Origin of the sequence: Klebsiella sp. WP8-S18-ESBL-06 (assembly GCF_014169755.1) — a bacterium.
Classification (GTDB): domain Bacteria; phylum Pseudomonadota; class Gammaproteobacteria; order Enterobacterales; family Enterobacteriaceae; genus Kluyvera; species Kluyvera ascorbata_B.
This window is the reverse complement of record NZ_AP022256.1, coordinates 56562-287247: the sequence shown is the minus strand read 5'-3', so window position 1 is coordinate 287247 and position 230686 is coordinate 56562. Positions and strand designations below refer to the sequence as shown.

207 protein-coding genes, 3 tRNA genes, 1 other RNA gene and 10 pseudogenes (2 of these 221 only partly in view) are annotated in these 230686 nt (G+C 56.0%); 100 read left to right on the top strand and 121 right to left on the bottom strand.

Annotated features, from left to right (window positions below):
* From bcsB to bcsR, 4 genes and pseudogenes are all read right to left on the bottom strand, one after another.
* Positions 1-981, bottom strand: the beginning of a protein-coding gene (gene bcsB / locus H7R76_RS01360) for a cellulose biosynthesis cyclic di-GMP-binding regulatory protein BcsB (RefSeq protein ID WP_182966805.1). It extends 1323 nt beyond the left edge of the window; 981 of the gene's 2304 nt are visible here — the first part of the coding sequence; it begins with the start codon at positions 979-981; its stop codon lies beyond the left edge, outside the window.
* 13 nt (positions 982-994) lie between these two features.
* Positions 995-3613, bottom strand: a pseudogene (gene bcsA / locus H7R76_RS01355) (UDP-forming cellulose synthase catalytic subunit).
* Complete coding sequence (bcsQ, locus tag H7R76_RS01350) at positions 3610-4362, bottom strand: cellulose biosynthesis protein BcsQ (protein WP_182966804.1); 753 nt, start codon at positions 4360-4362, stop codon at positions 3610-3612. The pseudogene bcsA and the gene bcsQ overlap by 4 nt, the downstream one beginning before the upstream one ends.
* 9 nt (positions 4363-4371) lie before the next feature.
* Positions 4372-4572, bottom strand: coding sequence for a cellulose biosynthesis protein BcsR (gene bcsR / locus H7R76_RS01345; protein WP_106925027.1), 201 nt, complete (start codon positions 4570-4572; stop codon positions 4372-4374).
* 300 nt (positions 4573-4872) lie between these two features.
* On the opposite strand from bcsR, the gene bcsE reads away from it, so the two are divergent.
* Genes bcsE through bcsG form a run of 3 tightly spaced genes read left to right on the top strand, consistent with a single transcriptional unit; the run spans position 4873 to position 8298 of the window.
* Positions 4873-6432, top strand: a complete 1560-nt coding sequence (gene bcsE / locus H7R76_RS01340) for a cellulose biosynthesis protein BcsE (protein WP_106925026.1) — start codon at positions 4873-4875, stop codon at positions 6430-6432.
* Positions 6429-6626 carry a cellulose biosynthesis protein BcsF gene (gene bcsF, locus H7R76_RS01335; protein ID WP_106925025.1) on the top strand — a complete coding sequence of 66 codons (198 nt, stop codon included), beginning with the start codon at positions 6429-6431 and terminating at the stop codon, positions 6624-6626. The genes bcsE and bcsF overlap by 4 nt, the downstream gene beginning before the upstream one ends.
* Positions 6619-8298 (top strand): cellulose biosynthesis protein BcsG, encoded by a 1680-nt coding sequence (gene bcsG / locus H7R76_RS01330; RefSeq protein WP_182966802.1) that lies wholly within the window; start codon positions 6619-6621, stop codon positions 8296-8298. The genes bcsF and bcsG overlap by 8 nt, the downstream gene beginning before the upstream one ends.
* Before the next feature lie 307 nt (positions 8299-8605).
* Here the strand turns inward: bcsG and H7R76_RS01325 are convergent.
* The 11 genes from H7R76_RS01325 to H7R76_RS01275 all read right to left on the bottom strand — a co-directional run bounded on the left by H7R76_RS01325 (position 8606) and on the right by H7R76_RS01275 (position 20694).
* A protein-coding gene (locus H7R76_RS01325) for an IS3-like element ISSen4 family transposase (protein ID WP_096147877.1) occupies positions 8606-9726 on the bottom strand; the annotation gives its coding sequence in 2 pieces (ribosomal slippage) (positions 8606-9468 and positions 9468-9726; 1122 coding nt in all).
* Between the two features lie 324 nt (positions 9727-10050).
* The gene (gene dppF / locus H7R76_RS01320; protein ID WP_106925023.1) at positions 10051-11061 is read right to left on the bottom strand and encodes a dipeptide ABC transporter ATP-binding subunit DppF; all 1011 of its coding nucleotides are present in this window, start codon (positions 11059-11061) and stop codon (positions 10051-10053) included.
* Entirely contained in the window at positions 11058-12041 is a 984-nt protein-coding gene (dppD, locus tag H7R76_RS01315; protein ID WP_106925022.1) for a dipeptide ABC transporter ATP-binding protein, read from the bottom strand. The genes dppF and dppD overlap by 4 nt, the downstream gene beginning before the upstream one ends.
* 10 nt (positions 12042-12051) lie before the next feature.
* Positions 12052-12945, bottom strand: a complete 894-nt coding sequence (gene dppC / locus H7R76_RS01310) for a dipeptide ABC transporter permease DppC (RefSeq protein WP_106925021.1) — start codon at positions 12943-12945, stop codon at positions 12052-12054.
* A gap of 9 nt (positions 12946-12954) precedes the next feature.
* Positions 12955-13974: a dipeptide ABC transporter permease DppB gene (dppB, locus tag H7R76_RS01305; RefSeq protein WP_064541180.1), complete on the bottom strand. Its 1020-nt coding sequence runs from the start codon at positions 13972-13974 to the stop codon at positions 12955-12957.
* Between the two features lie 159 nt (positions 13975-14133).
* Complete coding sequence (gene dppA, locus H7R76_RS01300; protein WP_106925020.1) at positions 14134-15741, bottom strand: dipeptide ABC transporter periplasmic-binding protein DppA; 1608 nt, start codon at positions 15739-15741, stop codon at positions 14134-14136.
* Between the two features lie 650 nt (positions 15742-16391).
* A non-coding RNA gene (locus H7R76_RS01295) (RtT sRNA) lies at positions 16392-16525 on the bottom strand.
* Positions 16526-16560: 35 nt separating this feature from the next.
* Positions 16561-16637, bottom strand: a tRNA-Pro gene (locus H7R76_RS01290).
* An 80-nt stretch (positions 16638-16717) separates the two neighbouring features.
* Positions 16718-18409 (bottom strand): kdo(2)-lipid A phosphoethanolamine 7''-transferase, encoded by a 1692-nt coding sequence (gene eptB / locus H7R76_RS01285; RefSeq protein WP_182966800.1) that lies wholly within the window; start codon positions 18407-18409, stop codon positions 16718-16720.
* A gap of 213 nt (positions 18410-18622) precedes the next feature.
* Positions 18623-19825 carry an L-lactate MFS transporter gene (locus H7R76_RS01280; protein WP_182966798.1) on the bottom strand — a complete coding sequence of 401 codons (1203 nt, stop codon included), beginning with the start codon at positions 19823-19825 and terminating at the stop codon, positions 18623-18625.
* A 161-nt stretch (positions 19826-19986) separates the two neighbouring features.
* On the bottom strand, positions 19987-20694 hold the full coding sequence (locus H7R76_RS01275) for an autotransporter outer membrane beta-barrel domain-containing protein (RefSeq protein ID WP_182929851.1): 708 nt from the start codon (positions 20692-20694) through the stop codon (positions 19987-19989).
* Between the two features lie 155 nt (positions 20695-20849).
* Between H7R76_RS01275 and tag the strand changes: the two genes are divergently transcribed.
* Both tag and H7R76_RS01265 read left to right on the top strand, forming a co-directional pair.
* On the top strand, positions 20850-21431 hold the full coding sequence (gene tag / locus H7R76_RS01270) for a DNA-3-methyladenine glycosylase I (RefSeq protein WP_106925016.1): 582 nt from the start codon (positions 20850-20852) through the stop codon (positions 21429-21431).
* On the top strand, positions 21409-21855 hold the full coding sequence (locus tag H7R76_RS01265; protein ID WP_182929850.1) for an N-acetyltransferase: 447 nt from the start codon (positions 21409-21411) through the stop codon (positions 21853-21855). The genes tag and H7R76_RS01265 overlap by 23 nt, the downstream gene beginning before the upstream one ends.
* On the opposite strand, the gene H7R76_RS01260 is transcribed toward H7R76_RS01265, so the two are convergent.
* Entirely contained in the window at positions 21818-24151 is a 2334-nt protein-coding gene (locus H7R76_RS01260) for a molybdopterin guanine dinucleotide-containing S/N-oxide reductase (RefSeq protein ID WP_182966796.1), read from the bottom strand. The two genes, H7R76_RS01265 and H7R76_RS01260, sit on opposite strands and share 38 nt — an antisense overlap.
* A gap of 157 nt (positions 24152-24308) precedes the next feature.
* Here H7R76_RS01260 and H7R76_RS01255 point away from each other — a divergent pair, with 157 nt between their 5' ends.
* From H7R76_RS01255 to ghrB, 6 genes are all read left to right on the top strand, one after another.
* A complete protein-coding gene (locus H7R76_RS01255) occupies positions 24309-24971 on the top strand; it encodes an OmpA family lipoprotein (protein WP_106925013.1) in 663 nt (220 codons plus the stop codon).
* Positions 24972-25064: 93 nt separating this feature from the next.
* Entirely contained in the window at positions 25065-26081 is a 1017-nt protein-coding gene (locus H7R76_RS01250; protein ID WP_106925012.1) for a LacI family DNA-binding transcriptional regulator, read from the top strand.
* A gap of 100 nt (positions 26082-26181) precedes the next feature.
* Complete coding sequence (locus tag H7R76_RS01245) at positions 26182-26931, top strand: sugar phosphate isomerase/epimerase family protein (protein WP_182929848.1); 750 nt, start codon at positions 26182-26184, stop codon at positions 26929-26931.
* A gap of 3 nt (positions 26932-26934) precedes the next feature.
* Complete coding sequence (locus H7R76_RS01240) at positions 26935-27873, top strand: sugar kinase (protein ID WP_182966794.1); 939 nt, start codon at positions 26935-26937, stop codon at positions 27871-27873.
* A gap of 71 nt (positions 27874-27944) precedes the next feature.
* A complete protein-coding gene (locus H7R76_RS01235) occupies positions 27945-29225 on the top strand; it encodes an MFS transporter (protein WP_106925009.1) in 1281 nt (426 codons plus the stop codon).
* A gap of 23 nt (positions 29226-29248) precedes the next feature.
* The gene (ghrB, locus tag H7R76_RS01230; protein WP_182966792.1) at positions 29249-30223 is read left to right on the top strand and encodes a glyoxylate/hydroxypyruvate reductase GhrB; all 975 of its coding nucleotides are present in this window, start codon (positions 29249-29251) and stop codon (positions 30221-30223) included.
* Positions 30224-30262: 39 nt separating this feature from the next.
* Here ghrB and H7R76_RS01225 read toward each other — a convergent pair whose 3' ends face one another.
* On the bottom strand, positions 30263-30973 hold the full coding sequence (locus tag H7R76_RS01225; protein ID WP_106925007.1) for a DUF3053 domain-containing protein: 711 nt from the start codon (positions 30971-30973) through the stop codon (positions 30263-30265).
* 417 nt (positions 30974-31390) lie between these two features.
* Here H7R76_RS01225 and H7R76_RS01220 point away from each other — a divergent pair, with 417 nt between their 5' ends.
* Together H7R76_RS01220 and cspE are read left to right on the top strand one after the other, a co-directional pair.
* The gene (locus H7R76_RS01220; RefSeq protein ID WP_182929844.1) at positions 31391-32764 is read left to right on the top strand and encodes an MFS transporter; all 1374 of its coding nucleotides are present in this window, start codon (positions 31391-31393) and stop codon (positions 32762-32764) included.
* 342 nt (positions 32765-33106) lie between these two features.
* On the top strand, positions 33107-33319 hold the full coding sequence (cspE, locus tag H7R76_RS01215; RefSeq protein WP_035893107.1) for a transcription antiterminator/RNA stability regulator CspE: 213 nt from the start codon (positions 33107-33109) through the stop codon (positions 33317-33319).
* A gap of 53 nt (positions 33320-33372) precedes the next feature.
* Here the strand turns inward: cspE and H7R76_RS01210 are convergent.
* From H7R76_RS01210 to H7R76_RS01180, 7 genes and pseudogenes are all read right to left on the bottom strand, one after another.
* Positions 33373-34992 (bottom strand): annotated as a pseudogene (locus H7R76_RS01210) (ABC-F family ATP-binding cassette domain-containing protein).
* A 290-nt stretch (positions 34993-35282) separates the two neighbouring features.
* Complete coding sequence (arsC, locus tag H7R76_RS01205; protein WP_182966790.1) at positions 35283-35711, bottom strand: glutaredoxin-dependent arsenate reductase; 429 nt, start codon at positions 35709-35711, stop codon at positions 35283-35285.
* An 11-nt stretch (positions 35712-35722) separates the two neighbouring features.
* Positions 35723-37012, bottom strand: a complete 1290-nt coding sequence (locus tag H7R76_RS01200) for an arsenic transporter (RefSeq protein ID WP_182966788.1) — start codon at positions 37010-37012, stop codon at positions 35723-35725.
* A 47-nt stretch (positions 37013-37059) separates the two neighbouring features.
* Positions 37060-37379 (bottom strand): annotated as a pseudogene (locus H7R76_RS01195) (metalloregulator ArsR/SmtB family transcription factor).
* Between the two features lie 153 nt (positions 37380-37532).
* A complete protein-coding gene (glyS, locus tag H7R76_RS01190; RefSeq protein WP_106925001.1) occupies positions 37533-39602 on the bottom strand; it encodes a glycine--tRNA ligase subunit beta in 2070 nt (689 codons plus the stop codon).
* Between the two features lie 9 nt (positions 39603-39611).
* A complete protein-coding gene (gene glyQ, locus H7R76_RS01185; RefSeq protein ID WP_004126458.1) occupies positions 39612-40523 on the bottom strand; it encodes a glycine--tRNA ligase subunit alpha in 912 nt (303 codons plus the stop codon).
* 138 nt (positions 40524-40661) lie between these two features.
* Positions 40662-40967 (bottom strand): YsaB family lipoprotein, encoded by a 306-nt coding sequence (locus tag H7R76_RS01180; RefSeq protein WP_106925185.1) that lies wholly within the window; start codon positions 40965-40967, stop codon positions 40662-40664.
* Positions 40968-41138: 171 nt separating this feature from the next.
* On the opposite strand from H7R76_RS01180, the gene H7R76_RS01175 reads away from it, so the two are divergent.
* Positions 41139-42134, top strand: coding sequence for an acyltransferase (locus H7R76_RS01175; RefSeq protein WP_182966786.1), 996 nt, complete (start codon positions 41139-41141; stop codon positions 42132-42134).
* On the opposite strand, the gene H7R76_RS01170 is transcribed toward H7R76_RS01175, so the two are convergent.
* The 3 genes from H7R76_RS01170 to xylA form a co-directional block, all read right to left on the bottom strand.
* Entirely contained in the window at positions 42127-42468 is a 342-nt protein-coding gene (locus H7R76_RS01170) for a hypothetical protein (RefSeq protein ID WP_182966784.1), read from the bottom strand. The genes H7R76_RS01175 and H7R76_RS01170 overlap by 8 nt on opposite strands.
* A 140-nt stretch (positions 42469-42608) precedes the next feature.
* Positions 42609-44063, bottom strand: coding sequence for a xylulokinase (gene xylB, locus H7R76_RS01165; RefSeq protein WP_182966782.1), 1455 nt, complete (start codon positions 44061-44063; stop codon positions 42609-42611).
* Positions 44064-44141: 78 nt separating this feature from the next.
* Positions 44142-45464 carry a xylose isomerase gene (gene xylA, locus H7R76_RS01160; protein WP_182929834.1) on the bottom strand — a complete coding sequence of 441 codons (1323 nt, stop codon included), beginning with the start codon at positions 45462-45464 and terminating at the stop codon, positions 44142-44144.
* A 360-nt stretch (positions 45465-45824) separates the two neighbouring features.
* On the opposite strand from xylA, the gene xylF reads away from it, so the two are divergent.
* From xylF to xylR, 4 genes are all read left to right on the top strand, one after another.
* Complete coding sequence (gene xylF, locus H7R76_RS01155) at positions 45825-46817, top strand: D-xylose ABC transporter substrate-binding protein (RefSeq protein WP_106924996.1); 993 nt, start codon at positions 45825-45827, stop codon at positions 46815-46817.
* Positions 46818-46900: 83 nt separating this feature from the next.
* Positions 46901-48442, top strand: coding sequence for a xylose ABC transporter ATP-binding protein (locus H7R76_RS01150; protein ID WP_182929835.1), 1542 nt, complete (start codon positions 46901-46903; stop codon positions 48440-48442).
* Positions 48420-49601, top strand: a complete 1182-nt coding sequence (gene xylH, locus H7R76_RS01145) for a xylose ABC transporter permease XylH (RefSeq protein ID WP_182929836.1) — start codon at positions 48420-48422, stop codon at positions 49599-49601. The genes H7R76_RS01150 and xylH overlap by 23 nt, the downstream gene beginning before the upstream one ends.
* A 71-nt stretch (positions 49602-49672) precedes the next feature.
* Positions 49673-50857, top strand: a complete 1185-nt coding sequence (gene xylR / locus H7R76_RS01140; RefSeq protein ID WP_182966780.1) for a D-xylose utilization transcriptional activator XylR — start codon at positions 49673-49675, stop codon at positions 50855-50857.
* A 59-nt stretch (positions 50858-50916) separates the two neighbouring features.
* Here the strand turns inward: xylR and H7R76_RS01135 are convergent, their stop codons facing one another.
* A complete protein-coding gene (locus H7R76_RS01135; protein ID WP_106924992.1) occupies positions 50917-51738 on the bottom strand; it encodes a protein bax in 822 nt (273 codons plus the stop codon).
* A 307-nt stretch (positions 51739-52045) separates the two neighbouring features.
* On the opposite strand from H7R76_RS01135, the gene H7R76_RS01130 reads away from it, so the two are divergent.
* The 4 genes from H7R76_RS01130 to H7R76_RS01115 all read left to right on the top strand — a co-directional run bounded on the left by H7R76_RS01130 (position 52046) and on the right by H7R76_RS01115 (position 58842).
* Positions 52046-54085, top strand: coding sequence for an alpha-amylase (locus H7R76_RS01130; protein ID WP_182929837.1), 2040 nt, complete (start codon positions 52046-52048; stop codon positions 54083-54085).
* Positions 54086-54258: 173 nt separating this feature from the next.
* Positions 54259-55512, top strand: coding sequence for a valine--pyruvate transaminase (gene avtA / locus H7R76_RS01125; protein ID WP_182966778.1), 1254 nt, complete (start codon positions 54259-54261; stop codon positions 55510-55512).
* Between the two features lie 361 nt (positions 55513-55873).
* Entirely contained in the window at positions 55874-57022 is a 1149-nt protein-coding gene (locus tag H7R76_RS01120; RefSeq protein WP_182966776.1) for a collagen-like triple helix repeat-containing protein, read from the top strand.
* 104 nt (positions 57023-57126) lie between these two features.
* Complete coding sequence (locus H7R76_RS01115) at positions 57127-58842, top strand: ShlB/FhaC/HecB family hemolysin secretion/activation protein (RefSeq protein ID WP_182966774.1); 1716 nt, start codon at positions 57127-57129, stop codon at positions 58840-58842.
* On the opposite strand, the gene H7R76_RS01110 is transcribed toward H7R76_RS01115, so the two are convergent.
* Together H7R76_RS01110 and H7R76_RS01105 are read right to left on the bottom strand one after the other, a co-directional pair.
* Positions 58834-59295 (bottom strand): 4Fe-4S dicluster domain-containing protein, encoded by a 462-nt coding sequence (locus tag H7R76_RS01110; RefSeq protein WP_106924987.1) that lies wholly within the window; start codon positions 59293-59295, stop codon positions 58834-58836. The genes H7R76_RS01115 and H7R76_RS01110 overlap by 9 nt on opposite strands.
* A 121-nt stretch (positions 59296-59416) precedes the next feature.
* A pseudogene (locus H7R76_RS01105) lies at positions 59417-59596 on the bottom strand (helix-turn-helix domain-containing protein); the annotation flags it as partial.
* A gap of 122 nt (positions 59597-59718) precedes the next feature.
* Between H7R76_RS01105 and H7R76_RS01100 the strand changes: the two are divergent.
* On the top strand, positions 59719-60045 hold the full coding sequence (locus tag H7R76_RS01100; RefSeq protein WP_182966772.1) for a hypothetical protein: 327 nt from the start codon (positions 59719-59721) through the stop codon (positions 60043-60045).
* A gap of 168 nt (positions 60046-60213) precedes the next feature.
* Here H7R76_RS01100 and yiaY read toward each other — a convergent pair whose 3' ends face one another.
* From yiaY to H7R76_RS01075, 5 genes are all read right to left on the bottom strand, one after another.
* Positions 60214-61365, bottom strand: coding sequence for an L-threonine dehydrogenase (gene yiaY / locus H7R76_RS01095; RefSeq protein ID WP_106924985.1), 1152 nt, complete (start codon positions 61363-61365; stop codon positions 60214-60216).
* Between the two features lie 184 nt (positions 61366-61549).
* Positions 61550-63400: a selenocysteine-specific translation elongation factor gene (gene selB / locus H7R76_RS01090; RefSeq protein WP_106924984.1), complete on the bottom strand. Its 1851-nt coding sequence runs from the start codon at positions 63398-63400 to the stop codon at positions 61550-61552.
* Entirely contained in the window at positions 63397-64788 is a 1392-nt protein-coding gene (gene selA / locus H7R76_RS01085) for an L-seryl-tRNA(Sec) selenium transferase (protein ID WP_182966770.1), read from the bottom strand. The genes selB and selA overlap by 4 nt, the downstream gene beginning before the upstream one ends.
* A gap of 98 nt (positions 64789-64886) precedes the next feature.
* Complete coding sequence (locus tag H7R76_RS01080; RefSeq protein WP_106924982.1) at positions 64887-65495, bottom strand: glutathione S-transferase; 609 nt, start codon at positions 65493-65495, stop codon at positions 64887-64889.
* A gap of 107 nt (positions 65496-65602) precedes the next feature.
* Entirely contained in the window at positions 65603-65812 is a 210-nt protein-coding gene (locus H7R76_RS01075) for a hypothetical protein (RefSeq protein WP_106924981.1), read from the bottom strand.
* 274 nt (positions 65813-66086) lie between these two features.
* Here H7R76_RS01075 and H7R76_RS01070 point away from each other — a divergent pair, with 274 nt between their 5' ends.
* From H7R76_RS01070 to trmL, 5 genes are all read left to right on the top strand, one after another.
* Positions 66087-66449, top strand: a complete 363-nt coding sequence (locus H7R76_RS01070) for a YibL family ribosome-associated protein (protein ID WP_182966768.1) — start codon at positions 66087-66089, stop codon at positions 66447-66449.
* Positions 66450-66735: 286 nt separating this feature from the next.
* Positions 66736-68391, top strand: a complete 1656-nt coding sequence (lldP, locus tag H7R76_RS01065; protein ID WP_106924979.1) for an L-lactate permease — start codon at positions 66736-66738, stop codon at positions 68389-68391.
* Complete coding sequence (gene lldR / locus H7R76_RS01060) at positions 68388-69164, top strand: transcriptional regulator LldR (protein WP_182966766.1); 777 nt, start codon at positions 68388-68390, stop codon at positions 69162-69164. Before lldP ends, lldR begins: the two co-directional genes overlap by 4 nt.
* On the top strand, positions 69161-70345 hold the full coding sequence (gene lldD, locus H7R76_RS01055; RefSeq protein ID WP_182929827.1) for an FMN-dependent L-lactate dehydrogenase LldD: 1185 nt from the start codon (positions 69161-69163) through the stop codon (positions 70343-70345). Before lldR ends, lldD begins: the two co-directional genes overlap by 4 nt.
* A 159-nt stretch (positions 70346-70504) precedes the next feature.
* Entirely contained in the window at positions 70505-70978 is a 474-nt protein-coding gene (gene trmL / locus H7R76_RS01050) for a tRNA (uridine(34)/cytosine(34)/5-carboxymethylaminomethyluridine(34)-2'-O)-methyltransferase TrmL (protein ID WP_106924976.1), read from the top strand.
* 58 nt (positions 70979-71036) lie between these two features.
* On the opposite strand, the gene cysE is transcribed toward trmL, so the two are convergent.
* The 5 genes from cysE to H7R76_RS01025 all read right to left on the bottom strand — a co-directional run bounded on the left by cysE (position 71037) and on the right by H7R76_RS01025 (position 74220).
* Positions 71037-71858, bottom strand: coding sequence for a serine O-acetyltransferase (gene cysE / locus H7R76_RS01045; protein ID WP_035894708.1), 822 nt, complete (start codon positions 71856-71858; stop codon positions 71037-71039).
* A 77-nt stretch (positions 71859-71935) separates the two neighbouring features.
* Positions 71936-72955, bottom strand: a complete 1020-nt coding sequence (gene gpsA, locus H7R76_RS01040) for an NAD(P)H-dependent glycerol-3-phosphate dehydrogenase (RefSeq protein WP_182966764.1) — start codon at positions 72953-72955, stop codon at positions 71936-71938.
* A complete protein-coding gene (secB, locus tag H7R76_RS01035) occupies positions 72955-73422 on the bottom strand; it encodes a protein-export chaperone SecB (RefSeq protein ID WP_106924974.1) in 468 nt (155 codons plus the stop codon). Before secB ends, gpsA begins: the two co-directional genes overlap by 1 nt.
* Before the next feature lie 84 nt (positions 73423-73506).
* On the bottom strand, positions 73507-73758 hold the full coding sequence (gene grxC / locus H7R76_RS01030; protein ID WP_106924973.1) for a glutaredoxin 3: 252 nt from the start codon (positions 73756-73758) through the stop codon (positions 73507-73509).
* Positions 73759-73788: 30 nt separating this feature from the next.
* Positions 73789-74220, bottom strand: a complete 432-nt coding sequence (locus H7R76_RS01025; RefSeq protein ID WP_106924972.1) for a rhodanese-like domain-containing protein — start codon at positions 74218-74220, stop codon at positions 73789-73791.
* A gap of 248 nt (positions 74221-74468) precedes the next feature.
* On the opposite strand from H7R76_RS01025, the gene gpmM reads away from it, so the two are divergent.
* The 3 genes from gpmM to H7R76_RS01010 are packed head-to-tail and all read left to right on the top strand — an operon-like array spanning position 74469 to position 78233.
* Positions 74469-76016 carry a 2,3-bisphosphoglycerate-independent phosphoglycerate mutase gene (gpmM, locus tag H7R76_RS01020; protein ID WP_182966762.1) on the top strand — a complete coding sequence of 516 codons (1548 nt, stop codon included), beginning with the start codon at positions 74469-74471 and terminating at the stop codon, positions 76014-76016.
* 9 nt (positions 76017-76025) lie between these two features.
* On the top strand, positions 76026-77297 hold the full coding sequence (gene envC / locus H7R76_RS01015) for a murein hydrolase activator EnvC (RefSeq protein ID WP_106924970.1): 1272 nt from the start codon (positions 76026-76028) through the stop codon (positions 77295-77297).
* A 3-nt stretch (positions 77298-77300) separates the two neighbouring features.
* Positions 77301-78233 (top strand): divergent polysaccharide deacetylase family protein, encoded by a 933-nt coding sequence (locus H7R76_RS01010; protein ID WP_182966760.1) that lies wholly within the window; start codon positions 77301-77303, stop codon positions 78231-78233.
* Here the strand turns inward: H7R76_RS01010 and H7R76_RS01005 are convergent.
* From H7R76_RS01005 to kbl, 3 genes are all read right to left on the bottom strand, one after another.
* On the bottom strand, positions 78230-79267 hold the full coding sequence (locus tag H7R76_RS01005) for a glycosyltransferase (RefSeq protein WP_106924968.1): 1038 nt from the start codon (positions 79265-79267) through the stop codon (positions 78230-78232). The two genes, H7R76_RS01010 and H7R76_RS01005, sit on opposite strands and share 4 nt — an antisense overlap.
* Before the next feature lie 157 nt (positions 79268-79424).
* Positions 79425-80450: an L-threonine 3-dehydrogenase gene (tdh, locus tag H7R76_RS01000; RefSeq protein WP_106924967.1), complete on the bottom strand. Its 1026-nt coding sequence runs from the start codon at positions 80448-80450 to the stop codon at positions 79425-79427.
* 9 nt (positions 80451-80459) lie between these two features.
* Complete coding sequence (gene kbl, locus H7R76_RS00995) at positions 80460-81656, bottom strand: glycine C-acetyltransferase (protein ID WP_106924966.1); 1197 nt, start codon at positions 81654-81656, stop codon at positions 80460-80462.
* 216 nt (positions 81657-81872) lie between these two features.
* On the opposite strand from kbl, the gene rfaD reads away from it, so the two are divergent.
* Genes rfaD through rfaL form a run of 4 tightly spaced genes read left to right on the top strand, consistent with a single transcriptional unit; the run spans position 81873 to position 86072 of the window.
* Positions 81873-82805: an ADP-glyceromanno-heptose 6-epimerase gene (rfaD, locus tag H7R76_RS00990; protein ID WP_064541014.1), complete on the top strand. Its 933-nt coding sequence runs from the start codon at positions 81873-81875 to the stop codon at positions 82803-82805.
* Between the two features lie 9 nt (positions 82806-82814).
* Entirely contained in the window at positions 82815-83861 is a 1047-nt protein-coding gene (gene rfaF, locus H7R76_RS00985) for an ADP-heptose--LPS heptosyltransferase RfaF (protein WP_182966758.1), read from the top strand.
* A gap of 3 nt (positions 83862-83864) precedes the next feature.
* Positions 83865-84842, top strand: coding sequence for a lipopolysaccharide heptosyltransferase RfaC (gene rfaC / locus H7R76_RS00980; RefSeq protein ID WP_182966756.1), 978 nt, complete (start codon positions 83865-83867; stop codon positions 84840-84842).
* A gap of 9 nt (positions 84843-84851) precedes the next feature.
* Positions 84852-86072, top strand: a complete 1221-nt coding sequence (rfaL, locus tag H7R76_RS00975; protein WP_182929822.1) for an O-antigen ligase RfaL — start codon at positions 84852-84854, stop codon at positions 86070-86072.
* Between the two features lie 45 nt (positions 86073-86117).
* Here the strand turns inward: rfaL and waaZ are convergent, their stop codons facing one another.
* The 5 genes from waaZ to rfaQ form a co-directional block, all read right to left on the bottom strand.
* Complete coding sequence (gene waaZ, locus H7R76_RS00970; protein ID WP_106924961.1) at positions 86118-86900, bottom strand: 3-deoxy-D-manno-oct-2-ulosonate III transferase WaaZ; 783 nt, start codon at positions 86898-86900, stop codon at positions 86118-86120.
* A 77-nt stretch (positions 86901-86977) separates the two neighbouring features.
* Positions 86978-88000 (bottom strand): lipopolysaccharide 3-alpha-galactosyltransferase, encoded by a 1023-nt coding sequence (waaO, locus tag H7R76_RS00965; protein ID WP_106924960.1) that lies wholly within the window; start codon positions 87998-88000, stop codon positions 86978-86980.
* Positions 88001-88015: 15 nt separating this feature from the next.
* Entirely contained in the window at positions 88016-88813 is a 798-nt protein-coding gene (gene rfaP / locus H7R76_RS00960) for a lipopolysaccharide core heptose(I) kinase RfaP (protein ID WP_182929821.1), read from the bottom strand.
* Positions 88806-89930 carry a glycosyltransferase family 4 protein gene (locus tag H7R76_RS00955; protein ID WP_106924958.1) on the bottom strand — a complete coding sequence of 375 codons (1125 nt, stop codon included), beginning with the start codon at positions 89928-89930 and terminating at the stop codon, positions 88806-88808. The genes rfaP and H7R76_RS00955 overlap by 8 nt, the downstream gene beginning before the upstream one ends.
* The gene (gene rfaQ, locus H7R76_RS00950) at positions 89927-90997 is read right to left on the bottom strand and encodes a lipopolysaccharide core heptosyltransferase RfaQ (protein WP_182966754.1); all 1071 of its coding nucleotides are present in this window, start codon (positions 90995-90997) and stop codon (positions 89927-89929) included. Before rfaQ ends, H7R76_RS00955 begins: the two co-directional genes overlap by 4 nt.
* A gap of 387 nt (positions 90998-91384) precedes the next feature.
* Between rfaQ and waaA the strand changes: the two genes are divergently transcribed.
* Together waaA and coaD are read left to right on the top strand one after the other, a co-directional pair.
* On the top strand, positions 91385-92662 hold the full coding sequence (waaA, locus tag H7R76_RS00945) for a lipid IV(A) 3-deoxy-D-manno-octulosonic acid transferase (protein WP_106924956.1): 1278 nt from the start codon (positions 91385-91387) through the stop codon (positions 92660-92662).
* 8 nt (positions 92663-92670) lie between these two features.
* Complete coding sequence (gene coaD / locus H7R76_RS00940; RefSeq protein WP_106925183.1) at positions 92671-93150, top strand: pantetheine-phosphate adenylyltransferase; 480 nt, start codon at positions 92671-92673, stop codon at positions 93148-93150.
* Positions 93151-93189: 39 nt separating this feature from the next.
* Here the strand turns inward: coaD and mutM are convergent, their stop codons facing one another.
* From mutM to radC, 4 genes are all read right to left on the bottom strand, one after another.
* Positions 93190-93999: a bifunctional DNA-formamidopyrimidine glycosylase/DNA-(apurinic or apyrimidinic site) lyase gene (gene mutM / locus H7R76_RS00935; RefSeq protein WP_106924955.1), complete on the bottom strand. Its 810-nt coding sequence runs from the start codon at positions 93997-93999 to the stop codon at positions 93190-93192.
* A 98-nt stretch (positions 94000-94097) separates the two neighbouring features.
* Positions 94098-94265, bottom strand: a complete 168-nt coding sequence (gene rpmG, locus H7R76_RS00930; protein ID WP_182966752.1) for a 50S ribosomal protein L33 — start codon at positions 94263-94265, stop codon at positions 94098-94100.
* Between the two features lie 20 nt (positions 94266-94285).
* Positions 94286-94522 carry a 50S ribosomal protein L28 gene (gene rpmB / locus H7R76_RS00925; protein ID WP_106924954.1) on the bottom strand — a complete coding sequence of 79 codons (237 nt, stop codon included), beginning with the start codon at positions 94520-94522 and terminating at the stop codon, positions 94286-94288.
* Positions 94523-94739: 217 nt separating this feature from the next.
* Positions 94740-95387, bottom strand: a complete 648-nt coding sequence (gene radC, locus H7R76_RS00920; protein ID WP_106924953.1) for a RadC family protein — start codon at positions 95385-95387, stop codon at positions 94740-94742.
* A gap of 184 nt (positions 95388-95571) precedes the next feature.
* Between radC and coaBC the strand changes: the two genes are divergently transcribed.
* The 3 genes from coaBC to slmA all read left to right on the top strand — a co-directional run bounded on the left by coaBC (position 95572) and on the right by slmA (position 97978).
* Positions 95572-96792 carry a bifunctional phosphopantothenoylcysteine decarboxylase/phosphopantothenate--cysteine ligase CoaBC gene (coaBC, locus tag H7R76_RS00915; protein ID WP_182967888.1) on the top strand — a complete coding sequence of 407 codons (1221 nt, stop codon included), beginning with the start codon at positions 95572-95574 and terminating at the stop codon, positions 96790-96792.
* A complete protein-coding gene (dut, locus tag H7R76_RS00910) occupies positions 96770-97228 on the top strand; it encodes a dUTP diphosphatase (RefSeq protein WP_035895829.1) in 459 nt (152 codons plus the stop codon). Before coaBC ends, dut begins: the two co-directional genes overlap by 23 nt.
* 153 nt (positions 97229-97381) lie before the next feature.
* Positions 97382-97978 (top strand): nucleoid occlusion factor SlmA, encoded by a 597-nt coding sequence (gene slmA / locus H7R76_RS00905; RefSeq protein ID WP_106924952.1) that lies wholly within the window; start codon positions 97382-97384, stop codon positions 97976-97978.
* A gap of 178 nt (positions 97979-98156) precedes the next feature.
* Here the strand turns inward: slmA and pyrE are convergent, their stop codons facing one another.
* Complete coding sequence (gene pyrE, locus H7R76_RS00900; RefSeq protein ID WP_182929819.1) at positions 98157-98798, bottom strand: orotate phosphoribosyltransferase; 642 nt, start codon at positions 98796-98798, stop codon at positions 98157-98159.
* A 63-nt stretch (positions 98799-98861) separates the two neighbouring features.
* The gene (gene rph, locus H7R76_RS00895; protein WP_106925181.1) at positions 98862-99578 is read right to left on the bottom strand and encodes a ribonuclease PH; all 717 of its coding nucleotides are present in this window, start codon (positions 99576-99578) and stop codon (positions 98862-98864) included.
* A 230-nt stretch (positions 99579-99808) separates the two neighbouring features.
* Between rph and H7R76_RS00890 the strand changes: the two genes are divergently transcribed.
* Complete coding sequence (locus H7R76_RS00890; protein ID WP_106924950.1) at positions 99809-100672, top strand: YicC/YloC family endoribonuclease; 864 nt, start codon at positions 99809-99811, stop codon at positions 100670-100672.
* Positions 100673-100872: 200 nt separating this feature from the next.
* The gene (locus H7R76_RS00885) at positions 100873-102141 is read left to right on the top strand and encodes a tyrosine-type recombinase/integrase (RefSeq protein WP_103177712.1); all 1269 of its coding nucleotides are present in this window, start codon (positions 100873-100875) and stop codon (positions 102139-102141) included.
* Positions 102142-102177: 36 nt separating this feature from the next.
* On the opposite strand, the gene H7R76_RS00880 is transcribed toward H7R76_RS00885, so the two are convergent.
* Positions 102178-103209: an IS630-like element ISEc33 family transposase gene (locus tag H7R76_RS00880; protein ID WP_003033020.1), complete on the bottom strand. Its 1032-nt coding sequence runs from the start codon at positions 103207-103209 to the stop codon at positions 102178-102180.
* Between the two features lie 178 nt (positions 103210-103387).
* Here H7R76_RS00880 and H7R76_RS00875 point away from each other — a divergent pair, with 178 nt between their 5' ends.
* A complete protein-coding gene (locus H7R76_RS00875) occupies positions 103388-104299 on the top strand; it encodes a hypothetical protein (protein WP_182966750.1) in 912 nt (303 codons plus the stop codon).
* 99 nt (positions 104300-104398) lie between these two features.
* On the opposite strand, the gene H7R76_RS00870 is transcribed toward H7R76_RS00875, so the two are convergent.
* Entirely contained in the window at positions 104399-105379 is a 981-nt protein-coding gene (locus H7R76_RS00870) for an IS5-like element ISKpn26 family transposase (RefSeq protein ID WP_068815383.1), read from the bottom strand.
* Between the two features lie 504 nt (positions 105380-105883).
* Here H7R76_RS00870 and H7R76_RS00865 point away from each other — a divergent pair.
* On the top strand, positions 105884-107617 hold the full coding sequence (locus H7R76_RS00865) for a phosphoethanolamine transferase CptA (RefSeq protein WP_182929806.1): 1734 nt from the start codon (positions 105884-105886) through the stop codon (positions 107615-107617).
* A gap of 233 nt (positions 107618-107850) precedes the next feature.
* On the top strand, positions 107851-108468 hold the full coding sequence (locus H7R76_RS00860; RefSeq protein WP_106924949.1) for a trimeric intracellular cation channel family protein: 618 nt from the start codon (positions 107851-107853) through the stop codon (positions 108466-108468).
* Here H7R76_RS00860 and ligB read toward each other — a convergent pair.
* Positions 108465-110141: an NAD-dependent DNA ligase LigB gene (gene ligB / locus H7R76_RS00855; protein WP_182966747.1), complete on the bottom strand. Its 1677-nt coding sequence runs from the start codon at positions 110139-110141 to the stop codon at positions 108465-108467. The genes H7R76_RS00860 and ligB overlap by 4 nt on opposite strands.
* A 258-nt stretch (positions 110142-110399) precedes the next feature.
* On the opposite strand from ligB, the gene gmk reads away from it, so the two are divergent.
* The 7 genes from gmk (at position 110400) to fpr (ending at position 118185) form a co-directional block, all read left to right on the top strand.
* The gene (gene gmk, locus H7R76_RS00850) at positions 110400-111023 is read left to right on the top strand and encodes a guanylate kinase (RefSeq protein ID WP_106924947.1); all 624 of its coding nucleotides are present in this window, start codon (positions 110400-110402) and stop codon (positions 111021-111023) included.
* A gap of 54 nt (positions 111024-111077) precedes the next feature.
* The gene (gene rpoZ, locus H7R76_RS00845) at positions 111078-111353 is read left to right on the top strand and encodes a DNA-directed RNA polymerase subunit omega (protein ID WP_000135058.1); all 276 of its coding nucleotides are present in this window, start codon (positions 111078-111080) and stop codon (positions 111351-111353) included.
* Between the two features lie 18 nt (positions 111354-111371).
* On the top strand, positions 111372-113486 hold the full coding sequence (gene spoT, locus H7R76_RS00840) for a bifunctional GTP diphosphokinase/guanosine-3',5'-bis pyrophosphate 3'-pyrophosphohydrolase (protein ID WP_106924946.1): 2115 nt from the start codon (positions 111372-111374) through the stop codon (positions 113484-113486).
* Positions 113487-113490: 4 nt separating this feature from the next.
* Complete coding sequence (trmH, locus tag H7R76_RS00835) at positions 113491-114177, top strand: tRNA (guanosine(18)-2'-O)-methyltransferase TrmH (RefSeq protein ID WP_106924945.1); 687 nt, start codon at positions 113491-113493, stop codon at positions 114175-114177.
* Between the two features lie 5 nt (positions 114178-114182).
* Positions 114183-116264: an ATP-dependent DNA helicase RecG gene (gene recG, locus H7R76_RS00830; protein ID WP_106924944.1), complete on the top strand. Its 2082-nt coding sequence runs from the start codon at positions 114183-114185 to the stop codon at positions 116262-116264.
* Between the two features lie 68 nt (positions 116265-116332).
* Entirely contained in the window at positions 116333-117343 is a 1011-nt protein-coding gene (gene glpX / locus H7R76_RS00825; RefSeq protein WP_106924943.1) for a class II fructose-bisphosphatase, read from the top strand.
* Positions 117344-117438: 95 nt separating this feature from the next.
* A complete protein-coding gene (gene fpr / locus H7R76_RS00820) occupies positions 117439-118185 on the top strand; it encodes a ferredoxin--NADP(+) reductase (protein WP_106924942.1) in 747 nt (248 codons plus the stop codon).
* Here fpr and H7R76_RS00815 read toward each other — a convergent pair.
* Positions 118176-118607 (bottom strand): DUF805 domain-containing protein, encoded by a 432-nt coding sequence (locus H7R76_RS00815; RefSeq protein ID WP_106924941.1) that lies wholly within the window; start codon positions 118605-118607, stop codon positions 118176-118178. The genes fpr and H7R76_RS00815 overlap by 10 nt on opposite strands.
* A gap of 111 nt (positions 118608-118718) precedes the next feature.
* Between H7R76_RS00815 and H7R76_RS00810 the strand changes: the two genes are divergently transcribed.
* Entirely contained in the window at positions 118719-119315 is a 597-nt protein-coding gene (locus H7R76_RS00810) for a DUF1454 family protein (protein WP_106924940.1), read from the top strand.
* A 108-nt stretch (positions 119316-119423) separates the two neighbouring features.
* Positions 119424-120191 carry a triose-phosphate isomerase gene (gene tpiA, locus H7R76_RS00805; protein ID WP_106924939.1) on the top strand — a complete coding sequence of 256 codons (768 nt, stop codon included), beginning with the start codon at positions 119424-119426 and terminating at the stop codon, positions 120189-120191.
* A 96-nt stretch (positions 120192-120287) separates the two neighbouring features.
* Here the strand turns inward: tpiA and H7R76_RS00800 are convergent, their stop codons facing one another.
* From H7R76_RS00800 to zapB, 4 genes are all read right to left on the bottom strand, one after another.
* The gene (locus tag H7R76_RS00800) at positions 120288-121592 is read right to left on the bottom strand and encodes an SLC13 family permease (RefSeq protein ID WP_182966744.1); all 1305 of its coding nucleotides are present in this window, start codon (positions 121590-121592) and stop codon (positions 120288-120290) included.
* Between the two features lie 73 nt (positions 121593-121665).
* A complete protein-coding gene (locus tag H7R76_RS00795) occupies positions 121666-122421 on the bottom strand; it encodes a CDP-diacylglycerol diphosphatase (RefSeq protein WP_182966741.1) in 756 nt (251 codons plus the stop codon).
* A 161-nt stretch (positions 122422-122582) separates the two neighbouring features.
* On the bottom strand, positions 122583-123572 hold the full coding sequence (gene sbp / locus H7R76_RS00790) for a sulfate/thiosulfate ABC transporter substrate-binding protein Sbp (RefSeq protein ID WP_182929805.1): 990 nt from the start codon (positions 123570-123572) through the stop codon (positions 122583-122585).
* Between the two features lie 205 nt (positions 123573-123777).
* The gene (gene zapB, locus H7R76_RS00785; RefSeq protein WP_106924935.1) at positions 123778-124023 is read right to left on the bottom strand and encodes a septal ring assembly protein ZapB; all 246 of its coding nucleotides are present in this window, start codon (positions 124021-124023) and stop codon (positions 123778-123780) included.
* A 420-nt stretch (positions 124024-124443) separates the two neighbouring features.
* Between zapB and H7R76_RS00780 the strand changes: the two genes are divergently transcribed.
* Together H7R76_RS00780 and glpK are read left to right on the top strand one after the other, a co-directional pair.
* Positions 124444-125292 (top strand): MIP/aquaporin family protein, encoded by an 849-nt coding sequence (locus H7R76_RS00780; protein WP_106924934.1) that lies wholly within the window; start codon positions 124444-124446, stop codon positions 125290-125292.
* A gap of 21 nt (positions 125293-125313) precedes the next feature.
* Positions 125314-126822 carry a glycerol kinase GlpK gene (gene glpK, locus H7R76_RS00775; RefSeq protein WP_182966739.1) on the top strand — a complete coding sequence of 503 codons (1509 nt, stop codon included), beginning with the start codon at positions 125314-125316 and terminating at the stop codon, positions 126820-126822.
* 84 nt (positions 126823-126906) lie between these two features.
* Here the strand turns inward: glpK and gltS are convergent, their stop codons facing one another.
* Positions 126907-128109 carry a sodium/glutamate symporter gene (gene gltS, locus H7R76_RS00770; protein ID WP_106924932.1) on the bottom strand — a complete coding sequence of 401 codons (1203 nt, stop codon included), beginning with the start codon at positions 128107-128109 and terminating at the stop codon, positions 126907-126909.
* Positions 128110-128391: 282 nt separating this feature from the next.
* On the opposite strand from gltS, the gene H7R76_RS00765 reads away from it, so the two are divergent.
* From H7R76_RS00765 to H7R76_RS00745, 5 genes and pseudogenes are all read left to right on the top strand, one after another.
* The gene (locus tag H7R76_RS00765; protein ID WP_106924931.1) at positions 128392-129783 is read left to right on the top strand and encodes a nucleobase:cation symporter-2 family protein; all 1392 of its coding nucleotides are present in this window, start codon (positions 128392-128394) and stop codon (positions 129781-129783) included.
* 121 nt (positions 129784-129904) lie between these two features.
* Positions 129905-131608 (top strand): AsmA family protein, encoded by a 1704-nt coding sequence (locus H7R76_RS00760; protein WP_182966736.1) that lies wholly within the window; start codon positions 129905-129907, stop codon positions 131606-131608.
* A 330-nt stretch (positions 131609-131938) separates the two neighbouring features.
* Positions 131939-133255: an OprD family outer membrane porin gene (locus H7R76_RS00755; RefSeq protein WP_182966734.1), complete on the top strand. Its 1317-nt coding sequence runs from the start codon at positions 131939-131941 to the stop codon at positions 133253-133255.
* 187 nt (positions 133256-133442) lie between these two features.
* Positions 133443-135025, top strand: a pseudogene (locus H7R76_RS00750) (PTS transporter subunit EIIC).
* Positions 135026-135039: 14 nt separating this feature from the next.
* Entirely contained in the window at positions 135040-136419 is a 1380-nt protein-coding gene (locus tag H7R76_RS00745) for a family 4 glycosyl hydrolase (RefSeq protein ID WP_182966732.1), read from the top strand.
* On the opposite strand, the gene H7R76_RS00740 is transcribed toward H7R76_RS00745, so the two are convergent.
* Both H7R76_RS00740 and H7R76_RS00735 read right to left on the bottom strand, forming a co-directional pair.
* Entirely contained in the window at positions 136420-137166 is a 747-nt protein-coding gene (locus H7R76_RS00740) for a MurR/RpiR family transcriptional regulator (protein ID WP_182966730.1), read from the bottom strand.
* A 322-nt stretch (positions 137167-137488) separates the two neighbouring features.
* A complete protein-coding gene (locus tag H7R76_RS00735; RefSeq protein WP_068815383.1) occupies positions 137489-138469 on the bottom strand; it encodes an IS5-like element ISKpn26 family transposase in 981 nt (326 codons plus the stop codon).
* A gap of 31 nt (positions 138470-138500) precedes the next feature.
* On the opposite strand from H7R76_RS00735, the gene H7R76_RS00730 reads away from it, so the two are divergent.
* Positions 138501-139655 carry an MFS transporter gene (locus tag H7R76_RS00730; protein WP_182966727.1) on the top strand — a complete coding sequence of 385 codons (1155 nt, stop codon included), beginning with the start codon at positions 138501-138503 and terminating at the stop codon, positions 139653-139655.
* Here the strand turns inward: H7R76_RS00730 and yicI are convergent.
* Positions 139652-141970 (bottom strand): alpha-xylosidase, encoded by a 2319-nt coding sequence (gene yicI, locus H7R76_RS00725; protein WP_182966725.1) that lies wholly within the window; start codon positions 141968-141970, stop codon positions 139652-139654. The genes H7R76_RS00730 and yicI overlap by 4 nt on opposite strands.
* Before the next feature lie 326 nt (positions 141971-142296).
* Between yicI and H7R76_RS00720 the strand changes: the two genes are divergently transcribed.
* The 5 genes from H7R76_RS00720 (at position 142297) to H7R76_RS00700 (ending at position 144991) form a co-directional block, all read left to right on the top strand.
* Positions 142297-142390, top strand: a tRNA-Sec gene (locus tag H7R76_RS00720).
* A gap of 383 nt (positions 142391-142773) precedes the next feature.
* Positions 142774-142868, top strand: a tRNA-Sec gene (locus tag H7R76_RS00715).
* A 50-nt stretch (positions 142869-142918) separates the two neighbouring features.
* Positions 142919-143692 carry a dCTP deaminase domain-containing protein gene (locus H7R76_RS00710; RefSeq protein ID WP_182966723.1) on the top strand — a complete coding sequence of 258 codons (774 nt, stop codon included), beginning with the start codon at positions 142919-142921 and terminating at the stop codon, positions 143690-143692.
* The gene (locus H7R76_RS00705; protein WP_182966721.1) at positions 143689-144039 is read left to right on the top strand and encodes a nucleotide pyrophosphohydrolase; all 351 of its coding nucleotides are present in this window, start codon (positions 143689-143691) and stop codon (positions 144037-144039) included. Before H7R76_RS00710 ends, H7R76_RS00705 begins: the two co-directional genes overlap by 4 nt.
* Positions 144011-144991, top strand: a complete 981-nt coding sequence (locus H7R76_RS00700; RefSeq protein WP_182966719.1) for an oxidoreductase — start codon at positions 144011-144013, stop codon at positions 144989-144991. Before H7R76_RS00705 ends, H7R76_RS00700 begins: the two co-directional genes overlap by 29 nt.
* Before the next feature lies 1 nt (position 144992).
* Here the strand turns inward: H7R76_RS00700 and H7R76_RS00695 are convergent, their stop codons facing one another.
* Positions 144993-145184 (bottom strand): hypothetical protein, encoded by a 192-nt coding sequence (locus tag H7R76_RS00695; protein ID WP_182966717.1) that lies wholly within the window; start codon positions 145182-145184, stop codon positions 144993-144995.
* A gap of 127 nt (positions 145185-145311) precedes the next feature.
* Here H7R76_RS00695 and H7R76_RS00690 point away from each other — a divergent pair, with 127 nt between their 5' ends.
* The 5 genes from H7R76_RS00690 to H7R76_RS00670 all read left to right on the top strand — a co-directional run bounded on the left by H7R76_RS00690 (position 145312) and on the right by H7R76_RS00670 (position 150659).
* Positions 145312-145602, top strand: coding sequence for a SymE family type I addiction module toxin (locus H7R76_RS00690; RefSeq protein WP_182929802.1), 291 nt, complete (start codon positions 145312-145314; stop codon positions 145600-145602).
* 482 nt (positions 145603-146084) lie between these two features.
* Positions 146085-146594: a Csu type fimbrial protein gene (locus tag H7R76_RS00685; RefSeq protein ID WP_106924924.1), complete on the top strand. Its 510-nt coding sequence runs from the start codon at positions 146085-146087 to the stop codon at positions 146592-146594.
* A 14-nt stretch (positions 146595-146608) separates the two neighbouring features.
* On the top strand, positions 146609-147316 hold the full coding sequence (locus H7R76_RS00680) for a fimbrial biogenesis chaperone (protein ID WP_106924923.1): 708 nt from the start codon (positions 146609-146611) through the stop codon (positions 147314-147316).
* Positions 147317-147386: 70 nt separating this feature from the next.
* Complete coding sequence (locus tag H7R76_RS00675; RefSeq protein WP_227673937.1) at positions 147387-149666, top strand: fimbria/pilus outer membrane usher protein; 2280 nt, start codon at positions 147387-147389, stop codon at positions 149664-149666.
* A gap of 12 nt (positions 149667-149678) precedes the next feature.
* The gene (locus H7R76_RS00670) at positions 149679-150659 is read left to right on the top strand and encodes a Csu type fimbrial protein (RefSeq protein ID WP_106924921.1); all 981 of its coding nucleotides are present in this window, start codon (positions 149679-149681) and stop codon (positions 150657-150659) included.
* Positions 150660-150716: 57 nt separating this feature from the next.
* Here H7R76_RS00670 and H7R76_RS00665 read toward each other — a convergent pair whose 3' ends face one another.
* From H7R76_RS00665 to H7R76_RS00590, 16 genes are all read right to left on the bottom strand, one after another.
* The gene (locus H7R76_RS00665) at positions 150717-151817 is read right to left on the bottom strand and encodes an alkene reductase (RefSeq protein WP_182966713.1); all 1101 of its coding nucleotides are present in this window, start codon (positions 151815-151817) and stop codon (positions 150717-150719) included.
* Between the two features lie 16 nt (positions 151818-151833).
* A complete protein-coding gene (locus H7R76_RS00660) occupies positions 151834-152046 on the bottom strand; it encodes a YdgH/BhsA/McbA family protein (protein ID WP_182966711.1) in 213 nt (70 codons plus the stop codon).
* A gap of 196 nt (positions 152047-152242) precedes the next feature.
* Positions 152243-153835: an EAL domain-containing protein gene (locus H7R76_RS00655; RefSeq protein ID WP_106924918.1), complete on the bottom strand. Its 1593-nt coding sequence runs from the start codon at positions 153833-153835 to the stop codon at positions 152243-152245.
* Positions 153836-153859: 24 nt separating this feature from the next.
* Entirely contained in the window at positions 153860-154651 is a 792-nt protein-coding gene (locus H7R76_RS00650) for an EAL domain-containing protein (protein ID WP_106924917.1), read from the bottom strand.
* Positions 154652-154762: 111 nt separating this feature from the next.
* The gene (locus tag H7R76_RS00645; protein WP_182929798.1) at positions 154763-155425 is read right to left on the bottom strand and encodes a hypothetical protein; all 663 of its coding nucleotides are present in this window, start codon (positions 155423-155425) and stop codon (positions 154763-154765) included.
* On the bottom strand, positions 155418-156452 hold the full coding sequence (gene parM / locus H7R76_RS00640) for a plasmid segregation protein ParM domain-containing protein (protein WP_197974859.1): 1035 nt from the start codon (positions 156450-156452) through the stop codon (positions 155418-155420). The genes H7R76_RS00645 and parM overlap by 8 nt, the downstream gene beginning before the upstream one ends.
* Positions 156453-156507: 55 nt before the next feature.
* The gene (locus H7R76_RS00635) at positions 156508-157209 is read right to left on the bottom strand and encodes a C40 family peptidase (protein WP_182929797.1); all 702 of its coding nucleotides are present in this window, start codon (positions 157207-157209) and stop codon (positions 156508-156510) included.
* A gap of 110 nt (positions 157210-157319) precedes the next feature.
* Positions 157320-158246, bottom strand: coding sequence for a putative lateral flagellar export/assembly protein LafU (gene lafU, locus H7R76_RS00630; protein ID WP_106924913.1), 927 nt, complete (start codon positions 158244-158246; stop codon positions 157320-157322).
* A complete protein-coding gene (gene motA / locus H7R76_RS00625) occupies positions 158246-159109 on the bottom strand; it encodes a flagellar motor stator protein MotA (RefSeq protein ID WP_106924912.1) in 864 nt (287 codons plus the stop codon). The genes lafU and motA overlap by 1 nt, the downstream gene beginning before the upstream one ends.
* Positions 159110-159116: 7 nt before the next feature.
* Positions 159117-159812, bottom strand: coding sequence for a FliA/WhiG family RNA polymerase sigma factor (locus tag H7R76_RS00620; RefSeq protein WP_106925179.1), 696 nt, complete (start codon positions 159810-159812; stop codon positions 159117-159119).
* 19 nt (positions 159813-159831) lie between these two features.
* Positions 159832-160302, bottom strand: coding sequence for a flagellar basal body-associated FliL family protein (locus H7R76_RS00615; protein ID WP_106924911.1), 471 nt, complete (start codon positions 160300-160302; stop codon positions 159832-159834).
* A 13-nt stretch (positions 160303-160315) separates the two neighbouring features.
* Entirely contained in the window at positions 160316-161368 is a 1053-nt protein-coding gene (locus H7R76_RS00610; RefSeq protein ID WP_227673936.1) for a flagellar hook-length control protein FliK, read from the bottom strand.
* On the bottom strand, positions 161368-161673 hold the full coding sequence (locus tag H7R76_RS00605; protein ID WP_182966709.1) for a hypothetical protein: 306 nt from the start codon (positions 161671-161673) through the stop codon (positions 161368-161370). Before H7R76_RS00605 ends, H7R76_RS00610 begins: the two co-directional genes overlap by 1 nt.
* Positions 161670-162062, bottom strand: a complete 393-nt coding sequence (gene fliS, locus H7R76_RS00600; RefSeq protein WP_182966707.1) for a flagellar export chaperone FliS — start codon at positions 162060-162062, stop codon at positions 161670-161672. Before fliS ends, H7R76_RS00605 begins: the two co-directional genes overlap by 4 nt.
* Before the next feature lie 23 nt (positions 162063-162085).
* Positions 162086-163414, bottom strand: coding sequence for a flagellar filament capping protein FliD (gene fliD / locus H7R76_RS00595; protein ID WP_106924908.1), 1329 nt, complete (start codon positions 163412-163414; stop codon positions 162086-162088).
* 203 nt (positions 163415-163617) lie between these two features.
* Positions 163618-164475, bottom strand: coding sequence for a flagellin N-terminal helical domain-containing protein (locus H7R76_RS00590; RefSeq protein WP_106924907.1), 858 nt, complete (start codon positions 164473-164475; stop codon positions 163618-163620).
* An 866-nt stretch (positions 164476-165341) separates the two neighbouring features.
* Between H7R76_RS00590 and H7R76_RS00585 the strand changes: the two genes are divergently transcribed.
* Together H7R76_RS00585 and H7R76_RS00580 are read left to right on the top strand one after the other, a co-directional pair.
* On the top strand, positions 165342-166283 hold the full coding sequence (locus H7R76_RS00585) for a winged helix-turn-helix domain-containing protein (RefSeq protein ID WP_182966705.1): 942 nt from the start codon (positions 165342-165344) through the stop codon (positions 166281-166283).
* A complete protein-coding gene (locus tag H7R76_RS00580; RefSeq protein WP_182929794.1) occupies positions 166255-166725 on the top strand; it encodes a hypothetical protein in 471 nt (156 codons plus the stop codon). The genes H7R76_RS00585 and H7R76_RS00580 overlap by 29 nt, the downstream gene beginning before the upstream one ends.
* 7 nt (positions 166726-166732) lie before the next feature.
* Here the strand turns inward: H7R76_RS00580 and H7R76_RS00575 are convergent, their stop codons facing one another.
* Genes H7R76_RS00575 through flgB form a run of 12 tightly spaced genes read right to left on the bottom strand, consistent with a single transcriptional unit; the run spans position 166733 to position 176491 of the window.
* Positions 166733-167740, bottom strand: coding sequence for a hypothetical protein (locus tag H7R76_RS00575; protein WP_106924904.1), 1008 nt, complete (start codon positions 167738-167740; stop codon positions 166733-166735).
* Positions 167741-167746: 6 nt separating this feature from the next.
* Positions 167747-168658, bottom strand: coding sequence for a flagellar hook-associated protein FlgL (gene flgL, locus H7R76_RS00570; protein WP_106924903.1), 912 nt, complete (start codon positions 168656-168658; stop codon positions 167747-167749).
* Between the two features lie 22 nt (positions 168659-168680).
* Positions 168681-170048, bottom strand: a complete 1368-nt coding sequence (flgK, locus tag H7R76_RS00565) for a flagellar hook-associated protein FlgK (protein ID WP_106924902.1) — start codon at positions 170046-170048, stop codon at positions 168681-168683.
* Complete coding sequence (locus H7R76_RS00560) at positions 170035-170442, bottom strand: rod-binding protein (RefSeq protein ID WP_106924901.1); 408 nt, start codon at positions 170440-170442, stop codon at positions 170035-170037. Before H7R76_RS00560 ends, flgK begins: the two co-directional genes overlap by 14 nt.
* Positions 170442-171533, bottom strand: a complete 1092-nt coding sequence (locus H7R76_RS00555) for a flagellar basal body P-ring protein FlgI (RefSeq protein WP_106924900.1) — start codon at positions 171531-171533, stop codon at positions 170442-170444. The genes H7R76_RS00560 and H7R76_RS00555 overlap by 1 nt, the downstream gene beginning before the upstream one ends.
* A gap of 11 nt (positions 171534-171544) precedes the next feature.
* Positions 171545-172210 (bottom strand): flagellar basal body L-ring protein FlgH, encoded by a 666-nt coding sequence (flgH, locus tag H7R76_RS00550; RefSeq protein WP_182966703.1) that lies wholly within the window; start codon positions 172208-172210, stop codon positions 171545-171547.
* 24 nt (positions 172211-172234) lie between these two features.
* Entirely contained in the window at positions 172235-173020 is a 786-nt protein-coding gene (flgG, locus tag H7R76_RS00545) for a flagellar basal-body rod protein FlgG (RefSeq protein WP_106924898.1), read from the bottom strand.
* Positions 173021-173042: 22 nt separating this feature from the next.
* Positions 173043-173774, bottom strand: a complete 732-nt coding sequence (locus H7R76_RS00540) for a flagellar basal body rod protein FlgF (RefSeq protein ID WP_182966701.1) — start codon at positions 173772-173774, stop codon at positions 173043-173045.
* 3 nt (positions 173775-173777) lie between these two features.
* Positions 173778-174980 carry a flagellar hook protein FlgE gene (gene flgE, locus H7R76_RS00535; protein ID WP_182966698.1) on the bottom strand — a complete coding sequence of 401 codons (1203 nt, stop codon included), beginning with the start codon at positions 174978-174980 and terminating at the stop codon, positions 173778-173780.
* Positions 174981-175014: 34 nt separating this feature from the next.
* Positions 175015-175689, bottom strand: coding sequence for a flagellar hook assembly protein FlgD (gene flgD, locus H7R76_RS00530; RefSeq protein ID WP_106924895.1), 675 nt, complete (start codon positions 175687-175689; stop codon positions 175015-175017).
* A gap of 2 nt (positions 175690-175691) precedes the next feature.
* A complete protein-coding gene (gene flgC / locus H7R76_RS00525; RefSeq protein ID WP_106924894.1) occupies positions 175692-176117 on the bottom strand; it encodes a flagellar basal body rod protein FlgC in 426 nt (141 codons plus the stop codon).
* A 23-nt stretch (positions 176118-176140) separates the two neighbouring features.
* A complete protein-coding gene (gene flgB / locus H7R76_RS00520; RefSeq protein ID WP_182966696.1) occupies positions 176141-176491 on the bottom strand; it encodes a flagellar basal body rod protein FlgB in 351 nt (116 codons plus the stop codon).
* A gap of 78 nt (positions 176492-176569) precedes the next feature.
* Here flgB and flgA point away from each other — a divergent pair, with 78 nt between their 5' ends.
* The 3 genes from flgA to H7R76_RS00505 all read left to right on the top strand — a co-directional run bounded on the left by flgA (position 176570) and on the right by H7R76_RS00505 (position 178203).
* Entirely contained in the window at positions 176570-177358 is a 789-nt protein-coding gene (gene flgA, locus H7R76_RS00515; RefSeq protein ID WP_182929790.1) for a flagellar basal body P-ring formation chaperone FlgA, read from the top strand.
* Between the two features lie 104 nt (positions 177359-177462).
* Positions 177463-177762, top strand: coding sequence for a flagellar biosynthesis anti-sigma factor FlgM (flgM, locus tag H7R76_RS00510; RefSeq protein ID WP_223878915.1), 300 nt, complete (start codon positions 177463-177465; stop codon positions 177760-177762).
* A 3-nt stretch (positions 177763-177765) separates the two neighbouring features.
* Positions 177766-178203 carry a flagellar protein FlgN gene (locus H7R76_RS00505; protein ID WP_106924890.1) on the top strand — a complete coding sequence of 146 codons (438 nt, stop codon included), beginning with the start codon at positions 177766-177768 and terminating at the stop codon, positions 178201-178203.
* Positions 178204-178248: 45 nt separating this feature from the next.
* On the opposite strand, the gene H7R76_RS00500 is transcribed toward H7R76_RS00505, so the two are convergent.
* The 12 genes and pseudogenes from H7R76_RS00500 to H7R76_RS00450 all read right to left on the bottom strand — a co-directional run.
* Entirely contained in the window at positions 178249-179649 is a 1401-nt protein-coding gene (locus H7R76_RS00500; RefSeq protein WP_182966694.1) for a hypothetical protein, read from the bottom strand.
* 20 nt (positions 179650-179669) lie between these two features.
* Entirely contained in the window at positions 179670-180800 is a 1131-nt protein-coding gene (locus H7R76_RS00495) for a capsular polysaccharide export protein, LipB/KpsS family (RefSeq protein ID WP_106924888.1), read from the bottom strand.
* A 77-nt stretch (positions 180801-180877) separates the two neighbouring features.
* Positions 180878-181819, bottom strand: coding sequence for a hypothetical protein (locus tag H7R76_RS00490; protein ID WP_182966692.1), 942 nt, complete (start codon positions 181817-181819; stop codon positions 180878-180880).
* Positions 181806-183239 (bottom strand): glycosyltransferase family 2 protein, encoded by a 1434-nt coding sequence (locus tag H7R76_RS00485; protein WP_227673935.1) that lies wholly within the window; start codon positions 183237-183239, stop codon positions 181806-181808. The genes H7R76_RS00490 and H7R76_RS00485 overlap by 14 nt, the downstream gene beginning before the upstream one ends.
* A gap of 5 nt (positions 183240-183244) precedes the next feature.
* Positions 183245-183691, bottom strand: a complete 447-nt coding sequence (fliJ, locus tag H7R76_RS00480; protein ID WP_106924886.1) for a flagellar export protein FliJ — start codon at positions 183689-183691, stop codon at positions 183245-183247.
* Positions 183692-183697: 6 nt separating this feature from the next.
* Positions 183698-185017 carry a flagellar protein export ATPase FliI gene (gene fliI, locus H7R76_RS00475; protein WP_106924885.1) on the bottom strand — a complete coding sequence of 440 codons (1320 nt, stop codon included), beginning with the start codon at positions 185015-185017 and terminating at the stop codon, positions 183698-183700.
* Positions 185004-185753 carry a flagellar assembly protein FliH gene (gene fliH / locus H7R76_RS00470; protein WP_106924884.1) on the bottom strand — a complete coding sequence of 250 codons (750 nt, stop codon included), beginning with the start codon at positions 185751-185753 and terminating at the stop codon, positions 185004-185006. The genes fliI and fliH overlap by 14 nt, the downstream gene beginning before the upstream one ends.
* A 3-nt stretch (positions 185754-185756) precedes the next feature.
* A complete protein-coding gene (locus H7R76_RS00465; RefSeq protein WP_106924883.1) occupies positions 185757-186782 on the bottom strand; it encodes a flagellar motor switch protein FliG in 1026 nt (341 codons plus the stop codon).
* Positions 186754-188442 carry a flagellar basal-body MS-ring/collar protein FliF gene (gene fliF, locus H7R76_RS00460; protein WP_106924882.1) on the bottom strand — a complete coding sequence of 563 codons (1689 nt, stop codon included), beginning with the start codon at positions 188440-188442 and terminating at the stop codon, positions 186754-186756. Before fliF ends, H7R76_RS00465 begins: the two co-directional genes overlap by 29 nt.
* 10 nt (positions 188443-188452) lie before the next feature.
* A complete protein-coding gene (gene fliE, locus H7R76_RS00455) occupies positions 188453-188821 on the bottom strand; it encodes a flagellar hook-basal body complex protein FliE (protein WP_182966690.1) in 369 nt (122 codons plus the stop codon).
* Between the two features lie 19 nt (positions 188822-188840).
* A pseudogene (locus H7R76_RS25205) lies at positions 188841-189008 on the bottom strand (helix-turn-helix domain-containing protein); the annotation flags it as partial.
* Positions 189009-189101: 93 nt separating this feature from the next.
* Positions 189102-189872: pseudogene (locus H7R76_RS00450) on the bottom strand (sigma-54 interaction domain-containing protein); the annotation flags it as partial.
* Positions 189873-190386: 514 nt separating this feature from the next.
* On the opposite strand from H7R76_RS00450, the gene H7R76_RS00445 reads away from it, so the two are divergent.
* The 7 genes from H7R76_RS00445 to H7R76_RS00415 are packed head-to-tail and all read left to right on the top strand — an operon-like array spanning position 190387 to position 196670.
* Positions 190387-191271 carry a FliM/FliN family flagellar motor switch protein gene (locus H7R76_RS00445; RefSeq protein ID WP_182966686.1) on the top strand — a complete coding sequence of 295 codons (885 nt, stop codon included), beginning with the start codon at positions 190387-190389 and terminating at the stop codon, positions 191269-191271.
* Positions 191264-191662 (top strand): flagellar motor switch protein FliN, encoded by a 399-nt coding sequence (gene fliN, locus H7R76_RS00440; protein WP_106924878.1) that lies wholly within the window; start codon positions 191264-191266, stop codon positions 191660-191662. Before H7R76_RS00445 ends, fliN begins: the two co-directional genes overlap by 8 nt.
* Entirely contained in the window at positions 191659-192399 is a 741-nt protein-coding gene (gene fliP, locus H7R76_RS00435; protein ID WP_106924877.1) for a flagellar type III secretion system pore protein FliP, read from the top strand. Before fliN ends, fliP begins: the two co-directional genes overlap by 4 nt.
* A 2-nt stretch (positions 192400-192401) precedes the next feature.
* Positions 192402-192674 (top strand): flagellar biosynthesis protein FliQ, encoded by a 273-nt coding sequence (fliQ, locus tag H7R76_RS00430; RefSeq protein WP_061280600.1) that lies wholly within the window; start codon positions 192402-192404, stop codon positions 192672-192674.
* A 6-nt stretch (positions 192675-192680) separates the two neighbouring features.
* Complete coding sequence (locus H7R76_RS00425) at positions 192681-193454, top strand: flagellar biosynthetic protein FliR (RefSeq protein WP_106924876.1); 774 nt, start codon at positions 192681-192683, stop codon at positions 193452-193454.
* Positions 193454-194587: a flagellar biosynthesis protein FlhB gene (gene flhB / locus H7R76_RS00420; protein ID WP_182966684.1), complete on the top strand. Its 1134-nt coding sequence runs from the start codon at positions 193454-193456 to the stop codon at positions 194585-194587. Before H7R76_RS00425 ends, flhB begins: the two co-directional genes overlap by 1 nt.
* Positions 194574-196670: a flagellar biosynthesis protein FlhA gene (locus tag H7R76_RS00415; RefSeq protein WP_106924874.1), complete on the top strand. Its 2097-nt coding sequence runs from the start codon at positions 194574-194576 to the stop codon at positions 196668-196670. The genes flhB and H7R76_RS00415 overlap by 14 nt, the downstream gene beginning before the upstream one ends.
* Positions 196671-196870: 200 nt before the next feature.
* On the opposite strand, the gene H7R76_RS00410 is transcribed toward H7R76_RS00415, so the two are convergent.
* On the bottom strand, positions 196871-197860 hold the full coding sequence (locus tag H7R76_RS00410) for a lysozyme inhibitor LprI family protein (RefSeq protein WP_106924873.1): 990 nt from the start codon (positions 197858-197860) through the stop codon (positions 196871-196873).
* A 168-nt stretch (positions 197861-198028) separates the two neighbouring features.
* Between H7R76_RS00410 and H7R76_RS00405 the strand changes: the two genes are divergently transcribed.
* Entirely contained in the window at positions 198029-198286 is a 258-nt protein-coding gene (locus H7R76_RS00405) for a hypothetical protein (RefSeq protein WP_106924872.1), read from the top strand.
* 101 nt (positions 198287-198387) lie between these two features.
* Here the strand turns inward: H7R76_RS00405 and H7R76_RS00400 are convergent, their stop codons facing one another.
* The 4 genes and pseudogenes from H7R76_RS00400 to H7R76_RS00385 all read right to left on the bottom strand — a co-directional run bounded on the left by H7R76_RS00400 (position 198388) and on the right by H7R76_RS00385 (position 201429).
* Complete coding sequence (locus tag H7R76_RS00400; RefSeq protein WP_182929784.1) at positions 198388-199350, bottom strand: LacI family DNA-binding transcriptional regulator; 963 nt, start codon at positions 199348-199350, stop codon at positions 198388-198390.
* Between the two features lie 95 nt (positions 199351-199445).
* A pseudogene (locus H7R76_RS00395) lies at positions 199446-199754 on the bottom strand (PTS lactose/cellobiose transporter subunit IIA); the annotation flags it as partial.
* Between the two features lie 24 nt (positions 199755-199778).
* Positions 199779-201104 (bottom strand): PTS sugar transporter subunit IIC, encoded by a 1326-nt coding sequence (locus tag H7R76_RS00390; RefSeq protein ID WP_182929783.1) that lies wholly within the window; start codon positions 201102-201104, stop codon positions 199779-199781.
* A 10-nt stretch (positions 201105-201114) separates the two neighbouring features.
* On the bottom strand, positions 201115-201429 hold the full coding sequence (locus tag H7R76_RS00385; RefSeq protein ID WP_106924868.1) for a PTS sugar transporter subunit IIB: 315 nt from the start codon (positions 201427-201429) through the stop codon (positions 201115-201117).
* 176 nt (positions 201430-201605) lie between these two features.
* On the opposite strand from H7R76_RS00385, the gene H7R76_RS00380 reads away from it, so the two are divergent.
* The 4 genes from H7R76_RS00380 (at position 201606) to H7R76_RS00365 (ending at position 208097) form a co-directional block, all read left to right on the top strand.
* Positions 201606-202865, top strand: coding sequence for a PTS sugar transporter subunit IIC (locus H7R76_RS00380; protein ID WP_106924867.1), 1260 nt, complete (start codon positions 201606-201608; stop codon positions 202863-202865).
* Between the two features lie 245 nt (positions 202866-203110).
* Positions 203111-204445 (top strand): maltoporin, encoded by a 1335-nt coding sequence (locus tag H7R76_RS00375; RefSeq protein WP_182966682.1) that lies wholly within the window; start codon positions 203111-203113, stop codon positions 204443-204445.
* An 11-nt stretch (positions 204446-204456) separates the two neighbouring features.
* Entirely contained in the window at positions 204457-206649 is a 2193-nt protein-coding gene (locus tag H7R76_RS00370; protein ID WP_182966680.1) for a CBM35 domain-containing protein, read from the top strand.
* Positions 206650-206699: 50 nt separating this feature from the next.
* Positions 206700-208097 carry a glycoside hydrolase family 1 protein gene (locus H7R76_RS00365; RefSeq protein WP_106924864.1) on the top strand — a complete coding sequence of 466 codons (1398 nt, stop codon included), beginning with the start codon at positions 206700-206702 and terminating at the stop codon, positions 208095-208097.
* A gap of 63 nt (positions 208098-208160) precedes the next feature.
* On the opposite strand, the gene H7R76_RS00360 is transcribed toward H7R76_RS00365, so the two are convergent.
* Positions 208161-208832, bottom strand: a complete 672-nt coding sequence (locus tag H7R76_RS00360) for a TetR/AcrR family transcriptional regulator (protein ID WP_182928447.1) — start codon at positions 208830-208832, stop codon at positions 208161-208163.
* Between the two features lie 79 nt (positions 208833-208911).
* Here H7R76_RS00360 and H7R76_RS00355 point away from each other — a divergent pair.
* Positions 208912-210426 (top strand): annotated as a pseudogene (locus H7R76_RS00355) (MDR family MFS transporter).
* Positions 210427-210542: 116 nt separating this feature from the next.
* On the opposite strand, the gene H7R76_RS00350 reads toward H7R76_RS00355, so the two are convergent.
* Entirely contained in the window at positions 210543-210959 is a 417-nt protein-coding gene (locus tag H7R76_RS00350) for a GNAT family N-acetyltransferase (RefSeq protein WP_182966678.1), read from the bottom strand.
* Positions 210960-211149: 190 nt separating this feature from the next.
* On the opposite strand from H7R76_RS00350, the gene H7R76_RS00345 reads away from it, so the two are divergent.
* From H7R76_RS00345 to H7R76_RS00310, 8 genes are all read left to right on the top strand, one after another.
* Positions 211150-211719 carry a TetR/AcrR family transcriptional regulator gene (locus H7R76_RS00345; protein WP_106924861.1) on the top strand — a complete coding sequence of 190 codons (570 nt, stop codon included), beginning with the start codon at positions 211150-211152 and terminating at the stop codon, positions 211717-211719.
* A 135-nt stretch (positions 211720-211854) separates the two neighbouring features.
* A complete protein-coding gene (locus tag H7R76_RS00340; protein WP_182929779.1) occupies positions 211855-212976 on the top strand; it encodes an efflux RND transporter periplasmic adaptor subunit in 1122 nt (373 codons plus the stop codon).
* On the top strand, positions 212976-216083 hold the full coding sequence (locus H7R76_RS00335; protein WP_182928446.1) for an efflux RND transporter permease subunit: 3108 nt from the start codon (positions 212976-212978) through the stop codon (positions 216081-216083). Before H7R76_RS00340 ends, H7R76_RS00335 begins: the two co-directional genes overlap by 1 nt.
* A 3-nt stretch (positions 216084-216086) precedes the next feature.
* Positions 216087-217457: an efflux transporter outer membrane subunit gene (locus H7R76_RS00330; RefSeq protein ID WP_182966676.1), complete on the top strand. Its 1371-nt coding sequence runs from the start codon at positions 216087-216089 to the stop codon at positions 217455-217457.
* Between the two features lie 219 nt (positions 217458-217676).
* Complete coding sequence (locus H7R76_RS00325; protein WP_106924858.1) at positions 217677-218840, top strand: multidrug effflux MFS transporter; 1164 nt, start codon at positions 217677-217679, stop codon at positions 218838-218840.
* 160 nt (positions 218841-219000) lie between these two features.
* Positions 219001-219909: an N-acetylmuramic acid 6-phosphate etherase gene (gene murQ / locus H7R76_RS00320; RefSeq protein WP_106924857.1), complete on the top strand. Its 909-nt coding sequence runs from the start codon at positions 219001-219003 to the stop codon at positions 219907-219909.
* A gap of 14 nt (positions 219910-219923) precedes the next feature.
* Complete coding sequence (murP, locus tag H7R76_RS00315) at positions 219924-221378, top strand: PTS N-acetylmuramic acid transporter subunit IIBC (RefSeq protein ID WP_182966674.1); 1455 nt, start codon at positions 219924-219926, stop codon at positions 221376-221378.
* Positions 221379-221468: 90 nt separating this feature from the next.
* The gene (locus H7R76_RS00310; protein ID WP_182966672.1) at positions 221469-222371 is read left to right on the top strand and encodes an EamA family transporter; all 903 of its coding nucleotides are present in this window, start codon (positions 221469-221471) and stop codon (positions 222369-222371) included.
* 38 nt (positions 222372-222409) lie between these two features.
* Here the strand turns inward: H7R76_RS00310 and H7R76_RS00305 are convergent.
* Positions 222410-222922: pseudogene (locus tag H7R76_RS00305) on the bottom strand (Rpn family recombination-promoting nuclease/putative transposase); the annotation flags it as partial.
* 227 nt (positions 222923-223149) lie between these two features.
* Between H7R76_RS00305 and H7R76_RS00300 the strand changes: the two are divergent.
* Positions 223150-223437: a YicS family protein gene (locus H7R76_RS00300; RefSeq protein WP_182929774.1), complete on the top strand. Its 288-nt coding sequence runs from the start codon at positions 223150-223152 to the stop codon at positions 223435-223437.
* A 96-nt stretch (positions 223438-223533) separates the two neighbouring features.
* Here H7R76_RS00300 and H7R76_RS00295 read toward each other — a convergent pair whose 3' ends face one another.
* The 4 genes from H7R76_RS00295 to galB are packed head-to-tail and all read right to left on the bottom strand — an operon-like array spanning position 223534 to position 226934.
* Positions 223534-224406 (bottom strand): NAD(P)-dependent oxidoreductase, encoded by an 873-nt coding sequence (locus H7R76_RS00295; protein ID WP_182929773.1) that lies wholly within the window; start codon positions 224404-224406, stop codon positions 223534-223536.
* Positions 224407-224408: 2 nt separating this feature from the next.
* Positions 224409-225482, bottom strand: coding sequence for a 4-oxalomesaconate tautomerase (locus H7R76_RS00290; protein ID WP_182966668.1), 1074 nt, complete (start codon positions 225480-225482; stop codon positions 224409-224411).
* Position 225483: 1 nt separating this feature from the next.
* The gene (locus H7R76_RS00285) at positions 225484-226197 is read right to left on the bottom strand and encodes a 4-carboxy-4-hydroxy-2-oxoadipate aldolase/oxaloacetate decarboxylase (RefSeq protein ID WP_106924850.1); all 714 of its coding nucleotides are present in this window, start codon (positions 226195-226197) and stop codon (positions 225484-225486) included.
* Positions 226194-226934 carry a 4-oxalmesaconate hydratase gene (galB, locus tag H7R76_RS00280; RefSeq protein ID WP_106924849.1) on the bottom strand — a complete coding sequence of 247 codons (741 nt, stop codon included), beginning with the start codon at positions 226932-226934 and terminating at the stop codon, positions 226194-226196. Before galB ends, H7R76_RS00285 begins: the two co-directional genes overlap by 4 nt.
* 132 nt (positions 226935-227066) lie before the next feature.
* Here galB and H7R76_RS00275 point away from each other — a divergent pair, with 132 nt between their 5' ends.
* Positions 227067-228296 (top strand): LysR family transcriptional regulator, encoded by a 1230-nt coding sequence (locus H7R76_RS00275; RefSeq protein ID WP_182929771.1) that lies wholly within the window; start codon positions 227067-227069, stop codon positions 228294-228296.
* A 79-nt stretch (positions 228297-228375) separates the two neighbouring features.
* Here the strand turns inward: H7R76_RS00275 and H7R76_RS00270 are convergent, their stop codons facing one another.
* Together H7R76_RS00270 and H7R76_RS00265 are read right to left on the bottom strand one after the other, a co-directional pair.
* On the bottom strand, positions 228376-229647 hold the full coding sequence (locus H7R76_RS00270) for a gallate dioxygenase (protein ID WP_182966666.1): 1272 nt from the start codon (positions 229645-229647) through the stop codon (positions 228376-228378).
* A 12-nt stretch (positions 229648-229659) separates the two neighbouring features.
* Positions 229660-230686 carry the 3' portion of an MFS transporter gene (locus tag H7R76_RS00265; RefSeq protein WP_182966664.1) on the bottom strand. 350 nt of this gene lie beyond the right edge of the window, so 1027 of the gene's 1377 nt are visible here — the last part of the coding sequence; its start codon lies off the right edge, out of view; its stop codon occupies positions 229660-229662.

Sequence of the window (230686 nt, the reverse complement as noted above, 5' to 3'; positions counted from 1 at the left end):
GAACAAAATGTTGCCTGACGCAATCCCCTGCGCCGCTTTCAGCAGGTCTTTATCATCACGCCCGAAGACCACCAGCAGCTTCAGGTACGGATTGTTCGGATGGTCGATCATTTCGATCGTCGGCGCCTTCACCGCCGGATGATCGCGCAGGAAATCCGGGCGACGATCGTTCGTGGCAAAGACGATCGCGCTGCGCTCCGGCAGCGTGTTGTACAGCACCGGGAAGCTCTGACCGCGCCAGCCGGCTTTCGCGCCGAACCAGGAGGCAATAACCCCCGCAGCCTGCTGTTGCTGTAGGTCAGGCGATGCGGCGAAGACCATCGGCAGATCCAGCGTACGATTATCGCGGGCGTCAAAGAACGGCACCGGGAAATGCGACAGATCGTTGCGAACCTTCAGCGACTGATAGGTTAAGTCCAGCGAACTGCTGCGCCCGACGTCCAGCCAGACGGTCGTGTTTGCCGGGTTTTCACACACGTCGCGATAGTGGCCAATAAACTCGAGGCGCACGCGGTTAAAATCGGTGATGTAAAGCGGATCGACGGCAATCTGCGCCGTGACCTTTTTGCCCAGCTGCTCTTTGGTAACCGGCAGCACATTCATCAGCTCATCGTTCAGATAAACCTTCAGCTGCGAGGTGACCGGCAGCAGCGACGGCGACGGCGTGTAAATCAGATTGAGCAGCGCCTTCGACACCACTTCGTCGCTGCGCATGCCAAACTCGATTCCGCCATCCGGGTTAGCACCGCGCAGCACCATACTTCCCGGCGGCGGCGCGATCTGAGCGAAAGACAGCTTAACGTCACGAGTCGGCGCATCTTGCACGACGACGGGTGCCGTATCGGCTGCTGGAGCCGCCGCATCCTGCTGAACGGACGGCGCAACCGACACATCAGTCGTCGGTGCTGAATACGTCGTGAGCGGCAGTAAACTGCCCATGCCCATCGCCACTGCACAAATCCAGGAAAGGTTTCTTTTCATCGCATAATCATCATTATTGTTGAGCCAAAGCCGATAGCGGGTGCTCGAGAGCCGCCTCACGTTCCGGACGACGCGGTACAAACGAGGCCACCCACGCCACCAGCAAGGTGAGCGACCGGAAAATTTCCTTCGCCACCGGCGGCGCAAACTCGGCCAGATGACGGTAACCACGGAAGCCTAACTTCAGAATATCGAACAAACTTTCCAGCGGTTTGTCTTCCGGGAAGCTGTCCTGCCACAGCGCCCACGTATCCGCGCGCGCAAAGGTACACTGTACAAAATCAATATGCTGACGCGTGCTCATCGGCAGCAGCTTAAGCCCGACTTCGCTGCCCAGTACGCGCACGACCTGCGTTGGGAAGACGTATTCCTGCTGGCCGCGTTTAAGCAGCAGATTCACCTTCTGCTCTTCCAGCACCTGCGCGTCGCCGTTAATGCGAATGCCTACGCCACCGTCAGAGAAGTCGTGCACCGTACAGGAGAACAGGTGACCATCTTCGCGAGCAATCGCGCCCGGCATTTTGATCTCCACGCGATGTGAGCGGCGAACCTGTTTACTTTCCACCGACACGGCCACCGCGCCGCCAAGAATAATCAGGTTATAGAACACCCATATCAGGCTGATCCACACGGTGAGAACCTCGTTCTCCGGGCCATACATATAGCGCCAGATACCAAACGCCACGCCGACCAGGTTTAGCAACACGAGGAAGATATACGGCCGCGAGATAACCCAGTCGACGTACTCTTCCTCCACCAGCCCACCCTTGGCGGTAACGTTGAATTTACCTTTATGCGGGTTGAACAGCGCCACCATGGTGGGGGGCGCGATATACCACGCCAGCACCGTTTCATAGATTTCACTCCAGAACGAGTGGCGGTATTTGCCCTGAATTTTCGAGTTGGTCAGACTGGCGTGAATCATGTGCGGCAGCACGAACAGGGCGATCATCAGCGCAGGCGCATAGATGATGTAGGCGTGCAGCAGCAGGAAGGCCAGCGGTGCGGTCAGGAAGATCAGCCGTGGCACTCCCGATAAGAAGTGGAACATCGCATTAAGGTAGCAAAGCCGCTGCGGCAGCTTCAGTCCTTTGCCCAACAGCGGGTTATCGAGGCGGAAAATCTACACCATTCCGCGCGCCCAGCGGATTCGCTGGCCGATATGCGCCGACAGGCTCTCCGTCGCCAGCCCCGCCGCCTGCGGTAGACGCATATAGGCGGAGGTGTAGCCAAGGCGGTGCAGGCGCAGCGAGGTGTGCGCATCTTCGGTGACCGTCTCGACGGCGATACCGCCGATTTCATCCAGCGGTTTACGACGAATAACCGCACAGGAGCCGCAGAAGAAGGTGGCGTCCCACATGTCGTTACCGTCCTGGACCAGGCCATAGAACAACGTGCCTTCGTTCGGCGTTTTACGGAAGCGCCCCAGGTTACGCTCGAACGGATCCGGCGAGAAGAAGTGGTGCGGCGTCTGCATCATCGCCAGCTTTTTGTCCTTCAGGAACCAGCCCATGGTCATTTGCAGGAACGAGCGCGTCGGCACGTGGTCACAGTCGAAGATAGAGACAAACTCACCTTTCGCCAGCTTCAGCGCATTGTTGATGTTCCCGGCTTTTGCATGTTCATGCGTGGCACGCGCGACGTATTCAACGCCAACATCTTTGGCGAACTGACGAAACTCCTCACGCGCGCCATCGTCGAGGATCCAGATTTTCACTTTGTCTTTCGGCCAGTCGATGCCCAACGACGCGTAAACGGTATTTTTCACCACGTTCAAATCTTCGTTGTAGGTCGGGACAAAAATATCGACGGTCGGCCATGCGTTCATGTCTTTCGGCAGCGGCACCGGGTGGCGGTTCAGCGGCCAGACAACCTGGAAATAGCCCAGCACCAGCACAATCCAGGCATAGGTTTCCGCAAACAGCAGAATCAGTCCGCACACCAGGCTAACCGGATCGTTCCAGTTCAGCGTAGACGTATAGCGCCACCAGATGTAGCGGCAGGAAACCGTCAGCGATAGCACAATCAGCATCAGCGCGGAGAAACGACCGGGAATGCGGCGAACCAGCAGCGCCACGCCCCACAGCAGCATCAGGAAAATAAACTGAGACAGTGGGTTAAACGGTTGGGTAATGCATACCAGCGCCAGCAGCAGCGACAGCCCGACCACGACGCCGAGAATAAACTGGCGCAGCTTCGGATTGAGGTGCGCCAGCTCCTTTTTATGGTCCAGATGGTCGGTTTGCGCATTGATGCGGCCAGGAAGCGCATCCGCCCACTGGTTGTAACGCTCGCGCAGGCGTCCTACGCTCGCGAATGGCCGCCAGCTGATGGGTTTACGCGTCTGCGGCGGTTTACTGGCAATAAGCCAGAATGCCTGTAGCATAAAGCGCAGCGGATCTAACGGCCGCGGGCGCGCGAAATGAATATGCGGGAACAGTTCGTCCTGTCGCGCGCTCAATGCCTGCCAGCACGGGTTCTCCAGCGGCAGGAAAATCCACGCCAGGCCCGTCCACCAACAGGCCAGCGTTGCGGCAAGCCAGGACGCACCGGCGCGCCGATAGCCGACGTAACGCTCGCGCAGACGCGCATAGACCGGCGGAGCAAAAATCACGCGGCCAAGGCGAATCATGATTCGCTCTCTTGCGCAGGGCGATGGCCGGCATAGTGCATCAAACACCAGTTCGCGAGGGTAATCATCTCTTCGGCAGCAAGCGAGTCGTGACGATACTCACCCAGCGGCTGCTTGCTCGCCAGGCTCTCAGCCATCGCTTCGTCGCGATGAACCACGATAGGTAACAGATGACGCTGCGTTTGTAGCCACACCTGGTAGAGGTCTTCCTGTAGCTGGCTGTTAACGCGCAGGTCATTGATAAGAATGTGCGTATTCTGCGGAAACACCTGCTGATGCAGACGAATATGACAGTTGGCATCAGGCTTGACGACGGTCAGCGTATAGTGACAGGCTTCAACCAGCGCAGGCATCCACGGATAGAATCCGTACGGCAGGTCAATCAGGATCCACTGATAGCGCCCTTCACGCTCCAGCGTTTGCGCAAGCGTCGTCACGATAGCCAGCGTTTCGCCCAGCGCCGCAATATGCTGCTGCTCTCCCGCGCGCAGTTTGCCAAACGGCAGTATGTCGATTTGCGCGGTATAGCGCAGCGCAGCATCCCGCCAGTCCAGGCCGTCCAGCGTCGCACGCGCCCAGCCGCTTTCACGAGCGATATCGTCGTTGAATGACAGGCGCAGCATATTATCAGGGCAAGCGTCAATGACCAGCACCGACTCCCCGAGCAGTTGCAATGACCACGCCAGGGCCGCCGTGATTGACGTTGTGCCTACACCACCTCGCACGCCCTGTAATCCCAGAATAGCCATGAGGCTTCCTTATTTTTGTTCGGCTTTTTGTTCTGCAAACTCTGATAGCAGCGGCCAACGCTTAAACGCCGCAGCTAATTTTTCACGCTGGGAAATATCAGTGTAATCTATATTAGGTAGAGAGAAAGCCCGGCTAAGCGCGAGAAAATCGTTCTGGAAAGTGTATCCGAGCTCCGAATCAACGGATGTCGTCGTTTCGTTATCTGGCATTGTTTACTCCCTCTGAAATCAAAGTACGAACGCACCACATCTGTTGAATGGCAACCTTTCCATGAAATTCGTTTATACTGATCATACTTCAGATGGCAGATGAGCCCGTCCGTTTTTACTCATTCCAGCCACATAGTTATGCAATTTTCAGGGGATTTACTCACTTATCGCCTGACGATAACTCGAATTATTTAGAGTATACATGCTAAATCTGATGCTATTTAATTTCAATATTAGGTTTATTCTAGCGATGACACTAGTAAACTTATACTCAGGATTTTCGTCGATAAGAGGGACACGATGAACCCCATATTTTCTATTGGTATCCAGTCACTGTGGGATGAAGTGAGTCATATGCCTGCGGGTGGCGTGTGGTGGGTGAATACTGACCGCCATGAAGATGCCGTGAGTCTGCTGAACCAGACGCTCAGCGCACAGGCCGACTCGGCCAAAGTCGCCGTGGTGAGTATGGGAGAAAATCCTAACGAGCTCATAGCGTTAAAGGAAAATGCTGGCCCGAAAAAAATTTCGCTTTTCGCCATGCATAATAGCCAGAATGGTCTAGACTTTATGCGCCGCGATTTGCTCTGTACGCTCGAACCAAAAGATTATTTCGTTATACTTTTATGCTCTCACAATGCTTGGGAGAATATATCAGGTGAAAAACTCATCGATTGGATAAACAAATCTCAACGATGGGCTAAATACTACCATTGCACTCTCTTAGTTCTAAACCCCGGCAACAATGCGGACGCTCTGACTTCGCTTTTGTTAGGGGGATACGGATCTCTTTCCGGACTTGCGAATTTACGTTACCAGGGTGATAGTCAACTTCTGGATATATCTTATTGGGCGAATGAAAAAGGCGTTAGCGCTCGTCAACAGCTTTTAATTAAACAGAATGACAACGGCTGGCATTTAGCGCAAGACGAGGTCGCAAACGTTCAACCGCGCAGCGATGAAAAACAAGTATTGAGTAACATCGATATTCTTGAAGGGGCGCCAGCGCTTTCTGAACACTGGACGTTATTCGATACCAACGACGCGGTATTTAATGCTGCGCGCACGGCGCAGGCCGCCACGGTCATATTCTCACTCCGCCAGAATAGCCAGGTGGAACAGCTTGCCCATTATATTCATACCCTCCGTCGCCAACGCGGCAGCGCATTAAAAATCATCACCCGTGAAACCACGCCAAGCCTGCGCGCTACCGACGAACGTCTGCTGCTCAGCTGCGGCGCTAACCTGGTCATTTCTGCCAGCGCGCCGCTGTCGCGGAGCCTGACGTTAATTGAAAGCGTGCAAACACAGCAGTTCAATCGTCACGTTCCCGAAGACCTCACCACCTTATTGGCCAATACGGAGCCGCTGAAGCTTAAGGGCTATCAGAAGTGGGATGTATTCTGCGATTCGGTACAGAAGGTGATTAATAACACGCTGCTGCCCGCGGACAGCAAAGGTGTGATGGTCGCGCTGCGTCCTGCGCCAGGGCTGCGCGTCGAACAGGTGCTGACCCTGTGCCGGCCTCACCGCATGGGCGATATCGTGACCATTGCCGACCGGCGGCTGGTGATGTTTTTACCCTTCTGTCGGGTCAACGATCTTGATACGGCGCTGAACCATATTTTCCCGCTGCCTACCGGCGATATCTTCTCGAACCGTATGATTTGGTTTGAAGATAAGCAGATTGCCTCCGAGTTACTGATGATGCGTGAGGTCACGCCGGAACGGTGGACCCAGCCGCTTGATTTAGCGCCGAAACCCAAAAATGTGATTAACGCGACCTACGAAGGTAATAGCTGGCGACGCTACCCAGAACCTCATCGTTTGTCCGCCGATACCGAAGAGAAATCGTCATGATGTCGATAAGCGATATTGTTCAACTGGTTGTGCTATGCGCGCTGTTCTTTTTCCCGCTGGGGTACCTGGTGCGCCATCATCAACATCGTATTGAAAACACCTTCCGTTTGCTGTTTCTTAAACCCCGTTATGTTAAGCCGGTAGGCGTATTACGCCGCGATCTGGCCGTCAGGGCAAAATCAAAAAATGACTAAATCGACGCAAAACGCCGCCGCTACACCGTCCTCATCCTGGCACTACTGGCGGGGTCTGTCCGGCTGGAACTTCTATTTCCTGGTCAAGTTTGGCCTGCTGTGGGCGGGATACCTCAATTTTCACGCCATGCAGAACCTGGTTTTTATGGCCTTCCTGCTGTTCCCACTGCCCAATAGCCGGCTGCACCGCTGGCGGCAGTGGATTGCCATCCCGATCGGTATTGCGCTGTTCTGGCACGATACCTGGCTGCCGGGGCCGGAAAGCATTATGAGCCAGGGCTCGCAGATTGCGGGCTTCAGCGCTGACTATATCTGGGACCTGATCACCCGCTTTATTAACTGGCAGATGGTTGGCGCATTCTTTGTGCTGCTGGTGGCGTGGCTATTCCTCAATCAATGGATCCGCATAACGGTCTTCGTGGTTGCCGCCATGGTATGGATTAACCTGAGCACCCTGGTAGGCCCGTCCTTTAGCCTGTGGCCGACCGGGGAAAGCAGCAGCAGCGCCTCCGCGGCTCCCGCCGGTTCCGCCCCGGCCGCTGCGGCCAGCAGCGCGGCAACCAGCGCCGATATCCCAGCACAAACGGCAGCGCCGACGTCTGACAATCTCAACGCCTGGCTCAATAGTTTTTATGCGTCGGAAAGCAAACGCGCGACGGCCTTCCCGGCACAACTGCCCGAAGATGCCCAGCCGTTTGACCTGCTGGTGATCAACATCTGCTCACTGGCAAACTCTGACCTCGAAGCCGCGGCCCTGATGCAGCACCCGCTGTGGTCGCACTTTGATATTCGCTTTAGCAACTTTAACTCCGCAACGTCCTACAGCGGTCCGGCGGCGATTCGCCTGCTGCGCGCCAGCTGCGGCCAGCCGTCGCACACCAGCCTGTATCAGCCTGCGGGCAATCAGTGCTACCTGTTCGATAATCTGTCGAAGCTGGGCTTCACGCAGCATCTGATGCTGGATCACAACGGCGTATTCGGCGATTTCCTCAAGGAAGTGCGTGAAAATGGCGGTATGCAGAGCCCGCTGATGGATCAGAGCAAACTGCCGGTCAACCTACTGTCCTTCGACGGCTCGCCGGTGTACGACGACCTGGCGGTTCTCAACCGTTGGATGCAGTCGCCGGATATCAAACCAGGCGGACGCTCTGCGACCTTCTATAATATTCTGCCGCTGCACGACGGTAACCACTACCCGGGGCAGAGCAAAACGGCCGACTATAAGGCTCGCGGGCAGAAGCTGTTTGACGAGTTGGATGCCTTCTTTACCGAACTGGAGAAATCGGGTCGTAAAGTGATGGTGGTGGTCGTGCCAGAACACGGCGCTGCGCTACAGGGCGATAAAATGCAGGTTTCCGGTCTGCGCGATATTCCGAGCCCGTCGATTACTCACGTCCCGGCCGCCATCAAGTTCTTTGGCATGAAGGCCCCACATCAGGGAACCGCTATCGACATCAGCCAACCAAGCAGCTATCTCGCCATTTCCGAGCTGGTAGCCCGTGCGGTAGACGGCAAAATCTTCACCGAAGACAGCGTCGATTGGTCGGCATTCACTAGCAATCTGCCGCAAACCGCCGCCGTTTCGGAGAACTCCAACGCGGTCGTAGTGCAATACCAGGGTAAACCGTACGTTCGCCTGAACGGCGGTGCCTGGGTGCCGTACCCGCAATAACCACATGGCCCGGTCAAGTGATGTACCCCCGGGCCGATGCACCTCACGAAAAAGGCCGCAGAGTTTCCCCTGCGGCCCGGTTCGGGCGCATGTTGCCATTACAGCAGCCACAACGCCCCGTCAGGTTAGAACTTGAAGAAGTGACGAATCAGCGCCACTACCAGTGGGCCGACGATGGAAGTCACCACCGCAAGTGCTAACGCCTCATTGAGCGTCATATAACCGCCTGCGTTGCAATGGCAACGGTTCGCGGCTATCCTGTCTTTGTGAAGAGATGTTGACCTGCCCCCACGATTAGATACAACACTCAGTTAGTAACGTCGGAATCTTCATTCTCAGAATGACCCTTTCTCCAGCCCGCTGCAAATTCAGACGGTGTCTGATAATTCAGCGTGGAGTGCGGGCGGCATTCGTTATAATCCTGCCGCCAGTCATTAATAATTTTCCTAGCATGAACGATATCGCTGAACCAGTGCTCATTCAAACATTCATCGCGAAATCGTCCGTTAAAGCTCTCAATAAATCCGTTCTGCGTTGGCTTGCCCGGCTGGATTAAGCGCAACTCAACACCATGCTCAAAGGCCCATTGATCCAGTGCACGGCAAGTGAACTCCGGCCCCTGGTCAGTTCTTATCGTCGCCGGATAGCCTCGAAACAGTGCAATGCTGTCCAGAATACGCGTGACCTGAACGCCTGAAATCCCAAAGGCAACAGTGACCGTCAGGCATTCCTTTGTGAAATCATCGACGCAGGTAAGACACTTGATCCTGCGACCGGTGGAAAGTGCATCCATGACGAAATCCATCGACCAGGTCAGATTGGGCGCCGCCGGACGGAGCAGCGGCAGACGTTCTGTTGCCAGCCCTTTACGACGTCTTCTGCGTTTTACGCCCAGGCCACTGAGGTGATAAAGCCGGTACACGCGCTTATGATTAACATGAAGCCCTTCACGGCGCAGCAACTGCCAAATACGACGGTAGCCAAAACGCCTGCGCTCCAGTGCCAGCTCAGTGATGCGCCCTGATAAATGCGCATCAGCAGCCGGACGGTGAGCCTCATAGCGGCAGGTCGACAGGGATAAACCTGTAAGCCTGCAGGCACGACGTTGCGACAGACCGGTCGCATCACACATCAACATCACGGCTTCCCGCTTCTGGTCTGTCGTCAGTACTTTCGCCCAAGAGCCACCTGAAGCGCCTCTTTATCCAGCATGGCTTCGGCAAGCAGCTTCTTGAGTCTGGCGTTCTCTTCCTCAAGCGACTTCAGGCGCTTAACTTCAGGCACCTCCATACCGCCATACTTCTTACGCCAGATGTAAAACGTGGCATCGGAAATGGCATGCTTGCGGCAGAGTTCACGGGCGGGTACCCCAGCTTCGGCTTCGCGGAGAATACTGATGATCTGTTCGTCGGAAAAACGCTTCTTCATGGGGATGTCCTCATGTGGCTTATGAAGACATTACTAACATCGGGGTGTACTAATCAACGGGGAGCAGGTCAATGTGGATGCCCTCGTAAGTTGCCAGGTTAAAACCAAACAACGTGCGGGGGCTTTCTCTTTCCAGCAACATATGCCGCCGGGGATCAAGCCCCCGCAACATTGCGCCTCACCGGGAAGGCCCGGCTTACGTCCGATACTACTGCAAACCGTCCCGTCGCTCGCCGCCACCCGCTCACTTTCAGAATTGCGCCCGAGAACGAAAAAGGCCGCAGAGTTTTACCCCTGCGGCCCTGATACTGCGTCTATAGCAAGTTAGAGGCTTTTTTCCGGATTTTCATCCTGATCGACGGCGAAACACGCCACCAGCTGACCGCCATAATCTTTCAACTGCGGCTGGAGCTGTGTACATGGCCCAAATCGGCGGCGGCAGCGGGCGTTAAACGCGCAGCCCGGCGGCGGGTTAAGCGGGCTTGGCAGCTCGCCGGTGAGTTTAATGCGCTCACGACGTTCGTCCGGATTCAGACGCGGCGTTGCCGACAACAGCGCCTGGGTGTACGGGTGCTGTGGATTATTGAAGATCTGATCCTTACTCCCCTTCTCCACGCAGCGGCCCAGGTACATCACCATGACTTCATCAGCAATATGCTCTACCACCGACAGGTCGTGGGAGATAAAAACATAGGACAGCCCCAGATCCTGCTGCAAATCCATCATCAGGTTCAGCACCTGCGCGCGCACGGAAACGTCGAGTGCGGACACCGGTTCATCGGCAATCACCACATCCGGATCCAGCATCAGACCGCGGGCGATAGCAATACGCTGGCGCTGACCGCCGGAGAACATATGCGGATAGCGATCGTAGTGCTCGGTTTTCAGACCCACCTTCGCCATCATCGCCAGCGCTTTTTCACGACGCTGCTCTTTGCTGAGCGGGGTGTTAATCAACAGCGGCTCTTCCAGAATCTGTCCCACTTTTTTACGCGGGTTCAGGGAACCGTACGGATTCTGGAACACAATCTGGATCTTCTGCCGGCGCAGCTTTTGCGCATGCGGGTCGTGCTTGAGCAAGTCCTGCCCCTGGTAATACAGCTCACCGCCGGTCGGCACTTCAATCATCGTTAACAGGCGACCCAGAGTGGATTTACCACAGCCGGATTCCCCCACCACCGCCAGCGTTTTACCGCGTTCGAGGGTAAAGGAGACGCCGTCCAGCGCCTTCACCAGCCGTTCCGGGGCAAACATGCCCTTCTTCACCGGGTAGTGTTTTTTCAAGTCAATGGCTTGCAGCAGCGGCTGCTGCGAGGTGGCCTCGTGCGTACTCATAGTGTGGGCCTCCCGGCATCATCGAGTGGATAGTGACATTTCGACTGGCGAGCACCGTCAACGGTGTTCAGCTCAGGCTCTACGCTGCGGCATTTTTCCGTGGCATACGGGCAGCGCGGGTTGAGCAGACAGCCATTCGGGCGGTCGTACTTACCCGGCACCACGCCCGGCAGGGAAGCCAGACGCGCTTTGTCCTGAGCAAACTCCGGCAGCGCGCGCAGCAAGGCCTGAGTATACGGATGGCGCGGCGCGCGGAAGATATCGCTGGCGGCGCCCGTCTCCACCACCTGACCGGCATACATGACGATAATTTTGTGCGCCGCTTCGGCCACCAGCGCCAGATCGTGAGTAATCAGGATCAGCGCCATATTCTCTTTTTGCTGCAATTCAAGCAGCAGCTCGATGATCTGCGCCTGGATGGTGACGTCCAGCGCGGTCGTCGGTTCATCGGCAATCAGCAGCTTCGGACGGCAAGCGATCGCCATCGCGATCATCACGCGCTGGCTCATCCCACCGGAAAGCTGGTGCGGATAAACGTCCAGACGCGAGGCCGGATCCGGAATACCGACCTGGTTGAGCAGATCAATCGCCCGCTGACGGCGGGTTTTCTTATTACCGCCCTGGTGCACCTTGATGGCTTCCATAATCTGGAAGCCGACGGTGTAGCACGGGTTCAGGCTGGTCATCGGATCCTGGAAGATCATCGCCACTTCGGCACCGACCAGGTTACGACGCTCCTTCTCAGAGATTCGTTTCAGATCCTGGCCGTTGAACTGCAGGCTTTCCGCCATTACGCGGCCCGGGTAATCAATCAGCCCCATAATCGCCAGCGAGCTGACTGATTTACCGGAGCCGGACTCACCGACGATACCGACCACTTCCCCCTGGCTCACGCTATAGCTCACGCGATCCACGGCCTTAAACGGTGTGCCTTCATCGCCGAAGTGCACCGATAATTTATCTACATTTAATAACGCCATCTCGAACCTCTTACTGCTTCAGTTTGGGATCGAGCGCGTCACGCAGACCGTCACCCATCAGGTTAAATGCCAGCACCGTCAGCAGGATTGCCAGCCCCGGGAAGGTCACGACCCACCAGGCGCTTTGCGCAAACTGCAGAACGTCAGAGAGCATGGTGCCCCATTCCGGCGTGGGCGGCTGTGCGCCCATCCCCAGGAAGCCGAGGGCAGCCATATCGAGAATGGCGTTAGAGAAACCGAGCGAGGCCTGAACAATCAGCGGCGCAAGGCAGTTCGGGAAAATATTGACGAACATCTGGCGCATTGCGCCAGCGCCCGCGACGCGTGAGGCCGTAACGTAGTCGCGGTTCACTTCCACCAGCACGGCAGCACGGGTTAAGCGAACGTAGTGCGGCAGGGCCACAAACGTCAACGCCAGCGCGGCGTTACCAATTGATGGGCCGAAGATGGCCACCAGCACCAGCGCCAGCAGCAGGCTTGGCAGCGCCAGCATGATGTCGACGACGCGCATAATGATGTTATCGACCAGCCCGCCGAAATAACCGGCAACCAGCCCAAGAACGACCCCCATGATCAGCGACAGGACAACCACCAGGCACCCGACCAGCAGCGACAGGCGCGCGCCGTACATCAGCCGCGACAGTACGTCACGCCCCACATCATCGGTACCAAATAAGTGTGCCCACGAGCCGCCCTCCTGCCATGCAGGTGGCGCTAGCAGCGTATCGCGGAACTGATCCGCCGGGTTATACGGCGCAATCCAGTTGGCGAAAATGGCAATAAACAGCACGATGACCACGTACACCAGGCCAACGACCGCGCCCTTATTGCGTTTAAAGTAGTGCCAGAATTCCTGTAACGGGGTCATCGGCACCGGTGCTTTATTCTCAGTAACTTGTGACATGACGGCCCCTTACTTCTTATGACGAATGCGCGGGTTCACCACGCCGTACAGCAGGTCTACCAGCAGGTTGACGAGAATAATCATCGTCGCCACCAGCAGCACGCCGCCCTGCACTACCGGATAGTCACGGCGCTGCAAGGCATCAATCAGCCAGCGACCCAGCCCCGGCCAGGAGAAGATGGTTTCCGTCAAAATTGCGCCTGCCAGCAGCGTGCCGACCTGCAGACCGATAACGGTGACAACCGGCAGCATGGCATTGCGCAGCGCGTGGACGATAATCACACGCATGCGGGTCAGCCCTTTGGCGCGCGCGGTACGGATGTAGTCTTCGCCCAGCACTTCCAGCATCGAGGAGCGCGTCATACGCACGATCACCGCCAGCGGAATGGTCCCCAGCACGATGGCGGGCAGAATCATATGCGCCAGCGCGTCGATAAAGTTGCCCTCTTCCCCCCAGATGGCGGTATCAATCAGCATAAAGCCGGTCAAAGGGTTTGAGTCGTCGAGAAACACCATGTCACTCACGCGCCCGGATACCGGCGTCAGGTTCCAGTGAACCGACACCAGCATAATCAGCATCATGCCCCACCAGAAAATCGGCATGGAATAGCCGGTCAGCGCAAGGCCAACGGCGGTGTGATCGAAGATAGAACCGCGTTTAACCGCAGCCAGTACGCCCACCGGAATCCCCACGGCGACGGCGAAAATCATGGCGCAAATACCGAGTTCCAGCGTCGCTTTAAAGCGCGGCACGAACTCATCCCACACCGGGAGTCGGCTCTTTAATGAAATGCCTAAGTCACCGTGCAGTACGCCCCAGATATAGTGGAGGTACTGTTGCCACATCGGCTTATCCAGGCCGAGTTCGGCCAGAAGCTGGGCATGGCGCTCAGGGGAAATACCACGCTCGCCGGCCATAATCATCACCGGATCGCCGGGGATCATATGCACGAAGGCAAACGTAAGGAGGGTGATACCGATAAACGTTGGGATCACCAGACCCAACCGTTTGAGGATGAACTGCAACATAACCCTGATTCTCTCTAATGACGTCCCGCCTGGTCACAGGCCGTCTGTATTGCTCACAAATCTGCCGCCCTCGCCAAACGCGAGAGGCGCAGATACGGCGCGGCTTCCCACCCCAAGGGGGGCAGGAAGCATGCGCTGCCTGTTAAGGCGTCGTCTTTATTATTCGATAGATACGTTGTCGAAGTGGTGCTTACCTAACGGGTCAACCACATAGCCTTTGACTTCTTTACGCACCGGCTCGTATACGGTGGAGTGTGCAATGATCAGCGCCGGAGCCTGATCGTGCATCACCACCTGCGCCTGCTTGTACAGTTCAACGCGTTTCTCGTGGTTGTCGGTCGCACGTGCCGGCTGAATCAGGTCTTCAAACGGCTTGTAGCACCAGCGAGAGTAGTTAGAGCCGTCTTTCGCTGCCGCGCAGCTGAACAGCGTCGCGAAGAAGTTATCCGGATCCCCGTTGTCGCCGGTCCAGCCCATCATCACGGCCTGGTGTTCGCCCGCTTTCGCGCGCTTGAGGTATTCGCCCCACTCGTAGGTGACGATTTTGGCCTGCACGCCGATCTTCGCCCAGTCAGCCTGAATCATCTCCGCCATACGGCGCGCGTTCGGGTTGTACGGACGCTGTACCGGCATCGCCCACAGCTCAACGGTGAAGCCTTTATCCTGACCCGCTTCTTTCAGCAGCGCCTTGGCTTTTTCCGGATCGTAGCTGTAGTCTTTGACGTCGTCGTTATAGCCCCACATGGTTGGCGGGATCAGGTTTTTCGCGGCTACGCCAGCGCCCTGATAAACGGCCTTGATGATCGCTTCTTTGTTGACCGCGTAGGTCAGCGCCTGGCGCACTTTCACGTCATCAAACGGTTTTTTCTCGGTGTTGAAGGAGAGGTAACCCACGTTCAGGCCAGCCTGTTCCATCAGGTTGATGCTCTTGTCTTCTTTCATGCGCGCGATGTCGGCCGGGTTCGGGTACGGCATCACCTGGCACTCGTTCTTCTGCAGCTTGGCATAACGCACGGACGCGTCAGGCGTGATGGAGAAGACCAGACGGTCGATCTGCGGCTTGGTGCCCCAGTAGCCCGGGAACGCTTTGTACAGAATACGCGAGTCTTTCTGGTATTGCTGCAGCTGGAATGGACCGGTACCGATTGGGTTCAGGTCAACTTTCTCCGGCGTGCCGGCTTTCAGCATGTTGTCAGCATATTCTTTGGACAGAATAGACGCGAAGTCCATCGCCAGGTCAGCCAGGAATGGCGCTTCCGGGCGAGTCAGCACGAACTGGACGGTGTTATCGTCGACTTTTTTCACTTCGCTAATCAGGTCTTGCAGGCCCATACCTTCGAAGTATTCATAGCTGCCGCCAGAGACTTTGTGGTACGGGTTTTGTGCGTTTTTCTGACGGTCGAAGGAGAAGACGATATCGTCGGCGTTCATATCACGCGTCGGTTTAAAGTCTTTATTGTCCTGCCACTTCACGCCCTGACGCAGGTGGAAGGTATAGGTTTTGCCGTCCGGGCTGATGTCCCATTTCTCAGCCAGACCCGGGACGATTTCCGTGGTACCGGTTTTGAATTCAACCAGACGGTTATAAATAGGTACGGAGCTGGCATCATAGGTGGTACCAGACGTAAAGAGCTGTGGGTTAAAGCCTTCCGGCGAGCCTTCTGAACAATAAACCAGGGTTTTGGCCTGTACGCTGGCAGCAACGGTCATCGCGACCAGGCTGAGGCCCAGCTTCAGCATCCCTGACTTCTTCAAGGAAATACTCATTATTCTGCTCCAATGTGATATGTGTTGTTTTTACCCTTTGCATTGGGTTACACCGCCTGGCCTTATTTATTTTTTACCCGGCTTGGTCGATGCGTAGTAGAGGCGGGATTCCTTTCACTGGAACATCTGAGTTGCAGCGCGGATTCTCCATGAAATGCCCCTCATGCCCTACAATCTGTCAACAGAATGTGAAAACGTCAATACAGTTAACCGGGATTTGTATTGAAGGTGAGAATGGATGGGCAAAGATTAAAAAAAACCCGAAGCGCTATTTTCAGCAGAGAAATTTATGCTATGGGCGATAAGGCAGAGTTATCCACTTAATAATTTGCAACATTCAGTGATTAACAATTAGCCATAATGAGAAAAATTTCTTTCGATATGCTGATTATCTGAGCGATTAATGCCGCGAACGTTAAAACGCACAGGTGAAAATGCTGAGGTTACCCATAAGCAGCGTAAAAAAAGATCCCGCTATGCATATAAAAATACAATGGAATATGTCACAGAATTGTGAACAAACAGGTTAAGAGTTTGCGGCGAAGAGCGGGCCGAATGGGAGGTTGTTGCCGGATGGCGGCATGAATGCCTTATCCGGCCTACAGACTACAGATGCAAAAAAGCCGCTCATTGAGCGGCTTTTTCTAATTTGGTCGGTGATAGAGGATAACTCGCCACTTCGTGGCTCGCCCTGCGGGCCGTTGCTGACGCAACGTTCTCTCGCTGCGCTCGGGTCGAACCTCTTACCCCCGGAGATTCTCATCCTCTATCCGGGCTACAGATGCAAAAAAGCCGCTCATTGAGCGGCTTTTTCTAATTTGGTCGGTGATAGAGGATTCGAACCTCCGACCCCTTCGTCCCGAACGAAGTGCGCTACCAGGCTGCGCCAATCACCGAATGCGGCGCATCTTACTGCTGCGCCCCGCCCTCGTCAATCCCTTATTTTACAAAAGCCCTTCGTTCGGCCAGAAAGCCATCACTGCGCCGCTTTTTTCGCCTCGGGGACATGACACCAGTTATTACGCTCGTTGATACCGCCATCCGGGGAAGTGTACCCCAGACAGCCCATGATAGTGTCATAAAGCTCAACGTGGCGCTTCGGCTGTTTCATTGCCGCCTGCTGTTGCAGGTAAGCGAATGACTTCGCATGGTCCGGGTTTTCCAGATACTTATCAGACATCCAGACCAGCATCGGGACACGGAACTGCTCCGGCGGAGCCATCTTACGCGGCGTGCCGTGCAGACGCTCGTGGTTGTTAATCGACTCGCCGTGGTCTGCGGCATAGAAGACGATCGCCTTCTTATCGCGCAGCTGATCGAAAATGTTCACCAGGAAATGGTCAACGTAGGTGATCGAGTTATCGTACGAGTTAATCAGCTCCGCTTTGCTGCACTTATCGTCCACGTTCACGCACTCCGGCGTCCACTTCGCAAAGCTGCGCGGGTAGCGCTGGGTGTAGTTAAAGTGCGACCCCTTCGTGTGGATAATAATCAGATGTTTACCATCAACGCCGGTGCGCGCCAGCACGTTTTTCATTTCGTCCGCCAGCAGCATGTCATCCACTGCCTTACCACGGTTACGCGGTTCGGCACCGATTTGCTCACGGTAGGCGATGTTATTCGCCATGGTGTTGCTGTAGAACCACAGCTCGCTCTGCATGGCCAGGAGATCGCCGGTAAAGCCTAGCTGATGGAGTACTGCAAACACGTTCTGCTCTTTCAGCGTCCGCTGCGGGTTATCGCTGGCCCCGCCCTGACGGACGAACATACAGCGCAACGAGAGCTTGGTAGCGGTGTCGCAGGAGTAGCCGCGGAACGCCACCAGATTTTTTTCCTTTGCCAGCCCCGGCGTGGTATCTCGCCCATAGCCAAACAGGCTCATATGATCCCAACGGGTCGTTTCGCCGATGACAAACACCAGATAGGTGTCATCAATATCTTTCGGCGCAACATAGGTAAACTTTTTCGCCGGATCGATAAGCTCGTTAGTATCAAGGGACTCATCGACCTGCGTCCAGCCGTACAGGCTCAGCGCAGAAACCCAGTTGCTCGGCAGATAAGAGTTAGCCAGTACGCCGCCATAGCTCGGCATATCCACCTGTGACAGCCGCTCAGTATCTTTCAGATGCGACTCCATCAAGCGAATAGGGCCCCATACCAGCAGTGCCGTCACCAGCACAATACCGACGCCGCGTAAACGCTGCCCCCGCGTCATAAGCTGATAGAGCAGCGTGTCACGCGCCTGGTTAAACCAAATAAACACCAGCGGTACGATGCTGGTCAGCACCAGCCAGGAAATAAAATGCCAGCCCACCACCTCTTTGGAAAGATCGATATCGGGGGTCATAACCGAAGCAATAATGCCATAGCCAATCACGACATTAAGGTTGGTCATGTAGTAGCTGGCACCGGAGGAGATTAGCACAACGGCCGTTGCCAGCACTTTCCACATCCGGCGTCCACCGAGCGACAGCAGGCGCAGTAAAAAGAACGTCACCAGCAGCGTGCCGACCAGCTCAATGACGATAGAAATCCCTTTCTCGACATTAAAGTCCGCAAGGTAGCCGCCAAAACGGCGAACCAACACGGAATAGTTCATAAACCAGCCGATGTACACTGCCAGCAGAAGGCTCAGCTTCTGCTGGGACATCGCTTTGATATATCTCATTCGAAAAACCCTGGAAAAAGGGGAAAAAAAACCAGTTACAAATCACAGAATTAGTAAGCCAGTTAATAATATGCGTCATACCCACCGGGCCGCATTTGCAAGCGCGCTAAGTAGACAACAGGAAAGGGGAAAAGTATTCGCTACGAATGTGATCAGGCCAAATATTTACAAAAATATTTGGCCTGAATCATTTTATTGAGGAGGGCAATACGATTAGGCGTGGGCCTGATGCAACATTTCGGTTCGCGGCTGACGAATGGTGGTGGACAGCGCCAACGAGATAATCAGCAGCGCGAAAATCACGCAGAAGGTCACGTAGAAGCCGCCGAACAGGGAAGCAATCAGCGAACCGCAGATGCTGCCGATACCGAAGCCTAAGTAAATCACGCCGTAGTTTTTCGCCAGATTGTTCAGGCCGAAGAACTCGCTCACCAGCGATGGGAATACGGTGATAGTCCCGCCGAAGTTAAAGGCGACACAGGCGATAGCGGCGAAGAAAGTCACTTCATTGAGCGGAGCGAATAGCAGCGCCGCCATGCCCACCAGCGAGATAATCTGACCGATAGTAATCACGCGAATTCGTGCGATTTTATCGGACAGGATACCCAGCACCAGACGACCGCTGAGGTTAGCAATGGAGATGACGGTGACAGCATTTGCCGCAGTCGCCAAATCCAGATGAACCATGCCCTGAGCAATATCTTTCGCTACGCCAATGACATACAGGCCGCTCATGCAGGCGGTCAGGAACATAACTGCCAGCATCCAGTACTGTGGTTTACGCATGGACTCAGCCAGCGTAAAGTCGTTCGCCACCACGCCATTGCTGCTTTTCACTTCCTGATTTGGCGCATCTTTCATCAGCATCGCGCCGAAGACAATCATCACCAGCACAATCGCGCCCCAAATCATAAAGGTATTTTCCAGGCCGACGGTTGCCAGCAGGTGGCTATCGATAAATTTAAATCCGAGGCTACCCAGACCATACGCACCGATAGCAAAGGCGGAAATTAACCCTTTACGTTCCGGGAACCATTTCACGCAGTTGGAGAGCGTGAGCAGATAACCTGCGCCGTCCGCCAGGCCAACAATGATCCCTGCGCTGAGCCACAGCATCATCAGGCTGTTCGCATGGGCAGTCAGGAAGAAGCCCACGCCTAACAGGATGCCGGAAGCAATGGTGACATTCTTCACGCCAAAGCGTTCTTGCAGTTTACCGGCAACGGAAGAGGACAGCGCCAGACCCAGGCTTAGCAAACCGAAAGAAAATGCCACCTGGTTGACCGACGCGTCCAGCTTGCTGGACAACGCGCTGTTAAACAGGCTCCAGGTATAAACGGAACCTAAGGCAAACTGAGTAATAATGGTGCCGAGCAATGTCAGCCAGCGGGTGTGATTTTGGGTTGCAGCGTTCATGATGAAGATGCCTTCTTGAATTAACTGCTGCTAACGATAACGAAGTTAGCATTTTCGCAGGTCCAAAAAGGCATGAAATGCATTCAGAGCGGAATAAAATGCATCAGCAGCGGAATGAATGACATTGAAAAAACAATTACTACACTGAATATATCGCGTATTTAAAAGCGCGCGCTGACGCCCATGGTATAAAGATAATTCGCCCCTGCCGCCATATTGTCCGCCTGCGACAACGCCGCATAGGCCGCCAGATGTGAGTTCAGTAACATGTCGGCCCCGACGGTCACATCAACCCAGTTACCGTCCTGCGTCGTCGTGGGCATCCGATTGAGGCCGGACTGCGCTTTCCACTGATTCTCGCCAAACTGCTGGTTGTAGCTGATCTGGGCCCACGGGCGAATGCCCAGCCACGGGTGCGAATCAACGCGCCACCCGAGCGTACTGACGCTCGCATGCCAGAGCGGATCGGTCTGGCTACCGGCATTCGCCGTATCGCCAAACTCATTCCACATATAGCCCGGCGATCCGTCATAGTGCCACGTCACAACCGGCCCGGTGGTCATGCTCTCGGTCAGCGGAAAATTCCAGCCAACGCTCATGGTTTTGGTCGCATCCAGCGGCGTCGTATCCGGAAGGTTCATATTCAACCCCGCGCCGGTTTGCACGGCTTCAATACGCTCAGCCAGAATGTCATCGTACCGCGGTTGGTGATCGCTATCCCATGTATAGCGCGCCGCAGTATTACTTTTCGCATCAGTCACGATATATTCCTGTTGCCAGGCATTCGCATGTGGTGATAGTAACATCCACACGAAAACCGACGCTGGCGCAGCACATCGCCAAAGGCCATTGCATTTCTTATTATTCATTAAGTGACTCCAGAAAAGAGCCAGTTTTGGCAGTTATTGTTATGTTTTTAGGGATAAAGCGCCCTGTATTAACTATTGTCGCTTTATGAGCGACGTCAAGAGCAGTACAGAGTTTTATTATCAGACATGCGTGAATGACAAAAAGGGAGAAGCACATGCAGCGCTGTGGTTGGGTAAGCCAGGATCCGCTTTATATTGCGTATCACGATAACGAGTGGGGCGTCCCGCAAAGAGACAATCAAAAACTGTTCGAGATGATTTGCCTGGAAGGCCAGCAGGCCGGGCTTTCCTGGATAACCGTGCTGAAAAAGCGCGAAAACTATCGTCGCGCCTTCCACGATTTCGACCCGGTAAAAGTGGCCGCCATGAGCGAAGAGGACGTCGAACGATTGGTACTGGACGCCGGTATCATTCGCCATCGGGGAAAAATTCAGGCCATTATCGGCAACGCGCGCGCCTTCCTGGCGATGGAAGCTCACGGTGAATCCTTTAACGACTTCGTGTGGTCGTTTGTCGATAACGCGCCCATCGTTACTCAGGCGGCGACGCTTGGCGAAATCGCCACCTCAACGCCGGCGTCAGATGCGCTATCAAAAGCGCTGAAAAAACGCGGTTTTAAATTTGTTGGCACCACCATCTGTTATTCCTTTATGCAAGCCTGCGGGCTGGTCAACGATCACGTGACCGTCTGCTTCTGCCATCCTGGAGTTCAGCATGATCAGAAAATGGAACACTGACCAGTTCGATCCCTTGCTCACGCTGTGGCTGGACAGCACCACCTTTGCGCACCCGTTTATCCATGCGCAGTACTGGCAGGAGAGTTTAAGCCTTGTGCGCGATACCTACCTTCCCGCAGCCGAAACCTGGGTGTGGGAAGAGGGGCCTCGCTTACAAGGGTTTATCAGCGTGATGGAGTCGCGTTTTGTCGGCGCGCTGTTCGTTGCCCCGGATGCCATCCATCGGGGAATCGGCCGGGCGCTGCTCGATGTCGTCAAGCAGCGCTTCTCCGACCTCAGTCTTGAGGTGTACCAGAAAAACGGTCGGGCGGTGAATTTCTACCACGCGCAGGGTTTTCGTATTGAAGACAGCGCCTGGCAGGATGAGACCCGACATCCCACGTGGATCATGCGTTGGCAGGCGGATCAAACGCCGTTAGCGTAAGCGCCGGGCCATCATATTTCTCAATCCACGCCAGCGCGGTATTCCCTGCGCAGCCGTTCCCCAGCCGTGAGCTGGGGATGTCTTTCGTCAGCACGTTAACCGCCCCATTCTTACAAATGCCGCCCGCCTCCGGCGCGAAGTCGGGCCACGCCCCTTCGTGCAGGCAGATGACGCCGGGTTTGATGTCTTCACTCACCGCAGCCCCCGCCAGCACCTGGCCACGGGCGTTCCACACGCGCACCAGGTCGCCATCGCGAATCTGCCGCGCCTGCGCATCCTGTGGATGCAGCGTAATCGGCTCGCGCCCGGCCACCGCGTAACGTTCACGCAGGGAAGTATGATTAAGCTGACTGTGCAGGCGGTGCGCCGGATGCGCCGACAACAGCTGTAGCTGCCCAGGCTGCGCGTTACCGTGCCATTCATCCGGTGCCAGCCACATTGGGTGCGGCGGACAGTCGGAGTACTGGAAGCTAGCAATACGCTCAGAGTAAATTTCGATTTTCCCGCTCGGCGTTTTCAGCGGGTTAGCCAGCGGATCGGCGCGGAAATCGCTAAAGCGCACAAAGGCGGCATTCTGCGCGTTTTCCGGCATTTCAATCAGTTCATTATCCTGCCAGAAGCGCTCAAACGACGGCAACGTTACCCCCATGGGTGCACCGCGCTGCCCGGCGATGTTGTAGAACGTTTCCAGCCACTGCAAATCATTCTTGCCTTCGGTAAAGCGCGCCCGGCCGCCCGATTCCCAGCGCTCGCTCAGTTCGGCAAAAACCTCAAAATCGTCTCGCGCTTCATCACGCGGTGCCACCACACGCTTCATCGGTACCAGATGCTGGTTGCTGTAATCTCCGGTCATGGTCAAATCGTTGCGTTCGAACGAGGTCGTCGCCGGCAGCACGATATCGGCATGTCGGGCCGCCGCCGTCCAGTTGCATTCGGATATCACCACCAGCTCGGGCTTCTGCCAGGCGCGAATCAGCCGGTTGGTATCCTGATGATGGGTAAAGTTAGCGCCGCCCGCCCACCAGACAAAGCGGATATCCGGGAAGTGGCGATCCATGCCGTTATGCTGATACGGCGCGCCGGGGTTTTCCAGCGCCTCGACGATACGCGCCACCGGGATTTTATCGACGGCATCAACGCCGCCTTTCACGGTGCCCTGCATCGATGCCAGCACCGCCGCGCGCCGTGTCGGGTTGCCGCCGTTTGCAAAGTGATAAGAGAGGCCAAAGCCACCGCCCGGCGTACCAATCTGGCCCAGCATGGCGGCGAGCGTCACCAGCATCCAGTGCTTCTGTTCGCCAAACTGCTGGCGCTGCATTCCCCAACCGGACATCAACATCGTGGTATTTTTATGAAAAATATCCGCTAGTTCGCGAATTTTATCCGCGCTAACGCCGCAAATCGCTGCCGCCCACTCGGCGGACTTCGCCTCACCGTCTTTTTGACCCAGCAAATAATCGGCAAACGTCGGGAAACCGGTGGTACACCGCGATAAAAACTCGGCATCGTGCCAGTTATTGGTCAAAAGCGTATGGGCGATGCCCAGCATCAGCGCCACGTCCGTGCCCATATGCGGCGCAATCCACTCCATCGATTCACCGAAAAAGGCGACGGTTTCCGATCGCATCGGATCGATGCAGATCAGGCGTTTACCGCTGTGCCGCAGGTGTTCAAAATAGGGCAGCCCCTGCTCGTCGGAAGCATTCCAGGCAATTTTCAGCGTATTCATTGGGTTGGCGCTCCAAAGCACCACCACATCGGTATGTTCGAGCACCATCGGCCAGCTGGTTTGCTGTTGATAGACCTCATTGCCACCGACCACATGCGGCATGATCGCCTGTGCTGCGCCGGTGGAGTAGTCTCCCAGATGACCGGTGTAGCCGCCAGCCAGGCTCATATAACGCTGCAGCAGCGTCGCCGCCTTATGCAACACTCCGTTGGAACGCCAGCCGTATGATCCGGCAAAAATCGACGCCGGCCCGTAACTTTCGCGAATACGGCGGTGCTGGCGATCGATCAATGCCAGCGCGTCATCCCAACTGACCCGAACAAACTCATCCTGCCCGCGTATGCCCTGCGGGCTCTCCGGCGAGGCGAGAAAACCCTTACGTACCATCGGATAACGCACGCGGGTTTTGCTGTGCACCTGGTCGCGTACCACGCTTTGCAGCGAGTTGGTAAACGAAGTCTGTAGCGCACCGCGTGAGGCGAGCACCTGCTCGCCGTCGGTGTCGACAAGAATCGGGCCCCAGTGGGCAGCGGTTAAAACGGTATAGGGAGAAGATGGCGTAGACAAATGAGCGCTCCTGCAGGTGGCGTCGGTTATATATTGCGCCGTTCAATGTTACTTACAAATTTCAGAGAGTTCCCAAGAATTTTCGTCTGTTTCGCACGTCATAATGACGCGCCACGGTCGCTGTGGCGAAAAATAAGAACGTCATTAAGGAATTAAGATGAAAAAACGTGTATTTGCGATTGCTGCCATCGTCAGCGGCGCGCTGGCAATCTCAGGCTGTACCACCAACCCTTACACCGGCGAGCGCGAAGCGGGTAAATCCGGCATCGGCGCGGGCATTGGTTCACTGGTCGGCGCAGGCGTCGGCGCCCTTTCGTCGTCGAAGAAAGATCGCGGTAAAGGCGCACTGATTGGCGCGGCAGCAGGCGCTGCGCTCGGCGGCGGCGTGGGTTACTATATGGACGTGCAGGAAGCGAAGCTACGCGAAAAAATGCAGGGGACCGGCGTCAGCGTCACCCGTAACGGTGACAATATCGTGCTGAATATGCCGAACAACGTCACCTTCGACAGCGCTTCCGCCACCCTGAAACCGGCGGGTGCCAACACGCTGGTTGGCGTGGCGATGGTGCTGAAAGAGTACGAGAAAACGGCGGTCAACGTCATCGGCTATACCGACAGCACCGGCAGCCAGCAGCTCAACATGAAGCTGTCTCAGCAGCGCGCCGATTCGGTGGCCAGCTCGCTGATTACCCAGGGCGTAGCCGCTACACGCGTACGCACCTCCGGTATGGGCCCGGCGAACCCTATCGCCAGCAACAGTACCGAAGAGGGTAAAGCGCAGAACCGTCGCGTGGAAATTACCCTAAGCCCGATGCAGTAATGCCATTGCCGGGCGGCCATGCCGCTCGGCAAAATGCTTGATTAGCCAGATTTTCGCGCTAAGGTGTTGTCACTTTCAGGCGAGAGAACACTCATGGCAAAATCAGCGCGACCGACCATCAGCGATGTGGCGAAAGCCGCGAAAACCGGCAAAACCAGCATTTCCCGCTACCTCAATGGCGAAAAGCACCTGCTTTCCGACGCGCTGCTGGCACGTATTGAAGCGGCGATTGCCGAGCTCGACTATCGCCCCAGCCTGATGGCTCGCAGCCTGAAGCGCGGCCGCACCCGCCTGATTGGCCTGATTATCGCCGACATTACCAACCCTTATTCCGTCAACGTGCTCAGCGGTATTGAAGCCGCCTGCCGTGAAAAGGGATTCACCCCGCTGGTGTGTAATACCAATAACGAGGTTAACCAGGAGCTGCATTATCTTGATCTGCTGCGCAGCTACCAGGTCGAGGGGATCGTCGTGAATGCCGTCGGCATGCGTGAAGAAGGGCTACAGCGCCTGCAACAGTCCGCACTGCCCATGGTGCTTATCGACCGTAAAATTCCTGATTTTGCCTGCGACGTCGTCGGGCTGGATAACGCCCAGGCCGCCACAACCGCCACTGAACACCTGATTGAGCAAGGCTTTGAAGCCCTGCTGTTTCTCAGCGAACCGCTGGGCACCGTCAATACCCGCCGCGAACGACTCAGCGCCTTCCGGGCAACGCTGGCCCGCTACCCAGGCGTCGTGGCAGAAAACGCCGAAGTGCCGCTTGCCGAGAACGCACAGTTGGATAACACCCTGCGTCAGTTCCACCAGCAGCACCGCGGCATGCGTAAAGCCGTGATATCCGCCAACGGCGCGCTCACGCTTCAGGTGGCCCGCTCGCTAAAACGCATCGGCCTGAACTGGGGCAGCGATATCGGCCTGCTGGGGTTTGATGAGCTGGAGTGGGCAGAGCTGGCGGGCGTCGGCATTACCACCCTCAAGCAGCCCACCTGGCAAATAGGCTATGCCGCCGTCGAACAGGTCGTGCGCCGCATTGAAGGTGGCGCAGATGCTATTCATGAGCAGGTTTTTTCCGGTGAACTGATCGTTCGCGGATCGACTGCACGTTAATCTTCCTTCGTGATAGAGATCATAAATTCAACACAGCATGATTTTCTTTGGAACCGATTCCATTTAGCGTATTAGACATAGCGTTAAATTCGGAGTACCTATGCAAAGAAAAATTATGGTGGTGACCGCCGCGTATGGCCATGACGCCGTCCGCGCGGCCGGTGGACAAGGGGCAATGCTGCCGGTCATCGCCGATGCCGGGGCCGACGGCGTTGAAATCCGTCGCGAACTGTTGACCTCCGCCGAGCTTCAATCACTCCCTGCCCTGGCCGCCGCCATCGCCTCATCCAACCTGACCGCCTGCTATTCCGCGCCCGAAGCGCTATTTATGGCCGACGGTACGCTCAACCCCCAGCTTCCGGAATTACTGCGCGAAGCCACAACGCTGCGCGCGCAGTGGCTGAAAGTATCGCTCGGCCACTTTAGCCACACATGGCAGCTCAGCACGCTGCGCGACTGGCTGGAGAGCAGCGGCATGAAACTGGTGGTGGAAAACGATCAAACCCCCTGCGGACGGCTGCCGCCAATGCAGCGCTTTAGCGCCGCTTGCCACACCCAGAAGCTGCCAGTGCAGCTCACGTTTGATATGGGTAACTGGCTGTGGGTCGGCGATTCCCCGGAAGCCGCCGCTGAACAGCTGGCGCCGTCAGTCGGCTATATCCACGTCAAGGCTGCGATCGCGCACCGCGACAGCTACCGGGCCGTACCGCCCGATACCGCCGATGCCCGCTGGCTGGCGTTACTGAATCAGTTACCCATCGACGTGCCGCGCGGTATTGAGTTCCCGCTGGAAGGGGACAATCTGACCGCCGTGACGCGCCGCTATGTTGAATTGTTACGTAAGGAGTAAGCGATGAACCCTTCTCTGGATGTCATCACCATCGGCGAAGCGATGGCCATGTTTGTCGCCAAGCAGACCGGCGATTTAGAGGACATTGAACAGTTTATTAAGCGCGTTGCCGGGGCCGAACTTAACGTCGCCACCGGGCTGGCGCGCCTTGGGCTGAAGGTAGGCTGGGTCAGCCGCGTGGGCAACGACAGTTTTGGCCGCTTTGTACTCAATAGTCTGCACAAAGAAGGCATTGATGCCTGCGCCGTGACCGTCGACAGACAGCACGCAACCGGCTTTCAGCTTAAATCCAAAGTCGAAAATGGAACCGATCCCATTGTAGAGTATTTCCGTAAAGGCTCGGCGGCAAGCTACCTGTCGGTTGAGGACTACAACGAAACCTACTTCGCCAGCGCTCGCCATCTGCACCTCAGCGGCGTGGCGGCGGCCCTTTCTGCCAGTTCCTATGCGCTGCTCGACCACGCTGCGCGCACGATGAAGGCTCAGGGTAAGACCCTCTCCTTCGACCCAAATCTGCGCCCGGTGCTATGGAAGAGCGAAGCAGAGATGGTCGAAAAACTCAACCAGCTGGCCTTCCAGGCCGACTGGGTTCTACCGGGATTGAAAGAGGGCATGATCCTGACCGGGAAACAAACCCCGGAAGGTATTGCCGATTTCTATCTCCACCGCGGCGTGAAGGCCGTCGTCATTAAAACCGGCGCCGACGGAGCCTGGTATAAAACCGCCGACGGCGAGCAGGGTCACGTAGCCCCCGTCAAAGTCGACAACGTGGTTGACACCGTTGGCGCTGGCGACGGTTTTGCCGTTGGCGTGGTCAGCGCGTTGCTCGAGGGGCGCACGCTGCATCAGGCCGTGGCTCGCGGCAACAAAATTGGCGCACTGGCGATTCAGGTTCAGGGCGACAGCGAAGGTTTACCCACCCGTGAAGCGTTAGGCGAATAACGTCACGTTACGATAACAGCCCCCCTGTACCCTACATGCAGCGGCGGCGAAGCGACAATAGAGGCAGGCCTATGAACAGCTCAACAAACGCAGCAAAACGTTGGTGGTACATCATGCCGATCGTGTTTATCACGTACAGCCTGGCGTACCTTGACCGCGCGAACTTCAGTTTCGCCTCCGCAGCCGGAATTACCGAAGATCTCGGCATCACCAAAGGGATCTCTTCCCTGCTGGGCGCCCTCTTCTTCCTCGGCTACTTCTTCTTTCAAATCCCCGGCGCTATCTATGCCGAACGCCGCAGCGTACGCAAACTGATCTTTACCTGCCTGATTTTATGGGGCGTTTGCGCTTCGCTCACCGGCATGGTGACCAACATTCCGGCGCTGGCGGCGATTCGCTTTGTTCTGGGCGTCGTGGAAGCCGCCGTTATGCCCGCAATGCTGATTTACATCAGCAACTGGTTTACCAAATCCGAACGTTCGCGGGCCAACACCTTCCTGATCCTCGGGAACCCCGTCACCGTACTGTGGATGTCGGTGGTGTCAGGCTATCTGATTCAGGCGCTCGGCTGGCGCGAGATGTTTATTATCGAGGGCTTCCCGGCCATTATCTGGGCCTTCTGCTGGTGGGTGCTGGTCAAAGACAAACCATCGCAGGTCGGCTGGCTGAACGCATCGGAAAAAGCGGCACTGCAGGCCCAGCTGGAACAAGAACAACAGGGTATTAAAGCGGTACGCAACTACGGTGAAGCCTTCCGCTCACGCAACGTGGTTCTGCTTTGCATGCAGTACTTTGCCTGGAGCATCGGCGTATATGGTTTTGTACTGTGGCTGCCGTCAATCATCCGCAGCGGCGGCGCAAACCTGGGTATGGTTGAGGTCGGCTGGCTCTCTTCCGTACCTTACCTCGCCGCGACGATAGCGATGATTCTGGTGTCCTGGGCATCCGACAAACTGCAAAATCGTCGACTGTTCGTCTGGCCGCTGCTGCTGATCGCTGGCTTTGCGTTTATTGGCTCCTGGGCCGTTGGCGCAGACCATTTCTGGATCTCTTATAGCCTGCTGGTGATCGCTGGCGCGGCCATGTACGCCCCGTATGGCCCGTTCTTCGCCATCATTCCGGAGATGCTGCCGCGCAACGTCGCGGGGGGCGCGATGGCGCTAATCAACAGCATGGGGGCGCTGGGCTCGTTCTTCGGTTCCTGGTTCGTTGGCTATCTCAACGGTGCCACCGGCAGCCCGTCTGCATCATACATTTTTATGGGGGTGGCGCTTTTCGCCTCAGTATGGCTAACTCTTATTGTTAAGCCTGCTAATCATCAGCCGCTGCCCGTTGGCGCACGCCACGCTTAAACTTTTAACTTACGGAGATTCGCATGAAGCCGTCTATTATTCTCTATAAAGCGCTACCTGACGATTTACAGCATCGCCTGGCAGAACATTTTACGGTCACCCAGGTACCGAACCTGCGCCCGGAAACGGTCGCGCAGCATACGGAGGCTTTCGCCAACGCGGAAGGTTTGCTGGGCTCTAGCGAAGCCGTCAATACCGCCTTGCTGGAGAAAATGCCCAAGCTTCGCGCAACGTCCACCATCTCCGTGGGTTACGATAACTTTGACGTCGAGGCCCTGAACGCTCGCCGGGTGCTGCTGATGCACACGCCGACGGTGCTGACGGAAACCGTGGCCGATACGCTCATGGCGCTGGTGCTCAGTACCGCCCGCCGCGTGGTTGAAGTGGCGGAGCGCGTGAAGGCCGGCGAGTGGACCAAAAGCATCGGTCCGGACTGGTTTGGCACCGACGTGCATCATAAAACGCTGGGTATTATCGGCATGGGCCGCATCGGCATGGCGCTCGCCCAGCGCGCCCACTTTGGTTTCAACATGCCGATTCTCTACAACGCGCGCCGTCGTCACGAGCAGGCGGAAGAGCGGTTTAACGCCCGCTACTGCGACCTGAACACGCTGCTGGATGAAGCGGATTTTGTCTGCCTGATCCTGCCGCTGACCGACGAAACGTACCACCTGTTCGGCGCCGAGCAGTTTGCGCGCATGAAGTCTTCAGCCATCTTTATCAACGCCGGCCGCGGCCCGGTGGTGGACGAGAAAGCGCTTATCTCCGCGCTGCGTAACGGTGACATTCATGCCGCAGGGCTGGATGTCTTCGAGCAGGAGCCGCTGCCTGCCAGCTCCCCGCTGTTGAAGCTGCCGAACGTTGTTGCGCTGCCGCATATCGGGTCCGCGACGCATGAAACCCGCTACAACATGGCGGCCTGTGCGGTGGATAACCTGATTGATGCGCTGCAAGGGAAGGTAGAGAAGAACTGCGTGAATCCGCAGGTTGCGGGATAAAACAAAACAGCCCGGCGGGTGCCGGGCTGCCATTATGGCTTATTTGGTCGCGTTAACCGCCGCCGTCCAGGCCTGGCTAAAGGCCTGATGCTGTGCGGCCAGCGGGCCAATCAGCGCATTGTACTGGCTTGCCTGCTGTGAGGTCGGGAACTGAATGCCGTTGGCCACAAAGCTCACCTGAGTGCCTTGCTGAGCCACAAAATCACCCACCTGCACCAGCTGCTGTGTGAACACCTGCGCGGCTGGGATCAGCGGCTGCAGCGCGTCGGCCGGGCCGGTAACCACTTTGCTGTAAACCTGGTCGAAGACCGGCTTCAGATCGTCTGCCTGCTTCAGCGCGGCGTGCGCAGCATCTGCCTGCATTTTGGCATTTTGCAGCTGCTGGCTCAGTACGCCCAGCGAACCATTTGCCTGACGCAGCGGCTCGCGCTGGGTCATGTAATCCTGCGGTACGCGAATGGCGTTAACGCTATCCACCACCGGACGCAGACCCGCGTCCATTGCCTGGCTCACCTGCTGTGAATAGCCATAAATGACGGCGTAGTCGGAAACAAACGGCCCGAACTGTTTTTTCTGGTCAGCCGTCAGCGTTGGCAGGCGTTCACCGCCGCGCATTACCGTATTCTGCAGGAAATCGACGAATGCTTTACGCTGATCGCCTTCCTTATCAAAACACCCACTCAGGCTAACAACCATCAATAACGCCGCAACAGGCGCAAACCAGCGAGAGCAGGACTTTCCTGTCGCCATTTTCTTACTCCTTCAGCCAAAAAAAGCGCAAACCGGCACACGCGTGCCTAACGCTGACAAGGATAGTCCAGAGCCGCGCCGCAAGATACCTTTTTCATACGTTCTGCCGCGCTTCCGTTGAAATGTTAACAAGGTGTTGCATCCATCACATTTATCGCAATGCGATCATGCAAGAAAAGAGGAACTAACGTAATGATATTCATCTTTTTTTAGCTAAATCATCGCGGCAACAAAAACGGAGCGAACGATAATCGCACACTTCCGCCCGGCGGCACGTTGTGGGAAGGCCCGCTAAATGATTTGATTGAATGAACGATTAACGACAATACGTTCGATAATCGCCCAAAACCTCAATACCCGTGAGAGAGACAAGAGGATAAATCCCGCTCTCTCGCCTCGCTTAGCAGGAATTACCGCATGACAACACAGACAACAACGGATATTCAGGCTTTTATCAACCGCCATCCCTTCTCAAAGTACCAGTGGATGATTCTGGTGCTGTGCTTTGTGACCGTCGCTATGGATGGATTTGATACCGCCATTATTGGTTTTATCGCCTCCGATTTGATCCAGGAATGGGGGGTACAAAAATCCGATCTCGGCCCCGTGATGAGCGCCGCGCTGGTCGGCCTTGCCGTGGGCGCATTAACCGCAGGCCCAATGGCCGACCGCATTGGCCGTAAAAAGGTGCTGGTCCTGTCAATTCTGGTCTTTGGCGGCTTCAGCCTGATCACGGCCTTCGCCACATCGCTGACGCAGCTGACCGTCCTGCGCTTCTTAACGGGCCTGGGGCTCGGCGCCGCGATGCCGAACGCCGCCACGCTGATGAGTGAATATGCTCCGGAGCGCCGCCGCGCGCTGCTGGTAAACCTGATGTTCGTCGGGTTCCCCATTGGTTCATCAATGGGCGGCTTTGTTTCAGCATGGCTGATTCCACACTACGGCTGGCAAAGCGTGCTGATTCTTGGCGGCGTGATGCCGCTGGCGCTGGCCGTGGCGCTGATCTTCCTGCTGCCGGAGTCCGCTCGCTATCTGGCGGTGAAGAACAAATCTCAGCAACAGATTGCGCGAATTTTACGCCACATCGCCCCTCTGCCGGATAACACGCACTTTGTATTGCAGGAAACGGGTCAGGTCAAAGAGCAGTCGGCGCTGGGCGTCATCTTCTCGCCGCGCTATCTGGTGGGCACCATTATGCTGTGCCTGACCTACTTTATGGGCCTGCTGATCTTCTATCTGCTGACCAGCTGGCTGCCGCTGTTGATTCGCGAAACCGGCGCAACGTTGAGCCAGGCTTCGGTTATTACCGCCCTCTTCCCGCTGGGCGGCGGCATTGGCGTACTGGTGCTCGGCGCGCTGATGGACAAAATTAACCCGAATAAAGTGGTGGCGGTGGGCTATTTGCTGACCGGCGTCTTTGTCTGCCTGGTGGGCTTCTCAACCAGCAGTCTGGTATTAATGGGCGTAATGGTGTTTATCGCCGGCACCATCATGAACGGCGCACAGTCGTCCATGCCGGCGTTGGCCGCCGGTTTTTACCCGACTCAAGGGCGCGCCACCGGCGTTGCCTGGATGCTGGGCCTGGGTCGCTTCGGCGGAATTCTCGGCGCCTTCAGCGGCGCTTTCCTGATGCAGGCCGAGCTCTCCTTTAAGACCATTTTCGCGCTGCTGGCTATTCCTGCCGTGCTGTCAGCTATTGCGCTGATGATCAAGCACGCGGCGAGTAAACGGCAGCCGCTTCAGGGTGCCAGCGGCCCGTCGTCGCTGCCAAAAGCGGCACAAAAAGTGTAATGCCACGCCCCGGCAGGCCCGCTGCCGGGGCGCTATGACGCTTTTTTACAAAGCAGAGATTTCCTTAAATTTTATTTATATATCATGATTTTAAACAAAATTACCACCGTAGGCGCACCCGTTGCATAGCCGGATGGACACAGATAACGTTTGCTTTTGAGCCCGGAAGTATGCGTTAATGATTCCACGGTTTGACATACAGACCACAAAGCAGTTGAGTAAAGCAGTTCCCTTCAAGGTTATCCATTGGTACCCCTCGTAGCGACATTTCCTTTACGCTTTAAATTCTGTAAAGCATGCCATATCGCCGTAAGGCTCAATTAATTTTTAAAGGTAATTTCTATGTCCGGTAAAATGACTGGTATCGTAAAATGGTTCAACGCTGACAAAGGCTTCGGCTTCATCACTCCTGACGATGGTTCTAAAGACGTGTTCGTACACTTCTCTGCTATCCAGAACGATGGCTACAAATCCCTGGACGAAGGTCAGAAAGTTTCCTTCACCATCGAAAACGGCGCTAAAGGCCCGGCAGCTGGCAACGTAACTTCTCTGTAAGTTCACGCCGCTAAAAATTCGAAATCCCTGCCTTACGGCGGGGATTTTTTTATTTATAACGCCGTAAAAATCCAGCCGTTCTCCTGCCACGTCAGACTATGTGTCAACTTCAACGCCTGCAAAAACGCCTCATCGTGCGACACCACCAGCATCGCGCCGGGAAATCCGACTAGCGCCGATTCAATTGCCTGAACAGATGCCAGATCGAGATGGTTGGTCGGCTCGTCCAGCAATAACAGTTGCGCCGGTTCCCGACGCCACAGCACGCAGGCCAGCGCGGCTTTTAAGCGTTCACCGCCGCTCAATGCCGCCAGCGGTAGATTGACCTTATCGGCGTCGAGCCGAAGCTGGGCCAGGCGGGTACGCAGCTCCCCCTCCACTAACGGCGAATCGCCTGCCCTCAAATGCCCCATCACCGATTGCGATAAATCCAGCTGTGTAAGATGTTGATCGAGCCAGGCCGCGCTGACCGACAATCGGCATTCACCGCAGAGCGGTGATTCAATGCCCATCAGCGTTTTCAGCAGCGTCGTTTTGCCGCAGCCATTCGGGCCGCGCAGCGCCACTCGCATCGGGCCATCCAACCGCAAGGTGAGCGGGAACGCCGACGAATGCGCTAAACACAGCTGCTCAGCCACCCATATCTGCTTGCCCGCCGCGATACGGCCTCCTGGCAAGGTAAACAGGATGGGCACATCTTCTTCCACGCGTTCCCGCGCCTATGCTACCGCATGATTTAGCGTCGCGTTTTGCTCCCGGTGCTGAGTGAGCAGCGTCCCTGGCCGCTCGCGCGCCGCGCCTTTGTACTTCACACGCTCAAAAGAGGCGATGTTCAGGCTATCGACGGTCCTTAATGTTTTAGCCGAGCGCCGCTGACAATCGTCATGTTCCTTTTGCATCCGCGTCCGGACGCGGCGTCGTTCAGTTGCAGCATGGCAGAGCGCGGCCCGTGCCGCGGACTGCTCGGCATCGCGCTGCTGCTGATAATCCGCATAGCTGCCACCGTAGCTACGTAGCACTGAGGGGGTCAGCTCGAGAATACGCGGCATCCGCCCGAGCAGCTCGCGATCGTGGCTGGCAATCAGCGCCCCGCCTCGCCAGCTTTCCAGCTGCCGATAAAGCCATTCGCGCCCGCCGCTATCAAGATGGTTAGTCGGCTCATCCAGCAGCAAATACGCCGCATCGGAGGCAAACGCGGCGCAGAGCAAGGCTTTCACCCGTTCTCCGCCGCTCAGAGAAAGCGCTGGCCGCGCGGGGTCGAACTCACCCAGCCCTGCGGCCAGAAACGCTGCGTTTAATCGCTCAGGCAGTTCCCAATAACCGTCCAGGCATTCAATATCATCAGCCAGCGCGTGGCCTGCAGCGAGACGCTGTAAAGCGGAAAAAATCGCCTCATAGCCAAGCAACATTGCCAGCGTCATCTCTGCGGACACCGCATGCTGCTGCGCCACATACGCACAGGAGGAAAGTGGTTCAATATGACCAGAAGAAGGACGGTCTTTCCCCGCCAGCAGGCGTAGCAGGCGGGTTTTACCCACGCCGTTACGTCCGACAAGACCGCACAGCGAGGGGGCCAGCGAGACGTTCAGTGGGCCAAAAAGGGTATCGCCCGTCGCAAACTGACAGGTGACCTGATGCAAAATAAAAGCGGGGGATAGCGCACAATGGGCCATAAGCACTCCTGAATGAAATCAATAGTTCCCCTGCGTGCGGCAAGCGCCCAGCAAGGATTCGAATTCAGCAGGTGTGTTTGTCCATTTTCAGTGTGCCTCAGTAAGACGAGGGGTTCGTCGCGGCAAAGCATAAACGCATTGTTGGGCGTATTTCAAGGCTATTTTTTACGCATTTCATGCCTGACGCAACGCCAGGCCTCAAAGCGACAAGGCCTGACAAGCGCGGGCTTGATGAAGCAACCCGTTGATAGCAGGTTCTTTTTAGCAAGATGCTGCCCGGGTAAAACGAATCAGGGTTTCACTCTTTTTCCCGATTCATCGACCACCTGTTCACCATCTTCTTTGGTGAACGCGCCCTGCTGCGGCTCAGGTAAGATCTCCAGCACAACCTCAGAAGGGCGGCACAGTCGGGTGCCCAGCGGCGTCACGACAATCGGGCGGTTGATCAGGATCGGATGTTCAAGCATATAACCGATCAATTGTTCATCGGTAAACCGATCTTCAGCCAGGCCGAGTTGTTCATAGGGTTCCACATTCTGGCGCAGCAGCGCGCGTACCGTTATCCCCATATCGGCAATCAGCTTAACCAACTCATCGCGGGAGGGCGGCGTGTCGAGATAATAAACAATCTTCGGCTCATTGCCGCTGTTGCGGATCATCTCCAGCGTATTCCGCGACGTGCCGCAGGCGGGGTTATAATAGACAGTAATCATGCTCATACAGTATCTCATTACAAAGTGACGGAGAGCCGCAGCGCCAGTGCGACCAGGGTGACAAAGAGAACCGGCAGCGTCATGATGATGCCCGTACGGAAGTAATATCCCCAGGTAATCTTCATGTTTTTCTGCGCCAGTACGTGCAGCCACAGCAGCGTAGCCAGGCTGCCAATCGGGGTAATCTTCGGCCCCAGATCGCAGCCAATAACGTTGGCATAGACCATGGCTTCTTTGATGGCGCCGGTCGCGGCGCTGCCATCAATCGACAGCGCACCAATCAACACCGTCGGCATATTGTTCATCATTGACGACAGAAATGCCGTAATAAAGCCGGTTCCCAGCGTGGCGGCCCATAGGCCATGCTCGGCCAGTACGTTCAGCACCCCAGACAGCCACTCCGTAAGCCCCGCATTACGCAGCCCATAAACCACCAGATACATGCCGAGCGAGAAAATGACAATCTGCCACGGCGCCCCACGCAATACCTTTCCGGTATTAATCGCGTGGCCGCGCTTCGCGACGATAAACAACGCCGCGGCGCCTACGGCGGCAATTGCGCTGATGGGAATCCCCATCGGTTCCAGAATAAAGAACCCAGCGAGCAGAAACAGCAGCACCACCCAGCCCATCTTAAACGTCGCGGGATCTTTAATCGCGCTGGCCGGCGTCTTCAGCAAAGCAACGTCGTAGGTCCTGGGGATGTCCCGGCGGAAGAACCAATGCAGCATCCCCAGCGTGGCAACAATCGCCGCGATATCCACGGGCACCATCACGGAAGCGTACCGGGTGAAACCCAGGCCAAAGAAATCAGCCGAGACGATATTCACCAGGTTAGAGACGATCAGCGGCAGGCTGGCCGTATCCGCAATGAACCCCGCGGCCATCACAAAAGCCAGCGTCGTACCCTGGCTGAAGCCTAGTGCAAGCAGCATGGCAATCACGATAGGCGTCAGAATCAGCGCCGCGCCGTCGTTCGCAAACAGCGCCGCGACGGCCGCGCCGAGTAAGACTATCCAGGTAAACAACAAACGCCCGCGCCCCTTACCCCAGCGCGAGACGTGCAGCGCGGCCCATTCAAAGAAACCGCACTCATCGAGCAACAGGCTGATCATGATGACGGCAATAAATGTCGCCGTAGCGTTCCACACAATGTTCCAGACAACGGGAATATCATCGATATGAATCACGCCCGTCGCCAGCGCGAGGACCGCCCCAATGCTTGCGCTCCAGCCAATGCTCAGCCCTTTTGGCTGCCAGATGACCAGCACCAGCGTCAGTAGAAACAGACTCCCTGCCAACAACATTTCATACCCCATTCACATATGATTATATATATATGTACTATTCAGCCTTAGCAGGAAGAACAATCCGACGTCACCCGTCGTTTACGTACGTCTTCACGCAGGCACTGCCAGGCGGTTGAGATGCGTCTGCCGCCCAGGCAGGCATATGCGGAGACAATCGGTAATAAACCCATTTTCCGTCCCGACGGTCCATAACTAACCCAGCCCCGCGTAAAATCGCCATATGCCGGGAAATTTTCGGCTGTGATTCCGAGGTGGCACCGCAGATATCACAAACGCACAGCTCGCCCGACTCTCTCAGTTGCATAAGGATCGCAAGACGGGTTTCATCCGCCAGGATTTTGAAAAGTTGAACCGGTTGTAGCATAGCTGACTCCGTTATCGTCACCACACATATATGTTAATACATATATGTTAATTACAAAAGTGTCTATTTGCGAACACAAAAAAGGACTGGATATACCTCTGCACCATAAAAAAAACCTGCCCGAGGGCAGGTCTTTTATTTACCGCGTTTCGCTTACTGCAGCAGGGAAATATCCGCTACCTGCAGGAACAGCTCGCGCAGTTTCGACAGCAGAGTCAGACGGTTGATACGCACGTCTTTATCTTCTGCGTTCACCATGACGTTCTCGAAGAACTCATCCACCGGCTCGCGCAGCGAGGCCAGTTCGATCAGCGCATCCTGATAGCGACCTTCGGCGAAGTACGGCTGCAGCTTATCGCGCAGAACGACGAGGTTGCCCGCCAGCTTAATTTCTGCCGCTTCTTTCAGCACGGAAGCATGAACAATATCGTTCAGCGTTTCGTCAGATTTCGCCAGGATGTTAGACACGCGCTTGTTAGCCGCTGCCAGCGCAGACGCTTCTTCCAGGGTACGGAAATGGGACACCGCTTTCATACGGGCATCGAAGTCTGCCGGACGCGTCGGACGGCGCGCCAGCACCGCCTGGATGGTATCGACGGTGTAACCTTCATCCTGATACCACGCGCGGAAACGGCCGAGCATGAAGTCGATAACGTCATCCACCACTTTCGCGTTGGTCAGCTTGTCGCCGTACAGACGCACCGCTTCTTCGGTCAGCGTTTGCAGATCCAGGTTCAGGTTCTTCTCAACGATGATACGCAGCACGCCCAGCGCGGCACGACGCAGCGCGAACGGGTCTTTATCGCCTTTCGGATGTTGACCGATACCAAAGATACCCGCGAGGGTGTCCATCTTATCGGCAATCGCCAGCGCGCACGCTACCGGGTTAGACGGCAGATCGTCACCGGCAAAGCGCGGCTGATACTGCTCGTTCAGCGCGACCGCAACATCTTCCGCTTCGCCATCATGGCGCGCGTAGTGCATCCCCATCACGCCCTGAGTGTCGGTGAACTCGAAGACCATGTTGGTCATCAGGTCGCACTTAGACAGCAGGCCAGCGCGGGTTGCGTGGTTCACATCAGCGCCAATCTGACCGGCAATCCAGCCCGCCAGCGCCTGAATACGGTCAGTTTTGTCGCGCAGCGTGCCCAGCTGTTGCTGGAACAGCACGGTTTGCAGACGTGGCAGGTGATCTTCCAGACGTTTTTTACGGTCGGTATTGAAGAAGAACTCGGCGTCGGCCAGACGTGGGCGAACCACTTTCTCGTTACCGGAGATGATCTGGGTCGGATCTTTCGATTCGATGTTGGCCACGAAGATAAAGTTCGGCAGCAGCTTGCCCGCGTTGTCGTAAACCGGGAAGTACTTCTGGTCGCCCTTCATGGTGTACACCAGCGCTTCCGCCGGCACCGCAAGGAATTTCTCTTCAAACTTCGCAGTCAGTACCACCGGCCATTCAACCAGCGAGGTGACTTCTTCCAGCAGGCTTTCGCTCAGATCGGCAATGCCGCCAATCTTACGCGCTGCTTCTTCCGCATCGGCTTTAATTTTGGCCTTACGCGCTTCGTAGTCAGCCACCACCATGCCGCGTTCCAGCAGAATCTGCGGGTACTGATCGGCATTGTCGATAGTGAACTCCGGCTCGCCCATAAAGCGATGGCCGCGAATCACGCGGTCAGACTGAATGCCAAGGATGGTCGCAGGAACGACTTTCTCACCCAGCAGCAGGGTTACGGTGTGAACCGGACGCACAAAGTGCACGTCGTTCGCGCCCCAGCGCATCAGTTTCGGGATCGGCAGCTTAGAAAGCGAGTTGGCAATCATGTTCGGCAGCAGCGCTTCGGTGCTTTCGCCCTTCACGTGTGCGCGATACAGCAGCCATTCGCCTTTGTCAGTGGTCAGACGTTCGGCCTGATCGACGGTGATACCGCAGCCGCGCGCCCAACCCTCAGCCGCTTTGCTCGGTTTGCCTTCGGCGTCGAACGCCTGGGCAATCGCCGGGCCGCGTTTTTCAACTTCACGATCCGCCTGCGCGGCCGCGAGATTTGCCACTTTCAGCGCCAGACGGCGCGGGGCAGCAAACCATTCAACTTTACCGTGCGCGAGGCCCGCGTTATCGAGCTCTGCGGTCACGTTTGCCGCGAAAGATTCCGCCAGGTTGCGCAGCGCTTTTGGTGGCAGCTCTTCAGTGCCGATTTCCACCAGAAAAGTATTCTCAGACATGGCCGCCTCTTATTTATTCTTGTTGCACATCGGGAAGCCAAGGGCTTCACGGGAAGCGTAGTAAGCTTCTGCCACTGCTTTGGTCAGGGTGCGAATGCGCAGGATGTAGCGCTGACGCTCGGTGACGGAGATGGCTTTACGCGCATCCAGCAGGTTAAAGCTATGGGCAGCCTTAAGAATACGCTCGTAGGCAGGCAGCGGCAGCGGGTTTTCCAGCGCCAGCAGCTGCTGGGCTTCTTTCTCATACTGCTCGAAGCAGGAGAACAGGAAGTCGACGTCTGCGTATTCGAAGTTGTAGGTGGATTGCTCCACTTCATTCTGATGGAACACGTCGCCGTAGGTGGTTTTACCCAGCGGGCCGTCGCTCCAGACCAGGTCGTAAACGCTGTCTACGCCCTGAATGTACATGGCCAGACGTTCCAGACCATAGGTGATTTCACCGGTGACCGGCTTGCACTCAAGGCCGCCGACCTGCTGGAAGTAGGTGAACTGCGTCACTTCCATACCGTTCAGCCACACTTCCCAACCCAGACCCCAGGCACCCAGCGTCGGGTTCTCCCAGTTGTCTTCCACGAAGCGAATGTCGTGGATGGTCGGATCCATACCCAGCTCTTTCAGAGACCCGAGGTACAGCTCCTGGATGTTATCCGGAGACGGTTTAATCACGACCTGGAACTGATAGTAGTGCTGTAAACGGTTCGGGTTTTCGCCATAGCGACCGTCGGTTGGACGGCGGGACGGCTGCACGTAGGCGGTCGCCATCGGCTCCGGCCCCAACGCACGCAGGCAGGTCATTGGGTGAGAGGTGCCCGCGCCAACTTCCATGTCCAGTGGTTGAACAATGGTGCAGCCCTGACGAGCCCAGTAATCCTGTAAGGTCAGGATCAGGCCCTGGAAGGTCCTGGTATCAAACTTTTGCATATGATTTCGTGCTGGATACGTGTGGATTTAAAGGAAGGAGTCAGTATACCCGCTGGCTGCGAGATATACAGTATGAAACGGGGTTGTTTAGGGAAAATTGGGAAAAACAGGCCGGATTTTGCCGATCCGGGGCCTGTTTTAGCGCATTGACAGGTGTAAAAAGCCGCCGTCTGCATCAAAGGAGCAGACAAAGCTTTCATTGCGCGCCGTGTAGCCACGCAGCTCATAGCTGCCCTGAAAACGTTCAAACCCGGTCACGTCAATTTTCTGCGCCGCCGTATTATAGCGCGCCGCGGCGTTGTCCTTGCAGAGTTGTTCCATGGTGAGCGAACGCGCAGGATTGATTTTTGCACTCTGCGTTTTTTGGGCCACCGGCGGCTCGACCGACGAACACCCTGCCAGCAGAATAAACGCCAGCACAAGAGGGAGAGACTTCATCATCATCATTATTTATCTTACCGGGCTGTTATTTTAGGCTGTACCCTTTCACACCACCGCATTGTGCGAATCTCTCCGCAGCGCCACAAGTGCAGGGTGCAAAACTCAGAATTATCCAGTGAAATAGCGCCAGAAGCGGCGGGTCTGATTTATATATAGCGGAAAATAGGGCATCTGATGCAAGAAAAAATTAGCTGGATTGATAACTTACGCGGCATTGCCTGCCTGATGGTGGTGATGATCCACACCACCACCTGGTTTATTACCCATCCGCACGACATCAGCCCGCTCAGTTGGGATTTCGCTAACGTCCTGAACTCCGCCTCTCGCGTCAGCGTTCCGCTCTTTTTTATGATATCCGGCTACCTTTTTTTTGGCCCACGCAGCGCGCAGCCGCGCCATTTTCTGCGTATTGCGCTGTGCCTGCTGTTTTACAGCGCTATCGCCCTGTTATTCATTACCGCCTTTACCCCAATCAACGTCGAAGCTTCGCTGAGGAACCTGCTGCAAAAACCGGCGTTCTATCATCTGTGGTTCTTCTTCGCCATCATCGTCATTTATCTGGTGTCACCGCTGATTGGTGTGAAAGCCGTTAGCGGCAAAATGCTGCTGGCGCTGATGGTCGTTCTGGGGATTGTCGCAAACCCGAATATGCCGCCGCTGAAGGCTGACGGCGCAACCTGGCTACCGGTGAATCTGTATATCAACGGCGACACGTTCTATTACGTGCTTTACGGCCTGCTGGGCCGGGCGCTGGGTATGATGGAAACGAACCGAAAAAGCCTGACGTGGATCTGTGGGCTGCTGTTTGCCGCGGGCGCATGGATGATTTCTCGCGGTACGCTGCACGAGCTACAGTGGCGCGGCAACTTTGGTGACACCTGGTACGTGTACTGTGGCCCAATGGTCTTTATCTGCGCGACGGCGCTGTTCGTGGTGGTTAAAAACACGCTGAATCATCGCGTATTGCCGGGTCTGGCGCTTATTTCCCGCCATTCTTTAGGTATTTACGGTTTTCACGCCTTTATCATTTACCTGCTGCGCGCCTGGAATCTCGATCTCAAAAGCTGGCCAGCGCTGGATATTCTATGGGTATTTACGCTCACGCTGGCCGCAAGCCTGCTGCTCTCGATGGCGCTACAGCGCGCTGATAGACGCAGACTGGTCAGCTAGGTGACGGCAGATTCGGCTGCGGCCACATCGCCGCGCCGTACATACAGGCAAACCATGCCGTCACGATCGGCGCTTTGTGTATCAGCGCCAGCGGCATATTCCAGACGCCGACCAGCAGCAGCCCACAGGCGAGCAGCAGCACCATCCGGCACAACGCAGCAAAGCGCGCTTGCGCGGCTTGCCGGTGGGCCACAATGGCAAAAAATCCGAGGATCAACATCGCCAGGAAATAGGCCCGATCGTCCAGTTGCGGGCAGCCGCGCCAGAGACAAGCCAGATATAACAGAATGCCGCCGTTCAGGGCCAGGCGAGGCGATGTAATGATAGTTCGCATGATGTATCTCCTTATATCAACACCGTCATTATCCTCTGCCATCAGTTTTTAACATCAAGGCAACACGGCAAAAGCGGCAGTTTCGGAATACATCAAGGTGGGCCGCATCCGCACTTGGCCGGCGCGGATGCGGGATAACGTCAGGACATGAGCGGCAGTAAGTGCTGATAAATCTGACGGAATGTCTCGCGCTGCGGCGCATAGTGCGCGAAGCGTTCGGCATTCGGGCGATGATCCTGCTCCAACGCCAGCTGCGGCAGCAGATCGGCATAGGGGCGATCGCGGTGAACGGCCAGCTGTGCCAGACGCGCGGCGCCCAGCGCCGGGCCAACGTCACCGCCGGTTCGATAATCAAGCGGCTTACCGCAGATATCCGCCAGCATTTGTCGCCAGTAGGCGCTGCGCGCGCCGCCACCGATAAGCGTAATGCGGTCAGGCTCAACGCCGCAGGCATGCACGACGTCCATACCGTCAGCCAGCGCAAAACCAACGCCTTCCAGTACCGCGCGCGCCAGCTCGGCCGGGCCATGCTGATGGGTCAGGCCAAAGAACACGCCCTTCGCCTGCGGGTTATTGTGCGGCGTGCGTTCACCAGAAAGATAAGGCAGGAACCAGACCGGCTCGGCGCTGGCGTTGGCGCTTTCCGCCGCCGCGATCAATGCAGGCACCGTTCCCAGCCCGGTGAGTTTCGCCGCCCAGTCCAGGCAGGATGCCGCGCTAAGCATCACCGACATCAGGTGCCAACGCCCCGGTAACGCGTGACAGAAGCTATGCACCGCGCTCTCCGGCTTGCTGAGAAACCCTTCGCTGACGGCAAAATAGACGCCGGAGGTGCCCAGCGATAGCATTGCCTGGCCTGCATCCGCCATCCCAACGCCTACCGCGCCAGCTGCATTATCGCCGCCGCCGGCCACCACCGGCACCGTCGGCATATTCCAGGCGCTGGCGACCGACGCCAGCAGTTGTCCGGTCACCTCGCAGCCCTCAAACAAGGCGGGCATGTTATCGCGCGTCAGCTGACAGGCGGCGAGCATCTCGTCGCTCCAGTCGCGCTTCGCCACGTCCATCCACATCGTACCCGCCGCGTCTGACATATCGCTGGCGAAATCGCCGGTCATCCGCAGACGCAGATAATCTTTTGGCAGCAGGACTTTATCGACCTGACGGAATGTCTCCGCTTCATGGCGCTGCACCCACAGCAGTTTCGGCGCGGTAAAGCCCGGCATCATCAGGTTGCCGGTAATCTGACGCGAAGTGGGCACCTGCGTCTCCAGCCGTTGGCACTCTTCAGCACAGCGGCCATCGTTCCACAAAATTGCCGGGCGCAGCACACGCTGCTGCTTGTCCAACAGCGTGGCGCCGTGCATCTGCCCGGCAATGCCCAGGGCCTTCACGCCCTGCAAGCTATGCTGCTGGCCGAGCCCTTTCATGGCGCGATCCGTCGCCTGCCACCAGTGCTCTGGATCTTGTTCCGACCACAGCGGGTGCGGACGAGAAACCGTCAGTTTTTCCGTTTGCGAGGCCAGCACGCGGCCCTGCTCATCAAGCAAAATTGCCTTTACGCCAGACGTTCCGAGATCTATGCCGATATACATCGCAACTGCTCCTTTAGAGGGTACGATGCCCGGCAAGCTTACGCTTCCGGGCATTGTTTATACTGCAAGACGCCAGGCTTACTTGTCGAACAGGTAGTGATTTACCAGCCCTTCCAGCAGCTCCTGATGAGCGCTCTGATGCTGCGGCGCCAGCTGATTCTGCTCAGCATACTTCGCCAGATCCTGCAGCGACATCTGACCTTTCAGAATCTGCTGGCCCAGCTCGCCGTTCCAGCCTGCATAGCGTTTTGCCACGCGTTTATCCAGCTCACCGCCTTCAATCATGCGCGCCGCCACTTTCAGCGACAGTGCCATCGTGTCCATTGCACCAATGTGACCATAGAACAGGTCATATTTATCCGTGCTCTGACGACGGACTTTTGCATCAAAATTCAGGCCGCCGGTGGTGAACCCCCCCGCTTTGAGGATTTCATACATCACCAGCGCATTTTCCTCGACGCTGTTAGGGAACTGGTCGGTATCCCAGCCCAGCTGCGGGTCGCCGCGGTTGGCATCCACGGAGCCAAACAGACCCAGCGCAATCGCGGTGGCAATTTCATGATGGAACGAGTGGCCCGCCAGCGTCGCGTGGTTAGCCTCAATATTCAGTTTGATCTCTTTTTCCAGACCGAACTGTTTCAGGAAGCCGTACACCGTTGAGGCATCGTAGTCATACTGATGTTTGGTCGGTTCCTGCGGTTTCGGTTCGATCAGCAGCGTGCCCTGGAAGCCAATTTTATGTTTGTGCTCAACCACCATCTGCATGAAGCGGCCAATCTGCTCGCGCTCCTGGCGCAGGTCGGTATTCAGCAGGGTTTCATAGCCTTCACGACCGCCCCACAGCACGTAGTTTTCACCGCCCAGTTTATGGGTCGCATTCATGGCGGTGAATACCTGCGTGGCCGCCATGGTAAACACTTCCGGGTCAGGGTTAGTTGCCGCGCCCGCACCGTAACGTGGGTGAGTAAAGCAGTTGGCGGTGCCCCACAGCAGCTTCACGCCGCTCTGCTGCTGTTTTTCCGCCAGCACATCAACCATCTGCGCAAAGTTGTTCAGGTACTCTTTCAGGTTGGCGCCTTCCGGAGAAACATCGATGTCATGGAAACAGTAGTAAGGCACGTTCAGCTTGTGGAAAAATTCAAATGCGACATCAGCTTTACGTTTCGCACGCTCAATCGCTTCGCCTGGCTGCTGCCACGGGCGGTCGAATGAACCAATACCAAACATGTCCGCGCCGTTCCAGCAGAACGTATGCCAGTAGCAGGCGGCAAAGCGCAGATGGTCTTCCATGCGTTTCCCCAGCACCAGCTCGTCCGGGTTGTAGTGGCGGAAAGCCAGCGGGTTTTCAGTTTTCGGGCCTTCGAAACGAACGCGATCCAGTTGGTCGAAATAAGCTTGCATAATGGACTCCATAATCTGACAGGCGGCGAGGGATTAATTCGTCTGGTCATACTGAATTCTGAATCACCGCGGCTCAATTACGTTATTTCACACTGCTATTAAGAGAATCCACAAATGTGCGCTGGCTCGCAAAATAAAATGCGGTGCGTCCCGTTTTATGTCGGTAATTTTTTCACGCCATAAATTTAAAATCAGATCGCGGTCAAAAATTAGCAATTAAACCAAATATCGTAATAGGAAGATAAAAATCTGTAATTGCCAGCCGCCGTTTACATGTTAAAAATTTGCTGCGTGTTTAGTCATTGCTGTTTCTTTTATCGCCAATCTCATTACCCTATCCCTACAGAAGGCACTACGATTATGAAGATAAAGAACCTTTGCCTCACGCTCTGCGCCTCGCTGCTTCTCACCAGCATGGCGAGCAGCGCTAAAGAAGTTAAGATCGGTATGGCTATTGACGACCTGCGCCTTGAGCGCTGGCAGAAAGACCGCGACATCTTTGTTAAAAAAGCCGAACAGCTCGGCGCACAGGTTTTCGTGCAGTCGGCCAACGGCAACGAAGAAACGCAAATGTCGCAGATTGAAAATATGATCAACCGCGGTGTAGATGTTCTTGTTATTATTCCCTATAACGGCCAGGTGCTGAGTAACGTTATTAAAGAAGCCAAACAAGAAGGTATTAAAGTTCTGGCCTATGACCGTATGATTAATAATGCCGATATCGATTTTTATATTTCTTTCGATAACGAAAAAGTCGGCGAAATGCAGGCCCAAAGTCTGGTCAACCAGGTCCCTCAGGGTAACTATTTCTTGATGGGCGGCTCGCCGGTAGATAATAACGCCAAGCTGTTCCGCGCCGGCCAGATGAAAGTATTAAAACCGTATATTGATGAAGGCAAAATTAAAGTTGTAGGCGATCAATGGGTTGACGGCTGGCTGCCGGAAAACGCGCTGAAGATTATGGAAAATGCCCTCACCGCCAACAATAACAAAATTGACGCCGTGGTCGCCTCGAACGACGCCACCGCAGGCGGCGCGATTCAAGCCTTAAGCGCCCAGGGTTTACAGGGCAAAGTGGCCATTTCCGGCCAGGATGCAGACCTGGCGGGCGTGAAGCGCATCATCAACGGCACGCAGACCATGACCGTGTACAAACCGATTACCCTGCTGGCGAACAGCGCCGCAGAGATCGCCGTCGAGCTGGGCAACGGCCAGCAGCCCAAAGCTGACGCCACCCTGAATAACGGCCTGAAGGACGTGCCGTCACGCCTGTTAACCCCTATCGAAGTCAATAAAACCAACATTGATGACACCGTCGTGAAGGACGGTTTCCATAAGAAAAGTGAACTCTGAATAGTATGCCCCGGCCACATCGCCGGGGCAGCGTAGCCGCCGGAAATCTCCGGTAGCCAGGCTTACGTGGAGCACAAGTACCTATGCCGTATTTACTCGAAATGAAGAGCATTACCAAAGCATTCGGGGTCGTTAAGGCTATCGATAATGTCAGCCTGAGATTAAACCCAGGCGAAGTTGTTTCCCTGTGTGGGGAAAACGGCTCCGGTAAATCGACGTTGATGAAAGTTCTTTGCGGTATTTACCCGCACGGTAGCTATGACGGCGAAATTATTTTCGCCGGTGAGACGCTGCAGCCTACGCATATTCGCGATACCGAGCGCAAGGGTATTGCAATTATTCACCAGGAGCTGGCTCTGGTTAAGCATCTGACCGTGCTGGAAAACATCTTTCTTGGTGCGGAAATCAGCCGCCGCGGCGTGCTGGATTACGACACCATGACCCTGCGCTGTGAAAAGCTGCTGGCCCAGGTCAACCTGGCCATTTCCCCCGACACTCGCGTCGGTGATTTAGGTCTCGGGCAACAGCAGCTGGTCGAAATCGCCAAGGCGCTGAACAAGCAGGTCCGCCTGCTCATCCTTGATGAGCCCACCGCCTCGCTGACCGAGCAAGAGACCGCCATACTGCTGGATATCATCCGCGACCTGCAGCACCACGGCATTGCCTGCATTTATATCTCGCACAAGCTCAATGAAGTGAAGGCCATATCCGACACCATTTGCGTCATCCGCGACGGCCAGCATATTGGCACCCGCGATGCGACCAACATGACCGAAGACGACATCATTACCATGATGGTAGGCCGCGAGCTGACGGCACTGTACCCCAGCGAACCACACGCCGCAGGCGATGAGATCCTCCGCGTTGAGCACCTGACCGCATGGCACCCAGTCAACCGCCACATTAAGCGCGTTAACGACGTCTCTTTCAGCCTGAAGCGCGGCGAAATTCTCGGCATCGCCGGGCTGGTCGGCGCCGGGCGCACCGAGGCGGTCCAGTGTCTGTTCGGCGTCTGGCGCGGGCGCTGGGAAGGGCGCATTTTTATTGACGGCAAACAGGTCGATATCCGCACCTGCCAGCAGGCCATTGGCCACGGCATTGCCATGGTGCCGGAAGACCGGAAAAAGGACGGGATCGTGCCGGTCATGGCGGTTGGCAAGAACATCACGCTGGCCGCACTCGATGATTTCAGCGGCGCGCTCAGCAACCTTGACGATGCCAAAGAGCAGCAGTGCATCCTGCAATCGATTGAGCGTCTGAAGGTCAAAACGTCATCGCCAGAGCTGGCTATCGGGCGGCTAAGCGGCGGTAACCAGCAGAAGGCCATTCTGGCACGCTGCCTGCTGCTGAATCCGCGCATTCTGATTCTTGATGAACCCACGCGCGGTATCGACATCGGTGCAAAATACGAAATCTATAAGCTTATCAATCAGCTGGTACAACAGGGCATCGCGGTGATCGTCATCTCGTCGGAACTTCCGGAAGTACTGGGGCTCAGCGACAGAGTGCTGGTCATGCATGAAGGGAAACTCAAAGCCAACCTGGTGAACCATAACCTGACTCAGGAAAACGTGATGGAAGCCGCCTTAAGGAGCGAACGCCATGTCGAAACACAATCCGTCTGAAATGAAACTGGCCGCCCCGGCAACGGCCCCGGCACTGCGGCTAACATCGTTGAATTTACAGGTTTTCGTGATGATCGCGGCAATTGTCGCGATCATGCTGTTTTTTACCTGGACCACCGACGGCGCCTACCTGAGCGCGCGTAACGTCTCCAACCTGCTGCGTCAAACCGCGATTACCGGCATTCTCGCCGTCGGGATGGTGTTCGTCATTATCTCGGCCGAAATTGACCTTTCCGTTGGCTCAATGATGGGCCTGCTGGGCGGCGCGGCGGCAATTTTTGACGTCTGGCTCGGATGGCCGCTGCCGCTGACTATCATCGTCACGCTGGCCATGGGGCTGGTGCTGGGTGCCTGGAACGGTTGGTGGGTGGCCTATCGCAAAGTGCCGTCGTTTATCGTGACCCTTGCGGGCATGCTGGCATTCCGTGGGATCCTGATTGGCATCACCAACGGCACCACCGTGTCACCGACCAGCGCGGCAATGTCGCAAATTGGTCAAAGCTATCTGCCGGATGGCATCGGCTTTACCTTCGGCGCCGTCGGGCTGATGGCGTTTATTGCCTGGCAGTGGCGCGGGCGCACGCGTCGCCAGGCGCTGGGGCTAGCGACGCCTGCCTCTGGCGGCGTGGTAGGACGTCAGGCGCTGACCGCCGTGATCGTACTGGGCGCTATCTGGTTGCTCAACGACTATCGTGGCGTCCCAACGCCGGTGCTGCTGTTAACGCTGCTGCTGCTGGGCGGTATGTTTATGGCCACCCGTACCGCATTCGGCCGCCGTATTTACGCCATCGGCGGCAATATTGAGGCGGCGCGCCTTTCCGGGATTAACGTCGAACGTAACAAGCTGGCGGTCTTTGCCATTAACGGCCTGATGGTGGCGATTGCCGGGCTGATTCTTAGCTCGCGCCTCGGTGCCGGATCGCCATCGGCGGGAAACATTGCCGAGCTGGATGCGATTGCCGCCTGCGTGATTGGCGGCACCAGCCTGGCGGGCGGCGTCGGCAGCGTCGCCGGGGCGGTAATGGGGGCATTTATTATGGCGTCGCTGGATAACGGAATGAGTATGATGGACGTGCCCACTTTCTGGCAATATATCGTCAAAGGTGCGATTTTATTGCTTGCCGTCTGGATGGATTCCGCCACCAAGCGGCGCGCGTAATGGCCTGGCCGTGGTGTCGCCGATTCAGTGGCCGGCGGCACCCTCTCATGATTCACGAGGAACCCTGAACCATGTTTGGAAAACGTCACCGCGTGACGCTGTTATTTAACGCCAACAAAGCCTTTGACCGCCAGGTGGTTGAAGGCGTCGGCGAATATTTACAGGCGTCACAGTCAGAGTGGGACATCTTCATAGAGGAAGATTTTCGCGCGCGTATCGAAAATATCAAAGAGTGGCTGGGCGACGGCGTGATCGCCGACTACGACGACCCCACTATTGAAGCGCTGCTGACCGACGTTAAGGTGCCTATCGTCGGCGTTGGCGGCTCCTATCACCGTCAGGAACAGTACCCACCCGTTCACTACATTGCGACCGATAACTCTGCGCTGGTTGAAAGCGCTTTTTTGCATCTTAAAGAGAAAGGCGTTCACCGCTTCGCTTTCTACGGCCTGCCGGCGGCCAGCGGCAAACGCTGGGCCGAAGAGCGGGAATACGCCTTCAGTCAGATTGTTGCCAAAGAGAAGTACCGCGGCGTGATCTACCAGGGTCAGGAAACCGCGCCGGAGAACTGGCAGCACGCGCAGAATCGTCTGGCCGACTGGCTGCAAACGCTGCCGCCGCAAACCGGGATTATTGCGGTTACCGATTCCCGCGCCCGGCATATCCTACAAGCCTGTGAACACCTGCATATTCCCGTGCCGGAGAAGCTGTGCGTCATCGGTATTGATAACGAAGAGCTGACCCGCTACCTGTCGCGCGTGGCGCTGTCTTCGGTGGCGCAGGGCGTGCGGCAAATGGGTTATCAGGCCGCCAAGCTGATGCAGCGTTTGCTCGATAACGAGGTGCTGCCTTTGCAGCGGGTGCTGGTGCCGCCGATGCGGGTCATGGCGCGACGCTCAACCGACTACCGTTCGCTGAACGACCCGGCCGTGATTCAGGCTATGCACTACATCCGTAACAACGCTTGTAAAGGCATTAAGGTCGAACAGGTGCTGGATGCTGTGGGGATCTCCCGGTCAAACCTGGAGAAACGTTTTAAAGAAGAAGTGGGCGAAACCATCCACGCGGTCATTCATAGCGAGAAGCTGGAAAAGGCGCGTAGCCTGCTGGTTTCTACCTCGTTGTCGATCAATGAAATCTCGCAGATGTGCGGTTACCCGTCGTTGCAGTATTTCTATTCGGTATTCAAAAAAGAGTATGACACCACGCCAAAAGAGTATCGCGAGCAGCATAGCGAAACGCTGATTCCGGCATAATCACCGCCCACAAAGCAAAAAGGCCTTCCAATGGAAGGCCTTTTTATCTTCAGCGCTAATTACATGTGTGCCGCAATCAGACGCTGGTTGTCCTGATACATAGCGAACAGATAGTCGTTATAGCTCGAACCTTTGGTCGAATAGCCCTTCAGCTTGTGAATCATCGCCGTCGCGGTCACTTCCTGATCCGTCTTACGCAACTGGGCGCGAGACTTACGGAACGAGGCATAGGCCGGGTGCGTATTCAGGTTCGTGGCATAGGCCTGAACGGACTCTTTCACGGAGTCGAACTTGGTATAACCATTCACCGAGCCCGTGCCGTTTTTACAGCCCTTACCGCACTTCATGCCGAACAGGTTGTTATTCGCGCGAGCCAGCTTGGACGTACCCCAGCCGCTCTCTGCAGCCGCCATGGTGGCGACCATGCTGCCTGGAATAATATCGACACGTTCAAGCAGCGCGTTCCACGGCACCTTACGGGTATTGCCGTTCCAGCTGACTTTGTAACGTGCGGCGATATCTTTCAGACGCGCGCGCTCAGACGGCGACCAGCGGCCTTCGTACTGTTTTGATACCAGCCAGTTACGATCCGCCGTGATAGCAGCATTTTGACTCGTGATATAAGGCATTACCGTCCGGAGAAACGCTCTTTTCCTTGGGGTTCCGGAAGGGTATTTTCGCAAATCAGGAAGTGAACTGCTCTTTACACTATTGCGAGAATACTCTTGTTTACTGCTGGCCTTACTATGACTTGTCTTTGTTACCGAGGCTTTTTGATGCTTTGTTACCGTGTGTGTTTTTGCGAACACCCCACCTGAAAAAGTACAGATGAGTAACATAAGTATCGCTGCCCCATATCGTCGAATGGGAGTCGATATCATTAGGTCTCCTGGTCGGATGTCATCATTCCAACGCCTTCTTATTTCATAAAATTGAGAGCTTAATCTCAAATTATAGCAAAAATAGCCCGCCAACGCACGTCTGAGAAATAGTCCGATTCCTAAACGCACAAACGGACGCGATTCAGCATAAGACAAACTACGCCGACAAAATGCCGGACGCATCTCATTTTAGTTCATATTTTGACCGCCATCACTCAGCCCTTGCCCTCCTCCTTCCTCCAGGAGGAGCACAGTGTGATAAGCCGCTGGCACACTAGGAAAAAACGTTCTGACATAGGATAACGCTATGAAGCACGCCGCCCTGATACCGCTACTCATGCTCCCCGCCTTTGCCAGCGCCGCCGGCTGGACGACGCAGGATTTCCCCGCTTTTGCCGCCGATGGCACGGGAAAATTCAGCAGTCAGAAAATGCTCACAAAGGGTACTCGCCCGTTAAGGTTGAATCTTGACCAACAGTGCTGGCAACCGGCCACGGCGATTCGTCTGAATCAGATGCTGTCGCTTGAACCCTGCCAGGGCGATGCGCCACAGTGGCGCTTATTCCGCGACGGCAACTACACGCTCGAGATTGATACCCGTTCGGGCACGCCCACGCTGACGATTGCCGTCGAAAGCGCGCCGGATAACGCCAGCGTAAAGGTCAGCGCGCGCCAATGCCCGCGCTGGGATGGCAAGCCGCTGACGCTTGATGTCGGCAGTACCTTCGCCGAAGGCAGCCGCGTGCGTGACTTTTACAGCGGACAGACCGCTGTCGTGACGCAGGGCAAAATAACCCTACAGCCAGCGGATAACAGCAATGGCCTGCTGCTGCTGGAGAGCGCCGACGTCACCGCCAGCGCACCGTTTAGCTGGCACAACGCCACCGTTTACTTCGTCCTGACCGACCGCTACGTCAACGGCGATCCGAGCAACGACAACAGCTACGGTCGCCACAAAGATGGGATGCAGGAAATTGGCACCTTCCACGGCGGCGACCTGAAAGGCCTCACCAGCAAGCTCGACTACCTGCAACAGCTGGGTGTGAACGCGCTGTGGATAAGCTCGCCGCTGGAACAAATTCACGGCTGGGTCGGCGGCGGTACTAAGGGCGATTTCCCGCACTATGCGTACCACGGTTACTACACCCAGGACTGGACCCGCCTGGATGCCAATATGGGAAACGAAGACGATCTGCGCGCGCTGGTTGACGGAGCTCATCAACGCGGCATCCGCATTCTGTTCGACGTTGTGATGAACCACACCGGCTACGCCACCCTCGCCGACATGCAGACGTATCAGTTCGGCGCGCTGTATCTGAAAGGCGATGAACTGACGAAAACGCTGGGATCGCGCTGGACCGATTGGCGACCCGGTCCGGGGCAGAGCTGGCACAGTTTTAATGATTACATCAACTTCAGCGATAAAGCCGCATGGGAGAAATGGTGGGGTAAAGCGTGGATCCGCACCGATATTGGCGACTATGACAACCCCGGTTTCGATGACTTAACCCTGTCGCTGGCCTTTTTACCTGACCTGAAAACGGAATCCACCGTGCCCAGTGGGCTACCGAACTTCTATCACCATAAGCCGGATACCGCGGCTCGCGCCATCGACGGCTTTACGCCGCGTGACTACCTCACCCACTGGCTCAGCCAATGGGTACGCGACTACGGCATTGACGGTTTCCGCGTTGATACCGCCAAACACGTTGAGCTTGCCGCCTGGCAGCAGCTTAAATCGCAGTCGGTGGACGCGCTGGCAGCGTGGAAAAAGGCCAACCCGCAGAAAGCCATGGACGACGCGCCGTTCTGGATGACCGGCGAAGCGTGGGGCCACGGCGTGATGCAAAGCGACTACTATCGCCACGGCTTCGACGCCATGATCAACTTTGATTACCAGGAGCAGGCCGCGAAAGCCAGCGCCTGCCTGGCGAATATCGACCAGACCTGGCAGCAAATGGCCGACAAGCTGCAGCAGTTTAACGTCCTGAGCTACCTCTCATCGCACGATACCCGTCTGTTCCGGGAGAAAGGCGGTAACGCCGCCGAGCTGCTGCTGCTCGCACCGGGCGCGGTGCAAATCTTCTACGGCGATGAGTCCGAGCGCCCGTTTGGCCCCACCGGCTCCGACCCGCTCCAGGGTACGCGTTCGTCAATGAACTGGCAGGACGTCGCAGGAAAATCTGCCGATACGGTCGCACACTGGCAGAAACTGGGACAGTTCCGCGCACGTCATTCGGCCATTGGCGAAGGTCAGCAAACAACGCTCAGCCTGACTGACGGGTACGGTTTTGTTCGCGTACACGGTGAAGACAAGGTCATGGTGATCTGGGCTGGTAACCGCTAATTTATATGCTTCCAGGCCCGCGGCTTGAGCGCGGGCCTTTACAGAATAAAAAACCAGAAATCCGCTACTTTCTCAATTTTTCGACTAAGCCAACCCTCAAAAGCCCATTTGCACCCCATCGTGAGTGGCGTTATCGTTACCTACTTCACAGAATGAGCAATAGAAAATCGGCTATGACATTTTCACTTTTCGGCGACAAATTCACCCGCCATTCAGGCATTACACGCCTGATGGAGGACCTCAACGACGGTTTACGCACCCCAGGCGCAATCATGCTAGGCGGTGGCAACCCGGCACAGATTCCAGAGATGAACGCCTACTTCAATAATCTGCTGGCGGATATGCTGGAAAACGGCAAAGCGGCTGAAGCGCTATGCAATTACGATGGTCCGCAGGGGAAAAATGAGCTACTCGTTGTACTCGCCGAGATGCTGCGCGAAGAATTAGGTTGGGATATTGGCCCACAGAATATTGCACTGACAAATGGCAGCCAAAGCGCATTTTTCTACTTGTTCAATCTGTTCGCCGGCCGCTGCGCCGACGGTACGACTCGAAAGGTCCTTTTCCCCCTCACTCCGGAGTATATCGGTTACGCCGACGCGGGCCTCGAAGATGATCTTTTCGTTTCCACCCACCCGCAAATTGAGCGCCTGCCAGAGGGCCAGTTTAAGTACCACGTCGATTTCGAAAATCTGCCAATCGGCGAAGATACCGGCATGATCTGCGTCTCACGCCCCACCAACCCGACGGGTAACGTCATCACCGATGACGAGCTGAAGCAGTTAGACACGCTGGCTCAACAGCACGGCGTGCCGCTTATCATCGACAACGCCTACGGCGTGCCTTTCCCGGGGATTATCTTCAGCCAGGCAACGCCGCTGTGGAATTCGAACATCGTACTGTGCATGAGCTTGTCGAAATTAGGCCTGCCGGGCAGCCGCTGCGGCATCATTATTGCCGATGAGAAAATCATCACTGCCATCAGCAATATGAACGGCATCATCAGCCTCGCCCCAGGCGGGATTGGGCCAGCCATCATGTGTGAAATGATTAAACGCCGCGATCTGCTGCGCCTGTCAGAAACGGTCATTAAGCCTTTCTACTACCAGCGCGTGCAGGAAACGATCGCCACGATCCGCCGCTATTTGCCGGAGGAGCGCTGCCTTATTCACAAACCGGAAGGCGCTATTTTCCTGTGGCTGTGGTTTAAAGATCTGCCCATTACGACGGAAACGCTCTATCAGCGCCTGAAAAAGCGCGGCGTGCTGATGGTCCCTGGTGATGTATTCTTCCCTGGATTGGATAAGCCCTGGGAACATACGCACCAGTGCATGCGCATGAACTATGTGCCGGAGCCGGACAAAATTGAAGCCGGGGTAAAAATCCTCGCCGAGGAAATTGAAATAGCCTGGCGGGAACATCAGTAATATATGATATATTAGCCTCTGATTTCAGGGGCTAATATAGCCAACAGCCTCTCTATGTTATTTAAAATAACAAAGCATTCACCCCACCTTATTCAACCGATCGGATTAGTCCCAATTTATCCCCTCATTTCATTACCGCTACATATCTCAATTGATTATTTAATGCTGCTTAACATGTTAAAAACAAAGTAACGATATGTTTCCTAAGAACATATTATTTTACATAGCAGACTTTGTTTATCCTTAAATTAAATCAGATTAATTCATCCTTTCGTATGAAAAGAAACGCCACATGCAAGGCGTAATTTTGAACTTACACTGACTAATACGCACTCGGCGTTTTAACTGGTGGAGTATGATCATGGACTCTAAAAACGTTAGCCACTTAAGCGTTATTGCTGTGGCGGTTCTTATTGCATTCTCTCTCTCTGCCTGTAGCGGAAGCGGCGGGGGCTCTCATTCAACGGCCAAAAATGGCACGACCCAAGGCAGCGGTTCGGGCGGCGACGGTAGTGGCAGTGACGGCAGTGGCTCTGGCGGCGGCACAGGTGGTGGTACCGGTGGCGGAACGGGCGGCGGCACAGGCGGTGGAACCGGTGGCGGCACCACCGCGCAGAATTCAGTTAACAGCATCATCGGTGACACAGGTAGCGCGGTTTCCGGAGTGGGCGACACGCTGAGCGGTCTGGGCAGCCAGTTGGCGACCACCACCGGCAACAACCCGGTCACCTCGACGATTTCAACAACGGTTAGCGGCGTGGGTAACGCCGTCGATACGCTGGGAACCGGCGTCACTAACGGCCTTGGCAATGCCTCCAATACCAATGGTCTGGGAACGACGCTGCAGGGAACCACCAGCACCGTAACCGTACTGGGCAACACGGTGTCTAGCGTCGGTAGCGGTCTGGCCACCAGCACCTCGGGCACTCCCGTTGCTGGGGTGACTGGCGTTGTCGGCAACGTCGTTAACAGCGCAGGACAACTCGTTAGCGGCACCGGAACCGGATTGACCAGCACCCTGCAAAGCCCGGGCGTCACCGCCGCAACAACCGGCGTGACCTCCGTGGTGAATAACACGCTGTCCGGCGTACAGGGCGTTACCCAGGGCGTGGGCACCGCGACCGGATTAGGCACGCCGGTTAACGGTCTGCTGGCTCAGGTCGGCGGTGCCGTCAGCGGCGTCGGAACCCAGGTTGGCACCACAACGCCAGCGCTGAGCGGCGTAGGCCAGGTGGTCTCGAGCGTCGGTAACATCGTCACCGATGCGGGCGGTCTGGTGAAACCGGCCACCGCGACTACCGGCAGCGGCAGCAGTACCGGCAGCAGCGGCGGTGGACTGCTGGCCAATGCCTCGCTGGGGGCGACGGTCAGTTCGCTGACGGGCAGCCTGAACGTCAGCTCCTCCACGACGGCCACCGCCAGCGGAAGCACCAGCAGCGGGACAACGACGACGAGTAACCCGCTGGGTGGTATCACCGGGCTGCTTACCGGGTTAACGACAAAAAAATAAGCTATATATTGATTAATGCCTTCCGTGCCCCCGCAATGGGGGCACGATTTTCAGCAGAATAACAATAATCATCCTTGCACAATAAAATACACAAGGAACGCGTCATGAAAACTACCCTATTTTATGCGCTGTCGGGGGTTGTTCTGCTTAATATTGCACGAGCAGACACATTACCCGCATTGATCGACCCAAATAACCCAGCAAAAGCAGAGCATAGCAGTACGACGCAAACCTCTGTAAATGCCGCACCCAGTTTAAGCGTAAGTGTCCCCCAAAATAAATTAACGCCCGAAACGTTAATTAAAGTTGATCATATTCAGTTTATTGGTGGCACCGTTTATCCCTTAAAAGACCTGCTGCGTCCTTTTGTACCCTACGCACACAAGCAGGTGCCATTAAAAACGCTAACCGGCCTGGTTAATGATATTACGTTACGCTATCGTGCGGACGGTTACCCCTTGTCTTATGCCTGGCTACCGGATAATAACTTCCAGGACGGGACGCTCAAGATTGTTCTGGTGGAGGGCTATGTCGCCCACAGTGATATCCAGAGCAATAATCCGAATATTGCCGAACGGTTAAAACGGCTGGCGGCAAAAATTATGGCGGAAAAGCCACTGTCGCAGGCCACCTTCGATCGCTACACCCAGCTGATGACGCGCACCCCGGGCGTCACCGTCGATGCCAACGCCCAGCTGCCGCAGAATATCTACGGTGCGGCGGCAATGCAGGCGAAAAGCTTCCAGCCGCATATCTGGGATATTTCATCTACGATCGACACCCGTCGCAGCCAGAATATGGCGTTTGTCACCGGTTCACTCAGCAACCTGACCAGCTACGGCGATCAGTTTGGCGTCGCAACCCTGGTGCCTCTCGACAGCTCGACGCGCAAATCCTATCTGGGGCTGAACTATCAGCAGTTCCTGACGGATGAAGGGCTGATGATGCAGTTGAAGGGCAGCTTTTATCGCGATAATCCACGCGACTACACGCGCCTGCTGAATTTCCCTGGCGGGTATTTTGACTCACGCCAGGAGACCACGCAGTACAACGGCGGCGCAATGTTCAGCTATCCGGTGCTCCTGACCGGAAAACAGCAGTTCAATATTAACGGTGGCATGGACTATACCGACCGGCGTAACGATAACCACATTCGCGCTATCGTCGGCGATCAAACGGTATACAGCGTGACGCAAAAGTCGCATGTGCGTTATCCGGCGCTTGAGTTCGGGATGAACGGCTTTCAGGCCTTCGATCGGGCCAGCATCAACGGCAAGCTGACCCTGCGTCAGGGTATTAACGCCTCCTCGATGTCCGATGCGGCGCCCGTCTATGGTAATGACCTGTCGTTTACCCTCTGGAAAAGCAATATTGATGCAGCATGGATGATCACCGATACATGGCGACTTTCGACGTCAATGGAAGGCGATTGGTCGGACAATGATTTACCGGAGCCAGAGCGCGTCAGTTTCGGCGCCCAACGTTTTGGTCGTGGTTATCAGGATGGCGAAGCCAGCGGCGACTACGGCTACGGCGGGCAGGTTGAGCTGCGTTATTTGCATCAGCGTAAAGAGAGCACCTGGCTTGCCACCGTGCAGCCTTACGTCCTTGCCGATACCGCGCAAACCTGGTTCAACGCGCCGGGCTACCCCCACCAGCGGCTGGCATCCGTGGCGACCGGGGTCATGGTCGGTGATAACAAGCACTACAGCGTGACGGTCGAAGCCGCGCGTCCGGTCGGTGATAAACCCACCGACACGCACAACCGGGAATGGCGCTACAGCCTGACCTTCAGTTGGAACTTCAATAATCTACATTAATTTCGCCGCGGTACGCTGGCCGACATCGACACAGGCCAGCGCCGCCGTAGGGCAGGCGGCCACGCAGGCAGGCCCTTCTTCGCGGTGACGACACAAGTCACACTTAATCGCCCGCGGCCTGGCCTGCTGCATCGTGACGTTCATCGCCCCGAACGGACATGCCAGCATACAGCTTTTGCAGCCAATACAGCGCGACTGATCGACGGCGATCGTCTCGCCTTCTCGCACGATCGCCCCCGTCGGGCAAACGTTGCTGCACGGCGCATCTTCGCACTGATGGCAGGCTACCGCCGTTGAAAACGAATCCCCCTTCACCACTCGAATGCGCGGCAAAAAGGCTTCACGCGAGACGGTATGACACGCCTGCTGATCTTGATGTGCCACCACGCAGGCAACTTCACAGGTACGGCAGCCGATGCATTTTAAAGAATCGGCGACAATAAACGGGTTCATTTCCCACTCCGTGATGGTTGATAAACGCTAAGAGTGCCAGAGTGGGGGGCGTTCATGCTTTGATCAAACAGCTGAGATGCGCCATTTTTGTCATCGACCTAACATGCTTTGTCTCTTTGCCTCAGGCAGAATGAATATGCTCTTTGCAATAGCGCCGTTTCCACGCTGCGGGCGTCAAGCCGGTGTGTTTGCGAAAAACCTGGCGGAAATACCCGACATCAGCAAACCCGCACTGTTCGGCCACTTCCTTAAGCGAACGCGTAAGGTTACTCAGCAGCTTCTCTGCCGCCTGATGGCGCTGCGCTTACCAGGCAGACCGGCAAAAAATCAATCGGCTGGTCTGATTCCAGACCAGCCCCAGCTATCGCTTCACCGCCAGATAAACTATATTCGCCCTTACGATAAAACCATCAAGATGACCCCATGGACGAATTTCAAAATCTGACGCTGCATAAAATCAGCGCAGGCAGTGTTTTTAAAATTCACCTTCTGGGCCTGCTTTGTTCGCTGGTCCCCCTCGGTGTACTCAATGGTATTCTGAGCGCCATTGGTATTACGGTGTTCACCCTGCGCTGGAACGGGGAAATCGTTCACGGCTTCTCCGCACTGATACTCAGCCCGCTGCTATTTTTGCTTCTGGCGCTGGTAGTTACCGGTATTATCGGCAGCCTGACCTGGCTCGGGTTATGGATTTACGGGCAGTTTCGCAAGCTCACGCTGCGCATTGTGCCAGATAACCGCGAAGAATAATTGTCATGCCATGTGCGGTGCCTGATGGCGCTGCGCTTATCAGGCCTACCGGGCACACACTGTAGGCCTGATAAGGCGAAGCCGCCATCCGGCTCTCTGCACAACGGCATTCCCGGAAACAAAAAAGCAGAACGCACGCGTTCTGCTTTTTTTCGTGCAGAGGATGAATTACATCGCGGCGCGGAAAATCGCCATGATTTCGTCGTGCGTCGCCTGGACAGGGTTAGTGAATCCGCACGCATCTTTCAGCGCGTTGGTCGCCAGCACCGGAATATCTTCTTCTTTCACGTTCAGGTCGCGCAGGCCAGCCGGAATGTTTACCTGACGCGCCAGTTTGCGGATCGCATCGATACACGCCTGTGCGCCCTGCTCGTTGCTCATCGCGCTGACGTCGATATGCATCGCCTGAGCGCAGTCACGCAGGCGCGCCGCAGCCACCTTGCTGTTGAACACCTGTACGTGCGGCAGCAGAACCGCGTTGCATACGCCGTGCGGCAGATCGTAGAAGCCGCCGAGCTGGTGCGCCATCGCGTGAACATAGCCCAGCGACGCATTGTTAAACGCCATGCCGGCCAGGAACTGTGCGTAGGCCATCGCTTCACGCGCTTCGCCGTTGCTACCGTGTTCTACCGCCGTCGGCAGATTATCGACAATCATGGTGATGGCTTTCAGCGCACAGGCATCGGTGATCGGCGTCGCGGCAATAGACACGTAGGCTTCAATGGCGTGGGTCAGCGCATCCATCCCGGTAGCAGCAGTCAGCCCTTTCGGCATACCTTCCATCAGGGAAGAATCGTTAACGGACAGGATCGGCGTAACGTGCTTGTCGACGATGGCCATTTTAATGTGACGAGTGACGTCGGTAATAATGCAGAATCGGGTCATTTCAGACGCCGTACCTGCCGTGGTGTTGATAGCGATCATCGGCAGCTGCGGTTTGGCAGAGCGGTCGACGCCCTCGTAGTCGCGGATATCACCGCCGTTGGCAGCCACCAGGGCAATCCCTTTTGCGCAGTCGTGCGGGGAACCGCCGCCCAGCGAAACGACGCAGTCGCAGTCATTTGCGCGCAGCATTTCCAGGCCGTCTTCGACGTTAACGGTGGTCGGGTTTGGGTGCGTACCGTCAAATACCACGCTATGGATGTCATATTCCTGCAAACGCTTCTGGATATCGCCAGCGACACCCAGCTTATTCAGGACTGCATCAGTGACAATCAGAGCACGGCGAAAGCCATATTCCTTCATGGTATTCATTGCGTCATTTAACGCGCCATTACCGATAACATTCACTGATGGAATGAAGAAAGTAGATGCAGCCATGATAGTTCCTTTATTTAATAAGCAGGCCCCAGAGGCTATAGTAATAACCTCTGCAAAAACACGATCAAGTTAGCATTTCAGACCTTAAATAAAATAAAAATCGCGGCATCTCATTGTTTATGCCGCGATTTGTGGTGATTAATATATTTTTGTATTTTATTTAATATTTTTTCTAAATAAATTGTTAGTTTTTATTATCCGGGAACAGCAACGCATCACGTAATAAATGATCGTTACCGCGACGGCGCGTAAAACCAATTCGGTTGAAATATTCCAGAATCTGAATCGCCAGCTTGCGGCCAACGTTCAATTTATCGCGGAAGTCCGCCGCGCAGGTGGAGCCTTTTTCCAGATGGAGATCGCGAATCATGTTAGCAAACGCCACAATGCGATCGTTACGATAGTAGCGATCTTTTACAATGGCGGTAATCATCCCCTGCTGCGCAGCCTGACGTAAAACGCTGCGCATGGTGTTTTCATCCGTACCGGTCTGCGTCGCCAAATCGCGCACCCACCAGGGCTCGTCGCCAAACAGCGGCGCGGCTTTCAGCCAGATAACCTGCTGCTCGTCGGTAAAACCGGCCTTATGTTCCGGCAGGTGCAGCCAGCCGTGGTGGCTGGCGATGGTTCCGCTGGCACGCATCTGCTCAATTAACGTGAGGACCAGCGCTTCATCTTCCATCGGCAGCGCGATACGGCGCAGACGTTCACGACCCGGGCCAGGTTCATCTTTGTGCTGCTCGTGGTACTGCGCCAGCGCGTCCAGCAGCTTACGCTGCCAGCGCGCGGCCAGCGGGGCATCCAACAGGCAGTCACCGGCCAGGATGAAACCTGGCTGAGCAATCAGCGCTTCCAGCCCCTGGGCACTGAGCTGGCGCGCCCAGCCAAATTCACGCAGCTTTACCGCATCACGCGCGAGGTGCACCGCCAGCGCCTGCGCGTCGTTTTCTGCCAGCGCAAGCGCCGCAATCCATGCCAGGTACTCCGGCTTGCGCTTGCCACGGCGCGGTGAATTGAGCGTCACCACCCGCGCTCCGGCCAGCGTAACCTTCGCCGAAATATCGCGTAGCACCAGACGATCGTTATCCGCCAGCCACAGCGGTGTATCGAGCACCAGTTCAGCGAGGTTATTTTCCAGCAACGATACACGCCCGGTAATATGGCTGGCCGCATGGTGAATATGCAGCGGCTGCCATTGGCTCAGCGGCACATGGCTTTGTAACTCAACAATCACCCGCTCAACGGCCTCCGGCGGCGCTTCTGTCAGCAGCCAATCGCCGCGGCTGATATCGCCCTTTTCCGCTGCACCGACAATATTCAGGGCAATACGCTGCCCGCCATGCGCGTGCTCAACCGGCTGATTCTGGGCGTGCAGACCGCGTACGCGCATCGGCGTACCCATTCCGGTCAACCATAGGGTATCGCCCACGCACACATCGCCCGACAGCGCCGTCCCGGTAACCACCAGGCCCGCCCCTTTTACGGTAAACGCGCGGTCGATGGCCAGACGAAAACGCTGGTGCTCAGGATGCTCGCGGGCGGCGAGCTGGCGCAGGTGTTCGCGCAGGGCCTCAATGCCCTTGCCCTCGGTGGCCGCCGTTTCAAATAACGTCGCCGGCTCAAAAGCATATTCACGAAGAACATCGGTAATTTGGCGACGAACTTCAGCAATACGCGCGGCATCGACGCGATCGACTTTAGTTAATGCCACCGTCAGCGTGGGCTTGCCCGTCAGTTGAAGAATCGCCAGATGTTCACGGGTTTGCGCCATCACGCCATCGTCACATGCCACCACCAGCAGGGCGTGATCGATCCCCCCCACGCCCGCCAGCATATTCGAAAGAAATTTTTCATGCCCAGGCACATCGATAAAGCCCAGCACGCGGCCGTCCGGCTGCGGCCAGTAGGCGTAGCCGAGATCGATAGTCATGCCGCGTGATTTCTCTTCCGGCAGGCGGTCGGCGTTAATGCCGGTAATCGCCTGTAGCAGCGTGGTTTTGCCGTGGTCAACGTGACCGGCGGTGGCAATAATCATTTCAGCAACATCTCCAGGAAACGGGGTTCATCTTCAAGGCAGCGTAAATCCAGCCACAGGCGTCCGTCATAAATCCTGCCAATGACCGGCACCGGCAGGCTGCGCCAGCGGTTTGCCAGCGCCTCAAGGCGACTGCCGCGCCCATCGAGCGGCGTAAAAGCAATGGCCGCGCTGGGCAGGCTTTCGGCGGGCAGCGAGCCGCTGCCAATCTGCGACATACACGGCATGACCTGAACGGCGAATTCCGCGTCGTAGCGCTCGGCTAGCGGGGTACGCAGACGCTGCGCCTGTTGGTTGATCTCTTCAACGTGGCGGCTAAGCAAGCGCAGCGTAGGTAGCTCTGCCGCCAGTTTTTCCGGGTGCAAATACAGACGCAGAGTGGCTTCAAGCGCCGCCAGCGTCATTTTATCCGCGCGTAGCGCACGCTTGAGCGGGTGCTGCTGCAGCTGGGCTATCAGCGTTTTTTTGCCGACGATAATTCCCGCCTGCGGGCCCCCCAGCAGCTTATCGCCGGAGAAGCTCACGAGGCTGACGCCGGCGGCAATCATCTCCTGCGGCATCGGTTCTTTTGGCAGCCCGTAGCGGCTCAGATCGACCAGCGAACCGCTGCCCAAATCTGCCACCACCGGCACGCCCAGCTCGTGGCCCATTTCCGCCAGCTCGGCTTCTTCTACCGATTTGGTAAACCCTTCAATGCTGTAGTTGCTGGTGTGCACCTTCATTAACAGCGCGGTATTGTCATTTACCGCCTGGCGGTAGTCTTTGGCATGGGTGCGGTTGGTGGTGCCCACTTCGTGCAGCACGCAGCCGGCCTGGCGCATCACGTCAGGGATACGGAACGCGCCGCCAATTTCCACCAGCTCGCCACGCGACACCACCACTTCTTTTCCGGCCGCCGTCGCCGCCAGCATCAGCAGCACCGCGGCGGCGTTATTATTGACGATACAGGCATCTTCCGCGCCGGTTAAACGGCACAGCAGGTCGGCTAACGCCCGATCGCGGTGGCCGCGCCCGGCGCCGTCCAGGTCGTACTCCAGCGTCACCGGATCGCGCATAACCTGGGCGACGGCATTCACAGCCGACGTTGCCTGCTGTGCACGGCCCAGGTTGGTGTGCAGCACGGTGCCCGTCAGGTTGATGACCGGGCGCAGCGCGCTTTGCGCATCGCGCGCCAGCCGCTGTGCCGTCTCCTGCGCCCAGTCCTCGCTCCAGGCCGGCAGCGCCTGCTGCTCACGGATGCTAAGCCGCGCATCGTCCAGCATCTGGCGGAGCTGTTCTACCACCTGAGTGTGGCCATGGGCATCAAGTAAACGCGCAAACGCAGGCTCGCGAAGCAAGCGGTCGGTTGCGGGAAGCTGGCTGTAAAGCGAACGGGTATCGGTAGTCATGAATAGGCCTGACGGTTAAATGTTACCCCTCCCGACGGGAGAGGGAGTCATGGGAAGGGATTGTACAACGGACTGCGGTTAGGCGTTATAGCGTTCAATCAAGCCTTTGGCGGTTCGGTGCGCGCAAAGCTCTCGCGCAGGAACAGCGTTTCGGCCAGCTTCACCAGACGTGGGCGATCGACACACCAACCTGGCGCAATGCGGCGAAAGTTCAGGTAGCCAATCGCGCAGGCAATGGCGATGGTCGCCAGATTGAGGGTGTCAGCCTTCAGCGTGCCGTCGGCTAAATAGCCTTCCAGCGCGTCAAGGCTGCGGGCAATTTTTTCGCGCTGGCGCAGGACTTCCGCTTCCGACTGCTGCGCTGCCGGACGGGCGAGCTCACGCACCGAGGCCAGGCCGGCGTCCATAATGCCGTCGGCCAGCGCTTCCATCTGGCGTACCTTTAACGCTTCATGGGGATCGTTCGGCACCATTTCCGGTGCAATATTCAATTGCTCAATGTACTGAGCAATAATCGGCGAATCGAACCAGCATTCTCCGCTATCGGTGACTAGCGCAGGCACTTTCCCTAACGGGTTAAATTGCGCCACACCGTTTTCAGCGTTATAGGGCTGCTCGTTGATAAATTCGAAGGCGATCCCCTTTTCCAGTAAGAGGATCGAGATTTTTCGGACAAATGGACTCGTGTAGCTGCCAACCAGTTTCATGTTCAACTCCTTTGCGCCAACAAAGCTATCAGTATGGCTCAGGCAGCCGCATTCGCCCTCTGGTTTTTATCCATTGAGCGATCGGGATAAAATAAAGAGCAGACAGACTACTTATGCAAAGTCTCCACGGGCCTGTACAGCTGACGGTAGTACGCCAGTCTTTCGAGAAACATCTCTGCTTTTTCTTCGGGGATATCGGTAGGAACCCGATCCGAACGCGACCGTTTGTTCAGATACTCCATGAACGCCTGGCTTGAAGCCATAAAGTCCACTGCTTTATCAATAAGTTGTGGAACATTTTCTCCGATCTTTCTCATCGTGCGCTCCTTCTCTTAAAAACCCTCTTATAAGAATGGATACTTAATCAAAAGCCCGTTGAGGAAAACGTGCGCATTTTGCGTAGAAATTTTAGAAAATGTGGCTTGGAGGAGAAATTACAAAAATAATCATAACAATCAAATTATTATGAAAATAATAAACCTATTGTCACGCAAAGAAACTACCGCATTTTGTATAATTAACTACCAGAAATGAGCGACAACGCGCATACTAGAAGCTATTACGCCTATTTTGTTATCAGATATCAGCAAGATGAAAGAAATCGAAAAAAATGAAATTAAGCGCCTGAGCGACCTGCTCGACGCTATTCGCCACCAGCAGGCAGCCCTGTCCCTGGTTGAAAGCGCAGAAAAATATGCCGAGCTGGAAGCAGAAAAAGCTAAGCTCGAAACTGAAATCGCGCGCCTGCGCGAAGTCCATACCCAGAAGCTGAGCAAAGAAGCGCAGAAGCTGGTCAAAATGGGTTTCAGCCGCCCTATCACGAAAAAAGAACAGGCCGACATGGGCAAGCTGAAGAAAAGCGTGCGCGGTCTGGTTGTTGTTCACCCAATGACGGCGCTAGGCCGTGAAATGGGTCTGCAGGTCATGACCGGGTTCGCAAAGAGCGAATTCTGATGCGACCCCCCTGAACCTTCTCCCGCCCGGGGGAAGGTTTTGTTCTACGCCTTCCATTGCTACCCCTCTGAATTGGCCCAACCAATTTCACAACCAAATTGCTATTGGTTCACAATTCCATCATTAAACATCACATTCGCATTGCTAACGCATAACATTTAGTTAACCATTCATTGTCATTAACCCTACACCACCCTATTGGCAGGGCCAATTTTACACAAACTGTGACGCAGAGATGAGCACAGACTCACCGCCGAGCAGCGCGTATGGCCCCCTGGAGACCTGCATGAGCCTCTGGCAACAAAACTACGATCCGGCCGGGAATATCTGGCTATCGAGCCTGATCGCATCGCTCCCGATCCTGTTCTTCTTCTTCGCGCTGATTAAGCTCAAGCTGAAAGGCTATGTGGCGGCTAGCTGGACAGTCGCTATCGCCCTGGGCGTCGCGCTGCTGTTCTATAAGATGCCCGTCGATCGCGCGCTGGCGTCGGTGGTTTACGGCTTCTTCTACGGCCTGTGGCCGATTGCCTGGATTATTATCGCTGCCGTTTTCGTCTACAAAATTTCGGTGAAAACCGGGCAGTTCGATATTATTCGTGCGTCGATTCTTTCGATCACCCCGGACCAGCGTTTGCAGATGCTGATTGTCGGTTTCTCCTTCGGGGCCTTCCTCGAAGGGGCGGCGGGCTTCGGCGCACCGGTGGCGATTACCGCAGCGCTGTTGGTCGGCCTGGGCTTTAACCCACTGTATGCCGCAGGGCTATGTCTGATTGTCAACACCGCGCCGGTCGCCTTTGGCGCGATGGGTATTCCGATTCTGGTTGCCGGTCAGGTTACCGGGCTGGACAGCTTCCACATTGGCCAGATGGTCGGCCGCCAGCTACCGTTCCTGACCATTATCGTGCTGTTCTGGATCATGGCGATTATGGACGGCTGGCGCGGTATCAAAGAGACCTGGCCTGCGGTTATGGTGGCGGGAGGATCGTTCGCTATCGCCCAGTACCTCAGCTCCAACTTCCTCGGCCCAGAGCTGCCGGACATCATCTCCTCGCTGGTGTCGCTGGTGTGCCTGACGCTGTTCCTCAAGCGCTGGCAGCCGGTACGCATTTTCCGCTTTGCCGACATGGGCGCGTCACAGGTCGATATGAATCTGGCACGCACCGGTTATACCGCCGGCCAGGTTATCCGCGCCTGGTCACCGTTCCTGTTCCTGACCGCGACCGTTACGCTGTGGAGCATTCCGCCGTTTAAAGCGCTGTTCGCCCCGGGCGGCGCAATGTACGATCTGGTGATCAACATCTCGGTACCGTTCCTCGACAAAATGGTTGCGCGCATGCCACCGGTTGTTAGCCAGGCGACCGCCTACGCGGCGGTGTATAAGTTCGACTGGCTATCTGCCACCGGCACCGCAATTCTGTTTGCCGCCCTGCTGTCTATTGTCTGGCTGCGCATGAAGCCAAAAGATGCCATCAGCACCTTCGGCTCCACGCTGAAAGAGCTGGCGTTACCGATTTACTCCATCGGTATGGTGTTGGCGTTCGCTTTTATCTCGAACTATTCCGGCCTGTCATCGACGCTGGCACTGGCGCTGGCGCATACCGGCCATGCCTTTACCTTCTTCTCACCGTTCCTGGGTTGGCTTGGCGTGTTCCTGACCGGTTCAGACACCTCTTCCAACGCCCTGTTCGCCGCGCTTCAGGCCACCGCCGCGCAGCAGATTGGGGTATCGGACGTGCTGCTGGTTGCCGCGAATACGACCGGCGGCGTCACCGGCAAGATGATTTCACCACAGTCCATCGCAATTGCCTGTGCGGCGGTGGGCCTGGTGGGTAAAGAGTCCGATCTGTTCCGCTTTACGGTCAAACACAGCCTGATTTTCACCTGTATGGTGGGCGTCATCACCACGCTGCAGGCTTATGTCTTAACCTGGATGATTCCGTGATAACACTGCCCAAACGTCTGTCAGACGATGTCGCCTGCCGCGTGCGGGCGCTGATTGAAGAACAACAGCTGGAGGCGGGCATGCGATTGCCCGCTGAACGCAAGCTGGCAAGCCAGCTCGGCGTGTCGCGCAACTCACTGCGCGAAGCGCTGGCGAAATTGGTTAGCGAAGGTTTGCTCCTGAGCCGCCGCGGCGGCGGCACCTTCGTGCGCTGGCAGCATGAGGGCTGGTCCGAACAAAATATTGTCCAGCCGCTGAGAACGCTGCTGGCCGATGATCCGGGCTACAGCTTCGATATTCTGGAAGCTCGCCACGCCATCGAAGCCAGCACCGCGTGGTACGCCGCGATGCGCGCCACCGATGCCGACAAAGAAAAAATCCGCCTCTGCTTTGAAGCCACCCAGAGCGACGACCCGGACCTTGCCTCACAGGCCGACGTGCGTTTCCACCTGGCAATTGCCGAGGCATCCCACAACGTGGTGCTGCTGCAAACCATGCGCGGATTTTTCGATCTGCTGCAATCTTCGGTTATCCAGAGCCGCGAACGCATGTATCTGGTGCCGCCGGTGTTTGCGAAATTGACCGAACAGCATCTGGCCATCCTCAACGCCATTACCCACGGTGACGCTGAAGGCGCTCGCCAGGCGATGATGGCGCATCTCGGGTTTGTCCACACCACGATTAAACGTTTTGACGAAGACCTGGCCCGCCAGGCGCGGCTCACCCGCCTGCCCGACGACCACACTGATATTTCCAGGGAGAAAAAAGCATGATTATTTCCGCCGCGAGTGACTATCGCGCTGCTGCCCAGCGCATTCTGCCGCCGTTTCTGTTCCACTACATCGACGGCGGCGCCTACGCCGAGCACACCCTGCGCCGTAACGTAGAAGACCTGTCCGACGTGGCCCTGCGCCAGCGCGTGCTGAAGAATATGTCTGACCTGAGCCTGGAAACCACGTTGTTTAAAGAGCAGCTGTCGATGCCGGTGGCGCTGGCACCGGTTGGGCTGTGCGGCATGTACGCCCGTCGCGGTGAGGTGCAGGCCGCCGCCGCCGCCGATGCTAAAGGTATTCCGTTTACCCTTTCCACCGTGTCAGTCTGCCCGATTGAAGAGGTCGCACCGACCATTAAGCGCCCGATGTGGTTCCAGCTGTACGTCCTGCGCGATCGCGGCTTTATGCGCAACGCGCTGGAGCGCGCCAAAGCGGCGGGCTGCTCAACGCTGGTCTTTACCGTTGATATGCCGACGCCGGGCGCGCGCTACCGCGATGCCCACTCCGGTATGAGCGGCCCGAACGCTGCGATGCGCCGCTACTGGCAGGCCGCCACCCATCCGCAGTGGGCGTGGGATGTGGGCCTGAATGGTCGCCCACACGACTTAGGCAATATTTCCACCTACCTCGGCAAACCAACCGGGCTGGAAGATTACATCGGCTGGCTGGCGAATAACTTCGATCCGTCCATTTCGTGGAAAGACCTGGAATGGATCCGCGAATTCTGGGATGGCCCGATGGTGATCAAAGGGATCCTCGATCCGGAAGATGCCCGCGACGCGGTGCGCTTCGGCGCCGACGGGATTGTGGTTTCGAACCACGGTGGCCGTCAGCTTGACGGCGTACTCTCCTCCGCCCGCGCGCTGCCGGCAATTGCTGACGCAGTAAAAGGCGATATTACGATCCTTGCCGATAGCGGCATTCGTAACGGTCTGGACGTGGTGCGCATGATTGCGCTGGGCGCAGATAGCGTGCTGCTGGGACGTGCATATTTGTATGCGCTGGCGACTCACGGCCAGGCGGGTGTGGCTAACCTGCTGAATCTGGTTGAGAAAGAGATGAAGGTGGCGATGACGCTGACCGGAGCGAAAACCATTAAGGATATTAGCGGTGATTCGCTGGTGCAACAGGCGGACGTGGCGCAGACGTTCCGTGCGATTCAGCGCGGCGACGCGGCGTAGCACGCTCTGGCTGTTCAGCAATGTAGGCCGGATAAGGCGTTTACGCCGCCATCCGGCAACGTGCTCAATATTGCCTGATGGCGCTACGCTTATCAGTCCTACAGGATGAGGGTGACTGCGTTTTCTGCTATCCTGCCCCCCGCAATCCAAGGGGGCAGCATGCTTAACATCGTTTTATTCGAACCAGAAATCCCACCCAATACCGGTAATATCATCCGCCTGTGCGCCAATACCGGTTTCAATCTCCATATCATCGAACCAATGGGCTTTGCTTGGGACGATAAGCGCCTGCGTCGCGCCGGGCTGGATTACCATGAGTTTACCGCCGTTCAGCGCCATGCCGACTATGCGGCGTTTCTCGAAAGCGCCAAACCGCAGCGGCTGTTTGCCCTCACGACCAAAGGCACGCCTGCGCACAGCGCGGTGAGCTATCAGGACGGTGATTTTCTGATGTTTGGCCCAGAAACGCGCGGGCTGCCCGCGACCATTCTGGACGCGCTGCCGCCCGAGCAAAAAATTCGTATTCCTATGATGCCGGACAGCCGCAGCATGAACCTGTCGAACGCGGTGTCGGTGGTGGTGTATGAAGCATGGCGCCAGTTGGGGTATCCGGGCGCGGTATTACGGAGCTGATAGATTGCCGGATGGCGGCTCCGCCTTATCCGGCCTACGTCTGGCAACGTGAATGCCGTTAAATCCCGTCGCCGTACTCAAATCCGTGATTGATACCGTTAAAGTGTTGGTCCATATCCATCGCCGGTTTATCTGACTCCGGCTTGCCGACGATGCGCGCCGGAACACCTGCAGCCGTGGTATGCGGCGGAACGGGTTGTAAAACCACGGAGCCCGCGCCAATCTTCGCGCCGCGCCCCACTTCGATGTTGCCGAGAATTTTAGCACCCGCGCCAATCATGACGCCTTCGCGAATTTTCGGGTGACGGTCGCCGCTGGTTTTCCCGGTCCCCCCCAGGGTAACGGATTGCAGGATGGAGACATCGTTTTCAATGACCGCCGTTTCGCCCACCACGATGCCGGTCGCGTGGTCAAGCATGATGCCGCGGCCAATCTTCGCCGCCGGGTGGATGTCCACCTGGAACGATACCGACACCTGGTTTTGCAGGAAAATCGCCAGCGCGCGACGCCCTTGCCCCCACAGCCAATGGCCGATGCGATAGGCTTGTAACGCGTGGAAGCCTTTCAGGTACAGCAGCGGCGTTGAATATTTGTCGACCGCCGGGTCGCGGGTGCGAACGGCCTGAATATCACAGGCGGCGGAGGCGATCATTTCCGGATCGGCGGCGTAGGCTTCTTCCACCACTTCGCGAATAGCGATAGCAGGCATAATGGGTGAAGCCAGTTTATTCGCCAGCATATAGCTTAATGCGCTGCCAAGATTTTCATGTTTGAGTAGCGTGGCGTGATAGAAACTGGCGAGCATTGGCTCACAGTCGGCCAGAGCCCTGGCTTCCGCTTTAATGTTGTTCCAGACAATTTCCAGTTCTTCACACGACATTGCATACTCCAGACGTATTGGAACGATCGGCCAGTCTCTGCTAGCCGGATCGTCGGGATGACAAAGGTTTCCTGCGATTAGTTGCCGCTATGCTCATCCTTGCGTGCACGACCTAACAAGGTCAATGCTGCCTCGCGCGCACTTTTTCCGCAATATAATACCTGATAAATTTCCTCGGTTATTGGCATTTCGACACCTACACGGTGCGCCAACTCGCGGACTTCTTTGGTATTACGGTAACCCTCGACCACCTGGCCAATAGCGTCCTGCGCTTCCTGCACCTGCGCCCCTTTCCCCAGCGCCATACCGAAACGACGGTTACGCGACTGGTTGTCGGTACAGGTCAGCACTAAGTCTCCCAGCCCCGCCATGCCCATAAAGGTCACCGGGTCAGCGCCCAGCGCCACGCCCAGGCGTGACATTTCGGTCAACCCACGGGTAATCAGCGCCGTACGCGCGTTCGCGCCAAAGCCGATGCCGTCGGAGATACCCGCGCCAATCGCAATCACGTTTTTCACCGCACCGCCTAGCTGGACGCCGATGAAGTCAGGATTACTGTAAACGCGGAAACTTTTGCCACAGTGCAGCAACTGCTGTAAATCGTCGGCAAAGGTCGGGTCGGTGGCCGCCAGTGAAATCGCCGTTGGCAGACCTGCCGCCAGTTCTTTAGCGAACGTCGGGCCAGAGATCACCGCCAGCGGGATTTCATCACCCAGCGCTTCGCGCGCCACATCCTGCAGCAGACGACCGGTTTCTGCTTCCAGCCCTTTTGTCGCCCAGACCAGGCGCGCATCAGGACGAAGCAACGGTTTCATCTGACGAAGTACGTCGCCGAACACGTGGCTTGGCACCACCACCAGAATATCGCGGCTGGCAGCCAGCGCGGCCGCAAGGTCGCTTTCCAGGTGCAGCGTATCGGGGAACGGAACGTCGGGAAGGAATGCCGCGTTGCAGCGATCGTGCTGCAAGGTTGCGACATGCTTGGGATCGTGGCCCCACAGTACAACCGGGTGGCCGTTTCTTGCCACGGTGATGGCAAGAGCGGTGCCGTACGAGCCGGCACCGATCACAGTCATTGAAGCATTAAGTGCGTTCATCAGGCATCCTGATGTTGTTCTGCACCTTCGCCAGACTGCTGTTGCAGATAGTTCATGAACAGCGCATCAAAGTTAACCGGCGCAAGGTTCAGCTGTGGGAAGGTCCCACGGGAAACCAGGCTGGTGATGCATTCACGCGCATACGGGAACAGGATGTTCGGGCAGTAGGCACCCAGGCAATGAGCCATCTGGGTTCCTTCGATACCTTCGATAGAGAAGATACCCGCCTGCTGAGTTTCGCACAGGAACGCAGTTTCTTCGCCCAGCGTCGCCGTTACGGTGACACGCAGCACCACTTCATACACGCCTTCAGCCAGCTGGTTGGAAGCGGTATCAAGATCAAGTTTAACCTCTGGCTGCCAATCTTTCTGGAAAACATGCGGTGCATTCGGCGCTTCGAAGGAAACGTCTTTGGTGTAGATGCGCTGAATCTGGAAAGCCATTTCTGCGTTGTTTTGTTCTGACATGTGTAAAAACCCTTTCGTGTTGTCCTTAAAAAAAGCGGTACGCTTCACGCCCGCCGAAGTCAGGCGTGAACGCTTCGCAAAGCATTAGCGCAGCAGGGGATCAAGTCCACCACGCGCATCAAGCGCATACAAGTCGTCGCAGCCGCCAATGTGCTGTGCATCAATAAAAATCTGCGGCACCGTGGTGCGGCCGCTGCGCTGAATCATCTCTTCACGCTTTTCCGCGTTGCCGTCGATAGGCAGTTCCTGGAAGGTGACGCCTTTTTCAGACAGCAGCGCTTTTGCACGGTGGCAATAAGGGCACGTCGCTTTGGTGTAAATCTCAATCTTCGCCATGACAGCTCTCCTGACTTTACCCGAGAAATCTTATTTGCCGCGAACCAGCGGCAGGTTTTCACCACTCCAGCCAGCAATACCTTCTTTCAGTACGAAAACTTTTTCAAAACCCGCTTTCAGCAGCGCGTTGGCAGACTCGCTCGCCTGCATACCGGAGCCATCGGCAACGATAATCGGTTTGTCTTTGTGCTTTTCCAGCTCGCCGACGTTGTTGGCTTTGATTTCGCTCGCCAGCAGATTCACAGAACCGGCAATGTGGCCTTTACGGAAATCGTCGCGCTGGCGCAGGTCAACGACCACGGCGTCTTCTTTGTTAATCAGGCGCGTCGCTTCGCCACGGTTGATGACCTTAACTTTCGACATCAGCCCTTTAAAGGTGGTGAACAGCACGGCCGCCAGCAGCGCGATCCACGCGATGCTCAGGACAGGGTGACGACCAACAAATTGCATAATCTCTTGCATGGGGGGTAACAGCTCCCGACGTGTAATGTTTAAAAACCAGGGAAGGAGTATACCTGCGGCGTGGCGCAAATACAGCCAGCGCGCGCGATGTAATGCGTTTTCTGCGGAGTGCCACGGAAAAAAGGGCGAAAATGTGCGTATTTCCTCGTGCATCTCCCCGCTTTCTTTGATCTCTCATTGTTATTTTATCGATTCAGCTGTAGTAAAATTACGCAAATTTTCTGTCTTTAGAGCATGAGGTTGTCGCAATGTCGGTTTCTAAAAAACCTATGGTACTGGTGATCCTGGATGGCTACGGCTACCGCGAAGAGCAGCAGGATAACGCTATTTTCAGTGCAAAAACCCCGGTAATGGATGCGCTGTGGGCAAAACGTCCGCACACCCTGATTCACGCATCTGGCCTCGAAGTGGGCCTGCCGGACGGTCAGATGGGTAACTCCGAAGTGGGTCACGTTAACCTGGGCGCAGGTCGTATCGTGTATCAGGACCTGACCCGTCTTGACGTGGAAATCAAAGATCGCCAGTTCTTCGCTAACCCGGTGCTGTCCGGCGCGGTAGACAAAGCGGTTGCCGCCGGTAAAGCGGTACACATCATGGGCCTGCTGTCCGCCGGTGGCGTTCACAGCCACGAAGATCACATCATGGCAATGGTAGAGCTGGCCGCTGAACGCGGTGCAGAAAAAATCTACCTGCACGCGTTCCTCGACGGTCGCGACACCCCACCGCGCAGCGCCAACAGCTCCCTGCAGAAGTTTGAAGAGAAATTTGCCGCGCTGGGCAAAGGCCGCGTCGCCTCCATCATTGGTCGTTACTATGCGATGGACCGTGACAACCGTTGGGATCGCGTTGAACAAGCTTACAACCTGCTGGTTGAAGCCAAAGGCGAGTTCCAGGCTGACACCGCGGTTGCCGCATTGGAAGCAGCCTACGCTCGCGATGAAAACGATGAATTCGTCAAAGCCACCGTTATCCGTGCAGCCGGCCAGGCCGATGCCGCAATGGAAGACGGCGATGCGCTGATCTTCATGAACTTCCGTGCTGACCGTGCGCGTGAAATCACCCGTGCATTCGTGAACGCTGACTTCGACGGCTTCAAACGCCACAAAGAAGTCAAACTGGGTGACTTCATCATGCTGACCGAATACGCAGCAGACATCAAAGCACCGTGCGCTTATCCACCAGCCTCCCTGGAAAATACTTTCGGTGAGTGGATGGCAAAGCATGACAAAACACAGCTGCGCATCTCCGAAACTGAAAAATATGCACACGTGACCTTCTTCTTTAACGGCGGCGTAGAAGAGCCGTTCAAAGGCGAAGATCGCATCCTGATCAACTCCCCGAAAGTGGCGACCTACGACCTGCAGCCGGAAATGAGCTCCGCTGAGCTGACCGAAAAACTGGTTGCCGCCATCGAAAGCGGTAAGTACGACACCATCATCTGTAACTACCCGAACGGCGATATGGTTGGCCATACCGGCGTGATGGAAGCTGCGGTGAAAGCGGTTGAAGCGCTGGATCACTGCCTGGATGAAGTGACTCGTGCGGTCGAGAAAGTCGGCGGCCAGCTGCTGGTTACCGCTGACCACGGCAACGCTGAGCAGATGCGTGACCCGGCTACCGGCCAGGCACACACCGCACACACCAGCCTGCCGGTTCCGCTGATCTACGTTGGCGACAAAACCGTCAAAGCGGTGGAAGGCGGCAAGCTTTCCGACCTCGCGCCGACCATGCTGTCGCTGATGGGCATGGAAATCCCGCAACAGATGACTGGTAAGCCGCTGTTCATCGTGGAATAATCCTTCCCCATGAGGGGAAAGGCGATTTATTCCATTAAATGGGCCGGGGCAACGCTTCGGTCCACGTTGTACGCCAGCGCACTCAGCGCTGGCGTATTGCTGTGCGCGGCATCCGCCCATGCGGACGACCGCTCGCAGCTGCAATCTATTCAGGCCGATATCGCCGCCAAAGAGCGCGCGGTACGCCAACAGCAGCAACAACGCGCTACCCTTCTCGCCCAGCTCAAAGCGCAGGAACAGGCCATTGCCGCCGCCGCGCGCCAGCTGCGCGAAACGCAGAACTCGCTGGCGCAGCTTAACGCGCAAATCGCCGAGATGAACGCCAATATTGCGAAGCTGGAAAAACAGCGCGCCATGCAGGAGCGTAACCTCGCAGCCCAGCTCGATGCCGCGTTTCGTCAGGGCGAACATACCGGTATTCAGCTCATTCTCAGCGGCGAAGAGAGCCAGCGCGGCCAGCGCCTTCAGGCCTATTTTGGCTACCTGAACCAGGCGCGCCAGGAAACTATCGCCGAACTCAAACAAACGCGCGAAGACGTCGCAGCGCAAAAATCCGAGCTGGAAGAGAAGCAGAGCCAGCAGCAAACGCTGCTTTATGAGCAAAAGGCGCAGCAGGCTAAGCTCGAAGCGGCGCGCAATGAACGTCAGAAAACAATCTCCGGGCTGGAATCTTCGATTCAGCAGGGCCAGCAGCAGCTCAGCGAGCTGCGGGCCAACGAATCCCGCCTGCGCAACAGCATTGCCCGTGCCGAAGCCGCTGCGAAAGCCCGCGCCGAACGCGAAGCCAAAGAGGCTGACGCGGTGCGCAACCGCCAGCAGGAGGCCACCCGTAAAGGTACCACCTATAAACCTTCCGAAAGCGAACGCTCGCTGATGGCGCGCACCGGCGGCCTGGGCGCACCGCGCGGCCAGGCGTACTGGCCGGTTCGCGGGACGACGCTGCATCGCTATGGCGAACAGCTGCAAGGTGAGCTACGTTGGAAGGGGATGGTCATCAGCGCATCGGAAGGGACCGAAGTCAAAGCCATTGCCGATGGGCGCGTCATCCTGGCCGATTGGCTACAGGGCTATGGTCTCGTGGTGGTCGTCGAGCACGGTAAAGGTGATATGAGCCTTTACGGTTATAACCAGAGCGCGCTGGTCAGCGTCGGCACTCAGGTCCGCGCCGGGCAGCCCATCGCCCTGGTGGGCAACAGCGGCGGTCAGGGCCGACCATCGCTCTATTTCGAAATTCGCCGCCAGGGTCAGGCGGTCAATCCACTGCCGTGGTTGGGAAGATAAGTTTTGCTTCAATTTCGTCAGGTTGTACTACTTGGTGCGCTGGCATTAACCGCACCAGGCTATGCCGGTAAGCTCGCTATTGTTATCGATGACTTCGGTTATCGCCCACAGCAGGAAAATCAAGTGCTGGCGATGCCGTCCACGATTTCCGTTGCGGTGCTCCCTAACGCGCCTCACGCCCGTGAAATGGCCACCAAGGCCCATAACGCAGGGCACGAGGTGCTGATTCACCTGCCGATGGCCCCCATCAGCAAGCAGCCGCTGGAAAAAGACACGCTGCGCCCGGATATGAGCAGCGATGAGATCGAGCGCATTATCCGTGAAGCGGTAGAGAAAGTGCCGTACGCCGAGGGCCTGAACAACCATATGGGCAGCGCCATGACCTCCAGCCTGTTCGGCATGCAGAAAGTGATGCAGGCGCTCAGCCGCTACAACCTTTACTTCCTCGACAGCATGACCATCGGCAACAGCCAGGCCATGCGCGCCGCCAACGGCACCGGCGTGAAGGTGATTAAACGCAGAGTGTTCCTCGACGATACCCAGAACGAAGCGGATATTCGCCGCCAGTTTAACCGGGCTATCGATCAGGCGCGCCGCAACGGTTCGGCCATTGCTATCGGCCACCCGCATCCCACCACCGTGCGCGTGCTGCAGCAAATGGTTTATAGCCTGCCGCCGGATATTACGCTGGTCCGCCCGAGCAGCCTGCTCAATGAACCGCAGACTGATACCTCTACGCCAAACCGGGGAATGCCGCCCTCCGTTGAGCCGACGTCACCGCGCAATCCGTTCCGCGGCGTGAAGCTCTGCAAGCCGAAGAAACCGCTGGAGCCGGTCTACGCCAGCCGCTTCTTCAAGGTGTTAAGCGAGAGCATCACCCACAGCACGCTGGTGCAGTATATGCAGCTGCAGTGGCAGGGGTGGCAGAACGGTTAGTCTTTCAGATCTAACGTCAGATGTGCCAGACGGCGTGGCGTCAGCGATTTATCGCGCCACTTATTGAAGCGAATGGCCCACAGCATGACCTGATACGCCAGTTTCACGCTGCAAATATTGCTTACCATCCGTTTAAACATGCCGGAGACTTCCGCTTCGGCAATCATCCGCTCGCGAATCTTTTGGTCCGGTTCTTTACGAATGCAGTGGCAGACGCGCAGCGCTTCGTAAATCACCTGCTGCTTAAACTCAGGATAAATCGGAATACGCCCGGCGTAGTCGCGGTTCATCTTGTCGAGCAGACGGGTAATTTTGATGTAATGGCGCTGGTAGATAAGGTTCTTCAGCCCGGTGCGCGGCAGGCGGCTGACGGACGCGCCGTGCAGGAAGTATTTATACAACGGCACTTCCGTATAACGCGCGCGTTTGGCGTTAAACATAAACTCGGTCGACCAGATGATATCCTGGTGATGCAGGCCGGGGATAAAGCTCAGCCCCGCATCACGGATGGTCTGATGGCGGTAAACGCCCATCCACACGACATGGCGCCAGCGGCGGCTGGCGAGCCCTTTACGTAGCCATTCCGGCCCGGTCATGACCTCCGTAGAACGAATCCGGTCGACGGGGATTGAAGCCCAGGTCTTGCCCGTCTCGGCAATACACCAGTCGGCGTTGCACTGCGCCACGTCCAGGTTATCCTTCAGCGCCATCGTCATCAGCGTTTCGTACATTTCCGGGTAGGCAATATCGTCGCCGTCAACGTAGGCAATGTATTCGCCTTTCGCCACCTTCATGCCGGTATTGCGCGCCGCCGAGACGCCCCCGTTACGCTGATGCAGCAGGTGAACATGCGGGTAGCGATCGACGTAAGACTGCGCCAACTCCGCTGAGTTATCCGTCGACCCATCGTTAACAATGATAATCTCGATGTTCTTCCAGGTTTGCGCGATCAGCGAATCCATACAGGCGATGAACGGTTCGCCCGTGTTGTAAAGCGGCATAATGACGCTCAGGAGACCGGGGGTATAGGTCATATAAAATCCTGCCAGACTGTGTAATTAACGGCAATTTTTAACATAGATAGCCATAAAAGGTCAGCGAAAGTTATTGCTGACTGCGCTGCGTAAGGGCAAAAAAATCCCCGGGTATTTAACGCTAATAAATACCCGGGGACAACTTACGTGAAGCCGATTAATCCCAGCTCAATACGACTTTACCGGACTGGCCGGAACGCATCGCATCAAAGCCTTTCTGGAAGTCATCAATGCCAAAGCGGTGGGTGATAATCGGGGACAGATCCAACCCGGACTGAATCAGCGCGGCCATCTTGTACCAGGTTTCGAACATTTCACGACCATAGATACCTTTAATAAACAGCCCCTTAAAGATAACTTTGGTCCAATCGATGGACATATCCGACGGAGGGATCCCCAGCATGGCAATGCGCCCACCGTGGTTCATGGTGTCGAGCATTGAGCGGAAGGCTGGCGGCGCGCCGGACATTTCCAGCCCCACGTCGAAGCCTTCGGTCATGCCCAACTCTGCCATGACGTCGTTGAGATTTTCTTTCGCGACGTTAACCGCGCGGGTAACGCCCATTTTGCGCGCCAGCTCCAGACGGTATTCATTCACGTCGGTAATAACCACGTTACGCGCGCCGACGTGTTTCGCCACCGCTGCGGCCATGACGCCGATCGGGCCCGCACCGGACACCAGCACATCCTCGCCAACCAGGTCGAAGGACAGCGCGGTGTGTACCGCGTTGCCGAATGGATCGAAGATGGAGGCCAGATCGTCGGAAATATTATCCGGAATTTTGAAGGCGTTGAACGCCGGGATCACCAGCTGTTCCGCAAAGCAGCCCTGACGGTTCACGCCGACGCCAATCGTGTTACGGCACAGGTGCGTACGACCCGCGCGACAGTTACGGCAGTGCCCGCAGGTGATGTGGCCTTCACCGGAGACGCGGTCACCGATCTTAAAGCCACGCACTTCCTGACCGATGCCGATCACTTCGCCAACGTATTCGTGCCCAACGACCATCGGTACCGGAATGGTCTTCTGCGACCATTCATCCCAGTTATAAATATGCACGTCGGTGCCGCAAATCGCGGTTTTGCGAATCTTAATCAGCAGGTCGTTATGGCCGAGCTCCGGTTCTGGAACGTCGGTCATCCAGATCCCTTCTTCCGCTTTCAGTTTGGATAACGCTTTCATCTCACACCCTTAGGCAATGACGCCCAGTTGTTTACCGATGCGGGTAAAGGCTTCCACCGCACGTTCAATTTGTTCCGTCGTATGCGCCGCCGACATCTGGGTGCGAATACGCGCCTGGCCTTTTGGTACCACCGGGAAGAAGAACCCGGTCACGTAGATGCCTTCTTTTTGCAGTTCACGTGCGAAGTTTTGCGCCACCACCGCGTCGCCCAGCATGACCGGGATAATCGCGTGATCGGCACCCGCCAGCGTAAAGCCTGCGGCGGTCATTTTTTCACGGAACAGGCGAGCGTTGGCCCACAGTTGGTCGCGCAACGCCGCGCCAGACTCGACCATCTCCAGCACTTTGATGGACGCCGCCACAATTGCGGGTGCCAGCGAGTTGGAGAACAGGTACGGGCGCGAGCGCTGACGCAGCCACTCCACCACTTCTTTACGCGCGGCGGTATAGCCGCCGGACGCCCCGCCGAGCGCTTTGCCCAGAGTACCGGTAATGATATCCACGCGGCCCATCACATCGCAGTATTCATGGGAGCCACGGCCGTTTTCGCCGACAAAACCGACGGCGTGGGAGTCATCGACCATCACCAGCGCATCGTATTTATCCGCCAGATCGCACACGCCTTTCAGGTTGGCAATCACGCCGTCCATGGAGAACACGCCGTCGGTGGCGATCAGGACATGACGAGCACCGGCCGCGCGCGCTTCTTTCAAGCGTTCTTCCAGTTCAGCCATATCGTTGTTGGCATAGCGGAAACGCTTCGCTTTGCACAGGCGCACACCGTCAATGATGGAGGCATGGTTCAGCGCATCGGAAATAATCGCATCTTCAGCGCCCAGCAGCGTTTCAAACAGGCCGCCGTTGGCATCGAAACAGGAGGAGTACAGAATGGCATCTTCCATACCGAGGAAGCTCGCCAGCTTTTTCTCCAGCGCTTTGTGGCTGTCCTGAGTCCCGCAGATGAAACGCACCGACGCCATACCAAAACCGTGGCTGTCCATACCCGCTTTCGCGGCGTTAATCAGCGCTGGATGGTTTGCCAGACCCAGATAGTTGTTGGCGCAGAAGTTGATAACGTGGCTGCCATCGCCCACGGTGATATCCGCCTGCTGAGCGGAGGTGATGATACGTTCTTCTTTAAACAACCCTTCCGCACGAGCGGTGTCCAGGTCGCTGGTTAACTGTTTGTAGAAATCACCACGCATTGCAACTCTCCAGATTCGGTAAAATTTGGCACATATTACCCAAAGCTATACGCTGATACGAGATGATGCATGTCTGAATGAATTATTTGCAGCATAAATCACGCGCCCCCGTCTCGCTACGCGGTGAAAGGCTGAAGGCTGGCAAATGTGATGGTATGATAAGAGGTATTCGTGCCCGGGATACTCCAGGGCCCACCTATCTCAAAGGTTACAGTTATGATTATCGTTACCGGCGGCGCTGGCTTTATCGGCAGCAACATCGTGAAAGCGCTTAATGACAAAGGCATTACCGACATTCTGGTAGTGGACAACCTGAAAGACGGCACCAAGTTCGTGAACCTGGTTGACCTTGATATCACCGACTATATGGATAAAGAAGATTTTCTGATCCAGATTATGGCCGGTGAAGAGTTCGGTGATATTGAAGCCGTGTTCCATGAAGGCGCCTGCTCCTCCACCACCGAGTGGGACGGCAAGTACGTGATGGACAACAACTATCAGTACTCCAAAGAGCTGCTGCACTACTGCCTGGAGCGTGAAATCCCGTTCCTGTACGCCTCTTCCGCCGCCACCTACGGCGGCCGTACCAGCGACTTCATCGAGTCCCGCGAGTTTGAAAAACCGCTGAACGTCTACGGCTACTCTAAATTCCTGTTTGACGAGTACGTGCGCCGCATCATGCCGGAAGCCAACTCGCCGATCGTCGGTTTTCGCTACTTCAACGTCTACGGCCCGCGCGAAGGGCATAAAGGCAGCATGGCGAGCGTCGCGTTCCACCTGAACACTCAGTTGAACAACGGCGAAAGCCCGAAACTGTTTGAAGGCAGCGACGGCTTTAAGCGCGACTTCGTCTACGTCGGCGACGTGGCAGCGGTAAACCTGTGGTTCTGGGAAAACGGTAAATCCGGCATCTTCAACCTCGGTACCGGCCGTGCGGAATCCTTCCAGGCGGTGGCAGATGCCACGCTGGCGTTCCACAAAAAAGGCAGCATTGAGTACATTCCGTTCCCGGATAAATTGAAAGGTCGCTACCAGGCGTTTACTCAGGCCGACCTGACGAATCTGCGCGCCGCTGGCTACGATAAGCCGTTCAAGACCGTCGCCGAAGGCGTAACGGAATATATGGCCTGGTTGAACCGCGACGCGTAAGAAGTCAGCATGAAAATTCTGGTGGTCGGCCCGTCATGGGTGGGCGACATGATGATGTCGCAAAGTCTCTATCGCACGCTCAAGGCGCGCTATCCCCAGGCGATAATCGACGTGATGGCACCCGCGTGGTGCCGTCCGCTGTTATCGCGGATGCCGGAAGTCAATGAAGCGATCGCCATGCCGCTCGGGCACGGCGCGCTGGAAATTGGCGAACGGCGCAAGCTCGGTCATAGCCTGCGCGAACGGCGCTATGACCGCGCTTATGTTCTGCCTAACTCCTTTAAATCGGCACTGGTGCCGTTCTTTGCCGGCATCCCGCTGCGCACCGGCTGGCGCGGCGAGATGCGCTATGGCCTGCTGAACGATGCACGGGTACTGGACAAAGCGGCCTGGCCGCTGATGGTCGAGCGCTACGTGGCGCTGGCCTATGACAAAGGCGTAATGCGCTGCGCGAAAGATCTGCCACAGCCGCTGCTGTGGCCACAATTACAGGTGAATGAGGGCGAGAAATCGCTGGCCTGTAACGCATTTTCGCTCTCCGGCGATCGCCCGATGATCGGTTTTTGTCCCGGCGCCGAGTTTGGCCCGGCTAAACGCTGGCCGCACTATCACTACGCCTCGCTGGCAAAACAGCTGATTGACGAAGGCAATCAGATTGTCCTGTTCGGCTCGGCGAAAGATCACGACGCGGGTAATGAGATTATCGCCGCGCTGAGCGACGAACAAAAAGGCTGGTGCCGCAATCTGGCCGGGGAAACCCAGCTGGAGCAGGTCGTGGTGCTGATTGCCGCCTGTAAGGCGATCGTGACCAACGACTCAGGCCTGATGCACGTGGCCGCAGCGCTTAACCGCCCGCTGGTCGCGCTGTACGGCCCCAGCAGCCCGGACTTTACGCCGCCGTTGTCTAACAAAGCGCGCGTCATCCGACTCATTACCGGCTACCACAAGGTGCGTAAAGGCGACTCTGCGCAGGGTTATCATCAGAGCCTGATCGATATCACCCCGGCGCGCGTTCGCGAAGAGCTCAACGCGCTGCTGTCGAGTGAGGAAGCCTGACGCATGCGGGTGTTGATTGTCAAAACCTCTTCGATGGGCGACGTCCTGCACACGCTACCGGCGTTAACCGACGCGCAGCACGCCATTCCCGGCATCCGCTTTGACTGGGTCGTGGAAGAAGGCTTCGCCCAAATCCCTTCCTGGCACGATGCCGTCGACCGCGTGATTCCGGTCGCCATTCGCCGCTGGCGTAAAGCGTGGTTCTCTGCCCCCATCAAGGCCGAGCGCAAAGCCTTTCGCGACGCCGTTCAGGCGGTGAATTATGACGCCATCATCGATGCCCAGGGGCTGGTAAAAAGCGCCGCGCTGGTCACCCGGCTGGCGCACGGCGTGAAGCACGGCATGGACTGGAGCAGCGCCCGCGAACCGCTGGCCAGCCTGTTCTATAACCGTCGTCACCCTATTGCCAAACAGCAGCACGCCGTAGAGCGCACCCGCGAGCTGTTTGCCAAAAGCCTCGGTTATGCCAAGCCCGATACGCAGGGTGACTACGCGATCGCCCAGCATTTTCTGGCAACGCTTGCGCCAGCAGAAGCGCCTTACTGCGTCTTCCTGCACGCCACCACTCGCGACGATAAACACTGGCCGGAGAGCCACTGGCGCGAACTGATTGGCCTGTTAAAAGAGAGCGGGCTGCGCATCAAGCTCCCCTGGGGCGCGCCGCACGAGGAAGCTCGCGCAAAACGCCTGGCAGAGGGATTTGATTATGTAGAAGTCCTGCCGCGCCTGAGCCTGGAGAAAGTGGCACACGAGCTGGCAGGGGCAGAATTTGTTGTCTCAGTGGATACCGGATTAAGCCACTTAACCGCGGCGCTGGATCGCCCAAATATCACGCTGTATGGGCCAACCGACCCTGGATTAATTGGGGGATACGGTAAGAACCAGGTGGCGTGCTGTTCAGCATCACAAGATTTAACAACGCTTGACGCGCTCGCGGTACTTAACGAGCTGCGGAAAATACAGTCCTGGTCATCTTTTTAGGGTATTTTGATGAATTTTTTAGCATCCGTTAAGCATAAGGAAGCATGCTGGCAATCCATATGGAATCGTGGGTTAGTTTCATTATTTATTATAATGAACTTTTTTGACCATATTACCCGTTATAAGCATGCAGTCACCGGGTTAATGCTGATTACTGCACTATATTATGTAGCTAAGAAAAAAACACAGCTGCTAAGTATTTTTAAAAATAACCTGACCTATGCCCTTCTGTGCTTTGTGGCCGTGTGTGTCTATGCCGTGGCAATTTCCGTCGATCCGGCCTACAGCTTGAGTAAATTTGCCAATACCGTGCTGGAAAAACTGCTGCTGATGACGCTGCTTATCCCCATCCTGCTGCATGAGGAAAGTAAAGAGAATGTCGCCAGGACCCTGATTTACTCGCTGATCGTCGGCATTCTGCCGCTGGCGATAGCCGACGGCTGGCAGTACTACCGCGAATATCAGCAAGGGATTATGCCGTTAACCGACTTTGCGCATAAGTACCGCTCAGATATTTTAATCTTTATGGCTCCCGCATTTTTATTCCTCTGGAATTTCAAAACGACCAAAGCCAGAGTACTGTTCTTTGCGATCGCCTGCGTGATGGGCTTTATGATTGTGGGTACGCTGCAGCGTGGTACCTGGTTAGCCATCCTAATCCCAGCATTTATCTGGTGCGTCATTAAGCGAGAATGGAAACTACCGCTGCTTGCCGCCGTGCTGCTCGGTGGCGTGCTGGTCACCGGCTATCTGAAAGATCGGGACGCCTTTAAGTTGTTGTTCCATAAGATGCAGCAAACCTCCAGCTCCTACCGCTACGGCGGCGGTACGCAGGGTTCGGCGCTGGATCTGATTATGGAAAACCCGATAAAGGGCTACGGCTACGGTGAAGATATCTTCTACCGGGTATATAACAGCCGGGTTCACGACTATCCGCAGTGGTTCTTTAAACAGTCCATCGGGCCGCACAACCTGACGCTGTCGATGTGGTATGCCGGTGGTTTATTGGGCCTGTTTGCCGTTTGGTATTTGCTGATCTCACTGCTGACGGAAGCAGTCAAAGGCTACCGGGCAAGCCAGGGTATTATTAAAGAGGCGTGGCTCCTGATCGGGTTAATCCTGGTCGGCAACCTGTTCGTCCGCGGTGCCTTTGAGACCGTCAGCATAGAGAACCTGACGATGCTGTTGGGCATTGCGCTCACGCTGAAGGCGCGAAGCCAACAGCACTAAATAAAAAAGGCTGCGAATGCAGCCTTTTTTATTTTTCTGACCCGGCTACACCTCTTCCGGCGTAATAAAAGGCACCAGATCATAGCTGACGGCGGTGTTGTCAGAGAGGTTGTAGACGTTAATATCCGGCACCTTCTCCCGCATAAAGGCATAAAATGGCAGGATTTTACCTAAATCACGGCTCAACTCCGACGGCTGCGGGTTATGTTCTTCGTCATAAAAACGCGTGCAGGTATCCACTAAATCCAGCCCGGAGTGAACGATTTTCTTATAGCCCAGGCTGTAGGCAACCTGCAGCGCAGCAAACGCCACCGTATGGCACGAGCAATAGCCGTGAGAGATATCGCGGCTAAAGCCCACCAGACGTTTCTTTTTCGACATGGGGACCGAAATCAGGATGTTTTCATCCAGCTTCGCCATCAGCGTAAATTTCAGTTTCTTAAAGAAGCCGCCTTTCTCCCGCTGATATAAAGAGCGAATCACGAAACCGCGATCGTCAATGAAGCGCTTATCCTCCGCGGAGGCGTTATCGTAAACCTCGCCATTGACAATGGTGTATTTACTCTTTTGCACAAACTCGCGGAAATCATCGTTACGCTGCAGAGAAAAACGCGAATCCGTCAGCACATAAATAAACGGCTGAATATTGTTATCCAGCAGGTAGCGGGCCGAACCGTTGACCGAAATAACGTCTGATGCCGCCAGTAGGCTCAATGGCGTTTTCAGTGAGGAGGGACCAGAAAGGAAAATAATGCTGCTTTCAGCGGTCCTGTGACGTTTGATTTCGTTAATGTCTTCGGTTGTGATGCCGTGCAATTTGCCGCTCATAAGACTGCCACCAAAATAGGATTATGACCCAACTGCCAATGTTCTGATTTACCCCTGCCAGGCGTGCGCTACGTAGCCTAACGCGACTTCACCAGCCGCAGATAAAAATAGTAAATGTAGTTCATAACGCCAGCAACAGGCTGATTATTCTTGAAATTATGCTTAGCACAATAGCGCGCGTAGTTTGCGTTATTCGGCTTGAGCAACGGCGTAGATTGCCACGGCGAAGCCGCCTTTGCCTTGAGGAACGGCGTTGCGCTGGGGTAGTTAGCCCAGTTATGCCACGGCTTGGTGGGCCCAACGTAGTGGATCAACACGGTGCCATCGTTAATGGGGTTAACAAAGGCCGTCTTCAGCTCATAGTTAAGGCTGAACTGCGTGTTGTATTTCCCCTCGATAAAAGTCACTTTCCCGGCCAGAATGATGTTCAGAATATCCTGATCCATAAAGCTCAGCTTGCGCGTCACGTTTTTATCGGACAGCAGCGACATAGCCTTGCTGGATACTGACTCGCTGGCCCATGCCGGAATATTCAGCAGCAACACGCCCGAGTTAAAATAACCGTTCTCAATCGCCGGGCATTCCAGACTCTGGCTGCGTGACCGCCACCACTTTTTATCACGTTCCGGTACCACGCCCGCTACGCTATCGCCTAATAACAGCGTAGCCAGCGGCTTAATGCTTCCCTGGCACACAATATCGGCATCCAGATACAGCACGCGCGGCTGCTGACCGATGAAATAGTCGCCGATGATAAAGCGGAAATACATCGCCACGGACCAGTTCTTGGTGGTCGGAAAAGCCTTCAGACGATCGCAGTTGACAATATGAATCTGAATGCAGGTTTTATAGTCCTTCGCCAACTGGGCAAAATGCTGCTTTTCGGCTTCCGGAACGGTGTCGATAAAGACATGGAAAATAAAATCGCTGTCGCGGTTATGCAGCAGAACGGAAGCAATCGAGACGCCGCAGCCAAAAAGAAAGTTCTTATCAATCCCGTAAGCAACCGGCAGCGGTGACGTGCCCTCTGCCGTTTCGCGCTCATCAAAGATGATGCTTTCTTTGATCATCTCCTGCGCATTTAAATACGTATTTGCCATGCTCTGCCTCAGCGTTTACAACGACTTTCTTATCGTTCTTTCTTTGATTTTATTTGCTTTTTCTTCGGTTTTAGCCAGAAGCGCCTGCTCTTCTCGCAGCGCCTCTCTCAGCGGCTTAGCAAAATACACCCGCATAAAGCGCAGAACATCGCGCTGGGTCAGCCCGATATTCATTGACGAAAAATAGAGCCCGATAAGATCTTTATCGCGCCAGCGGCGCGGCACACGATCGCGAATTTGCGCACGGTGCAGGTCAATCACCGAAATCTTTAACGTTTCTTCGGCGCCGCTAAACGGCAGGTGCAGCAGAAAATGGCAGATATAGCAGTCGCGATGGTTAATGCCGCTCAAATGCATTTTTCGCACCATCGTCGCCACACGCTTAATCAGCATGCGTTTCAGCGCGGGCGCAGGCGGATTCGCTAACCAGTCGGCGCAGTAATCCTCAAGGCTGATGGTGGGCGTCAGGTCTTCGGTAATGATAAATGAGGTGCGGGTCAGAGGATTCAACCCTTTCTCCCCAAAACCAACGCCGTGCATAGTATCAACCCCCACGTCGTGCAGGCGATGAATCGCGTTCCACTCGCGATCGGCGCCCAGCACCGGCATACGCAGCGAAATCAGGTTCTTCACGATCTCTTTAAGGGAGGTGCCGCGGTGCCATTTCAGAAAATAGCTGCCGCCCGCCAGCTCGAAGCGCAGCGTACGGCGCGTTTCCAGCTCGCGGAAGACTTCACCCTGCAGGTGTTTCACTTCCTCAAAGGCATCTTTTCCGCGCCACAGCGTGGCCAGCGGTTCATTCAGCTCAACCATCCAAATCACCTATTATGATATCTGCCGCTTTGTCCGCCAGACTGTACAAATCTTGTGTATCGGCATAATTGCGCGCATTTTCCGCCCATGCTGCGCGCAGCGCCGGCTGGGTTAACGCCTTGAGGAGAACCTCATTTAAGGCTTCCTGGCGGAAAGGCTCATCCATTACCGCGCCGCAGTTGGCGTCCGCAATGTAGTGGGCATAGCCGCATACGCGGGTTGTTAATACCGGCAGGCCGGCCGTCACGGCCTCCAGCAGCACAATTCCCGCGGCTTCCTGATAGGCCGGATGCAACAGCAAATCAGCTGCCGCCATCAGCTCCGCCACGTCGTTGCGGCCGGAAAAGAAATGCACATTGCGCTGAATACCGTATTTTTCGGCCTGCGCGGCAAATTTCCCCGGTTTGTCCTGCCCGACAATAAACAGCTGCGTGTTATGGCGCACGCTTTCCGGCAGCGAGGCCATCGCGGCCAGCGTACGATCAACGCCTTTACGCGTGAAGTCCGAACCCACCTGTAACAGCACGTTTTGCGACTCGGTCAGACCATTCTTCTGCCGGTACACCTGACGGGCGTCTGGGATCTGCTGGCTGTATTTTCTGTCTGGATAGATGCCCGGCGGCAGAATATGAAAGCGTGCTGACTCGGTCTGATAGTGTTTCTGGAAATCGGCAATTTGCTTGTCCGTCAGCATCAACAGCTGCGTGTTTTTGCCGTGCTCGAACGTTGCCCGCTCAAAGGCCGCATAGTGACGATAGCGCGAAGTCAGGCGATAAAAGAACCCTTTTTCCTGCGCGACTTTTTCGGCATAGCACACGTCGGCGGCGTAATAGACGTCCAGACCGGGCATTTTATTGAAGCCCACGACTCTACTCACCGGATGTTCACGCAGATGGTTTTGCACCCACGTATAATATTGCGCGTTACGGCCGTGGTTAGTATGGGATTTGACCGGAACCTTGATGAGCTCAAACGCCTGCGGGCACTCTCCCTCCCAGGATTGCGTATATACGCGCACCTGATGACCGCGGGCCGCCACGGTCTGCGCAATGCGCATAAAATCGCGCTGCAGGCCGCCGAAGGGGAAATACTTATACAAACAGAAAGCAACGATCATAATTCCTCGCCGGTTACAGGCTCGCCGTGACCCGCGGGCAGTATTTTATCAATCGCGGCAATCACATCTTCTGCCGGGATAACCGAAAGGTACATTTCATTACGGTCACGCTGCTCACGCGGCGGCATAGGGCGATAGTCGCCGGCCCAGAACTGGATCATATTGTCCGACCACGGGCGCCAGAAGATATGATTAGTGGCACCAAATAGCGCAATCAACGGCGTTTTTACCGCCGCCGCAATATGGCCCGGCGCGGAGTCAACGCCGATAAACAGCGCCGCATGGTCGATAAGCGCCCCCAGTTCGGGAAACGTCATTTTTCCGGCTAAAGCGGTGACCGGCGGCCGCTCGCAGCCCTGTGCGATCGCCTTGATACAGGCTAAATCCTCGGCGCTCGGGCCCGACGTCAGCACCACCTCAACGCCGCGCTGATGAAGTGCATCCACCACCTTTGCGAACTTCTCATTTTCCCAGCATTTAAAAATCTGCCGTGCCGTCGGTTGGATCACCACGTAGCGCTCGCCAACGCCGGCCTTATCCAGCTCGCCGCGCACGCGCGTCCAGCACGCCGGGTTGTAGCTCATGGTCGTTTCGGCAACAGACGAATCAAGCCCCAGCGGTGCCAGCACTGACAGATTCGCTTCCACGACATTCTCGCCCTTCTGCGGGGCCAGGTGAGTAAAACTGTTGCGCCAGAACGCCGACTGCCGATGCTGATAATTCTGCGAAATGCTCATCGGGACATTCAGCAAGCGCACCAGCACGGCCACCATCCATTGGTCGGCCATATTGACGACCAGATCGTATTTATTCGACCGCAGTACTCTGATTAAACTGACGAAGTTGGTAATTTTCTCTGTCGTTTTTGCTTTCTTGTTTTTAATACCATACAGCGCGTTAATTTCAGGGTTTTCAGACAAAATAGGGATCGTATCCTGATACAACAGGACGTCGATTTTCGCCTCAGGATAATGGCGCTTCAGCGTGCTAATAACGGGGGTCGTTAATAACATATCCCCGTGAAAACGCATTTTAATGACCAGTATTTTTCGAAATGGCTTATCCACACGCGACTCTTTGGTTGAGGTTTTCCGCTAAAAACAGGCACAAAGCGCGCTTACGGCCAATGACCGGAAATGCACGCTTTTTGCCGCGCTAGTGTACCACTTCTTGCGCCGCAATCCGAACCGGATGCATTTTGCCTTTATAAAGTCATTTTTCTTTATAAATCATGGCAGTAATACCTTATCCATCGCGATAACTTCCGCGACGTTCATCCCCACATATCCAGAGGCGTTAACCGCAATGAACAGCATAAAAAAGGGTGATAAGCAGTGATATCCACGGCAAGCCCCTGCACTGTGGATAATTTAGACCAAAAACAGCAAAAGTAATGGTAAAGCCTCAGTTAAATACTTAGAATCCACAGCACATTCATAACTCAGCTATTTATTATGCTTGAACTGCTTTACACCGCCCTTCTCTACCTTATTCAGCCCCTTATCTGGATACGGCTTTGGGTGCGCGGACGTAAGGCTCCGGCCTACCGAAAACGCTGGGGTGAACGTTACGGTTTTTATCGCCAGCCGCTTAAGCCCGGCGGGATTATGCTGCACTCCGTTTCCGTAGGTGAAACGCTGGCGGCCATTCCGCTCGTGCGCGCGCTGCGCCACCGTTACCCCGATTTGCCGATTACTGTGACCACGATGACCCCCACCGGTTCCGAGCGCGTCCAGTCAGCATTTGGCAAAGACGTGCAGCACGTTTATCTGCCGTACGATTTACCCGATGCCCTTAACCGTTTCCTCGATAAAATCGACCCTAAGCTGGTGCTGATTATGGAAACGGAGCTGTGGCCAAACCTGATTGCCGCACTGCATCGCCGCCATATTCCGCTGGTGATCGCCAACGCGCGCCTTTCCGAGCGCTCGGCTGCCGGGTACGCCAAATTAGGGTCATTCGTGCGGACGCTGCTGCAGCGTATTACGCTGATTGCGGCGCAGAATGAAGAAGACGGCCAGCGTTTTGTGGCGCTGGGCGCGAAAAATAATCAGGTCACCATCACTGGCAGCCTGAAGTTTGATATTTCCGTCACGCCGCAGCTGGCTGCCAAAGCGGTAACGCTGCGCCGCCAGTGGGCACCGCGCCGGCCGGTGTGGATTGCCACCAGCACGCATGAAGGCGAAGAGAGTATCGTCATTGCCGCCCACAAAGCGCTGCTGAAGCACTACCCGGATCTGCTGCTGATTCTGGTGCCGCGCCATCCGGAACGTTTTCCGGACGCCATCAATCTCACCCGTCAGGCTGGCCTGAGCTACACAACCCGTTCCTCCGGCGAAGTCCCTTCCGCCGCGACGCAGGTGGTGATTGGCGATACTATGGGCGAGCTGATGCTGCTGTACGGAATTGCCGACCTGGCGTTCGTTGGTGGCTCGCTGGTCGAACGCGGCGGCCATAACCCGCTGGAAGCCGCAGCGCACGCCATTCCCGTGCTGATGGGGCCGCATACGTTTAACTTCAAAGACATTTGCGCGCGTCTGGAACAGGCGAGCGGTCTTATCACCGTTACCGATGCCGAAAGCCTTGAGAAAGAGGTTTCCTCTTTGCTGGGCGACGCGGATTACCGCAGTTTCTATGGCCGTCATGCCGTTGAGGTCCTGTATCAGAACCAGGGCGCGCTGCAGCGCTTGCTACAACTCCTGGAGCCGTACCTGCCACCGAAAACGCATTGAGGATGATTATGCAAAAACGGGCAATTTATCCGGGCACTTTCGATCCCTTCACTAACGGTCACCTTGATATCGTGACCCGCGCAGCCTGCATGTTCGATCGGGTGATCCTCGCCATTGCGGCCAGCCCCAGCAAAAAACCGATGTTCGACTTAAACGAACGCGTTGCCCTGGCCCAGCAGGCTACCGCGCACCTGGGCAACGTCGAGGTACTCGGGTTCAGCGATTTGATGGCCAATTTTGCCCGCAGCCAGCAGGCCAATATTCTGATTCGCGGCCTGCGCGCCGTGGCCGACTTTGAATACGAAATGCAGCTAGCGCACATGAACCGCCACCTGATGCCTGAACTGGAAAGCGTCTTCCTGATGCCGTCAAAAGAGTGGTCGTTTATTTCATCGTCGCTGGTGAAAGAGGTCGCGCGCCACGCCGGTGACGTGACGCACTTCCTGCCACAGCACGTGCATCAGGCGCTGATGGAAAAGCTTAAGTAACAACGCGTCAACGCTGGCCGGGCATCGCCCCGGCGGGCGCTACTTCTGACACTGTCGACAATAAAACGTCGCCCGCTGCGCATGTTTACTGGCAATAATTGGCGTACCGCACACCCGACACGGCTCGCCTTTCCGTCCGTACACCTGTAGCTCCTGTGCAAAATAGCCCGGCTTACCGTCGCTTTGCAGGAAATCCTTCAGCGTGGTTCCGCCCTGCTCAATCGATCGTTGCAGTACGGCTTTGATCGCCGCGACCAGCCGCTCGCACTCTTCCGCCGATAACGAACAGGCCAGCCGATCAGGATGGATCCGTGCGGCAAACAGCGATTCGCTGGCGTAAATATTACCCACGCCCACCACCAGCTTGTTATCCATCAGCCAGGGCTTAATCGCCGTTTTCTTCTTCGCGCACTTCGCCAGCAGGTAGCCCGCGTTAAATTCGTCGCTGAGCGGCTCAGGGCCCAGATGAGCGAGCGCGCTGTGGCCTTCCAGCACCGGCGTCCATAGCCAGGCGCCAAAACGGCGCGGGTCGGTGTAACGCAGCACTTTGCCGTTACTCAACACCAGGTCTACATGATCGTGTTTTTCTGCCGGTAGCTCGTGCGTCAAAATTCGCAGGCTCCCCGACATCCCCAGATGGATAATAATCCAGCCGTCAGGCAACTCCAGCAGCAGGTACTTAGCGCGTCGCTGGACGCTGAGTACGGGTTTATCGCTCAGGCGGTAGATTTCATCGGAGACGGGCCAGCGCAGGCGACCGTTGCGAATGACAGCATACTGGATGGTCGCACCGACCAGGTGAGGCTCAATACCCCGGCGGCTGGTTTCTACTTCGGGTAATTCAGGCATAGCGTCTCCGTCACAAATACAGATGCTTCTATTATGGGGACGCGCAGAAAACAAAAAACCCCGCCGAAGCGAGGTTTTTCGTGACATCGAAACTAAAATTATTTGATTTTAGCTTCTTTGTACAGAACGTGCTGACGGACAACTGGATCGAACTTTTTCAGTTCCAGTTTTTCCGGTTTAGTACGTTTGTTCTTCGTGGTGGTATAGAAGTGACCAGTACCAGAAGAAGAAACCAGCTTGATTTTCTCACGAATACCTTTAGCCATGATTTATTTCCTCTAAGTACTTAGTACTTTTCGCCACGGGCACGCAGTTCAGCCAGGACTGAATCGATGCCTTTTTTATCGATTACACGCATACCTTTAGCAGATACGCGCAGGGTGACAAAACGCTTCTCGCTCTCAACCCAGAAACGGTGAGAGTGCAGGTTCGGCAGGAAACGGCGTTTAGTCGCGTTCAGTGCGTGGGAACGGTTGTTACCGGTCACCGGACGCTTGCCAGTAACTTGGCAGACTCGGGACATGTCTATTCTCCAAAAATCAAATTAGCTCGAGCTTCGTATGGGGTATCGGCGCCTCGTCAGGCTGTAAAGCCCGGTCACGACGGTTCTAAGTGAACCCCCGATTGCCAGGCCCAAATGCCAAACCCGAGATTCTCAAAGGTGGCGTAGTATACGCTGACCCGGCGATATGCTCAAGTCCCGAACAGACAAAGATCCCGGTAGATCGCGTAATAATCCGCTAAATCCAGCCGCGTTCGGCAAAAGAAACGTATTCACCGCGGCCAATAACCAGATGGTCCAGCACACGTACATCCATGAATTGGCAACATTTTACCACCCTTTCGGTAATAAGTCTGTCTGATTTACTGGGTTCTGCATTACCCGATGGATGATTATGTGCAAGGATCACCGCCGCCGCGTTCACTTTGATGGCTTCTCGTACAATTTCGCGCGGATGCACCTCAACATGGCTCAAGGTGCCAGAAAAAAGTCGGCAGTGCTTGAGCACCTTATGCTGGTTATCGAGGAAGATAACCACAAAAATTTCTCGTTCTTCGTCGGCAAGCTGGCTTTGCAGAAACTCGCGGGTCATCTCCGGGCTCAACAGCGACTCCTCTGACAGCACGCGCAGGCTAAAGTAGCGGCGCGCCAGTTCGGCAATGCCCTTCAACTGAGCATACTTGGCAATCCCCATACCATCGATATGCGTTATCTCTTTTTCCGACGCCGAAAGCAGGCCGTACAACGATCCAAAATGGCGCAGCAGGTCATGAGAGTAGCGCATGACGCTTTTTTCACGCGTGCCGGTGCGTAAAAAAAGCGCTAATAATTCAACATCCGTCAGCGTCTCAATACCGTATCGCTGCATTTTCTCGCGCGGCATCATGGTCGTAAGCTCTCCATTTCAATAGGGCTGCCTTCATCCTGACATCGCAGGGCCAACGCGGCGAGGCGCAGATTCCGGCCTTGCGTAACGCCTCGCAAAGTGTCGTTGCCGTAAGCGCACGACCCCGCCAGGATTGTGATAAAATGCGCGAATTCTGGTGTCCCTCTAACAGGAAAGAATCATGATGAGCCTGGCCGGTAAGAAAATTGTTCTTGGCGTCAGCGGCGGTATTGCTGCTTATAAAACGCCAGAACTAGTGCGTCGCCTGCGCGAACGCGGCGCAGATGTGCGCGTTGCCATGACCGACGCGGCGAAAGCCTTCATCACCCCGCTGAGCCTGCAGGCGGTTTCCGGCTACCCGGTCTCCGACAGCCTGCTCGATACGGCCGCAGAAGCCGCAATGGGCCATATTGAGCTGGGCAAATGGGCGGACCTCGTCATCCTCGCCCCCGCCACGGCCGACCTGATTGCCCGCGTCGCCGCCGGGATGGCGAACGACCTGGTATCGACCATCTGCCTTGCCACGCCATCGCCGGTGGCGGTAGTGCCGGCAATGAACCAGCAGATGTACCACGCCGCAGCGACGCAGCACAACCTTAGCGTACTCGCCTCGCGCAATTTGCTTATCTGGGGGCCGGACAGCGGCAGCCAGGCCTGTGGTGATATCGGCCCCGGCCGAATGCTCGACCCGATGACCATCGTCGACATGACCGCCGCCCATTTTGCCCCCGTCAAAGATCTGCAACATCTGCATATCATGATTACCGCCGGCCCGACTCGCGAGCCGCTGGACCCGGTGCGATACATCACCAACCACAGCTCCGGCAAGATGGGGTTTGCGATTGCCGAAGCCGCCGCCCAACGCGGGGCGAACGTTACGCTGGTCAGCGGGCCGGTGTCGCTGCCGACGCCAGCCTTCGTGCAACGTATTGATGTGACAACGGCTGAAGAGATGAACGCCGCCGTCCAGGCTGGCGTTACGCAGCAGCAGATTTTTATCGGCTGTGCCGCCGTTGCAGACTATCGTGCGGCGGTCATTGCAGAAGAAAAAATTAAGAAACAAGATACCCAGGGTGATGAATTCACAATAAAAATGGTGAAAAACCCGGATATCGTCGCCGGCGTTGCAGCGCTGAAAGAGCACCGTCCCTATGTCGTAGGGTTTGCCGCCGAAACGCATAATGTGGAAGAATATGCGCGGCAAAAGCGTAGCCGCAAGAACCTTGATCTGATTTGCGCCAATGATGTATCGCAGTCAAATCAAGGCTTTAATAGCGATAACAATGCATTGCACCTTTTCTGGCAGGACGGCGAGAAGCGTTTACCGCTCGCCAGTAAGTCACTCCTGGGCCAACTATTATTGGACGAGATCGTTACCCGTTATGATGAAAAAAATCGACGTTAAGATTCTGGACTCGCGTATTGGCCAGCAGTTCCCGCTGCCGACCTATGCCACCGCTGGCTCAGCAGGCCTCGACCTGCGCGCCTGTCTTGATGACGCCGTAGAGCTGGCGCCGGGTGAAACCACCTTACTGCCGACCGGTCTGGCGATTCACATTGCCGACCCGTCTCTGGCAGCAGTAATGCTGCCGCGCTCCGGCCTGGGTCACAAGCACGGTATCGTGCTGGGTAACCTGGTGGGGCTTATTGACTCTGACTACCAGGGTCAGCTGATGGTGTCTATCTGGAACCGCGGTCAGACGACTTTCACCATCGAGCCGGGCGAGCGCGTCGCGCAAATGGTATTTGTTCCTGTCGTACAGGCCGAGTTTAATCTGGTCGAATCGTTTGAAGCCACCGACCGTGGCGAAGGTGGCTTCGGCCACTCCGGGCGTCAGTAAACCGCCCTCAGGCGCATCACGCAGGATGTGATGCGCCCGTTTTTTACGTATCTCACGGCGTCATAATGTAAAAACAACACTGCACGTTATGGTTGCGGTCACCGTGTGGATGCTCGCCTGACAAGTGTTTTATTTTCAGGGGTATTTTAGAACATGGCAGAAAAGCAAACTGCGAAAAGGAATCGTCGCGAGGAAATACTTCAATCCCTGGCGTTGATGCTGGAGTCCAGCGATGGTAGCCAGCGCATCACGACGGCAAAACTGGCCGCTTCCGTAGGCGTTTCCGAAGCGGCGCTATACCGGCATTTCCCAAGCAAGACCCGCATGTTCGATAGCCTTATCGAGTTTATCGAAGATAGCCTGATTACCCGTATCAACCTGATTCTGAAAGATGAAAAAGACACCACTGCGCGCTTGCGGCTGATTGTGCTGTTGATTCTGGGCTTCGGTGAACGCAACCCTGGACTCACCCGCATCCTGACCGGCCACGCGCTCATGTTCGAGCAGGATCGCTTACAGGGCCGCATTAATCAGCTCTTTGAGCGCATTGAGGCGCAGCTGCGCCAGGTACTGCGCGAGCGGAGAATGCGCGAAGGGGAAGGCTATGAAACCGATGAAACGCTGCTGGCAAGCCAGCTGCTGGCCTTCTGTGAAGGGATGCTGTCGCGCTTTGTGCGCAGCGAATTTAAATACCGGCCCACGGATGATTTTGACGCCCGCTGGCCGTTGATTGTCGCTCAGCTGCAATAGCGCAAAATGGCCCGCGCAGTGCCGGATGGCGTCGCAAGCGACTTATTCGGCCTACAAAGGATGTCGATTTCAATCAGTTAGGCAGTCCGCGTAGGCCCGATAAGCGTAGCGCCATCGGGCATTTCGGGCTTTGTCATCAGTCTCAAAAAAATAGCCCGGCCTGCGCCGGGCTATTTTTTTACACGCCGTATGCTTCGCGATAGGCGCGCACGGACGCCAGATGCGCCGCCATTTCTGGCTTCTCTTCCAGATAGGCAATCAGATCTTTCAGGGTGATTATCGAGATGACCTCACAGCCATAGTCGCGCTCCACTTCCTGAATGGCTGAAATGTCGCCGCGGCCGCGTTCCTGACGATCTAACGAGATCAGCACGCCAGCGAGCTGCGCACCGTTAGCCTGAATAATTTCCATCGATTCGCGGATTGCCGTCCCGGCGGTGATCACGTCATCCACCAGCATCACGCGGCCGGTCAGCGCGCTGCCCACCAGATTGCCGCCTTCACCGTGGTCTTTGGCCTCTTTACGATTGAAGCAGTACGGATAATCACGATCGTGGTGTTCCGCCAGCGCGACGGCGGTCGTGGTGGCAATCGGAATACCTTTATACGCCGGTCCAAACAGCAGATCGAACTCGATACCGGAATCCACCAGCGCTTCGGCATAAAAACGGCCTAACAGTGCCAGATCGCGCCCGGTATTAAACAGCCCGGCGTTGAAGAAATAGGGGCTCTTGCGCCCGGATTTCAGCGTAAATTCGCCAAACTTAAGTACCTGCTTGTTAAGCGCAAACTCAATAAACTGGCGCTGATACGGTTTCATGGATTCGCTCCTCATCTCACTTATTTCAGACAAAAAAAAGGGCGACTACGTCGCCCTTAAAAATCAGTTTTCTAACGCCGCCTTCTGCGTCGCAATAATAGATTCGATTCCCCCTCTGGCGAGGGCCAATAGGGTGAGTAGCTCTTCGTGGCTGAACGGCTCGCCTTCGGCGGTGCCCTGCACTTCAATAATGCGGCCGTCTTCGGTCATCACCACGTTCATGTCGGTTTCTGCCGCAGAATCTTCGACGTATTCCAGGTCACACAGCGCTTCACCACCCACAATGCCCACGGAAACCGCCGCGACCATCCCTTTCATCGGATTGGTTTTCAGCTTGCCCGCAGCAACCAGTTTACCCAACGCATCCGCCAGCGCCACGCAGGCACCGGTAATGGACGCGGTGCGGGTGCCGCCGTCGGCCTGAATAACGTCACAATCCAGCGTAATGGTGAATTCGCCCAGCGCTTTCAGGTCAACTGCGGCGCGCAGCGCGCGCGCAATCAGGCGCTGAATCTCCATGGTGCGGCCGCCCTGCTTGCCTTTTGCCGCTTCGCGGGCGTTACGGGTGTGAGTCGCGCGCGGCAGCATGCCGTATTCCGCGGTGATCCAACCCTGGCCCTGGCCTTTCAGGAAACGCGGTACGCCTTCGTCAATCGAGGCGGTGCACAGCACTTTGGTATCACCAAATTCGACCAGCACGGAGCCTTCAGCGTGTTTTGTATAATTACGGGTCAGGGTGACGGGACGCACCTGGTTGGCACTACGACCTGCTGGACGCATGATAGAAATCTCCGGCTTGAAACGAATGTGGCTGCGCATTATACACAAAATCATTCCCGCTGTATCAGGGCAGCAGGGGAGCAACGAATTCATCGGGCGCGAGCCGTGCGAAGCGTGCAGGAATGGTGAAAAGGATGGCGCATCACGGGTATTAAAGGTGCTTATTCCTATCCTGATAAGCCCTCGAAGGCTATAATCCCCCCATCTCTCCTTTAGAAACAGGAACGTCTATGATCCGCAGTATGACCGCCTATGCCCGCCGTGAAATCAAGGGCTCGTGGGGCAGCGCCGCCTGGGAACTGCGCTCGGTTAACCAGCGTTATCTCGAAACTTATTTTCGTCTGCCGGAACAGTTTCGCAGCCTCGAGCCTGTTGTGCGCGAGCGCCTGCGTACCCGTCTTACGCGCGGGAAAGTAGAGTGTACTTTGCGCTTTGAGCCCGATGCGAGCGCGCAGGGCGAGATGATCCTTAACGAAACGCTGGCTAAACAGCTGGTTAATGCCGCGAACTGGGTCAAAATGCAAAGCGACGAAGGTGAAATTAATCCGGTCGATATTCTGCGCTGGCCGGGCGTCATGGCCGCTCAGGAACAAGATCTGGACGCCATTGCTGCCGAAATCCTGACCGCGCTCGATGCGACGCTGGACGACTTTATCGTTGCTCGCGAAACCGAAGGCCAGGCGCTGAAAGCGCTGATTGAGCAGCGCCTCGCAGGCGTCAGCGATGAAGTAGCGAAAGTGCGCGCACATATGCCGGAAATTCTGCAATGGCAGCGCGACCGCCTTGTCGCCAAGCTGGAAGACGCAGAGGTGCAGCTGGAAAACAACCGTCTGGAACAAGAGCTGGTGCTGATGGCGCAGCGTATCGACGTGGCCGAAGAGCTGGACCGCCTGGAAGCTCATGTAAAAGAAACCTATAACATCCTGAAGAAAAAAGAGGCTGTGGGTCGCCGTCTGGACTTCATGATGCAGGAATTTAACCGTGAGTCGAACACCCTGGCATCAAAATCGATCAATGCCGATGTCACAAATTCCGCCATTGAGCTGAAGGTGTTGATCGAGCAAATGCGCGAACAGATCCAGAATATCGAGTAAGCTATCAGCAAGATTCACAAAGACACATAAATCACATCAAGCCCGCAACCCAGCGGGCTTTTTTGTTATCATGGGCTATCATAAAGACGCAACAAAGCGCATAGTTAAGGTGTACACCTAGGTGTACCCATGGCGTTAGGTGTACGCAACTAGGTGTACACCCCTTATTAAAAGTTTGGAATAGTTTGGATATTCGCAAAATGCCAAAACTCACAGACATGCAGATCCGCGCATGGATAAAGGCCGGGGAGCGATTCGAGGGGCGCTCTGACGGTAACGGGCTTTATCTTTCATACCGCGAAAACTACCAGACCCCCGTCTGGCGATTCCGCTATAAATTCGCTGGGAAACCCCGCGCAATGATGATCGGCTCATATGCTGAGCTATCACTATCAAAAGCCAGAGAGACAGCCAAAGAGCTATCGGCGCGTGTTGCGCTGGGTTATGACGTCGCGGGAGAGAAGCAGGAACGGAAAGCCGAAGCGCTGGCGAAGATGGAAGCAGAGAGAAACGCCATGCGCGTTTCAGAACTTGCCGCTGAATACTTTGAGCGTCAGATCCTGCCGCGCTGGAAGCACCCCGATATACTCCGCCGCCGTATCGACAAAGATATAAACCCCTGCATTGGCAGCATGAAGGTAGAGGACGTGAAGCCGCGCCATATCGACGACATGCTGAAAGGTATTGTTGACCGTGGAGCGCCTACCATAGCAACGGACGTTCTACGCTGGACGCGCCGCATTTTCGATTACGGCATCAAACGGCACGCGCTGGAGATTAACCCGTGTTCAGCCTTTGAGGTGTCAGACGCTGGCGGGAAAGAAGTTGCCCGTGACCGCTGGTTAACACGTGGCGAACTAATCCGACTGTTTCAGGCTATGCGTATGGCTAAGGGATTCAGCCGTCAGAACGAGCTTACCTTCAAGCTACTGCTGACGTTGTGTGTGCGTAAGATGGAGTTATGCGCCGCCCGCTGGGAGGAGTTCGATTTAGACGGGGCTATCTGGCACTTACCCGAAGAACGCAGCAAAAACGGCGATGCTATCGACATACCACTCCCCCCACCAGCCGTAGCATGGCTACGTGAGCTTCACACATTCTCATGTAATACAGCATGGGTGCTGCCAGCCAGAAAGATGCAAAGCCGGATGATTCCCCATATTCAGGAAAGCACCCTACCCGTTGCGCTGGCAAAGGTTCGCGCTGAAATGCCAGACGTACCGAATTACACCATTCATGACTTCCGGCGCACTGCCCGCACCCATCTTGCGGCGTTAGGTGTGGATCCCGTGGTAGCTGAACGCTGCCTGAATCACCGTATTAAGGGCGTGGAGGGTATCTATAACCGTCACCAGTATTTTGATGAGCGTAAAGCGGCGCTGGCGCAGTGGTGTGATTTGCTGGTGGCACTGGAGAAGGGTGAGGATTACAACGTGACGCCTATTATAAAGACGCATAAGCTATCGTAAGAATAGATTGAGCCTAAATAGCTGCGCCTAATACCGCTACACTTTTGCCTGACCATGTTTTCCTCCGGGGAATGGGCTGGCGGTTTCCATAAAATGGCGGACCTTTTTCAGTAACTGCCACATTGAGCGGCACTGATGATTACGGGTTATCGTGTCATGAAGTGCCTGCCATAGCCGTTCCACATGATTCACCCACGGCGAGTAAACCGGCTGGTAAATTACCCTGAACTTGGGATTTGCTTTCAACCAGCGCTGTGTTTCGCGGCTTTTATGGATAATGTAGTTATCAACGATCAGCGTGATTGTTTTCGCCCGCCGGTAAGTGGCTTTCAGGTGCTTCAGCAGAGCGATAAACAGCGCTGAACTTTTGCTGTTGCCGCCCACGTAGCTGACTTTACCCGTGCCACTGTGCAGTGCGCCGGCCAGATAGTATTTTTCGTTCTGCCCCGGCGTCACTACCCGTTTCTGCTGTCCGCGCAACTGCCAGTCCGCACCGATTTTAGGATTAAGGTGAATATCCACTTCATCTTCATAAAATACCGGATGCTCTGCGTTGCATTCATCCAGCGCTTTGTGGATTACCGCCATCTTTTCATCTTTATGTGGGTCACGGATGCGCAGAGTTGGCGCGGCCCTGCGCCATACAAGCCCCGCAGATGGCAACCAGCGGCGAACGGTTCCTGCATGTAACTGGCAACCGGTTATCTCATTGATTTTTATTGCCAGTAATTCGGTGCTCCAGCGTGAACGTTGATAACCAAAATCGCCGGGAGAATGCTTTATCAGCTCACGTAACAGGGTGCAGATATGTTCAAAAGGCCAGCGTCGGGAGCGCCCTGCGGGTAAGGATTTCAGGCCTTCAATACCTGAGTGCGTAAACCAGTTAATCCAGCGACCAACGGATGAACGGGCACAACAGAGAGTTCTGGCAACATCGCTGACCCGTTCACCCCGATGAAGCATCAGCATGGCCGTGAGTCTGCGGGCATGATTTTTATCGCGCGTTTTATGAATAGCTTTCTGCATCAGGCGTCGTTCGCCACGGGGTATTGGTGCTATGATCGGCATCGCTCAGTCCGGTTGGTGGTTTTGGTTGGTTTGGCGAATGATCAGATCGCGCAATCCGGGCTGAGTTCCCTTTCAGTGATCTACTATTCCGCGCAGCTATTTAGTCCGACGGGATGAAAAGCGGAAGCCTTACCGCCTGGCTCAATCAAGTGAAAGGCAAAGCGTGAAAGGTAGCGTGATGATCTTACCAAAGCATAGATATTATTCGCTTGAAAAAGTAGCCAAAATCACTAAGTGCGAAGTGTCTGATTTAATACATTTTGCTTCAATAGGCTTATTACAGTTTTGTATTAAGATGCCTCATATTGAATTTCTATTCGATAGCTCGCCAAAAAATGAGAACGAGGAAGTAAAGTTAATTAATGTTGAGTCTGATAGTATATTGCCTGTCGATTACTTAAAAGAAAAATATGATATTAAGCCTGAACCTAATGCTGATCTACACTGCCTAAGATTTAGCTATAAGTCAGATTATTTCTCTGTTACAGAGCAATATGATATGAACTCAGGAAATAAATCTATTGAAAAATGGAGTGGTTTTCTGGCGATCCCTCAAGAGTTCATCGAAGCAGAGGAGAGGTATTTATCTGATTATTGGGATGATTGGGATATAACTATCGATACTCTTGATGTGCCCAGATGCGAAAACGCAACGTTTAGAGATGGCTACGTTGCTGGACGATTTTATTTCGATGACTGGTATACTGTTCATAGTAAGGATATGTATATAACCAGTTATGAGCTTGAATTGCTATGCAATGGCGGCAAGGAAATCACATCAGAAACCGATCTTGCAACAAGAAATAGCCCCAATATTTTATCCACCTCACCACTACCAGTTAATAAAAAAGCTGAGAGACATGCTTCCAATAGAGAGGGGTTATTGAAAGCTGCTATTTATATCCTAAGTAAATATCCTGACGACTGCCGAGGGGAAAGAAAAGAAGTCAGTCCTGAAAAATGGCGGGACTGCTTACTTGAACACAAAGATGAAATTCCACCATTAATGATTACCAATGGTGATGTGATCCTTAAACATCTAAGGAAGGTGCGAATAAGCAGGTCATTTCTTCCCAAGCTGACTCGCTGATTAAAATTTCGCGGATCTGGGCCGATTTTTTTCCCGCAAACAATCGAATCAGCCTATTTAGGCTATTTTTTCCACCATTTCTGGCGTTATTTCCGGTTTTTACTGAGATCTCTCCCACTGACGTATCATTTGGTCCACCCGAAACAGGTTGGCCAGGGTGAATAACATCGCCAGTTGGTTATCGTTTTTCAGCAGCCCCTTGTATCTGGCTTTCACGAAGCCGAACTGCCGCTTGATGATGCGAAACGGGTGCTCCACCTTGGCACGGATGCTGGCTTTCATGTATTCGATGTTGATGGCCGTTTTGTTCTTGCGCGGATGCTGCTTCAAGGTTTTTACCCTGCCGGGACGCTCGGCGATCAGCCAGTCCACATCCACCTCGGCCAGCTCCTCGCGCTGTGGCGCTCCTTGGTAGCCGGCATCGGCTGAGACAAATTGCTCCTCTCCATGAAGCAGATTACCCAGCTGATTGAGGTCATGCTCGTTGGCCGCGGTGGTGACTAGGCTGTGGGTCAGGCCACTCTTGGCATCGACACCAATGTGGGCCTTCATGCCAAAGTGCCACTGATTGCCTTTCTTGGTCTGATGCATCTCCGGATCGCGTTGCTGCTCTTTGTTCTTGGTAGAGCTGGGTGCCTCAATGATGGTGGCATCCACCAAAGTGCCTTGGGTCATCATGACGCCTGCTTCGGCCAGCCAGCGATTGATGGTCTTGAACAATTGACGGGCCAGTTGATGCTGCTCGAGCAGGTGGCGGAAATTCATGATGGTGGTGCGATCCGGCAGGGCGCTATCCAGGGATAATCGGGCAAACAGGCGCATGGAGGCGATTTCGTACAGGGCATCTTCCATGGCACCGTCGCTCAGGTTGTACCAATGCTGCATGCAGTGAATACGCAGCATGGTCTCCAGCGGATAGGGCCGTCGGCCATTGCCCGCCTTGGGATAAAACGGCTCGATGACAGCGGTCATATTCTGCCATGGCAGAATATGCTCCATGCGGGAGAGGAAAATCTCTTTTCGGGTCTGACGGCGCTTAGTGCTGAATTCACTATCGGCGAAGGTGAGTTGATGGCTCATGATGTCCCTCTGGGATGCGCTCCGGATGAATATGATGATCTCATATCAGGAACTTGTTCGCACCTTCCCAAGCATAAGAGCATAAAATGAGCAGTAAAAGGCAGCACCTCAAAATGCCGTGTACACATGGGTGTACCTACTGAGAAAACGCATTATATGAAATCCAGTAACCATGGGCATTTAAAGCCACTACTCAATAAACAGATTCAATATCGAATAAAAGCAGACGGTTAAGCTGAAACACCATGCCCGCCACGTTGCGGGCATTTTTATATCAGGTAGTTTCTTTTTTTTCACCGTCATTGCATGATGAGCCACCCTTCCAGGAAGGGCGATTATGGAAAAGATACGATATTGCAGAACGGTATTGCTCAGATAATTTCGCCGCACCTTTATCCCTTTAGATAATGGGCTTATCTGTTTTTACGCCCTGATATCGATCTAATTATATCTTAAGCATTGGTCGCTAAACTGGCCGCCTTTACTGCAAATAAAGTTAAACTTATGCAATTCACGACTACTCAGAGTACGCCAGCTTTCAGTTGGAAAGCCCTTGGCTGGGCCGTATTGTATTTTTGCTTCTTTTCTACCGCCTTACAGGTTGTCATCTATGCCACAGGCTACAGCGGTTCCACCGGCCTGAGAGATTCCATTCTCTTTAGCCTGTTATGGCTGGCGCCGGTATTCCTCTTCCCGAATAAAACCCGCCTTATTGGTGCGGTTATTGGCGTCGTACTGTGGGCCGCATCACTTGCCGCAATCAGCTATTACGTCATTTATGGGCAGGAGTTCTCGCAAAGCGTTTTATTTGTGATGTTTGAAACCAACACCAATGAAGCCGGAGAATTCTTCAGCCAGTATTTCAGCCTCAAGATTGTGCTGGTTGCGCTGGTGTATACGGCGGCTGCCATTTTGCTTTGGACACGTCTGCGCCCGGTGTACATCCCAACGCCCTGGCGCTGGCTGGTCTCCTTTGCACTGGTGTATGGTCTGATTCTGAACCCCATTGTTAACGGGGTCGTGATGAAAGATAAGCCCCTTGCCGACGTTCTGGACGGCGTATCAACGCGTCTGGCACCTGCTGCACCGTGGCAATTTATTACCGGCTACTATCAGTATCGCCATCAGTTGAATAGCCTGACGCAGTTGCTGAACGACAACCACGCTCTGCCGCCGCTGGAAAATTTAAAAGACAGCACCGGCGATGCGCCGCGTACGCTGGTATTGGTGATTGGCGAATCAACACAGCGTGGCCATATGAGCCTTTACGGCTATCCTCGTGAAACCACGCCGGAGCTGGATGCGCTGCATAAATCAGATCCGAACTTCACAGTCTTCAATGACGTCGTGACGTCTCGTCCTTATACCATTGAGATTCTGCAACAGGCACTGACCTTCGCTAACGAGCAGAACCCGGATCTGTACCTGACTAAACCGTCGCTGATGAACCTGATGAAACAAGCGGGCTATAAGACCTTCTGGATCACCAACCAGCAGACGATGACCTCGCGCAATACCATGCTGACGGTCTTCTCACGGCAGACGGATCAGCAGTTCTACATGAACCAGCAGCGTACCCAGAGCGCCCGCGAATACGATACCAACGTCCTGGCACCGTTCAAGCAGGTACTGGCCGACCCGGCACCGAAGAAGTTTATTATCGTTCACCTGCTGGGCACGCATATTAACTACGAGTACCGCTACCCTGAAAGCTGGAACAAGTTCGCGGGTCGAACTGACGGCATGCCGGCTGGGTTGAGTAAGGATCAGCAAGATACCTACAACAACTACGACAACGCCAACTTGTATAATGACTTTGTCGTTTCCAGCCTGATTAAGGACTACAAGGCGACAGATCCAAACGGCTTCCTGCTGTACTTCTCCGATCACGGGGAAGAGGTTTACGACACGCCGCCGCATAAAACGCAAGGTCGTAATGAGCAAGATCCTACGCGCCACATGTACACCATTCCGTTCCTGTTGTGGACATCAGAAAAGTGGCATGCCGCGCACCCGCGTGATTTCTCACAGGACGTCAACCGCAAATACAGCAGTTCAGAGCTGATCCACACCTGGTCCGATCTGGCCGGTCTGAGCTACGACGGTTTTGATCCAACCCGCGCGCTGACCAGCCCGCAATTTGTAGAAAGCACCCGCTGGATTGGCAACCCTTACAACAAGAAAGCGTTGACGGATTACGACAAGCTGCCGTACGGCGAGCAAACCGGTAATCAGTAATCTTCATTCAGGCCACTTCAACAGAAGTGGCCTTTTCATCTCGCCTGCGTAATGGAGACTTATATTTTCTAATGATGAAAATCATCATCTAATAACACAAAACCCCATACCGCAACGCCAATTAAGCCAGCATAAATTAGTTTTACTAATCTAAATTAACTCACCTTAGAAAATCTCAATCGTGACCAAGCGCACAAATCGCTACTCTCCGCTCGTTCATTTTGGGAGCCTCTATGTTACTGCATATCCTTTATTTGATTGGCATCACCGCCGAAGCCATGACCGGCGCACTGGCTGCCGGACGTCGCCGCATGGACACGTTTGGCGTCATTATCATTGCCACAGCCACCGCTCTGGGCGGCGGGTCGGTACGCGATATGCTGCTGGGGCACTATCCGCTCGGCTGGGTACAACACCCTGAATACATCATCATCGTTGCCGTCGCCGCGGTGCTCACCACTATCGTCGCGCCAGTGATGCCGCACCTGCGCCGCCTGTTCCTGGTGCTCGACGCCGTCGGGCTGATTGTCTTTTCGATCATTGGGGCGCAAATCGCGCTGGACATGGGCGAAGGCCCGATTATCGCCGTGATTGCCGCCGTTGTTACCGGCGTATTCGGCGGCGTACTGCGCGATATGTTCTGCAAGCGTATCCCGCTGGTGTTCCAGAAAGAGCTCTATGCGGGCATTTCCTTCGCCGCCGCCGTGCTCTACGTGGCGCTACAGCATTATGTCAGCAACCACGACGTGGTGGTGATTTCTACGCTTCTGTTCGGCTTTACCGCTCGTATGCTGGCGCTGAGATTACGTCTTGGCTTACCGGTATTTTACTACCGGCACGAACCACACTAATCAAACCCCGCTACGCCCAGCGCACGCAGTTTCACCGCCAGCGACACGATGGTGGGATGATGAAGAAAAGCCACCAGGCTACGCGCTTTTTCCCGGCCAACGCCGGGTAGCGTTTGCCAGCTCAGTTCATCCCGTGCGATGAGCTGCCGCCATGAGGCGTCGCCAGACGCCCTGAGCGCCGCCTCAGGCAACGGTACACCCAGCGCCCTCACCCACTGGCGAAAGGGCTGGCGACGAGCCATATCAAAACGGTGCCACAGCATACCGGCACGTTCCGGCGTCATTCCCGGCGTCGCCTTGAGCTCCGCAACCGTCAGCTCAAGCCATGAAAACAGGTGGCTGAACGGCTGCGCTATCATCAGCCGACGCCATGCCGACTCGCCCATCCCTGGGAAATTAAGCGCCTGTGGAGAAGACAGCCAGCCCAGGCGAGCGAGAAACTGCGCTCGGCAGCTGTCCGTCAGGAAATAACAGGTTAGCGAATGATATTCCCCCGTCGGCGGCTCGGGTTTGGTGCGATCCAGCCCGCGCCAGACCACGCGATCCAGCCGTGGAATGCCCTGCCCGGCCAGACTGACCAGCAGCTGATCGCCGACGGTGAAATCGAGGCCTCGCCAGCGCGATACCGAACCCACATTCACCCTCCGTACCCATTTATCATCCAGCAGCACCGGTTCCAGCGTTGCCACTACCGAGACTTTCCCGCTGCGCCCAATGGCAAAGCGGATGCCGTTAACCTGCGCGACCTGGCCAACCGGCGAGTATTTCCACGCCGCGACCCAACTCCCCTTTGTGGGCTGCCATTGAACGCCGGCCGGCTCTTTGTCCGTGCGCAGTACAATACCGTCGGTAGCGAACGGCAGCGGAGTAGTTACCCAGCGTGCACGCCAGTCCACCGCGTCCTGAGCGCGGGCAAGGGGATGAGAATAACGCTGAGCTAGTTCGAATCCGGACTCGGCCAGCAACCTCAGGCGCTCGGACATCGCCGTGGGGCCGTCTGGCCACGCCCAGATAAACAGCGACAGCATGGAAAGTGGCGTATCCTGCCCACGGCGCATCAGCAAACCGGCGACCTTCGCGCGCGCGTTCATCCCGCCCATTTGTTGCTGCACATGCCCTTCGGCGCGTAAAAATATCTCGCCCTGTAAAACGCTGTTTGCCAGCGCCCCTTGAACCCGCTTCGGTAACGATGGGATACGCCTGGCCTGCGGCGTCCAGTCCTCACCCGCCAGACCGTCTCCCCGGCTGATGGCCTGATATAGCAGCCCATCGCGATAAACCAGCGTCACCGCCACGCCGTCGACCTTAGGCTGCACCCACAGCCCCGTTTTACCCTGCATCCACTGCTTTACCGCACGCTCATCGGCCAGCTTACGCACGCCCGTATGGGCAACGGGGTGTCTCAGCGTTCCGTTCAACGGCGACAGCGTGTCGCTTTCCGGTGGCCCTGCGCCAAAACAGCGCTGCCACTGCGCCAGACGCGCCGCAAGCTGATCGTAAACGTCGTCGTTTACCTCACTGGCGCCTTGCCGCCAGTATGCCTCGTTCCAGCGCGCAATTTGCCCCTGTAGCAGGGCGATTTCCTGCCCGGCTCGCGCGGGCGACCAGGCGGGACAAACGGCCTGCGCCGGTCCCATTAACAGCATAACCAGACCCATAATCCATGGCTTCATATGTGTTCTCCGTCGATACGAACGCGCCGTTTGTAGCGCAGCCGTTTTCAGGGAGCGAGCGTCTGTGCGCCGTTTTCCGAGCAGGCTTCAGAGAAAATGGGTTTATTGCTGCAACGCAGGGATAATTCAGGAAAGCAACGCGCAAAATGAAAGAAACTGGCGCAAAAAGTGTGACAAAGGCTACGTCGTGCAGCGCCACCGTGTATAATAGGCCCGTATGTAAGTTCTCTTTCGATAATCACATACAAAAGACACACCATGGCTCAAGGCACGCTCTATATTGTTTCCGCCCCGAGTGGCGCGGGTAAATCCAGCCTGATTCAGGCTTTATTAAAAACCCAACCGTTGTACGACTCCCAGGTTTCTGTTTCACATACCACGCGCGCGCCGCGTCCGGGTGAAGTGCACGGTGAACACTATTTCTTTGTTAATCACGACGAATTCCGTTCGATGATTGGCGAAGGTGCGTTTCTGGAACACGCGGAAGTTTTTGGCAACTATTACGGCACCTCGCGTCAGGCTATCGAGCAGGTACTGGCGACCGGCGTTGATGTCTTCCTCGACATCGACTGGCAGGGCGCGCAGCAAATCCGTAAAAGCATGCCGGGCGCGCGCAGCATCTTTATTCTGCCGCCGTCTAAACTTGAGCTGGACCGTCGCCTGCGTGGCCGTGGCCAGGACAGCGAAGAAGTCATCGCAAAACGTATGGCTCAGGCAGTTGCAGAAATGAGCCATTACGCGGAATATGATTACCTTATCGTCAATGATGATTTCGATACCGCGCTGGGTGATTTTAAGACCATCCTTCGCGCTGAACGTCTGCGTATGAGCCGCCAAAAGCAGCGACATGACGCTTTAATCAGCAAATTATTGGCAGACTGAACCCACTTTCAGTATCATGCCCAGTCATTTCTTCACCTGTGGAGCATTTAAAGTATGGCACGCGTAACTGTTCAGGACGCTGTAGAGAAAATTGGTAACCGTTTTGACCTGGTACTGGTCGCCGCGCGTCGCGCTCGTCAGATGCAGGTAGGCGGCAAAGATCCGCTGGTACCGGAAGAAAACGATAAAACCACCGTAATCGCACTGCGCGAAATCGAAGAAGGTCTGATCAACAACCAGATCCTCGACGTGCGCGAGCGCCAGGAACAGCAAGAGCAGGAAGCCGCTGAATTACAAGCTGTTACCGCTATTGCTGAAGGTCGTCGTTAATTACATAGCGGGTCGCCCTTGTATCTGTTTGAGAGCCTGAATCAGCTGATTCAAAACTACCTGCCGGAAGACCAGATTAAGCGTCTTCGGCAGGCCTATCTCGTTGCACGTGACGCTCACGAGGGGCAAACACGTTCAAGCGGTGAACCCTATATCACGCACCCGGTAGCGGTAGCCTGCATTCTGGCCGAGATGAAACTCGACTATGAAACGCTGATGGCCGCCCTGCTGCACGACGTGATAGAAGATACCCCTGCCACCTACCAGGACATGGAGCAGCTCTTTGGTAAGAGCGTTGCTGAACTGGTAGAGGGGGTGTCTAAACTTGATAAGCTCAAGTTCCGCGATAAGAAAGAAGCGCAGGCTGAAAACTTTCGCAAAATGATCATGGCGATGGTGCAGGATATCCGCGTCATCCTCATCAAGCTTGCCGACCGTACCCACAACATGCGCACGTTGGGCTCATTGCGCCCGGACAAACGTCGCCGCATCGCCCGTGAAACGCTCGAAATCTACAGCCCGCTGGCCCACCGTTTAGGTATCCACCACATCAAAACCGAGCTCGAAGAGCTGGGCTTTGAAGCGCTGTACCCTAACCGTTATCGCGTCATCAAAGAAGTGGTGAAAGCCGCGCGCGGTAACCGTAAAGAGATGATTCAGAAGATCCTTTCTGAAATTGAAGGGCGTTTGCAGGAAGCGGGCATCCCGTGTCGCGTCAGCGGTCGCGAGAAACATCTGTACTCCATCTACTGCAAAATGGTGCTGAAAGAGCAGCGTTTTCACTCGATCATGGATATTTACGCGTTCCGCGTAATTGTCAACGATCTGGACACCTGCTACCGCGTACTGGGCCAGATGCACAGCCTGTATAAGCCGCGTCCGGGTCGCGTAAAAGACTACATCGCGATTCCAAAGGCGAACGGCTATCAATCGCTGCACACCTCCATGATTGGGCCGCATGGCGTCCCGGTTGAAGTCCAGATCCGTACCGAAGACATGGATCAAATGGCAGAGATGGGTGTGGCCGCGCACTGGGCCTACAAAGAGCATGGCGGCGAAAGCAGCACTACCGCGCAAATCCGCGCTCAGCGCTGGATGCAGAGCCTGCTGGAACTGCAGCAGAGCGCCGGCAGCTCGTTTGAATTTATTGAGAGCGTTAAATCCGATCTCTTCCCGGATGAGATTTACGTTTTCACCCCGGAAGGCCGTATTGTCGAACTGCCCGCTGGCGCTACGCCGGTGGACTTTGCCTACGCCGTGCATACCGATATCGGCCATGCCTGCGTCGGCGCGCGCGTCGACCGCCAGCCTTACCCGCTGTCGCAGCCGCTTTCCAGCGGCCAGACGGTAGAAATCATCACCGCGCCGGGCGCTCGCCCGAACGCCGCGTGGCTCAACTTTGTCGTCAGCTCGAAAGCGCGCGCCAAAATTCGCCAGATGCTGAAAAACCTCAAGCGCGACGATTCCGTCAGCCTGGGTCGCCGTCTGCTGAACCACGCGCTGGGCGGCAGCCGTAAGCTTGCGGAAATCCCGCCGGATCATGTTCAGCGCGAACTTGACCGCATGCGTCTTGCCACCCTTGACGATCTGCTGGCTGAAATCGGCCTCGGCAACGCCATGAGCGTGGTCGTGGCGAAAAATCTCCAGCAGGGGGAAGCCACGCCATCGGCACCGGGCGCCTCCGGGCACACCCATCTGCCAATAAAAGGCGCTGACGGCGTACTGATCACCTTCGCCAAATGCTGTCGTCCTATCCCCGGCGACCCGATCATCGCCCACGTCAGCCCGGGTAAAGGGCTGGTTATCCACCATGAATCGTGCCGCAACATTCGCGGCTATCAGAAAGAACCTGAGAAGTTCATGGCAGTCGAGTGGGACAAAGAGACGGCGCAGGAATTTATCACCGAAATTAAGGTCGATATGTTCAACCACCAGGGGGCGCTGGCCAACCTGACGGCAGCCATCAATACCGCGACGTCCAACATTCAGAGCCTGAATACGGAAGAGAAAGACGGCCGCGTTTACAGCGCCTTTATCCGCCTGACCGCGCGCGACCGTGTGCATCTGGCGAATATCATGCGCAAAATCCGCGTAATGCCGGACGTTATCAAAGTCACCCGTAACCGAAACTAGCTTTATGAATCTACAGCGTTATGCGCGTATCCGTGAGATGCTCGCCAGGCGTCAGCCCGATCTGACCGTCTGCATGGAAGAGGTCCACAAACCTCATAATGTTTCGGCGATCGTCCGTACCGCTGATGCTGTAGGCGTTCATGAAGTTCACGCGGTCTGGCCCAGCACCCGAATGCGCCCTATGGCATCGGCAGCGGGCAGCAACAGCTGGGTACAGGTGATAACCCATCCCACTATTGGCGATGCGGTCGGCCATTTAAAGGGCCAGGGCATGCAAATCCTGGCAACACACCTGTCAGACAAATCGGTCGATTTCCGTGAAATCGACTACACCCGCCCGACCTGTATTCTGATGGGGCAGGAAAAAACCGGTATCACCCAGGAAGCGTTAGCGCTCGCAGACCAGGACATCATTATTCCAATGATCGGCATGGTGCAGTCGCTCAACGTCTCCGTCGCCTCCGCCCTCATTCTTTACGAAGCTCAGCGCCAGCGTCAAAACGCGGGCATGTACAGCCGCGATAACAGCATGCTGGCTGACGAAGAGCAGCAGCGTCTGCTGTTTGAAGGCGGCTATCCGGTGCTGGCGAACGTCGCCAAACGCAAAGGCCTTCCCTACCCCCACGTTAACGAGCAGGGCGAAATCGAAGCCGATGCTGCGTGGTGGTCCACTATGCAGGCCACGGAGTAACCGCTATGCAAAGCCGTCTGCTGGATGCCGTTCCGCTCAACACGTTGACCGGCGTAGGCGCCGCGCAGAGCAGCCGGCTGGCAAAAATTGGCCTGCACACGGTGCAGGATTTGCTCCTGCACCTGCCGCTGCGCTACGAAGACCGCACCCAGCTTTATCCTATCGGTGAACTGCTTCCCGGCATCTACGTGACCGTGGAAGGCGAAGTCCTGAACTGCAATATCACCTTCGGCGGCCGCCGGATGATGACCTGCCAGATTAGCGACGGCACCGGCATCCTGACGATGCGCTTTTTCAACTTCAACGCGGCGATGAAAAACAGCCTCGCCACCGGGCGACGCGTGCTGGCCTACGGCGAAGCGAAGCGCGGCAAGTACGGCGCGGAGATGATCCACCCGGAATATCGGGTGCAGGGTGACCTCAGCACGCCGGATTTACAGGAGACCTTAACGCCGGTCTATCCCACCACCGAAGGCATCAAACAGGCCACGCTGCGTAAACTGACCGATCAAGCGCTGGATTTACTCGATACCTGCGCCATCAGCGAGCTGCTGCCGCCGGAACTGGCACAGGGGATGATGAGCCTGCCGGAAGCGCTGCGCACGCTGCACCGCCCGCCGCCGACGCTCCAGCTCGCCGATTTAGAAACCGGTAAACACCCGGCGCAGCAGCGTTTAATCCTGGAAGAGCTGCTGGCGCACAATCTCAGCATGCTGGCCTTGCGCGCGGGCGCGCAGCGTTTTCACGCTCAGCCTCTCAGCGCAAGCCGCGAGCTGAAAGATAAGTTTCTGGCTAATTTGCCGTTTAAGCCTACCGGTGCGCAGGCGCGGGTGACGGCTGAAATTGAACACGATATGGCGCTGGATATACCGATGATGCGCCTGGTGCAGGGTGACGTCGGCTCCGGTAAAACGCTGGTTGCCGCGCTGGCGGCGCTGCGCGCGATTGCCCACGGCAAGCAGGTCGCGCTGATGGCGCCGACCGAGCTGCTCGCCGAACAGCACGCTAATAACTTCCGCAGCTGGTTTGCGCCACTCGGCATTGAAGTCGGCTGGTTAGCGGGCAAGCAGAAAGGTAAAGCCCGTCAGGCACAGCAGGAGGCCATTTCCAGCGGCCAGGTGCAGATGATTGTCGGCACCCACGCCATTTTCCAGGAACAGGTGCAGTTTAACGGCCTGGCACTGGTCATCATCGATGAACAGCACCGCTTCGGCGTGCATCAGCGTCTGGCGCTGTGGGAAAAAGGCCAGCAGCAGGGCTTCCACCCACATCAGCTGATCATGACCGCTACGCCAATCCCGCGTACGCTGGCAATGACCGCCTACGCCGATCTCGACACGTCAGTCATTGATGAGCTACCGCCTGGCCGAACGCCGGTCACCACCGTCGCCATCCCGGATACCCGCCGTCATGACATTATCGACCGCGTACGCAACGCCTGCACCAGCGAAGGCCGCCAGGCCTACTGGGTGTGTACGCTGATTGAAGAGTCGGATCTACTGGAAGCCCAGGCGGCGGAAGCCACCTGTGAAGAGCTGAAGCTGGCGCTGCCGGAGCTGAATATTGGCCTCGTCCACGGGCGCATGAAGCCCGCCGAAAAGCAGGCCGTCATGCAGGCCTTCAAGCAAGGTGAACTGCATCTGCTGATTGCCACCACCGTCATTGAAGTGGGCGTGGATGTCCCCAACGCCAGCCTGATGATTATTGAAAACCCGGAGCGCCTGGGTCTGGCGCAGCTCCATCAGCTGCGTGGCCGCGTCGGCCGTGGTGCGGTGGCATCCCACTGCGTACTGCTGTATAAAGCGCCGCTGTCGAAAACCGCGCAAATGCGTCTGCAGGTGTTGCGCGACAGCAACGACGGCTTCGTGATCGCCCAGAAGGATCTCGAGATTCGCGGCCCCGGCGAGCTGCTCGGCACCCGCCAGACCGGCAATGCCGAATTTAAGGTGGCTGACCTGCTGCGCGATCAGGCGATGATCCCCGAAGTTCAGCGCCTGGCACGCCATATTCACGACCGTTATCCGCAGCAGGCTAACGCGCTTATTGAGCGCTGGATGCCGGAAACCGAACGTTATTCCAACGCGTAGCGATACCCACAGCCCGTTAAGGGCTGTGCTAAACTTCGCACAATTTCACTTCCCTGGACGAGTTTGTAATGAGACGAGAACTGGCTATCGAATTTTCGCGCGTCACCGAAGCGGCGGCGCTGGCAGGCTATAAATGGCTGGGCCGCGGCGACAAGAACACCGCCGACGGCGCGGCGGTCAACGCCATGCGTATTATGCTCAACAAGGTCAACATTGACGGCACCATCGTCATTGGCGAAGGCGAAATCGATGAAGCGCCAATGCTCTACATCGGCGAGTCCGTCGGTACCGGGAACGGCGATGCGGTAGATATCGCCGTTGACCCTATCGAAGGCACCCGCATGACGGCGATGGGTCAGGCCAACGCGCTGGCGGTGCTGGCGGTAGGCGATAAAGGCTGCTTCCTCAACGCGCCGGACATGTACATGGAAAAGCTGATTGTCGGCCCTGGCGCGAAAGGGACTATCGACCTCAACAAACCGTTGGAAGAGAACCTGCGTAATATCGCCCGCGCGCTGGATAAGCCGCTGAGCGAACTGACGGTCACCATTCTGGCGAAACCGCGCCACGATGGCGTGATTGCCGATCTACAAAAACTGGGCGTGCGCGTGTTCGCCATTCCGGACGGTGACGTTGCGGCCTCGATTCTGACCTGCATGCCGGACAGCGAAGTCGACGTGATGTACGGTATCGGCGGTGCGCCGGAAGGCGTTGTCTCCGCCGCGGTCATTCGCGCACTGGACGGCGATATGCACGGCCGCCTGCTAGCCCGCCATCACGTCAAAGGCGATAGCGAAGAGAACCGCCGCATTGGTGAAAACGAACTGGAGCGCTGTAAAGCGATGGGCATTGAGGCCGGTATCGTACTGACGCTGGACGACATGGCGCGCAGCGACAACGTGATTTTCTCCGCGACCGGCATTACCAAAGGTGACCTGCTGGACGGCATTACCCGCAAGGGCAATATCGCCACCACCGAGACGCTGCTGATTCGCGGTAAATCCCGCACCATCCGCCGCATTCAGTCGATTCACTACCTCGATCGCAAAGACACTGAAATCCAGCGTCACATTCTTTAACCCGTTTGATCAATTGAGCTTTCCAGCCTTTTCGGGCTGGAAATCTTCTCTCGTCGCGGTGAAGATAAGATAACGAGAATGAGAGGAGATTCGCCATGGCAGATTGGGTTACGGGCAAAGTCGTTAAAGTACAGAACTGGACCGACGCACTGTTTAGCCTTACCGTCCACGCGCCGGTTCACCCGTTTACCGCCGGACAGTTCGCCAAGCTGGGGCTCGACATCGACGGCGAGCGGGTACAACGCGCCTACTCTTACGTTAACGCCCCCAGCAATCCCGATCTTGAGTTCTATCTGGTCACCGTTCCGGACGGCAAGCTCAGCCCACGCCTGGCCGCGTTAAAGCCGGGAGATGAAGTGCAGGTCGTCAGTGAAGCCGCAGGATTTTTCGTGCTGGAAGAGGTGCCCGACTGCGAAACCCTGTGGATGCTGGCAACCGGTACGGCGATTGGCCCCTACCTCTCGATTCTCGAAGAAGGGAAAGACCTGGAACGCTTTAAAAATCTGGTGCTGGTCCACGCCGCGCGCTACGCCGCCGACCTCAGCTACCTGCCGCAGATGCGGGCGCTGGCAGAGCGCTATGCCGGAAAGCTACGCATTCAGACGGTCGTCAGCCGCGAAACAACGCCGGGGATGCTGACCGGGCGCGTTCCCGCGCTGATTGAAAGCGGTGCGCTGGAAGCCGCCGTTGGTTTACCGATGAATGCGCAGACCAGCCATGTGATGCTGTGCGGTAACCCGCAGATGGTGCGCGATACCCAACAGCTGCTGAAAGAGACCCGCCAGATGACCAAGCACCTGCGCCGTCGGCCGGGCCACATGACCGCCGAACACTACTGGTGATCGGCGCGGTACTTCACGGCCTGCGTGTCTTTACCGTATTTATTTTCGCCCTGGGTGCCAACAAATGCGCCCAGGTCTATCAGCATCATGACGATAATCAGCGTAGGAATAAACCGCCCTACGCCCCACTGCCATACGCCGGGCAGCATTGACCAATTACCCGCCAGCAGCATCCACGCCAGCACCATCAGTAGCGCCCAGAGGCCTGATTTCCCGCGGTCGTGCAGACGCTTAATCGTCACCGCCGCTGTCGGCCACAGCAGACACACCAGCATAAATGCCGCCGTTTGCAGATCGACCAGCCCGCCGCCGGCAAGGCTGAACAGCGCCACCATCGTGACGGCCCATATGGCAATCCAAATCCAGAAGTCGCGGCGCCCAATACGCCCTTTAATGGAAAACAACCATTGCTGTAGAGTCATGTAGCCTTTCCTTTATCGTTGTGCCGCGTAGTTTACCCCGAAGTGGGCACATTTTGACAAGCGAGGCGGTTCCCGTTTTAATCGTCATCTGCAAAGAAGAGGACAATTGGCATGAAACACTGGATCACGCTCTGTCTGGCAGGGCTCATCACGCTGAGCTTCAGCCAGGCTTCGCTGTCGGCGGAAAAGCCCGCCGCCGTTGCCCCATACCTGTTGGCGGGCGCTCCGGCGTTTGACCTCTCCATCAGCCAGTTCCGGGAACAATTCAATACGCAGAATCCCGGCCTGCCGCTCGGTGAATTTCGCTCGATTGCCTCCAGCCGGGACCAGCTCACGATTACCCGCGCCGCCAGCAAGATAAATGAAAACCTCTACGCCTCAACGGCGCTGGAGCGCGGCACCCTGAAGATTAAATCTATCCAGATAACCTGGCTGCCCATTCAGGGGCCGGAGCAGAAGGCGGCAAAAAACAAAGCGCTGGAGTACATGAGCGCCCTGATGCGCGCGGTCCTCCCGACGCTAACCAAACCGCAAAGCCAGCAAAAACTGCAAAAGCTGCTATCGCAGGGGAAGGGAAAACATTACTTCGCCAGCACTGAAGGCGCCGTGCGCTATGTTGTCGCAGATAATGGCGAAAAAGGGCTGACCTTCGCCGTTGAACCGATTAAGCTGGCGCTATCTGAAAATCTTGAAGGGGACAATAAATGATAAAAAGCAAAGCCTTCAAAGCGATCAATCTCTATACTGTTTCACAGACCATGCTGCCCTGACGGGCGGCCATATTCCTTAATTCGCTGACAAGCGTGGAGAATCGAAATGCGACATCCTTTAGTGATGGGTAACTGGAAACTGAACGGCAGCCGCCACATGGTACACGAGCTGATTGCTAACCTGCGTACCGAGCTGGCCGGCGTAGCTGGCTGCGGCGTGGCTATCGCGCCGCCGGAAATGTATATCGATATGGCTAAGCATGCCGCTGCCGGCAGCCACATCCACCTGGGCGCGCAAAACGTTGACCTGAACCTGTCCGGCGCATTCACCGGTGAAACCTCCGCTGAAATGCTGAAAGATGTTGGCGCAACCTACATCATCATCGGTCACTCTGAGCGTCGTACCTACCACAAAGAATCTGACGAGCTGATCGCGAAGAAATTTGCCGTGCTGAAAGAACAGGGTCTGATCCCGGTTCTGTGCATCGGTGAAACCGAAGCTGAAAACGAAGCGGGCAAAACTGAAGAAGTGTGCGCACGTCAGATCGACGCTGTGCTGAAAACTCAGGGCGCTGCGGCCTTCGAAGGCGCGGTTATTGCTTACGAACCGGTATGGGCTATCGGTACCGGCAAATCTGCTACCCCAGCTCAGGCTCAGGCGGTTCACAAATTCATTCGTGACCACATCGCGAAAGCTGACGCGAAAATCGCTGAACAGGTTATCATCCAGTACGGCGGTTCCGTGAACGCGGGCAACGCAGCAGAACTGTTCACCCAGCCGGACATCGACGGCGCGCTGGTTGGCGGCGCATCCCTGAAAGCAGACGCTTTCGCGGTGATCGTTAAAGCGGCAGAAGCGGCGAAAAACGCGTAAGATTTTGAACCTGGCCACCGCGCCAGGTTTTAATAAACCGGCCCTATGGCCGGTTTTTTTGTAGGCCGGATAAGCGCAGCGCCATCTGGCAGATGCTCATAGCTTGCCCAGCACCTGATACCACACATAGTCCAGCGGCAACAGCAGCAGATAACTCACCGCTGCCAGCGCCAGACACAGCAACATCCCCGCGCGCGCGGGCACTTTCCCTAGCGCCATCGCCACCACAATCGGTGATGCCTGATACGGCAGCAGCGGCGTCGAGTAGCCCAGTACCTGAATCATGATCACGCTCAGCAGCGGGAAGCCGGTGGCATCCGAGAAGCTCTGAGCAAAGGTGGTATACAGCGCCGGTACGCCGTTGGCGGTCATAATAAAGTTCAGCGCGCTGGTAATGCCGGTCAACGCCAGGAAGCTGGTAAACGGCGCATCCTCACTCAGCGGCATAATATGCAGCAGCGCATTGCCCACCTCATCGCCAATTCCCGTTTGGGTAACGGTGATCGCCAGCCCAAGGATCCCGGCCACATAAATACAGGTACGCATATTCACGCCGCTGGCAAATTCATCGCCGGAAATAAACCCAACGCGCGGCAACAGCGTGACAACCGCCGCCACCAGCCCCGTCCAGGCGGGCCCAATGCCGTGCCAGCTCTCCGTCACCCACAACGTCAGCACCACCGCCAGCAGCCACGCCAGACGCTTCTCGTCACCGCTCATCGGCGGCAGCGGCTCAAGATCGCGGGGCGGATGCGGTTTACCGGGAAACAGCCAGCAGATCAGGCCAATCAGCACCGCGCCTTTCAGCCAGCCCAGCACCGGAGTATGCAGCAGCAGATAAGGTACATAGTTCAGGTGGATCCCATAGGCCCCTTCCGCCGCCCCGCTCATCACCAGGTTAGGTACGTTGGCGGGCAAAATAGTGGCCGAAAGCTGGAAAGTACCGAAACCGACCGCCAGCGCCAGGCCGTACCACGCACGGGTACCGTCCTCAATACCGGCGCGTTTCGCCATCGCCGCCACAATCGGCATCAGCAGCGCGATACGTCCCATATTGGAAGGCATCACAAACGCCAGCGCATAGCTCAGCAGCACGACGCTCGCGACCATCAGTGGCCAGGAGTCCGTCAGCCGCGCCGACAACGCCCGCGCCGCCCGGTCGGCCAGCCCCGTCTTGCGGATGGCAATGCCGAGCACAAACCCGCTAAAAACCAGCCAGAAGGCCGAAGAGGCAAAGCCACCAAAAATAACGTCCGGCGGGGCAATTTTCGCCGTCATCGCTGCCGCGAAAAACAGCAGCGCGGTAATAAACTCCGGCAGCAGCGACGTCGCCCACAGCAGGATAGTCACGCCAACGATCAGTGAAGGGAGGAAAAGAGGGTGAGAAAACCAGAGCGACATACCTGTCTCCTGTCGTTTTTTTCAGCAAGCATACGACGACAGGCCAGACAGGTAAACGCCAGATTAGGTGGGGTTATTGCAGAATCTCGCAGCGATGATCCTGGATTTCTTCGGCGGAGGCGCGGTTCAGCGTCAGCAGGTTGCGCTCGGTTGCCAGCAGCAACAGCGAGTCATCGCTTTGCTTAACCAACGCCAGCGCAAAACGCCCCATATGATCACGTGCTTCCGGTACTTCTTCCGCCAGCATCAGGAACGGGCTACGCTGCGCCAGCTCATTTTCGGTGACGCGACGCGCCAGATATTCATGCCCCATCAACCCACCCGGCAGCGGTAGCCAGCGGCTGCTAATGGCGGCGATATCACCGTCTAACTGCTCACGAACGTCTTTGCGCAGGCAGGAAATATGGATATGAAAATGGTTTTGCGTCCGCCCGGTACGGGAGTTTATGGTCAGAGAGATCGCGCTATCGGGGACTTCCGCGCCCCGCTTGTCGCTCATGATCATACGACGCTGCCACGCTTGCCAGAAAAAGTTCGGCGTCAGCGGGTCAAGCAGCAGCGGGCTTTCAGTACCATTGATACGGTAGGTTGGCATCAGCAGATACTGCAACGGACCGTTGCGATCTTTAAACAGCACGTAGCCACCCTTCGGGTTCACGTCAGCGCACGGCTTCGGGGTCTGATGCTCGAGCTGGTTGGGTACGCACTGCTCCAGCACAATCTGGCGTAGGGCGTCCGGGTTGCCGGCGTTCAGCCAGTACCAGCCGCTGGCGCCTGCCGCAATGGCCATCACCAGCAGCGCGGCCAGCAGGTATTTTAACCTTGTCATGTGTTCTCCCCATGTTAAACCGAGGGGGAAGAGTAACGCAGTTTTGTGACCAACAGAACATTGGCAGTCTGGCGTGCATTGCCGGATGGCGGCGTAAACGCCTTATCCGGCCTACGAGGCACAAAAAAATGCCCGGCAGATTAGCCGGGCGTTTTTCGAGATTAACGCTTACTGATTTGGTCGAAGGTGCCGCCGTTGGAGAAATGCTCTTTCTGCGCTTTCGTCCAGCCGCCGAACTCATCGTCGATGGTAAACAGCTTCAGTTTCGGGAACGCGTTTTCATACTTCTTCGCCACCGCCGGGTCACGCGGACGGTAGAAGTTCTTCGCCGCAATCTCCTGGCCTTCAGGCGAGTAGAGGTACTTCAGGTAGGCTTCCGCCACCGCGGTCGTGCCTTTTTTCTCCGCCACTTTGTCGACCACGGAAACGGTCGGCTCGGCAAGAATCGACTCGCTCGGGGTGACTATCTCGAACTTGTCTTTACCCAGCTCGGTTGTCGCCAGCAGCGCTTCGTTTTCCCACGCAATCAGCACGTCGCCAATGCCGCGTTCTACGAAGGTGTTGGTGGAGCCGCGCGCGCCGGAGTCCAGCACTTCCACGTTCTTATACAGCGCCTTCACGAAGTCCTGCGCTTTAGCCTGGTCGTTGTTGTTGTGGTGCAGGGCGTAGCCCCAGGCCGCCAGGTAGTTCCAGCGAGCGCCGCCGGAGCTTTTCGGGTTCGGGGTAATCACGGAAACGCCCGGTTTGATCAGATCGTTCCAGTCATGAATCTGTTTCGGGTTGCCTTTACGCACCAGGAACACGATGGTGGAGGTGTACGGCGCAGAGTTATCCGGCAGGCGTTTGATCCAGTTTTTGTCAATACGCCCGCGCTCGGCGATGGCGTCAACGTCATAGGCCAGCGCCAGGGTCACCACGTCGGCATCAATACCGTTGATGACGGAGGTCGCCTGCTTACCGGAGCCACCGTGGGACTGACGAATCAGCACGTTATCACCGGTTTCTTTTTTCCAGTGCGCGCTGAACGCCTTGTTATATTGCTCATACAGTTCACGCGTCGGATCGTAAGACACGTTCAGTAATTGAATATCCTTAGCCAGTACGCTGGTGGAAGCCAGCAAAAGAGTCAACCCTACGCCCCACTTGTTCATCGCCCGCTCTCTTATCTGTTGTGTTGTAATGGGGCTAGCCTGCCAGAAATCTAACCAATGATTAAAGAATAAAAAAAGATTGATTATGCAGTTTTGAAATATATGAAAGCGGACTCAGCGCGGATGCGCGAAATCACTCAGCGGGGGAAAATCAGAAGGGAAAAGCTTCCCCAGGAAGTTAGCAACCGCCCGGGGAGAGGTGGAATCAGACTTCTTCCATGCGGCCCAGCAGCGCCTGCAGACGATCCTGCCAGCCGCTCTGCTGTTCTTTCAGCTGGTTGTTTTCACGTTCCAGCTCTTCACGGCTATGCTGTGCAGCCTGTACATCCTGCGCCAGCGTGTTGTTCTTTTCTTTCAGCTCTTCGATTTCCATCTGCAACAGCGTGATGGTATCAATCGCCTGCTGAACTTTCGCTTCCAGTTTCTCAAACACTTCTAATGACATCGTCATACCTCTCCTGATCTTGCAAGGCGTTGATATCGTCCCGGAACCCCGGTGACGCCTTAACGTAAATAAGCGCACGGCTTGTGGTCGATTGTATGAAGCCCAGTAGCCCCTGTCCAGCGCCAGAGCCTGTAGATTGCGGTTCTCCGCAATTTTCGGTCTAGACCTGGAGCATAGACATCAATACTCATTAAATTGTTTACTGTTTAACAAGCGAAATGTTCCCTTCCTCACACTTTTCGTTCCAAAACTGTGCGTTTTTTGGCGCGAAAACGCTCATTTCTTGACGTGACACACACATTTCAATTTCGATATTTCTCGTTTACGCTCGCTAACGATAAATTAACACTATGCCTACAAGGCAACATGAGCGTCGCGAACGCTTATGCACACAATAATCATCAATTAGTCTTCAGGATTCCGATTATGAGCCAGACATCAACCTTAAAAGGCCAGTGCATCGCAGAGTTTCTCGGTACCGGATTGTTGATATTTTTCGGCGTGGGATGTGTTGCTGCGCTGAAGGTCGCCGGTGCGAGCTTCGGCCAGTGGGAAATCAGTATCATCTGGGGTCTGGGCGTGGCGATGGCCATCTACCTGACCGCTGGGGTTTCCGGCGCGCATCTTAATCCGGCAGTGACCATTGCCCTGTGGCTGTTCGCCTGCTTCGACGGCCGCAAAGTCGTGCCGTTTATCGTTGCCCAGTTTGCTGGCGCCTTCTGCGCCGCCGCGCTGGTCTACGGTCTGTACTACAACCTTTTCATCGACTTCGAACACACGCACAATATGGTGCGCGGCAGCGTAGAAAGCCTTGAGCTGGCGGGTATTTTCTCCACCTATCCAAACCCGCATATCAATTTTGTGCAGGCATTCGCGGTAGAAATGGTGATTACCGCTATCCTGATGGGCGTTATCCTGGCGCTGACCGACGATGGCAACGGTATTCCGCGTGGGCCGCTGGCACCGCTGCTGATTGGCCTGCTGATTGCAGTTATCGGCGCCTCCATGGGCCCGTTGACCGGCTTTGCGATGAACCCGGCGCGTGACATTGGGCCAAAAGCCTTCGCCTGGCTGGCAGGCTGGGGCGACGTCGCCTTCACCGGCGGCAAAGATATCCCGTATTTCCTGGTGCCGCTGTGTGCGCCAATCGTGGGCGCGGCGCTGGGCGCATTCAGCTACCGCAAGCTGATTGGCCGTCACCTGCCCTGCGACACCTGCGAGGTTGAAGAGCCGAAAGCGGCCTCCAGCCAGAATCAACACAATGCTTCGCTGTAATCTGACTACGGAACGTTCATTATGACTGACAAAAAATATATCGTTGCGCTCGACCAGGGCACCACCAGCTCCCGCGCCGTCGTTATGGATCATGACGCCAATATCATCAGTGTTTCACAGCGCGAATTTGAACAAATTTATCCAAAGCCAGGCTGGGTTGAGCATGACCCTATGGAGATTTGGGCGACCCAGAGCTCCACGCTCGTCGAAGTGCTGGCAAAAGCCGACATTAGCTCTGACCAGATTGCCGCTATCGGTATTACCAACCAGCGTGAAACGACCGTCGTGTGGGAACGCGAAACCGGTAAGCCGATTTACAACGCCATCGTCTGGCAGTGCCGCCGTACGGCGGATATCTGCGAGCAGCTCAAGCGCGACGGTATGGAAGAGTACGTGCGTAGCGCCACCGGCCTGGTGGTCGACCCGTACTTCTCCGGAACCAAAGTGAAGTGGATCCTCGACCACGTTGAAGGCTCCCGCGAGCGCGCAAGACGCGGCGAACTGTTGTTCGGCACCGTCGACACCTGGCTTATCTGGAAAATGACCCAGGGCCGCGTGCACGTTACCGATTACACCAACGCTTCGCGCACCATGCTGTTCAACATCAACACCCTTGAGTGGGATGACAAAATGCTGGACGCGCTGGATATTCCGCGCGCCATGCTGCCGGAAGTGCGCAAGTCATCCGAAGTGTACGGCCAGACCAACATCGGCGGCAAAGGCGGTACCCGTATTCCTATCGCCGGGATTGCCGGTGACCAGCAGGCGGCGCTGTTCGGCCAGCTGTGCGTGAAGGAAGGGATGGCGAAAAACACCTACGGCACCGGCTGCTTTATGCTGATGAACACCGGTGAAAAAGCGGTGGCTTCCAGCCACGGCCTGCTAACCACCATCGCCTGCGGCCCGCGCGGTGAGGTGAACTACGCGCTGGAAGGTGCGGTGTTTATGGCTGGCGCTTCTATTCAGTGGCTGCGCGACGAGATGAAGCTGATTAGCGACGCCTTCGACTCCGAATACTTCGCCACCAAAGTGAAGGACACCAACGGCGTGTACGTGGTACCGGCGTTTACCGGCCTCGGCGCACCGTACTGGGACCCGTACGCTCGCGGTGCCATCTTCGGTCTGACCCGCGGCGTGAACTCGAATCACATTATCCGCGCGACGCTGGAGTCTATCGCCTACCAGACGCGTGACGTGCTGGAGGCAATGCAGGCCGACTCCGGCATTCGTCTGCACGCCCTGCGCGTCGACGGCGGTGCGGTTGCCAACAACTTCCTGATACAGTTCCAGTCCGACATTCTGGGCACCCGCGTAGAACGCCCGGAAGTCCGTGAAGTCACGGCGCTGGGCGCGGCCTACCTTGCTGGCCTGGCGGTCGGCTTCTGGCAGAATCTGGATGAGCTGCAGGAGAAAGCGGTCATTGAGCGCGAATTCCGCCCGGGCATTGAGACAACCGAGCGTAACTTCCGCTACAGCGGCTGGAAAAAAGCGGTGAAACGCGCGCTGGCGTGGGAAGAGCACGAAGAATAAGACAACGTGCAGAGGTATGTAGGCCTGATAAGCGAAGCGCCATCAGGCAAAAAAATGCCGGAGCCGACCTCCGGCATTTTCACATTAAGCAAACATCGGCAGCATCAAATACAGCTTAATCACCAGGGCATTGACGATATCAATAAAGAACGCGCCGACCATCGGCACCACCAGGAACGCCGTATGCGACGGTCCAAAACGCTCGGTAATAGCCTGCATATTGGCAATCGCCGTAGGCGTCGCGCCTAAACCAAAACCACAGTGCCCCGCGGCCAGCACCGCCGCATCGTAGTTTTTGCCCATCATCCGGTAGGTCACGAAAATGGCGTACAGCCCCATTGCCATTGCCTGCGTGGCCAGAATCACCAGCATCGGCAGCGCCAGCGACGCCAGCTCCCACAGCTTCAGGCTCATCAGCGCCATCGCCAGAAACAGCGACAGGCTCACATTGCCCATCACCGAAACCGCGCGTTCAAACACGCGATAAAAGCCCAGAAGCGCCATTCCGTTGCTGAGGATCACCCCCACAAACAGCACGCAGACGAAGGTTGGCAGCTCCAGCGCCGTGCCTGCCAGCAGTTGCGCAATGACTTTACCTGCCGTCAGACAAATGGCGATCATGGCGATCGTTTCAATCAGCACCAGCGAGGTAATGCTGCGCCCGACGTCCGGTTTTTCAAACGCCGTCGGTACGGCCTGGTCATCCGGCGTTCCATTCGGCGACGACGAATGCTTCACCAGATAACGCGCCACCGGGCCGCCAATCAGGCCGCCGAGCACCAGACCAAACGTGGCACAGGCCATCGCCACTTCGGTAGCATTGGCAAACCCGTAGCGCTCGATAAACAGTTTACTCCACGCCGCGCCGGTACCATGACCGCCGGAGAGAGTAATAGAACCGGCCAGCAGACCCATCAGCGGGTCCAGCCCCAGCAGCTTCGCCATACCGATGCCCAGCGCGTTTTGCAGCAGCAGCAGCCCGACCACCACTATCAGGAACGTACCCAGCACTTTGCCGCCCGCGCGCAGGCTGGCGATATTAGCATTCAGGCCAATGGTGGCGAAGAACGCCAGCATAAGCGGGTCCTTCAGGCTCATGTCGAAGTCAATCTCCCAGCCGATACTCTGCTTTAATACCAGCAGCGCGAGCGCGACCAGCAGGCCGCCCGCAACGGGCTCGGGGATAGTGTATTTTTTGAGAAGGGGGACACTCTGGACCAGCTTGCGTCCGAGCAGCAACACCAGCGTTGCGGCAACGAGCGTCGATAAGGTATCGAGATGAAACATAATTACAGCTCCTTACTAAACGCATGATCCATTCATACGCGACCAATTTCCGATGTCGAGATCGCCTCCTCATGAGACGTCGGCCCAAAGTTTAAGCTCGAAAAGCGCGAAAGTGATAGAAAAAGGTACGATTTGTCCTCATTTTCGTTAAGCGACCCGATTAAGCCCTGCTTTTTGTCCGCCTATTTTCCGCAATTTTTCATGGTTACTGAATGCAACCGTTTGCTTTTACCAACCAGTCGGCTAAAATCGCCACTTTTCCACCACGAGATAGCCTCTGAGATGTCCTCTAACACACTCGATCAAGCCAATGCGCAACCGATTGCGCATAAGCAAACCAGCGAACTGATTTACCGCCTGGAAGACCGTCCGCCGCTTCCGCAAACCCTGTTTGCCGCGCTCCAGCACCTGCTGGCGATGTTTGTGGCGGTGATCACCCCAGCGCTGCTGATCTGCCAGGCTCTCGGCCTCCCGGCTCAGGATACCCAGCACATTATCAGCATGTCGTTATTCGCTTCCGGTGTGGCATCTATCATTCAGATTAAAGCCTGGGGCCCGGTGGGTTCCGGTCTGCTGTCGATTCAGGGCACCAGCTTCAACTTCGTGGCGCCGCTGATTATGGGCGGCACGGCGCTGAAAACCGGCGGTGCGGACGTACCAACCATGATGGCAGCGCTGTTCGGTACCCTGATGCTGGCCAGCTGTACAGAGATGGTGTTATCTCGCGTACTGCATCTGGCACGTCGCGTGATTACGCCGCTGGTCTCCGGCGTGGTGGTAATGATTATCGGCCTGTCGCTGATTCAGGTCGGCCTGACCTCCATCGGCGGCGGCTACGCGGCGATGGCCAACAATACCTTCGGCGCGCCGAAAAACCTGCTGCTGGCGGGCGTGGTGCTGGGCATGATTATTCTGCTTAACCGTCAGCGTAACCCGTACCTGCGCATCGCCTCACTGGTCATCGCCATGGCGGCGGGCTACCTGCTGGCATGGTTCCTCGGCATGCTGCCGGAAAACACCACGCCGTCGAACACCAGCCTGATTATGGTACCGACGCCGTTGTACTATGGCTTAGGCATCGACTGGAACCTGCTGCTGCCGCTGATGCTGGTGTTTATGATCACCTCGCTGGAAACTATCGGCGACATTACCGCCACCTCTGACGTTTCCGAGCAGCCGGTCTCAGGCCCGGTCTATATGAAACGCCTGAAGGGCGGCGTGCTGGCAAACGGCCTCAATTCCTGCGTCTCTGCGGTGTTCAATACCTTCCCGAACTCCTGCTTTGGCCAGAATAACGGTGTGATTCAGCTAACCGGCGTCGCCAGCCGCTATGTGGGCTTCGTGGTGGCGCTGATGCTGATCGTCCTCGGCCTGTTCCCGGCGGTCAGCGGCTTTGTGCAGCACATTCCGGAACCGGTACTCGGCGGGGCAACGCTGGTGATGTTCGGCACGATCGCCGCGTCGGGCGTGCGCATTGTCTCGCGCGAACCGCTGAACCGCCGCGCCATCCTGATTATTGCGCTGTCGCTGGCCGTGGGTCTGGGCGTTTCTCAGCAGCCGCAGATCCTGCAGTTCGCCCCGGACTGGCTGAAAAACCTGCTTTCTTCCGGCATCGCAGCCGGCGGTATCACCGCTATTATCCTGAACCTGATCTTCCCGGCCGAAAAAGAGTAACCCTCTGCGCGGCAGTGGCAACGCCCACTGCCGCCGACATCGAATAATACGATTCCCGCCTTGAGGATTGCGCATAAATCATGCATAACAGGTTTATGTGCCCTTCTCAGGACGGAAGATCATGAAATTTCTTGGAAAGCTCATTATCTGGCTGCTTATCGCCCTGCTGCTGGTGATTCTGGCCTTCTACTTTCTGCTGCAAACGCGCTGGGGCGCGCGCCATATCAGCCAGTGGCTAAGCGACAACACGGCATGGCAGGTGACGTTCGACGCCATGGATCACCGCTTCTCCTCCCCTTCGCACATCCTGCTGCAAAACGTCACCTTTGGCCGCGACGGTAAACCCGCCACGCTGGTCGCGAAAAGCGTGGATATTGGCCTGAGCTCACGGCAGATTACCGATCCGCTGCACGTCGACACCATTCTGTTACAGGACGGTACGCTGAACCTGTCGCCCGCCGCCGCGCCGCTGCCGTTTGCCGCCGATCGCCTACAGCTCAGTAATATGGCGCTAAACAGCCCGGAAACCGGCTGGGCGCTCAGCGCACAGCGCGTTTCGGGCGGCGTGATGCCGTGGGCGCCAGAAGCGGGTAACGTGCTGGGGAAAAAAGCGCGGATTCAAATGAGCGCCGGTTCGCTATCGCTGAACGGCGTGCCCGCCACCCAGGTACTGATTGAAGGCGAGATTAACGGCGGCGAAGTCACCCTGACCACCGTCGGCGCGGATATTGCGCGCGGTTCACTCACCGGCAACGCCCGCCGTAGCGCCGACGGCAGCTGGGTCGTGGACAATCTGCGCCTCAACGACATCCGCATGCAAAGCGATAAACCGCTGCGCGACTTCCTTGCTCCCCTGGCCACCGTGCCATCGCTACAGATTGGCCGCCTCGACATCACCGATGCCCGCCTGCAGGGGCCAGACTGGGCGGTGACCGACCTCGACCTGAACCTGCGCAACCTGACGCTCAGCCAGGGCAGCTGGCAGAGCACCGACGGTAAAATCTCACTCAACGCCAGCGAATTCATTTACGGCTCGCTGCACCTGTTCGACCCGATCCTCAACGCCGAATTCTCGCCGCAGGGCATTGACCTGCGCCAGTTTACCTCACGCTGGGAGGGCGGCATGGTGCGCAGCGCTGGCCACTGGTACCGTAACGCCAATGCGCTGGTGCTGGATGACGCGGTGTTCGCCGGGCTGGAGTACACGCTGCCGGAAAACTGGAAAACGCTGTGGATGGAACAGCTGCCGCCGTGGCTGGAGAGCGTCACGCTGAAAAAATTTGGCGCCAGCCGCAACCTGGTGATTGATATCGACCCTGACTTTCCATGGCAGGTGACCGCGTTAGACGGCTACGGCGCCAATCTGCAGCTGGTGAAGGGCCACCGGTGGGGCGTATGGGGCGGTAGCGCAACGCTCAACGGCGCGGCGGCAACCTTCAACCGCATTGACGTGCGTCGCCCGTCAATGACGCTGAACGCCGATGCGTCGAACGTGAATATCAGCGAACTGAGCGCCTTTACCGAGAAAGGGATTCTGGAAGCCACCGCCACGGTATCACAGCAGCCGCAGCGCCAGACAAGTATCACGCTCAACGGCCGCGGCGTACCGCTGAATATTCTCCAGCAGTGGGGGTGGCCTGCGCTGCCTATCGACGGCGATGGCAATATTCAGCTTACCGCCAGCGGCAGCGTACAGGCGGACGCGCCGCTGAAACCCACGGTGAACGCAAAGCTGCATGCGGTGAATATGGCGAAGCAGGAAGTTACCCAGCAGATGCAGGGTGGCGTGGTTTCGGTCGCTGCCGGCGCGCCGGTTACGCCATAACCTAAGGGAGCGGAAACGTCCCCACCCTGCACGATTGACTATCCAATCAGTGCGGTTTAGCGCTAGCGCGGCAATCAGTGCTATCTTTCGCTAATAAGCCACATAGATAGCACTTTCCTCTTTATTTTAATCGCCCTTATCGTGGTTAAACCAACATCAATCACGAATCCAGTGTCAACCGCCAACACAGAAAAGCAAACGTTTGCTTTTGGGTCTGGATCACAACTATCCCGATGACGATAATCGCAGCCCTGCACGCTGCCGCCGCGTCTACCAACCCGCGGCGCACGCGCACTTTTCTTTTTTTATCTCTGTAGACAAGGTATTAGCATGAAGACGTATCGGGCAGCAGGTGCCGTCAAACCATCACGATTCGCCGGTGGTCTCACCGCCCTGGCCGCACTTGCCGCACCGGCGCTTCCCGCCAGCGCAGAAGCCGCCCTCTCCTTTAAGCCCGACAGCGCCTGTTTTGATGCCGAAGGCAACGTCAGCAGCCTGAGCGACGCATTCAGCTGCGGTAAAGTCAGCGGCAGCGTTCGTGCGCTGTATTACACCACCCACAATGCGTACTTCGCCAAAGGGTTTAACCAGGACACCGTGAGCTACGGCGGCTTCGTGAAGTATGAAACGGCCCCGCTGTATGGCTTCAACGTTGGCGTTAGCGGCCTGTTCCTGCGAGGGATCGACCACCCGCCGGAAGATCGCGTCATCAGCGATATCGGCGACAACCAGACCAACATCGGTGAAGCCTACCTCAACTGGCGCTACGGTGATTTTCGTCTCACCGGCGGCAACCAGCGCCTGGATTTGCCGTTTGTCGGCGATTACGACTGGCGCATCACGCCAATTCTCTATCAGGCGCTGGATATGCAGTACGGTAGCGGCGACGACTTCCTGCGCGCCACCAAAATCTGGCGTTACAAGGGCTGGGGGAGCGACCAGGTTCAGCGCACCACCGCCTACAGCGACGTGACCGAAGAAACCAACGGCATGTGGACCGTCGGCGCGGGCCGTCACCTGATGTGGGATGACAAAAAGCTGACCGGCCAGATGTGGTACGAAAGCTACGCCGACTTCTCCAACATCTTCTACACCGAAGGCCACCTCCAGTGGCAGCAGGCGCTGTTTACGCCGGACGTGGCGCTGCAATACATTCGCGGCACCAGCGAAGGCAAAGCGCTGGCGGGCGAAGTAGACAACCATTCTTACGGTGCGCAGCTGTCGCTGAACTTTACGCCTTCACTCTCCTGGGCGGCGGGTTATAACCACATTGCCGCCAGCGGTGACAGCTATGGTAACGGCTCGCTGGTGACGCCCTATGCCCACAACAGTTCATCCGGTCCGTACTTTGCACAGCCGTACTTCACCAGCACCCAGGACCTGGGCAGCGGCGATGCCTATGCCACCAACGTGAACTGGAATGCGAACGACAACCTGACGCTGGGCGCACGCTACTCCTGGATGGATCTGACGCCAACGGTGAATTCCGGCAGCCTGCGCCAGTCCGAGTACGTGATGTACTTTATCTGGAATTTCCAGGGCGCGCTGAAAGGGCTGAGCCTGAACGATTTCGTCGGCGTGCAGACGTCGCCGCTGTATGAGAAGGATTTCTGGCAGAACCGCTTAACGCTGCAATACGACTTCTAAACAGCACCAAACGGTACCCTCTCCCCAATGGGGAGAGGGTTCTCCCTCCGAAACCTGTTTTCATTTCCTGCCAGTTTGTGCCTATTCTTCGCAACAGGTTCCGCACGTCATCCATCCTTGCTATAACTCACTCACTGGAAGTGCATATCAATAATTAAAAACGCCCTACATTTAAGGAACCTCTATTATGTCTGGAATACGCCAACGTGTTCTGGAGAATATGCAAAAATTCTCCAGAGCGATGATAGGAGCAGTATTATTTCTTCCTGTTATCGGTTTGATCCTGGCTTTAAGTTCAGTTCTGACTAACCCGACTTTATTTTCAGAAACTTTTCAGAAACCGGTTTTCTTCACCAAATTGGCCAACTATTAGGGGATACTTTCTGGCCCTTATTCGGCAATTTGGGTTTGTTATTCTGCGTGGGCATTAGCTATGGTCTGGCAAAAGATAAAAAAACCGAAGTCGCACTGGTTTCAGTGATGTGCTTCATCATGTTCCTTGGCGCTAACCACTCATGGCTGGAATTCACCGGAGGGATTGCCGAGAAAATAAACGGCGAATATTACGGCACCGGGCAAACGCAGCTCCTGGGTTTTGTCGTCGTTGATATGGGGATATTTTTAGGGATTATTCTCGGCTGTACTATCGCCTGGGTGCACAACAAGGTCTCCGCCATTGAGCTGCCCGGCGCGCTCTCGATGTACGGTGGTGCAAAGCTCACGCTTATCGCAATGACGCCCGTTGTCATCGCTTACGCCATTGCTTTTACCTGGTTTTGGCCGTTCATGACCCATGGTATCGCCGCCCTTACCGGCTTTATGAAAAATGCTGGTGTGGCCGGAGTCTTCGTTTACGGTTTCTTTGAGAAATTCCTGATTCCAACCGGTCTGCACCACTTCGTCTGGTCACCGTTCCAGCTGACGCAGATTGGCGGTACGCTCAGCGTCGATGGGCAAACCGTCTCCGGCACCCAGGCCATTTTTCTCGCCTATATGCGTCACCCGGACCTCACTCCGGTGATGAACGACGCACTGCGTTTTTCACAGCAGGGAATGACCACCATCTTTGGCCTTGCGGGCGCCTCACTGGCTTTTTACCACACGGCGAAGCCGGAGAAAAAAGCGCTGGCGAAAGCCATTCTGCTACCCGCCATCATTACCTCGATGCTCACCGGGATCACAGAGCCGATTGAGTTCACCTTCTTGTTTGTCTCACCGCTGCTGTGGGTCATTCACGCTACCCTGACCGCCGCTTCGCAGGCCATCTGCGATATCTTCACTGTCAGACCGTGGGGAGCGTCAGGGCTGATTGAATTTATTATCTATAACCTGCCATTGCCCGCGTCATTAACGCGCTGGCCGGGTTACATCCTGATTGGCTGTGGTCAGTTCGCGGTCTATTACCTGATATTCCGTACTCTGGTCCTGAAACTGAATCTTAAAACGCCGGGACGTGAGGACGATGACGACGTCAAACTTTATAGCAAAGCTGAATATCGCGAAAAAATAAAAGCCACAGCCAAGACGGGAAATAGCACCACAGACCATATTATTCAGGGGCTTGGCGGTAAAGAAAATATTATTTCAGTAGATAATTGTTTTACCCGACTTCGCGTGGCGATTCATGATTTCGATAAGATCGACGAGGCTCTATTAAAAACCATGGGGGCCAACGGAATAGTAAGAAATAAAAACGAAGTACAGGTTATATACGGTGTCAAAGTAGGACAAATTCGGACGCACGTTGATAACTGGCTCACTACGCATTAATTGAGGAAAATAAGATGAAATTAACCGTTTTAGGTGGCGGCGGCGTCCGCTCGGCTTTTCTGGCAAAATCTCTGGCATGGAACGCACATCGCATAGGTTTAAAGGAGGTCGTTTTTCTCGATAACTCAACGGAAAACCTGGCCATCTTTGGTGAAATTGCGCGCTATGTTTTTAATACACTGCGTCCGGACATTCACTTCTCCCTGACCACCGATCCCGTCGAGGCGCTGAAAGACGCCAACTATGTGATTACCACCCTTCGCGTGGGTGGCGATGACAGCCGTATTCGCGACGAACGTATTGCGTTACGGCACAACACGCTGGGGCAAGAGACTACCGGCGCTGGCGGCTTCGCGATGGCCATACGTTCTATTCCGGCGATCCTCAGCTATTGTCGGCTGATCGAAGAACATGCCGCACCAGATGCCATCCTGTTTAACTTCACCAACCCATCGGGTCTGGTCACCGAAGCTATCATCAAATCAGGCTTTAAGCGCCAGGTCTACGGCATCTGCGACGCGCCATCAGAACTGATCCGCGAGCTGCCGACCATTCTTAACTGTGATGAAGCAGATCTGCAGGTCGAGTGCTACGGGCTCAACCACTTCTCCTGGTTCACTCACTTCACGGTGAAAGGCGAAGACGTCACGGAGCGCCTGGTGAATCTTCCGGCACTCTATGAGCACACGGCGATGCAATACTTCTCTCCTGAATTAGTGCGCCTGTGTGATAACCAGCTACTGAATGAATACCTCTATTACTACTACTACCGCGAAGTAGCGCTAGCCGCAATTCAAAACGCGTCGGAAACGCGTGGCGAGCAGATTGCCCGTATCAACCGCGATATGCGTCAAGAGCTGGCAGCGGTAGATGTGAAAGCCAACCCGGGTCTGGCTTTTGATATCTGGATGAAGCATTACCTGCGCCGCGAAAACAGCTACATGCAAAGCGAATCGCAGCAGGAGAAATTCAATACGCGCGATGCGCTGACGCTGCAGCAATTTATTGATGAACCTGATAGCGGCGGCTACGCTGGCGTCGCGCTGGATATTCTGGATGCCGTCAACAGCACAACCACCAAGCGCATCGTGGTGTCAATGTCCAACAATGGTACGCTAGACTTCCTGAAGCCAGACGATGTCATTGAAATCAGCTGCGATTTGAGCAAAAACGGGCTGCAGCCGGTCACCCCGCATCACGTACCAGACGCACAAAAGAATATGATTTCGTGCGTTAAAGAATACGAGCGGCTGGCCGTCGCGGCGATCCTCAACCGCGACAGAGAGTTAGCCGTCCGCGCCCTGATGGCGCATCCACTGGTCGGTTCATGGTCATTGGCTACCACGCTGGTGAACGACTATCTCAGCGACACCTTATGTGAAGGCTGGCAGTAATCACGCTCCGGCAAGGGAACGGCCCGTTCCCTTGCCCTGTTCCTGATCGAACCACAGTTTAAGCAGACGTTCAAAACCCAAAATACAGTACCCAAAAAAGGGATTGCTCCAGTAAATATCATCATCATATTTCTGAGGATCATGAATAATAAATGACGTATTCGCCGCTTGAGATAATGGGCTTTGATAATCGCCGGTGAAACAGACGAGATCGATATCCTTACCTTCTAATGCTTTCACCCAGCTTAAGGATGAACTACTGCGACCCGATTTAGAAATAATCCAGATTGCATCAAATTTCGTGGCTGCTTTTTGCTCCAGAATTTCATAATCTGGCCATAGCGCCAGGCTGGCATTCACCCCCGTTACCAGGAATTTATTATAGATATACTGGGCAATCAGCTGCGAAAAACCGCTGCCATGAATAAGAATGCGCTGCTGGCGAAGATTCTGCAATAACTGCGGCAGTTGCTCTGGCGGCTGAATATGCATGAAGTTGATATCATTGGTCACATCAAGCCGCGGCAAAGTAATATTAAACTTAATGAAATAAACCATTTCAAGCCATCCGCTAAAATTAAGTTTTTTGGATAACCTGACCAATGAAGATGGATTACTGTAGCAGCGAGCCGCGACCGAACGAATACCCTCCCGCAAACACTGTTGGGGATCGTTCTGAATATAACGCAGTACCGTTAATTCCGTTTTATTGAAGGAGACATCACGGAATATATTTTCCAGCTCCATAGCCACTCCGACGTCAAATAAAAATAGCATAGCTGATACCACGCTTACGGTCTGTGTATCAGGTCACTCATTCGGAATGATATAAATATGAACAGGCATTTTACCCTATTAGCAATGGTCTTTTTTTTATGGGGAATGATTACCTCGATAAATAGCGCCATTATTCTTTTCTTTAGGGAAGGTGCGAATAAGCAGGTCATTTCTTCCCAAGCTGACTCGCTGATTAAAATTTCGCGGATCTGGGCCGATTTTTTTCCCGCAAACAATCGAATCAGCCTATTTAGGCTATTTTTTCCACCATTTCTGGCGTTATTTCCGGTTTTTACTGAGATCTCTCCCACTGACGTATCATTTGGTCCACCCGAAACAGGTTGGCCAGGGTGAATAACATCGCCAGTTGGTTATCGTTTTTCAGCAGCCCCTTGTATCTGGCTTTCACGAAGCCGAACTGCCGCTTGATGATGCGAAACGGGTGCTCCACCTTGGCACGGATGCTGGCTTTCATGTATTCGATGTTGATGGCCGTTTTGTTCTTGCGCGGATGCTGCTTCAAGGTTTTTACCCTGCCGGGACGCTCGGCGATCAGCCAGTCCACATCCACCTCGGCCAGCTCCTCGCGCTGTGGCGCTCCTTGGTAGCCGGCATCGGCTGAGACAAATTGCTCCTCTCCATGAAGCAGATTACCCAGCTGATTGAGGTCATGCTCGTTGGCCGCGGTGGTGACTAGGCTGTGGGTCAGGCCACTCTTGGCATCGACACCAATGTGGGCCTTCATGCCAAAGTGCCACTGATTGCCTTTCTTGGTCTGATGCATCTCCGGATCGCGTTGCTGCTCTTTGTTCTTGGTAGAGCTGGGTGCCTCAATGATGGTGGCATCCACCAAAGTGCCTTGGGTCATCATGACGCCTGCTTCGGCCAGCCAGCGATTGATGGTCTTGAACAATTGACGGGCCAGTTGATGCTGCTCGAGCAGGTGGCGGAAATTCATGATGGTGGTGCGATCCGGCAGGGCGCTATCCAGGGATAATCGGGCAAACAGGCGCATGGAGGCGATTTCGTACAGGGCATCTTCCATGGCACCGTCGCTCAGGTTGTACCAATGCTGCATGCAGTGAATACGCAGCATGGTCTCCAGCGGATAGGGCCGTCGGCCATTGCCCGCCTTGGGATAAAACGGCTCGATGACAGCGGTCATATTCTGCCATGGCAGAATATGCTCCATGCGGGAGAGGAAAATCTCTTTTCGGGTCTGACGGCGCTTAGTGCTGAATTCACTATCGGCGAAGGTGAGTTGATGGCTCATGATGTCCCTCTGGGATGCGCTCCGGATGAATATGATGATCTCATATCAGGAACTTGTTCGCACCTTCCTTAGCCAATACTTTGCCGTTAGCTGGCAGCAGGCAATCCTGGTGACGGTGATTTTTTACGTTGTGCCGTTCGCCGTGTGCCTACCCTGCGCACGGCTGATGGCCCGATGGGGCTATCGCCGGGTCTTACAGGGAGCCCTGCTGCTGAGCGCCACCGGGGCGCTGATCCTGGCGCAGGCGGTGGTGAAATCCACCTTTTTCGGCGCGCTGTTCGGCATGTTTGTGATTGCCTCTGGCGTATCGATGCTCCAGGTGGTTGCCAACCCTTACCTGACGGCGCTCAGCACACCGGCACGTCAGGTTGGTAACCTTAGCCTGGCCTCAGCAGTAAACTCACTCGGCACCACGCTGGCACCGGCGGGGATCGCACTACTGTTTCGCTTATCGCCAGAACAACAGCCGATAAGCGGTCTGTTTAGCGCACTGGCGGTTGTCACGCTCGCCCTGATGGCGGGCACCATGCTGCTTAAACTGCCGGACGTTCGCATCAATCATATCCGCACGCCATCGGTCTCCGGCCTGTGGCAGGTGAAGGAGATTCGGTTGACTATCCTGGCCATTTTCCTTTATGTCGGGGCAGAGGTTTCGTTGGCCACGAATCTGCCTCCCTACCTTATTGCCACAGGCGCCTGGAGTGCGGACACCGCGCTGTCACTGCTCTCCTTCTACTGGGGAGGGGCGCTGGTGGGTCGTCTGCTGTTTGGCTTTATTGCTCATCCGTCACGTCATGCCGCCATCTTTCGCACCGCCGCTTTGAGTGGCTTTATATTGCTCTTACTTGCCGTAGTGATGAACAACGCCGCAGGAGGGATTGCGTTACTGATGGTGAGGCTGGCGAACTCGGTGATTTACCCCATGATTTTCGGTCACGCGCTGAGCCGATGGCCCTCTCTCGCGAGTCTGCTAGCTGGCACCATGGTCATGGCAGGAATTGGCGGCGCCGCGCTGCCATGGGCACATGCCTGGCTTGTCGAAGCAACCAGTTTACGGCTGAGTTTTTTATTGCCGATGAGTCTGTATCTTTTGTTGATGCTATGGGGAGAATATGTGATGAAACGAGAAAAACTCACCCTCTCCACGCCAGGAAAGGGTGAGTGTGAAACGACAGGGAAGGTTTAGAGCGTAATCACCAGCTCATTACCCTGCGCGGTCACCACCACGCCCAGCTCGCTGCCCGCCGGGCTTCCGCCCTGCACGCCCGCTACCTGCTGGATATTGCGCAGGCACAGCGTCCAGCAGCTGGCTTTGCCGTTGCCTTTCACCGTTATCACCTTGCCCTGACGTCTCGCGCTCAGCGTATACACCACGGTGCCATCGGCCGCAGGCACTTCACATACCGCTTCATGCCCGTCCTCAAGGTGGAACAGCTGGAACGCGGTGCCTTCATGCCATGCGTAGTTCGGCACCTGGCTGTTATTACCCAGCGCCAGCAGGGTGTTGTCGCGCACATAGACCGGCAGGCTCATAAAATCATGCTGCTGTTTATGCCAGCGGCTGCCCTGCACTTCGTCGTTGTGCCACAGGTGCGTCCAGCGGCCTTCCGGCAGGTAGAACTGCACGTCGCCCGCCTCCGAGAACACCGGCGCCACCGCCAGCGAGTCGCCGAGCATGTACTGGCGGTCGAGGTAATCGCACGCCGGGTCGTCCGGGAACTCCAGCATCATCGCACGCAGCATTGGCGTGCCCTGCTCGTTGGCCAGCGCCGCCTGACGATACAGGTACGGCATCATGCGGCACTTCATTTCGGTAAAGTAGCGCACCACATCGCAGGACTCTTCGTCATACGCCCACGGCACACGATAGGATTTGCTGCCGTGCAGGCGGCTGTGGCTGGAGAACAGGCCGAAGGCGCACCAGCGTTTATAGACATCCGCCGGGGCAGTGTTTTCGAAGCCGCCAATATCGTGGCTCCAGAAACCGAAACCGGACAGGCCAATCGACAGGCCACCGCGCAGGCTTTCCGCCATCGATTCGTAGTTGGCGTAGCAGTCGCCGCCCCAGTGCACCGGGAACTGTTGCGCGCCCACGGAAGCGGAACGGGCGAACAGCACAGCCTCTTCCACACCGACGGTCTCTTTGAGCACGTTCCACACCAGTTCGTTGTAGATATAGGCATAGTGGTTGTGCATTTTCTGCGGGTCGGCGTCGTTGAACCAGCGCACGTCGGTCGGGATGCGTTCGCCAAAGTCGGTCTTGAAGCAGTCCACGCCCATCGCCACCAGGCCTTTCAGCTTGTCGGCATACCACCGGCAGGCTTCCGGGTTGGTGAAGTCATAAATCGCTAGCCCCGGCTGCCATTTGTCCCACTGCCAGACGGAACCGTCCGGGCGCTTGAGCAGATAGCCTTTCTCTTTCAGCTCTTTGAATATTGGCGATTTCTGGCCAATATACGGGTTAATCCACACGCAGACCTTCAGCCCTTTGTCTTTCAGGCGCTGAATCATGCCTTTCGGGTCCGGGAAGGTCACCGGGTCCCACTCGAAGTCGCACCACTGGAAGGCCTTCATCCAGAAGCAGTCAAAGTGGAAGACGTGCAGCGGCAGGTTGCGCTCGGCCATGCCATCGATAAAGCTGTTGACCGTCGCTTCGTCGTAGTTGGTGGTGAACGAGGTGGTCAGCCACAGGCCGAAAGACCACGCCGGCGGCAGCGCCGGGCGGCCGGTGAACTGGGTATAGCGGTTCAACACCTCTTTCGGGGTTGGGCCGTCGATGACAAAGTATTCCAGATACTCGCCTTCGACGCTGAACTGCACTTTGGACACCTTCTCTGAGCCAACCTCAAAGGAGACGTTTTCCGGGTGATTCACCAGCACGCCGTAGCCGCGGTTGGTCAGGTAGAACGGGATGTTTTTGTAGGACTGTTCGGTGCTGGTGCCGCCGTCTTTATTCCAGGTTTCAACGTTCTGGCCGTTGCGCACCAGCGCGGTAAAGCGCTCGCCCAGGCCATACACGGTTTCGCCGACGCCCAGATCCAGACGCTCGAACATGTAGTTGCGATTGTCGTTGCTGTCCTGCACATAGCCGTTGTTTTTCAGCTGGCTGCCGGTGATCCGCACGCCGTTGCGCAGGAAATCTAGCGACCAGAACTCACCTTTGGTCACGCGCACGCTGAGGTTGCCGCTTTTCAGCTCGGCAAACCCGGCGGTGTTTTGCATCTGTACCTTCACGTCTTTCAGCACGTTCAGCGGGTAGTGCGGGCCGTTATCCAGCACGCCCTGGAAATGCTCGATGCGTACGCCCACCACGCCCTCTTGCGGTGAGAAAAAACGCAGGGTAAACATCGGTGTATCCAGCTGCCACGTGCGCTCGCGGACGTCGCGCGGCGCCACGTAGACCACCATTTCATTCCCTTGCTGTTCAACATCAAACACCTGAACAGGATGAATTAAATTCAGACCCGGCTGGGTCAACCAGTTTCCATCACTGATCTTCATGGTTCGTCCTCTTAATTGCCTGTGTTCTGATTTGTAGGTACGCGCCATTGCTGCCGTTCGCGGCACGCTGATACCGGTTACACTTTTGTAAACCATCCGCTCAGCAAGGTGAATTGCGATATCTCGTTATCAAATTACGTTTCTTGATTTATGTGATCTGGGTTGGCGAGAAGAGTATGTACAGGTGTAACTCACGGATTTATCAGATATTTCTCACGCTAACGCACGCAGGTGAGTAAAAAGATGCTGAAAAATGTAAGTAAAGATGTGGTAAGCGGTTGAAAGTAGCTATAATGCGCCCCGCCTCCATGTAGCAATCGAGGCGCGGAAGATCGTCGTCTCCGGTGAGACGATTGGACTTCATTTCCAGTGGTAGCCGCCTGCGGCTCCCGGCAGGTTCGACTCCTGCGGTCTCCGCCAAAATTCACGCGTATCTCCCCCAAATCATCTCCCCGTTTTATCTATACGCTTTCTTAGCGATGCCCTTTGTGACTGATACTGTCCCGGTTCGTTTACGCCGTAAGCCTGAGCGTCCAGCGGTCTATAAACACGAGGCTAAATGCCCGCCAGAGGGTCAAATATTCGGTCATCGTGATGTTTTTTACGCCATTCAACGGGCAAGACGTGCGGTAAAGCGCGCGCTGCGCGGCAGACGAAAAATGTAACCATAGGAAAAATAATGGTTTTATCTGGAATGCCAGAGAGCGCAACGGCAACAGGGCGAAAAATGTGCCCTTGGGGGATGTGGTAAATGATTGAAAGTAGATATAATGCGCCCCGCCTCCATGTAGCAATGTAGGCGCGGAAGATCGTCGTCTCCGGTGAGGCGGCTGGACTTCAAATCCAGTTGGGGCCGCCAGCGGTCCCGGGCAGGTTCGACTCCTGTGATCTTCCGCCAAATCATATAAATTTCAAAAATCAAAATGAGTCAATATTAAGGATATCTTAATGTCTGTTTACTCTAATACAAAAATAGCATCCGAAATTAATAGTAACAACCTAATAATAGATTATGAACCTTCTAACATCGGCCCATCTTCTTATGAGCTGAGAATGGGAAATTGCTATTATGACTTAACAGAAGGTGACAAACTAATACAATTACAACCGAACCAAGATGTTATAATAAAGCCAGGCCATTTAGTTGTACTAATAACCAAAGAAAAATTAAACATACCACATAATACTCTTGGCCGGGTTATTAGTAAAGGTTCTTTATTTAGCATAGGTTTAACACCAGCTTGTACCAATGCTGACCCTGGCTTCTCAGGTAACCTAGGAATAGTAACACAAAATATTAGTGATAAATATATTGTTATCCCACAAAGTGAATCTATTGCTAAGATCGATTTTTCATCTTTAGAATCTACGACTACAAAACCATATGTAGGCCAGCATGGCTTTCAGACTAATACATGGCCGATAAAAAAACAACTCCAAAAAACACATGCGGATGTAGCGACTGATTCTCGAGTAGATAAAGAGGAAAATGAGTCACACAAGATTATTCCTAATTATGTATCACTCAGTATAAGAAAATGTCTTCGATATCAAAAGATTTCATCATCTTTGTTAATTTGCCTAATGATTATAAATGCATTATTGATTGCAGCAATTGATAGCCAATGGTTAGATACTACTAAATCTCTTATAATTAGCCTAATCGCTAGTTTTATTGTACTATTAATAACAACATTAATGGATAAGGTATCTAAAATATGAATATAAATAAATTAAGAGAACTACAAATAAAGCAAGACGAAAACTTTGGTTTTAATGTAAAATTTGAATCTAATATCGATAAGTACGAGCAGATAACTAAAGACCTTATTGGTTTATTCGGTGAGATAGGTGAGTTTTCAAATATCGTAAAAAAAATAAACATAAAACTATCAAACGAAAATTATATTTGCGATATCGATAACGCTGAAAAAAACTTAAGAGAAGAATGGGTTGATAGTTTTATTTATTTGTTAAGGATTTCTGCAATTTTGGATATAGATATCGAATCCGAAACTATAAAAAAGATGGAATTTAATAATGATCGATACAACACACTTAAGAAATAGAAAAATTTTCTTCCTAGCTGTCAATACAGGATTTGGGGAGAATAACGCTCCGGATGACAGACTAATAGATTTTCATCAACAACGAAGTGGAGAAGAAATATACTGCTCAATTGTAGGAAATGTCGTTATCCCTAACGGCTATGGTAGTAACGATTATTGTTTGTTTATGTCAGATTCATCGAAATGGCAACATCTAAGTGATGCCATAAATAACAATAATTCTTTAGCAGGAATACAACTTAGTTCAACATGGGAAAATTACATAGGAAACAAAAAATTTGTATCCTCAACATCATCTACTGCAGTAGAAGACTATTTATCATTAGTTAATAACATTAACAAACTTGAAATTAATGATATTTTTATTAACTTAACACTTGCTGCTGAATTGGCAATAAAACACGGTTTTAAGCATATCCAGATTCATGCCGGGCATGGTTACTTATTTAGTTTGCTGCTTGATAGAGTCTTTTGTCAGAATGCATCATATGCACTTGAAAAAATGAAGGAGCTCATCAGTAAAATATCCAACAAAGTTGAGACATCTATTAGAATTTCTCTACTCACTGGGGTACAGAAGATAGATAAACAAAGAAACGAGTCTATACATAAGATTCTTGAATTACCATTTGATTATTTTGATTTATCATTTGGATTTTATAATATAAATAAGCATATGATATATCCTGAATCAAAAGCTATGTTAAAATCACGAATCAATAACTCATTAAATGTTGTTAATGTTTATAATAATAAAAAATTCATTATTTCCGGTCTATCTTTAAAATGGTTCGATGGTACTCTACCACACAATGCTGTTATCGGCATTTGTAGGGATTTAATTGCTAACCCAAATTATCTGGTAAATTCACAGGTTGGGTGTACTCTCTGTGGAAAATGTCATTATTATTCTCGTGGAGAGTCCCATATTAGCTGCGAACAATGGTTATAAATTATCCTTTAGGCCTAATACCTCTCTCCATTAGCTCTTTTCTCGCCAACTCCTTAAACCAACTGGCGAGACTCACCCCTTCCCCCGCCGCCACAGCATCCAACTGCTCCTTCAACGCCGGATCAATTCGCATCTTAAACTGCGGCGACTGACCGCCGCCTTTTGGTTTTTTTTCGCGCGATACGATTGACATGAGGCCACCTATCCATCTAATCTGACACATATAGGAGGCCACCTAAAACCTCCTGAGATAAACAACGCCCTGGTGTGCGGGAACACAACCAGAGCAGCTAACCTCACCAACTATCAAGGAGTTGATTATGGCTACCCCGCATTCTACCCCAGACTTACCCGCAGCAAAAACCGAGCGCACGTTAATTGTGGGATATCGCCCGCAGGGCGCAAACAAAAACACCCCAAGCCTCACCCTTTCCGGCAAGTGGCTGCGCGAGGCTGGGTTTGAAACCGGGCAACAGGTTAGCGTAAAGGTGATGGACGGCTGCATCGTCCTGATGGCCTATGGCGAGCAGGAGCAAAAGCTGCTGGCGGAGTTGAAGGAAACGCAGCAGAAGCTGAAAGAGATTGCCACGGCGGTATCGGCGGTACATTGAGCGCCAGGCCCTTATTCAACGATCGGGCAGCGCCGGATGGTTCAGCGGTCAGTCAAACGGCGAGTACGAAGGCGGTTAATGTGCTCGTAGCGGCATTGCCCGATGACGCTACGCTTATCGGGCCTACCATTGCACTGCCCCCCTAATATTAGGGAATACTCTGGAAAAAAAGTATCCGAAATAGCCCATCATTTCATTAACGCTACACATTAATTTATTATCAATAAAATTCCTGCGAATTATTCGCAACGTGTGGTTTTCATTATCCCATTTTAAATAATCACTTAGCTTTTAAATATATCATATATGCTGCATTTCTCTTTTATCACCCAATAAGGTGATGGAGGATCTATTTTTAATAAAATAGTCTTAAGGCAAATTGGCAGAAGTTTACTACATACTCTACAGTTATATCAGGGATTTAGTCTTCATACGTTATTGTTTTACTAGGGAAAAATAATACCTGCGTAGAGGTCAATACGATGAACACATCTATTAGGTTCATTTTATTCAATCTGGCAGCCGCACTTATTCCATCGGCGAATGCGGCGGTAGCCACAAATACATTTCAGGTGCAGATTATTATTCAAAGTACCTGCTCCGTCACGCAGCCTGCACTGCTAAACCTGGGTACCGTATTATCCAGCGCGACGAATACCAGCGGCTCTACCGTCATGGCCGTAACCTGTTCCAAATCGACGCCTTACAATATTGGCCTGTCGCCATCCAGCGCTAACGGCGGAACGACCACCGGCTCTGGTTCCATGTCGGGCACCACCGGAAATACCGATAAAGTCCCTTACCAGCTCAACCAGGACTCAGCCGGTACTAAACCGTGGGGCAATACCGCAACGTCCATCAGCGAGGGGAACGGGGTCGCCGGGATCGGAACGGGCGCGGCGCAGAACGTCACCGTTTACGCCGTGGCCGCTAACGCCAACTTCAAGCCCGATACCTATACCGATACGGTCACCATCAACGTTAACTACTAGTTCAAGGATGACGCATGAATGGGAAAACGTGTGCGCTTGCCTTTGTCTGCGGTTTAGCCCTTGCCAGCGGTAATGCCGCCGCAAGTGGCCTGCAGGTCACGCCGGTCAGTCTGACGCTGCAGCAAACTCAGCGCGCGGAAGGGATCTGGCTGAGTAATTCAGGAAGCCTGCCAATCAACGCGCAGGTGCGCGTGTTTCGCTGGAGCCAAAGCGGCTATAACGACCAGCTCTCAGCATCGCAAGGGCTGGTGATTAGCCCACCGATGCTGACGTTGCCCCCCGGCGGGCGGCAGCTTATTCGCGTTATTCGTACCGGCTCAACGGCCAACGTTGAAGACGCTTACCGCCTATCAATCAATGAATTGCCGCCAACTTCCGGACAAAAAAATGCGCTGCAGTTTGTCCTGCATTACTCCGTTCCCGTCTTTATCCAGCCGCCCGGTGTGACGGACACCTTTGCCAAATTGCAATGGCAAATCCATCGCAGCGACGGCAAGGTCTTTCTGGAAGCAAACAATCAGGGGGACGGGCACGCTCAGCTCTCTGAAGTCAGCGTGATTACGGCGGCAGGTAGCCGAAAACAGATTACCCCCGGGTTACTGGGCTATGTCCTTCCCGGCTCGACCATGCGCTGGGCTATCCCCGCGGGCGCAGGTGACGTAGGCCTGGGAGGGCAGCTTGAAGTCACGGTCAATGGAAAAAAAACGCGACAAGCGCTATAACGGGCCTAACCGTCTTATTATTTTATTACTATTCAATGTGTTATTTGTAGCAAGGGAGACGTCTGCGGAAATGAAAAGCACCGATTCATCGCAGGATGAGGTGATTTCTGACGGCAAACCGCTGGTCGGCGTCGATCTCTATCTCGATGTCACCCTCAACCAGACGCACATCGGGCTGGCGCACTTTGGCTACGATAACAATACGCTGTACGCCAGCGCCGATAGCCTGCGCAGGATTGGTTTACGGATCGACCCGAAAACCCCAGACCCGGTTAGCCTCAGCGCCATTCCGCAGCTGCGTGTCGACTACGATGCGAAGCTGCAAACATTAGGGCTGACGGCACCGCTCGCGCTGCTGGACATGGGCACCACGCAGCTCAATGAGAAGGATACCACCAACCCGCAGGCTACCACCTCGCGCGGGCTGGTGCTCAATTATGACCTCTATGCCTCACAGGAAAAAAGTACGCAAAATAGCGCCAGCGCCTACAGCGAACTGCGCGCGTTTAGCGGCCTTGGCGTGCTCAGCTCCACGCAAATAGCGCGCTATACCAACAATAACGAAGACTACGACCAGCACAATGGCGTCACCCGGCTGGACACCAGCTGGCGCTCCTCTTTCCCTGACAAGGTGCTCTCGGTCACCGTGGGTGATACGTTCACCAGCTCGCTGAACTGGTCGCGGCCCACTCGTATCGCCGGTCTGCAGATCGGTACCGATTACAGCCTCCAGCCGTACACCCCGACTACGCCGCTGCCCTCGTTTTTCGGCTCCGCAACGCTGCCGTCCAGCGTTGAGCTGTATATGAACGGCGTGAAGTATTACAACGGTGAAGTCCCGGCGGGGAATTTTGAAATCAATACGCTGCCGAATATTAACGGCGTCGGCACCGGGCAGGTCGCCATGACCGATGCGCTAGGTAAAACCACGCTCCAGAGCTTCTCGTTTTATAACGACCAATCGTTGCTGCGTAAGGGGATCACCGAATGGTCCGCAGAAGTGGGCGTGGTGCGCAACGACTACGGCTATTCGTCCTTCGATTACGCCAGCACGCCCGCCTTGAGCGGAACCTGGCGGCACGGTTTTACAAACGGTTTTACCGCCGGGGCACACGCTGAGGCCACCGACAGCCTGGTAAACGGTGGCTTCAGCACCGATTGGGTGCCAGGCACGCGCAGCGGTACCTTCTCAGCGGCGCTGGCAATGAGCGCCGACTCGGGGAAACATGGCCTTCTCTACAGCCTGGGCTATCGCTGGAGCGATAACCGCTTTAGCTTCAGCACATCAACCATTGCCACGATCAATGACTACCACGACGTTGCCACCCGCTACGGCCAGGCGCCCCCCGCCCTTAACCAAAGCACCGTGGTGGGCTACAGCACCGACGCCTTCGGCAGCTTTAGCGTGGGTTATTTGCAATTTCGTACGCCCGGCGAAAGCACCCAGCGTTATAGCAACGCAAGCTGGTATAACCCATTGACGGATAACATCTATCTCAACGCGGGACTCAATCAGAACATTGACCGTAGCCGCGATCGCAGCCTGTATTTGATGGTGAGCATCTCGCTTGAAAATGGCATCAACGCCAGCAGCACCGTGCAGCAAAACAATGACCAGATGAGCTACACGCTCAACGCCAGCAAAACGCAGCCGTCCGAAGGCGGATGGGGGTGGAACATGGCGCTCAACCGGCAGGAATCTCAGCAAAATGGTCAGGGCGAGCTGGGCTATCTGGGCCGCTATGGAAAAGTGTACGGCGGGTACAGCCGTTTGTCAGACAACCAGACGGCCTACGCGGGCGCCGATGGCGCGTTGGTGCTGATGGGCGGCGGCCTGTTTGCGTCGCGAAACATCATCAATGGTTTTGCGGTGGTCTCCACCGACGGTATCCCGGATGTCCCGGTGTTATTGCAAAACAACCCTATTGGCACCAGCAATAGCAGCGGCCTGCTGCTGGTTACGCCGCTGAACAGCTATCAGGAAAATGAGATCAGCATTAACCCGCTGAATCTGCCCGCAAACATGCGGATCGATCCGGTCAATGCGATCGCGATCCCCGCCGATCGATCCGGTGCGATGGTGAACTTTACGGTTAAAACCGTGCGTTCAGCGCTGATCGTCGTGAAAGATGCAAAAGGGAGTGTTATCCCGGAAGGTTCAACCGCCATCGTCAACGGCGATCGCGCGCAGCAGGCGATGGTGGGCTTTGATGGCATGGTCTATTTCGACACCCTTAAAGCGCATAACACGCTGAATGTCACCACCAGCGCGGGCGTGTGCACGGCCCAATTCGACTATCCGGATAAGGCGCGGGACATTCCGCAAATCGGACCGTTAACGTGCCAGTAAGGAGCTGAAACCATGTGGCTAAGAGTGCTGATTTTATTCGCGGGGCTCTGTTTTTTCCCGCTGAAAAGCTTCGCCGTGAGCTGCACGGTGAATGCGGTCTCCAGCGTCAATTTCAGCGCGGTTAACCCGATAGCCAATACCGATGCCACCACCTCCATGACCTTTAACTATACCTGCACCAAGGTCCTGATTGTGGATACGCTGGCCGGTTACACCATTTGCTTTAACGTCGGCGCAAACGGCACCAATACCATCAATACTCGCAAAATGACGGGGCCCGGCGGCGGAACGCTCAATTATCAGCTCTATTACCAGGACTCCGGCGGCGCAAAAATTATCTGGGGAAATGAGTCCGCAGGAAGCGGCACCTCGCCGAAGGATTACATGAACCTGTTAAACCTTGTCACCATTACCGGTAGCCTGACCGTTTACGCCACGATTCCGTCCGGGCAAACCAGCGTAGTTCCAGGAACCTACACCGATACCTACAGCGCCGCAACGGCCAGCATTACCGTCAACGGCTCACTGATCGCCGCGCCGACGACCTGTGGTCAAACCATTATCGGCAGTTTCCCGTTTACCGTCACTGCCACCGTCAACAAGCAGTGCAACGTCAGCGCAACCAACACCATAAACATGGGATCGGTGCTGTTTAACCAAACCAACGTGCCCGGGCAAAATGTCTTCACCATGGCCTGCACTAACACCACGCCTTACACTATCGGTCTTTCACCGTCGAATGGCAGCGCCACCGGCAGCGGCGTGATGAAAAGCCAAACGTCCTCCACAACCAATACCGACCTTGTCCCCTATCAGCTAAATTCAACGGCGAGTGTACCGGGCACCGCATGGGGGAATATCACATCATCAAATACGATTGCGGGAACCGGCACCGGCCAGTCGGTCAACCAGAAGGTATACGCCGTGGTGCCGAGCGCCAACTATCGCCCGGACACCTATACCGACACGGTGACCATCAACGTGACCTACTAAAGAGAATCTGTCCCGAGCGCACCGCGTAGAAAAACTCTCCTGGGCTGCTGAGACCCCTCACCCTACCGTCGGGTAATCCACATACCCCGCCTTCCCACCGCCGAAGAACTGCTCCTTCACCGGCGCATTCAGCGGCAAATCATGCTGCAGACGATACGGTAAATCCGGGTTGGCGATAAACGGGCGGCCAAAGCCAATCAGGTCCGCCCAGCCCTTCGCCAGCGCCTCTTCCGCGCGGGCTTTGGTGTATTTACCGGAATAGATCAGCGTGCCGTGGAAGATAATGCGCAGCGCTTCTTTAAAGGCCGCCGGCATCACCGGCGCGTCTTCCCAGTCGGCTTCGGCGATATGAATATAGGCGATGCCCATCTCGCTCAGCACGCTGGCGGCGGCCAGATAGGTGGCTTCCGGCGTGTCGTCACACGAGCCCATCAGCGTGGTGAGCGGCGCCAGGCGGATCCCCACCCGCTCTTTACCAATCGCCTCGGATACCGCGGCCACCACCTCTTTCATAAAGCGCAGGCGATTTTGCAGCGAGCCGCCGTATTCGTCGTCGCGCAGGTTGGCCTGTGAATCGATAAACTGGTTGATCAGATAGCCGTTGGCACCGTGCAGCTCAATGCCGTCAAAACCAGCAGCAATCGCATTACGCGCCGCCTGCGCATAGTCGTTAACGATAGCGGGGATCTCATCGGTACGCAGCGCGCGCGGCATATCATGCTGAAGCATCGCGCCCACGCCGCTTTGCGGGCCGCGGCCTTCTACATCCACGAAGACCTTCACGCCTTCGGCCTGAATGGCGGACGAAGACACCGGCTGTGCGCCGTTCGGCTGTAATGCCGCATGTGAAACGCGGCCCACATGCCACAGCTGGGCAAAGATTTTACCGCCCGCCCGGTGTACCGCGTCGGTCACTTTTTTCCAGCCGGCAATCTGCGCCTCGGAGTACATGCCCGGCGTCCAGGCGTAGCCCTGGCCCTGCGGGCTAATCTGCGTGCCTTCGCTGATGATGAGCCCCGCGCTGGCGCGCTGGGCATAGTAGTCGGCCATCATGTCGGTGGCGACATCGCCGTCACCGGCGCGTGAGCGGGTCATCGGCGGCATCACGATGCGGTTGGCCAGCGACAGGTCATTAAGTGCGTATTGATTGAATAACATGCTGTTGTCCCCCCTCTTATTGATACAGTTCAGCGCTCATGGTCACGGTGTTGCCCATGCGGGCGCTGGTGATTTTGTATTCAGAGGCGTGCATCTGTTTTGCTTTCTGGGCAATCACCGCTTCGGCGGAGTCCAGCGTGGAGCCCGTGGCGGTGACGCTTTGCGCCGAGGCGCTGAAAGCAGTGGCAGACAGCAGAGAGGCAGCAAAAATCGCGGTAAACATTTTCATCATCATATCCTGTTCGGTTTAGGGCGTTACGCTCGGTAACGTGATGCGAAGAAGGATACGACCGCTGACTAATTACATAAATGGTATAAATAGCAATAGACTGTTATCAATAAAGCAATAATAGGCAGGCACCTCCCGGCTGCCCCGCGGATGCATTTTGCGGGCCCAGCCGGAGAGGTTAGCGACGCCGACGGCCTCAGGCCTGGTGCGGCAAAGAGGTGTCGTGCGGATGCGGCGGCATTCGCAGATGCTGAGTCATCACGTCATGGCGGAAATAGTCGATAAATGCCGTAAAGGTGAGCGGTCTGGAATAGAAATATCCCTGGAAACAATCGATGTTGTTTTCCTGTAGCCACGAGACCTGATAGTCGTGTTCAACCCCTTCCGCCACCGTCTGAATGCCCATCTGCTTGGCCATGTCGATCACACAGTTAATCAGCGGCGTGGAGGCATCCGGCGAAATCTGGTTGATAAACATGCGGTCAATCTTGATGCTGTCCGGGTTCAGGCTGGCAATCCACGACAGATTCGAGAACCCGGTCCCAAAGTCATCCAGCGAGATAGCGATACCGCTATCGCGGATCACCTTGATCTTATTGAGCAAATCGCCGTTAAGATCGAGCTGCTCGTTTTCCGTAAACTCAAACGCCAGCCGCAGCCCCAGCCGCTTAAAGCGCGCGGCAAACGCCCGGGTAAATGCGCCGAAATCTTCCGCTGCCAGGTGCGTGTGGCTGATATTGACGTTAAAGATAAACCCGTCCGGCAGCATGCTGTCCGGGCGCTGGTAGTCGGCAAGCACCCGTTTGAGCAGGTTTTCGGTCATCAGGCCAATCATCTGGGTCTTTTCGGCGACCGGGATGAAAATATCCGGCGGCACAAAACCAATCTCAGGGTGATCCCAGCGGGCCAAAACTTCTGCGCCAATCACCCGGTTACTGTGGGCACAAATAATCGGCTGATAGTACGGCATGATGCGGTCTTCGTGCACCGCGTTAATCAAATACTGGTACAGCGAACGGCGACGCGTCAGCAGCGACCAGACCAGCGCCGTCAATAATAGCGGCGTGGCGATGATAACCAACAAATAGAACCAGGAACCCAGAATTTCACGCCAGACCTCTTGCGCGCTGGGCATGCGCCAGACCAGCGTATAGTCTTCGCCGGTCAGGCGCTGCTGATAGTCCAGTGCGCCGCGCTGCGCCTCAGAACCGGCAAAAATGCCCTTATTGGTGAGCAGCTTGTTATTGACCAACAGCGCAAAACGCTCATCGCGGTTGCTGTTGCCGGTGATGCCCCACAGGTAGCGCAGATCTGCAGCAACCACGATACCTTCACCGTTGAGGCCACGTTGATAGATTGAAAAAACCGGGATGCCTGCGGATGCCACGGAATCATCAATCTTCACCCCCTGCGCGCTGAAGCCGTTGAGGTCTATGCGTACGCCCTGATTTGCCAGCAGTGAAGAACAGGTGATGCGGTTACCGTCCAGCAGGTTGATCGCCAGCATGCTCAACTCACGCGTCTGTAACCCATTCAGGCGGCTTTCCATCTGCCGATTACAGCTTTTGCCCATCCATCCCTTCGCTTCGAGCACGACGCTGCGCGTCTCGCCCAGCAGGTTTTCCACCGCACTACGAATAGGCATTGCCTGGCGTCCAATCTGCGCGTTCAGCTGCTGCTGCGCAATAGAGAACGTCATCCAGATGGCCAGGGCCACGGCGGCCACAAAAACCAAAATCACTAGCACAGTATTTCTGTGCTCGGCTTTACCGGCGTACGTTTTGTTCATCGCTCGTTAATTCCATCCGCACGCTTAACGCTGCGCGTGAGCAGCGCGCGTTTGCGCCTGCTGGTGCTGCATGTATTCACGCTGGAAGCTCTCTTTGCTGATCGGCCGGGAAAACAGGTATCCCTGCCCATATTTCACGCCCTGCTTCAGCATGCTGGATATTTGCGTATAGTTTTCAACGCCTTCAATAATGACGTCGATATCATGCTGGGCAATCAGCTGGAGGATGCTCGCGGTTTCCTCTTGCCGGTTGCAGGCCAGACAGCTGCGATCGAGCTTGATATAGTCTGGCTCCCAGCAGGCCAACCGCTCGCGCAGGATCTCCAGCGAACCGACGCCGTCCCAGGCAATGTTGATACCTTCATCCTGCAATGCCTGTAGATTCTTCAATCCCGCCTCGTTTAGCGCGATCGGGCCAGGCGTAATTTCAAAGACCAGCTGTGCCGCGTGCAGCTGGCGCGTTTCGACAATGCCCAGCGCGTGGTCGGCAAACTCGGGGTCGTTAAGCTGCACGGCAGAAATGTTCAGCGTGTACATAAACGCTTCGTGCGCGTCCGCCTGCTTCTGCGCGATAAACGACAACGCTTTTTCCATCACGTAGTAGCCCATCTCAACGATGGTGCCGTTCTCTTCAAGGTGCTGAATAAAAGCGACCGGCGGCACGACGTTGCGGCGGTGCGTACCGCGAACCAGCACTTCGCCGCCGATGCAGGCCACCCGGGATAAATCGAAGATAGGCTGAATGACAAAATCAATCCCCACATCGAATTTGGCGTTCTCTACGCAGCGCACCACATAATTTGCACTCTTTTCCATACCGGCCTCATACCGCGATAACTGTCCAGAAAAGGCGACGCCTGCACCGAATAACTTAAGCCTCGCCGGCAATAAAACCCTGCGAACCCGCTTCTGACGTGCCTTTGTGTCTTAAAAAATGCCTTTCTGGCGGATTTGCTTCATCTTTTGCGCCGGGGCCGCGAGGGTGCTCAGGTCCACTTCTTCGGTGAGACCGTTTTTCACACTCTCCGCCGCCGGCGCGGTGCGGCCGGACAGGCGCAGCTGCTGTAGCAACAGGTGCTGCTGGTTCAGCAGCGCTTTTAGCTGGGCGACTTCACTGCGCAGCTGGCCGAGCGTTTCGTGCATGCCGTCATCCGGTTCGGCCGGCGCTGGAGCCGGCTGGCGCTGGAGCGCGTCCGACATCAGCGCGCGCATCTGCCGCAGCTGCTGCTTGCTGAAATCGACGCTGGGCGCAGGCGCGTCTGCTACCGGTTCAGCGGCGACGCTGGCGGGCAGCAGCTGTGCCGCGGTCAGCTCGCTGCACAGCGCGTCCAGGGTCAGCGTTTCACGCCCCATGGATTCGGCCACGTGGCTGCACAGCTGCGGGTTCAGCAGCTGCAATTGCAGCCCGGCAAGATAGACGTTGCGGTGAAAACGGCGCATTTCCATACTCGCATCGCCCGGGTTGTTGCCCGCCTGGCTCAACGTCTGATGCCACTTTTTCAGTTGCAGCATGGCGCGCAGATCCGCGCGCGAATGTTCCGGCGACAAATGCAGCGAGAGATTAACGCGGCGAATGTGCCTGTTACTCATCGTCGCCCACCTCGGCCATGTGCGGTGCCGCTACCGTCTCCACGCTGGTATCCGCGTGATAGAGGCAAATCTCGCGCGACAGCGCGCTCTGCGGAGCGTCGATGGTAATCACGCGATCGCCGAGGGTGGCGTAGGTTTCGCGCACCGCGCTCTCAATCAGATGTGCGCCGCCGCCCACCAGGTACACGCGGTTCGGGTTCTTGGCAAACTTCTTCGCCTCATAGGCCACCTGGTCACCCAACTCCTGAATTTTAATCTCGATACGCTCGAGAATGTCGGCAATGCGCGATTCATCGTTAATCACGCTTTTCACAAATTCATCGTCATGGCGGCGTTTAATCAGCTCATTAGCCACCAGATAGCTGGAGTCGCTGTCAGCAGCGGCCAGCAGCTTACGCGTGGCGTCGGTCACCATAGCTACGCCGATTTCGTTATTGCCGTAAATCGCGGAGACATCGTCAAATTCGCCGACAATCACCCCCATATCCAGCGTGGTGCCGCCGCAGTCGATCACCAGCGATTTGGTGAATTCGGTCACGTTGGAGTTCAGCAGATGCGACAGCGCGGCCGGCAGGCTTTCCGGCATGACCTGCACGTCGACGATACGGAACAGTTCACCTTTGTTCAGCGCGATATCACGCATCAGGTTGCGGCGCTTGGCTTCAATGCGGCTTTCGTTGCGCTGGCAGTCGTCCGGGTTGTAGTACTGGGTAATCGGCAGCGTCACAATCACTTCAACATCGCACGGCGTCATGCCGGTCAGCAGCAGCGCGTGGTGCACCGCCAGCAGATTGAGATCGTCATACTGATAATCGATGTGGGTCGTCGATAGCGCCTTATCGGAGGTTGCATCGTAGGTGTATTTGGTGGTGCCGATGGTGTAGTTATATACCGCCTGGCCGCGCAGCAGCGCCGCGCTCTTCCAGTCTTTACGGAACGAGTTCGGCGACACCACGGTTTTCAGAGTGCCATTTTCAATCCAGCTAATTTTTACGTTGGTCGAGCCATCATCAATGGCAAATTTCATACGCGTCATGGTCAAAGTCTCAGTTCAGAAGGTGTTTTTAACGCGCCACGCCGTTCTACAGAACGCGGCGGGCGCCAAGATAATGGGACTGCCAGAAATCGTCCGACAGCTTGCTGATACGGATATTCAGCCCGGTGCGCGGCGCCTCAATAAAGCGCCCATCGCCGAGATAGACGCCGACATGATCGGCGCCAGGTCGCTGATTAATGTTGAAGAACACCAAATCGCCCTGCTTCAGGCTGCCCCGGTGAATCGATTTCAGATGGTTATCCTGATACATGCCGTTAGCGGTGCGCGGCAGCTTGCGGTCCAGCACGTGGTTAAAGGCGTAGAACACCAGCCCGCTACAGTCGAAGCCCTCGGTCGGGCTCTTACCGCCCCACAGATAGGGTTTACCGAGCTGGCTTTGCAGACGATGCAACACCGTGCGCAGGCGGAAACTGCCGTGTGGAAGCGCGGTTTTTTTCGCCACTTTACCTTCCTGCACGTCATCCCACAGCGCTTGCGATCCCCCCAGCTGGCCCGGCGTCCAGCGGCCATGCATCGCCAGCACTTCGCGGTTTTTGGCGCGCTCGGCGATTCTTTTCGCTATCTCACGTCGCTTTTGCTCCGGCGTCGGCGGCACCGCTACGGCGCGCTTTTTGGCCTTCGCCAGCAGCCGTTCGCGGTTCAGCTTGCGCTTTTGCGCTTCGCTGACGGATTTTGCCTGCGCGGTCTTTGCGGGCTGCGGCTTGGCATTGGCGTAACCTGACGCCATCAGTAGCGCCAGCAAAAAAAGGGAAAAAAAGCGTACCTGTCGGGACAGGGTCGCCCGAGCAGGTACAAAGGGGATGGTAATCAGGAAACGTTTCACGGCGTTATATCGGGTTATCGGTTGTGACTGATCTTATCGACCAGCGGCTTAATCACCTTCTCGCCATGCTGGCCAAAGAACTGGTACAACGAATCGCTCGCGGAATTCGTCAGCACCATAATCTCAATGCGGCGGTTCGCGGAGCTCAGCGGATTTTCCGGGTCCAGCAGCATCTGATCGGCCATGCCGCTGACCTGTAAAATCTTGCTGGCATCCAGTCCGCTGCGGGTCAGCACGCTACGCGCCTGCATTGCACGCTCGCCGGAGAGATTCCAGTTGTTGTACAGCTCCTGGTCGCGGAAGCGGGTGGCATCGGTATGCCCGGTGATGATGATCTTGTTATCTATCTTGTTCAGTTCAGGCGCGAACTCGGTCAGCAGACGGCGGAAAAACGGCGTCAGAATGGCGCTGCTGCGCTGGAACATCTCACGCTTCTGGTCGTCGGTGACCAGGATACGCAGCCCCTGCGGCACAATTTCCATCTTCAGGTTGGCCTGGGCATCGTAGGCCGAAGTGATCTTCATGATCGTGCGCGCCAGATCCTCAATCTCGCTCTGCGAGCGGGCCTTAACGTCGCTCAGGCTCTCAGCACCGTTCATTTGACTCGCCAACGCGGCGTCTTTCTGCGCCTGTTCTTTCAACGCGTCTTTCTTTGCATGCCGCGTGTCCAGCAGCGCTATCTTGCCGCCGTTGCCCTCTTTCTGGGTCACCGGCGTCAACGCGTTTCCTTCAAAAATCGACTCGCCGTGCAGCAGCGAAACAATCTCTTTACGCTCTTCTTCCGTCACCGCACCCATAATCCACAGCACCATAAACAGCGCCATCATCGCCAGCGTAAAGTCGGCAAAAGCCACCTTCCACGCGCCGCCATGAAAGGCATCATGGCTTTTGCGCGAGGAGCGTTTGATGATCGTGGTATGTTCTTTGTTGCGGCTGCGCATCAGACTTCACCAATCATCTGGTTAACCCAGCCGTCCAGGGTGGCGAAGGTCGGCTTGGTGTCCATCGGCAGCATTTTGCGACCGGCATCCACCGCCAGCAGCGTGGGTTTGCCCGCAACGTGGTTAACCAACACCGTACGCACGCACTCCAGCACCGCCAGCTGTTTCTTGGTGCGCTGTTCCATGGCGTTCGCCACCGGGTCCATTAAGCAGTAGCAGAAGAAAACGCCGAGGAAGGTACCGACCAGCGCAGCGGCGACCTTCACGCCGATCACCGCAATCGAGCCGTCGATCGATTGCATGGTAATGATGATCCCCAGTACCGCCGCGCAGATCCCGAAGCCCGGCATCGCTTCTGCCGTACGCTGGAGCGAGCGAGACGGCTGCAGCAGGTTCTCTTCCATCGCCACCAGCTCCTGCTCCAGGATGCCTTCCAGCTCGTGTTCGTTAATCTTGCCCATCGCCATCAGGCGGAAGTTATCGGAGATAAACGTCACCAGCGCTTTGTCGCGCAGCATCAGCGGGTATTTCTGGAACAGCGCGCTGTTTTCCGGCGCTTCAATGTGTTCGTCCAGCACCTTCAGGCCGCCGTCCTGCACCAGTTCAAGCAGTTCATACAGCAGCATCAGCAGCTGGCGCTGGTATTCGTTGGTGTATTCGTTTTTGCGCATAATGCCGCGAAACTGGCGGTACATTTCCGCCAGCACGGCGCGGGGGTTGGCGAGCACCATCGCCCCCAGGCCAGCACCCAGAATGATGATAATTTCACCCGGCTGCCAGAAAGAAGAGAGCTGGCCGCCGGACATAAGAAAGCCGCCAACCACGCACCCCATAATGATCACGATACCGAAGAATTTCTGCATAAACCTTTCACTTCCGGAAAAAAGACTGAATTTTTTGGGCGATTTTTTTATTGAGCTGGCAGACTCTGGCCTCGGTTAACTCGAGAACCAGCGCGATTTCTTTCAGGCTCATTTCATGCTGGTAATACAGCGTCAGGATCAGCTGCTCGCGTTCATCCAGCGAGGCGAGCGCGCTGCGCAGCGTCCGACTCACCACGACTTCATCCTCCAGCGGGCGGCTGTTCAGCGCCCCGGTGTGAACATCGTTGCCTAACAGCTCATCCAGGCTCTCTATCGTTTTGGCGCAGTCCAGCAATAAATATTCCTGGTACTCCTCCGCCGTAATCGACAGGTGGCGGTTGATATCCTCGAAGCTGGGCGTCCGCCCCAGTTGGCGCGCAATTTCTCGGATACCGTCATTCAGTTTGTGGGTCTTCTGCCGCAGGCGGCGAGGACGCCAGTCCAGCAGGCGCAGTTCGTCCAGTACCGCACCGCGAATACGCTGTACGGCATAGGCAGCAAACTGTTCGTCCGGATGCCCATAGCGGCGCAGCGACGAGAGCAGACCCATCAGGGCTATCTGCTCCATGTCTTCCCGGTCGATGACGCTGCTGGTCTGGTAGGCGAGCTGCTTAACCACCCTGTTAACCAGCGGCAGGTAGGCGCGTACATAGCGCGCCTCATCAACCGGGCTCAGCGTGTCACTCGCGATAAAGTCCATCATTTCCATTGCGGCGTATCTATCACTGGAAGACCATTTTGCTGATGATGACGTCATCAAACGGGACGCTCATCTTCAGGCTGCTGAAACGGTCGGCGTAGGCCGCCATCAGCTTGTCGTGCAGCGTATTCACGCTCATTGCGCGCACGTCGTCGTAATCCATGTCGGACAGCAGGCTGACCGTCGCACCGCGTACCGCCGGGATCATGTCCTGCGCTTTACGCGCATTTTCCGCACCTTTGGCCGCCAGGTTCAGCTCCAGCAGCAAATAGCGTTCGGTCTGCCCTTTACCTTTGAGCGTGATCACCACGTTTTTAATTTCCACGAACTCCACGGACTCCTTAGATGAGCTGGAGAACATCCCCGATAAGAAGCTGCTGCCCGTGGCTTCATCCATACGCAGCAAATGCGTGCCCACGACCGTCATACCGGCCGCCAGCATGGCGGTGACGAGCGCGATAATGAGCCCGAAAGAGAGAGTTTTTGCGTTCATAATGTTGTGTGCCTTACACCGTCATCAGGACCGAGTCATCGCTGCGGGAGTCCTGCGCGGTCGATGCATCGGCCGTCAGCTCCGCGCCCGCCTGAATGGCATCGCGCTGCTCGGTGAAAGAGTGTCCTCTGCCCTGCTGCTGTCCGCCCGACTGGGAGGACACCTGCACGTTGACCTGGACAAAATTCTGCTCGGTCAGACTCTGGCGGAGGTCGTTACTGGTCTGCTGAAGCGCGCGATAAACGTCGGCGTGGCTGGCGTTGATCTGCACCTGCACGCGGCCGTTATCGACCTGCATCGAAATATCAATTTTGCCCATATCCGGTGGATCGAGTCGGATGGTGGCATGCTGAATCTGCTGCTTAACCTGCACCTGCAAACGCTCACCTAGCGCACTTTGCAGCTGTTCACTCCAGCGGGAAGGCTCGGGATCCATTTTCAGCGTGGCGCTCAGCGTTGCCGCGCTTGAGGTCGTCACAGAAGAAACGCCGTGGCTGCTTTCCAGCGTCGGCGCTGGCGTAACCGGCGCCATCACGGTCATCAGCGTCGGCGACAGCGGCTGCGCGCTCGGCTGTAGGCTGACCGCCGTTTCCGGCGTGGCAATGTTCGTGTTCGTCGCGGCCACGGGCTGCTGCTGCAGCGACGGGGTAAAGCTCATCGCCAGCGTCTGCGGCGCCAGTATCGGCTGTGCGCTAACCCTAAGTGCGTCATCAGCAGGCTGCGCCACGTGGATATAGCTGGGGGCTTGCACCGGCATTTGGCTGGTCATCAGCAGCGTTTCCAGCAGCTGTTGCTGGGCGTCATCTTTCAACAGCGCACCGCTCAACTGCTGCGTATCGGCGCCGTCTTCATCGTCGTCCAGCGAAAGCGGCTGCGCGCTCACGGCCAGATCGCCCGGCAGCGTCTGCCCGGCCATCATCGAGTCGATCACGTTAAGGAGCGCATCGCTGAAGGCGGTCGGCGTCTGCGCCGTGCCGTTCTCACCCATCGATCCCACCATCGGCTCCGCCTGAGCTGGCAGGCCGGAGCCGTTCAGCGCACCCTGAGAGAGATTCAGAATATCCATCAGCGCATCCCCTCGGCGTCCATAAACTGCGCGTACGCCGTCGCCCCTTCGCGGTTGCGCGCGGCCAGGTTCATTTTGGCGGCCAGCATATCGCTCTGCCCCTGACAGTAGTCACGCGCCTGCTGGTGCACCTTCTTCAGATTCTCCAGCGCCTGGCGTTCTGCTTGCGTCAGCGTGTTGCCCTGCATAGCGGTCAACAGCTCAGCAATCTGGCCGTCAACGTTAGCCACAGAAGGCCAGTTATGATCTTCCGTGGCCTGGCGAAGCGCCTGCGTCAGCGTCTGAATGGCATGTTGCATACTCATGCCGCCTGACCCATTTTTTCCCAGCCGTCCTGAATGTTGCCGAGGATCACTTCCACCTCTTCAATGTGCTCAGCAGAGAGCTGGTTGCTGGCGTCATACAGACGATAGACGCAGTAGTCGTACAAATTCGCCAGGCTCAGCGCCAGTTCGCCACCCTTGTCAAAATCCAGTGAGCTGGTCAGCGCATTGAGGATATCGATGCACTTATTAATGCTCTGCGCCTTTCGCTCGTAGCGACGCGCCGCAATGTGGCTTTTGGCTCTGACCAGTTCATCCATCAGGCCACGAAACAGCATCAGCACCAGCTGGTGCGGGTTGGCGGCGGCGGCCTGAATGGCCAGATCGGATTGTTGATACAGGCCGAAGCCTTCCTGCTCACTCCCGTACATTGAACGTCGGTTCCCTTAAAAAATTAGCTAAACATACTCATGGTGTTATTCATCTGCGTCATGAGCTTCTGCAACTGCGTGAACTGCTTGAGGTAGCGGTTGTAGGCAGACTCATAGCGCGTTTCCATTTTTGCGGTTTTGTTATCGATATCGGTCTGCTGGCGGTCGAGGGTCTCCTGACGCCCTTTCAGCAGCCCGGTAGAGGTGCTGAGGTATTTATCCAGCGACTTGTCCATCGCTTTGATCAGGCCGTCGTTGCCGTTAAAGAACTGCGCCACGGTCTGCGGGTCCTTTTTGAGCTGCTCTTCCATCTTTTCGGCGTCAAAGGAGAATTTGCCGTCTTTATCCGCGGTGATGCCGAACTTGCTCATGTTCTGATCGCCAAACGTGCCGCGCAGCAGATTGCTGAGCTCGGTATTTAACGCGGTAATGTTGGCATCACCGGCGAAAGCACCGCGATCGGAGGAACTGGTGCCGGTAGCGGTCAAGCCTGAGATGGTGTCACGTAAGGTGTTGTAGGCATCCAGGAACGCCTGGACCTGGTTCTTCGTTTCGGTGACGTCGGTGTCAACGCTGATAATCAGCGGCTTGCCGCCTTCGGTGGGGCTGGTCAGCTTGATGGACACGCCGTCAACCAGATCGTCCAGGTCATTGGAGCTGCTGTAATATTTCGCTGACGAGTCGCCCAGAGTGAAGATGGCATCTTTACCCTGGGTGATGACGTCTTGCGTATCAAAGATATTCTGGCCGCTGGTCATACCGCTGGTATCCATCTGGATATCGTATTTCACGCCGCTCTGATCGCTGTTGAGAATCAGCGAAACTTCACCGTTGATGCGCATCAGCGAAGCGGTAATGCCGTTCTGCCCGCTGGCCGTCGAGCTGGCGTTAGAAGCGCTCGGGAAATCGGTTTTGTTAATCTCGGCGGCAAAATCAGACAGGCTGTTAAGACCGTCCATCTCGATTTCGATGTCTTCGCCATTCAGGCTGATCTTTAGCGTACCGGTGGCGCTTTTAATGGCGTCATCGTCCAGCCCGCCAAACGACTTCTGCTGCGCGGTGGCCAGCTGTTCCACGTGCAGGCTGTAAGTCCCTTTCCGCGCGCTGGCGCTGGCAGTGACGGTCGCGATGCCTTCCTGATTCAGGGTAGCGGTGTTTTTCAGCACGCTCGCCGTACTGGAGTTCAGCGCGGTAATGGAGCTGCGGAAGGTCGTCATTGCGGTCCGCAGCGAGGCCAGCGCTTTGTTTTGCGCTTCCAGCGACGAGGTTTGTTTGGCGATCGAGTTTTGCAGCGCAAGGATGTCATAGCTCGCCAGTTGGCTCGCCAGTGAGGTCGGGTCAAAATCAGACATAGTAGGTTCTCCAGGCACGCAAGCCACGATCGATATGCAATAGGTTTAGCAACTATTGTGCCAACTTTTAAGTTGTTATTTATCAATAGATTAATAAAAGGCAGGAACAAGGATTTCCGCATTTTCCGGCAGGGGGAAGGAGGGGCCGGATGCAAAAACACCGCCATACAGCGGTGTTTTTTCCTGCATGAATCCGCGAGGGATTAACCCAGCAGGGACATGACCATGCTGGACATGCTGTTGGACTGCTTCAGCATGGACATGCTGGTCTGCGCCAGCAGCTGGTTGCGGGTCATGGTGGACGCTTCGGTTGCGTAGTCAGCATCCTGGATGTTGCTCAGCGCCAGATCGGTGTTGTCTTTCATGTTCGCCAGGTTAGCCGCAGTGTGGCCCAGACGGTTGATGTTGGCACCCAGGGAAGAACGCAGCGTACCGACGTTGCCGATGGCGGTTTCCAGGTCGCTAATCATGCTCTGTGCGCTGTCGAAATCGTCAACGGAACCGCCAGACAGGGTCGTCAGGTCAGTTTTGATTGTCGCCAGGTCAGCTGCCACGTTCACCGTCAGCTTCTCATCAACGGAGGAGCCAATCTGGAAGTTCATGCTAGCAGTGAACTTCGCGCTCGCCGTGGAACCGCTGGCTGGCTCGAACAGGTTCTCACCCGCATACTTGGTGTTGCCCATGATGTTGTTGAGTTCGCTGTTCAGCTCTTTCATTTCAGCAGAGATTGCTGCGCGGTCTTCAGTACCGTTGGTGTCGTTCGCTGCCTGAGTCGCCAGGTCTTTCATACGGTACATGATGTTGCTCACTTCATCGAACGCGCCTTCCGCCGTCTGCAGCAGAGCAGTCGCGTCAGAGATGTTGCGTTGCGCAACGGTCATACCGTTGGTCTGGCCCTGCAGACGGGTAGCAATCTGCAGACCGGCCGCATCGTCAGCCGCAGAGTTAATACGTTTACCGGTACCCAGACGTTCCATCGCGGTGGACAGCAGGTTGTTGGATTTGTTCATCGCATTGGTGGATGCCATGGAGGATGCGCTGGTAAAAATAGAAAGAGACATAAGGATTCCTTTTTTTCGTCCTGGTGATTCAGATGTTGTAATAACTCAAGACGACACGGCTGAAACAAAGATTAAATCCGCAAACATCGACCGCCTGTTTTTTCAGCATAAAAAATCGCAACACACTGATTTTTATCAGTATAAAAATTAATAAAAATCGCTTCACCTACCCTTAGGCTTATCCTGCGTTGCGCAAACCAGCAATAAAAACGGTTCACGGGGCCTTTTTGATTCTGCCTTAGCAAAAAAATCTCACTTTTTCCTTTTTATTTTCATCACTGACCATTCTTTACATTCCACTTATTTAATAAGCACTATTAACCCTTCACATATTATTACTAGAACATTATTACTGGTATTATCGATTTAAAATAAACCTGTTTTCAGGCGACCATGATTAATTAAAAATTAAGCCCCACTTTATATTTATTTTTTCAGCCCGCGCAAACAATAAACATCCGCATTTAGATCACAGCAATAACACATATAATTCACCAAACGATCACCTAATTAACATTAGTTTTATTTAACGATAGCTGTTAACTTCCCGTAAAACAGACACTGTTTATGCCGCCACTATTGTTAAAAAGCCTGTTGCGCATCACACTTTTATCGCGTAAAAAGGACGCAGGAAAAAATTATTCCTTCCTATTGGCGTATATTACGGACGAAAAATTTTCCCAATACCGGTAATATTGACACCTCATCAGGAAGAAAATAACGTCCTCTTTTATCTCCCGCAGGCACGCGGCATTCATTAAGAATTCTAAATGGAGTTATCAACTCAATCAGATAATCGCTGAGGGTTTCAGGTACTCGCAGGATTATCACGGTATGGCTGGAGTGGTTGAATCCATAACGTATAAATGAATAAACGCTATTGCTCCGTAAACAACTGGCTGGTTGACGTCGCCTCAGGCTCGATTCTCCATTTAACCACCGGGGAACGTAAACGCCTGGGGGAATACCAGCTCAAGCTGCTGGATATCCTGGTTCAGGGCGCGGGTAAAATCTTCACCCGCGAAGAGCTGACGACCCTGGTCTGGGAGCGTCGGGTCATCGGCAATAACAGCCTGCCTAACGCCATCCACGCGCTGCGTACGGCGCTGGAAGACGATGGGAAAAACCAGAGAATTATCAAAACTATTCCGCGCAAAGGCTATCTGCTTGAGGCCGAGTATTGCTGCGTCGTGGAGAAAGATGAAGATGAGGTCAACGAGCCTGAAGAAGCCGTCGATGAGCAGGACGCACATCTGCCGCTTTCTGGTTCCGAAGAACCTGTCGCCGCATCCAGCCCGCTAGAGGCTGGCGTTGAAGACGCCCCGGCCGTGCAGACGGTGGCCCCCCGGGTCCCCCACAAACGCCGCTATGGTGTCATGCTCTTTGTGCTGGCGCTGCTGATCACCGCCAGCGCAACGGCAGGCTTCTGCTGGCAGCTGTTTGGCGGCTACAGCGAACGTCTGGTCGCGCGTGAAGTTCAGCCCGGGGTATACGGCAATATCCGTATCTATGCGGTTGAGGCAATAGGCGATCCAAGCTATATGTCGACCAATCTATACAGCAAGCTCAAGGACTCGCTGTATGCGCTAAACCAACAGATAAAAATGCAGTCCGCGACGATGAACGTGTACTTTCACAGCAATAACTCATCGTTAAACTACAGCTTCATGGTGAGCAACGGCTGCGACAAAAAGCAGCTATCCATGGCGATTTACCACTGGCGTACCGATACGGTGCAGCTGAACGATCTTATCCTGCGCGAGACCCGGAGAAAGCTCAATGAACTGGCGACATGCAAAGCGAGTTAATCTGCTGATTGTATTGATAATCGCACTGACGGCGCTGGGCGGTCTGGCGTATAGCATGCTGGCGACAACCTCCGCACTCCCCACCGGGCCAGTGACGGGCGGCTTCCAGATGGGGTTTTACGATCTGATGTCGCAGCGTAAAGAGGTTTACAACGTCAATCTGAAAACCACCCGCAACGTGCTGATGGCAACCATCACTAACCCGGACGACAATCGTTTCGTGTTGAAGGGTAAATTCACCCCTACGCAGAAAAAGCAGGGGAGAATCTACTTTAACCTGACGCCCATCTTCTACAGCGCGGAGCAAAAGGGGCTCATGATTGAGGGGCTTGTCGACCAACTGATGTACTCCAACTACTGGATGGAGCCGATCTCACTGAACAACCAATCGCTGGTGGTCGGGCAAAACGGTTCGATTTTCCTCTACCCGATGCCGAAATAACGCGGGCCTATCCCAACAGGTTTTTGACCGTCGCCAGGCGCACGTTGGCCTGCGTTGCCAGCGCCTGCGACAACGCCGTATAGCTGCTGCCGCTGCGCGCCAGCGCCTCACCGAGGCCGCGCGAGGTTTCCAGCGCCTGCTTCGGGCTATAGGTCGTCGCCATGTCGTTTATCCGCGCGCTGACCCGTTCTTGCTGCTGACGCAGACGACTTCGCTGCCCGGTAATATGGTCGAGGGTGTGCTGTAGCTTCACCTGCCCTTCGCGCTCGCGGCGCGTTGACAGCGCCAGCATCTCGTCGCTGCTGGCGCTTTCCGCCTGCGGCGCAAGGAGCGTAAACGCATCCGCCGGATAATGTTTGCCCTCACCACGTACCGTAAGCTGCTGGCTGACCCGCTCCCAGCGGCTTTCGTCAACGCTGAAGGTCAGCTGGCCGCCGGCCTGAGTCGCGTGAATCCCCAACCGCCCGAGCCCCACGTTCAGCTTAATCAACGTCTGGCGCGGCGTCGCGTCTTCCGGCAAGGCAACGGCCACCATCTCACGCTGGCGGCCACCGAGCGAGAACACCAGCGTTTCGCCCCCCGGCTGACTCAGCAGTTTTTCGCTGCCCGGCAGGGTAAAATTGACCGTACTTTTCTGCTCCAGCGACGCCGTCATATGCCGATCGACCGTTCCGCCCGAAAGCTGGGTTCGGCGTGCCAGATGCGTTTGCAGCGCCTGAGCCTGCGCGCTGGCGTCACCGCCGCGCGCGGTGGACTGACGTAGCTGAAGCAGCTGCGTTTCGGTCTTGGCCAGATAGCTATCGGCCTGCTGCACCGCCGTGAGCTGCTGGTTGAGCTGCACGTTATAGCGCATCGGACGGCGCGAAAGCAGCGCCGCCTCGGGAAATGCGCTGCTTCTGGAAACGGCGTCAGGGGCGCTGACGCGGCCAACGCTGTGCGGAGCGTCAATACCGCCGCGCCCGGCGCTTGCCGGGGCGGAGGTGGTCAGAGAGGCTGTTTTTAAACCAACTTGCATAACCGATTACAACATGCTGAAGAGATTAAGCTGGCTGACCATGCTGTACGCCTTATTGGTGATCTGCATTGATGTCATGTACAGCTGAAGATTGATGGTGGTTGTGGCCGAGTCCGCTGCGTTAAGGTCGGTTTCCACCTGCGCATTCGACAGGCTAACGTCGGTGTGCGCATCGCCAATCAGCGTCAGGCGATTCTGACGGCCGCCAAGATCGGTAAACAGCGCGCCCAGGCTATCGCTGGTCGTTTGGGTCATACCGATCATCGCCGAAATATCATCCTGATAATCCGCATAGTTCATATTCGGATCCTGCATATTCTGGCTCAACTCTTTCAACATATTCAGCATCTTGAGATCGTCGCCAGCGCCGGAAAATGCCTGCGCAACATGGGTGTTTTCCGTAATGGCCACGCCGTTGGCCACCAGAGTTTCACGCGATTGATCGTTCCCGCCAAAAACGTACTGACCGTCCACCAGCTCAACGGCCTTCGTGCCGGTCATGGTGCCGGAAAACAGATAGCTGCCGTTCTCATTTTTGCTATTCATTGTCGCGACCAGTGAGTCCAGCATCGACTCCAGCTCGGCGCCGTAGCTCGCCAGATCTTTCTGGCTCAGCGTACTGTTGTTCGCCAGCTTGAGCTTATCGCTTACCGCCAGCACCTGATTGCTCATTGCCGTAATGTGCGATTCCTGCACCGACAGCGCGCCGCTCAGGCTCGTGATATTGCTTTGATACTGCTTAATTGCCGACTGTTCGCGGCTCAGCTGCACCAGGCGGCTAGCCGCCACCGGGTCATCTGACGGGACGTTGACGCGCTTTTGCGTCGACAGCTGTTCCATCAGTTTGGCGACGCGATTGCCGTTTACGCCGAGCTGCGCCAGCATGGCGTTAGAATTGTTAAGACCGCTAATACGCATGGGTTAGTGCTCCTGATGGCGTTTAGAAAATACCGAGCAGATCGCTGAAGACCTGGTTCCCTGCGGCGATCACCTTCATGTTCGCCTGATAGGCCTGCATATAAACCTGCAGATTGATCGCCTCTTCATCCTGGTTTACCGCACTCAGGTTGTCGCGCTGCGTCTGGGCTTCTGCGCTGACCGACGTCGCCGCTTCCATCTCGGTCTGACTCTGTTTGCTGGCAATACCGATGGTGGAAATAATCGCCGCCGCGCCTTCGCTCAGGCTCATATTGCCGAGCCCCGGAATATCGGTTTTTTCGTTTTTCAGTTCGATCAGCGCGTTAAGGTTGTCGCCGTTACCCGGCTCCAGCGGATCGCCGGACAGCGCCAGCTCGTCCGGCGAGAGATCGTTAACCTGAAGCATCCCGGCCGGGTTTGACGGATCGAAGGTAAACAGCGGTTTACCGCTCTGCCCATTCAGATCGAAGCCATCAGCCAACTGATTATTAAACATGTCGGCCACGGCGGATGCCATCCCCTGAACGGCGTCACTCATCTGCTTTAGCGTGCCCACTTCGTAATCGTAAAGCGCGCCCAGTTGGCCACCGGCCGACGGGTTGAGCGAAAATTCGCTGGTCGAGAACTTCAGCGTCAGCGTTGAGTTGCCGTTGCCGTCCGTGCCAACGCTCAGCTGACCGGCGGTTTTGCCGCTGACCAGCGGCTGACCGTTGCTCAGCGCCACGGTGTAGCCGCTGCTGTCGTCGCTCACCTTCACGTCCGCCAGCGAGCTCAGCTGTTTCACCAGCTCATCGCGCTGATCGCGCAGCACGCTACTGTTGCCGCCGGTCGCATCCATCTCAACAATTTTCTTGTTGTAGTCGGCAATACCGCCGCTCAGCGTGTTGATCTGATCGACCATCGCCCCGCGCTGGGTGCCGATTGACGTTTTCTGGCTGGAGATAAAGTCGTTCATGCTGTTGAAGCGGGTCGCCAGGGAATTGGCCTGGTTCAGCAGCTGCTGGCGCAGTGCCTGAGACTCCGGCTGCTGCGTCAGCGCGCTCATGGCGCTGACAAATTCATCCAGACCGGCACCAAGACTGGTGGAGTCCGTACCGATCACCTTTTCCAGCGCGCCAATATACTGGTTGCCCATGCTGTAGTAGTTGGCCTTGGTATTGGTCTGCCACACCTGATTAACCAGATACTGGCTGGAGATACGGCGAATGCTATCCACCTGCACGCCGCTGCCGGGCGAAATGCCGGCTTCGCCCATTGGGCCAACGGCGCTCTGAATAATGCCCTGACGGCTATAGCCGGAGGTCAGATAGTTAGCCGTGTTCATCGACGTTACGTTCATGCCCAACTGGGCCGCCTGTAGACCACTATAGGCGATATTAATCATACTCATGGCTTACTCCTGCCCTTCGGGTCACGGGAACGACGGGCGTATTAAGTTCTTGCGGTTGCCCCTGTAAAGCGGCCACCTGCGCGTCATTCTTAAGCGGTGCCGCGGTTTGCGGCGTCAGTTGGTTTATGATCATCTGCGCGATACCGGTGCTGCGCTGAGAGGCCAGCTCGGACGCCATCTTGTCATCATAAAAATCACGCATCATGCGCTGCTGCTTACTGTTAAACGGGTTATCTTCTCCCAGCACGTCAGCGGCTTTACGCATCTGCGATAGCATCGATTTCAGCATCAGCGCTTCAAACTGTTCGGCCGCCTGCTCAAGATTCTGCGGCTTTACCTGCCCGGTCATATCGCCGGGCAGAATTGCGGTCTGGCGGTTAATGGCATCCAGCATTACATCACCACCAGTTCAGCATCCAGCGCGCCCGCTTCATGCAGCGCCTGCAAAATGGCCATGGTGTCATCCGGCGCGGCGCCCAGGCTGTTTAAGGTATTCACAATGCTGCGCAGGCTGGTACCGGCAGAAATGGTCACCATCTGGCCGCGACCGCGATTAACGCTGACGTCGCTCTCCGGCGTGACCACCGTCTGGCCCTGGCCGAACGCGTTCGGCTGGCTGACGTTGGAAGACTCGCGAATAGTGACCGTCAGGTTGCCGTGGGAGACCGCAGCGGCGCGCACGATCACGCCATCGCCAATCACCACCGTGCCGGTGCGGGCGTTAAACACCACGCGCGGCGGCTGCTTACCGGCGTTAATCTGCACGTCTTCCAGCGCCGACATAAAGGCGACGCGCGCACCGGCGCCCATCGGCGCGCGTACCGCGACGTTGGTCGCGCTCTGCGCCGTCGCCGTGCCCGAGCCAAAGGCGTTATTCAGCGCCACGGCAACGGTGTTGGCGGTTTTAAAGCTTGGCCGTTTGAGGTTAAGCATCACCATCGGCTCCTGCTGGAAGTCACTGGCGATTTCACGCTCAACGGAACCGCCGTTCGGCACGCGGCCTACGGTCGGGGTGTTAATCGTCACGCTGGAACCGCTGTTGCCCTCGGCCTTCACGCCGCCGACCACCACGTTCCCCTGCGCTAACGCGTACACTTCGCCATCGGCGCCGCGCAGTTGGGTAAGCAGCAGCGTACCGCCGCGCAGGCTTTTGGCATCGCCGATTGACGAGACGGTCACGTCAATACTCTGACCGAGGGAGTAGCCCGGCGGTAGCGTGGCGCTGATCGCCACCGCCGCCACGTTCTTCACCTTCGGATCGATTTTGGCCGGCAGCTGCACGCCGAACTGGCGCAGCATATTGGTGACCGATTGACTGGTGAACTTCACCTGGTTTTTATCACCGGTACCGTCAAGGCCGACCACCAGGCTGTAGCCAATCAGCTGGTTGCCGCGTACGCCCTGGATATCCACCACGTCACGCAGCGGCTGCGCCACGGCGCCCGCGCTGAAAAGACACAGCAAAAAGAGGATCCGTTTCAACATTATGGCCTCCGTCAGATAGGGAACAGCGGGTGGTTGAAGAAGCGCACCAGCCAGCCAGCGGCGTTGGCATCGCTCAACGCGCCGCGCCCGGCGTAGGAGATGCGCGCGTTGGCAATGCGCTGCGACGATACCGAGTTATCGCGCTCGATATCATCAGCGCGCACCAGCCCGGTGACGCGCATATACTCGTCGCCCTGGTTGAGGGTGAGCCACTTTTCACCGCGAATCGCTAGCACGCCGTTAGGCAGCACTTTATAGACCGCCACGGTGATCGCGCCGCGCAGGCTGTTTTGCTGCTGCGACGTGGCGCTGCCGTTGAAGTTACGGTTGCCGTCTACTGAACCAGAGAGCTTATCGACCGAGTGGCCGAAGGCTTCCGGCACCCCAAGGGAGACGTCGTTCTTCTTGCCGAAGTTGGTCCGCGCCTGCTTGCTGGCCTGCGTGGATTCGTCCAGCTTCACGGTCAGAATGTCACCCACGCGATAGGCGCGGCGATCCTGAATCAGCGACCAGTTATAGCCACTGTTGTAGACGCCGCCGCTGCGTACTTTGGTTTCCGGCATGGCAAAATCTTCCGGCGGCGCATACGCCGCGTCGTCTTTGTGCACCAGCAATGCCGGGCTTTCACAGCCCGACAGCATCAGTGCCAGCAAAACGACTACTACCTGCTTTTTCATTGCGTTCTCTTTACTGCCCTGCCGTTACATCGACTGCGTGACAAACTTCAGCATGTCGTCTGCGGCAGAGACCATTTTGGCGTTCATTTCATAGGCGCGCTGTACGGTGATCATGTCGACCATCTCTTCAACGACCTGCACGTTTGAGCCTTCCAGCGACCCCTGCTCCAGCTGGCCAAACGCCTCTTCACCCGGCACGCCCTCTACCGCTTCACCGCTGGCGGCGGTTTCGAGATACAGGTTGCCGCCGATGGCTTCCAGGCCGGCCGGATTGACGAAATTCACCAGCGTTAGCTGGCCCAGCTCAACCGGATCGGCCTCGCCCGCAACGGTGGCAGTAATGGTGCCGTCTTTGCCAATCTGGATATCTTTGACGTTGTCCGGCAGCTCAATCTGCGGGATCAGCGGCAGGCCCTGGGCGTTGGTCAGCACGCCTTCCGGCGTTTTTTGCAGGTTGCCGGCGCGGGTATAGGCGATATCGCCGTTGGCAGTCTCGACCTGGAAAAAGCCCTGTCCGGAAATGGCAACGTCAAGGCTCTGCCCGGTGTTCTGAATGCTGCCAACGGTGAACTCTTTCTGGGTGCCGACAATCTTGACCCCGGTACCGTACTGAATACCGGTCGGGGAGACGTTGTTCTGATCGAGCTGGCCGCCCGGCGTACGCTGGTTCTGATAGAACAGATCGGCGAACATCGCACGGTCGCGTTTAAAACTGGTGGTGTTAACGTTCGCCAGGTTGTTGGAGATGGCGGTCATTTTGGCGTCCTGCGCCGCTAAACCAGTTTTACTAATCCATAAAGCGGGATTCATCTGTATTCCTTAATTCGTCTTCTTAGGTGCCGCGAATCAGGCGGTTGCCTGCGGTTGCCAAATCTTCTGCAGCCTTCATCATCTTGATCTGCGCTTCGAACTGACGGTTGAGCGCAATGCTGGAAACCATCTCACCGATAGCCGACACGTTGGCCGCCTCCAGATGTCCGGCGGCCACCGTGACGTCTTCATCACGGGGAGTGAACGCGGCGTTGCTGACCAGAAAACCGGCGTCGTTCTTACTGAGCTGGCTGGCCGGAATATTCACCAGCTTGACGCGGTCAACCTCCATCGGCGCGGCAATGTCGCCGTCTTCCGGGACAATGGTGATGACCCCATCCTCGGCAATCGACACGGAAGAGAACGGCGGCAGCACGATAGGGCCATTGTCGCCCTCCAGCGGCAGGCTGCTTACCGACAGCTCGCCGTCGGCGTTGACGTCAATCTGGCCGTTACGGGTGTAGACCTCACGCGGGCCGCTGCGCAGCGCAATCAGCCCGTCGCCTTTGACGGCAATGTCCAGATCGCGGCCGGTTTCCCGTACCGCGCCCGGCGCTAAATCCACGCCGCCCTGGGTAGGCTGCGCCAGATAGCGGGAGGCATACCCCTCGCCGCTGACCTGCTGGGTCAGCGCCTTATCGAGATCGCTGCGAAAGCCCTGGGTATTGACGTTTGCCAGGTTGTTAGCGTGAATCTCCTGCTGCGACAGGCTGCGCGAGGCGCCGCTGACCGCGGTGAAAAGTAGGCGATCCATCGATTACACCGCCTGGAACAGCGCGCTCATCATGCTGTCGTTGGTGCTGATAACTTTGGTGTTCGCCTGGTAGTTGCGCTGGGCGGTCATCAGCCCCACCAGCTCAGAGGTCAGGTCGACGTTGGAAGATTCCAGCGCGCCGGACACGATGGAGCCCAGCAGACCGGAACCCGGCGTGCCGGTCAGCGGTGTGCCGGAACTGGCGGTTTGCGCCCAGGTGGTGCCGTCCTGTGATTGCAGACCGTTCGGGTTGGTAAAGTTCGCCAGCACCAGCTGACCTTGCAGCAGGCGCTCCCCGTTGGAGAAGGTGGCGTAGACGCTGCCGTCTTCGTCAATCGCCTGGCCGGTACGCTCGCCGGAGGCATAGCCGTCGCCTTTATTTTTACTGACCGAGAAGTCGGAGCCGTACTGCGTGGTGCCGCTGTAGCTCATGTCCAGAGTAATCGCGTCAGCGCCCGCAATATCGGCGGTCAGGGCAACCGAGCCGCTCGGGTCCGTCAGAATACCCTGGCTGTTGAACGTCAGGTTTTGCACCTGATTCATACCACCGCTGGTCACCGGCTGATCGTCCATGTAGTAGTACACTTGCCATTCGTTCTCGCCGGTTTTGACGAAGTACTGGTTCAGCGTGTGTTCACGGCCCAGCGAATCATAAACCTGCGTGGTGTAGGAGTTGTTGTAGGAGGTATTGTCTTTATAGTCGAACGGCGAGGTGGCCGGGACTTCCGCTCGCGCATCAATATTGGCGGTAAAGTCGATGCTCTCGGTGGCTTTTGCCGGAATGGAACCGCTGCTGATGGTCAGGTTGCTGATGGAACCCACCTGCAGCGTGCCGCTGGCGTCGACCGGATAGCCCTGAAGGTACATGCCCAGGTTATTCACCAGGTTGCCGTTGCTATCGGTACCGAAGTAGCCCGCACGGGTATAGGCGGTCGTCCCCGCGCTATCGCGAACCATAAAGAAACCGTTGCCGTTAATCGCCAGATCCAGCGCGGTGCCGGTAGAGGTGATGCTGCCCCCTTTGGTGATGCTCTGGGTCACGGCAGAGACGCCCACGCCCAGCGGCTGGCTTTCGGCGTACAGCGCGGAAAACTCAGCGCGACCGGACTTAAAGCCCACGGTGCCGGAGTTGGCAATGTTGTTCGAGATAGCGTTCAGCTGTTCGGTAACGGCATTCAGACCGGAAGTTGCAATACTAAAGCTCATAATCGTTCCTGTTTAATTCGCTGCCTGATTCACTTCAGGCTGTATTTTTTGCGGTGGTGCCAAACTGGGTAATGTTGTTGTAGGCAATCTCGCCCAGACCGTTGATGTTCAGTACGGTCGAGCTGCCGTCGAGCGGAATGCGCACGTTGCTGACCACGCCGCCGACTTCAATCGGCACGTTCTCTTCGCCGGTATCGGTCACCACGCTCAGGGTGTATTTCCCCTCGCTCAGGCCCAGTTCTTCCGGGTCGATGGTAAAGTCCACCTGACCCGCTTCCTGTTTGCCCAGCTCAATCTTGTGCTCCACGCCGGCAGAGTCTTTCACGATCACCGTCACCACGTTGGCGGCGTGCTCCAGGGTCAGACGGCCGTCGAGGACCGTTTCGCCGTCGCTTTCAATCGAGCCGGTCTGCACCATCACGTGCTGCCCGACCAGATTGCCGGTAGTGAGCGTCTGCAGGTTGTCCATCAGCACGGAGCTGTTGGCCATCAGCTGCGACATGGTTTCCATCGACTGCACCTGGGTGAGCTGCGCCAGCTGGCTGACGTACTCGGTGCCGTCAGTGGGGTTCAGCGGATCCTGATTCTGGATCTGCGCCACCAGCAGCTGCATAAACATGGTATTCATGCCGGAAGCGGTATTGCTGCTGACGACGCCGTCCGTACTGCTGGACGCGCGGCTGTCGGTGTAGGCGCTATCTACGTTCATCGTTATGCTTCTCCCAGTCGCAGCAGGCTTTGCTGCATGCTTTTAACGCTGTTCAGCACGTCGACGTTGGTTTCAAAACCACGCGACGCGGACATCATGTCGGCCATCTCTTCCACCACGTTGACGTCCGGGTAGTAGACGTAACCGTCGGTGCTGGCCATCGGGTTATGTGGCTCGTAACGCTGTACCGCACTGCCGGTTTCGATAACGTCCATCACCTGCACGCGCGCGCCGGTCAGCGCGCGGCTTTGCATCAACTCATCATTTTTATAAACCGCTGCAAAAACCGGGCGGCGCGCTTTATAGGTGCCGTCTTCGGTCGCAGAGGCGGTTTCCGCGTTAGCGAGGTTACTGGCGATGGTGTTAAGACGAACGGTTTGCGCCGTCATCGCCGATCCCGACACGCGATAGATATCCGAAAAAGCCATAATCCGTGGTTACCTGCGTTGGTTTACTTACCTTCAATGGCCTGCTTGAGGCCAGTGAACTTCATGTTTAAAAAAGCCAGGCTCGTCTGATAGTCCTGGGTGTTCTTCGCAAACTCGGCCTGCTCAACGTTCAGCGACACGGTGTTCCCGTCCGAAGCGGGTTGATAGGGCACGCGATACATCTCCTGCGCTGACGTCTGCTGAGAAAAACTCGACCGCGAGCGTTGCATCTCAGAGGCAAAATCAATATCTTTAGCCTGGAAGTTGGGGGTATCGACGTTTGCCAGATTGGCTGACAGCAACTCTGCTCGGGAAAGTCGAAGTGCTACAGCCTGTGGATGAACGCCCAATGCTTTGTCAAAAGTAATACTCACAATTCACACCCTCGTGAAACTAAAACCTGCTCGATCTGCGCTTTCGTATAGCAATTTTCATGCCAAGGTTTTAACTACATGATTTATAATATCTTTGTTCATTTATTTCGCGCAGGTGTGAAACGGGATTTCCGCTTCCTCGCGGGCTTTTTCCTGCTGGCGCTGGCGAGCAGTGCGCCCGCCTCCGCCGCCGAACGCCCCACCAGCGCCCGCAAGCAAATTTACGTCGCCGTCCAGCTCCACGCGGCCGACATCGTTCGCCAGGAAGCCAAACGCCGTCAGTGGCCTGAATATCAGGCGAAGATGAACCTGTTTATTCCTGCGGAAGCCTCGCAGTACGCAACCTGTCGCCAGGAACCGGCGGTTTCTCTGCCCGGCGGCGACCGTCTCGACCTCAACCGCCTACGTTTTGACGTCCGCTGCGCCGATGCCAGCGGCTGGGATATTGCCGTCACCGTCAAACCGGATATCTATCTGCCGGTCATCGTCGCCGATAGCGCCCTCGATCGCGGCCAGGTGATCACCGCCGACCGTATCGCCATCCGCAAATTCAACATCAGCAGCACCCGCGGCGACTACCTGACCAAACCAGAAGACGTTATCGGGATGACCGTCAAACGCCGCGTGCGCGATCGCCAGCCGATTATGCTCAGCCAGTTGGATTCGCCGACGCTGGTTGACCGCGGCCAGCGGGTCATGATGGTGGCGTCACAAAACGGCGTGGAGGCCCGTACCATGGGTGAAGCCATGAAGAAGGGTCGCAAAGGCGAGATGATTAAGGTGAAAAATGAGAGCAGCGGGCGCGTGGTCAGCGCCATCGTCGCCGATATCGGCGTGGTGAACATGGTGTACGCCAGCGGGCAGTAAAAAACTTCCTCTTCCGTTTAAGTTACCGGCCCCGCAGGCCGCTCTTTACTGACAACGGCGCAGGAAGTCCTGCTTCCGCAGGGCAAGGCTCATACGCAACCACAATAAACAATCAAAACGAGGGCGAAGCGATGAAAGTTAGCGCGACACAGTACAACCTGACCACCGCAATCAATAAAGCAAGCAGCGCGGAACAAACCCGCACCGTGGCGCAGGAAGGCTCCAGCGTGACGCGCAGCGCCGCCATCGATCCCGTACTGGGCGATGCACAAACCCAGCTGAGCACGCTGCCGGAAGTGGACATGGCGCGCGTGGCCGAAATGAAAGAGGCCATCAGCAGCGGCAAAATCAGCGTTAACGTTGATGCGCTGACTGACGCAATGCAGAAGTATTTTCAGAGGTAATTTATGACTCACGCAGCCCAGCGCGTTAAAGCACTGATTCAGGACATGACCGAGGACCGCAAGCGCTACCCCGCCCTGGCCGCCCTTCTTGAGAAGCAGCGCCACCATATTGTGGCACGCGACGCCGCGTCGTTGGACGCGGTTAACGAGCAGATTATGGCGCTGTACCAGCAGCTGTCGAAAAGCAGCCAGCAGCGCTACCAGCATCTGAACGGTCTGGGCATCGATCCCAACACCGAAGGCATGAAAACGCTGATCGCCCGCCTCCCCGTCACCCATCAGCCTTCCGTTTCTGCCCTCTGGCAAGGGCTGCAGCAGCAGGCCGCCGACTGCCAGATTGCCAACGACTACAACGGCGCGTTGATGAATATGCAGCAGGAGATTCTGGGGAATGTGCTGAATGCCAGCGCGCCGGAGAATTGGCTGTACCAGCAGGGGTAGGATCGTTGTCTGGCAAATTCGCCTTGCCAGACAACGAATGCAGATCTAAAGCTGAAGCCATTCCAGCTTACGCAGCAGTTTCCTGGCACCGCGAAAGTTCAAGTGATGCGCATCGGAATAATCCTCTGGCTCAAAATCCCGATCTTCGGACATGTCGATAAAAAACACGGATTCATTATCGGCAATAGCGCTCAGGAACGCTTTCGTCTGCTGCCGCATCTCCTTATGGAACAATGCGTTGTACTGCGGAGTAAAGGGCTGAATAACGAAATAAATATGCCCTTGAGCGACGCTCACCTGCTCAACCATCTGCTGGATGATGAGCTTATTGTATTCGGCGACCCCTTCACGATCATAAAACTGGGCAAAATAGTCAGCCTCACGACGCGCCAGAGCCTGACTATAATGGGAAGTGGTAGTGATTTTTTTTTCTGGTTTTAATGAGACGTGCGGGCGTAACCCCGCAATTTCACGCTTTGCTGCCCATGCAACAATATCAATATTGAGCAAATCAACGATCGGTTCACGCGCGTAATGAAAGGCGAACCGTTTATACGCTGATTGTCGACGGTAATCATACGGAATACTATTTTCATTAAAAAAACAGGAAGCCAAATGAAAATAGCTATTGGCCCCTTTTGAGAGCTCATGAAAGAGTTCGAAAAAGCCTGTCACGATGACGAAATCTCGCACATTGCACGCAGCAATGCAGTGCTCGACCAACGTTTTATTGTACGTTGCATCACCGCTCGCAATCGATAGATTCACCGAGTTATTCAATAGCGCATCGTGCATGCCGTAATATGCAAAAGACGAACCGAGGATCGCCTTATTAAATTGAGGATGGCTGTTCAGCTTTTGCAGATTGTTATTGAGGATCCCGACCATATCAATATGCTGACGGATAACGCCGAGAAAACCGTCAAGATGACCAGCGCATGCAGCCGCCGCTTCAATGTTGATAAGCCCAAGTCCATTTTCGCTGCCCACGTGGCGCTCACCCTGATTGTCCACCAGCAGTACTGGACGAGATAACGGCGGCACAGCCAATAAGTCTTCCGCCGCGCCCTCATCGGTGTAGATAACCCGCGCACAGCGCAGGGGTTCCTTATCCAGAATACCCTCTATCAGCGCCACATTTTGCCGAGTACCAACATAAACAAAATCCCATGGTCGACGTTGTACCATCCATTGCCAGAAGGTCGACAAATATTCTGAAAAAGAGATTATCTCACTATCAGTCGCCTCTTTTTCAGCGGTGATAATTAACTGCTCGATAAAATCAATCGCAGGTTTTCCCTCAGGAATACAGTGCTGGTACAGCAGAACGCATTGTTTAATGGCATCAATAACCGCATCATCCTTTTTTCTGGATAGCGTTAACGCCAGATTTTTAATTTCGATCAGGAAAGCCAGTTCATCAGCAATCGCCGGGTTTTGCCCCATCGTATTATTCACTCCAGGCATTAACGGTTCAGAAACGCGATGGCCGTATTACGCGCAATAGGTTCATTACTAAAAAAATCAACGCCATCAAAAAGGTAGTGATGGATATACTTTTTCAACCTTTCATAATCGAATGTTTTATAGAAACAATGGCCGATCGCCGTGACCGGTTTATGCAGTAATAACCCTTCAAGGCCTACCGTCGAGTTAATCGTCACAACCTCTTCAGATTGCTTGATAAGTTCAGTCGTCAGTTCATTTGATAACATAAAGCCCAGCGTTTGTTGGAGCCGCACGATATGTTGCACCTCCTCGCGCTTTGGCTCAGCCGGGTGAATCTTGACCACCACGTGGTAGCCCCTTTGTTCTGCAAGATGTAACGCATATCGAATCACATCTTCATTTTTAAAGTCGGAATACAGCCACAGCTGCGCATCAGTTGAAACCTGGAGCGGAACAAAAAGATACGGTATCCCGGTATTGAGAACCTTATGCTGAGAACTTGCCTCAATAACGTCTGCCAGCGCGTTTCCCAGAGCCTGGCGTGGCGGTCGCGACTTAAAGGTATGGTAATGCGCCATCCAGGATTGATGCATACCCTCATCCACCGCTGGGTAACGATCGAGAATCTCCGGCGTCATTGCCAGCCGGGAATGCGCGTTGGTACCTTCAGGGTCGACAAAAATCTTGTCCGGTAGATTCGCCAGCTCTACAAACTGCGTGGGGATCGACGTCATCTCACAGAATGCTTTCGCCGCTTTTGCGCCAATTCCGCAGCCACTGCACATCACAACACGCGAAATCGTTGCGGGGTCAAACTGACTAATGAACACGAAGCATGACATCAGTACTTGCCAGCACACCTCTCGTTCACCGCCACCCACAACATACTCAAAGCACTCCTCGAGCGATTTTCCAAGCCGTTTGGCCAGCCGAGGACTGGATTGTCGAAACGCCGCCTCGACGGGCGCTGAAGTGAAAATCGGAATCTGAATAACCTGACACTGAGGAAGCTGATGCTTCACGAATTCGCAGATCGGCCGATCCCGGGAAACAAAGATCGCGTCTTTTTGCTTCTGTTCCGGCAGGGCGTTAACAATACGAGAGAAGAACTGAGCGTAGTTGATCCCCTCAATCAAAAACATGACCATGGCGAACCTATCAGGTTGTTACGTTCAAAGGCGAGGACGATAGATGCCGGAATGCCCCGGCATCGTGACGCATGGCATTACAACAATGCTAAACCACAGAGCAGGCTATAGTCGGAAGAGGTTCCCTCTTCCGCCGTCAGCGGGTTCTGCTGTTGCCAGCCGCGCAGCGCGCTAACCAGCAGCGCCACGTCGTCCTGGGTCAGCTCACCCTGCTCGGCGCGAATAGCGCACAGCATTTTGATGTGGAAGAACTGGCGCGCCAGACCCAGCAGCGCTTCGCCGTAATTGGTGCAGCCTACGCCGGGGAAAATATCGCTATACAGCTGATAAATAAGAATATTGCGCAGAGTATGCGGCTGATGATTAAACAGCGTAAGCGTGGACCAGGCCGCATCCAGCATCTGCTGACGCTCTGCCAGTCGGGCAGGCTGCATGATCGACAGCTCGCTCAGCTTCAACGTCATCCCCATTTTCTCAACCATCGGCAGGTTCAGATTCAGACGCATCGTGCCCATCGCTTTTAACGCCGCAATACGATTTTCCGCGATCGGCGGCAGCATCGCGAACTGCTGCGCCAGTACGCCTTGTTCCGCCAGCGCAGCCAGCTGCTCGCCCAGGCTCACCAGCAGCGCCGGGTCGCTTTCCCCGCAGTCATGATGCTGCTGCGCTTTGCTCAGCAGCACGCCAATGGCGTACAGGCTGACGTCCAGCGTCAACGCCGGATGCACCGCCAGGTTGATGCACTGTTGGTTAAGCACCTCGCTCCACGCGCTCAGCAGATCATCACTCTGCGGCGCAGCCTGCGCAGTGTGCAGAATGAAGGCTTCCGGGTTGAACAACATCTCTTTGGCCGCCGTTTCACAGCCGATATCCAGCGTCTCGCGCTGCTGATTTTTCAGCTTCACGCTAATGTGCGGCCACGCTTCCTCAGCCTGCTGACAGGCAGGACAGTCGCAGGGCGTTTCTCGCGCATCAAAACGCGAAACAAATTCAGGGTGATAATGTTCAATCAGTTCCATGTTCATTCTCTTTCACGGGCACGGTTTCCCGATGCTTACGGAAAAACCAGTGGGTGCAGTCAATCGGTTCGCCGGTGGCAGGATCCGAATGACGCTGTAAGAAGGCGAAACTTGGGCTAAAGCCCAGCCATAGCGATGGCTGGCTCATCAGGGTGGTCCAGCAGCTATCAAGGCTGGCAGGGTGTGTCGTCTTATCCTGATAGGCGTCCAGCAGCGTGTCGTAGTAATTCGCATTCACCGCGTAGGCGCACGCGCAGCCTGCGTTATAGATTCGCGCCACCCCTTGTAAAGACTGGGTTGGCCGGAAGCTGTCATAGCGGCCGCCGAGCAGCAGCACCTGCCAGTCCAGCTGATCCAGGCCATTAAGCAGCTTGTTGATGTTGTTGACCGCATTTTCCTTCCTGACGAACTGCAGTTCGGCATCCAGTAGCGCCACGTTCCGCCAGCCCTGCCGTTTCGCCTGCGCGATGACCTGAACGTGGGTCTGGCGTTCATCAGCCACTTTCGCCACCGGCCAGATTTGGCCGGCCTGCACGCCTAGCGCCAGCAGCGCCTCACAGCGTGAGGACAGCGCTGATGCCTGCAGTGGATCGTAAAGAACGGCCACCTTCTCAAACACCGACCAGTTCACCTGCGCATTAAGCGGCGCGATACTCAGACGGCGATAGTGCGCCAGCAGATTGGCATCGCTGACAAAATCATCGAGCGTCAGGTCTACGGCCGTAGAGGTGTCCAGGATGTAGTCTTTGTCGTAGGTATTGCTGCTGTGCGAAATGCACAGGATGGCCCGCTGCGGATCAAGCTGCTGAACCGGCGTCGTAAACCCTTTGAGAAAACCGTCCTCTTCCGCTCGGCTGGCATCATCGTCATAGCGGTGTGTTTTCAGCAGACTACGGTGATAACCAAACGTGCCGTTCAGCGCGTGACATTGGCCGAACGGGTGCGTCAGGTAAATTTTGTCCAGATGGCTATACCAGATATAGATCTGGTCGCTGCCGGAGAAGGGCGCGCGGTTGGCCTGCATCTGCGCCACCTGATAAGAAATTTTATCCGGCGCATAGTAGTCATCGTCATCAAAGCAGATGATGTATTCGCCTTTCGCCAGCGCATTGAGCCGATTGCGCTTATTGCCCAGCGTCAGGCGCGCCGGGCTGTGGATATAGCGCACGTTCGGCGTCGCCGGATCGCTCATCATCTCAACAAGATCGGCATTACTGCTTGCGGAGTCATCGAGAATAATCAGCTCGCGCCGGTCCGCCGGATAGTCCTGGTATTGCCAGATATAGAGCAGATAGGGCAGAAACTCGCGGCGGTTGTAGGTCGGGCAGACGACGCTGACAAACGGCGTTGTCTGCGGCCGCGGACGCTGCTGGCGAGCAATCAGCGCGGACATCAGGTTCGTTTTATTCGCGGTTTTCATCACAATTATCGCTGCCGTGCCGCGGCCTGCTGCTGGCGTAGCCAGCACTGGGCAGAAACCGCATCCGTCATTTTTTGCTCCCGACGGTTGAGCTCCATCCGGCGGTCGCTGCGTTTAGCATCCAGCACCAGCTCAAGGCTTTTCTCGCGCTTTGCCTCAGCCAGCAGGTTGCCCTGAATTTTATTGGCTTCAAGCGTTGCCAGCGCCTGCTCTTGTTTCTGCCAGTCGATAACACGCTGAATATTATGTTTATATTTCGACTGATTGATCATCATGACGGCGCTGTTCACGCTCTGCGACGCCAGCCCGGAGGCCAGCGAGGTCAGCGCATCTATATTCTTCTCAAAGCGTTGGCAGACCTGCTTTTGCGACGCCAGCTTCGCGCTAAGATCGTCCACCGCGCGGGTGCGCATCAGGTGAAGCTGTTCCAGCGTAGAAATCAGTTTGCTCATCGTGCATTACCCTGCTTGCGCCAGCGTGCGCAGGTCATTAATGGTGGCATCCATTAACGCTGCGTCCTGAACTTCCTGTTGTAAGAATTGCGTTATCGCCGGCGAGAGCCGCACGGCCCTGTCGGCCAGCGGGTCGGCCCCGGCCACGTAACCGCCGAGTGGAATCAACGGCTTAATACTCTGGTATTCGGCATACAGCTGCTTGAGCGTACGTGCGGCCAGCTGATGATCGCGGCTCGTGACCTGGCTCATACAGCGGCTGATAGACTGGCCAATATCGATAGCCGGGTAGTGTCCCGCCTCCGCCAGATGGCGCGAGAGAACGATATGACCGTCGAGTACCGCGCGCGCGCAGTCAACGATCGGATCCTGCTGATCGTCCCCTTCCGCCAGCACGGTATAGAGCGCCGTCATCGATCCGCGGCTTTCACTATTACCCGCGCTCTCCACCAGCCGGGGGATCATGCTGAACGCCGACGGCGGGTAGCCTTTGGTGGCCGGCGGCTCGCCGAGCGACAGCGCAATTTCACGCTGTGCCATGGCGTAGCGGGTCAATGAATCCACCAGCAGCAGTACGTCTTTGCCTTTATCGCGGTAGTAGCTGGCGATGGTGTGGCACAGCTCGGTGGCCTTAATACGCATCAGCGGCGATTCGTCCGCAGGCGCGGCAACAATCACCGACTTCGCCAGCCCTTCGGCCTGCAGGGCGTTCTCAATAAACTCTTTGACCTCACGACCGCGTTCGCCGATCAGCCCGACCACGACCACTTCAGCCTGGGTGTAGCGGGTAATCATCCCCAGCAGTACGCTTTTCCCTACGCCGCTGCCCGCCATCAGCCCCACGCGCTGACCTTTTCCGATGGTCAGCAGGCCGTTTATCGCACGTACGCCAACGTCCAGCGGTGCTTCCACCGGCTGGCGTTTTAATGGATGCACCTGCGGTAGCTGCTGTGGCAACAGGGTGTCGCCGCCCAGCTTGCCTTTGTCGTCCAGCGGTTCGCCCAGACCGTTCACCACGCGCCCCAGCCACTGGTCGCCAATCATCACGCCTTCGCTTTTCCCGGCAGGGAACACGCGCGCACCGGCGATCAGACCGGAAGGCTGCTTAAACGGCATCAGGTAGGTGACGTCACGGTCGAAGCCGACGACCTGAGCGTCCATCATTTCTTGCTCGATGCTTTCAACATGGCACAGCTGGCCAATCGCCAGACGGCAGCCCACGCACTCCAGCAGAATGCCGTTTACCCGCACCAGACGCCCGGCAACGCGCGCCAGATCGATCTGCTCAATCGATCGCAGCGCCTGCTCGAAATCAAGGCTGCTCATGCGCGGTTTCCGGCAGCAGGTTGTCTTTTAGCACTGACATGCACTGATCGAGGCGATGCTGGCAGCCAACGTCCATCTCGGTCGTATCGGTCACCACGCGGCACTCGCCAGGTTCCAGCGCCGAATCGGCGGTCAGCCCCCATTCGCGGGCCTTTTCCGGCTCCGCTTCACTGATGCGGCGGAATTCTTCGGCGTTCAGCAGGACGCGAACCTGCTCAGGCGGCTGCGGCAGGCTGGTCACCGCCTCTTCCACCAGCGCCAGTAGCTGGGTCGGATGCAGCGCCAGTTCGCAGCGAATCACCTGCCGCGTCACTTTTTCCACCAGCTGCATCAGCTCTTCGCGACGACGCTGTTCGTAGCGGTCAAGAAACTGCTGCACGTTGGCGGTCATCTGCTCAAACGGCGCCGCGGCGTCCAGGAACTGCTGACGAGCCTGCTGTTTACCGTCGGCCAGGCCCTTACGCATCCCGTCTTCAAAGCCCAGACGTACGCCTTCCTGATAACCGTCTTCTTTGCCCTCTTCCCGTCCCTGCGCAAAGCCCTGGCTCACGCCTTCACGGAAGCCTTCCTCAAGCTGCTGCTGATATTCGGCCGGGTCCGGCGCCGCCACCGCGTTGTCTTCTAGCGGCGCATCGGGGGTCGCCCAGCGTTTACGCAGCGGCGGAAATCGATGCAGCTGCGGCTTGACGGCGGTCGATCGAGCGGCGGACAGCGGGAAGCTCCGTTTTTTGAACATGGCTTATTCCACCGTCTGCTCGGCGAACAGCTGAACCTGAATCTCGCCTTCTTCCACCAGCTGACGCAGGGTCTGCATGATCTCTTTACGCACCTGTTCGATACGGCTGACCGGCACCGGCCCCAGACGGGTGGTGGTGCTTTGCAGCAGCGTCACCTGACGTTTTGGCATAACGTTGAAAATGGCCTGACGCAGCACCGGCTCGGTGCCCTTCAGCGCAACGGCCCATTCGTCGATAGGCACCTCATCCATCAGGCGCTGCAGCGTCATCGGCGTCTGGCGGCTGAGGATGTAGAATTCGTACATTTCGTCCTGCAAATCGTCCACCACGCTTTCGTCACGCTCGCGCAGCTGCTCCAGTAGCTCCTGCTGATTGCTCGGAATACGGTTGACGATGTTGGCGGCGTGCTTAATGCCTGCCACCTTCGAACCGTGCTCGGACAGCACCGCAATGCCGCGGTCTATCAGGCGGTCCAGTTCATCAATGACGTCACGGTTAACATCATCAAGCCGCGCGATGCGGTAGATGATTTCGTCCTGACGCTCTTTCGGCAGCACGCTCAGCACGCTGGCGGCAATATCCGGCGGCAGGAAGGCAAGGAACACCGCCTGCAGCTGCAGGTGCTCCTGCTCAATCAGCGCCGCCAGCTGTGGGGTATCGACCCACTGCAAGCGCGCCATGCGATAGCGGATCTCATCGCCGTAAATGCCGTTAATCACGCTGCGGGCGATTTCGCCGCCCAGCGCTTTTTCCAGAATGCTGCGCAGGTAGTAGCGCGAGGCACCGTTGATGCCGCTCTGCTCGCGATAGTCAGAGAAGAAGTTGTTCATCGCCTGACGCGCGTGGTTGACCTTTACGTCGTGCAAACGCGCCATGGTTTCGCTTAGCAGCACCACCTCTTCGCGGTTCAGCTTCTGCATCACCTGCGCCGCCGCTTCTTCACCCACGCTCATCAGCAGGATGGCCGCCTGCTCCAGGCGGCTACGGCTACCCGAACTGCTACTCCGACTTACTGTTGCTTCGGTCATTGCTGTTAATCCATTGTTTCAGAACTTCCGCTACGCGCTCAGTCTCACTCTGGGCCAGGACCTGGAGGTACTCCACTTTGGTTTCCAGGCCGGAACTTTGCGGCGGCAGCAGATCATCATTGTTATTGAAGGCCGTGCTCGGCAACCCGGTCAGGCTGTCCTGCACCACGTCAGATTCATCGGTCAGCAGGTCTTTGTCATTCTGCTCAACCTCATTGACCAGACGCTCACGACGGCCCAGACGTTGGGCCAGCGGGCGCACGCCAAACAGCAGCGTCAGCAGCGCCAGCAGGCCAATGCCGCCGTTCTGCCCCCAGTACTGCATATCCGGGTCTTTCCACCATTTCTGACTCAGCGCGCCGTCGTTCACCGGGGCGGTAAAGGCCAGTACGTCCAGCGTCAGCGCATCGCCGCGCTGTTTATCAATCCCGGCGGCGCTCTCCACCAGACGGGTAATCGCGGTCAACTGCTCAGGGGCGATATTCGCCAGCGCGGGCGCCGTTTGGTTCAGCGCCACGGCCACGCTCAGTTTCTCCAGCTTGTAGCCGGGGTGACGGATATGGCGAATATCGCGGTCGAAGGCGTACTTGCGCTGCTCCTGGCTACGGCTGGTAAGGGAACGCGGATCGCTGGTGTTGTTTGCGGCCGTCGTTGCCGCAGCCGGAGCCGCTGCACCGGCAGCCTGTGCCGCCGCGGCCTGCGGGTTCTGGTTGACGGGACGGTTGCTCAGCGAGCCGGGAATGCCAAACGCCATCTCATTGGTGGTGTTTTCCTGACTCAGCTGCTCATCGCTGACGCGCGGATCTTTACCCAAGCGCTCCTGAGTTTCTTCCACGCGGCTTAGGTCTACGGTCGGCGCCACGCTGATACGGTAGTTGCCTGCGCCCACCAATGAAGTCAGCAGGCTGGCGATATTTTTACTGGTATCTTCGCGAATGCGCTGCGTAACGTCGTCACCCAGACGCTTGCCGGCAATACTGCCATCCGGGCCGGCGACGCCGTCCGACAGCAGGTTACCCGCCTGATCGACCACCCGCACGCTACCCGCCGCCATGCCCGGCACCGAACCGGAAACCAGCTGTACAATAGAGGCGACCTGTTGTTCATCCAACTGTCGCCCATAGCGCAGCTGCACCACGACCGAGGCGCTGCTATTCGGTTTATTCGTCAGGACGAACGAGCTGGACTCGCTCAGCCCAAGGTGCACGCGCGCGTGCTCTACCGGCTCCAGCGCCATAATGCTTTTTGCCAGCTCACCTTCCAGGCTGCGCTTGTAGCGCACGTTCTGAATGAACTGGCTGCTGCCGAGCATTTCTTCTTTGTCCATCAGCTCGTAGCCGTCCGGCGTCGCCGCGCTGATGCCCTTTGCCGCCAGCGCCATGCGCGCCTGCGACAGTTTATTTTCGGTCACCAGCACCTGGCCGTTGTCAGGGTTAATGCGGTAGGCAATATTTTCTGCCCCCAGCACGTCCACCACCTGGGAAACGGGCACCTGTTCCTGCGCGCCGTACAGCGCGACATAGCCCTGATTGCGGTTCCACAGCGACGCAATGATGGCGATAGCCAGCACCACGCCGCCGGCAATCGCCAGCAGCTTAGGATTGTTTACGCCAGTGGGCAGAGAGATGGCAGGGAGGCGAGCTTTGATTTTGTTTAACACGGTACAGACCTTACAGCGAAATATTCATCACTTCGTCGAGCGCGCTGTTGAGCTTATTGCGCACCTGCATCATCGCCGAGAAGGCCACGCTGGCTTTCTGGCTTTCGATCATCGCGCCGGCTAAATCGTCGCTCTGACCCATATCAATGGCGGTCTGTTTGGCGCCCGCGCTGTGCTGCAGGGCGTCAACGTTGTCGATGGCGTTGTTTAACACGCGGGAGAAAGAGACCGGGTTAGCGCTGGCGAACGCGCCGTTTGCGGGCGCAATCGTCTGGGCGGCGCTGGCCGAGCCGGCAGACGCCAGCATCGCCGTCTGCTGCATACGCTCCAGCAGCGCCTGTTGCACGGTGTTAATACCTGCGGCGGCAATCTTATCCATTATTTGTTCCTTTCTGGCCTCAGGAATAACATTCGATATCAATGCCTTCATCACGCATTGACGCAAGGCGGTAGCGCAGAGCGCGCGGCGTAATACCTAAAAACTCCGCGGTTTTGGATTTATTGCCCTTATGGCGCTTAAGCAGATCGATAATGTACTGGTACTCCGCCAGGCGGCCGTGCAGCTTCACATCACGGATGGCGGAACTGCCGCTGTCCTGCTCGCGGTAAGCGGGCATCACGCCCACTGCCGGCGTTTCCGGTAGCGGCACGCGCGCTACCAGCCCGAAGTCGGCGGCTTTAATTTCATCGCCGTTGCCGAGAATCATGCCGCGCTGGATAACGTTCTCCAGCTCGCGCACATTGCCCGGCCAGTCGTAGCCCAACAGCGCATTGCGCGCATCGTCGCTCAGGCGAACCTCTCCTTTGTGGAAGGCACGGTATTTGGCGATAAAACGCTGCACCAGAGGCAGGATGTCCTGCTTACGTTCGCGCAGCGGCGTAATATGGATAGGCACGACGGAAATACGGTAGAACAGATCCTGACGGAATCGTCCTTCGGCAATTTCCTGCTGTAAGTCTTTATTCGTAGAAGCAATCAGGCGAATATCCAGCGGAATACGTTTATGGCTTCCCAGACGTTCAACTTCCTGTTCCTGTAATACGCGCAGGAGTTTTGCCTGTAACGGCAGCGGCATATCGCCGATTTCGTCCAGCAGCAGCGTACCACCGTTCGCCTGTTCGAATTTTCCGGCCACGCTGGCGACCGCACCGGTAAACGCACCCTTTTCATAACCAAATAAAACAGCTTCCAGCATACTCTCTGGAATAGCGGCGCAGTTAACCCCGACGTACGGGGCTTCACTGCCGCAGGCATGCTCATGGATATATTTAGCGACACACTCTTTTCCGGTTCCTGTTTCACCGGTCACCAGCACGGACACATTATATTTAGCAACGCGTCGAGCTAATGAGATTACGCCCACGCTGGCAGGAGATGCGGCGATAAAGCCTTCCCCATGACGATCTTCACGTTCAATAATAATGCTCATTTTGGAGTACCAGTAAAAAATGACAAAAAAGATAACGCGCTAAATCTTTATTAAACGTGCGCTGTAATCACCTTGCTACATAGAAGATTAAAAGCGTTTTATAATGCTAATAAAGATTAAAGACTGCGGTATTATCACGAGGAAAGATTCCTTCCGTGAAAATATGTTGCCTAGTATACCCATCGACTAAGAATTGTCTCATTTTTAATGAATATTAAAACATTAATCTTTTAATTTCATACACTTAAAGAAGTTATTAATCAACGCAAAGGCGGAAAAATAATGGATTAATAACTGATGGATACTTGCAATAATAGTCAAGGAAAGGTCTAATTCACACCCTGAATAAAAGGCATTCGGGTTCTCGCCTCGCGATGAAGCTTCGATGTTGATGTAAAGCGTCACAACTTTCTCAAAACTCAAATGCTTCCAGGAAAAAAATTCGTGACCGTGATCAATAAATATCGCGGTGCACTCTTTTCACATCAGGTAACGTTATCAAACCGGAATAAATATGTACTCAGCTTCACATCGAATCAGAATTCATCAGCAGGATAGTCTCCCTGACCTGGTAAAACTTGATGTCAGCAAACTTGGTCGCCCATGGCATAAGCTGCCGAAATTAATGAACGACAGCTTTGACATTCTGGACGCGCGCCTGAGTATTTATTTTCTGAAGAAGCTACGTGTTAATGCCGCGTTAGAATCCATGACCTTTGCTATCGATCAGCATTATAAAAATGCACAGATATTCTCTACGCCTTATGGGAATATTGCCTTTGTAATCGACAGAATATTATTACTGAACATCCTCCATGATTATTATGGTCTGAGTAAAGACAGCAGCCATATTGAGCCGGATGAATCGTTACCGATCACCAAAACGGAAGAACGCCTGAAAAGCAAGCTGGGCCAGGAGCTGACCTCGCTGATTATTTGCAAAGAGACATTTGGTGAAGACCTGGACATTAAAGTTGATTATTCCACGGTGATTAATCAGTGGGCCTGGTGCATTACCTTCACTCTGGAAGGCTACAGCCACGGCAGCTTTAGCGTCCTGCTCGACAGCCCGCATATTGACCAGATGCTGGCGGCGCTGCGCGCGCCGGATAACTGCGCGCGCGGCGTAGAAAAAAGCGTCAGCCTGAGCCCGGCGCAGATCGAACGCCTGTTCGACAGCCTGCCGCTGAAGCTCGACGGCCGCCTTGCCACCCTCAACCTGACCGTCGCCCAGGTTGCCGACATCAAGCCCGGCGACATTATCCCGATCGCCATTAATGACCCTTTACCGGTATTTATCGGTAAAGAGCAGATTTTTGAAGCCACTATTGCCGAAGATCGCAGCAAGCTTTTCTTATGCGATATCCATGACAAGACAATCGAGAAGCCCTATGAGTGATTTACAACAAGAACTGAGCCAATCCTTGGATCTGGACGACCTGAACCTCAGCGATATGACCCAGGACGAGATGGTTGAAGGCAACATCCGCCACGATTTGCAGCCGGAAACACGCAATACGCCGCTGACTGACGTGCGTCGCATGGCGCTGTTCAGCCGTATCCCGGTAACGCTGACGCTGGAGGTCTCCTCCGTCAATATCTCGCTGGCCGAGCTGATGGCGGTGAACAGTGACTCGGTCATTGAGCTGGATAAAATGGCCGGCGAACCGCTGGATATCAAGGTCAACGGTATTGCGTTCGGTAAAGCGGAAGTGGTGGTGCTGAATGACAAATACGGCCTGCGTATTATCGAATTCAACGCCAAAGAGCTGGGCGAGCTGACCCGATGAACCGCGCGTTTTATCCGCTGCTGCTGATTGGCCTGCTGTTCGCACAGCCCGTGCTGGCGGCGAACGGCGACATCACGCTTTTTAGCACCACGGCAAACGGCGCCGGGCAGGATTACAACGTCAAAATTGAAATCCTGATCCTGATGACCCTGCTCGGCCTGCTGCCGATCATGGTGCTGATGATGACCTGCTTCACCCGATTTATCATCGTGCTGGCGATTCTGCGCCAGGCGCTGGGCTTACAGCAGAGTCCGCCGAACAAGATCCTCACCGGCATCGCGCTGGCCTTAACGCTGCTGGTTATGCGCCCGGTATGGACCACCATTTACGCCGACGCCATCGAGCCATTCCAGAATGACCAGATCACCCTCAAGCAGGCGCTGGTTAACGCCGAAGCGCCGCTGAAACGCTACATGCTGGCGCAGACCAACAATAAGGCGATGGCGCAAATCATGACCATTGCCGGCATTGAAGGCGATGCCCGCGAGCAGGATCTGACCATCGTCACCCCGGCCTACCTGCTGAGCGAGCTGAAAACGGCCTTCCAGATTGGCTTTATGATTTACATCCCGTTCCTGGTTATCGACCTGATTGTCGCCAGTATTCTGATGGCGATGGGGATGATGATGCTGTCACCGCTGATTGTCTCATTGCCGTTTAAGCTGATGCTGTTCGTACTGTGCGACGGCTGGACGCTGATTGTCGGCACGCTGACCTCCAGCGTACAAGGATTGTAGCGATGATGAATATGGACACCGCGGGAGACATCATGGCCTCCGGCATTCACCTGGTGTTGCTGATCTCCGCCGTGGCGATTATCCCGAGCCTGTTGGTGGGTCTGTGCGTGAGTATTTTCCAGGCCACCACCCAGATTAACGAACAGACGCTGAGCTTCCTGCCGCGCCTGGTGGTCACGCTCGGCGTGCTGATTTTCGCCGGAAAATGGATGTTGACGCAGCTGGTCGATTTTACCGTCCAGATTTTCCATCAGGCGGCGGCGCTGGTCGGTTAAGCCACAATGGGAATCGATATTCAGACGCTGTGGACGCCGATAATGGCGCTCGTACTGCCATTCTTCCGCATCCTCACGTTCCTGCATTTTGTGCCGGTGCTGGATAACCGCGTCTTTTCGCGCCGCATTAAAATTGGCACCGCGATGGCCCTGGCGATCATCATTACCCCGATGCTGCCCAATAACGTGGTGCTCAATGAGCTGCTGTCGGTACGCTCAATCCTGCTGATTGGCGAACAGCTGCTGTGGGGATTCTTCTTCGCCATGGCGCTCCAGCTGGTATTTGTGGCGCTGCAAACGGCGGGGAATATTCTGTCGATGAACATGGGGCTCGGGATGGCGATGATGAACGACCCGGTCAACGGCAGCTCGACGACGGTTATCTCGCAGATCATCTACGTCTTCTGCGCCCTGCTGTTTTTTATCATGGACGGGCACCTGCTGCTGGTAACGATTCTGTTTAAAGGCTTCAGCTACTGGCCTATCGGCCAGGCCATTAACCAGCCAACGCTGATGCTGATAGGCCAGGGGCTCGGCTGGATCATGGCCTCCGCCACGCTGATTGCGCTGCCCACCACCTTCGTGATGCTGATTGTACAGGGCGGTTTCGGCCTGCTGAACCGCGTCTCGCCGACGCTCAACCTGTTTTCCCTCGGCTTCCCAATCAGCATGCTGTTTGGCCTGCTGTGTATTTCGATGCTGGTCACCAACATTCCTGACCACTATCTCAATCTGACCAACGAAATTCTGGCGAAACTCGACGCCATAAGGGTGCAGTAATGGCCTCCAGCGGCGATAAAAGCGAAAAACCCACCGCCGGGAAGCTGCGCAAGGCGCGGCAGAAAGGGGATATTCCCCGTTCAAAAGATTTAACCATGGCGGTTGGGCTAGTGGCGTCATTCTTCACCCTGACCGCTTTTCTACCCTATTACCGGCAGCTGATTGGCGAGTCGTTTGCCGCCGTCGGCACGATGGCGCAAGACCTCGATAACCCAAACGTTTTGAACCAGTTTCTACTGCTGAACCTGTGGGTATTGCTGCGCTTTATTGCCACGCTTATCCCCATTCCCATGGCCTGCATGATTGCCAGCCTGGTGCCGGGAGGCTGGATTTTTACGCCGTCAAAACTTAAACCCGACTTTAAGAAGCTCAGCCCCATCAGCGGCCTTAAGCGCATGTTCTCCGCCAGCCATTACACGGAAGTGGGGAAGATGATGCTGAAATGCGCGACGATCCTCGCCGTTATCTACACGATGGTGCACGATCAAATGGACAGCCTCCTCCATCTCCAGCGGCTGTATCTGTATCAGGCCATCGGCCATGGATTCGGTATTTTCCATCACGTTGTCAGCTATTTTGTCGCCGTTATCGTTATTTTTGCCCTGCTTGATGTGCCGTTGAGCAAGTTCATGTTCACGAAGAAGATGCGCATGACCAAGCAGGAAGTCAAAGAAGAGTACAAAAATAACGACGGTAACCCGCAGATTAAGGGCCGTATTCGCCAGCTCCAGCGCCAGATGGCGATGGGGCAAATCTCGCGCACCGTACCCGAAGCCGATGTGATCATCACCAACCCAACCCATTACGCGGTGGCGCTGAAGTATGACCCGCAGAAAGCGGAAGCGCCGTATATCGTCGCCAAAGGCATTGATGACGTTGCGCTATGGATTCGTGAAGTGGGCGCCAGCCACAACGTTGAAGTGGTGGAGTTTCCGCCGCTGGCACGTGCGGTGTACTACACCACCCGCGTCAACCAACAAATTCCGGCGCAGCTGTTTCGCGCCATCGCTCACGTCCTGACCTACGTCATGCAGCTGAAGTCGTGGCGCGAAGGTCGCACTGAGCAAAAACCAAGCCTGAACAGGCATATAGACATTCCTCAAGAGGTATTAAAAGCCAATGGCGAACAGTAAGATGCACAACATGTTCGGCATGCTCCGTAAGGCGCAGATTGCCGTGCCTATCCTGCTTCTCTGCGTGCTGGCGATGGTGATCCTGCCGCTGTCACCGCTGATGCTGGATATCCTGTTTACCTTCAACATTGTACTGGCGGTCATCGTGCTGCTGGTTTCGGTGAATATGCAGCGTCCGCTGGACTTTGCCATCTTCCCGACGCTGCTGCTGATCACCACGCTGATGCGTCTGACGCTGAACGTGGCGTCCACGCGCGTGGTGCTGTTGAACGGTCATCAGGGGGAAGGCGCGGCTGGTAAGGTTATCGAAGCCTTTGGCCAGGTGGTGATCGGCGGCGATTTCGTTGTGGGTTTCGTGGTGTTTATCATCCTGATGATCATCAACTTCGTGGTGGTGACCAAAGGTGCCGAACGTATCTCGGAAGTGTCGGCTCGCTTCACGCTGGATGCACTGCCGGGTAAACAGATGGCGATTGACGCCGACCTGAACGCCGGGCTGATCAACCAGCAGCAGGCGCGTACCCGCCGTCAGGAAGTGGCGAAAGAAGCCGACTTCTACGGAGCCATGGACGGTGCGTCGAAGTTCGTGCGCGGCGACGCCATCGCCGGCATTATGGTACTGATCATCAACGTCATTGGCGGTATCTGTATCGGTATCTTTAAATACGATCTCGATGCCAGCCACGCCTTCCGCCAGTACGTCCTGTTAACCATCGGTGACGGCCTGGTCGCCCAGATCCCGTCCCTGCTGCTGGCGACCGCCGCCGCCATCATCGTCACCCGCGTCAGCGAAGGTAACGACGTCAGCGACGAAATCAAAACCCAGCTGCTCTCCAAGCCGAAGGTGCTGTACACCGCGGCATTCGTGATGTTCACCCTCGCGATCGTGCCGGGTATGCCGCATATCGCCTTCCTGAGCTTTACCGCGCTGCTGCTGTTCGCGGCATGGCGACAAAGCAAAGCGGTTCAGCCCGCACCGCAGGAAACGGACATGGAGGCGATCGGCGAAGCGCTGGCGCCGGACGCCAACCCGGCGATTACCTGGGACAGCATTCCGCTGGTTGAGCCAATTGGCCTGAACCTCGGCTACAAGCTGGTGACTATGGTCGATGAGTCCAAGGGCAGCCCGCTGTCGCTACGCGTGCGCGGGGTGCGTCAGGTCATTTCGGAGGTGTGCGGCGTGCTGCTGCCGGAGATTCGCATTCGCGAAAACTTCCGCCTCAAGCCCGCCCAGTATGCTATTCACATCAACGGCATCCGCACGGCGATGGGTGAGGTGAACGCGGACAAACTGATGGCGATCCCCGGTACCGAGCTCTACGGTGAAATCGACGGCGTACTGGATACCGACCCGGCCTACGGCATGGCCATTGTCTGGATCGATCAGGACCAGAAGGCTAAGGCGCTAAACCTGGGCTATCAGGTTGTGGACTGCGCCAGCGTCGTGGCAACGCACGTCAACAAAGTGGCGCGCGAGCACCTGCCGGAACTGTTCAACTATGATGACATTACCCATCTGCACGCCCGTCTGGCGCAGCAGGCACCGAAGCTGGCGGAAGATTTAAACGCTGCGCTCAACTACAGCCAACTGCTGCGTATCTATCGCCAGCTGCTGCTGGAGCAGGTCTCGCTGAAGGATATTGTCACCATCGCCTCCACCCTGCTGGAAAGCGCGGCGGTCACCAAAGATCCGGTGCTGCTGACCTCGGACGTGCGCTACGCGTTGCGCCGCGCCATTGTGCACAACATCAACGGCGATCGCCCACAGTTGGCGGCATATACCATTGATAATCAGCTGGAAAATATGCTGCTGGGGGCGCTTAATCAAGCACAGCAGGCGGGCAAAGTCGCGCTGGACAGCTTCCCGGTCGACCCGAATATTCTGACCCAGCTGCAAAATACGATGCCGATGATTTATGAGCAGATGAAAGCAAAAAGCCTGCCGCCGCTGCTGCTGGTGACGCCACAGCTACGGCCGGTCATTTCACGCTACGGACGCCTGTTTGCCAGCGGGCTACACGTGCTGTCATACAATGAAGTGCCGGACGATGCCGACCTGAACGTGGTGGGCACGCTGGCGTAAATGCCCCCAACCGGGTAATGCTGGTCAGTTAAGGCGTTGAATCCAGGAGCAGGAATGGTAGGCCGGATAAGGCGTTTACGCCGCCATCCGGCAATCAGCGCGCAGTGTGCCGGATGGCGCTTTGCTTATCCGGCCTACGAATCTCGCTTAACTGAGAGGCATTGCCCAACCGAGGGCCTCGATCGCCCCCGGAACAGCGGCTACTGCTCCATATAGCGCAGCTTCCACTCAGCGATGGTGCGCGGCATTTTTGCCACGGCGTTTCCCTGGGTGCTGAAGTACGAGAACGTCAGCTTACCATTGCCGTCCGGCTCAACCCGCGCCGCCCAGATATTGCTCTTCGTAAACATGATAATCGCCGTGCGGGTATTCGCTGCGCCGCGTACCCACATGGAGAGCACCGTGGCACCAATATTATCTATATCTTCATGATAAATGTAGACATTAGCACTATCGACGAAACGCTGATAGTCATCACCCACCAACGTACGGAAGCGTGCATCCATCTGCGGATCGGTAAATATTTCCAGCGACAGCAGCGTTGCCTTCGGCCGGGGATCGGTTTCCGACTTCAGATAGCGGCCATCGATAAACGCGCCGTTGGGCAGCGATAAACGACAGCCCCACTCCGCGTTGCTGTAGGCCTGAATCGCCCCGCTTTTACGCGGAATAAACAGCACCTTACACTGTTTACTGTCGACCATACTTTCAATCAGCACCATGCCGTTAATCTTGCGGGCCTCGGCGGTAAACTCATCTTTATTCAAGCCGGCCCAGATACGAATATCGGCGATAATCGACCAGTCGGCGCTGTGGCTGAACTGCACCACGCCGCCGCTCATGTTCGCGGCGCTGGTGTTCCACCAGCGGCCTTCCCAGGAAAATCCCGGCTGCGCTTCGGCTATTTTACCGATCCCGGCGTAATAGGCGCGCTCGATACATTCATCGGACGAACACCACTCCAGCGATTTCTCCCAGGTTTCATATTCCTGATGCACCTGCCGCGCATCCCGCGTCACCAGCATTGCGCGATAGACGGTCGACATGGTGTTATCCAGCCAGTTCAGGTTGTCGTTATTACAGATAGTATTTTCCAACGGCGTCTTGGCACGCTGGCAGTTCACCGCCAGTGCGCTGGACGCGAAACAGGCCGTAATAAGAATGAGTAAATTAATCAGGTGCTTAATCATTTAGAATATTTTTTAACCAGTATGGGCGCTTATTTTGGCTAAAACAAAAATTTATTGCAATAAAACGCCATTATTTATTCACTATATGAATAATTCACCACGTTTTTAAGTTGTATCAATAAATTGTCGCTTTTGTATAACGTGTATTCATTTTTGGATTATCACGTTATGAAGATAGACAATCGTCATTACACGCTCTCGGTACTTTCTTCTTACTCGTCTCAGGAAAACACCGACCGCAAGCCGCTGGGCATCATCCGCAACAGCGGACAGTACAGCCCGCAGGGCGGCAACTGGAAGCTTTCCGATCCGACCATTTCCGCCGTTGTTAGCCTGCGTAGAGGGGATGTTATGCCTTATTACCAGGGCAAGCCGGTCGCATGGGCATTAATTGAATATGATATGGCGCAGGAGGTCGAGATCTAATATTTAACTAAGATTTTACGCATTAAATATTTCGGCTTTATTTTTATAACTCATTGTTGCCACGCGGTGAGAATAATAATACTCACCGCGTATTACTCATATTAACTAATATCCGCAACCGACGAACGGGCGACCAGACGACCGGTAAACGCACGCCCCTCGGGAACAAACAGCGAATGGCCGTCAATTAACGCCCGAATCCGCTGCACACAGTTCTCAAGCAGCTGCTCAACGGGATAGGCAATACATGTCAGCGGCGGGTAGAGTAGCGGTGCCAACGGCGAATCTTCCAGACTCACCAACGACACTTCCTGCGGGATGGCAATATTAAACTCGCGTAATAAGCGCATTGCTTCGGCGGCATAGCAGTCACGTTTGGCGATAATCGCCGTATATTTCGTAAAGCTATTAATCAGCGTCAGCAGCGCCTGCTCGATGTTGTTGTCGGCCATCACCAACAGTTGACGATTAAACGGCAGGGAGTAGTTTTGCAACACGCTGCGATAGCCATCAAGCATCTGTCTGCTGGCGACATCATTTTCATTGTCCATCAACAGCGCAATATTGCGGTGCCCCTTACCCAGAACGTAACGGCAGGCGCTTTCCGTAGCAAATGCGTAGTTATAGCCCTGGCCAGCGCTGCCCTTCGTAGAAAACTCGTCGAAAGCAATCACGTTACTGGCAACGTCACCGCTGCCGCGGGTGAGCGTTACCACGGCAACGCACTGATGCTGCAGGCTTTCCACTGCAGCCTGCTGTTCTGCAGCATCGTTCACGTACTGGATCATCAACGATTTATTCAGCGATTTTACCGCCTGAGACAGCTGCGGCAACAGCGTCGCGCTAAACCCGGCCTCGTTGGCAGGCAGCACCATACCGACGTAGCTGGAGGTATTGCTCGCCAGGTTTTGTGCGGCAAAACTGGGGCGGTAGTTCAGCTCTTCTACCGCGCGTAATACGGCCTCGCGGCTCTCTTCACGAACGCCACGGGTTCCCGTCAGCACGCGCGAAACGGTGGCTCGAGAAACGTTGGCTAACTTTGAAACATCATCAATAGTAGGCATGGTGTCGTCTGTATTACGGTTTTCTCCCTATAGTAACATAAATGCGTACAGGTATTCGCCAACTCCCCGGCACAAACGGCCGGGGAGGCAGGGACTTAGCGGCGGGAGCGGTAGAGTTCGATCAGCTCGCCAACCAGCTCTTTTGCCAGGATGGAAGTCATCAGATGATCCTGCGCATGTACCATCACCAACGTCATTTTGGTTTTTCCCTCGCCTTCATCGGCTTCAATAAGCTGGGTTTGCACAAGATGCGCCTCACGAGCAAAATGCTGCGCCTGTAGCATCTTTTCATCCGCATCGGCAAAGTCGCCGGCTTTGGCGCTGCTAAGCGCTTCGTAGCACAGGCTGCGCGACTGCCCGGCGTTGATGATAATACCCATTACCTGCTCTTCTAATTCCATGACGTTCTCACTTTTTCTCTCAACGGATTATGCGGTTTCAGATTGCCCGACGCGGCCTGCCGTTTCGCTTTCGTGACTTTCCTGTGAAAGCAGCTGTTTCTCATAAGCCTTCAGGAACGGAAAGTACATGACGGCCGCTGTTGCCATACAAATCAGGCACATAATGATGGGGCTGAACGACCAGTTAGCGGCCCACGAGGCGCCAATCGGCGCTGGCGTCGTCCACGGTGTCATCGACACCACGCGGGAAACCAACCCGAAATCAAGAGCGAAGTAGGCCAGCGTGGCGTTAACCATCGGCACCAGTACAAACGGAATAAAGAACAGCGGGTTCATAATAATTGGCGCACCGAACAGAATCGGTTCGTTAATATTGAACAGCCCCGGGACCACCCCCATACGGCCAATGGTGCGCAGATGCACCGCTTTACTGCGCATCAGCAAAATGGCCAGCGGCAGCGTAGAACCCACGCCACCAATCAGCAGATAGTGGTCCCAGAAGCCCTGCACGTAGATATGCGGAATGGCGGTACCCGCGGCCATCGCGGCCTGGTTAACCGACAGGTTTGCCATCCAGAACGGGTTCATGATGCCGGTGACGATAAGCGCCCCGTGAATCCCGGCAAACCACAGAATCTGACACACCAGCACCGACAGCAGAATCGCCGGTAAGGTATCCGATGCAGCCACCAGCGGTTTAACCAGCGACATGATCGCTTCGGGAATGATCATCCCCAGCTGTGCTTCAATAAACAGGTTCAGCGGATGGAGCGTCAGCGCCACCGCCAGCACGGGGATCAGAATCTCGAACGAGCGCGCTACGCCAGTAGGGACTTCGGGCGGCAGGCGAATGGTGATGTTGTGGCGACGGAGGAAGGCATACAGCTCGGTGGTGTAAATCGCCACCAGCAGCGCGGTAAAAATGCCCTGACCGGAAAAATAGGCCACAGAAATCTGCCCATCTTTCAGCGGCGCGGCCACCAACAAAAAGCCCATGAGCGACAGCATTCCGGAGGTCAGCGGGTCCAGCTCATGATGTCGCGCCAGGCTGGCGGCGACCCCGACAGAAATAAATAGCGTCATAATGCCCATGCTGAAATTGAACGGCAGCATCAGACTTTCACGGTGATCGAGTGAAAATTGCAGCCAGGCACGGGCAAAGCCCCAGCTGGTATCCGGCGAGAACGGCGGAAAGATAAACACCAGCATAAATGAACCGACGATCATAAACGGCAGTGCGAGGATAAAGCCGTCACGGATAGACGTGACGTACTTTTGCTGGCCAATGGCTCCGGCCATCGGCGTGATTTTCTGTTCAATCACGCTGATTAATTTCGCGTACAGAGAGCTCATTTTTTATCCCTTAGTTATTGTTATTTATTAATGACAGGGCAAAATCTAAAACCGCACCACCTTTCTGCATGCCGTAATCCATCATGTTGATAGGCTCGACTTTGATGCCGTAGGCGTTGGCTTTCTGCTGTAAATCTTTCTGCATGTACTTCACCTGCGGCCCCAACAGCACGACCTGATAATGGCCGACCTGCTGCTCAAATTCAGCCACGCCAAAAGCCTTGATATCGACGTCCAGACCGCGTTTACCCGCCTCTTCCACCATTTTTTTAACCAGCAGACTGGTAGACATCCCAGCGGAACAGCAAAGCATGATTTTCTTCATGGAAAACTCCTGACTGAGTCATAACGATGAGCGGACTATAATCAGGAGGAAACAAAACGGAAAGCGCTTTCCATTTATGAATCCATTAAATGTGAGCGCGATCACCGGATGCAGGCTTTCACTTTGCGGGGATGTAGGCGATGATCCCGTCACCTCCGTTCGATATAAGGTTCGCCATGAACATTCAGTTTATGAATGTTGCTGTAACGCTGATTGAGCAACGCGTGACGCCTTTCGCCAATCTTTTAACCCGCAGCCAGCACATTACCGCCATGCGCGACAGCTTTGCGTTGGCCATGCCCTTTGTCATCGTAGGCAGCCTGATGGTGCCACTGATCTTCCCGCCGTTTGCCCTTAGCGGCGCTTGGTATCAGGCCATCCGCCCGATGCTGCTGCCCACTTTTGAGCTAACAATCGGCCTGATTGCGCTGATCATCGCCTTCGGTGCCAGCGCCAGCTTGGGCAAGCAGTATCAGCTCCCGGAGCGGCTGTCCGGTTTGACTGGATGCCTGGCTTTTCTGCTGTTCATTGGCTTCAAAGATAACGGCGGCAGCAACCTGTTTCTTGGCGGCATGGGAATATTTAGCGCTTTAGTTTCAAGTTTTTATTCCGTCGAGGTGATTCGATTTTTTTACCGCAAAGGCTGGTGTATTCGCCTGCCGGATGAAGTGCCGATCATGACCCGCAACGGCTTTCAGCTGCTGGCGCCGCTGCTTGTGATCATGCTCTCCATCACGGTGATGAATGCCGGGCTGAAGCTGAATACCGGCATGATTTTGCCGGAGCTCATCAGCGAAGCGCTGCGTCCACTGATCATCGCATCCGATACGCTGACCGCGCTGTTGATCTCCCTGCTTATCTGCAACGTACTGTGGTTTGTCGGGATCCACGGTGCGCTTATCGTCACCGGCATCATGAATCCATTCTGGATGACTTATCTGTTTGAAAATCAGCAGGCACTCGCGAATGGAATTACACCACTACCCCATATTTATCTGCAGGGGTTCTGGGATTTTTATCTGCTCATTGGCGGTATTGGCTCTACGCTGCCGCTGGTGTTTATGGCGCTGCGCAGCCGTTCTCGCCAGCTCAAAAGCGTAGGTAAAATTGGCCTGATCCCCTCGCTATTTAATATTAATGAGCCGATTCTTTTCGGCTTTCCGATCATACTTAACCCACTATTTTTAATACCCTTTATTGGTGTTCCATTGATTAACGCTTGCCTTGCCTGGTATCTGACACACCTTGGCGTGCTCGATCGCGCCGTGGCAATGCTACCCTGGTCAATGCCTTCACCGCTGGGTGCGGCCTGGTCGGCAAACGGCAGCTGGAAAAATATGTTTATGTGCCTGTTCGCCTTCTTCAATGCGTGGATGATATACCGTCCGTTTTTCAACGTTTATGAACGGCAACTGGCGGAATCTGAATCCCGCTAATCGATCTCTTTCACAGTTTTTCTCTTGCCAGCGCCATGCAAGCGCTGGCTTTTTTTTAGCTCTCAGAGAAAAAGTCGATCAACATCACGCTTTCAAGTGAACAATCTCCGGATCTGTGATTTGATCCGGCAATTATGGAAAGCGCTTTCCGTTTGTGGATGTACATTTCCATTTTTGAACCGTAAATTTCCCATCGCATTAACAAAAGCGCTATTGCGTACAAAAATAAAAGGGAAAAGCGAACAATGAAACGACTTAACCGATTGATACCTCTGGCTATACTGATCAACATCGCCACAAGCGGTCTGGCACATGCAGAAAAATATGATTTTCAGCTCCACGGCTATATGCGCTCTGGCATCCTGGCAAACTCGGATGGCAACCGCGTCGATTCCGTCGGGTTGATGCCGGACGGGAAATGGCGTCTGGGCAACGAAGAAGACACCAAAATTGAGTTGATACCGACCGTTACCCTGAAGTCTGACTCCGGTGCGGTGGCAAAAATTCAGGCCAATATCACTCACCAGAGCAAATGCACCTCTGACTGGAACTGCCAGGATGACGATGGCCACGACGTGCAGTTCCGGGAAGGGTATGCCGAGCTAAGCAACCTCGACTTCGCACCGGAAATGACCTTCTGGGGCGGCAAACGTTACAGCAGCTCCAACACCTCCAGCCACCAGTTTGACTGGGAGTACATTCAGTACAACGGGACCGGCGGTGGCTTCGACAACATGGATTTGGGCTTCGCGCGCTTCGACGCCGGGGTTTACGCCTTCTCACCGACCGATGAAACCAAAGCCTACCCTGTCGATAAAGGCGATCAGGGCTACCCGGACGACTATTCGCTTAACCTGTGGTTTAAAAAGATCGCCGGCACAGGTCTGGATCTTGAGCTGATCGGCCACCGCATGAACCGCAACGAAAACCACCCAACTTCCGCAGAGAAAGGCTACGGCGTAACCGGCGTCTATAACTTTGACGGTTTCTGGGGTCTGACGGGCGGCTATTCCAAACTGGTGATGCAATATGGACGCGGTCTGGCGGCAGGCGACTCGCTGGGCAAAAACGGCTGGGGCTGGGCCAATCTTGAAGACACCCAGTCATGGCGTGTCGTGCTCGACAGCCTGGCATCTATGGGGAACGTCGAAGTCTCAACCTTTGCCTACTTGCAGAAGGATAAAAACTACCGCTGGTGGAGCAGCGACGACAACGGCTGGGGCCGCACCAGCTGGGTTGCCGGAATTCGTCCGTATCATCAAATCACCAAAAACTTCGCCATGCAGTACGAGCTGGGATATGAGTACCTCGATGATGACAACTACAAGGGCGTCAACGGTAAAGGCAAAGGCGGGCTGACTAAAATCACCGTCGCGCCAACGCTGACCTTCGACTCTGGCTTCTGGAGCCGCCCACAGCTTCGCTTCTTTGTCACTTACGCCAAATGGGATAAAGGTGTTTCCGACGCGCTCGATGGTAACTACAACTGGAATACCAACACTATCGATGCTGGTGGATACAGCCGCAGTGGCGACACCGACACGGTGAACTTTGGCGTGCAGGCGGAAGTCTGGTTCTAAGGAGAGAGACGATGAAAATGCCCGTCAGAAAGTCACTGCTGATGTTCGTTATTGCCTCGCTAAGCAGCGCGGGTGCCATGGCGGCACAGCAATCGCACTTTGAAAACTTTATCACGCGCCAGGGCGCACAGCTAATGGACGGCAAGCAAGAATTCCGCTTCGCCGGCATTCACGCACCGGAGCTGCATCGTATTGAAAACGACGCCCGCGGCGTGTGTAAAGCCGATCCGCGCGGCTGGGGCCAGTACTTTAAATGGCCGACGCCGGAGGAACAGGAGAACTGGATTAAAGCCATCGTGCAAACGGGAGCAAAAGCCCAGCGCGTCTATGTACTTTCCGTACAGCAGGAGAGCGATGAAGCCTGCGAGCGCGAAACGCACATCCTGGCTCCGACAACATCGGACGGTATGCCACGCCTGAATGAGAAGGCGATGGTGGTATACGACAACATGATTGCTGAAGCTGACAAACAGGGTCTGCGACTGATTTTGCCGTTTATCGATCACTGGTGGTGGTGGGGAGGTCGGGAGCAACTGGCGGCCTTCTACCATGAAAAACCGGAAGATTTTTACCGCACAGACAGCCAGACCTACAAAGCGTATCTCGATGTGATTCGTCAGGTGATTACCCGGACCAACACCATTACCGGGCGCCCTTACTATGACGAAAAAGCCATTATGGCCTGGGAAACCGGCAACGAACTGGAGGATACCAATGAAGAATTCCTCAGGCAGACGGCAGCATGGATTAAAAAACTCGCGCCGCATCAGCTGGTCGTTGACGGTACTTATAAGAAAATCAACGCGTTCTCCGTAAACGATCCCAATGTCGATATCATCAGCAACCACTACTACACCAACGCCGGTAATAACCATCCGGATCAGGTGAAGAAAGACCTGACCGCTATCGGCGGCAAGAAAGTGTATCTGGTCGGTGAGTTTGGCCTGCTCGATAGCAAAGCACTGAACGACATAATGCAGTCAATTGTGCATACCGAGGTCAACGGCGCCAAAGCGGCGGGAGGATTCATATGGGGCTTCCGCGGCCATCGTCACGACGGCGGTTTCTACTGGCATAAAGAGTACACCGGCCACTATAGCTACCATCTGCCAGGCTTCCCGCAGGGGGATGGGAATCAGGAAACGGCGGTGGTTAACCTGGTGCGCACCGCTGCCGCGCAAATGGCGGGAGAGGAAAAAATGGCCCCATTGCCTGCGCCGGATGCGCCGAAGCTGCGCGCAACGACTTCGCCGTTCGCCATTAACTGGATGGGTGCCGCCGTCGGCCGCAGCTATGACGTAGAACGCGCGGAGTCGAAAACCGGTCCGTGGACCGTCGTTGGGCACAATATTTCTGATGGCATGCAGGAATGGAACCCGGCAACCATGGATCTGTTCAGCGATGACTATGCCTCGCTCACGCTTGGTAAAACCTATTACTACCGGGTTATCGCAAAAAATGAATCGGGACAGTCCACGCCATCCAATGTTATTGGCGTCACCCATACGCAGAAAAACCACGCACCGGTCATTACGCTTAGCGACAAGGCAACCACTACGCAAAATAACGGGCTGAGCCTCAATGCGCAGTGGCAGGATGACAATTTGCCGTCACGCAAGGTCAGCGAGAAATGGACCAGCACCGGTAAAAAACGCGCGCATTTCTGCCATGCGGATAAGGCCGCTACGCGCGCCTGGTTCCCGACGCCGGGCACCTACCAACTGACGTTTACCGCCGACGATGGTCTGCTGAAAAGCAGCAAAACGATGACCGTTGACGTCACGACCGCCACGGCACCAGCGCCCGCGGATTTCTGCCATTTTGACAGCCAGCCACTGGGTCTTTCGCAGAGCCAGAAAACGGTGATCAAGAGCGCGGAAAATGAACTGACAACCGGTGAAGATGGCTTCCTCGGTCCCTTTGCTAACGATGGCGATAAAGTCAGTTGGCAGGTTGTCGCGCCGTGGGACGGCCATTACCAGCTGCACCTCGACTTCAATGCAAAATGGGGCACTAAGAAAAACTCGGTGCAAATCAACAGTGACAAACCGATTCAGATTGAGTTTCCGCAAACCGACGAACACGGCCAGCGCTTAACTCTGTCGGTGCATCTTAAACAGGGTGAAAACACCATTAGCCTGGGGAAATTCCCTGGTGATTGGGGTTATGTTTTTATTAAAGCCATTCAGGTGAAGGCTGAGTAGCGATTTGCTGCGCCGCCAGCGGCGCAGTTTTTTATTTTTCAGGAGATTAAATGACCACTTATGCGTTTCCAAACCACTTCTTCTGGGGCGCGGCCGCCTCTGGCCCGCAAACTGAAGGCGCAGAAGGCAAGCCTCATCGTTCTATCTGGGACAGCTGGCACGCCGCGCAGCCGGAGCGTTTCTACCGGGAAATTGGTCCCGGGACGGTCTGCAATACGCTGCATCGTTACAAAGAAGACGTCGCGTTGATGAAGCATATTGGCTTCAATTCATTTCGCACCTCCATTCAGTGGTCCCGTCTGATTGACGATCTGGAAACCGGTGAACCGAATGCAGAAGCGGTACGCTTCTATAACGCCTATTTCGACGAAATGATCGCCAACGGCATCGAACCGATGGTCAACCTCTATCATTTTGATATGCCGGAGGGTTTGCAAAATCGCTACGGTGGGTTCGAGTCAAAACACGTTACCGATCTGTTCGCCCGCTTTGCCGCCACGGCGTTTCGCCTGTTCGGCCATAAAATAAAATACTGGATCACCTTCAACGAGCCGATTGTGCCGGTCGAAGGCGGCTATCTGTACGACTTCCACTACCCATGCAAAAAGGACGGCAAGCTGGCCGCGCAGGTGGCGTTCAACATCATGCTGGCACACGCGAAAGCGGTGCAATGCTACCGTGAACAGCAGTTGCCGGGTGAAATCGGCGTGGTGCTGAACCTGACGCCATCCTATACCCGCAGCGACTCAGCGGAAGATAAAAAAGCGGCGTGGTACGCCGATTTGTTGTTCAACCGCAGCTTCCTCGACCCACTGGTGAAACACCAGTTCCCGAAGGAACTGTGTGAACTGCTGGCGCTACATAACTGCCTGCCGGAAACCAGCAAAGAAGAGGTTTCGCTGATTACCGACTCGCGCATCGACTTCCTCGGCGTGAACTACTACGTGCCGCGTCGCGTACAGGCGCGCGAAACGCCGTACACCCTCGACTATTTCTCGCCGGAGTATTACTTCGAAAACTACGTAGACCCGCACGGCCGCTTCAATCCGTACCGCGATAACAACGAAATTCACCCGCAGGCAATTTACGACATTGCCGCCAATATCCGCGACAATTACGGCAATATTAAGTGGTATCTCGCCGAAATCGGTATCGCGATGGATCTGCAATCCGAAGGCCCGGTGCAGGCGGACGGCGTGATTGACGATGGTTTCCGTATTGGCCTGATGGAAGAGCATCTGGTGCAGCTACACCGCGCGATCGCCGACGGGGCAAACTGTTTCGGCGTGCATCAGTGGACATTCATCGACAACTGGTCGTGGCTTAATTCGTTCAAGCGCCGCTACGGGTTCTACCGTCTCGATCTTGAAACCGGAGAGCGGCAGATTAAGCGCAACGGACTGTGGTTTAAAGCGTTGGCGGAAAGTAACCAGTTCAGCCTCAGGTAGGCCGGATAAGACGTTTATGCCGCCATCCGGCAATGTGCCGTATCGTGCCCGATGGCGCTCCGCTTATCGGGCCGACGAACCACACGACGCCGGGCCAATCCCCTGCAACAGCACCGCAAGCGCGTTGCTGACAATTTGCTCTGGTGTCAGCATCGCCAATCGCTCGTCGTTACGCATCCGGGAAAACGGCACCAGCACCAGGCTTAATAGCGTGGTGAACAGCAGCTCCGCGCTCAGGTGCGGGTTGATTTTCCCCTCGGCCTGCCAGCGTTTCACCATCGCCAACGTGGCGTGATATTTGTCGTCACCAAAACGCTCGTGTAAATGCTGGCGCAGCACCGGCATCTCGCCAATGACTTCCTGCATCCACAGCGGGGCAAACCATTCATACTGCGCCGCGATGGCCGCCAGCGTTCTGACCATTTCAGTCAGCGCCTTCACCGGTTCATCGGGATAATCGCCAAACACACCGCTGATTCTGGCGCGTAGCGGCAAAAACCGCTCTTCGATCATCACATCGAGCAATTGCTCTCGTGAATTGAAGTAGTAGTGCAGCATCGCCGGCGTGACTCCCGCCTCCCGGGCAATCGCGTTCAGCGACGTGCGCGCAATGCCCTGCTGAGAAAACAGACGCAGCGCAATATTGATAAGCTGTTCGCGGTTCGCGGTATTCGGCTTACTGCCGCGCGGACGCCCAGGCTTACGCGGTTTGAGATTGTCTTTTTGTGCTGGCATAGAAACGGGATCCCTTGACCACTTAACGATCTTCAATAAATATTAATTATGCATTTAATTAATTTCAAGTGAGAACATGATGGCGTCCGATACAACGACGAACGCACAGCCCGTGCAACCGACTGGCGTCACCTCAATCCGTTTGCTGTTCAGCGCGCTGCTGTTGGTGATGCTGCTCTCCGCGCTCGACCAGACCATTGTCTCGACCGCGCTGCCGACCATTGTCGGCGAGCTGGGCGGCCTCGACAAGCTGTCGTGGGTGGTCACGGCTTACATCCTGACTTCCACGATTGTGGTACCGCTGTACGGCAAGTTTGGCGATCTGTTTGGCCGCAAGCGGGTGCTACAAATCGCGATCGTGCTGTTTCTCGTGGGCTCCGCACTGTGCGGGCTGGCGCAAAATATGACCCAGTTGGTACTCATGCGTGCGCTGCAAGGACTGGGCGGCGGCGGGCTGATGGTCATTAGCATGGCGGCCGTGGCCGACGTCATTCCGCCCGCCGAACGCGGGCGCTATCAGGGGCTATTCGGCGGCGTGTTTGGCCTGGCGACGGTTATCGGCCCGCTGATTGGCGGCTTTATTGTCCAGCACGCCTCGTGGCGCTGGATTTTCTACATCAACCTGCCGCTGGGGCTGTTCGCGCTGTTTGTCATCGGTGCCGTATTCCACTCCAGCAACAAACGCAGCCAGCATGAAATCGACTGGCTGGGCGCGCTGTACCTGACGATGGCGCTGGTGAGCATCATCCTGTTTACGACCGAAGGCGGCACGGTTCGCGCCTAGAGCGACCCGCAGCTCTGGTGCATCCTCGCCTTTGGGCTTATCGGCATTGCCGGGTTTATTTATGAGGAACGGCTGGCGTGGGAGCCGATAATCCCGCTGTCGCTGTTCCGCAATCGTAGCTTCCTGCTGTGCAGCTTGATTGGCTTTATCATCGGTATGTCGCTGTTTGGCTCGATCACCTTCCTGCCGCTTTACCTGCAGGTGGTGAAGAACGCTACGCCAACCGAGGCCGGGCTGCAATTAATTCCGCTGATGGGCGGGTTGCTGCTGACCTCGATTATCAGCGGTAGAGCGATTAGCCGTACCGGAAAATATCGCCTCTATCCGATTGTTGGCACGCTGATGGGCTTTATTGGCATGCTGTTGCTAACGCGGATTACCCTGACCTCGCCGACCTGGCAGCTGTATCTGTTTACCGCCGTGCTGGGTATGGGTCTTGGGCTGGTGATGCAGGTGCTGGTGCTGGCGGTACAAAACTCGGTCAGCGCGAACCTCTACGGCGTCGCCACCTCCGGGGTCACGCTATTCCGCTCGATTGGCGGTTCCATTGGCGTGGCGCTGTTTGGCGCGGTGTTTACCTCGGTGCTGCAATCACGGCTGACCAGCCTGTTACCGGAAGGGGCGGCTATTCCTCCGGGGATGAACCCGGTGGCCATTCACCAGCTTCCTGAGGCCATTCGCACGGATTACCTCACCGCATTCGGTTCGGCGATTCACGCGGCGTTTATGATGGCGGCCTGCATTATGGTGCTGGCTTTCGCGCTGTCGTGGTTGTTAAAAGAAGCGCCGCTGAAAACCGGGCGCGAGTAGCCGATGCCGGATGGCGGCTACGCCTTATCCGGCCTACTCCGTTTTGTAGACCGGATAAACACCATCCCCCCGCACCGTCCCGTAGGCCGGATAAGCGCAGCGCCATCCGGCAACGCTCACAGCGTTTTCGTCAGGTAATGGCGCTGTATTCCCGTCAGCGGGAAATCGTCCAGCGTCGTTTTCAGCGTATAACCCTGCTTCTGATAAAACGGCAGCGCCTGGAAGCTAATGGTATCCACCAGCGCATATTTGCAGCCTTTCTCGCGCGCAAGATCCTCTGCACGCTTGATAATCTCGCTGCCGACCCCTTCACCGCGCACGGTGTCACACACCCACAGATAGTCGATGCTGAGCCAGTCGCCTTTACGCTGGCCTATCAGGCCGCCGCGCATCACGTCCTGTTCATCGCGCAGGTATACGCAAATATCGCCCCATCCGGTGGCATCGATAAACTGGCGGTTATAGGCACGTAGCCCGGTGATTAACTCGTCTTTATCTTCCTGCGTAATAATTTCTTTAATAACAAAAGGCATATCTTCTCCATTATTTTTATTGTCTTCCCTTATTTATTTCACAAAAAATTCTTTTTTTCTCCATTATTTTTTGTACCAATTAAAAAAGAAAAAATGGCATGAAGAAAATGCTTCTCATCATGCGCGAGCTACGTATAATGGGCAGAAATGAGAACGATCATTCTCACTCTTAACCCTCACGGAGACGCGCATGACCAGCAAGCTGGAAGCCAGGCAAAAAGCCCGCCAGGACGATATCATCGCCGCTGCCCGCCGCTGCTTTCGCAACAGCGGTTTTCACGCTGCCAGCATGTCGCAAATTGCCGCTGAAGCGAAGCTCAGCGTCGGGCAAATCTACCGTTATTTCAGTAACAAAGATGCCATTATTGAAGAGATGATCCGCCGGATTATCGACCACCGCATCGCCGAGATGGAAGGCAAAACCCAGACCCATCTGATGCCGCACATGCTGGCGTGGCGCATGACGCTGAGCGAAGATGACGATGCGCTGATGCTGGAGATGTCCGCTGAAGCCACCCGTAATCCGCAGGTTGCCGCCTGGCTGCAAGAGGCCGATGAGCGCATGTTTAACAACGCCTGCGAGCATCTGCGCAAAGCCTATCCCGCGCTGAGCGAAACGCGTATTCGCTGCTGCGTCGAGGTCATGGCGGTGATGGTGGAAGGCACCATTTATCGTCGTCAGATCCCCCAACAGGTGGCCTCTGACGAAATGGAAAAAATCTATCAGGAAATTATTAATATGCTCGTCACTGCAAAATAATTAATTTCATTTAGAAACCAGGGGATATTTCATCCCCCTTTTGTTGTTTCCGGACCTCCGGAGACGCAGGCTTTTTCGCACCTGTCATTCTCCCCCCTATTGGGCGAGAAGGGTGTCGTTCACCCTGAGAAAAATATGAAATACATCACAACCACCATCGCTGCATTATTTCTCCTGAGCGGATGCGATAATGCCCCCACCGCCTCTCCAGAACGTCCGGCACAGGAAGTCGGCATCGTTACATTAAAAAGCCAGCCCGTTTCTGTGGTCAGCTCGCTGACCGGACGCACGACCGCCGCCGCCAGCGCGGAAGTTCGCCCGCAGGTTTCCGGCATCATCCAGAAACGGCTTTTTAATGAGGGCGATGACGTTAAAGCAGGCCAGGCGCTGTACCAGATTGACCCAGCCAGCTTCCGCGCCGCTTACAATGAAGCCGCCGCCGCGCTGAAGCAGGCGCAGGCGCTGGTTGTCGCCGACTGCCAGAAGGCGCAGCGTTATGCGGCACTGGTCAAGGATAACGGCGTTTCACGCCAGGACGCCGACGACGCGCAGTCGACCTGCGCGCAGGACAAAGCCAGCGTCGAGTCCAAAAAAGCGGCGCTCGAGAGCGCGCGCATTAACCTTAACTGGACCACCGTCAGCGCCCCTATTGCCGGGCGCATCGGTATCTCCTCCGTCACGCCGGGCGCGCTGGTCACCGCCGAGCAAACCACGGCGCTGGCAACCATTCGTGGCCTGGATACCATGTACGTCGATCTTACCCGCTCCAGCGTCGACCTGCTGCGTCTGCGTAAGCAGTCGCTGGCGGCCAATAGCGATACGCTCGGCGTCACCCTGCAGCTTGAAGACGGCAGCACCTACGGCGAAAAAGGCCGCCTGGCGCTGACCGAAGTCGCCGTCGACGAATCCACCGGGTCGGTGACCCTGCGCGCCGTATTCCCCAATACGCATCATCAGCTGCTGCCGGGTATGTTCGTACGAGCCAAAGTGGATGAAGGCATCATGAACGATGCCATTCTGGCGCCACAGCAGGGTGTCACCCGCGACGCAAAGGGCAACGCCACCGCGCTGGTGGTCACCGCCGACAACAAGGTCGAGCAGCGTGCGCTGGAAACCGGCGACACCTATGGCGACAAATGGCTGGTGCTCAATGGCCTGAAAGCGGGCGATAAGCTGATCGTCGAAGGGACGGCGAAAGTCGCCGTCGGCCAGCAGGTGAAACCGGTTGAAGTGAAAGCTAACGGAGGAAACGCCTGATGTTTGCCCGTTTCTTCGTGCGTCGCCCGGTCTTCGCTTGGGTTATCGCCATCCTGATTATGCTGGCCGGGATGCTGGCCATCAAAACGTTGCCGGTCGCGCAATACCCGAACGTCGCGCCGCCATCCATTAAAATTTCCGCCACCTACACCGGTGCGTCGGCACAAACGCTGGAAAACAGCGTCACCCAGGTCATTGAACAACAGCTGACCGGGTTGGATAACCTGCTCTACTTCACCTCCACCAGCAGCTCCGACGGTTCGGTCAGTATCAACGTCACTTTTGAGCAAGGGACCGACCCGGATACCGCGCAGGTGCAGGTGCAGAACAAAGTGCAGCAGGCCGAATCCCGCCTGCCGAGCGAAGTGCAGCAGTCCGGCGTGACGGTGGTGAAATCCCAGAGCAACTTCTTGCTGATCATGGGGGTTTACGACAAAACCGATAAAGCCAGCAGCTCCGACATCGCCGACTGGCTGGTGAGCAATATGCAGGACCCGATGGCCCGTCTCGACGGCGTCGGCAGCCTGCAAGTGTTCGGCGCGGAATACGCCATGCGCATCTGGATGGATCCGGCGAAGCTGGCCTCCTATTCGCTGATGCCGTCCGACGTACAAAGCGCCATTGAAGCGCAGAACGTGCAGGTTTCCGCCGGTAAAATCGGCGCCCTGCCGTCGCCGGACACCCAGCAGCTGACCGCCACCGTGCGCGCGCAGTCGCGTCTGCAAACCGTCGACCAGTTCAAAGACATCATCATTAAAAGCCAGTCCAACGGCGCGGTGGTGCGCGTCGGTGACGTCGCCCGCGTCGAGATGGGCAGTGAAGACTACACCGCTGTCGCCAAATTGAACGGACACCCGGCCGCCGGTATGGCGGTAATGCTAGCGCCGGGGGCTAACGCCCTGAGCACCGCGACGCTGGTGAAGGATAAAATCAACGAGTACAAACGCAACATGCCGCAGGGCTACGATGTTGCATACCCGAAAGACAGCACTGAATTTATCAAGATCTCCGTCGAAGATGTGGTGAAAACGCTGTTTGAAGCCATCTTCCTCGTGGTCTGCGTGATGTATCTGTTCCTGCAAAACATCCGCGCGACGCTTATCCCCGCGCTGGCGGTGCCGGTGGTGCTGCTCGGCACGTTTGGCGTGCTGGCGCTATTCGGTTACTCAATCAATACCCTGACGCTGTTCGCCATGGTGCTGGCGATAGGGCTGCTGGTCGATGACGCCATCGTGGTGGTAGAAAACGTCGAGCGTATTATGCGCGACGAAGGGCTACCCGCCCGGGAAGCGACCGAAAAATCGATGGGCGAAATCTCCGGAGCGCTGGTCGCCATTGCGCTGGTGCTGTCCGCCGTGTTCCTGCCGATGGCCTTCTTTGGCGGTTCCACCGGGGTGATTTACCGTCAGTTCTCGGTCACCATTATCTCGGCAATGATGCTCTCCGTGGTGGTGGCGTTAACCCTTACGCCCGCACTGTGCGGCTCAATCCTGCAACATACGCCGCCGCACAAAAAAGGATTTTTCGGCGCATTTAACCGCTTTTATGCCTCTACTGAACGTAAATACAAGCACCGGGTGCTCAATACTCTGAGCCGCTCCGGGCTGGTTATGGTGGTCTATTTAGCCATCTGCGGCGGCATGGCGCTGGCGATGTGGAAACTGCCGGGGAGCTTCCTGCCGGTGGAAGACCAGGGCGAGATCATGGTGCAGTACACTCTGCCCGCCGGGGCCACAAACTCACGTACCGCCGAGGTCAGCAAGCAGGTAACCGACTGGTTCCTCAACAAAGAGAAAGCCAACACCGACGTTATCTTCACGGTTAACGGCTTTAGCTTTAGCGGCAGCGGGCAGAACGCCGGCATGGCCTTCGTCTCACTGAAAAACTGGTCCGAGCGTAAAGGCGCGGAAAATACCGCGCAGGCCATTGCCCTACGCGCCACCAAAGAGCTGGGGGCGATTCGCGATGCCACGCTGTTTGCGATGACGCCACCGTCGGTGGACGGCCTCGGCCAAAGCAACGGCTTTACCTTTGAACTGATGGCCAGCGGCGGCACCGACCGTGCCGAGCTGCTGAAAATGCGCGATCAGCTGATTGGCCAAGCCAATCAGGATGCCACTCTGCACGCCGTGCGCGCCAACGATATGCCGCAAACGCCACAGCTACAGGTGGATATCGATAACAACAAAGCCGTGTCGCTGGGGCTGTCGCTGAGCGACGTCACCTCAACGCTCTCCAGCGCCTGGGGTGGTACCTACGTGAACGACTTTATCGACCGCGGACGCGTGAAAAAAGTCTATATCCAGGGCGATAGCGACTCTCGCGCCTCACCGTCCGATCTCGGAAAATGGTTCGTGCGCGGCAGCGATAACAGCATGACGCCGTTCTCCGCTTTTGCCACGACCCGCTGGGAATACGGCCCGGAAAGCCTGGTGCGCTACAACGGCGCGGCGGCCTATGAAATCCAGGGCGAAAACGCCACCGGCGCCAGTTCCGGTACCGCGATGACCACCATGGAAAACCTGGCCAATAACCTGCCGGCGGGCTCCACCTGGGCCTGGAGCGGACTGTCGTTGCAGGAAAAACTGGCCAGCGGCCAGGCGATGAGCCTGTATGCCATTTCCATTCTGGTGGTGTTCCTGTGCCTGGCGGCGCTGTATGAAAGCTGGTCGGTGCCAATTTCGGTCATCATGGTTATCCCGCTCGGCCTGCTGGGCGCGGCGCTGGCCGCATGGATGCGTGACCTGAGCAATGATGTCTACTTCCAGGTGGCGCTATTAACCACCATCGGGCTGTCATCGAAAAACGCCATTCTGATCGTCGAGTTCGCCGAAGCCGCGGTGGCGGAGGGCTATTCGCTTTCCCGCGCTGCGCTGCGTGCAGCGCAGACCCGTTTGCGTCCGATCATCATGACCTCGCTGGCGTTTATCGCCGGGGTCATGCCGCTAGCAGTGGCGACCGGTGCGGGTGCTAACAGCCGTATTGCCATCGGTACCGGGATTATCGGCGGGACGCTTACGGCAACCCTGCTGGCAATTTTCTTTGTTCCTCTGTTCTTTGTGCTGGTGAAACGTCTGTTCGCCGGTAAACGCAGCCGTCTGGAGTAAGTTATGTTCCGTTTATCCGTTTTATTTATTGCGCTTCTGAGCGTGGGCTGCGTGTCGATGGACCCCAACTATCAGCGCCCGGACGCGCCTATCCCGGCGACGCTGCCGGGCAGCCACGGTGAAGCGACCGCCGTGGTCGGTAACTGGCAGCAGGTGGTGAACGATGTGCGCCTGCAAAAGCTGGTGAGCCAGGCGCTCAGCAGCAACCGCGATGTGCAAAAAGCCATTGCCGATATTGACGCCGCTCGCGCGCAGTACGGCGAAACCCGCGCGTCGTTAATGCCGACCGTTAACGCCGAACTCAGCAATACCCGCAGCCGCACGCTGGCGAGCGGGGTGAGCACCACCGCGCGGGCCGACGGCGCGGTCTCCAGCTTCGAGCTGGATCTGTTTGGTCGTAATCAGAGTCTGTCCCGCGCGGCTCGTGAAACCTGGCTTGCCAGCGAATTCACCGCGCAGAACACCCGTCTGACGATGATTTCCGAGCTCACCACCGCGTGGGTGACGCTGGCGGCGGACAACAGCAACCTGGCGCTGGCGCAGCAAACCATGGCAAGCGCCGCCGACTCGCTGAAAATCGTCCAGCGTCAGCAGCAAATTGGCACCGCGGCGGCCACTGACGTGAGTGAGGCGATGAGCGTTTATCAGCAGGCGCGCGCCAGCGTCGCCAGCTACCAAACGCTGGTGATGCAGGATAAAAACGCCATTAACCTGCTGGCCGGCACCACCGTAGCGGATGCCTTGCTCCCGGGTACGCTGGAGAGCCTGGCTGCCAACACCATTTCACTGGTCCCGGCGGGCGTCTCGTCGTCCGTACTGCTAACGCGCCCGGATATTCAGGAAGCGGAGCACAATCTGAAGAGCGCCAACGCCAATATCGGCGCGGCGCGGGCAAACTTCTTCCCGACCATTTCACTCACCGCCAGCGCCGGGGTAGGCAGCGATGCGCTATCTTCACTGTTTAGCCACGGCATGAGCGTGTGGTCCTTCGCGCCGTCTATTTCGCTGCCGCTGTTTACCGGCGGCAGCAATCTGGCGCAACTTCGCTACGCCGAGGCGGAGAAAAAGGGGCTAATCGCCACCTACGAAAAAACGATTCAGAGCGCGTTTAAGGACGTAGCGGATGCGCTGGCGCGTCGCCAGACGCTGAGCGAACAGCTTGATGCGCAGAGGCAATACGTGGCGGCGGAGCAGCAGACGCTGGACGTGGCGATGAAACGCTACCAGGCGGGCGTTGGCGATTACCTGACCGCGCTGACGGCGCAGCGCACCCTGTGGTCAGCGCAGCAGACGCTGATTGCCTTACAGGAAACGGATCTGGCGAACCGTATTACGCTCTGGCAGTCGCTGGGCGGCGGGGTGCAGGCCGGATAAGGCGTTTCGCCGCCATCCGGCAATGTGCCTGCGATGCCTGATGACGCTGCGCTTATCAGGCCTACAAGACCCTCTCCCCAAAGGGGCGAGGGAACCGATTGGCGTCGTAGGTAAATACCGGCGCGGGTTTTCCCCCTCTCCCTTCCAGGAAGAGGGCCGGGGTGAGGGTGCAGCCAGCACCGTTCCCCTCATTGATTATGAAAAATAAAAGGAGCTTTCATGCCGCGCATCTCCCCCTCCTGGGTCGTGGTTCTGGGTCTGCTAACCGCTATTGGCCCACTGTGTACCGACTTTTATCTCCCGGCGCTGCCGGAAATCACCGAACAGCTAAACGCTACCGGCACGCAAACCCAGCTGTCGCTTACCGCCGCGCTGCTCGGTCTTGGCCTCGGCCAGCTGTTCTTTGGCCCGCTCAGTGACCGCATTGGCCGCCGCAAGCCGCTGGCGCTGTCGTTGCTGCTGTTTATCTTCTCATCGGCTATGTGCGCCATCACCCACGATATTCATCTGCTGATTGTCTGGCGCTTTTTGCAGGGCTTCGCCGGTGCCGGTGGTTCAGTGCTATCACGCTCGATCGCCCGCGACCGCTATCAGGGCACGCTGCTCACTCAGTTCTTCGCCCTGCTGATGACCGTTAACGGCATTGCGCCGGTGCTTTCGCCGGTGCTCGGCGGCTATATTATCACCGCGTTTGACTGGCGAATTTTGTTCTGGACGATGGCGGGAATTGGCGCGGTGCTGCTGCTTTTAAGCCTTGTCGTACTGCATGAAACCCTGCCAGCCAACGGCCCCGATGCAGCGACGCAGCCGAAAGGAACGCCGGTTCTCAAAAACCGCCGCTTTATGCGCTACTGCCTGATTCAGGCCTTTATGATGGCCGGGCTGTTTTCCTACATTGGCTCCTCTTCCTTCGTCATTCAGAGCGAATACGGCATGAGCGCGATGCAGTTCAGCCTGCTGTTTGGCCTGAACGGGATTGGGCTGATTATTGCCGCCCTGATCTTTTCAAAACTGGCGCGTCGCGTCGCCGCGGAAACGCTGCTGCGCCGGGGTTTATTATTGGCGGTGCTGTGCGCGCTGGTCACCCTACTGCTCGCCTGGCAGCAACAGCCGGTCATGGCGCTGATTGGCCTGTTCTTCACGGTGTCGTTTATGAGCGGGATCAGCACCGTCTCCGGTGCGGAAGCCATGAGCGCGGTCAGCAGCGCGCAATCGGGTACCGCGTCGGCGCTGATGGGTACGCTGATGTTCGTCTGCGGAGGCATTGCCGCGCCGCTGGCAGGACTGGGCGGTGAAACCATGCTGAAAATGAGTCTCGCGATGGCGATTTCCTACGCAATTGCGCTGTTTTTCGGGCTGCTTAAACCGCGCACCGCGCCCTAAAATTCACAGAGGTAATAAAATATTCCAATTTTATTACCTCAAAACTCCCCGCCACCGCTGTAAATCATGATTACCTCGTGCCTCTAATCGTGATAACCTTCACATGAATGGAATAATTAATTCCTTATACTGCTCGCCACTGTGAATGATGAGGTTTCCTATGAGTATTGACTTGAGCAAATTGCTGACTGAACGACGCAACGCAAACAGCGCTAACATTGACACCCTCTCCACTGAAGAGATGCTGACGGTCATTAACAACGAAGATCAGCAGGTTGCTCACGCCATCACCCCGTATATTCCGCAGATAGCGCAGCTGGTTGATAGCGTGGCGAATGCTTTCCGTCACGGCGGTCGACTGATTTACATCGGCGCTGGCACCTCTGGCCGTCTGGGTATTCTTGACGCCAGCGAATGCCCGCCCACCTTCGGCACCCGTCCTGAGCAGGTTGTCGGCCTGATTGCCGGTGGCCACACCGCCATTTTGAAAGCGGTTGAAAACGTTGAAGATAACGCCGCACAGGGCGCGGAAGATTTACGTACGCTGGGCTTTAACGAGCATGACGTGCTGGTCGGTATCGCTGCCAGCGGCCGCACGCCGTACGTGCTGGGAGCAATGGAATACGCGCATCAGCAAAATGCGCTGGTCGCTATCGTCAGCTGCAACCCGCACGGCGAGATGGCGCAGCGCGCCGACATCGCCATTACGCCGGTTGTTGGCCCGGAAGTCGTGACCGGCTCGACCCGTCTGAAAGCAGGCACGGCGCAAAAACTGGTGCTGAATATGATCACTACCGGTTCGATGATCCGCAGCGGCAAGGTCTACAGCAACCTGATGGTCGACGTAGAGGCCACCAACGCCAAGCTGATTGAGCGACAGATTTCCATCGTGATGGAAGCCACCGAGTGCGATCGCCAGACCGCGCAGACGGCGCTGGATGCCAGCGGCCGCCACTGCAAAACCGCCATCGTGATGGTGCTGGCGAATCTGAGCGCCGACGACGCCAAAAAGCTGCTGGCCGACAACAACGGTTTTATCCGCAAAGCGCTTCAACACGCCTCCCACTGACGAGGGTTCGTAGAATGGCAAAAATAAATAAAGAGATGATAGCCCGCATTCTCACCTTGGTAGGCGGGGCGCCAAACGTCGTGCAGGCGGGTAACTGTATGACCCGTCTGCGCCTGACGCTGCGCAATGAGGACCATGCTGACGTCGCCGCCATCCGCCAGGTCGAAGGCGTCATGGGCGTGGTGGTCAGCAACGAGCAGTTCCAGATTATCCTCGGCCCGGGCAAAGCGCAGACCGCTTCAGAAATGATGAACCTGATGCTGGAAGAGGCCCCGCAAACGCCAGCGCATGAAGCTGACTCTGGTGCATCGCTGGCCGATATCGCGAATGCCAAAAAGCAGGAGCTCAAGGGTAAGCAAACCAGCAGCGTACAGAAATTCCTCGCCAAGTTTGCCACCATCTTTACGCCGCTGATCCCTGGCTTTATTGCCGTAGGCCTGCTGCTCGGCTTTGCGACCCTGGCCGAACAGCTGTTCGTACTGGAGAGCGCGCATCCGAACGCCACGCTGGTGGATATCATCAGCTACATGAAAGTGTTCAGTAAGGGCATGTTTACCTTCCTGAGCATTCTGATTGGCTATAACGCGCAGAAAGCGTTCGGCGGTTCGGGCGTGAACGGGGCGATTATCGCCGCGCTGTTTATTCTGGGCTATGACCCCAAAGCGGCGGTGGGCTTCTACTCCGGAATCTCCGACTTCTTCGGCCACACCATTGACCCGCGCGGGAACATCATCGGCGTACTGATCGCTTCAATTATCGGTGCCTGGGTCGAAAAACAGGTGCGCCGCATCATGCCCGCCAACCTCGACATGATCCTCACGTCGGCAGTGACGCTGCTGATCATGGGCGCGGTTACCTTCGTGGTCATTATGCCTATTGGCGGCTATCTGTTTACCGGGATGTCCTGGCTGTTCCTGCACCTCAACGGTAACCCGTTCGGCTCTGCGGTGCTGGCCGGTCTGTTCCTGTTGGCGGTGATGTTTGGCGTGCATCAGGGCTTTGTGCCGGTCTATTTTGCGCTGATGGAAGCGCAGGGCTTCAACTCGCTGTTTACCATTCTGGCCATGGCGGGGGCGGGCCAGGTAGGCGCGGCGCTGGCGCTGTACTATCGGGCGAAGCAGGGCTCACTGCTGCGTACGCAGATTAAAGGAGCGATCATTCCCGGCCTGCTCGGCGTGGGCGAACCGCTGATTTATGGCGTGACGCTGCCGCGTATGAAGCCGTTTATCACCGCCTGCCTCGGTGGTGCCTGCGGCGGCTTCTTCATTGGCCTTGTCGCCTGGATGGGGCTGCCGGTTGGCCTGAATACGGTCTTCGGTCCGTCCGGCCTGGTGGCCATCCCGTTGATGACCTCAAACAGCGGCATCTATGCGGGGATGGCGGTTTACGCCGCGGGCCTCGCCGTCGCCTACCTTGGCGGCTTCCTGCTGACCTGGCTGTTCGGCAGCAAAAACGTCGATCTCAGCTAACCCTTTTGCCCCCGGCACGCCGCTGGGGGCAAGCTTTCCACCATGCTATGATGCCCGTCACAACAAAATACGATGACAGGGTTGAGGAAAATGGGTGCCACCAGAAAAGGGATGCTTAACGTCTTAATTGCCGCGATATTGTGGGGAAGTTCCGGCGTTTGCGCGCAGTACATTATGGAACATAGCCAGATGGGGTCGCCGTTTCTGACGATGATCCGCCTGCTCTCCGGCGGTTTTATTCTCCTCACCTTCTCTTTCCTGCACGGCGACGGTATTTTTCGCCTCTTCCGCAACCGCAAAGATACCTTCAGCCTGCTGATTTTTTCGCTGGTAGGCGCAATGACCGTGCAGCTGACCTTCCTGCTGGCGATTGAAAAATCGAACGCCGCCACCGCGACCATTTTGCAATTTTTATCGCCGACGATCATCGTGGCCTGGTTTGCCATCGTGCGTAAGGCACGACCGGGCGCGTTTGTCTTCGCCGCTATCGCCACCTCGCTAATCGGGACTTTTCTGCTGGTGACCCACGGCGACCCCACCTCGCTGTCTATCTCCGGCGCGGCGCTGTTCTGGGGGATTGCTTCCGCCTTTGCCGCCGCCTTCTACACCACCTATCCCTCAACGCTGATTGCCCGCTACGGTACGCTGCCGATCGTCGGCTGGAGCATGCTGCTCGGCGGCGCAATGCTGCTGCCGTTCTACGCCGGTCAGGGCACCCATATCGTGATTACCGGTAACCTGCTGCTGGCCTTTTTCTACCTGGTGGTGATCGGCACGTCTCTCACCTTCAGCCTGTACCTGAAAGGCGCACAGATGATCGGCGGGCCGAAAGCCAGCATTCTCAGCTGTGCCGAACCGCTCAGCAGCGCGTTTTTATCGCTGCTGCTGCTCGGCATCAGCTTTACCCTGCCAGACTGGCTGGGCACGCTGCTGATTTTATCCTCGGTGGTGCTGATTTCGCTGGATTCGCGGCGCAGGGTGAAAACGGCATAGAAGGAATGGTCCGATAACGTCGGTTATCGGGCTAAAAATTAGTGCTGTAGATCTGCCAGCTCGTCGGCGGAAAGACCAGTGATAAGTTGAACCATGGCGCTGTCGATGCCGTTTTCCAGCATCGTTCGGGCAATGCGTAACGCCTCCTGACGTATCCCCTGCTGTAACCCCTGTTGCACTCCCTCCCAATGCCCCTCTTCCCGCAACCTATCTGCAATGGTCATTATCTTATCCTTCTGTTCTGGTGCACGTTCAACCGCCGCCTGGAGAAACTCGTGAAAACGAACCGCATCTCCCGATCTCAGCAGATAATTAAACAACGCTTTCATTTGGCTGTCAGTAGCGCATCCCGTTACCAGCAGCTGGGCAATCTGGTCGACTAACGCGAACAGATCGCGCTGGCGAATATGCTTCTGCACCAGCTCCAGCAGCGCCACGCGGCGATGCTGCATAATCTCATCATCCGGCACCACGGTGATATCAACCATGGCGAGAAAATCACGCGCCGTTTCCGGGTGGCACAAAAATTGTTTAAAAACCGCATCGTGCGGCGTTGAAGCTGCGCGCGTCGTCATGGCGTTCCATCGTCACCCAAAAAGCGAATAGACGCACTCTACGCCCGACACAGGCGAGTCACCGCCGTGTTTTCGCCTCTTTGCGAGCCACCACGGAGGATTTCGACGGATGGATGCAACGTCTACCTGTAGCTGGAAGCGGCAGCGCAAAATAACGGATACAGCTATAGTTAACGGTGCGTATCAACATAAGGACATCCGAGATGAAGACAATCCGTATCGCGATTTCGTTGGCCGCCTGCCTGGCGCTGCCGGTAGTCGCTTCGCCGCTCGAAGGGCTGAAGTTCGAGCAGCAAAAGCAGCAGGTGGTGAAAGACGTGAAGCAAAACTGCCCGCCCCACGCCGGGCTGAGCGACACCCAGTTTGCCAACCGGATTCTGGACTCCGCGGTCAACAAAACGGCGGTGCAGAGCGCAACGCGGGCGCTGGATAAGAACGACCGCGCGGCCTATGAAAAGGCGATTAAAGACATTCAGTGCCCGACAAAATAACCTTGAAATCGTAGGCCGGATAAGGCGAAGCCGCCATCCGGCAATGTGCGGTAATATTGCCTGATGGCGCTACGCTTATCAGGCCTGCCTCATGTATCACCGCCCCTTAAGCGTATCCGCCAGCCGCTGCCAGCTGAACGGCTCAAGCCCGGCATAATCAAGCCCGTATGCCTGCATCTGTTGCGGCACCCCCCGCTGAACGCGTGATGTCGACTGACTCATCAGCCCTTCACCGCCCACATCGCGCAGGGTTTTGACCACCTCTTCCATCTCTTCACTACGACGCACGCCGTGCTCGGCGACGCGGCTTATCAGGTAGCCCGGAAACGCAGCGTCCCAGCCCAGCGAAGGAAAACTGGCGTGCAACGAGGCCAGTACTTCCGCCTCCACGCCGTAGGCTCGCGCAGCAAACAGGCATTCGGTGGTCAGCGCCTCCAGCCCTTTAATCATCACGCTACGGCACATTTTGATCGCCGAGACGCTGCCTACCGCATCAGCGCCGTAGCGGGCGTTAAACCCGAGCTGGTTAAGCACATCGGTGACCGCCTGCGCCTGCGGGCCGCCCACTAGCAGCGGGGTTTTCATCCGCGCCGGGGGGACGGGGGCCATTACCGCAACGTCCACGTAAACACCGGGTGCAAAGGCTTCAGACGCCTGCCGTTTGGTATCCGGTGCAACGGAGTTAAGGTCGAGAAAATATTGTCCGGCCTGCATGAGTGCCGCACTGTGCAATGCCACTTCCCGCGCGGCGCCGGCGGTGACGGTCGAAAACACCCACGCCGCGCCGTCAAGCGCCTCCGCCAGCGACCCCGCCGCCTGAACACCCGCCCGCTCGGCTTTTGCCAGCATGGCCTCACGGTCGCCCCCGCGGAGCTTGCAATCCCACACGACAACGCGATGCTGATGCGCCAGCTCGCTTGCCAGAATGGTCCCCGCTTCGCCAAAACCGATAAACGCAATATGTCTCATTGTCACTCCTTTGCAGCCGGAATAAATACGTCGCCGGCAAACAGCAGCCTGGCGGTACGCAGCAGCCCGCAGCCCGCCAGCTCGCCGTCATCGCCACGCTGAAGCGCCACGCTAAACTCACCGGTTGGATGTTCAACGCTGACCATCAGTTCACGCGCGTCAGCCACCTTCGCTAGCCCCTGCGCCACCGAGTCTTGCAGCAGGCAGGCGCTGGCCACGCTAACCGCGCCGAATACACCGATCGACGCATGGCAGCGGTGAGGAATAAAGGTGCGGCTGGTGATGGCCCCACCGTCGCGCGGTTCGGCGATGAGCGTCATTTTTGGTACGCTGCGCTGGGCCACATCACCCAGATTCATGCGCGGCCCGGCCTGAAGGCGGATGGACTCAAGCCGCTGTTTCAGTTCGTTATTGGCGTCAAGCTGCTCGCGGGTTTCATAACCCGATATCCCGAGATCGCTGGCACGTAACAGGATCACCGGCATACCGTTATCAATACAGGTGACGTCGACGCCGTCAAAGCGGTCAATCACGTTGCCGGTCGGCAGCAGCGCGCCGCAGGTTGAACCGGCAATATCCAGGAAGTTGAGAATGATGGGGCTGGCGGTGCCCGGCACGCCATCGATGCGCGCTTCGCCGCCGTATTCCACCCCTTCCGCCGAGCAACGCACCTCCGCCACCGCAATTTGCCCGGTATTCACCATATGCACCCGCACCTGAGTCACCGGCGCAGTTAACGGCACCAGCCCGCGTTCGATGGCAAACGGCCCCACCGCCGCGAGAATATTGCCGCAGTTCTGGCCGTAGTCGACCACCGCGCGATCGACGTTCACCTGGGCAAAAAGATAATCCACATCGGCGTCCGGGCGCATTGAGCGCTGGATAATGGCGACCTTGCTGGTGAGCGGGTCGGCGCCGCCAATGCCGTCAATCTGCCTGACGTCCGGCGATCCCATCACCGCCAGCAGTACGGCATCGCGCTGTTTCGCGTCGGCAGGCAAGTCAGACGCCAGAAAGCAGGCCGCCTTTGACGTGCCGCCGCGCATCCATAAGCAGGGAATTCTGCGCTGAGACATGTTAATCCCTCACGTCTTCGGGCGAGTCGAAGTAGCGTAGCCCTTTTTCCGCCAGCCGCGGGCGCATGGCGTAGATATCCAGCCCCAGCTCACCGTTGCGCATCCGATCGCGTTTGGCCGTTTCATTGGCGATACGGCTTTGTGCTCTTGCCAGCACCGTGTCGGCCAGCGCGTGCGGCACCACCACCACACCGTCATCATCCGCCACCACCACATCGCCCGGCGTCACCAGTTGCCCGCCGCAGGTGAGCGGCACGTTCACCGAGCCGAGCGTCTCTTTCACCGTGCCCTGGGCGTACACCTGGCGCGACCATACCGCAAAGCCCATCTCGCGCAGCGTCTGCGAGTCGCGAATACCGATATCGCCCACCAGGCCAATCACGCCGCGCGCCTGCAGCGAAGTTGCCAGCAGATCGCCGAAAAAACCGTCGCCGCAGGGCGAGGTCGGCGCCACCACCAGAATATCGCCCGGCTGGCACAGCTCAACGGCGACGTGGAACATCCAGTTATCGCCCGGCGTCACCAGCACCGTCACGGCGTTGCCCGCGCGGCTTACGTCCTGCTGAATCGGCCGAATATCCGGGTTCATCAGCCCCTGGCGTTCGTGGGATTCATGAATTGTCGCCACCCCCGCAGCGGCAAACTGGCGCAGTTTGCTGCCGTCGGTACGCGGAATATGGCGAATGGCGAGGCCTTTTTTATTAAGTAAACTCATGACAGATCTCCCGTCACACGCGGGAAGATGCTCTGGAAACCTTCCGCATGACTGATATCACGCGCGGCGGTAATACCGATATTGCGCTTCGCCTGCACGCCGCGCTGCAGGGCCACACGGGTGTAGTACTCCCACAGGTGTTCTTGTCCCTGCATGCACTGGATAGCGCGGTACTTTTTCTCCCACACGCGGGTGATATCCAGCAGAACGTCCGGCTTCCAGTTGCACTGCTCCGGCTGATGCGGCTCAAAGCAGTACACCGGCGGCGCGGCCACTACCGGCTCGCCGGGGCGATAGCCTTCGGCCTGGGCGATAATGCGCGCTTCCTGAGCCAGATTGGAGGCCAGCGGGTGATCGTAGTTGTAAGGGTCGTGCATCGAGTGTGTCAGAACGAAGTGCGGCTGCACGCGGCGATAGACGTCCGCCAGGCGGAACAGCGTCTCTTTGTCGGCACGCAGTGGGTAGTCGCCAATATCAAAAAACTCCACGCTGGCACCGAGTATATCGGCCGCTGCCTGCGCTTCCTGCTGGCGATGCTGCTTCACTTTCTCTTCGTTCATATTGCCCTTGCGCCACAGCTTCGCAGACTCGCCGCGCTCGCCGAATGACAGGCAAACAATATGCACCTGGTAGCCTTGCTCTGCGTGCAGTGCAATAGCGCCGCCCGCGCGCCAGACGAAATCCGCCGAGTGAGCACTGACGACAAGGGCGCTTTTTGGGGTAATCAGAGTAGACATGTGGGCTTCCTTCTTGGTTTTTTTCCAGCTTGTCATGTCCACAACGCCGCGGGTAATTCGTTAACTTGCGAAGGCTATGATTTTTATTTATGTTGATGACAAATCACCCGGCAAGAGGCGACCACAGGCTCGATGAATAAAAAACACAACAAAGACATGAATATCATGCAGTTGCGATTTTTCTGCCAGGTTGCCAGCCGCGGGAGCGTCTCCCGCGCCGCCGACGATTTATTCCGCACTCAGTCGGCCATTACCCGCGCCATTCGCGATCTGGAAGCGACGCTTGACGTGACGCTGTTTGAACGCCATTACAGCGGCATGGTGCTGACCGAATACGGCAAATGCATTTTGCCGCGCGCGCTGCGGGCGATAGGCGATTTACAGGCCATTCCGGCACTGATGCACCGGCTAAAAGAGCGCGCCGTTCCGCATAAAGAACTGCCCGATCCCGGCTGGCTGTTTAACACCCGGCGGCTGGAGATTTTTATCCAGCTCTATCACATCAATCATACCCAGACCGTCGCCAGCCAGCTTGGCGTCACGCAGCCCGCGATCAGCGCGGCGCTGAAGATTCTGGAGAAAGGGGCCGGATTTGCGCTGTTTCGCCGCACGCCGGAAGGCGTTCGCCCAACGCCCGCCGCCGATGCGCTGTACCCGAACATCAGCCGTGCGTTGAACGAACTGGCGCACATCTGGGACGATCTGGCGGCAAGACGCGGCGTTCTGGTGGGAAATGTACGTATTGGGGCGCTTCCGCTTAGCCGCACGCAATTGCTGCCCGCCGCCATCGGCGCGTTTCTGGCGCAGCATCCCGGCATTCGGGTCCTGACCAATGAGAGTCCGTATGAGTCCCTGGTGTCGGACATGCGGGCGGGGAATATTGATTTTATTATCGGCGCGCTGCGCCAGCACGACGCCCTGCCGGAGCTGACCTGCGAGGCGCTGTTTGAAGAAGAGATGCTGATCCTGGTGCGCAACGATCACCCATTGCTCAGACATCCGGATCCGCTCAGCCAGCTGGCCAACGCGCAGTGGGTGCTGCCGCGCAGTAACGCCCCGGCGCGGCACCTGCTGGACAAAGCGTTTACCGCACTGGGCCTGCCGCAACCGCTGCCGGTGGTGGAAACCGGCGATGCGGCAATGGTGCGCGGGTTGCTGCTCGACTCACCGCTGCTGGCCGCCGTTTCCGCCAGCCAGATGCGATTTGAAATCGACAACCATCTGCTGACCGTACTGCCGGTGAAGCTGCCCAATACGCAACGGCGAATCGGGCTGACCTTCCGCGAGGGCAGCCTGCCCTCGCCCGCCACCCAGGCGCTGGTGAACGTTATCCGTCAACGGGTAGCGGCCCCCTGCGCCTGATGGCGCTACGCTTATCAGGCCTACAAAAAAGCAGGCCGGGTAAGCCGCAGCCGCCACCCGGCATAAACGCCGCACAATGCTAGTTGGCCGGGGTTTGGATACCCGCCACCGAGTAGGTCACCTGCTGGTTACGGGTTTTCTGGAATTCTTCCAGCGTTTGCCCGCGCATCGCCGCGTAAATATGCAGGTTCGACACGCCGACCACCGCGCCCATTTTTTCCAGCAGGAAGAAGCTGGCGCCGTACTGAATCAGGCCTCGCCAGTCGCGTGCCGTCAGCAGCTGCTGTTCTTTCTCACTCAGCGCCGCCTCGTCGTACAGCGCCTGCGGCGCATGCAGGAAGCGCTCGCGCCACGCGGGCTGCGTCAGTTTGTGCAGGAAGGTATTCAGCCGCATCCCGTTAAGGCTGCGCTCATGGGTGAACGGGTAAGTGCCGGGCAGCTTTTCGACGCCCGCCAGCTGGCGCGCCATGTGCTGGCGATGCCGCGTCAGCGTATCCACCGGCGGCTGACGCGCATTATTTTCCAGAATCAGAGTGGCGATGCCGGTCATTGATGGCAGGTAGTAGTCGCGCCAGGTTTCCGTGACGTTGGCCGATAGCGCACCGCGCATCACCAGCCACATGATGACCTCCGACCCTTCCATGCCGCCCAGTTTAGCGTACTCCGCCAGCGTCATCTCGGCCAGCGATTCCGGGTCGTTCACCAACATATCGACGAACTGCGCGTCCCATTCCGGGTTGTTGAAGCCGCAGCGTTCGCCGTGCACCTGATGCGACAGACCGCCGGTCGCCACAATGGCGACGTTGATATCCTCCGGAAAGCTCTCAATGGCCCGACGCAGCGCCTGGCCGAGCTTATAGCAACGCCGCGCGCTCGGTACCGGGAATTGCAGCACGCCAATTTGCAGTGGCACCACTTTGGTCGGCCATTCCCCGCTTTGCCACGGCAGCAGCGCCGACAGCGGCGAGAACAGACCATGGTCGAGCTTTTTGTTCATAAAGAACGACATATCAAACTCATCGGCCATCAGGCTGCTGCCGATATGCCTTGAAAGCGCGGCATTGCCTTTGATGGGCGGCAGGCCGCGCGGGCCGCCGCCTTCGTCGGCCACGCCGTATTCATTATCAATCCCCAGCGCAAACGTGGAGTAGTGGTCGAAGAAAAAGGCGGTCACGTGGTCGTTAAAGATATACACCAGCGCATCCGGTTTTTTCTCATCGAGCCAACGTTGTAGCGGCTCGAAGCTCTCAAAGATCGGCGCCCACGCCGCATCGTGCTGCTTATGATTATCGACCGCAAAACCGATGGTCGGGGTATGAGAGACGGCGATTCCGCCAATAATTCTGGCCATGGTTGACTCCACTTATCGATGAGAGGCGGTCTGCGATAACGCGACATCGCCCGCCACACGCGGCGCTTGCGCCACGTTACGCGAATTCATGCGGTGTAACAGAATGCAGCCCGCCGCCAGACAGGCCGGTAAGGCCAGCACCAGGAAAATCGACGAGTGCCCCGGCACCGCCAGCATAATCACCCCGCCTAAGGTGGAGCTTAAAATCGCCCCGGTACGACCGATACCGTGCATCCAGCTTACGCCGGTCGCGCGAATTTCAGTCTGGTAATAGGCCGGTGAATAAGCCTGCAGGCCGTTCTGCGCCCCGTTGATACACATCCCGCTGATGAAAATCAGCACCGACAGCGCCGCAGAGCCAAAGTCCATCAGCCCTTGCGACAGCAGGCACAGACAGCCGAGGAAATAGGTCGCCGCGATCACCACTTTCGCCGACGTACGATCCATCAGGTAACCGACCAGAATACCGCCCAGCGGGCCGCCAAGCTGGAACAGGCCGGTGATGATTGCCGCCTGCTGTAATGACAGCCCGCCAGAGCGCAGAATGGTCGGCAGCCAGCCGTTCAGCAGATAAATCACAAACAGGCCCATAAAGTAGGTCAACCACAGCGCCACCGTGCCGCGCGCGTAGCCGCCGCGGAACAGCTGAATCACCTTTGCATGACGGGAAATTTCCGGCGTACTGAGGGTAAACAGCGTGTTGGCAGCAAACTGGCCGCCCAGGCGATTCAGCACGCGGGCAATGTCGGCCGTGGGCACCCGCCGTGCCACCATGTTCATCGCCGATTCCGGCAGCATCACCATCATAAATGGCAGTACAAGCAGCGGCAGCGCGCCGCCAAAAATCAGCGCCGAGTGCCAGCTGTAGTGGGACAACAGCGCGGCGGCGATAAATCCGCCCAGCCCGGAGCCGACGTTAAACCCGCTGTACATTAGCGTAATCATCAGCCCTTTACGCCGTTCCGGCATGTATTCCGCCACCAGCGTCACACAGTTTGGCATCACCGCCCCCAGCCCCAGCCCGGTAAGAAAGCGCAGC

Bases quoted from the DNA above. Each gene is read 5' to 3' on its own strand.
- fliH (WP_106924884.1), bottom strand. From the start codon at position 185,753: ATGTTCAAAAAACGGAGCTTCCCGCTGTCCGCCGCTCGATCGACCGCC.
- tpiA (WP_106924939.1), top strand. From the start codon at position 119,424: ATGCGACATCCTTTAGTGATGGGTAACTGGAAACTGAACGGCAGCCGC.
- dppC (WP_106925021.1), bottom strand. From the start codon at position 12,945: ATGTCACAAGTTACTGAGAATAAAGCACCGGTGCCGATGACCCCGTTA.
- rpoZ (WP_000135058.1), top strand. From the start codon at position 111,078: ATGGCACGCGTAACTGTTCAGGACGCTGTAGAGAAAATTGGTAACCGT.
- H7R76_RS00870 (WP_068815383.1), bottom strand. From the start codon at position 105,379: ATGAGCCATCAACTCACCTTCGCCGATAGTGAATTCAGCACTAAGCGC.
- coaBC (WP_182967888.1), top strand. From the start codon at position 95,572: ATGAGCCTGGCCGGTAAGAAAATTGTTCTTGGCGTCAGCGGCGGTATT.
- fpr (WP_106924942.1), top strand. From the start codon at position 117,439: ATGGCAGATTGGGTTACGGGCAAAGTCGTTAAAGTACAGAACTGGACC.
- fliD (WP_106924908.1), bottom strand. From the start codon at position 163,414: ATGTCTGATTTTGACCCGACCTCACTGGCGAGCCAACTGGCGAGCTAT.
- H7R76_RS00880 (WP_003033020.1), bottom strand. From the start codon at position 103,209: ATGCCGATCATAGCACCAATACCCCGTGGCGAACGACGCCTGATGCAG.
- H7R76_RS00465 (WP_106924883.1), bottom strand. From the start codon at position 186,782: ATGACCGAAGCAACAGTAAGTCGGAGTAGCAGTTCGGGTAGCCGTAGC.
- dppA (WP_106925020.1), bottom strand. From the start codon at position 15,741: ATGAGTATTTCCTTGAAGAAGTCAGGGATGCTGAAGCTGGGCCTCAGC.
- H7R76_RS00270 (WP_182966666.1), bottom strand. From the start codon at position 229,647: ATGGCCAGAATTATTGGCGGAATCGCCGTCTCTCATACCCCGACCATC.
- H7R76_RS00890 (WP_106924950.1), top strand. From the start codon at position 99,809: ATGATCCGCAGTATGACCGCCTATGCCCGCCGTGAAATCAAGGGCTCG.
- H7R76_RS00490 (WP_182966692.1), bottom strand. From the start codon at position 181,819: ATGGAACTGATTGAACATTATCACCCTGAATTTGTTTCGCGTTTTGAT.
- H7R76_RS00285 (WP_106924850.1), bottom strand. From the start codon at position 226,197: ATGAGTTTACTTAATAAAAAAGGCCTCGCCATTCGCCATATTCCGCGT.
- flgG (WP_106924898.1), bottom strand. From the start codon at position 173,020: ATGAATCCCGCTTTATGGATTAGTAAAACTGGTTTAGCGGCGCAGGAC.
- H7R76_RS00765 (WP_106924931.1), top strand. From the start codon at position 128,392: ATGTCCTCTAACACACTCGATCAAGCCAATGCGCAACCGATTGCGCAT.
- H7R76_RS00345 (WP_106924861.1), top strand. From the start codon at position 211,150: ATGACCAGCAAGCTGGAAGCCAGGCAAAAAGCCCGCCAGGACGATATC.
- rfaL (WP_182929822.1), top strand. From the start codon at position 84,852: ATGAATTTTTTAGCATCCGTTAAGCATAAGGAAGCATGCTGGCAATCC.
- H7R76_RS00760 (WP_182966736.1), top strand. From the start codon at position 129,905: ATGAAATTTCTTGGAAAGCTCATTATCTGGCTGCTTATCGCCCTGCTG.
- bcsG (WP_182966802.1), top strand. From the start codon at position 6,619: ATGACTAAATCGACGCAAAACGCCGCCGCTACACCGTCCTCATCCTGG.
- tdh (WP_106924967.1), bottom strand. From the start codon at position 80,450: ATGAAAGCGTTATCCAAACTGAAAGCGGAAGAAGGGATCTGGATGACC.
- H7R76_RS01200 (WP_182966788.1), bottom strand. From the start codon at position 37,012: ATGTTGTTGGCAGGGAGTCTGTTTCTACTGACGCTGGTGCTGGTCATC.
- H7R76_RS00645 (WP_182929798.1), bottom strand. From the start codon at position 155,425: ATGAGTAACAGGCACATTCGCCGCGTTAATCTCTCGCTGCATTTGTCG.
- H7R76_RS01255 (WP_106925013.1), top strand. From the start codon at position 24,309: ATGAAAAAACGTGTATTTGCGATTGCTGCCATCGTCAGCGGCGCGCTG.
- H7R76_RS00560 (WP_106924901.1), bottom strand. From the start codon at position 170,442: ATGCTGGATGCCATTAACCGCCAGACCGCAATTCTGCCCGGCGATATG.
- dppB (WP_064541180.1), bottom strand. From the start codon at position 13,974: ATGTTGCAGTTCATCCTCAAACGGTTGGGTCTGGTGATCCCAACGTTT.
- H7R76_RS01150 (WP_182929835.1), top strand. From the start codon at position 46,901: ATGCCGTATTTACTCGAAATGAAGAGCATTACCAAAGCATTCGGGGTC.
- H7R76_RS00695 (WP_182966717.1), bottom strand. From the start codon at position 145,184: ATGTCAATCGTATCGCGCGAAAAAAAACCAAAAGGCGGCGGTCAGTCG.
- H7R76_RS00380 (WP_106924867.1), top strand. From the start codon at position 201,606: ATGAACATTCAGTTTATGAATGTTGCTGTAACGCTGATTGAGCAACGC.
- H7R76_RS00735 (WP_068815383.1), bottom strand. From the start codon at position 138,469: ATGAGCCATCAACTCACCTTCGCCGATAGTGAATTCAGCACTAAGCGC.
- bcsE (WP_106925026.1), top strand. From the start codon at position 4,873: ATGAACCCCATATTTTCTATTGGTATCCAGTCACTGTGGGATGAAGTG.
- waaO (WP_106924960.1), bottom strand. From the start codon at position 88,000: ATGGCAAATACGTATTTAAATGCGCAGGAGATGATCAAAGAAAGCATC.
- H7R76_RS00300 (WP_182929774.1), top strand. From the start codon at position 223,150: ATGAAGACAATCCGTATCGCGATTTCGTTGGCCGCCTGCCTGGCGCTG.
- ghrB (WP_182966792.1), top strand. From the start codon at position 29,249: ATGAAGCCGTCTATTATTCTCTATAAAGCGCTACCTGACGATTTACAG.
- rfaP (WP_182929821.1), bottom strand. From the start codon at position 88,813: ATGGTTGAGCTGAATGAACCGCTGGCCACGCTGTGGCGCGGAAAAGAT.
- H7R76_RS00780 (WP_106924934.1), top strand. From the start codon at position 124,444: ATGAGCCAGACATCAACCTTAAAAGGCCAGTGCATCGCAGAGTTTCTC.
- H7R76_RS00815 (WP_106924941.1), bottom strand. From the start codon at position 118,607: ATGACTCTACAGCAATGGTTGTTTTCCATTAAAGGGCGTATTGGGCGC.
- trmL (WP_106924976.1), top strand. From the start codon at position 70,505: ATGCTTAACATCGTTTTATTCGAACCAGAAATCCCACCCAATACCGGT.
- envC (WP_106924970.1), top strand. From the start codon at position 76,026: ATGAGGGGAAAGGCGATTTATTCCATTAAATGGGCCGGGGCAACGCTT.
- gltS (WP_106924932.1), bottom strand. From the start codon at position 128,109: ATGTTTCATCTCGATACCTTATCGACGCTCGTTGCCGCAACGCTGGTG.
- H7R76_RS00500 (WP_182966694.1), bottom strand. From the start codon at position 179,649: ATGGGGCAAAACCCGGCGATTGCTGATGAACTGGCTTTCCTGATCGAA.
- lldD (WP_182929827.1), top strand. From the start codon at position 69,161: ATGATTATTTCCGCCGCGAGTGACTATCGCGCTGCTGCCCAGCGCATT.
- dppD (WP_106925022.1), bottom strand. From the start codon at position 12,041: ATGGCGTTATTAAATGTAGATAAATTATCGGTGCACTTCGGCGATGAA.
- H7R76_RS00875 (WP_182966750.1), top strand. From the start codon at position 103,388: ATGATCTTACCAAAGCATAGATATTATTCGCTTGAAAAAGTAGCCAAA.
- H7R76_RS00400 (WP_182929784.1), bottom strand. From the start codon at position 199,350: ATGCCTACTATTGATGATGTTTCAAAGTTAGCCAACGTTTCTCGAGCC.
- galB (WP_106924849.1), bottom strand. From the start codon at position 226,934: ATGTCTACTCTGATTACCCCAAAAAGCGCCCTTGTCGTCAGTGCTCAC.
- H7R76_RS01180 (WP_106925185.1), bottom strand. From the start codon at position 40,967: ATGATGATGAAGTCTCTCCCTCTTGTGCTGGCGTTTATTCTGCTGGCA.
- murP (WP_182966674.1), top strand. From the start codon at position 219,924: ATGGCAAAAATAAATAAAGAGATGATAGCCCGCATTCTCACCTTGGTA.
- glyQ (WP_004126458.1), bottom strand. From the start codon at position 40,523: ATGCAAAAGTTTGATACCAGGACCTTCCAGGGCCTGATCCTGACCTTA.
- bcsQ (WP_182966804.1), bottom strand. From the start codon at position 4,362: ATGGCTATTCTGGGATTACAGGGCGTGCGAGGTGGTGTAGGCACAACG.
- tag (WP_106925016.1), top strand. From the start codon at position 20,850: ATGCAGCGCTGTGGTTGGGTAAGCCAGGATCCGCTTTATATTGCGTAT.
- xylH (WP_182929836.1), top strand. From the start codon at position 48,420: ATGTCGAAACACAATCCGTCTGAAATGAAACTGGCCGCCCCGGCAACG.
- H7R76_RS01130 (WP_182929837.1), top strand. From the start codon at position 52,046: ATGAAGCACGCCGCCCTGATACCGCTACTCATGCTCCCCGCCTTTGCC.
- H7R76_RS00505 (WP_106924890.1), top strand. From the start codon at position 177,766: ATGACTCACGCAGCCCAGCGCGTTAAAGCACTGATTCAGGACATGACC.
- flgD (WP_106924895.1), bottom strand. From the start codon at position 175,689: ATGAACGTAGATAGCGCCTACACCGACAGCCGCGCGTCCAGCAGTACG.
- H7R76_RS00585 (WP_182966705.1), top strand. From the start codon at position 165,342: ATGAATAAACGCTATTGCTCCGTAAACAACTGGCTGGTTGACGTCGCC.
- dppF (WP_106925023.1), bottom strand. From the start codon at position 11,061: ATGAGTACGCACGAGGCCACCTCGCAGCAGCCGCTGCTGCAAGCCATT.
- recG (WP_106924944.1), top strand. From the start codon at position 114,183: ATGCAAAGCCGTCTGCTGGATGCCGTTCCGCTCAACACGTTGACCGGC.
- gpmM (WP_182966762.1), top strand. From the start codon at position 74,469: ATGTCGGTTTCTAAAAAACCTATGGTACTGGTGATCCTGGATGGCTAC.
- parM (WP_197974859.1), bottom strand. From the start codon at position 156,452: ATGAAATTTGCCATTGATGATGGCTCGACCAACGTAAAAATTAGCTGG.
- dut (WP_035895829.1), top strand. From the start codon at position 96,770: ATGATGAAAAAAATCGACGTTAAGATTCTGGACTCGCGTATTGGCCAG.
- H7R76_RS01115 (WP_182966774.1), top strand. From the start codon at position 57,127: ATGAAAACTACCCTATTTTATGCGCTGTCGGGGGTTGTTCTGCTTAAT.
- waaA (WP_106924956.1), top strand. From the start codon at position 91,385: ATGCTTGAACTGCTTTACACCGCCCTTCTCTACCTTATTCAGCCCCTT.
- H7R76_RS00860 (WP_106924949.1), top strand. From the start codon at position 107,851: ATGTTACTGCATATCCTTTATTTGATTGGCATCACCGCCGAAGCCATG.
- rpmG (WP_182966752.1), bottom strand. From the start codon at position 94,265: ATGGCTAAAGGTATTCGTGAGAAAATCAAGCTGGTTTCTTCTTCTGGT.
- ligB (WP_182966747.1), bottom strand. From the start codon at position 110,141: ATGAAGCCATGGATTATGGGTCTGGTTATGCTGTTAATGGGACCGGCG.
- glpK (WP_182966739.1), top strand. From the start codon at position 125,314: ATGACTGACAAAAAATATATCGTTGCGCTCGACCAGGGCACCACCAGC.
- fliQ (WP_061280600.1), top strand. From the start codon at position 192,402: ATGATGAATATGGACACCGCGGGAGACATCATGGCCTCCGGCATTCAC.
- rfaF (WP_182966758.1), top strand. From the start codon at position 82,815: ATGAAAATTCTGGTGGTCGGCCCGTCATGGGTGGGCGACATGATGATG.
- H7R76_RS01250 (WP_106925012.1), top strand. From the start codon at position 25,065: ATGGCAAAATCAGCGCGACCGACCATCAGCGATGTGGCGAAAGCCGCG.
- H7R76_RS00365 (WP_106924864.1), top strand. From the start codon at position 206,700: ATGACCACTTATGCGTTTCCAAACCACTTCTTCTGGGGCGCGGCCGCC.
- H7R76_RS00810 (WP_106924940.1), top strand. From the start codon at position 118,719: ATGAAACACTGGATCACGCTCTGTCTGGCAGGGCTCATCACGCTGAGC.
- motA (WP_106924912.1), bottom strand. From the start codon at position 159,109: ATGCAGAAATTCTTCGGTATCGTGATCATTATGGGGTGCGTGGTTGGC.
- murQ (WP_106924857.1), top strand. From the start codon at position 219,001: ATGAGTATTGACTTGAGCAAATTGCTGACTGAACGACGCAACGCAAAC.
- H7R76_RS00700 (WP_182966719.1), top strand. From the start codon at position 144,011: ATGATCGATACAACACACTTAAGAAATAGAAAAATTTTCTTCCTAGCT.
- rfaD (WP_064541014.1), top strand. From the start codon at position 81,873: ATGATTATCGTTACCGGCGGCGCTGGCTTTATCGGCAGCAACATCGTG.
- fliJ (WP_106924886.1), bottom strand. From the start codon at position 183,691: ATGAGCAAACTGATTTCTACGCTGGAACAGCTTCACCTGATGCGCACC.
- arsC (WP_182966790.1), bottom strand. From the start codon at position 35,711: ATGAGCATGATTACTGTCTATTATAACCCCGCCTGCGGCACGTCGCGG.
- H7R76_RS00390 (WP_182929783.1), bottom strand. From the start codon at position 201,104: ATGAGCTCTCTGTACGCGAAATTAATCAGCGTGATTGAACAGAAAATC.
- H7R76_RS01245 (WP_182929848.1), top strand. From the start codon at position 26,182: ATGCAAAGAAAAATTATGGTGGTGACCGCCGCGTATGGCCATGACGCC.
- H7R76_RS00745 (WP_182966732.1), top strand. From the start codon at position 135,040: ATGAAATTAACCGTTTTAGGTGGCGGCGGCGTCCGCTCGGCTTTTCTG.
- mutM (WP_106924955.1), bottom strand. From the start codon at position 93,999: ATGCCTGAATTACCCGAAGTAGAAACCAGCCGCCGGGGTATTGAGCCT.
- avtA (WP_182966778.1), top strand. From the start codon at position 54,259: ATGACATTTTCACTTTTCGGCGACAAATTCACCCGCCATTCAGGCATT.
- H7R76_RS00620 (WP_106925179.1), bottom strand. From the start codon at position 159,812: ATGATGGACTTTATCGCGAGTGACACGCTGAGCCCGGTTGATGAGGCG.
- H7R76_RS01075 (WP_106924981.1), bottom strand. From the start codon at position 65,812: ATGAGAAAGATCGGAGAAAATGTTCCACAACTTATTGATAAAGCAGTG.
- H7R76_RS00755 (WP_182966734.1), top strand. From the start codon at position 131,939: ATGAAGACGTATCGGGCAGCAGGTGCCGTCAAACCATCACGATTCGCC.
- sbp (WP_182929805.1), bottom strand. From the start codon at position 123,572: ATGAACAAGTGGGGCGTAGGGTTGACTCTTTTGCTGGCTTCCACCAGC.
- H7R76_RS00415 (WP_106924874.1), top strand. From the start codon at position 194,574: ATGGCGAACAGTAAGATGCACAACATGTTCGGCATGCTCCGTAAGGCG.
- gmk (WP_106924947.1), top strand. From the start codon at position 110,400: ATGGCTCAAGGCACGCTCTATATTGTTTCCGCCCCGAGTGGCGCGGGT.
- H7R76_RS01235 (WP_106925009.1), top strand. From the start codon at position 27,945: ATGAACAGCTCAACAAACGCAGCAAAACGTTGGTGGTACATCATGCCG.
- H7R76_RS00615 (WP_106924911.1), bottom strand. From the start codon at position 160,302: ATGAACGCAAAAACTCTCTCTTTCGGGCTCATTATCGCGCTCGTCACC.
- H7R76_RS00705 (WP_182966721.1), top strand. From the start codon at position 143,689: ATGAATATAAATAAATTAAGAGAACTACAAATAAAGCAAGACGAAAAC.
- H7R76_RS01225 (WP_106925007.1), bottom strand. From the start codon at position 30,973: ATGGCGACAGGAAAGTCCTGCTCTCGCTGGTTTGCGCCTGTTGCGGCG.
- fliE (WP_182966690.1), bottom strand. From the start codon at position 188,821: ATGGATAAGATTGCCGCCGCAGGTATTAACACCGTGCAACAGGCGCTG.
- flgA (WP_182929790.1), top strand. From the start codon at position 176,570: ATGATTTATAATATCTTTGTTCATTTATTTCGCGCAGGTGTGAAACGG.
- H7R76_RS00955 (WP_106924958.1), bottom strand. From the start codon at position 89,930: ATGATCGTTGCTTTCTGTTTGTATAAGTATTTCCCCTTCGGCGGCCTG.
- H7R76_RS00275 (WP_182929771.1), top strand. From the start codon at position 227,067: ATGAATAAAAAACACAACAAAGACATGAATATCATGCAGTTGCGATTT.
- H7R76_RS01275 (WP_182929851.1), bottom strand. From the start codon at position 20,694: ATGAATAATAAGAAATGCAATGGCCTTTGGCGATGTGCTGCGCCAGCG.
- cspE (WP_035893107.1), top strand. From the start codon at position 33,107: ATGTCCGGTAAAATGACTGGTATCGTAAAATGGTTCAACGCTGACAAA.
- H7R76_RS00410 (WP_106924873.1), bottom strand. From the start codon at position 197,860: ATGATTAAGCACCTGATTAATTTACTCATTCTTATTACGGCCTGTTTC.
- H7R76_RS01240 (WP_182966794.1), top strand. From the start codon at position 26,935: ATGAACCCTTCTCTGGATGTCATCACCATCGGCGAAGCGATGGCCATG.
- H7R76_RS00710 (WP_182966723.1), top strand. From the start codon at position 142,919: ATGTCTGTTTACTCTAATACAAAAATAGCATCCGAAATTAATAGTAAC.
- fliS (WP_182966707.1), bottom strand. From the start codon at position 162,062: ATGTACGGGAGTGAGCAGGAAGGCTTCGGCCTGTATCAACAATCCGAT.
- H7R76_RS00660 (WP_182966711.1), bottom strand. From the start codon at position 152,046: ATGAAAATGTTTACCGCGATTTTTGCTGCCTCTCTGCTGTCTGCCACT.
- rfaC (WP_182966756.1), top strand. From the start codon at position 83,865: ATGCGGGTGTTGATTGTCAAAACCTCTTCGATGGGCGACGTCCTGCAC.
- eptB (WP_182966800.1), bottom strand. From the start codon at position 18,409: ATGAGATATATCAAAGCGATGTCCCAGCAGAAGCTGAGCCTTCTGCTG.
- H7R76_RS01110 (WP_106924987.1), bottom strand. From the start codon at position 59,295: ATGAACCCGTTTATTGTCGCCGATTCTTTAAAATGCATCGGCTGCCGT.
- H7R76_RS00330 (WP_182966676.1), top strand. From the start codon at position 216,087: ATGTTCCGTTTATCCGTTTTATTTATTGCGCTTCTGAGCGTGGGCTGC.
- H7R76_RS01100 (WP_182966772.1), top strand. From the start codon at position 59,719: ATGGACGAATTTCAAAATCTGACGCTGCATAAAATCAGCGCAGGCAGT.
- H7R76_RS00590 (WP_106924907.1), bottom strand. From the start codon at position 164,475: ATGTCTCTTTCTATTTTTACCAGCGCATCCTCCATGGCATCCACCAAT.
- fliI (WP_106924885.1), bottom strand. From the start codon at position 185,017: ATGAGCAGCCTTGATTTCGAGCAGGCGCTGCGATCGATTGAGCAGATC.
- flgK (WP_106924902.1), bottom strand. From the start codon at position 170,048: ATGAGTATGATTAATATCGCCTATAGTGGTCTACAGGCGGCCCAGTTG.
- H7R76_RS00665 (WP_182966713.1), bottom strand. From the start codon at position 151,817: ATGTTATTCAATCAATACGCACTTAATGACCTGTCGCTGGCCAACCGC.
- zapB (WP_106924935.1), bottom strand. From the start codon at position 124,023: ATGACGATGTCATTAGAAGTGTTTGAGAAACTGGAAGCGAAAGTTCAG.
- H7R76_RS00865 (WP_182929806.1), top strand. From the start codon at position 105,884: ATGCAATTCACGACTACTCAGAGTACGCCAGCTTTCAGTTGGAAAGCC.
- H7R76_RS00800 (WP_182966744.1), bottom strand. From the start codon at position 121,592: ATGTCGCTCTGGTTTTCTCACCCTCTTTTCCTCCCTTCACTGATCGTT.
- H7R76_RS00290 (WP_182966668.1), bottom strand. From the start codon at position 225,482: ATGTCTCAGCGCAGAATTCCCTGCTTATGGATGCGCGGCGGCACGTCA.
- H7R76_RS01070 (WP_182966768.1), top strand. From the start codon at position 66,087: ATGAAAGAAATCGAAAAAAATGAAATTAAGCGCCTGAGCGACCTGCTC.
- H7R76_RS00540 (WP_182966701.1), bottom strand. From the start codon at position 173,774: ATGGATCGCCTACTTTTCACCGCGGTCAGCGGCGCCTCGCGCAGCCTG.
- flgL (WP_106924903.1), bottom strand. From the start codon at position 168,658: ATGCGTATTAGCGGTCTTAACAATTCTAACGCCATGCTGGCGCAGCTC.
- H7R76_RS00635 (WP_182929797.1), bottom strand. From the start codon at position 157,209: ATGGCGTCAGGTTACGCCAATGCCAAGCCGCAGCCCGCAAAGACCGCG.
- H7R76_RS00295 (WP_182929773.1), bottom strand. From the start codon at position 224,406: ATGAGACATATTGCGTTTATCGGTTTTGGCGAAGCGGGGACCATTCTG.
- secB (WP_106924974.1), bottom strand. From the start codon at position 73,422: ATGTCAGAACAAAACAACGCAGAAATGGCTTTCCAGATTCAGCGCATC.
- H7R76_RS01265 (WP_182929850.1), top strand. From the start codon at position 21,409: ATGATCAGAAAATGGAACACTGACCAGTTCGATCCCTTGCTCACGCTG.
- selB (WP_106924984.1), bottom strand. From the start codon at position 63,400: ATGATTATTGCCACCGCCGGTCACGTTGACCACGGCAAAACCACGCTG.
- H7R76_RS00555 (WP_106924900.1), bottom strand. From the start codon at position 171,533: ATGTTGAAACGGATCCTCTTTTTGCTGTGTCTTTTCAGCGCGGGCGCC.
- bcsF (WP_106925025.1), top strand. From the start codon at position 6,429: ATGATGTCGATAAGCGATATTGTTCAACTGGTTGTGCTATGCGCGCTG.
- H7R76_RS00580 (WP_182929794.1), top strand. From the start codon at position 166,255: ATGAACTGGCGACATGCAAAGCGAGTTAATCTGCTGATTGTATTGATA.
- H7R76_RS00650 (WP_106924917.1), bottom strand. From the start codon at position 154,651: ATGGAAAAGAGTGCAAATTATGTGGTGCGCTGCGTAGAGAACGCCAAA.
- H7R76_RS00610 (WP_227673936.1), bottom strand. From the start codon at position 161,368: ATGGATATTCTGAATCTCTCTCAGGGTGCGCTGAACGGCTCCGGCCTG.
- trmH (WP_106924945.1), top strand. From the start codon at position 113,491: ATGAATCTACAGCGTTATGCGCGTATCCGTGAGATGCTCGCCAGGCGT.
- H7R76_RS00350 (WP_182966678.1), bottom strand. From the start codon at position 210,959: ATGCCTTTTGTTATTAAAGAAATTATTACGCAGGAAGATAAAGACGAG.
- flhB (WP_182966684.1), top strand. From the start codon at position 193,454: ATGGCCTCCAGCGGCGATAAAAGCGAAAAACCCACCGCCGGGAAGCTG.
- H7R76_RS00335 (WP_182928446.1), top strand. From the start codon at position 212,976: ATGTTTGCCCGTTTCTTCGTGCGTCGCCCGGTCTTCGCTTGGGTTATC.
- H7R76_RS01080 (WP_106924982.1), bottom strand. From the start codon at position 65,495: ATGAAACTGGTTGGCAGCTACACGAGTCCATTTGTCCGAAAAATCTCG.
- H7R76_RS00675 (WP_227673937.1), top strand. From the start codon at position 147,387: ATGAAAAGCACCGATTCATCGCAGGATGAGGTGATTTCTGACGGCAAA.
- H7R76_RS00685 (WP_106924924.1), top strand. From the start codon at position 146,085: ATGAACACATCTATTAGGTTCATTTTATTCAATCTGGCAGCCGCACTT.
- H7R76_RS00370 (WP_182966680.1), top strand. From the start codon at position 204,457: ATGAAAATGCCCGTCAGAAAGTCACTGCTGATGTTCGTTATTGCCTCG.
- H7R76_RS00375 (WP_182966682.1), top strand. From the start codon at position 203,111: ATGAAACGACTTAACCGATTGATACCTCTGGCTATACTGATCAACATC.
- H7R76_RS00405 (WP_106924872.1), top strand. From the start codon at position 198,029: ATGAAGATAGACAATCGTCATTACACGCTCTCGGTACTTTCTTCTTAC.
- waaZ (WP_106924961.1), bottom strand. From the start codon at position 86,900: ATGAGCGGCAAATTGCACGGCATCACAACCGAAGACATTAACGAAATC.
- slmA (WP_106924952.1), top strand. From the start codon at position 97,382: ATGGCAGAAAAGCAAACTGCGAAAAGGAATCGTCGCGAGGAAATACTT.
- H7R76_RS00730 (WP_182966727.1), top strand. From the start codon at position 138,501: ATGATGATCTCATATCAGGAACTTGTTCGCACCTTCCTTAGCCAATAC.
- glyS (WP_106925001.1), bottom strand. From the start codon at position 39,602: ATGTCTGAGAATACTTTTCTGGTGGAAATCGGCACTGAAGAGCTGCCA.
- H7R76_RS00680 (WP_106924923.1), top strand. From the start codon at position 146,609: ATGAATGGGAAAACGTGTGCGCTTGCCTTTGTCTGCGGTTTAGCCCTT.
- H7R76_RS00310 (WP_182966672.1), top strand. From the start codon at position 221,469: ATGGGTGCCACCAGAAAAGGGATGCTTAACGTCTTAATTGCCGCGATA.
- cysE (WP_035894708.1), bottom strand. From the start codon at position 71,858: ATGTCGTGTGAAGAACTGGAAATTGTCTGGAACAACATTAAAGCGGAA.
- flgH (WP_182966703.1), bottom strand. From the start codon at position 172,210: ATGAAAAAGCAGGTAGTAGTCGTTTTGCTGGCACTGATGCTGTCGGGC.
- H7R76_RS01170 (WP_182966784.1), bottom strand. From the start codon at position 42,468: ATGCGAACTATCATTACATCGCCTCGCCTGGCCCTGAACGGCGGCATT.
- bcsR (WP_106925027.1), bottom strand. From the start codon at position 4,572: ATGCCAGATAACGAAACGACGACATCCGTTGATTCGGAGCTCGGATAC.
- coaD (WP_106925183.1), top strand. From the start codon at position 92,671: ATGCAAAAACGGGCAATTTATCCGGGCACTTTCGATCCCTTCACTAAC.
- flgC (WP_106924894.1), bottom strand. From the start codon at position 176,117: ATGGCTTTTTCGGATATCTATCGCGTGTCGGGATCGGCGATGACGGCG.
- H7R76_RS00740 (WP_182966730.1), bottom strand. From the start codon at position 137,166: ATGGAGCTGGAAAATATATTCCGTGATGTCTCCTTCAATAAAACGGAA.
- H7R76_RS00360 (WP_182928447.1), bottom strand. From the start codon at position 208,832: ATGCCAGCACAAAAAGACAATCTCAAACCGCGTAAGCCTGGGCGTCCG.
- yiaY (WP_106924985.1), bottom strand. From the start codon at position 61,365: ATGGCTGCATCTACTTTCTTCATTCCATCAGTGAATGTTATCGGTAAT.
- kbl (WP_106924966.1), bottom strand. From the start codon at position 81,656: ATGCGTGGTGATTTCTACAAACAGTTAACCAGCGACCTGGACACCGCT.
- H7R76_RS01135 (WP_106924992.1), bottom strand. From the start codon at position 51,738: ATGATATCGACTCCCATTCGACGATATGGGGCAGCGATACTTATGTTA.
- H7R76_RS01005 (WP_106924968.1), bottom strand. From the start codon at position 79,267: ATGACCTATACCCCCGGTCTCCTGAGCGTCATTATGCCGCTTTACAAC.
- H7R76_RS00605 (WP_182966709.1), bottom strand. From the start codon at position 161,673: ATGAGTATGCAACATGCCATTCAGACGCTGACGCAGGCGCTTCGCCAG.
- H7R76_RS00425 (WP_106924876.1), top strand. From the start codon at position 192,681: ATGGGAATCGATATTCAGACGCTGTGGACGCCGATAATGGCGCTCGTA.
- glpX (WP_106924943.1), top strand. From the start codon at position 116,333: ATGAGACGAGAACTGGCTATCGAATTTTCGCGCGTCACCGAAGCGGCG.
- H7R76_RS01280 (WP_182966798.1), bottom strand. From the start codon at position 19,825: ATGAACGCTGCAACCCAAAATCACACCCGCTGGCTGACATTGCTCGGC.
- xylB (WP_182966782.1), bottom strand. From the start codon at position 44,063: ATGTATATCGGCATAGATCTCGGAACGTCTGGCGTAAAGGCAATTTTG.
- radC (WP_106924953.1), bottom strand. From the start codon at position 95,387: ATGATGCCGCGCGAGAAAATGCAGCGATACGGTATTGAGACGCTGACG.
- H7R76_RS01120 (WP_182966776.1), top strand. From the start codon at position 55,874: ATGGACTCTAAAAACGTTAGCCACTTAAGCGTTATTGCTGTGGCGGTT.
- H7R76_RS00485 (WP_227673935.1), bottom strand. From the start codon at position 183,239: ATGAAAACCGCGAATAAAACGAACCTGATGTCCGCGCTGATTGCTCGC.
- rpmB (WP_106924954.1), bottom strand. From the start codon at position 94,522: ATGTCCCGAGTCTGCCAAGTTACTGGCAAGCGTCCGGTGACCGGTAAC.
- H7R76_RS00670 (WP_106924921.1), top strand. From the start codon at position 149,679: ATGTGGCTAAGAGTGCTGATTTTATTCGCGGGGCTCTGTTTTTTCCCG.
- lafU (WP_106924913.1), bottom strand. From the start codon at position 158,246: ATGCGCAGCCGCAACAAAGAACATACCACGATCATCAAACGCTCCTCG.
- xylF (WP_106924996.1), top strand. From the start codon at position 45,825: ATGAAGATAAAGAACCTTTGCCTCACGCTCTGCGCCTCGCTGCTTCTC.
- H7R76_RS00495 (WP_106924888.1), bottom strand. From the start codon at position 180,800: ATGGTCATGTTTTTGATTGAGGGGATCAACTACGCTCAGTTCTTCTCT.
- H7R76_RS00795 (WP_182966741.1), bottom strand. From the start codon at position 122,421: ATGACAAGGTTAAAATACCTGCTGGCCGCGCTGCTGGTGATGGCCATT.
- H7R76_RS01175 (WP_182966786.1), top strand. From the start codon at position 41,139: ATGCAAGAAAAAATTAGCTGGATTGATAACTTACGCGGCATTGCCTGC.
- H7R76_RS00690 (WP_182929802.1), top strand. From the start codon at position 145,312: ATGGCTACCCCGCATTCTACCCCAGACTTACCCGCAGCAAAAACCGAG.
- H7R76_RS01220 (WP_182929844.1), top strand. From the start codon at position 31,391: ATGACAACACAGACAACAACGGATATTCAGGCTTTTATCAACCGCCAT.
- H7R76_RS00385 (WP_106924868.1), bottom strand. From the start codon at position 201,429: ATGAAGAAAATCATGCTTTGCTGTTCCGCTGGGATGTCTACCAGTCTG.
- H7R76_RS00575 (WP_106924904.1), bottom strand. From the start codon at position 167,740: ATGCAAGTTGGTTTAAAAACAGCCTCTCTGACCACCTCCGCCCCGGCA.
- grxC (WP_106924973.1), bottom strand. From the start codon at position 73,758: ATGGCGAAGATTGAGATTTACACCAAAGCGACGTGCCCTTATTGCCAC.
- fliP (WP_106924877.1), top strand. From the start codon at position 191,659: ATGAACCGCGCGTTTTATCCGCTGCTGCTGATTGGCCTGCTGTTCGCA.
- pyrE (WP_182929819.1), bottom strand. From the start codon at position 98,798: ATGAAACCGTATCAGCGCCAGTTTATTGAGTTTGCGCTTAACAAGCAG.
- H7R76_RS00885 (WP_103177712.1), top strand. From the start codon at position 100,873: ATGCCAAAACTCACAGACATGCAGATCCGCGCATGGATAAAGGCCGGG.
- H7R76_RS00340 (WP_182929779.1), top strand. From the start codon at position 211,855: ATGAAATACATCACAACCACCATCGCTGCATTATTTCTCCTGAGCGGA.
- xylR (WP_182966780.1), top strand. From the start codon at position 49,673: ATGTTTGGAAAACGTCACCGCGTGACGCTGTTATTTAACGCCAACAAA.
- lldP (WP_106924979.1), top strand. From the start codon at position 66,736: ATGAGCCTCTGGCAACAAAACTACGATCCGGCCGGGAATATCTGGCTA.
- H7R76_RS00445 (WP_182966686.1), top strand. From the start codon at position 190,387: ATGTACTCAGCTTCACATCGAATCAGAATTCATCAGCAGGATAGTCTC.
- selA (WP_182966770.1), bottom strand. From the start codon at position 64,788: ATGACTACCGATACCCGTTCGCTTTACAGCCAGCTTCCCGCAACCGAC.
- H7R76_RS00325 (WP_106924858.1), top strand. From the start codon at position 217,677: ATGCCGCGCATCTCCCCCTCCTGGGTCGTGGTTCTGGGTCTGCTAACC.
- H7R76_RS00655 (WP_106924918.1), bottom strand. From the start codon at position 153,835: ATGAACAAAACGTACGCCGGTAAAGCCGAGCACAGAAATACTGTGCTA.
- fliN (WP_106924878.1), top strand. From the start codon at position 191,264: ATGAGTGATTTACAACAAGAACTGAGCCAATCCTTGGATCTGGACGAC.
- H7R76_RS01025 (WP_106924972.1), bottom strand. From the start codon at position 74,220: ATGCAAGAGATTATGCAATTTGTTGGTCGTCACCCTGTCCTGAGCATC.
- yicI (WP_182966725.1), bottom strand. From the start codon at position 141,970: ATGAAGATCAGTGATGGAAACTGGTTGACCCAGCCGGGTCTGAATTTA.
- xylA (WP_182929834.1), bottom strand. From the start codon at position 45,464: ATGCAAGCTTATTTCGACCAACTGGATCGCGTTCGTTTCGAAGGCCCG.
- flgE (WP_182966698.1), bottom strand. From the start codon at position 174,980: ATGAGCTTTAGTATTGCAACTTCCGGTCTGAATGCCGTTACCGAACAG.
- rph (WP_106925181.1), bottom strand. From the start codon at position 99,578: ATGCGTCCAGCAGGTCGTAGTGCCAACCAGGTGCGTCCCGTCACCCTG.
- gpsA (WP_182966764.1), bottom strand. From the start codon at position 72,955: ATGAACGCACTTAATGCTTCAATGACTGTGATCGGTGCCGGCTCGTAC.